We start from the raw sequence: 164,646 nt of genomic DNA on the forward strand, positions 1-164,646 counted from the left end.
CTACCGCCGGTGGACTGGCTGCCGTCGCCTGCCGCGCTACCGCCCGGCAATCCGGCTTCGCTGACGCTGAACTGACCACCTTCGGCATCGGGCGAATCGTCCGGCACGCTGACGGTCGGCGTGGAGTCCGCCGCCACGGTGACGGTGAACACCGCGTCACTGGTATCACCATCGGCATCACGGATGGTGTAGTCGATGACCGCATCGCCCTCAAAGCCCCCCGCCGGGGTGAAGGTCACCTCACCGGTGTCGCTGTCGAAGGTCACACTGCCCTGGCTCGGATTGCGCAGGCTCGCGCCGGTAACACTGGCACCGTCCACGCCCTGGGTGTCATTCGCCAGGACGTTGTAGGTGACGGGGGTGTCTTCGCCGGTGTTGGTGGCGTCGTCCACGGCCTTCGGCACATCGTCGTTGACGTCGATGGTCAGGCTGGTCGAGGCCTCGTCACCGTCTCTGTCGGTGACGACGATGGCAAACAGGTCTGCCAGGTCGTCGCTGCCGCTGCCCTGGCTGGTGTGGTCCTGGGTGCTGCCATCCAGGGTGTAGCTCCAGCTGTACTCCCCAGCGTCAGACACACTGACGCTCAGGGTGCCGTAGTCGGCTTCCACCGTGCCGCCGCCCGTCACGTTCTGGCCGTTGATCACCAGTGAGGCCAAACTGTCGCCGCCGGTGGTGATCGGCAGACTACCGCCAGTGGTCTGGCTGCCGTCGCCTGCCGCGCTTCCGCCCGGGAGGCCCGCCTCGCTGACGCTGAACTGACCACCTTCGGCATTGGGCGAATCGTCCGGCACGCTGACGGTGGGCGTGGAGTCCGCCGCCACGGAGACGGTGAACACCGCGTCGCTGGTATCGCCATCGGCATCGGTGATGGTGTAGTCGATGACCGCATCGCCCTCGAAGCCCGCCGCCGGGGTGAAGGTCACCTCACCGGTCTCGCTGTCGAAGGACACACTACCCTGACCGGGATCACGCAGGGTGGCGCCGGTTACACTGGCGCCATCAGCGCCCTGCACATCGCTGGTACCGTCTGTATTGAGCAGCACATTGTAGGTAACCGCTGTGTCTTCACCGGTCGCGGTCGCGTCATCCACCGCCTCGGGCGCATCATCGAGAATCGCGATATCCAGGGAACCACTGGTGGTACTGCCATCGCTGTCGGTGGCAGTAACCTCGATGCTGTCGATCACACCCTCGTCGGTTGCGCCATCGACGCTGTCATTGTCGACGTTGTCTGTCAGGTCGTAGGTGTAGGCAACGCTACCACCGGTGTCATCGCCGCTATAGCTTGTCAGCGTCAGGCTGCCCAGGGGCGTCTCGATGGTCAGCGGATTGCCGGAAAGACCATTGAGCCGATCCAAACTGATCGGACCGCTGCCACCCACGGTAATGAACGACAGGCCATCGGGAGCGGATACACCGAAGCTGCCACTTGCTGACGTCGCGGCGGTGCCTCGAGCACTACCGCCAGCAAGCCCCGCCTCACTGACCGTCTGCTCGGCAGAGGAAAAGCCGATATCGGCGCTGCCTGGTGCTGCTCCCGCAGGGCCATCGAGCCCGGTCAGGGTGACGGACTCATCCTCATCGACCGCGGTCCCGCCATCCTGCTCCTGCACGTCGTAGGCTTCGCGCTGATAGCCGTACTCGAACGACAGCGGCGACACTTCCTCGACGATACGCAAAAGACGCACGAAATCGTGCCCGCCTTCGACGCCGCCCCCCCCGGCAGCGCCAGCGGCAGGAGCTTCCAACGCCTCGAGCAGATCCCCTTCGCCCTCTTCGAGCAGTGCCAGGACCCTCGCGACCTCGGCGTCCTCTATCACCTCGTCATCGGCCGACCCTTGCGCGTTGATCGCCTCGCTAATCGCCACCTCGACCTCGCCTCCGAGCTGTGCCAGGTGGGTTCCATCAGGTTGAACGAGGATCACACGAGCGCCGGTTTCTGTGATCACCACCTCGCCCTCACTCAGGCGGTCGCCTTCGGTCAAGGGCCTCAGATTACCTTCAGCATCTCTGGCCCAGGCTTGACCGGTAACTTGAACGGCGATGGCGATGATCATAGGGGGCGTCTCTCTTTATTTGGGGTGACAGACCTAGGCCTTGTGAACAAAGGGATGACAAACCTAGTCCGACAGCAACAAAACTGTGCTTATGCGCACATTACATGCATGGGGTATAGGTCAATACTGTACTAGAGGACAATGACCTACCTCTAATCTAATAGCCATGCTTTCCGAGGTCTCTTGCTTACCCCTTTGATGCTTCACGTCATTCCTTGTCGAGCCCTCCTCCCATACTGAGCCGCCTCCCCTGGCATTCCCCTGGCCCGCACCGCGGCGCGGCCCAGACGCCAGATACGAAAACGGCGCGCCCTTTCGGGCGCGCCGTTTTCGTGGTCAAGACACCCTGAGCCAAATCATCAGGGCTAGCAAAAGCAGTTTAGGGTCTAGAACATCTCATCCAAGCATGAGATCCGCGTACCAGAACGCGGCTTCAGGTCACCACGTCAGGTCATCGCTTCAGGCCTGTCAGTCCTGGCGCATCTTCCAGCCCAGGGTTTCACCGGCACGCAGCGGCACCAGCGTCTTGCCGTCGCCAAACGGCAGTTCTGCCGGCACCTGCCACTCGACCTTGTCCAGGGTGATCGAGTCGCTGTTGCGCGGCAGACCATAGAAGTCAGGGCCGTGGTGACTGGCGAACCCTTCCAGCCGATCCAGCGCGCCGGCCTGTTCAAAGGCGGTGGCGTACAGCTCGATGGCCGTCAGCGCGGTATAGGCACCGGCGCAGCCACAGTCACTTTCCTTGTCGTGACGGGCATGGGGCGCGCTATCGGTGCCAAGGAAGAAGCTCGCATCGCCCGAGGTCGCCGCCTCGATCAGCGCCTCGCGATGACGCTCGCGCTTGAGGATCGGCAGGCAGTAGTAGTGCGGGCGAATCCCGCCCACCAGCATGTGGTTGCGGTTGTAGAGCAGGTGATGCGCGGTGATTGTCGCGCCGATATTCGACGGTGCCTCGGCCACGAAGCGCGCCGCGTCGGCTGTGGTAATGTGCTCGAACACCACCTTGAGTTCAGGATGACGGGACAGCAGCGGCTTCATGACCCGCTCGATGAACACCGCCTCGCGATCGAAGATGTCGATCTCGTGATCGGTCACCTCGCCATGCACCAGCAACGGCATTCCCAGCCGTGCCATGGTGGCCACCGCTTCATCGCAGTGACGCAGATCGGTCACGCCGGAGTCGGAGTTGGTGGTGGCCCCGGCCGGATACAGCTTGACCGCCTGCACCTTGCCGCTGCCCCAGGCCGTCTCGATGTCTTCCGACGTGGTGCGATCGGTAAGATAGAGGGTCATCAGCGGTTCGAACTGGCTTTCCGCAGGCAAGGCAGCCAAGATGCGTTGGCGGTAGTCCAGTGCCTGGTCCAGATTGGTCACCGGCGGCTTGAGGTTCGGCATGATGATCGCACGGCCCATCTGGCGGGCAGTATCGGCCACCACGGAGGCCAAGGCGACGCCGTCGCGCAGGTGAAGGTGCCAGTCGTCGGGCCGGGTCAAGGTAATCGCAGTCACTTGTTATCCTGTCGTCGAGTGATCCATGGGCTGACGCAGTATACCGTAAAGGGCAACGCTTCATGGCCCAAACGGGGTGTGATTTCGCGTATCATTCGAGGGACATGCGCCCGGACCTGATCCGCATCTTAGAGAGGTTGCGGCACGTAACCATCGATGTCTCAGGCGATACGCCGTCAACGAGCCGGCGATTACAGGGGCCTCCGGCCGCGCACAGACTTATGACAGAAACATCCTAGCGAGAGTTACATGCCCAAGGTTCGTCACTACGCCGACCTCGTCGCCACCCTGGCAGGCCTGATGTGGCTGATGCTGTACTGGTCGATCAGCGTGTCGCTCAATATCGGCAGCGCCGAGCCGGCCCTGGCCGCCCTGCTGCTGCTCGGCAGCATGATTCTGGTGAGCTTTGTTCATCGCCCCGTTCGAGTGATGCTGGGCCGCTACCATGTCCGCAAGCGGCGCACGGAGATGTGGATGCACATCCTGGCGCTGCCGCTGAACCTGGCGTTTCTGCTGGCCATCGCCATCGACCATCTGATTGCTCCGATGAGCGGTGCCCAGAAGATGCTGCTGTTCAATGTACTGGCGACCGCCAGTTGGCTGGTGTTCCTGGTGACACTGCTGATCAAGCTGCTGGCACGCGCCCTGGCCGATCGCCGCGCGTCGTCCGGCGCCGAGCCAGCGCTCTCCAACGACAGCTCGAACGCTAGCTCGAACAACACTTCCCACAATAATTCGGACAAGAGCGACGCCACCTCCGGTCTTCCCCGGCGTGACGGCGACGAGGCCTGAGCCTGACCCGACTGGGCCGTGGCAACAACGGGACCGACGAGTGGTCACCGTCTAGCCGGGAGCCCTATCTGCCCCTCCGCCATCGATGCCGCCTGCCCGCCGCTTCCTCACACCTTTCGCCCCTGCTGACTCCACCGCCAAACCGCCCCTTGCAGAGGCGGCAAGGCCCTGGGCAGTCAGCGTGGGCCGGCGCCAACGCACTGCAGCATGGGCCGGCGCCAGCGCGGGATCAGAAGCGGTCCACCCTGAACGGCGCCATGTCGATGTCCGGCTGCTCGCCATCGATCACCTGCGCCAGCAACTTGCCGGTCACCGGGCCCAGGGTGAAGCCCTGATGGCCGTGGCCACACGCCAGCCACAGTCCTGACTGGCCGGGAACGCCACCGATCACCGGCTTCATGTCCGGGGTACAGGGTCTGGCGCCTTTCCACGGGGTGGGCTCGAGACGCTGTCCCAGCGGAAACAGCTTGCGCGCCTGCTGCTCCGCCGCCTCGAGCTGTTCCAGGTGGGCCGGCGCATCGAGGCGCTCGAGCTCGGCGCCCGTGGTCATGCGAATCCCGCTGCTCATGGGCGCCAGCAGATAGCCGACCTCGGCGTCCATCACCCAGTGGGTCAGCCTGGCGTCATTCGACTGGCCATAGTGCATATGGTAGCCACGCTTGACGAACAGCGGGATCGACAAGCCCAGGGCCTTCATCCAGTCCTGTGACCAGGGACCCAACGCCATTACCAGCCCATCTGCCTCCAGGGTGTCGCCCGAGGTGGCGATACGCCAGGTGTCGCCCTGCCGGCGCACATCGGTGACGTCCGCCTGGATAATCTCACCGCCGTCATCGGCAAATGACCTGGCGTAGGCGGCCACCAGATCCCCCGGGCTCGCCACCGTCCACGGATCGAGCCAGTGGATCGCCCCGGCCAGCCCGGCCTCCAGGTCCGGCTCCAGACGCGCCAGCGCCTCGCTGTCGAGGTAGTCGAAGCGGATGCCGAAGCGCTTGGCATCCAACTCGGCCTGGGCCGCTCGCTCGCTCAGCGCCTTGCTGCTGCGATAGACCTCAAGCCAGCCCTGGCGACGTACCAGCGCGTCTGCGCCGGAAGCCTCGATCATCGCCGAATGGGCCTCCAGGCAGCCGCCGATCAGCGAGGCGTACTCCGGCACGATTTGCTCGTAGCGGGCCGGTGCCGAGTTCTGCCAGTACTTGAGCAGCGTCCCGGCGCTGGCGAACATCGCGCCCGGACGATAGCGAATGTCGATCTGACGATTGGGTACCACCCGCAACAAGGTCGCCAGATCGCGCGGGAAGGCATAGGGACGCACCGCCTCGCGCTGGATGATGCCGGCATTGCCGTAGGAGGTCTCGCGCCCGGGCTCGCGGCGGTCGACCAGGGTGACCTGATAGCCGCGGCGCCTCAGATGCCACGCTACCGACACGCCGACCATGCCGGCCCCTACTACTACCATCTTGCGCGACATCACTTCCTCCTTGTCTTATAACGCCTGATAACGCCTCATGACATTTCATCACCTGGCTATACCGCCCTTTGCCAGCAGATATATGGCGATCATGGCACCATTTGCAGAAAAACTTATTGTATCGTCAAGGTCTTCGCTACACACCCTCGGCGCGATTCTGTTCGACGATGCGGGTGCGCACGAAGTCCGAGTGGCTGACGTGCAACAGTTCCGCCAGAGCGCGAATGCGGTGCTCTTCCAGGGCATCCTTCTCGCCGTCGGCAAACGCCAACGCCCACATCTGCTGAACTAACGCCACCCGGTCCTGGTAACCGGTGCGGTCGCGCAACTCACGCACGAAGCGGTGATGATCCACCGCGCCCTCGGCCTCCTCACGCGCCAGCGTCATCAGCTCATCCAGCGCTTCGTCCTCGAGCTCGAACTGGTCCTTGAGCTGGTTGCGCATCAGCCGGATCTCGCTGTCATCCAGGCGATAGTCCGCGCGAATCACCTCACACAGCAGCACCGCAGTGGCCAGCGACAGGTCCACCCTGGACGACGCATCCTCTTGCTGCGCCACATCATTGATCCAACGCTTAAGGGACGCCATCATCGTCATCGTATTTTCCTCGTTATTGCGCTCTTCAGAAGGGCCATAAACCGCGCGTGACGCCTCCCCCTGCTTCGCCCTCGACGTTCATGGGCTCATTCGGAATACCACCATGCCTCATCCGCTGCTGATCGTCTCCCTCGCCGCTCTGATCGGCGCCGTCATCGCCGGTGTCGGGGCGTACAAGGTCCGCGATGTCAACCGCTGGCCGACCACCGAGGCCACCGTCACCCACGCCGAAGTGCGCCTGGCGGAAGCCCAGCGCCACCAGCGCGAACGAGACGACCAGCAAAGACGTTACCTGGCATTGCTGCGCTTCGAAGCCACCATCGACGGTCAGCGTATTCAATCCGACAACGCGGGCTTCGATGGCGTTCCCTCCTTCACCCGTCAGGAGGACGCCGACGCCTACATCGCCGACTACCCAGCAGGCAGCGTGGTGCGCGTGCGCTACTCACCGCGCCAGCCTGAGCTGATGCATCTGGGCAGCGCCTCGCTGCCCTGGGGCCGGATCGGCCTGGCGGGTTTCCTGCTGGTGGCAAGCCTCGGCGCCTTTGCCCTGTTCTCGGTGAAGACCTGAACGCCGCCCGGAGGGTCTGTGCTCAATGAAACCTGAACCGGAACCTAGGCCGGAACCTGAACTCAAGCATGGCTCGCAACTCTCACGCCCACTGACCGTCGCCAGCGCCCCATGCAGCCAGGCGTTGAAACATGGATGTGTAATGCGGACTACAATCGTGCCGACAGCTTGCTACCGCCCCCTCCTGGATTAATGGGTACCCACGATGACGTCCGCAGAATCATGCTCCACCCCTAAGGGCGAGGCCCGGCGCCAGCGGCTGCTGGCCGCTGCCCGTGAAGTATTCCTGGACAAGGGTTACGCCGGCGCCAGCGTTAATGACATCGTGGCCCGCGCGGGCGGCTCGCTAAGCACCCTCTATAAGCTGTTCGGCAACAAGGAGGGGTTGTTCACCGCGGCCATGGAGGCCCAGGCATCCAGCGTCTGGAGCCGACTGGGCCAGGCCGGCGAGCGACCACCGCAAGAGGTGCTGGAGGAGCTTGCCAGAGACCTGATCGACCTGGCGCTGCCAAACGCCAATATCCGACTGATTCGTGGTATCGCCGCCGAGGCCGAGCGCGCCCCGGAGCTGGGGGCACTGTTTCTCGACCACGGCCCGGACCGCACCCGGAGTGAACTGGCCGAGTACCTGCGCGACCAGCATGCCCGTGGCAAGCTGGTGGTAAAGGACCCGCGCACCTCGGCCGGCTTGTTTACCGGTATGGTGCTCGGGGAATGGATGCTCGATTCACTGGTCGGGCGAGCACCCTCGCTGACACTGGAGGCCAGGGACCACCGCGCCCGCTACGCGACCGAGCTTTTTCTGGCGGGGCATGCCCCGGCTTGAAGATAGGGCTGACACCTCGCCCCACCCCGCTTCGGGCACCTCTTCTACCGGGCTCCCTACAACACAACCTGCCTAGATGTCAGGCCCGTAGTCAGCCTCTTGAAAGATCCGCCACTCCTCGGCGCGACGACGCTCCAGCCCTGCCATCACCTCGCCGCCGGCGTACTTCCAGGCAAGCCACGCCTGTTCCAGCGTCGCGTAGGGGGTCAGGGTGCGCGGATCGCAGAGCATGGCAACCAGTGAAGAGTTCGAAAATGCCGCCAGCCCGATATTGAAGGCCAGCAACACCAGCGCATCGAACTGGTGCTGATGAAGCCCTCGCACGCCCACCCAGGGTCGACAGGTTTCGAGGCGATCGAGCACCCCAACCTCCACCTGCTGCAGGTCCTGGCGCAACAAGGCCTCCGCCCAGTGCTTGTCGATGCCATTGGCAAACCGCGGCCATTGCTGCCGAGTGATCAGATGCCCCACGCCGATCGTGGCCCCCTTCTGCCAGTGGTGGATCGGCGCTCCGCTCAGGTCGAGATAAGGCATCAGCCGGCAGCCCTCGGCGTTGATCAGCCATCGCCGCCCTCTCGGACTCAGGCGACCGGGCGGCGGCCTGACCTCTGCGTCGATGGCATCATAGAGCGAAATCGCTTTCGGCCCTGCACGCCACCCCCCTCCGACTGCGGGATGATCTTCTGGGTCATCCATGCTGCCCGCTTGTGTTGCCATGCCACCCTCTCTGCCAGTTGTCGCGGCTGCTGCATGAAAGCTCGACGTTCGTGAGACCGCTCGTGCAGCACCCGCCGCCCCATTTCATGGAGCAACGACTTTCAGAGTGGCAGCCCGCTGACGGTAAAACCCCGACCCAGGACAACAGAAACCCAGTCGTACGGCGGTCGCGCACGAAAGTGCTCGACCCGGTCAACCTTGACGGGTCGAGCTTTAGGCGAGCAACGTGGCGGGCCGGGCTTTCGGCCTGAGCTTTCGGGCTGAGCTTTGGAAGTGAGCTTTCGGGCAGAGCTTGCGCAGCGGATTCAAAGGCCCGGCCAGGACTGGCCGGACCATGGGTGTCACTGCGGACAGGTATCAGAAGCGACCTGGCCGTCGGCCCAGCGCCCCCAGCGATACAGAAACAGCGCGTAGGCCTTGAGGGTGTGCTGGATAGAGGCAATCTCGACCCGCTCATCGATGCCATGGATGCGTTCGGCCACGGGCCCGTAGCAGGTCCCGGCGATGCCGTGTCGATTGAGTGCGCGCAGATCCGTGGTGCAGGTCAACGCCACCGAGGGCAGCTCCTCACCGGTCAGGGTACGATGGCAATCGGCCAGCAGGGCGACTCCGGGGCTGTCGGTATCGACGTGGTGACCCTCGGAGCGGAAACCGTGGAACTCGACGTCCAGTCCGGAGATGCCTGGGCCCAGGGAAGCGCTGGCCGCCTCGACGCAGCGACGCACCTTTTCCATGATGTCTTCCACCTGGACTTCAGGCGCGAAACCGATGCGCCCTTCCAGGGTCGCCCGGGACGGCACGCTGGACGCCCAGTTGCCCCCTTCGATCTTGCCGATGTTCAGGTTGAACGGGTGCTCGATCTCGTCATAGGGCGGCTCGCGTCCGGCATTCAGCTCCGCCTCCAGAGCCTTGAGCGGCGCCACCACCGACTGGATCGCCTCGATGGCATTGGCCCCGGCGGCGGTATCCAGCACGTGGGCCGGCACCCCGTCCAGCGACACCTTGAACCACAGGGTGCCGATCTGGGCGGTGGTCAGGGTCGCACCGAAGGGTTCGGGAATCAGCGCAAAGTCGCCACGCTCGTCACGGGCCAGACAGGCCAGCGCCCCATGGCCTGTGCATTCTTCCTCGATCACCGTCTGCAGGGTCAACGGATAGTCGATCTCGAGCCCTGCCCGCTTCATCGCCGCCACCGCCGTCACCATGGCGGCGATGCCGGCCTTCATGTCGCCGGCGCCGCGCCCGTAAAGCCAGCCGTCCTCCTGCCAGGCCTCCCAGGGTGGACGAGTCCACATCGACAGCGGCTCCGCCGGCACCACGTCCAGGTGGCCGTTGAAGATCAGGTGCGGCCTGGACGAGGTACCGTTGATCACCGAGATCAGGTTGTGGCGGTCGACCGCCCTCGCCACCGGTGCCTGCTCGGCATCTGCGCCTTTCTCGGGCAGTGGGACGCGCTCGACAGGCAGCCCCATGTCCAGCAGATGGCTTTCCATCACCTCAAGCACCCCTGCCTCCGCCCCCAGTACGCTGTACTCGCGCACCAGGGCGCTGGTCAGGGCAAGGGTCTCCGGCATCAAGTCGTCGCAGGCATCGAGCAACCGCCGTTCGTTGGCGTCCAGGGCATCGGTGGATAGTTGTGGTGTCGTCATTGACGGCAAATTCCGCATGTTAAATGTGTTTTACGCGTACTAGTTATGCACCTTCGAGCACCTGCAGCACAAGCCCGCCTCACTCGAGACAGGCTTCCGTCGCGGCCCTGGCCCCAGCGTTCGACCAGGACGCCAGTCACTACTTCGCTCACTCGTTCAGCCACGCGACACCCCGGCGTGCTCGGCCAGTCGCTCGATCACCGAGTCCCTGGCCACGCCAATATGGTAGTCCACCTCGTCCCGGCAGCGCTGAGGATCACCGCTCTTCAGTGCCTCCAGCAGCCGCCAGTGGGAGGCAGCGATGCTTTCGGGGGTCTCGTGGGTACGGGTGATCAGGGTGATGCACAGCCGCAGCTCGAAGCTCAGATCGTCGAAGGCACGGGCCAGCCGGGCGTTGTCGGCCAGCTCGAACACCAGGCGATGAAAGGCCAGGTCCTCCTCGATCTTGAGCCCTTCGTCATCGCCTGCGGCGACCTCGCACAGACGACTGATCTGGCGATGCAGCCGCTGTTCGGTATCCGCGTCGAAGCGCGTCATCACGCGCTCGAAGGCGTGGCGCTCCAGACCGATGCGCAGATCAAAGACGTCGCTCAGCTCGGCCACATCCAGGGTGCGCACGAAGAACCCGCGCCGCGGGCGCGATACCAGCAGTCCACGGCTCTCCATCAGCCTGGCGGCCTCGCGCACCGGGGCCCGGCTAATGCCGAGCTCCGCCGCCAGCCCGGCCTCCGACAACCGCTCGCCCGGTGCGAAGCGCGAGGCCAGGATCGCCTCGGTCAAGTAGTCGACGACCTGGTCCACCAGGTTGCGCTGAACCACGAAGGGCGCGGCTGAAGGGTCCCGTGGATTGGCCATGCTCGACTCCCGTAGTTGGCCTGAAGGGTCATACCCCAGTATGACCGCAACCAGCGTCGAACAACAGTCGATTGCCGACTGTCGACAGTTTGTGCCGAGGCTGCTAGGTTCTAAAGGGCTTACGGAAATCCCCAACAACAACAGTCCCGGAGCTGGCCTCAGCGACGCGGATGCCCGGCAACAGCGCACTCCCAGTGCGTCCTGCCCCAGGCGTCACGTACCTCTGGCAACACCTCCGGGCCACCAAGGTGCCCTGATATGACCCCGACCTCCCGTCACCCCCACCACGCCTCTCCGCAGTCTTCTTCTCTTCAGCCTTGCTCGCGGCTGTCCGCCACTCCCCGGGCGAGCTCGACCCAGGCACGCGCCTCTCGCTTCAACGCCTCCCTGCTGACGCTGGGCCTGGCTGCCCTGCTGCCGCTGGCGGCCACCCAGGCAATGGCCCAGGACGACAGCCAGGACGCCCAGCAAGAGGCCACCCAGGAACCCCAGCGTGGCGGTGTCATCGACACCATCATCCAGCCGGAACCGCCGGGCCTGGTGCTGGGCATGATCCAGAACGCCCCCACCCGCACGGTGGCCGGCAACATCTATGAGGGCCTGCTGCGTTACTCCACCGACATGGAGCCGATGCCGCAACTGGCCAAGAGCTGGGAGATCAGCGAAGACGGCCTGACCTACACCTTCCACCTTCAGGAAAACGCCAAGTGGCATGACGGCGAGGCCTTCACCGCCGAAGACGTGGTGTTCTCCGCCGACGTCTTCCACCGCGACTTGAACCCCAGCGCCCGAGCGGTGCTCGAGCACGTCGAGAGCATCGAGGCGACCGACGACCACACCGTGGTGTTCACCCTGAAGAAGCCCTTCGGCCCCTTCCTGATCTCGTTCGAGGCCGGCACCTTCACCATGGTGCCCGAGCACATCTACGCCGGCACCGACTTCCGCAACAACGAAGCCAACAACCATCCCATCGGCACCGGCCCCTTCCAGTTCGACAGCTGGGACCGCGGCACCGTGATCAAGCTGACCCGCTTCGACGACTACTACGAGGAAGGACTGCCCTACCTCGATGGCATCAACTGGCACGTCATCCCGGACGGCGCCTCCCGCGCGGTGGCCTACGAGAACGGCACCGTCGACGTGCTGCCCTACGGCACCGTCGAGAACTTCGACGTCCCCCGGCTGACCGCCATGGACAACACCTGCGTGACCGAGAAGGGCCACGAGTACTTCAGCCCCTTCGCCATGCTGTGGATGAACAATCGTGAGGGACCGACCGCCGACAAGCGCTTCCGCCAGGCGGTGATGTACGCCATGGATCGCGAATTCGCCCGCGACGTGCTGTGGAATGGCATGGGCCAGGTCCCGTCAGGGCCGTTTGGCTCCAACGCCAAGTTCAATGACGCGGACCTCGAGGGTTACAGCTACGACCCGGACAAGGCCGAGGAACTGCTCGACGAGATGGGTTACGACGGCGAGGAGGTCACCCTGCTGCCGCTGCCCTACGGCGAGACCTGGAATCGCTGGGCCGAGGCGGTGCAGCAGAACCTCAAGGAGGTGGGCATCAACGTGCGCACCGAGGCCACCGACGTGGGCGGCTGGAACCAGCGCCTGGGCGAGCGTGACTACGACCTGGCCTTCACCTACCTGTACCAGTACGGCGACCCGGCGCTTGGCATCTCGCGGACCTACCTGTCCACCAACACCGAGAAGGGCTCGCCCTGGAACAACGTCGAGGGCTACCAGAACCCCGAGGTGGATGAGCTGTTCAACGCCGCCGCCACTGCCTATCCGGACAGCGAGCGCGAGCGTCTTTACCACGAGGTGCAGCAGATCCTGCTCGAGGACGCACCGCTCGGTTGGTTGCTGGAGCTCGGCTTCCCGACCATCTACCGCTGCAACGTCAACAATCTGGTGACCTCGGCGGTAGGCGTCAACGACGGCTTCAAGGACGCTTGGATCGCCGACTGAGCCAAAAAAGGCGACATGTGCGCGGCCCATCACGGGCCGCGCCAGCCCTGATTTCGCTGCTGCCATCACCACAGGCTTACTGCCCGGGACCTCACCATGCTCTACGCCCGCCTGATCATTTCACGACTGTTGAAGGCCGCCATCGTGCTGCTGCTGATCGTCGTGTTCAATTTCGTGCTGATCCAGCTCGCCCCCGGCGACCCGGCGGCCATCCTGGCCGGGGAAGCCGGCGCCGCCGACGAAGCCTTCATCGCTCAGCTGCGCGAGCAGTTCGGGCTGGACCAGCCCATGTATGTCCAGCTGTGGCACTACGTGTCCGGCATTCTGACCCTGGACTTCGGCTACTCCTACCGCCAGCAGATGCCGGTGCTGGACCTGATCCTCGACCGCCTGCCCGCCACCCTGCTGCTGACCGGTACCGCCTTCGTGCTGTCGCTGGCACTCGGCATCCTCGCCGGCTCCATGGCCGCGATGCGCGTCAAGAAGGCCTCGGGCTCGCTGATCATGGCGCTGGCTCTGCTGTTCTACGCCACACCGCTGTTCTGGGTGGCGCTGATGGCGGTGGTGCTGTTCTCGGTGTACCTGGACTGGCTGCCCGCCTACGGCATGTTCACCGTCGGCGCCAACCTGGAAGGCCTGGCCTACGCCCTGGACGTCGCCAAGCATCTGGTGCTGCCGGCCACCACCCTGGGCCTGTTCTTCATGGCCATCTATACGCGCATGACCCGCGCCTCGATGCTCGACGCCGCCCAGCAGGACTTCGTCAAGACCGCCAAGGCCAAGGGCCTGGCGCCCAGGGTCATCCAGCGCCGCCATATCCTGCGCAACGCCCTGTTGCCGATCATCACCCTGGCGGGGCTGCAGGCCGGCCAGATGGTCGGCGGCGCCATCCTCACCGAGACGGTGTTCGCCTGGCCGGGCATCGGCCGGCTGATGTACGAGGCGCTGATGCAGCGTGACTACAACCTGCTGCTCGGCATCTTCTTTTTCTCCGCCGCCCTGGTGATCCTGTTCAACATCGCCACCGACCTGGTCTATCGACTGGCCGATCCACGCATCAAGGGGGCCGCCGCATGAGTTTCTTTGCCCGTTTCGCCCAGAACCGAGGCGCCCTGGTGGGACTGATCATCCTGTGGGCGATCATCCTGATGGCCGTGCTGGCCCCGGTGCTGTTCCCCGAATCCCCCTGGCGCATGGTGCAGCGCCCCTTCCTGCCGCCACTAGCCCAGGACGGCTTCTGGCTCGGCACCGACACCATGGGTCGCAACGTCGCCGCCGGACTGATGCACGGCGCCTGGGTATCGCTGCTGATCGGCCTGGTGTCCACCGCCGTGGCGCTGGCCATCGGCGTGCCGCTGGGCGCCATCGCCGGCTACTACGGCGGCCTGGTGGACGACGCCCTGATGCGCTTCACCGAGTTCTTCCAGACCATCCCCAACTTCGCCCTGGCCATCGTGCTGGTGGCGATCATGCAGCCCAGCGTGACCTCCATCGTGCTGGCCATCGCCATCGTCAGCTGGCCGCCGGTGGCCCGCCTGGTGCGCGCCGAGTTCATGTCGCTGCGCCATCGCGAGTACGTCGAGGCGGCGCGCCTGGTCGGCCAGACCAACACCCAGATCATCCTGCGCCAGATCCTGCCCAACACCCTGTCGCCGATCATCGTGCTGGCCTCGCTGATGGTGGCCACCGCCATCCTGCTGGAGTCGGCGCTGTCGTTTCTCGGCCTCGGTGACCCCAACGTGATGTCCTGGGGCTACATGATCGGCGCTGCGCGCACCGTGATTCGCCAGGCCTGGTGGCTGTCGTTCTTCCCCGGCCTTGCGATCCTGTTGACCGTGCTGGCGCTGAACCTGGTCGGCGAAGGGCTCGATGACGCCCTCAACCCCAAACTCGCCCGGGAGCGCTGAGCCATGAATACCTTTGACAACAGCACCACCGGCACCAGCGCTTCCACTGCACCGCGCAGCGAACCGGTGAAGGTGCCGAAGGGCGCCACCGCCGGCGATCCCTGCGGCGATCCAGCCCCGGAACCGATCCTGCGCATCGAGGGCCTGAGCGTCGCGCTGCCCGCCGGCGCCGACCGCGAGTACGCCGTGGAAGAGCTGTCCTACGAAGTCAGCCCCGGCGAGATCCTGTGCGTGGTGGGCGAATCCGGCTCCGGCAAGTCCATGGCCGCCAACACCGTCATGGGCCTTCTGCCCAAGGGCGTACGCCCGGTGGCCGGGCGGGTGATGTTCGAGGGCGAGGACGTGCTGACCCTCGACGAGAAGCGCCACCGGGCGCTGCGCGGCAAGAAGATCGGCATGATCTTCCAGGAGCCGATGACCGCCCTCAACCCACTGATGCGCATCGGCGACCAGATCGCCGAAGTGTTCGAGGCCCATGGCGAGCTCAAGGGCGCCGAGCGTCAGGCCCGGGCGCTGGAGCTGCTCAAGGAAGTCCGCCTGCCCCAGCCCGAACGGGCCATTCGCGCCTACCCCTTCGAGCTTTCCGGCGGCCAGCGCCAGCGGGTGATGATCGCCATGGCGCTGGCGCTGGAACCGAAGCTGCTGATCGCCGATGAGCCCACCACCGCGCTGGACGTCACCACCCAGGCACAGATCCTCGAGCTGATCGCCGACCTGCAACGTCGCCACCATATGGCGGTGATGTTCATCACCCACGACTTCGGCGTGGTCGCCGAGATCGCCAACCGAGTGTGCGTGATGCGCCACGGTCGGATCGTCGAGATCGGCCGCCGCGACGAAGTGCTCGACAACCCCCGTCACGACTATACCCGGGCGCTGATCGAGGCCATCCCCAGCGACGCCGCGCCGCCCGAGCGCGAGCCGATGGCGCCGACGCCGATCCTCGAGGTACGCGACCTGAATCGGGTATTCCGTTCCCGCGGCGGGCTGTTCAAGCCCTCCCGTGAGGTACGCGCCCTGGACGAGGTCAGCTTCACCCTGTCACGCGGCGAGACCATCGGCATCGTCGGCGAGTCGGGCTCCGGCAAGTCGACCCTGGGGCGCTGCGTCGTGCGCCTGGAGCGTCCCGACAGCGGCGAGATCCTGCTGGGTGGCGAAGACCTGTCCGCGCTCAAGGGTGACGCCCTGCGGCGCCAGCGCCACCGGGTGCAGATGGTGTTCCAGGACCCTTACGCCTCGCTCAACCCACGCACCCGGGTGGGCATGGCCATCGCCCAGGGTCCCATCGCCAACGGCGTGCCCCGCGAAAAGGCCCTGGCCAAGGCCGACGAGCTGCTCGAGCTGGTGGGACTTGGCGGCAGCGCCGACCGCTTCCCTCATGAGTTCTCCGGCGGTCAGCGCCAGCGCATCGGCATCGCCCGCGCCCTGGCACTGGACCCGGAGCTGATCGTCGCCGATGAAGCGGTGTCGGCGCTGGACGTATCGATCCAGGCCCAGGTGCTCGAGCTGCTCGAGGATCTGAAGCAGCGCTTCTCGCTGTCGCTTCTGTTCATCACCCACGACCTGCGGGTCGCCGCCCAGATCTGCGATCGCATCATCGTCATGCAGAAGGGCCGCATCGTCGAACAGGGCAGCGCCCAGGAGGTCTTCACCCGACCTCAGGCGGAATACACCCGCGAACTGCTCGCCGCCATTCCCGGCCGCGACAAGACCACCGATAACAAGACCAGCAAAGAGGAGACCACCCACTGATGGCCGTTACCTCCCAACAACTCTCGCCTTCGCTTGCCACGCTGATCGAGACACTGCGCGAGCGCCTGGGCACCGCCCAGGTGCTGACCGGCGACGACGTGGCAAGCCGCCAGGTGGACTGGCTGAGCGGGGCGCCCTGTCGCGCCGCGGCCATCGTGCGGCCCGGCACCCCCGAGCAGGTAGCAGAGGTGCTCGCCCTGTGCCACCAGGCCCGCCAGCCGATCGTCACCCACGGCGGCCTGACCGGGCTGGTCCACGGCGCCGAGGCGGCCCCGGACGAGCTCGCGCTGTCACTCGAGCGTCTTGCCGCCATCGAGGAGATCGACCCTGTCGCCGGCACCATCACCGTGCAGGCCGGCGCACCGCTGCAGAAGGTCCAGGAGGCCGCCCGCGAGGTCGGCATGCAGTTCGCGCTCGACCTGGGCGCCCGTGGCAGCTGCAGCATCGGTGGCAATATCGCCACCAACGCCGGCGGCAACCGGGTGATCCGCTACGGCATGATGCGCCAGCAGGTGCTGGGGCTCGAGGCGGTGCTGGCCGATGGCCAGGTGATCAGCGCCATGAGCCCGATGCTCAAGAACAACGCCGGCTACGACCTCAAGCAGCTGTTCATCGGCAGCGAAGGCACCCTGGGCGTGGTCACCCGGGCGGTGCTCAAGCTGCAGCCGGCGCTTGGCGACACCCGCACCGCACTGGTCGCCTGCCCCGACTTCACCTCAATGACATCCCTGCTGGCGCACCTGCGTGACAGCCTTGGCGGAAGCCTCGCCGCCTTCGAGGCCATGTGGCAGAACCACTTCGCCCTGATCACCGAACAAGAACGTCATCAGCCGCCGCTGGACACCGACGCGCCCTACTACGCCCTGGTCGAGTCCCTGGCCAACGACGAGGACCACCACCGCCAGCAGTTCGAGGCGGCACTCGAAGCTTCCGTCGAACAGGGCTGGGTGGTCGACGCCGTGATCGCCCAGTCGGAAAGCCAGCGCGACAAGCTCTGGGCGATTCGCGATGATATCGAAGGACTGGTGGAGGCGCTCTCGCCGATCATGGCCTTCGACGTCAGCCTGCCGATCGGCGAGATGCAGGACTATGTCGCCGAGGTCCAGGCACGCCTCGAGGCCCGCTGGCCACAGGTGCGCCTGGCGGTGTTCGGCCATCTGGGCGACGGCAACCTGCACCTGACGGTGGGTGTGGGCAGCGATGATCCGGACACCCGCCACGAGGTCGAGGCCTGCCTCTACGAGCCGCTGGCCCGGGTCAAGGGATCGATCTCCGCCGAGCACGGCATCGGCCTGGAAAAGCGCGACTGGCTGTCGATCTCGCGAAGCCCCGAGGAACTCGCGCTGATGGCGACGCTCAAGCGCACCCTCGACCCCCATGGCCTGCTCAACCGCCACAAGGTGGTGCCCTGGACCGCGCCGCTGACCTGATCTGACCTGACCTGACCTATTGACATAAGCCGCTGTCGTAGCGCGCTCGGACCACCCTCTGACACGCCTCCGCCCCCTTCAAGCCAACCCCACAGGACATCCTATGGCATCCGATACCCCCACCTTCGCCGACCACCTCTACTCCCCGGGACCGGACAACCCCTTCCCTGGCATCTGGGTGCTGAAGCGCCGTATCGGCAAGGAGATCCCCCACCGTCTGGGCTCCAACGAAGGCCTCGACATGCCCCATCGCGCCCTGCGCGAGCACTTCGGTGACGCCATGGTCGAGCACGTCTACTGCTACGGTGACTCCGAAGCCCTTGGCGTGCGCGAACGCCTCGTCCGACTGCACGGCTTCGACCTGGACACCCTGCTGGTAGACGCCGGCTGCGACAGCCTGCTGGCGCTGGCCCTTAGGGCCACCGCCCCCGCCGGTACCAGCGTGGTCAGCTCCGCCGGCACCTATCCCACCTTCGGCTACTTCGCCAAGGGCCAGGGCTGCCGTCTGATCGAGGTCGACTACGAGGAGACCGCCGACCACCTCGCGCCGGACATCGACGCCCTGATCGACGCCGCCCACAGCCACCACGCCCGGCTCGTCTACCTGGCCAACCCGGATAACCCCACCGGCTTCGTCCACGACGAGGCTACGGTCGCGCGGCTGCGTGACGCCTTGCCTGATGACTGCTGGCTGTTGCTGGACGAGGCCTACCACGACTTTCGCGACGATGCCGCCAAGCCCAGCTTCACCCGCGCCCTGCCCGGGGTGATTCGCTGTCGCACCCTGTCCAAGGCCCACGGCCTGGCCGGGCTGCGCGTCGGCTACGCCATCGCCGAGCCCGACACCCTGGCGATGCTGATGAAGGTGCGCATCCACTACGCGGTGTCGACCCTGAGCCTGGCCGCCGCCGAGGTGGTGCTGGACCACCAGGACGAGACCGACGCCCACATCCAGGCGGTGCTGGAGCGCCGGGCGCGCCTGGCCGAGCACTTCAAGGCGCTGGGCGCCGACGTACTGGAGAGCGGCACCAACTTTATCGGCATTCGTCTGGCCGACGCCGAGCTTGCCAAACGGGTCAACGCCGACCTGCTGGACGAAGGCAAGTTGATCGCACGCCCGGCCCACCCTGCTCTTGGCCATGTGTTGCGCATCACCGCCGTGGCCGACGCCCTCGAGCCTGGACGGCTTGCCCGCCTGGAGCAGGCGGTGCGCGAGGGGATCTGAGGCCCGCTGCTAGGCTGGAGCGATGAAAAAGTCGATCTTCCGTCTCTCGATGGCAGGCGAAGTTTCAATAGCCGACAGGATATTAACGGCAGGCGAGGTCTCAATAGCAGACAAGATCTTAGTAAAAAGTACCGCCAGGCGACCGAGGCCGCCTGGCGGTAATGCTGGAGTGATCTAAGCGCCGTGGGCCCTGTCGTAGGCCAGCATAGCAAGCGGCTGGCCCGGGCCCTCGACCCGGGCCTTGCCACGGACCCTCAAGGTCGGTGAAACGCCACCGACGTCACCTTGCCCGGTGGACGCCGGCCTTCAGCTGGCGCTCTCCAGTATCGCTTCGTTCAACACCGCCAGGGGGAAGTGGCGACGCAACATGCGATTCTGGAACTCGTCCACGAAGCAGGCGTTGATGATGATGATAAAGCGCTCGAAAGGGGCGCTTGGCTCGCACTGGGTGATCGCATCGACGCTATGGAACAGGCGATCGTCACGCAGGTGCAGCACCTCCCCCGGCGCCAGCGTCACCCGGCCGACTTCCAGCTGGCCGGCCTTGTCCCGATACAGGGTGTTCACCGCCCCACTCACGTTGTCACGGTTGAGCACCACGATGCTCAGGTACTTGCAGCCGTCGGCGTGGATGCCCTGGCCCTGCAACGGATCCACGGTGCCATCACCACGTACACCGGTGATCTGCATCAGGATGGGCACGCCGCGCTCGAGCCCCCATAGCTCCGCCCAGGCCTTGACGAACGCCTTGACGTCCTCGCGCTCGGTAAACTCGGGCAACAGCGGCTCGTAGTAACGCAGCCGATCCGCCATGCTGGCAGCGTCATTGAAGCGTCCCCCCTGGGCCATGGGACACTCGCCCAGGGTTTCGACCTCTCCCTGGTCGTTCAGGTGCAGCCAGGACATGCGCTTCCAGCGGCGATTGACGTAGGGGTCCCGCGGCAGGTCATCAATGAATGACTGCCAGGCGGACAGGTCAATATGCGCCAGGCGCGTCTTGCTCCAAGACTGAGAGGCGACCTCCTCGAGGACAGAGGAATCCCAGTACCCGGATTCAGGAATCCAGTGCTCGACGTTGAGCGTCTCGATGGCGGCAACATGCCGACCTTGTACGACTTTTTGCACTCTTTTCATGCCATTAACCTCGGTTTTGTGCACAAACGTGTGCATTTCATGGATGTTGCATATGCAACACCGAGGATCATGTGGAGCGCCCATACAACGGTCAAACACCGAGCCTAGATACCGTTCGTTGATTAACTTTTTGCTGAAAGAGAGTATTTGCGTCGTTTATTCCGATAATGGAAAAACTCATTCCGGCGTTTGGTACTCGCTGCTAGCGAAAATTTGTACGACACTGCCGATATATGCAGATTCGTTACTTTTGTTCGGCCACACCTATCAGGCACACCTGGCTGGCCCTGCTCAGGACATGACGCCATTGCACATCGGTGACAGATTCCACACGCCACGCTCGACCGCTGCCGATACCGGCGGCAGCGGCGGAGAAAACGCCCTCCCGCTGCCGTCCCTGACGCTCAGCGACTGGCGCTTTCGTGAACTGCTGATGAGCCTTTCACGGGTCGCGGTGCAGGGGTATGACAGGGACAGGCGCGTCATCTACTGGAATAGTGCCAGTCAGGCGCTGTATGGCTACAGCGAGCAGGAAGCCCTGGGCAAGCGTCTGGAACAGCTGTTGATACCCGAGGCCATGGTCGACGCTGTGATCGATGCCCACCAGGCCTGGGTCCACCGCGGCGTGGAGATCCCCGCCGAAGAGCTCGAGCTCAAGCATCGTTCCGGCGCCAGCGTACCGGTCTTCTCCCACCACGTGATGCTGGGCCGGGAGACCGACAATCCGCTGATGTTCTGTATCGACATCGACCTGGCGGGTGAGCGCAAGGCACGTCGTGACCTGGACTACATGACACGCTTCGACCGTCTGACCGGCTTGCCCAATCGCCACGCCTTCGAAATCGAGCTCACGCGGACCCTGGCAGAGTGTCGGCGCCACGACGACAGCCTGCTGATCCTGTTTGTCGACCTCGACCACTTCAACGAGATCAACGACACCCACGGCTACGCCTGCGGAGACAAGGTCATCCGCCAGGCGGCCAATCGCCTGCAGGCCTTCCGTCGCAGCGATGACCTGCTCTGCCGTTTTGGTACCGATGAGTTCGTGCTGGCCCTGCCCCAGGTGGACATGGCCAACGACGCCATACAGGTGGCCGAGCGCCTGCTGGAAAGCCTATCCCGACCGATGCGAGTAGGCGGCCGCCAACTGAGAATCCACGCCTCGATCGGCATCAGCACCTTTCCCGACAATGGCAGCGAGGTGCAGGAACTGGTGGGCAATGCCGACGCCGCCAAGACCCGGGCCAAGCTTACCGGCCGCAACACTTATCAATTCTTCAGCCCCGAAGCTCACGCGGCGATGGTGCGCCAGCACAGCATCGCCGAACGCCTGCAGCGCCTGCTCGACCAGGACGGCGGCGGCGAGCTTGGCCTGGTCTACCAACCCCAGGTGGCTGCCGCCAGCGGCCACATCGACTCCCTAGAGGCGCTGCTACGCTGGACGACCCGGGACGGTGAAGCCATCTCCCCCGCGGAGTTCATCCCGGTAGCCGAGCGCAGCAACCTGATCAAACGCCTGGAGGACTGGGTACTGCACAAGGTGTGCGAGCAGCAGCGCCAATGGCGCGCTGAGGGCAGCCGCCAAGTGCGCGTGGACGTCAACGTCTCCGGGCGTCACGCGGTGATGCCCGGCATGTTCGAGGCCTTCGCCTCCTGCGTCGCGTCCTACGGCCTGGGGCCTCGCGAGATCGGCATCGAGCTCACCGAGAACGTGCTGATCGAGGCCGGCCAGGACGTACTGGACAGCCTGCGCCGACTCTACGACCAGGGTTACAAGATCGCCATCGACGACTTTGGTACCGGCTTCTCATCGATGAGCTACCTCAAGGTGCTGCCGATCACCGCGCTCAAGATCGACCGCACCTTTGTCGCCGAGTGCACACATGACCCCAGGGACAGGGCGATCATGGAAGCCAGCATCTTCCTTGGCCACCGCCTCGGTCTCGAGGTCGTCGCCGAAGGCGTGGAAACCGACGAGCAGCAGGCGCTATTGCAGGAAATGCGCTGCGACCTGCTCCAGGGCTTCTACTACCACCGCCCCATGGATGCCGATCTGGCGGCGAGACTGTTGCGTGCCGACAAGTCAGCACTTTCGCCAACAGGCAAAAGACATCACTAGGCAACCCCCTTCATCTTCTCCTCTTCACGCAAGCCACGTCGTAGCCGTCCTTCAACGCGGGCGCTTGCGCGCTGCAACGGCTTCTGTATCCTCTGCAAAGCACCTACCAGTGAATGACGCCATCGACTTTCTTCATCACACTGAACACTCCGCCACCGACTCCTCGGACACGGCGAAGCGCAAGCAAGGACCCCACAGCAATGGCAAACACCCCTACCCAACCTCCGGAGCACTACTACCCAAGGCCCCCGGCGGATGACGAGATATCGCTGGTCGATATCACCCTGATTCTGGTCAGGCGCTGGAAGATGATGGCAGGGGTGTTTGTGGTCATCGTGCTGCTGGCTCTCGCCTATGCCCTGACCATGACCGATAGCTACCGTTACGTGTCGATTTACAACGTGGCCGAACGCCAACCCAATGGCGGCGCCGGCGTCGGCGTGCTGGAATCCCCGGAGAGCGTGGTCGCCAAGATCGACAACTACTACTTCGACGTGGTGACAAGCGAGCTGCTGGAAGAAAAGTCCCTCGACAATCTCGGCTTCGAGACCACCGCCAAGGCGCCGGAAAACGTGGCCTTCCTGACCCTCGCCTCAGAGGCAACCGAAGAAGACGCTGAACTGGTCACCGAGTTTCATCAGAAGCTGCTGGACACGGTAAAGACCGACCAGGACGAGCTGCTGGCCAAGCGCCGCGACGCCCTCGAACAGCAATTGGCCAGCACCAGTGAGAGTCTGGAGGCCGCCAAGCAGTCCACCTCCGAAAGCGCTGCCGAGCTGGTGGCCACCTATACCGCCAAGATGGTCGACATCGAAGAAAAGCAGGCCTACCTCGCCGAAGGCAACATCCAGCGCGTGGCCTCGCAGAGCCAGCAGCCCGTCGGCACCAGCAAGGCCCTTATCATGGCACTGGCCATCGTGCTGGGCGGCATGCTCGCGGTCATGGCCGCCTTCCTGGCCGAATTTGCCGGTACAGTGCGCAAGGCGTCCGCCCACAAGGACTAAGGGGCCTTTCGCTCGCGTCAGGCGGACACAAGCCCCAATAGCAAAACGCCCCGAAGGCCTTGGCCTTCGGGGCGTTTTTCTTTCGGGCAACTTGCTCAGGCTACTTGTCTTCGGTCGACCTGCTTTCTAGCCCTTCGGTCGAGCTGCTTTCTAGCCCTTCGGTCGACCTGCTTTCGAGCCATCAGGCAATGCCGCTCACGCTGCCTCTCGTATTACACTTTCCAATGGCGCCTTCACCATCAGCGTTCTTTATGCAACACCTTCCAGCGAATCACCACGGCCGACGGCGTAGTACATCAGCCCGGCCTGACGCACGCTCTCGGGGTCGTAGAGGTTGCGGCCATCCACCACCACCGGCATCGACAGCTGGTCCTTGAGCCAGGGGAAGTCCAGCGAGCGGAACTCCTTCCACTCAGTGCAGATCACCAGGGCGTCGGCACCCTTGACCGCCTGGATGCGATCCCCCGCCAGCATCAGGTCATCACGCTCACCGTAGATGCGACGGGTCTCGCCCATGGCTTCAGGGTCATAGGCCTGGACCCTGGCGCCGGCCTCCCAGAGGGCCTCCATCAGGGTACGGCTGGGCGCGTCACGCATATCATCGGTATTGGGCTTGAACGACAGCCCCCAGATAGCGATGGTACGGCCCTTGAGGTCGCCGTCGAAGGCGTTGGCCAACTTGGTAAACAGAGTCTGCTTCTGGCGCTGGTTTACCGCTTCCACCGCCCCCAGCAGTTCGGCTTCGTAGTCCACCTCGCGGGCGGTGCGCGCCAGTGCCTGGACGTCCTTGGGGAAGCAGGAACCGCCGTAGCCACAGCCCGGGTAGATGAAGTGGTAACCGATACGCGGGTCACTGCCGATGCCGCGACGCACCTGCTCCACGTCGGCGCCGAGACGTTCGGCAAGGTTGGCGATCTCGTTCATGAAGCTGATCTTGGTGGCCAGCATGGCGTTGGCGGCGTACTTGGTCAGCTCCGCCGCCCGCACGTCCATGAACATCAGCTTTTCCTGCAGACGGATGTAGGGCGCGTAGCACTCCCGCATCAACTGCTTGACCTTGTCCGAATCGGTGCCGACCACGATACGCGCACCGTGGGCAAAGTCCTCGATGGCCGCGCCTTCCTTGAGAAACTCGGGGTTGGAGCAGACGTCAACGTTCAGGCTGACACCGCGCTGCTCAAGCTGGGACTCCACCATCGCCTTGACCCGATCGGCGGTGCCCACCGGCACGGTGGACTTGTCTACCACCACCTTGTCGTCCTGCATATGCTCACCGATGGCCTTGGCCACCGCCAGCACGTACTGTAGATCCGCGCTGCCGTCCTCATCCGGCGGAGTGCCCACGGCGATAAACTGCAGCACACCATGGCCGACCGCCTTGGCAGCATCGGTGGTGAACTTGAGCCGCCCCGCCGACACGTTGGCCTTGACCATGGGCTCAAGGCCCGGCTCGAAGATCGGGATCTCCCCGGCCTCGAGGCGTGCAATCTTGTTCTCATCCACGTCCATGCAGATGACATCGTGACCGACGTCCGCCAGACAAGCACCTGTGACCAGGCCTACGTAGCCGGTGCCAAAAATGGTGATCTTCATCCCTTGTCACTCACTGAACATTTTGATCGGCCAAGGATAGCAATCCCGCCCTGCAAATGGCACAGGCGTTTCCTTGCCTGGGTCAAATGGGATAGCGAGAAGGCCCCACAGGCACAACCTATCGCCCTTTGTCCCCCCTTGACCGACCCATGGCTCACACCGCGTAGAACTGGCGATACCAGTTGACAAAGCGATTGACGCCTTCTTCCACCGGCATCTGCGGGCGATACCCGGTGGCCTGATACAGCGCTTCGGTGTCCGCCCAGGTGCGCGGCACATCACCCGGCTGCATGTCCTTGTAGTGGCAGATCGCCTCTCGCCCCACCGCCTTCTCGATGGCGCGAACGAAGTCCATCAGCGACACCGGGCTACCACAGCCAATGTTGTAGAGCGCGTAGGGGGCAGAGGCCGTATCGGTGGTGACCTCGGTGCTGCCACGAGGGGTCGGCACCACATCCAGCACCCGCACGACGCCCTCGACGATATCGTCGATATAGGTGAAGTCCCGTGACATGTCGCCATGGTTGTAAACGTCCATGGGCCGGCCTTCCAGCACCGCCCGGGTAAACTTGAACAGCGCCATGTCAGGACGCCCCCAGGGGCCATAGACGGTAAAGAACCTGAGCCCGGTGGTGGGCAGGTCATACAGGTGGGAGTAGGTATGGGCCATCAGCTCGTTGGCCTTCTTGGTGGCCGCATAGAGGCTGATGGGGTGGTCGACGTCATCGTCGGTGGCAAAGGGCACCTTGTCGTTGGCCCCGTAGACCGAACTGGACGAGGCATAGACCAGGTGCTCCACCCGACCGTGACGACAGCCTTCCAGGATATTGAGGTGTCCCACCAGGTTGGCATCGACGTAGGCGTGGGGATTGTCGATGGAATAACGCACACCAGGCTGTGCGGCAAGATGGATGACTCGATCGAAGCGCTCCTGCTGGAACAACGCTGCGACCTCGGCCCGATCCGCCAGATCGATCTTCAGGAAGCGCACATCCTGACAGCCCGCCAGGTCATCAAGGCGTGCCTGCTTGAGGGCGACATCATAGTAGTCATTGAGGTTGTCGATACCGACAATTCGATGGCCCGCACCGCTGAGCCGCTTTGCCACGGCATGACCAATAAAGCCTGCCATACCGGTAATCAGGAGTTTCATCGCAGAGTCCTTGCCAAGTGCGCGCCCATTGTAACGCGACATTGTGCTAATCGCTGCGCGCCACATCGCGAATCGCTTGGACAGGGCTATCCAACGCATCTACTGACAGTCCGAAAGACGACCCTTTGCGTGTTGGCTTTTCGGCTATGGTAGGATTCGCGACGATCCAACGTCGCCAGCCCAGCAGGAGCCGCCGTGAACCATCAGCGAATCGCCTTTGTCATCGAAGACCTCTACGGAGGCGGCGCCCAGAAGTCGCTTTTGTACACGGCGGATCAGTTGCGCCAGCGTGGTCACGCCGTCAAGGTTTTCACCCTGCGCGACAAGGTGGAGCACCGCCTGCCTGATGGGCTTGATATCGAGAACCTGGCGGTGGTCACGCGCCTAACCAAGTCGACATCCACCACGCTGACAGAGAAGTGGCAGGCTAGAAAGATCGACAAGGCACTCTCGGCCTGGCAGCCAGAAGTCGTGATCTCCTGCTCCTGCGACAAGATCACCCGCCACCTGGACTGGCCCAATCTCTACTTCTGGATCAAGTCCGACGTCAGCGCCAAGTTCAGTGCCCCGGCCGCCCGAGACAAGGCCTTCGCCAAGGTGCGCCGCTTCTACGGCGGGCGCAAGGTGATCGCGGTGTCCGAGGGCGTCAAGGAGAACCTCGAGCAGGTGGTAGGACTTGAAGCCGAGACGATCGTTCCGATCTACAACCCCTACGAGCGGGAGCCCTTCGTCGCGATGGCAGACGAGCCCCTGAGCCTGCCTGCGGGGGTCGAAAAAGGCCGCTACCTGTTGTCGGTCGCCGCCATCGAGCCGCGCAAGCGCCAGGACCGCCTGCTGCGGGCCTATCGCCAGGCACGGGGCGAGCATGACCTCGATATCCCCCTGGTGCTGCTGGGCAAGGGTAAGCCGGAAAATGAACAACGACTAAGGGATATGATCGGCGAGCTGGGGCTCGATGATCACATCCACTGGCTTGGCTATACCGCCAACCCCTACCCCTACATACTAGATGCCCTGGCCATGGTGCTGACTTCGGACGCCGAAGGCCTGCCACGGGTGCTGATCGAGGCGCTGCTTCTGCACACACCGGTGATCAGCGTCGACTGCCCCAGTGGCCCGAAGGAGATCCTTACCCAGGAGCTTAAGGACTTTCTGGTGGCACGCGACGACGAGGCAGGGCTTGCCAGCGCCATGGCGCGCATGGCCGAGGCGCCCGTCACCATCGAACCGCGCCACTACCAGCAGTTTCTCACACAGAACGTGCTGCCGAAGTTTGAAGCCCTGCAGTCAGGGGCAGTCTAAGCCATGCAGCTTCTGGATATTCCCTTTAACGACCGGCGACGGCGCTACCTGATGTTCCACACCCGGGACCTGCCGGAGCGTCTTGCGCTGTCTCAGACCACGACCACTGCCGCCTTCGAGGCGGTGGGCTCCAGCCGCTTCTTTGTCTCCCAGGACGGCAGGATTCTGGCCAAGGTGGTGCCGGACAAGTTCTCGAAGACGCTCGAGCCCTTCAAGTGGCTGACCCGGGACTATCTCGAAAAACGCTGGCTGGCCCAGTCAGATGCGCGCAAGGAATACCTCAGCATGCGCATCCTCGAGCGGGCAGGACTGCGCACACCACGTTTCCATGGCTGGGGTTTGAGCCTTAATCCGCTCAACAGAAACGCCTCACTGCTGTTGATGGAACGGGTCAGCGGTGCGACAACGGCGGGCGATGTGTTTGATCAACTCCCCCGCCCTCAGCAGACGAGCTTTCTCGACAAGTTCAGCAAAGAAGTGGCCCAACTGGCCCGGGCAGGCTTTGTCCACCGCGACCTTCACTTCAACAACCTGCTGATCGATGAGCTGGGTGACTTCACCTGGGTCGACGCCCACGTCAGGCCCCTGCCACGCCAGGCGGCCAAGCGATGGCGCCTGCTGGAAGACTCGCTGACACCCAACAAACTGCGTGGCCACGACAACCTCAAGGAAGTCTCCGCCCGCCTCCACCACTACCTGGATCAGTTCGACGGGGATCTCAGCCAGGACAGCAGGTAGCGTTTCAGCCAACGCGAGCTCGGCGACAGCTCTCCCTGACGAACGCTGCGTCGCAGCGACTTGCGGAACTGAGAATACTGGCCGGTGCGGTACAGGGCACTGAGGTAGGTGGATACGCCTCGACTGACCAGGTCCTTGAGCAGGTCAGGTTCCACGCGCTCCTGCACCTCGGGGTTGGTGCGCACGGCATCGATAAAGCGATAGCCCTGGCGGGCAATACGTTCATGGTGATTGCGGGCACGCACGTCACCGAGGTCGTGCATCCTCGAACAGGCCTGGCCGCAAAATCTGGCGTTGACACGACACAGCGCCCGAATAAAGAACTCCACGTCCTGCTTCTGTCGCAGGTCTTCGCGGAACCCGTCCAACGCAAGAAACCGCTCGCGCGAGATCATGAATGCGTTGGTGTGCAGCCAGCCACGATCCTTCAGATAGTCGTGGAGCGAGATATCTTCCCCCTTCTCGACAGAGCCGGGCAACAGCACCTCGGACTTGCCCGCCACGATGTTGCCTCCAAAGGCGATGCCATCAAAGTCAGGGTCTTCGACAAACACCGAGACCCGGCTCTCGATGGAGCCCGGCAGAAGCTCGTCGTCGGAATCAAGAAAACAGACCCACTGGCCCCGCACAGCACGCGCCCCCACATTGCGGGCAGCGCCCTGACCGGCATTCTGCTCAAGCTCGATAACGCGCAGCGCTTGCCGCTCACCGGCCAGGCCGCGCAGCATCTCGCCAGAGCCATCGGTCGAGGCGTCGTCGACCACGATACACTCGAGATTCGGGTAATCCTGGCTCAGCACGGAGTCCAGGGCACGTACGACCGCATCGCGCCGGTTGTACGAAGGAATAACGACGCTGACACCGTATTGCTCCACAGCCTTGCCACCACCTGAAGAAAAGTTCGCGGCGGAGTATAACAAGATGTGCTGCGTCAGGGGGCCAAATCGGCTGCACCTCTATGGTCGTCGCAAAGCGCCAGGTAACGCTCGACAACGCTCTCCAGTCGATAGTGCTCGCACTGGGTTTCATCAATCCGCGGCGTATTCTTCACCAGGCGAGCTATACGGGCGCCAAAGGCCTCGCTGCTGTCGAGGGGCACGAGCCAAGGCGCCAAGGCGCCTGTCAGTATCTCTGACGGGCCGGTGGGACAATCGACGCTGATCACCGGGGTCTGGCAGGCCAAAGCCTCGAGCAGAACAAGCGGAAACCCCTCATAGTCGGAACTCAGGAGCAACGCTCGCGCCCGATCGATATACGGATAGGGATTTTCCCTGGGGCCCAGGGTCAGGACTCGCCCCTCCAGCTCACGCTGTTTTATCATCGACCTGACCTCATCGAGCCCCGCCCCGCCTCCCACCATGACCAATGGCAAGGCGGTGCCACTGGCTAGATAAGCGTCGAGCAGCCGGTCCAGCCGCTTCTGGCGAATATCCATTCGCCCGACATAGATGAGGTAGTCGCCAGGCACGTCATCGACGGCACGACTCGCCAACCGACGAATATTGTCGATGGCGACCGGATTATGGATGGCCACACCACAAGACGGCGTCACACCAAAGTGCAGACACAACCGATCGAGCATCGCCTGAGATACGGTGACCAGCTTGCGGCCCTGGTACAAGGCGCGCACTTTGCGCTTCTTCAATAGCCGCGAGAAACCACGCTTGTTACCAAGAAAGCCAATCACCGGGTCGGCATGCAGGCAATACCAGGCGGCGTCCTTAAGCCGTGAGCGGGATACCACCTGATGGGCATGGTGCAGGTGTGCATACACCAGATCAAAGGCGTGCTCCTGCTCCTTCACCCAGCGATCCAGCATCCTCGCGTGGGTCCGATAGCGCATCCATTTGCTGAGGTTCCCTTTGACCACATAGGGCATGGTCACCAGGTGCACCTCAGCAGGCAGACGGTGACTTTTTCGGTCACTCAGGATCAGCAGGGTGACCTCTGCACCGGCGGTAACCATGCCTGCGATCAGATCCCTGACCACTACAGGCGCTCCGCCTGAGTCCAGATGATCCACGATAAAAAGAACGCGTAATACGCTGCGAGAAGACATGCAGGAAGCATCCAACCAAGAAAGGAGTTCCCTATCATCAGCGGCTTCTCTCGTTCACCAGACCAGATACTTGGCCCTACCACGCGTGACTGATGTGCTTAAACACGAAACAAGCGTTCTAGCGCAGTTTTTACAGCACTAGACGGAAGTCGCAGCCGTGCGCCACGCCAGCCAAAGTAAAGTCACAACTAGCCTCCATACCCCTCAGGATTGGCCGACTGCCAGCGCCAGCTATCCCGCATCATGTCTTCCAGCGTTTTCCTGGCACTCCAGCCAAGCTCCAATCTTGCCTTCGAGGCGTCTGCCCAGAAGGCAGGCAGGTCGCCTTCCCGGCGCGTAGCGATGCGATACGGTACCCGCTGCCCAGTCACCTGCTCGAAGGAATAGACCATTTCGAGGACCGTCGTGCCCCTGCCGGTGCCCAGGTTATAGGTAGCGACACCCGACGATGTCATTTCCTTCATCGCCTCCAGCGCCTTGACGTGCCCCACGGCCAGATCTACCACGTGCAGATAGTCGCGCTCGCAGGTGCCGTCCCGGGTCGGATAGTCGTCCCCGAAGATGGATAGCTCCGGCAGGCGCCCCACCGCCACCTGGGAGATAAACGGCAGCAAGTTATTGGGAATGCCCTGGGGATCCTCACCGATGCGCCCGGAGGGATGCGCGCCGATGGGATTGAAGTAGCGAAGCAAGGTCGCAGACCAGCGATCGTCGGCCCGGACCAGATCCTCGATCATCTGCTCAACCACGGCCTTGGTCGCGCCATAAGGGTTGGACGGTCTGCCTCGTCCCATGGCTTCGACGTAGGGCACCGGTGCGTCCTCACCGTAGACCGTGGCGGAGGAGCTAAACACGATCGATCTGACCCCAGCCTCCTCCATGGCCTCGAGCAAGCGCTGGGTGCCGGTGACGTTATTGTCATAGTAGGAAAGCGGCTGCCGATAGCTTTCGCCGACGGCCTTCAGCCCTGCGAAATGGATCACCGCTTCCACCGAGTGCTTGGCAAAGGCCCTGTCCAGACAGGCGCGATCACGAATGTCACCGCGCACCACCGGCACCTTCTGCCCGAGCAGCTCTTCGACCCTGGCGATAGCCTTGGGTGAGCTGTTGCAGAAGTTATCGTAGACAACGACCTCATGCCCGGCGGCGATCAGTTCGACCAGGGCGTGGGTCCCGATATAGCCGGCTCCACCGGTGACCAATACCTTCATTCTATTCGTCCTTACGACATTGTCTGGCAGTTACCACAACCACTGCCAAAATTAAAAAGAGTCTTAAATGCTATCTTCAGCGCGCAACGAAGGCTTGTGCCACCCGCTCCGGCCTGAAGTCGTCCAGCCATTGCTCACGCACCTCAGGCTTGGGCCCTTCGAGCGCAGTGGTGATTCCGGCAGCGAGGGCTTCCTCGCTACGCTCGACCAGACTGGTCTCGAGCTCACCCTTGAGAATCTCACGCACGCCCCCCGGGCAGTCCACCGACAATACCGGCGTGCCGCAGGCAAGCGCCTCGAACAGCACAATGCCCATGCCTTCAAAACGCGAACTGAGCACAAACAGCCGCGCGTGGCGCATCCAGGGGTACGGGTTGTGTTGATTGCCGGCGAAGACGACCTTGTCAGCGAGACCAAGCTGATCAGCCAAAGCCACCAAGCTATCTCGTTCCTGACCATCCCCTACCAGCACCAGTGGCAGGCTAGTACCGGATCGCGCGTAGGCACGCAGCAGGAGATCATGCCCCTTGGCAGGCACCAGACGCGCCACGTTCAAAAGGTATGGCTGGGGCGGTATGGCATCATTGGCTTCCAGCATCGCCTCGCGGATTGCGCGCAGCGGGCAAGGGTTGGGAATCACCGCGAGAGAGCGTGGGCGAAACTTCCAGAGTGTCTGCGCCTTGCGCAAGCTGTCTGCCACCCCCTGAGACACTGCCACCAAGTCACGACGATGATAGAGACAGCGCGCAAACAAGGCTTTGCGACGGCTGGCGCCATTGAAGTGGAAGATATTTTCGAGCACGTAGCGAGCACGCTTGTCGCGAAAGCTCCAGACCAGCTCGAAGGTGCCGATGCCCCGAAACACGATGCGGTCTACTCTTCCGTGCTCTTGCTCAAAGCGCTTCAACCAGTGTCGAAACACGACGCCGCCCATCACCCCAAGCCCCAAAAAAAGCGCCCTGCCCATCAGCGGGTTGAGTAACAAGCGGGCCAACACCTCGAGACCATAGCCGACCAGCGTCAATCGATTACGCTGCTGCAGTGGCAGGTGATGCACCTTGACCCCGGAATGCTCTGGCCTCAGAGGCCGTTTCACCTTACGAAAATGCACCAGATGGCTTTCATAGCCCGTCTCATGGAAGGCATCTGCAAGATTGACCGCCACCCGCTCCATCCCGCCCATCTTGAGGGATCTAACCACCACCAGCGTTCTCATGATAGGCGCCCTTGTGTCCTGCGATCGCAAAAGTGAACAATGAGACCACACAATGCTATGCAGGTTCGAGCCACCCCCTCTCGAAACATCAACGGCGATGCTTCCTCTCCACCTCTCCCCTTTACTCCATGGGCGCCCGCGCTCCACTGGGCCGACTATGCTGGATCATAAACTGCGCTATTTCGGCCATTCGCACCGACCAATCACCTGCTAAACTAACGAAAAATCAAAGAAAAAGCTGGGACCGGGAGCATGAAGGACAAAAAGCGCGTATTGCTCGTGCTAAGAAGAATGAGCATGGGCGGGATAGAGCAGGCCACAAGAACCCTTGCAAAGGCGCTGCAAAGCGTCGACCACGAGGCCCATCTGCTGGTCCTCAAGGGGGACGTCCCGTCCACCGACAGAGAAACCTTGAGGCTCCACCAATACGATGTTGACCGCGAGAGTCGCCAGGGGCTAGGTCGCCTCATCCATCTTGCCGACAAGGCGCTGTTATCCCCCCTTATCAAACAGTCAGGGTTCGTCTGGCGCGGCAGGCGCTGCTCAAATGCCTTCACACACTATGTGGCAGCACTGGAAGCTCAACATGGTCGTTTCGACCTTATCCTGATTCGAGGCCAGGGCGCCTTCGAAAACCTCTGGGCGTTCGATGACGAACGCACCTGGCGCGTCGTCGAAGCCGTGACAGGGCGATTTCCAAACACCGCCAAAGGCCGCTGGCTGACGAGAACCTTGTACCAGGGCAAGCAGCTACTCCACGTCTCCAGGGGCGTTCAGCAGGAAGTCGGGGAGTATCTGGATCGCCAAGGGGCCAAGGTCACCAGAAGCGAGCTTCTCTACAACGCGGTACCGATCGAAGACATACGCCGCAAGGCAACAGAATCGGCAGAACCGGCGATCCCCCGTCCCTACCTTGTACATGTTGCACGACTCGTTCCAGTAAAGAACCAGCAGCGGCTGCTGAAGGCCTACCACTTGGCGGTGAATCAAGGCCTGGTCCACGATCTGGTGATCATTGGCGATGGCTCCGAACGTCGCCATCTGGAAGAGATGACCCTGGAGCTCGGCCTTGCCGCCCGAGTCCACTTCTTGGGCCAACGGGACAACCCCTACCCCTGGATGAAAGACGCAACCGCCTTGGTGCTCAGCTCCGACTTCGAGGGGCTCGGTATCGTCTTGGTCGAAGCCCTGGCCCTCGGCACCCAGTGCGTCGCCTGCAAGGTACCAGGCGGCATTAGCGAGGTGTTGACGGGCCCACAAACCAGGCTTCTGGCCGAGCCCAGCGATGCAAGCCTTGCCGAAAAGCTTCTGGAAGCTGTTCAAGACCCAGTCATCATCGATGATAAGATGATCAAAGTATTTGAACCGCAAAGCGTTATCGAGCAACTTATGGCACTGACAGAAGCCCCTTCGGAACGCATTTATGCCCATCCAGCGTGACCACCACCTCCCCCTTGCACCAGACTGGGAATGCAAGGCCACCATCGACGACAATGGCAATATTCAGTTGGCTGACCCCACCATTGCCTCACTAAACCCGGGCGACGTTCAACCCAACACCTGGATGCTGGAAGTGCGCTACCGGGCGACGTCACGCTGGAAGTTGCCGGCAGTTACCATCTTGGACCGAAGCAACAGCCAAGTTACGGAACTGTTTACCCAGTATCTCGAGCCCAACGAGACCGGCAAACGCCTAATCAACCTCACAGGCATGGTGTCACTCGACCAACTCCAGTTAACGCTGAACCATCTGACGCTTGAGGCGGACGCGACACTACTCGGCTTTCGCAATCCGGACCTTGCGAGCGGACCGATCCTTATCATCGCGCCCCACCCTGATGACGCCGAACTCGCTGCTTTTGGTGTCTACAGCCAGTACCCCAAGAACACCTGGATCGTCACCCTCACCGCGGGTGAGCGCCTAAAGCGCCTCGACAAGCAATATTGGCCAGGGCTCGATGATTCACTCGAGGAGGCTTCACAACGTAAAGGCATTATTCGCGCCTGGAATAGTGCCACCACCCCGCTGCTCGCCGGTGTGCCGGCAGAGCAACTGATCATGCTAGGCTACTTCAACGACACCCTTGCAGCACTGCATGAAACGCCAAACACCCTCGTGCCCTCACACTCGGCACCGGCGATCACACCAGACGCCTATCGCCGGTGGAACAAAATTTCTCTACCCTCTGACGGGCAAGCGCAAAATACCGGGGAAAATCTCCAGCGCGACCTCGCAGCGCTACTGAACAAAATCAAACCAACAACCATCATCACGCCCCATCCAGACATCGACCCTCACGCCGACCATATCGCCAGCACCCGACACCTGCAGGCAGCCATCGAGCAAAGCGGGCATGTCCCTGACCACCTTTTGCTCTACGCCAACCATTTGAAGAGCACCCGCGGCTTCCCAAGAGGCCCCGCTCACGCCGCCGGGGGTGTGTGGCCAACCCAAACCGGCACACCATCACCGCGAGACGACAAGATCGCCAGCTTTCCACTTAGTATGGAAATCCAGAAACAAAAAGCCCTGGCACTGCACTCCATGCACGATCTTGGAGGCTCGCCAGGGCTTGAGCGACAACTGAAACGAAAGTTTAAGAGGTTACTGAGCGGGATCCCCTCTGCAGACTGGAGTGACTACAGCGGTCACGATTTCTTCCAGACCCATATCAAGGCTCACGAAAACTTCGTGCTACAGCATATTCAACAGAGCAAACAGTCCTAAGCCTCTATGAGGAAGTCAGCTTCTTTCGAAATGAAAAAACAGGTTTTCCGGTCTCCAACTGCCACCGCCAGATGAAAGTGACGACTACGCCCATCACGACATTCTGAATGTAAGACCCCGTCCAGAAAAAACTATAGGACTCAAATAGGCTGACGATAAAGTAGTAGACAAAAAATGCCCAGCCAAAGGCAAAAACTTCCGTTGGCATAACACCTGCTCGCCAAGCCTTCCAACTTCCTAGACCTGTCCATATAAAAAGAACAAGAATGACGGACAATCCCAGCAAGCCGTAGCTCACGACGAAATCCAGAAGAGTATTGTGAAGATGACCATACTGATCTTTCACCGACTGAGGAAGCCAGTCCGTATGATCAATCACCAAGCCTCGACCTTCACCTCCCCATCCGACGATCGGACGTTCCGCAAACCACTCAAGGCCAGCGCGCCAAGTGTGGAGGCGGTTACCAATACTACTGTAAGGTACTGCTTCCCAGTTGCCTTGCCAGGCATTCGCCATAACCGAATTTTCGGCCGAAAGACGTTTTTCGAGCGTATCCTTGAAGACGAAACCCGCTGTTCCAAGAAGAGCCAGAATGCACACGAGTGCTACGACTCCCTGTCTTTTTATACTTCTGGAGACAGACCCTTTGAAGATCACTATTAGAAACACAAAAATCGCCAGAAACGTGGTTGCTGTCAGCGACAGCCACACAGCCCGCGTCTGAGTAACGAAAACACCCAGCAGGCAAACCGCGAATGAAATGACCCAAAAAGGAACCATCAACGCGGATAAGCGCCCAAGTGAAAAGCAACGCCTAGAAAAACACAACAAACCAATAACAGCGACGCCAAAAAACATGGCGGCATGCTGGGCATTCCTTATATCTAGGTCAATTCTCTGCCCTTGGAGGCCTCGCAACCACTGTTCAATCGAACCTTCAAAAAGAAAGCATGTTGCCACAAAGCCGATTAATGAGAGCAGCAACATAGTCCACACATTCTTACGCATACCACCAAGCCAGAACGCAACACCTACGAACAAAAACCACTTACCAAGTCGATCCAGCTCGGGGTTGTCTGGCAACCAGTCCGGATGGTGATAGTACCCTGCTCCCCAGCTTAACAGTTGTGCAATCAGGACTCCTAGCAAACACCAGAAAACCATACTGGTTCGAAGCGTCATTCCCTTCCATAGAATCAGAACCAATGCCAGCAAGGCTATAACTGTTCCTGCCTTTTGGCCAACATCAGGAAGCCATATGCGTAGTCCTCCATAGATGAACGTCAGCCCAAGACAAAAAACATACATCCACTTCTGTGTAGAGGTGGAGGAGAAAGCAACAGCACAATCTTTTTCTTGAAACATTTCTATCGACCAAATTAATTTTATCTTGCGCCGTCGCCGGTAAACACAGTCTTAACGGTCTTGAACAAAACAAGAACATCCAACCAAAGAGAAAAATGCTTTATATAATAAAAATCATATTGAAGCTTTTCAATCATGCCTTCAACTTCTGCAGCATACCCCTGCTCGACTTGAGCCCACCCAGAAATACCTGGACGAACAACGTGCCGATACCTAAAAAAAGGTACATCTTTTTCGTACCATTCTGATAGTTCCATCGACTCTGGCCGAGGTCCAATAAAGCTCATCTCGCCCTTAATCACATTAAAAAGCTGGGGAAGTTCATCTATTCTATACTTTCTAATAATTTTTCCTACTCGCGTTATACGCGGATCGTGTTCCCCGTCAGTGAATCCCTTTCCCACTTTACCCACATACATACTACGGAACTTATAAACCTCGAATACTTTCCCTCTGTACCCCATCCTCTTCTGCCGAAAAATGGCAGGCCCTTCACTTTCTTTTCGGATCAATACAGCCGTTACGAGCATAATAGGAACACAGGGAGGAAACAGCAATAAAGCACCAACCAAATCAATGACACGTTTCACATTTGAATAAATGGCAGAAGGCATCAAAGAACCAAATTCATTTTCGGAGAGATGATCGACCCTAACCTTGCCAGTCATTGACTCTTGAATTTGTCTTACATGATATACGGGGATTCTGGACAAGGTGCATTCAGCCAAAAACTTTTCCCATTGAGCACCGAGGCTATCGCTTCTCAAATCCGCCACTATCGCATCGTAACGCACACCATCGGGCTCAGGAGAGCTCAACTTCCGCAACTCTATTCTGGAGTGTGACTTCATTTCCAGGGTATTACCAACAGGAACAACACCTATTTTCAGCTGCCGATAACGCCGCCCTACAAAATAACCAGAAAAAAACCAAGCTAGGCATGTTAGATAACCCATAAATATGACTTGGCGAGTGTATGCCTCTCTAGTGAACAGCAAAACAGCAACGACAACAAGAAATGCCAGGGTTACTGTTGGTGCAACATAGGCTGCCACTCGCACACCAGGAAAGCGCGTAAACCGACGCAGAAAAAAAACTATAGCGCAAAAAGCCAGACCTATAGCTAAAATACTGTTTATGCGATTATCAGTTAGCGCGTTCCAAAATCCCCACCCCCACCTTTCCAACGAAGGGACGAATATCACTAAAGGAAGCCCAACTACAAGTTGAAAATAAACTCCTAAAAGGAACTTTTCATACCACCTCGAGTGGCGACGCTCATAAGTATAATTCACAAACACGACCCAAGTTGTATTTTGCGCTTTTTCTCAGCCCTACTAGTTAACGAAGAAGGACCAAACGATGTTTTCTAGTTATAGCGCCCCGCCATAACTGAGTGCACGATGTCACTACCGTCATGATTACTGTATCCGCATTGGCAGCGCAAGGATAAAGAGTTACTTTTCTCACCAATCAGCTAAGAGCCAGATGAGACCGATGCTCCCTAGACACGACGCTGTCTGTGATCTGATTACCGCTGTGGTCCTGTCTAGCTAGCCGAAGTGACTTTGTCGTATACAGTCTGGAGCAGTTACTAATCTAACCTATTTCTCCAATTTCCTAGCAACTTCGATTTTGTGACGCTAGTACAGAACGATGCTTCAATGATGAGTGGCAAACAAGAAAATCGCCTTGCGCCCCCCCCCCTGTCCACCAGCCAAGAATCACTCTGGACGTCAAACATCACAATTCCAAGGGAAAATCTTACTGTGTAAGTAATGTCGTATAGCGAGCAAGACCTGTGGCCATACTATTTATCCGATCTCATTGATTTTACGTTTCCTCTTGTTCAGAAACTGCGGCAACTTCGAGAGGTTCTTGTAAGGCAGCGCGACCAGAGGATTAAGGCCGTTGTTACGCATTGCAGTGTAATCTTCCCGGGACTTACGCAGGATCTGCTTCACGCTACCGTTGCTAGCCCCACCCACGCGCATCTTAACCAGTACCTCAGGGAGATACACAACCTTAACCTTCCCGCTAGCGAGATAACGTAGCAGCGCTTCGTAGTCGCCGGCAATCCGATAGCCGAGATTGAAGCCGCCCAACTCTCGATAGAGCTCACGTCGCATAAAAAAAGTGGGATGCGGCGGCATCCAGCCAAGCCTGAGCTTTTTTTTGCTGAAATTGCCAGACGTCCAATGCCGAATCACTCGTTCGGTATCTGCCGCATTCACATATTGCAGATCTCCATAGACGGCTCCCACCGAAGGGTCCTTAAAACAGGCGGCTACATTGGCCAGTACATTTTCATGAGCATAGAGGTCATCGGAGTGCAAAAACCCCACCACGCTCCCACTAGCGCGGTCAATGCCTTTGTTCAGAGCATCGTAGATGCCCCGATCCGGCTCTGAGATTAACACATCTCCCTGCCCCAGAGTCTGCTTGGCAACGGCTACAGTGCCATCCGTTGAGGCTCCATCAATCACTACATGCTCGATGTGCGGCCAGCGCTGACACTTGAGTGTTGCAATGGCCTCGCCTATGGTCGCCTGGCTATTGAAGCAGGCGGTGATCACAGAAATCGTCAGCGGCTCTCCCATCAGCAGCGCCCATAGCGGTCGTTGAAACGTACGATATCGTCTTCTCCAAGGTAAGAACCCGACTGAACCTCGATCAACTCAAGCGGGATCTTTCCAGGATTTTCCAAGGCATGAATCTGACCAATAGGGATGTAGGTCGATTCATTCTCGCTAACAATGTGAGTTGTCTCGCCAATGGTAACCTTAGCGGTACCAGAAACCACCACCCAATGTTCGGCGCGGTGGTGATGCATCTGCACCGAGAGCTTAGCACCGGGCTTCACGGTGATGCACTTGACCTGATATCGGTTACCACTATCGATGCTATCGTAGACCCCCCAAGGACGATAAACCTCACGATGGCTTACCTGTTCGTTGCGCCCCTCTGCCTTGAGGCGCTCAACGATCTGCTTGACCTCCTGCACTCGATCCTTATGAGCCACCAGCACCGCATCTTTAGTTTCAACTACCACCAAGTCCTTTACACCCACCGTTGCCACCAACCGATGATCGGCATGCACCAGCAAGCTGTGGCTATCGTGGAGCATAACGTCACCACTGCAGGCATTGCCCTGCACGTCACGCTGGCTGACCTCCCATAGTGCTGACCACGAGCCGATATCACTCCAACCGGCATCCAAAGGTACTACGCTGGCACAGTTAGTACGCTCCATGACGGCAAAGTCGATGGAATCGGCTGGGCAAGCCTTGAATGCCTCGGCATCCAGTCGCGTGAAATCTAAATCCTCACTGGCGCCACTCAGCGCAGCCCGGCAGGCCCCGACCATATCTGGCTCGAAGCGTTCCAGTTCCTCAAGGTAGCGCTTGGCCGAGAAAAGGAACATCCCACTGTTCCAATAGAAGCCTCCGGTCGCTAGGTAATCCTCGGCAGTGGCCCTGTCAGGTTTTTCGAAGAAACGCTGTACCTGGAAGCCGCAGTCACCCATCGCTACGCCTCGCTGGATGTAGCCGTAGCCGGTCTCAGCATGGGTAGGCACTACCCCGAAGGTAACCAATTGACCCTGCTCGGCAAGCTCTCGGGCGCTATCCACGCTCTCGTGAAACTGGGCCACGTCTCGAATCAAATGATCGGCAGCCAGAACCAAAAGCAACGCCTCGGGATCATTCTCTGACACCTGCAATGCCGCCAATGCAATTGCCGGAGCGGTATTGCGTCCTTCTGGCTCGAGCAGAATGCGCGCGTCAGCGATACCCAACTGCCGCACTTGCTCCGCAACCAAGAAACGATGCTCCTCGTTGCAAATAAGTATTGGTGACCGATGCTCGAGGGACGCAATACGCTTGAGGGTCTCCTGCAGCATGCTACCTTCACCGGTCAGGGGCAAGAACTGCTTGGGCCGCAACTGACGCGACAGCGGCCAAAGCCGCGAGCCACTGCCCCCGGCCATGATGACAGGCGTGATCATGAAAATCTCCTTATTCGGTTTTTTGAAACGCAACCGCCGGTAGGTAGGCTCGAGTGTTTACGTGCACGGCCTCATCGCAAGCTACGGCCTGTGGCATCCACCATCGATAACACCTGTGCTGCTGTCTTGGCAGCATCTCGAGATCTAGCTCCTCTACGAACTGGTAGGCCAGCACTACATAGTGAGTCGACAGGTCAGGAGCAAGCATGCTGTCGTCATAGAAGTGCTGGTAGACACCTAAGAAATCCATGTCCTTCAAGTCACCTGGATGTCCCAACTCCTCTTGGGTCAACCTATAGACGGCATTTTCTAGGGTTTCGCCCTTGCGCACTCGCCCACCAGGCACAAACCAATAGCCCTGAGCCGGCCGATTTACACGCCGGCCCAGCAGCCACTCACCCTGGGTATTGGTCACTACGAAGTCCAGCGAGACCAACGGGGTATGCGCCACCACTTGATGGAAAGCATCGTCGCTTAGCCATCCCTCACCGTTCAGCCGTGTCTCATTCATCGCGATCAGCCGCGAAAGCGATCTTGGTTTTCAAGGAACCAGCGGAAGGCATCCGCCAGGCCATCTTCCAAGGTTATGCTGGACTGCCACCCCAGCGCCCTGAGTCGAGAGACATCCATCAGCTTTCGCGGAGCTCCATCGGGCTTGCTGGCGTCGAAAGTCACCTTCCCTTCAAACCCAGTGACTCGCTTAACGGTGTCGGCCAGCTCGCGGATCGTGCAATCTTTCCCGGTACCAACGTTGATATGCGAGAGCATTGATGAGGTATTAGCTTCATAGATAGCACTGTCGAGTTCCATCACATGTACGCTAGCAGCAGCCATGTCATCAACGTGCAGAAACTCACGCATCGGTTTTCCGCTCCCCCACACGCTTACCTCACTAGCCCCATTTAGCTTGGCTTCGTGAAAGCGCCGCAGCAGCGCCGGAATTACATGAGAGTTCTCTTGATGGAAGTTGTCGTGAGGTCCATACAAGTTGGTCGGCATCACACTGCGATAGTCACGGCCATATTGGCGATTGTAACTCTCACAAAGTTTGATACCGGCGATCTTGGCGATGGCATAGGGTTCGTTTGTGGGCTCTAGGGTACCGGTAAGCAGAGCATCCTCACGCATAGGCTGCTCAGCAAGTTTAGGATATATACACGACGAACCAAGAAACAAAAGCTTGTTCACCCCGGCCTGATGAGCAGCGTCAATGAGATTTGCTTCGATCATCAGGTTCTGATAGATAAACTCAGCCGGGTAGCTATTGTTTGCCTGGATCCCTCCAACTTTTGCAGCCGCCAAATAGACATGATCAATAGAATGCTGCTTAAAAAAGGTCTGCACCTGAGTCTGATCGCTCAGATCTAGCTCATCCCGGCAAACAGTAAGTATGTTACGGTAGCCCAGCGCTTCTAGCCGACGCACGATGGCTGCCCCCACCATGCCACGGTGCCCGGCCACAAATATCGTCTGGTCAAGATCACGTGCCATACTTAGCCCTCCACCGATACAGAAATCTCATAGCCGTGATCCTTGAGGAGCGCATGGCGCTTGGCCACTTTGAGATCCTCGGCGACCATCTCCGCACACATCTCCTGCACTGTAATCTCAGGCTCCCAGCCCAGTTTAGACTTAGCCTTAGAAGGATCCCCAAGCAGTGTCTCTACCTCTGCTGGCCGAAAATAGCGCGGATCAACTCGCACGATAACATCTCCTACATGCAGCGCAGGAGCATTATCACCTTCAATACGTTCGACAATAGCCACCTCATCTACGCCTTCAGCTTCAAAGCGTAGAGTCAGACCTAATTCCTTCGCGCTCATACGTATGAAGTCACGGACAGATATTTGTTTACCCGTGGCAATAACAAAGTCGTCAGCCTCATCTTGCTGAAGCATTAACCATTGCATTCGTACGTAGTCCTTTGCGTGCCCCCAGTCCCGTAGCGCGTCCATGTTGCCCATATAGAGACATTCTTCCAGCCCTTGGGCAATATTGGCCAAACCGCGGGTGATCTTACGCGTGACGAAGGTCTCTCCACGTCGCGGTGACTCGTGATTAAAGAGGATGCCGTTGCAGGCATACATTCCATATGACTCGCGATAATTCACCGTAATCCAGTAGGCATACAATTTAGCTGCCGCATATGGTGAGCGCGGGTAGAATGGAGTGGTCTCGCGCTGCGGCGTCTCCTGTACTTCTCCGTACAATTCAGAAGTCGATGCCTGATAAAATTTTGTTTTCTTCTCTAGGCCAAGCAATCGAATAGCCTCGAGAATACGCAATGCACCCAGTGCATCCACATCTGCAGTATACTCAGGGGATTCGAAACTCACTGCGACATGAGACTGTGCTGCCAAGTTATAAACTTCATCAGGCTGAACTTGCTGGATGATTCGTGTTAAGTTTGAGGAGTCACTTAGGTCACCGTAGTGCAGCACAAACTTTTGGTTTTCTACATGAGGATCTTGGTAAAGATGATCCACTCTTTGAGTATTGAAAAGTGATGCACGCCTTTTTATTCCGTGTACTTCATACCCTTTTTTTAAAAGATACTCGGCCAGGTAAGAACCATCTTGCCCAGTAACACCAGTAATCAATGCCACCTTATCATTCATGAGTCACCCCGAAAATCACTTACCATTAACTCTCAACTTAAACAATCTCACTATACAACTCTATGTACTTAGACGAAACAACTCTTTCATCGAAGTTTTCAACAACTTTATTTCGCGAATTTTTAGAAAGCGTATCTTTTTCTTGACTATCAAGCACCCACTGAATGCCTAAGGACAGATCGGAGCATTTGAAAGGCTTCACCAAATATCCATTTAATTTATGATCAATCATATCAGAATTCCCCCCGATATCAAAAGCCACCACGGGAGTTCCACATGACAAAGACTCCAAAATAGAATTGGATAAATTTTCTTGCAAAGAAGGAACTATCATCACATCTGCTGCACTATAGAGGGCCACCAAATCCACATCACTCGAAAAGCTCCCCAAATAATGGGCGTTAAAGCCCAGATCAAGGGTGGGGGCTGGTGAGTCGCTTCCAAAAACAACCAGTTCAACATTATCATCTTTAGGAAGGCATGCTAATGCTTCAACCAACTTAAGATAACCCTTCCTCGGGTCAGTTAATGCTGAAATCGCTCCAAACATGATGAGTTTCTTTCTAAGAGGAAGGCCCAAATAACTTCTAGAAACATCTTTTCCTTGTGGAGAAAACACTGACGTATTGATAGGGTTAGGTAGGTTTCTCACATCACTATTGCAGAAAATAGAAGATTTTGAAGCACAGTCTGCAATCCAAGAGCTTAATCCATTCACAACAAATTTATGGTCACGGCGCTCCACTGCGCTCATTTTGCGCTTGACTAGCTTATAGCTAGCATCGTAGTGAGACGATCCTTTTAACATTGGACAATCACCACAGCCATTTACATATTTATCACAATTATCATCGTAATGGCACCCACCAGTAAACGGCCACATATCATGCAAAGACCATACTATAGGTTTATTTATCCTAAATATATCTTCTACGGACATACCACCGGTATTGATCCAATGAAGGTGAACCACATCAGCATCGGATGCGTTTATTTTCTTTAGCAATCTAGTGTTAGAAGGACGACCAGTAGAAAACAACACCTTTTTTTTTAGAAAAAACTTGACAGGAATCCTGTCAACAGACGCCCTAAAATATAGTATAAGCTTTGAAAAAACGCCAAGCTTTTCTGGGTAGACCGACAAATACTCCGCAGTAACCCCGGATTTTTGTAAAGCAGTTACGAGGCGTATTGCCGCTCGAGAAGCCCCACCCTTAGAAAAAAAAGAGTTCACAACCAATATCTTCATATTAGACTCAAAGGTTAATACATATAGTAAACGACACAAACTAGATAATTCAGTAGCAAGTTAGATATAAAACGACAGACCCATATTAATCGAACAATTGTTGTATCTAGCGTGTTCAATTAACGAAAATCTATTCTTCGATAGTAGCTGGGGGGCTGCTTTGTCAGTCCTGGGTTCATAGAATAACCGCACCACTTTGGTCACCACGGTGGAGGCAGGAGGGCCAGCGCCGGTACCCTTCTCGGCTCACCGACCAAAGTGATGCAGTGCATGGGATACCGACAGCTGACCCAGACCCAACGATACCAGATCCACGCCAGCTATGACTTGGGCATCAGCCAGCGCTAGATCCGCAGGGAGCTTGGCATCCATAACAGCACAATCAGCCGTGAGCTGCGCCGTAACGCCACCTCCGGTGGCTACGATCCCGAGTAGGCCCAGGCCGCCAGTGATCGCCGTACCGCTTGGAAGTTGACGAAGCGCTTGCCGAGCATGATCACAGCCGTTGTCGGCCGGTTGCGTGAAGAGTGGAGCCCACAGCAGATCAGCGGCTTCATCGCGCCTCTGGCGGGCGTAGGCGTCAGTCATCAGTGGATCTATTCCTTGATCTGGGACGACAAGGCACTGAGCGGCGATCTCTGGCGCCATCTCCGTCAGCCGAAGCGTCGCAACAACCACCGCGCCCAGGCCAAAAGCGCTGGGCTGGGCAAGATCCCTAACCGGGTAGGCATCGAATACCGACCGGCGGAGATCGATGAGCGGCGCGTCATCGGTCACTGGGAGGGCGACACCGTGATCCAGGGGCACAAGCAATCAGGCCTGGTCACGCTATTCGAGCGGCGTATAGCGGATACCTGCTGGCGGCAAGGCTGCCCAGGATCTCGGCGGAGCTAACAAAAGAGGCCATGATCCGCCTGTTGAAGCCGCGTCGGGGCGCTGTCCAGACCATCACACTGGACAATGGCTCTGAATTCGCCGACCACGAGGCCGTGGCCAAGGTGGTGACGGCAGCGACGTACTTCTGTGATCCCTACTGCTCCGGGCAGCGTGGGACCAACGAGAACACGAATGGTCTGATACGGCAGTACTTTCCCAGGGGAACGGACTTCCGCTAGGTCACCGATGCCGAGTTGCGCAAGATGGTCAAGAAACCGAATGACCGACCGCGAAAACGACTCGGCTATCGGACACCGGCACAGGTGTTTCTGGGGAGAATACTCAGGAGCCCTGGATACCGCAGGTGCTGCGCTTATTTCTTGACTTCAGGGCCGACAAGAGGTAGCGGTATTGCTAAAGGGATTGTACCGCTAACCAAATTGACGTAAGACGCAGCATCGCCACAATTCCATTTATTCACCAGGCAGCCACATCCGAAATCGTCGGGCCCAATACATCGGCATCTAGTAATGATGGGTACTATTATAAAAATAGCGACAGAATGCAGATTTTATTATAAACTACGCCGGTAACCCAAGGTCCACTTTACCGTGAATAGTGCCCGTGCCGAAATTTTCCGACACCGCAGCCTCATTCATCACTCAGATGAATGAGCAGGGCTAACGACGGAGTGCTTCACAATATTTAGAAAAAGAATAAGAAAGATCACCAACAAGAATAGTGGCCCAGTTACCGCAGCATGTAACGCCGCATACCAAAACAGAACAATAGCAAAATGAGCCTTAAACAAAAGAAAGCTATAAATTGCATTGCGATGTCTTATATGATGCACCAAAAGAGCTTGCATAGCCCCGTTAAGCATAGATATAAGCACATGTAACACGAGAGCCAAGGGAAGGCCAAAGGTTAATACGGGAAGAGCAGGAAGAAAGCCAGAAAGCCCCGACCCACTTATTTTATAATGTTCGTACGTAGCGGGTGGCAAGTATCTTTCTGATATATAATCTCGACCTGTTTCATACTGACAGCCGAAAAAACACGTAATTGGAGAACTTGGCAGCCATGGAACTTCTAGCACATCAATTACACTCCAATTTAATTGACTCTGCAATGCCACTCTAATCAGTATGAAGGTTGCATCACGCCCGATGTGAAAATAGCTTAAAACTACCAAGGCGACAACAACCACCATAACTAAAACCAAAAAGAAGATAACTTTGAAACTTATACGAAAATTTGCATTATGTGCCGCAACAAAAAATAGAAAAATAGAAAAATAGATTATTAACGAAGAAAACTTTTGTCCTACAACGATCACTGTGCCAAAGAGATAAAAAACCACCACAAGTAGTGAAAAAATATTTTTATATACCCCCCCTACCCTCGACCACCATAGAGCAATAGAAAAGAAGAACGTCTGCACTAATAGAGATGGAATAAAACTCAGATTACCAGGTACAATGTAATTCCAGAAAGTCGATCGCTCAATCCCCAATATCAAAGGGCCAGAATATTTAAAAAATACATAACAAATCAAAAAAACAACAAAGCAAACTATCGAAACCATCAAACCAAATTCCAACCTACCCTCTAACAGCGGTACAGATGAACATCTAAAAGTCTTGGAGGTCTTACTATACACGAGTCGAGAAGCTTCAAGACCTGATATAAAAAAAACAGCTATCATCCAAAAAACGCCATTGGCACTTCCGGATTTATTGATTTCAAGCATCTCTGCGCCATTAGAAATAAATATAGCACTAACGAGAACACCAATAAAATAATATATCTGATAAGAATATGAAAAAGCATGCTCTCGAAATCGATAGACCTCCCTTAACAAATAACCAAAGATAACAATAAGCATAATAACCGGGAAATCCGTATTGTAAACCCCTGCCATTCGCTCTATGATAAACATAAGCATGCAAACAACAATCAACAACGCTCCCAGCGACATCATCACAACCCCACATTCTTATAAAAACATTATAACACAATACAATATGTGTTGTGTCTCAGATGTTCAGTTGACGAAAAGAAGCTACCTGTAGTGTCTCGGAGGTTCAATTGACCAAAAGGAGCTATCCCTTGATAGCCGCCCGAGGGCTTCTCCGTCAATTCATCCAGGAGCATTGCCGTGGACATCAGGCTTCATAAGCGAGCCAGTAAAACCCCGAAGATCCGCGCTGAGATCCAGGCAGCTCCCGCTCACATTACCGATACGGCGCTGGCGGAGCGCTTTGGTGTCAGTGACATGACGATACGTCGGTGGCGGCACCGCGATGATGTCTATGATCGCCCCCACACACTTCACAGCCTCAAGGCAACGCTCAACCACGCGAAGGAAGAGGTGCTGATTGCGGCACGCGAATTCCTTTGTCTCGGGCTCGACGACCTGCTCGTCGTCGCCCGGGAGTTCTTGCACCCCACGCTATCCAGAACGACGCTACACCGGATGTTGAAACGCCGCCAGGTGCCTACCTTGGCCCAATTGGCTAAGAGGGACCAAGAGAGCAAGAAAAAAACTCTAAGCCCTTTCGAGACTACGAACCGGGCTACCTCCATATCGATATCAAGTATCTACCGCAGATACGCAGCGCCTCTATCTGTACGTTGCCATCGACCGTGCTACGCGCTGGGTCTATCTGGAGCTGCGCTCCAGCCAGGCGACAAGCGATGCTGAAGCGTTTTTTTTCACCGGGTCGTTGAGCAGGCCCCCTCCAAGGTCCAAAAGCTGCTGACGGACAATGGCAAGAACTTCACGGATCGCTTCACCTCTGGTGGAGAGCGCAAGCCCACCGGACAGCTTCCGTTTGACCAGGCATGTGCAGAGCACCACGTGCAGCACCGCCTGATTCGACCGGGCCATCCACAAACGAACGGGATGGCCGAGCGCGTCAATGGCCGTATTAGTGACGTATTGGCGACCCGCCGCTATGTTTCCGGAGAGGATGTGGAAGAGACGTTAAAGCGCTACCACTGGCTGTACAATCACCACATTCCGCAAAAGGCCTTGAAGCACCAGGCCCCGATTGCTGCGATGAAGGACTGGCAGAAAAGGCGTCCTGAGCTATTCACCAAGCGCGTGATTAATCATCCGGAACCTGACATCTAGAGACAGCCAATTGTAAATTTACAAGGGTAAACTACTCTGTATCTCTTTTTTCGGCTTTTCCTCATAAATAAAGTGGAGACATGACAAATAATCACTATGCTCTACTCATACAGAGAATTATCAACCACTTAAGCCCGCAACATTGCTAGGGCTAAAGCTTAGTTCTCTCTTTACCTCTGGGTAGACTTCGTCTAAAAGACGGCGAGCGCCATCTATATCTTGCATAAGATTTAAAGTTCCTTTTAACGTATTGATGTAATATGCACAAATGAACTTTACATTGTACTCGAAAATGTCATCACTATCTTCACTTCCATTTTCGGAGCATAACTCATTTAGCTTAGAATTAAGACCTTCTAGATCATAAACTTTCACAACATTTTTATGTCCTTGGTAAAAAACACTGCCAAATAGCAATACCTTTTTATTCATTAGTAATGATTCATATCCAACTGTACTAGTTAGAGTTGTAACTGCCAGCGATCCTCTTATTAACTTCTTAGTATTTTCCTTATGTGAAAGCAATCTAACATTTGGCAACCGACATAGTTTTTCATAAAAACTCAAACTAGGAAGACCATAAGCGCTCGAGTGATCTTTGACATAAAGCCTCGTTCCTTCCGGCAAGTTAAAAGCTATATTCCTAATAACTTCGTACTCATCTAAATAGCTGCCACTTAATATTGAAGTAGAAGATTCAGGATGATAATGCAGCGGATAGAGGAAATAATTTTCTCCAGGTACTGGAAGCTCATAAAACCTTGAAAGTCTGTTAGCTCTAACTTTCCTTTTACAACTCCTCAGGAACATCTTATAAGACATGGCTAGTGGACTCACTCGCTGAAAGCTTCCTTGACCATCAACCGCCAAACTCTTTATTGAAAAAATCAATTTTCTAAACTTTTCAGAATTTAAATACTTTTTAGCAATTGAGATATTATTCAGATTATTAAACCTCATGTAGTCAGGAACAACTTCATCAATACCAAGAATATAATCACCGGCCCACTTGCGAAGCCAATCGGGAGCTTCAACCTCTCCTTTATTTATTTTATCGAAAGTCGCATCCACTTTCTTATGCTCGTCAAAAGGATTTTCTGTAAACCAGAAACGTCCCGGGAGACGACTAGGAGTAAATCCTTTATAGCGAACATTATATTTAGCACACACAAACCAACAAAAATACGCGAAAGTATTTGAAATATTCTCATAGAAGACCAAATCTATATTTTCTTCTTCGACGATGCGTGAGAAAAATTCAAGCAACGCGCACTTTAGATCATCAAAGTATTCATTACTTTTCCTTCCACCTAACTTATAAACTTGTGAACGTTCAAAATCAGACAGCAAAGCGAAGTTAAGATTAAAATCAGAGAATTTCCTTAAAACTCTGACATCACAGTTCCGTTCTCTAAAAGCTTCGGAAAACACGTAGTAAGGAAAACCAGTTTGCGCTATACAATTCTCAACCAATGAATATTTGCAATCAACAGCAAATACTATTTTGTGTCCTTCTTCGGACAGCCTTTTTGCCAATTCATTAAAAAAATTATAGTACTTCGGAGCACCGTTAGACAATATAAGAATATTCATTTACATCCCATATAAAGTTTTGCAAACAGGGGCTGTCTCAAACTACAAGATCACTAGTATTGGAGGGCCAGTGATCCGGACCCAGGCTTCTGGAGAAATTACGTGCCTACCTGCTCTTCAACAACTAAAGTTGTCCCCTGTCTATGAAACTACTCCAGTCAAGTGCTTATTTGAAGCTAATGGCGTACTTTGTTCCGTACATGGCGCACACTCGGTTAAACTCGTCACACAGTTGTGTCAAATGAGACGTACGCGCTGGCTAAGAGTCAAGTAAGCTGCATTCTCCGTGAAAAACTTAGATCATACTCAAACCCAGCAAATAGACTGATACGTACAACAGATGCAAACGATGCGACATTCACTCAATGGCCTTCTAGCTAAAGTCTTTGACGCGATGTACACTGGTATTGTCAAGCACAAAGACGGCGAAAGTGTCCGGAGGGCCCCAAGCCGCAAAGTGACCGCACAGTTCGATGTCTGCCTCGGTGGTACTTCTAGTAAGTAGTTTCCCGTCACGACTGAGAAATCTCAGTACATTGATCCAGTGGCTAAAGGAATACGACATCGAAGGCAGTTGTAAAAAACCGATTCATCAAAGTATTCAAACCCAGTTTCGGATCGTTGCTCCCACCACCGGGGTACCTTTTAGCAGCTCCAAATGAGGCGCAATTCTGTTTTGTCACGCCGAATCATCAAAGAATATCGAATGCGTTCAACGTTTAGGCTTCTCATTTTAACGCTCGGCGAAGGGTCACCGAGTTGATCGGCTTACCGGTCTCTTGAAAGCGACCCTGCTGGGATCGAATCTGAAAAGGCTGATCGGCGACCATCTTCCGTAGTCCTTGGTGATCGTGCTCACCCGGGATAGGCGTACGACCAGTCCGGAGCTTGCCGATGAGGAGTTATAGTGATACCTGATGTACAGGAGAAAAGTGAGTGGGTGGTGTATCCTGCTTATTGATCTCGCCAGATCACTATCAACACGGAATATAGATAAGCCATGACCAATTAGACCCTCGAAACTCTTTCATAACCGGAGCTCCTGGCCGCAGGTCCACTTCTCTATTCCTGCGCCAAGGCCGTCGAAACCGAGTTGTCGACATTCTTGGCGCAGTATGCCGAGCACCGCTTTGACGATGTCCGCTAAATTATCGTCGGCACGGATACCTAGCCGAGCCTACATTGCATACTTGCGCCGGAGATGACAGAGCGCAGGTGCTGAATATGAACGACCAAAGAGGTGGAGACCTCAGTTTCACGCGAAGTCCCAATGATCGCATAAATCAGATCAGTCTCCACTTTTCTTCTGGGCGAGATAAACCTACTATCGGACGACCCACAGCGACGAATCTTTCGACTGATCGTCGGCGGAGACGGCTCAAACAGAGAAGCCATCTCACTCATACTCAAGCCTTGCACCTAGCAGTCTTGGATTGCTGCCGTTCTTCGATGCAGGGTTAAAAATATGACATGGAAACAACACCTTACCGATTCAGTCAGGTGTTGCTCTCGGCAACTTTCGGCCAAGTTGTTGCTACTAGCCAGATATATCACGCAGGAGGACCGGAGTGTTTTTACTTACACTCCTCGACAACTCCCTCCCTATCAATTTCATTAGATTTTTGGGAGCTGCACCGTAGCCTGGCCGTACACTTTTCACCGAATCTTCAGTAATAACATCACCCGCCTTCATATCTTTAACGAAATACAGCGACCGTCGAAATTTTACATTCCCCTGCTCACTTGACTTCCGCCCATAGTCAACCTTTCCGAGCGCCCGCCAAGCAACCTTAGTATCGCGACAAAGGGCCGCAAGCTCAGTCGGCTCTAGTGAAAAGCTGTCATCGGGCCCTCCGCCATTTCGATCTAATGTAAAATGCTTTTCAATCAAATTAGCACCGAGTGCTACACTGGCAATAGCAGTGGTGTTGTCGAGAGTATGATCGGAAAGCCCTGTAACTAGCCCAAACCGCTCCATCATATCGGGAATAGTGCGTAGATTATAGTCTTCGGATGGGGCCGGATAGCCACTTACACACTGGAGAATAGCCAACTGTTGGCACCCGGCACCGCGGGCTGCATCAACTGCCTCCTGGATTTCGTCGCAGTCAGCCATCCCAGTAGATATAATCATTGGCTTGCCTGTTCTGGCTACATACTCGATCAGTGGCAGGTCAACGGCCTCGAAAGATGCAATCTTGTAAGCTGGCGCGCCCAAGTCTTCAAGCAAGTCAACAGCGGTGGTGTCGAAAGGGGAACTAAATATGGTAATCCCAAGTTCCCGCGCACGCTCGAACAGAGTCCGGTGCCATTCCCAAGGCGTGTGAGCCCATTCATAGAGCTCATAGAGGGTACGCCCCTTCCAGAGTCCATCGGTAATCTGAAAATCCGGTAAGTCGCTATTAAGCGTAATGGTATCTGGCCGGTAGGTCTGCAACTTAATGGCATCAGCACCTGAACGCTTAGCCTCTTCAATGATCTTGAGTGCTGTGTCAATACTGCCATTATGGTTAGCCGACAACTCGGCAATGATATACGGAGGCTGCGCCGGTCCGATTTCTCGGCCATCGATATTAATCGTCGTCATGAGATGTTACCTTTTTAAGTTCAATAGAGTATGTATGGCCGTGTAAGCGAAAGAAAGCTGGATAGCGCTGCGGATCCATGAGACGTATGGTTGGAAATAACTCACACAGAGATTTTGTAGGGTCGACTTCACTATCCGCTGGCGTACGTCTACGATAGTACGTTGGCGTCTTGGTGGCTGGCTGGGGCTCCGGCTTGGCCCCAGCCCCGATAAGAGTCAGACCCTCGTCCATCAATTCCAGTTCTGTATCGAAAAGCAAACGATGAATTTCATCGTGCAAGGCATGCGCAGGCACCGGAAAAGTCCGCTTAGCCCAGATGGCCCCCGTGTCCACGCCATCCTCGGCCTCAAGCAGGCTTACCGTGATAGATGCGGCGCCTTCAAGCAGACTCCAGATATACGGACTCCACCCGCGGCCGTAGGGTAGGTCGCTGGCATGTAACACCAATGTATTCAAATAGTGGGCACGAGTAGCGGCATCGATAATTTGACTACAGGAGACGAGAAACAAAACATCCCCTCCTGGTAATTCATCCTTGGTGCGGCACAACGTAATCGAGTGCCTGCCTTGATGGTGTGCCCGCCATCTTTCCAACCACGCGTTAACAGGGTGCTCAGGACTAGAACATAACAACGTGATCTGCATGGATCATCCGCCACTCAATAAATAATTAACTATTGACCAAACGCCTTGTCCCTCAGTAAGACTGGCCGCGCGCTCTGTCATAACACGAAGCTGAAGTCGATTGGCACCTACTTCCGCCACTACACGCTCAAGCCGATTCTCCCAATTAGAACTTTCAATACTTCCAATATTTATCGCAGCCTGAGCCGCATGCAGATGCTGTGCAATCGCTGTTTGATTATCAGCCAGGACCAGCATCACAGTGGGCAGTCCTAGACAACAGCGTTCCCAAGAGGTACTACCCGCCGCTCCGATAGCCAGATCAGACTCGGCCATACGTCGGGCCATGTCGTCAACGTCAACCACAACCTTTGTTGGATTCGGCATTTTTTGTGCCTGGTGGCGTACGGCGTCAAGCCAAGGTGCGGTAGACCCCATTACCACGGTAATTTCAAGATCGCTTGGCAATCTGCAACGGTTTAACACACATAAAACTTGACTTGTGATATTATCAGTGTCAACTCCGCCCATTGTGATCAGTAGGCGCTGAAGCCGCATATTTTGGCGACGTGCCAAGCTTGCGTTACGCCATTCCGAAAATTCAGGCCGCAACAAGGCGTGGGTGGGCCCTACTAGCACACGACAAGACTCTTGTACCAAGTCGGCATAATCCGTGGCATAGCGCCCTAGATTCTGATCGAGCAACATTTCTGCACAATGCGATCGGTCTGCCAGATCATCAATAACCATTACTCGGCAGCCTGCGGGACTGACAATCTCTTCCCAACTCGCTTCGAGTGCATAGTGGTCCACAACCAACCAATCCGGTCGCAGGCAGGCCAACACCCTGGAGCTTTGCTCGGCATCGACCTCCCACGGCACGCCAAGCCAACCCGCATGCGCGGGAACAGTCGCTCCATCAGTGCCGCAGCGTTTCCCTTGAACAAGCGCCTCATACAAAGGTAATTGGTGCACTGTGTGGCCATGAGACTCGATCCGCTCAATCAAGTGGCCGTCATGCGGACGACATAGAAAGTGACAGACAGCCCCTTGGTAGGAGAGTGTATCCGCCAAGGTCAAACAGCGCATCACATGGCCCGTACCAATCTGGCGCGAGGCATCAGCGCGAAAAGCAATTAGTGGCCCTGTCTGTAGAGTTACTGTCATGCCTCCTCCGCCAACATTGCGCGGAATAGCCACTCAGCACGATCCCAGTCTTCCGGGGTATCGATATCTTGTACACGATGTCTCGGCAGAAGCAACGGCCGAGCCCTTTCAGAGAAGATCGGAGTGCCAGCGCACCATGCAGCTGCACGGCCCCAGTAAAACTGGCCAGCGTCGTGGTACGCCTCCTCCAAGTCCTGAGAACGTGAGTGGAAATGTTCTGGCTGGAACATAGCCACATAGCCATCCTCATCTATTCTCAACGCGCGCTGAACCGGAAAGGCGTAACTGGTTACAGAGAAGACATAGTCGGCGTCTTCTTTTTTTAGTGCCATGAACCCCCTACGCAGGTCCCTTACTCTCACAAACGGCGCAGTGGCGTAAAGGCAACACACAGCCTCTGGCCTCACTCCTTCCTCTTCGCCCAACCATTCAATTGCATGAGCGATGACTGGGATAGTGCCACTGTGATCATCGGAGAGAGCCGCAGGCCGCCGAAATGGGGTTTCAGCACCACAGTCTACGGCCACTTCTGCAATCTCATCGTCATCAGTGGAAACAATCACCCGATCGAAGCATCCGCTCTTGAGAGCAGCCTCAATTGACCAGGCAATCATAGGCTTTCCTGCGAACTCACGTATGTTCTTTCGCGGAATACGTTTGCTGCCGCCACGAGCGGGAAGTACCGCTATGCACTGCGTCATATCACTCAAGCCTCCTCAAGGGCCCGCCGCAAAGCCTCGACCACCTCATCCTGCTGGGCTTCTGTCATCGTCGGGTACAGGGGCAAACTAATGGCTTCAGCGTAATAGCGCTCAGCTTCCGGAAAGTCACCTGACTTAAAGCCTAGTCCCTGATAGTAGGGCTGGGTGTGCACCGGGATATAGTGGATATTAACCCCTATATTCAGCGCCCGCATCGTCTCAAAAACCTGCCGTTGACTCTTGTTGATCGACGCGAGATCGAGTCGGATGACATAGAGATGGCGCCCAGAATAGCTGTCAGGGTGCTGCCAAGGGGTGGTCAGAGGCAGTGAAGAAAGCAATCGGTCATAACGAACCGCTAGTGAATGCCGTGCCGCCACATAGGAATCCAGTCGCTCTAACTGCGTCACTCCTAGAGCCGCCTGTAATTCCGTCATCCTATAGTTAAAGCCTAAGTCGACTTGCTGATAGTACCAAGGACCATCGGCTTCATGCGTCATCAGTTTAGGATCACGGGTCACCCCATGGCTACGCAGAAGGCTCATTCGCTCCGCAAGTTTTTCATTATTCGTCAGAGCCATCCCACCTTCAGCAGTAGTGATAATCTTGACTGGGTGAAAACTGAACACAGTAATATCGCTGTAGTTGCAGTTTCCTATTGCCTCGTCTTTATACCGGCCACCAACGGCATGCGATGCATCTTCAACCACCTTGAACCCATATCTTTGGCTCAGGCTATAGATAGCTTTCATGTCACATGGCTGTCCGCACAAATGAACAGCCACTACGACTTTCGGAAGGCAGCCGGCAAGCTCTGCTTTTTGCAGTTTTTTTTCTAGAGCCACTGGACAAATATTATATGTCTTAGGATCAATATCTACAAAATCCACCCTAGCGTTACAATATAAACCACAATTTGCCGATGCGACAAAAGTGATCGGCGAAGTCCAAAGCCAATCGCCTTCTCCCAGCCCCAACGACATACATGCAATATGCAAGGCAGAGGTAGCACTATTTACAGCCAAGGCATAGCGGGCACCAACCTTTTCCGAGAGAAAATTCTCGAACTTTGGGACCATAGGCCCCTGAGTCAAGAAATCTGACTGCAGTACTTCGCACACTGCATCTATATCATCCTGCCGGATATCCTGGCGCCCGTACGGTATCATCAAATTGCTCCGATTTTTTCCCAATTATTGTTAATCCAAGACTGAAGCTCTTCCTCAGCCATCCACTCTTTATTATTATCACTTGCATACACGAATCCCTCAGGGACACGCTTCCCATCTTTTATACGGTTAGCATCCTTGTCCCAGCTATTAATGGCCGGAAGAATTTTATAATGCTCGGGATACTCATATGTATAATAAGCATCCTCCGCACCAATCATTTGTTCATGCAATTTCTCCCCAGGCCGAATACCCACCACTTTTTGCTTGGCACCCGGGGCAACAACTCGCGCTAGATCGGTAACTCTCATTGACGGAATTTTTTTCACATAGATTTCACCACCTTCCATATCATCAAACGCGTGCCAGACCAGCTCCACGCCCTGTTCGAGCGAAATCATAAACCTAGTCATGCGCTCGTCGGTGATCGGCAACTCCCCCTTATCCCTAATCGACATAAAGAATGGAATCACAGATCCCCGCGAACCCATTACGTTCCCGTACCTGACTACTGCAAAGCGGGTACTATGTCCACCAGCATATGAATTTCCGGCCACAAACAATTTATCTGACGTTAGTTTAGTCGCACCATAGAGGTTAATTGGGCTACTTGCCTTATCTGTAGATAGTGCCACCACCTTTTTCACGCCCTTATCGATACAGGCATCAATCAGGTTCATTGCCCCTTGGACATTTGTTTTCACACATTCAAATGGGTTATACTCAGCCGTGGGTACAATCTTGGTCGCGGCAGCATGCACTACATAGTCAACACCATCTAGTGCACGATAAATACGATCTCTATCTCGCACATCCCCAATAAAGAAACGCACCCTTGGGTCACCTTCGAATTTCTTGGCCATCTCCCATTGTTTCATCTCATCACGAGAAAAGATAATCACGCGCTTGGGGTTATAGCGTTCAAGAAGCATCGGAATAAAGGTGTGCCCGAAAGATCCAGTCCCACCGGTTACCAAAACTGAAGAATTATGAAACATTTTAATCACTCGCCTAAATTAAAGAGAATAAAGTAATTTTATTATCCATCTGTGTATTCTATAAAATTTCTACCCTTCACACTCCATTCCTGTTTTTCCCTAAATTTAATGTATGCAATAGTTTTACCAACCACCATTGCAAAAAAAGTTCCACATAGCGCTAACGGAACACCATAAACGGGCATAAATACTGTAAAAAAAGCCGAAATCAACAAAAACAAAACGAAAGACAACAAATGAATTTTTATAATAACCGCATCTTGCGACATCGCATACAATCCGTAATGAGGAACCATGCTTATAGCGTATATAAATATCGCGCCAAGCATTACATACAATATGCCAACATTCTCAATATATATATCTTTACCTATTAACATTAACACAGGATGAATTAAAGCCGCAGCCAATACACTCAACAAAAAAGATATAACACTAGTTTGTATTAGCAGGATTCTCATACCGTTTGAAAACGCATCACAATCTTTTTCCTTACAAAAAACAATTAATTTAGGATATGAAAAGACAAACACTCCAGCGTCGAGAAACGCTGTTACAGTACTTGCCACACCTGCAAAAAGCACATAGGAAGCTAAGACGTTTTCTCCTGCAGTGATCTCTATCCAGTACCGATCAAATGTAAACATCCCTCTAACCGCCAAGGTCGCTAAGAGAAATGGAAAAGCAATTTTAAGTCCCCTCTTCACCCAACGCCAATCAACTGGTTGTTTTAAGCAATTTCGATCGAGTTTATATATTACTAGAAAACCTACGAAACATGCGATAGTCGCGCCGACCACCCAGGCGGACAACACGAACTCTAACGATCGGCTAGATGGAAACTTCCAGAAACACAGTGCAACAATTAATGCCCATAACCCTCCCCTAAGAAAATGCACGCAGCTAGCGTAGAGCTGGCGAGACATTGCTACCAACAACCTGTTTAGCTCTTGGCCCAAGTGCTCTAAAACCACTAGAAAGAAAAACCATGGCGCTGTCGTCCAAGGCAACAAATCCAGAACAAATACAACAAACAATAAAGGTAAAACAATTGCATAGGTAACAATGAAAAACATCCCTTGATCACGTAGGAGCCTTGCCCAGTGAAGATGGCTCGCACCGAGAAGCTCTCTAGTACTGTAAACATAAAAATCAAACCCTAGTCCATATATGCAGTAGCCAACTGTTGCGACTAACAGTCCATATAGCGCTACATCTTTTGGTTCAAGAAAATACGCCAACAAAAATAGTAGTGCGAATTTAGAAATCAGCGCACTTCCACGAAGAGCAATACTTAACATGCGATCCATATTAAAAGTGCCAGCCCCAATAAAGTAAACATGCAATTTAAAACAAGACAATTAGCATTGATAATTCCGATCTACATACGATTTTATACGCACGAATAACTTTTTTTGATCTTTGTAAAAAGACAGCCTGTCAAAACGATGACGGTCACAGTTGCTGAGTGAAAAACTGTCAATACAGCGATGATGTTGCTTCATGGTACCGCGTCATCGGTTCTCTCACCATTTCAATGGCTACTTGATGTCGAAGCCCTTTCGCGGACGCATGTTCAGCTCAAGCGCGATTTCACTCAATGCTTGCTGGCTATAGAACGATAGGTCCGTTCCCTTGGGAAGATATTGCCGTATGAGCCCATTGATTATTTCGTTGGCACCTCTCAACCACGTACTCTGCGGGTCACAGAAATAGATGGTAACACCGGTATATTGGGGAGTATGCGCATGCTGCGTTATCTCGCATCCCTAGTTATAGTGTCTCAGATGTTCAGTTGACGAAAAGAAGCTATCCTTTGATAGCCGCCCGAGGACTTCTTCGTCACTTCATCCAGGAGCATAGCCGTGGACATCAAGCTTCATAAGCAGGCCACTACAACCCCGAAGATCCGCGCTGAGATCTAGGCGCCTTCCGCTCACATTGCCGACACGGCGCTGGCGGAGCGTTTTGGTGTCAGTGACATGACGATACGTCGTTGGCGGCACCGCGATGATGTCTATGATCGCCCCCACACCCGTCACAACCTCAAGGCAACGCTCAACCACGAGCAGGGAGAGGTGCTGATCGCGGCACGCGAATTCCTTCCTCTCGGGCTGGACGACCTGCTCGTCGTCGCCCGGACTTCTTGCACCCCACGCTATCCAGAGCGGTACTACTCCGGATGTTGAAACGTCGCCAGGCGCCTACCTTGGCCCAATTGGCTCAGAGGGACCAAGAGAGCAAGAAAAAAACGCCCAAGCCCTTTCGAGACTACGAACCGGGCTACCTCCATATCAATATCAAGTATCTACCGCAGATGCCTAATGAGACGCAGCGCCACTATCTGTACGTTGCCATCGACCGTGCTACGCGCTGGGTCTATCTGGAGCTGCGCTCCAGCCAGGCGACAAGCGATGCTGAAGCGTTTTTTTTCACCGGGTCGTTGAGCAGCCCCCCTCCAAGGTCCAAAAGCTGCTGACGGACAATGGCAAGAACTTCACGGATCGCTTCACCTCTGGTGGAGAGCGCAAGCCCACCGGACAGCTTCCGTTTGACCAGGCATGTGCAGAGCACCACGTGCAGCACCGCCTGATTCGACCGGGCCATCCACAAACGAACGGGATGGCCGAGCGCGTCAATGGCCGTATTAGTGACGTATTGGCGACCCGCCGCTATGTTTCCGGAGAGGATGTGGAAGAGACGTTAAAGCGCTACCACTGGCTGTACAATCACCACATTCCGCAAAAGGCCTTGAAGCACCAGGCCCCGATTGCTGCGATGAAGGACTGGCAGAAAAGGCGCCCAGAGCAATTCACTAAGAAAGTCATTAGTCATCCGGAACCTGAGATCGAGCCACTGCTTGCGAGTCGATTTTCCTTGCCGCAAGCAGTGGATCAGCTCTTTTAGTAGCTCTCAGACGGGCAATGCATAGAAAGCACTGTAGATCCTTTCACCGCAGACGTAGGGGACTCGGAGTTCAGGGATGCATATGCCTGAGCTTGCTGCTGATCTGCTCGGGTGAACAAGCTCCGATGCAGCATGTGCTGAATCAAGGCCAACCTACGGCTTACTGGAAGCGACTTGCGCCTTGGCCGACAGACGGCTCGGCGGGCCGAGCGGCGCTGTTGCGCGTTTGGCAAAAGATATCGGCTATCATCCTTTTCATTGCGGCGCACCTCTCAACTGTTCGTCGATGGAGACCGCTCGAGTAGAGCCGCCACCTGCCTGATGTTCAAGCCTTACGCAGAGCTAATCCGGATCGTCGCACGTTCTTCCATGTAGATGCCATGGTGACAAAAATTACCGATCCAGTCAGGTGTTGCGCTCAAAATTCACTGCTAAGTTCAACATTCGCAACATGTCTTTGGAGGGCCGTTTTCAACTTACTTTGGCTATTGCAAGTCCCATGAACTAGTCGTACATTATCGACTTTCTGACCAGGCTGTGAAACAAATTCGATCAAGCTCTCCTGATCAGCATGCGCTGAAAATCCCGAAACACTCTTGACGTAGGCATTCACCGCCATGCGCTCTCCGTCGACAACGACTTCGCTTCCACTTTTAGCTCGCTGAACCCGCCTTCCAGTCGTCCCCTCAGCTTGATACCCAACAAACAGAACAGTGTGCCGAGGGTCTGGTAGCAAGCGCTTCAAGTAGTTGATTACCCTGCCCCCGGTAGCCATGCCGCTTGCGGCGATAACGATGGCCCAGGTGTTGGTGGTGGCGAGGTGCTCGACCATGGCGAGGTGGTCATCGTGGCTGTCTACGGTGACGAGGCCATCGAAGCTGAGGGGGTGGCGGCCCTGATCGAGTCGCTCCTTGGCTTCGCTGTCCCACCAGGGCTTGAGGTCTCGGTATACTTCGGTGAAGCGGGCAGCCAGCGGGGAATCGACGATGATCAGGGGGCGCTCGCCTTTTTCTTCTTCCTGTCGCTCGTGTACAAGGGTCTCGATTTCGTAGAGCAGCTCTTGGGTGCGGCCGATGCTGAAGGCTGGAATGACCACGCTACCGCCCTCGCGCTGTGCACGATAAATCATTTCCTTGAGCTGTGCGCGCCGCGTCCTGCGGCCTTCATGCCTTCTATCGCCGTAGGTGCTCTCAAGCACCAGGACGTCTGCCCGCTCCAGCGGTGTGGGATCCGGCAACAGCGGGGTGTCGGGCGGCCCCAGGTCCCCCGAGAAGACGTAGCGATTATCCAGACTCGTGCGCTCGCCCTCAACATCAATTTCGACGTATGCAGAACCGAGTATATGCCCCGCGTTCTGTAGACGCACCTTGACCTTGTAGTGCTCATCGTCTAGCAAGCTTTTCCAAGTGCCATAAGGACTTGGATCAAGATGCATCTCAACGGTATCAAGAAACCGCTCGATTAACCTTCGGTCACGGGTAAAGCCAATTTTAAGCGCGTCCTCGATCACTAGAGGCAGCAGCCGTGCACTCGGTGGGGTACAGATGATGGGGCCCTTGAACCCTGCCGCCATCAGGTAGGGTAGACGACCGATATGGTCGATATGGACATGGGTCACCACCAAAGCGATGACGTCGTCGACCGGAAATTCGATCTGGTGGCGCTCGAAGCTGGACTGGCCCTTGAGGTCTTCTCCCTGAAACAGGCCGCAATCGATCAGGATGGCGTGGTCAGGGGAAATCTGGAGACGGTGACAGCTACCGGTGACGCCTTCGGCGCCACCGTGGTGAAAAATTGAGGGATAGTCCAAGATAAACCTCCTTCAGCCTCACCTCGCTTGACTGCGCTTGCCGACACTCTCACAGCAATCAAACACGTAAATACCGCTGCCGGTGTTTTAGCTACCGAAAGCGCTCTGAACGTCGACGACTTTCGGAACCACCAGATCCACTGAGGCTGTCTGGTACTTGGACGGTGCGGGGTTAGCGTGCAGAACTCCATCCTCCGTATCAGTAGCGGCGGTGTAAGTGACGCTGGTGTCCAGGCAGGCTGACCAGGCGTAGGCATCGGTCAGCTTTTTCTCAACTGCAGCTGTTTCGTCCAGATCGCCACTAATCGCCAAGACGGTTCGAGAAGCAGCTAGCTCCTCCTTGCAGGCGTTTACCGCAGCCCGTTCTTGAAACTTGCTGTACTGCGGTATGGCGATGGCCGATAGCAGCCCGATGATCGCCACCACCACCAACAGCTCGATCAGGGTAAAGCCGTCCTGCCCTGCCGGTGTGATGGTTCCGCTCTTTTCTGAGTTGCTGGTGCTGGCGATGCTGCTGATGCCTTCCATGTCTGTTGCTCCCTGTTGGCTTCTTTACGTATACCTGGCGGCGTTCTGACGGCCCGGTCGTGCGGCGTGGTGAAAATGGCGCTGAGCCAGGCCATCAATTTGGCATCCCCGCCCTACCGGGCTCAGGGCATCTTACGCGGCGCTGGGAGCACGCCTGAGGCTTTTGCGCCCAAACCTTGATGCCGATTCGGGTTTGGATGACAAAACCGCCTGTGCGGCCTCTATGGGCGCTCTGTCGAGGGGTAGACTGACCGCTCGTTTGAGTATGTCACCGACGGGAGCTATCGAGCCGATCTTGAGGTTCGCTTCCAGGGAGGGTGCTGTGCCGTTTGATACGGGGTTCGAAAATGGCTTGCCGCAAGGGCCAAACAGTGGATTGGCCCAACGGCTGGTGTCACAGGGGCTGTTGAGCCCAACGGCGGCGCTGCGGGCCGAGCAGGAGGCCCAGGACTGCCACAGCACGCTGTTGCGCTACCTGGTGGAGCATGAGCTGGTAAGCGTAGGGCCGGCGACGCGTGCAGCGGCGGATGAGTACGACCTGCCGTTTGTCGACCTTCAGGAGCTGGAGCCGAGCGAGCTGCCGGCGCTTTCTCACTTCCCCGACGCTCTGCTGCGCGAGCATTCGGTACTGCCGCTTAGCCTCGATGACCATCAATTGCACGTGGCGGTGCCCTACCCTTCGACACTCGCCCGCCTGGGTGAGCTGCAGTTCGTCACCGGCAAGAGCTTGAAGCCGACACTGGCACCGCTGGATCAGATCCGCACACTTCTTGACGCCTACCTGGGTGCCGATCGCCCCGATGATGGCGCCATCGCCGTCGCCTTGGGGGCGCTTGGCGCTTCAGGCGGGAACAGTACGGGCGCCGACGAGCGTAGGGGCAAGATGTCTCAGTCGCGGCAGCCGGGGCTGCAGTCTGCTCTGGCGTCCGCTCTGGCTTCTGACCCGGGCGCTGGCTTCGACGCTGAACAGGACGCTAGCCTGGATGAGGAGCTCAACGCCGGGCTGGGTTCCGGGCTCAGCTCCAGCCTGAACGACCAGGCCGATGACGCCCCGGTGGTGAAATTCGTCAACACCATTCTGCGTGACGCGGTCAGAAAGCGTGCCTCTGACATCCACTTCGAGCCCTTCGAGGAGTCCTTTCGGGTGCGCTTTCGCATCGATGGCCTGCTCCACGAGGTGGTCCAGCCGCCGCTTAACCTTCGCGGGCGCATCGCCTCGCGCCTCAAGGTGATGGCGCGGATGGACATCTCGGAACGCCGCCTGCCCCAGGACGGCACCATCAAGGTCCAGCTCGACGATGGCGAGGACATCGACTTCAGGGTCAACTCGCTGCCTACCGTCTACGGCGAGAAGATCGTGCTCAGACTGCTGGGCTCAAGGTCGGCACGCCTGGGCATCGAGCAGCTCGGTTTTTCGCCGGACCAGCGACGGCTGTTCGAGACCGCCCTGGCAAGTCCCCAGGGAATGATTCTGGTCACCGGTCCCACCGGCAGCGGCAAGACGGTGACGCTGTACACCGGCATCCACCAGCTCAACGCCGTCGAGCGCAATATCTGCACCGCCGAGGATCCGGTGGAGATCAAGCTGTCCGGGATCAACCAGGTCAATGTGGCGCCACGCATTGGCCTGGACTTCGCCAATGCACTGCGCGCCTTTCTGCGCCAGGACCCGGACGTGGTGATGGTTGGCGAGGTGCGCGACCGGGAAACCGCCGAGATCGCGATCAAAGCCGCCCAGACCGGCCACCTGGTGCTGTCCACGCTGCACACCAATTCTGCCGCCGACACCCTGTCGCGGCTTTCGAACATGGGCATCGAAGCCTTCAATATCGCCAGTGCGGTCAGCTTGATCGTTGCCCAACGCCTGGCCAGGCGCCTGTGCAGCCAGTGTCGCTCCCCGGTCACCCTGCCCACCGAGGTACTCATGCAACGGGGCCTGACTCAGGCCGAGGCCGATACCGCCCAGCTGTACGAGGCCGTGGGCTGTCGTCACTGCACCCAGGGCTACAAGGGGCGGGTCGGGCTGTTCGAAGTGGTGCCCGTGGACCAACGCATGCGCCGGCTGATCCTGGAAGGCGGCAGCGCCGATGACTTCGACGCCCTGGCCCGCGCCCAGGGCTATCCGAACCTTCGTCGCAGCGGCCTTAACCGCGTGCTCGAAGGGGTGACAAGCCTGGCCGAGGTCTGCCGCATCACCGCCGCTTGAGGCTGCCCTCTTTCCCCCGTCCACCACTTGAGTCCACTGACACGTGCCCTTTCGTCATCGTTCGCCTTCGACGGCTCCGCCTGCCTCTTCGCCCCTGTCGTCGTCTTCGCCGGCCTCGCCTCCTGGGCCCCCCGGGCAGGTTGGTGGCTACACGCCCGGCGCGACGACAGGGGACCCCGCCTCTTCTTCCGCCCCAGGATCGGGTTCCCGCGCTGACCAAAGCCACCTTTCAGCCGGATCAAATCTGTCAAACGGGACAAGTGGGCACCCGCGCAGTGCACGCCGTTCCGCCCCCCCGCATCCGCGCCAGAGGTGCTGGCACTGGAAAGGCGAGGATCGCCAGGGCCAGCGGCGCAACGGGGTGCTGCTGGCAACCGGCCGTCCCGAGGCCCAGCGCCAGTTGCATCAGCTTGGTGTGATCCCGCGCAAGCTGCGCCAGGGCGGCACGCTTGCGCGCTTCGAGCGCCAGATATCGCCGCGGGATCTCACCCTGTTCTCGCGCCAGCTGGCGACCCTGCTGACCGCCGGCGTGCCGTTGTTGCAGGCATTTCACGTGCTGGGCGAAAGCCTTTCAAAGCCAGCCATGCGGCTAGTCGTTCAGGCACTGGGCATGGACGTCAGCGCCGGGGCCAGCATGGCCCAGGCACTGTCCCGCCACCCGCTCACCTTCGATGCGCTGTACGTCAATCTGGTCGCCGCCGGTGAGCAGTCGGGTACGCTGGACCGCATGCTCGAGCGTCTGGCCGGCCACCTGGAAAAGCGCGAGCGATTGAAGGCGCGGGTTCGCAAGGCGCTGTGGTATCCCTCCACGGTGGTGGCGGTGGGCATCGCGGTCAGCGCCATCCTGCTGATCAAGGTGGTACCCCAGTTCGAGCAGATGTTCGAGGGCGTCGGGGCAAGCCTGCCCCCGCTGACTCGGCTGACCATCGAGCTTTCTGAGTTCGCCCAGCAGTGGTGGCTGGTGCTGCTGGGAAGTGCAGGCGTGATGGCCGGTGCGGCGAGATGGTGGATCAAGCGCTCGGCCAGGGCGCGCTTCGCCGCTCACGGCCTGGCGCTCAGGCTACCGGTGGTAGGGACGATCCTGGAACAGGCCTCGGTCGCACGCTTTTGTCGCACCCTGGCCACCGCCTTCGCCGCAGGCGTGCCCTTGGTGGAAGCGCTGAAAACCGCCGCCGGGGCCTGCGGCAATGACGTCTACTGCCAGGCGGTGGCGGCAGTGCAGACCGAGGTCGCCAGTGGCCAGCGACTCCACCTGGCGATGCGGGCGACGAGGCGCTTCCCGCCACTGGCGCTGCAGATGGTGGCCATCGGCGAAGAAGCCGGCGCGCTGGACAGCATGCTGACGCGGGTGGCGGATCACTTCGAGCGCGAGGTGGACGATCGCGTCGACACCCTGACAAGCCTCCTGGAGCCGCTGATCATCGTGGTGCTGGGCGTGGTGGTGGGTGGCCTGGTGCTGGCGATGTATCTACCGATCTTCCAATTGGGCAACGTCATCTGACCAAGCCCCGGACTGATGAATCCAGGCATGTCGAATGCCGACCTGAGGAGCCCAGGCTCGACGAAGCCTGAGCCGACGAGGACTTCGCTCAGTGACGCCTTTATTGACGTCTGCACTGGCTTGATCAGTCGACGTGATCCGTCGGCCCGGTCCATCGGCGCGCTTAGTCGTGCAGCCACACCGGCGTGCCGGGCGTCGCTTCGTCGAACAGCCGCAACAGGTCGTCGTCACGCAGGCGAATACAGCCATGGGAGTCGGCCACCCCCATGGGCTTGTCCGGCGGGGTGCCGTGAAAATAGATATAGCGGCGCTGGGAATCGACGTCGCCGCCACGATTGAAGCCCGGCTCCAGACCACTGAGCCAGAGGATCCGGGTCAGGATCCAGTCGCGCTCTGGCTGGGCCTGGCCTAGCGCCTCGCTGAAGACCTCGCCGGTGGGCCGACGGCCACGAAAGACGCAGCCCACGGGCTGCCCGTCACCGATGGCGGCACGGATCTGGTGCCAGCCCAGCGGGGTCTGGCCGCTGCCCTCTTGCTGGCCGGTACCGGCAGCACCGGTGGACACCAGGCATTGCCAGGCAGGGGCTTCGCCCCGCCACAGCGTCAGCTGCTGACGGGCGGTGTCGACCTCCACCCACACACCGTCGGTCGGGGGAAGCGCTGCCAATTGCGGGGTATGCATCACCCTGACTCCCTTTTCGACTTATGCAGTTGGCTCGCGCGTCGGCGGTGGCATCGTGGGCGCCGGCTCCGGCAGTGGCGCCTTCAGCGCCGACACCACCACCGGCATCATGCGGCGCACCAGATCGCGCACCGAGACGTGCTCGTCGTAGTCCTTCTCGGCGATGTCGCGCAGGGCATCGAGCCCAGACAGGGTAAAGATCACGGTGCCCAGCGCAAAGTGCAGACGCCAGAAGCGCTCGGAGTCCGGCAGCTCCGGCGTGGCCTTGCGCACCAGCGCCACGAAACGGGTGAACACGGTGCCGTACTGGTCCTGGATATAGCGACGCAGATGCCCCTGGGCCTGACTGTAGGCCAGCCCCAGCAGGCGCATGAACACCTTGAGGCTGTGCCGTTCGGCCGGTACCTCGAGCACGGTGCGGGCCATGGTCTCGAGCAGCACCTCCAGCGGAATCACGCGATCGCCGTAGCCGCGCTCGAGCTCATCGATGGCGGCATGAAAGCGATCGGAGAAGGGATCAAGGTAGCGGGAGAACACCGCCTGGATCAGCGCCTTCTTGGAGCCGAAGTGGTAGTTGACGGCGGCCAGGTTGACCTTGGCCTTGCCGGTAATGTTGCGCAGCGACGTTTCCGCGAAGCCGCGTTCGGCGAAAAGCACCTCGGCGGTGTCCAGGATGCGCGTCACGGTATCGGTCTGGGCCATTCGCGGGCTCCGTCCAGTCTTGTCAAGGGCAGTTGGAAACAATTGTTTGAATACTGGCTTGAGTGTAAGGGAGCCGCCCTTCTCGCACAATCAACCCTGGCTCCACCCTGTTTCAAACGAATGCATCAGGTGGCGGCCCACTACACCAGTGCCCTGGCACACTATTCCTGGCCTTTCGCGGTTTTACTGGATGTACATCCATACTGTACACTTCACCAAGGGCGAGCATTGACGCCCCCAGCACTGGCAAGCGTCGGCAGCAAGCCGCCGCCAAGCCACCCTGTTCCATCGCCGCCCGTGGGAGGCCGCATGACACGTCCCCTGACCCCTCGCCAGCAAAACGTCTATGACTTTATCGTCAAGACCATGAACGAGCTGGGGTACCCGCCCACCCGCGCGGAAATTTCACGCGCCCTGGGCTTTCGCTCCCCCAATGCTGCCGAAGAACACCTGCGGGCGCTCGAGCGCAAGGGCGCGATTCGCGTGATTCGCGGCACCTCTCGCGGCATCCGCCTGCCGGCCCAGGAGGCCGACTCCGGCGCCGCCAACGAGTCGCCCCAGGAAGCCAGCCCCTCGCAGGGCCTGCCGATCATCGGCGAGGTCGCCGCCGGCAGCCCGATCCTCGCCGCCGAGCACATCGACCGCTACTGCCCGCTGCCGCCGGACTACTTCACCCCCCGCGCAGACTATCTTCTGCGCGTGCGCGGGCTGTCGATGAAGGACGTCGGCATCCTCGAGGGTGACCTGCTGGCGGTGCATCGCACCGAGCGCATCCGCAACGGCCAGATCGTGGTAGCACGCCTGGAGGATGAGGTCACGGTCAAGCGCTTCCAGCGTGACGGCCATCAGGTCACCCTGGAGGCCGAGAACCCCGACTTCGCGCCCATCACCCTGGACCTGCGTCGCGACAGCCTGGATATCGAGGGTGTCGGGGTTGGGGTCATTCGCGGTGGCAACGGCCAGGCCCTGGGCTAGTCGCCTTTTCACCGACGTCGTGCCAGCGCCTGCCCACCCATGCCAGCACCCGTACGCAAGATTCTGCATGCCGACTGCGACTGCTTCTACGCCGCGGTCGAGATGCGCGACAACCCTGCCCTGCGGGACATTCCGCTGGCGGTGGGCGGCGCGCGCGAGGGCCGCGGCGTCATCACCACCTGCAACTATCCGGCGCGCAAGTTCGGCATCCATTCGGCGATGCCGACCGCCCGCGCGCTGCGCCTGTGCCCGGAACTGACGCTGGTTGCGCCGGACTTCGACAAGTACCGCGAGGTGTCGAGGCAGATTCAGGCGATCTTCCATGAGCTGACGCCACTGGTCGAACCGCTGTCGCTGGACGAGGCCTATCTGGACGTCAGCGATGTCGAGGGGTTCAAGGGCAGCGCCACCTGGATGGCCCGCTGGCTGAAGGAGGAATGTCTGGCGCGCACCGGCATCACGGTGTCGGTGGGGGCGGCACCGTCCAAGTTCCTGGCCAAGATCGCCAGCGACTGGGACAAGCCGGATGGGCTGACGGTGATACCACCCGACCAGGTAGAAAGCTTCGTGCTGGCCCTGCCGGTGCGCAAGCTTCACGGCGTGGGACCCGCCACCGGCGCCCGCCTGGACGCGCTGGGCATCACCACCTGCGAGGAGCTGCGCGAACAGCCCATCGACAAGCTGCTGGACGAGTTCGGCAAATTCGGGCGACGCCTCTATGAACTCGCCCGCGGCATCGACGAGCGTCCGGTCAAGGTGGAGCGCGAACGCAAGTCGATCAGCGTCGAAAGCACCTACGGCCGGGACCTGCCGGATCTGGCCGCGGCCCAGCAGGCGCTGGTCACCCTCTGCGAGAAGTTGAAGGCGCGCATCGACCGCAATGGTCGCCCGCCCCTGGCCGGTGTGTTCGTCAAGGTGCGCTTTGACGACTTCACCACCACCACCCTGGAGTCGAAGGGCCTGGAGCCGGATCTCGCCAGCTACCGCCAACTGCTCGACCAGGCCTGGCAACGCGCCCACCGCCCCGTGCGCCTGCTGGGCGTCGGCGTGCGCCTGGTGCCACAGGAAGCCAGGCAACAGCTGTCATTACCGTTTTGACGTCTGAGAACCCAACGCCACAGGCATGCCAAGCAGGTAACGTCTCAGCACACGGTGTTCCTCGGGTGTCATCGAATCGGGCCACAGCCAGTGGGTGTGCCCCTGCCAACGCAGGGAGATCAGCCTGGCGCCGACGCTTTCGCAGGTCAGCTCGATCTCGCGCCAGTCAGCGTCATCCGAATAAAGCCTCACGGATTTGCCCGCAGATGACGCCAACGGACACCACTGCCAACGCCCAGGTACCGGGGCCTTGGGCTTGCCCCACCAGCGCATAAGCGCCTGACTCAGGGCGCGCAGAAGGCGTCGCTGCCGACGCTGCCATACGGAAAGGCCCACCTCTTCGGTTTGCTCATCATCCACGGCGCCCAGCGTTGCCCCAGCTGTCGCTGCTGGCTCACTCTCGACCAGGCACCTTAGCTGACCCTGAAGCGGATGGCGGTGGGCGTGAATCAGTCTGCTGCAGAGAGCTGCGGTGAGCACAGCTCCTACCGGCGAGGGAGTGGCGCCGGCGACGACCAGCGCGATGGTCGCCACCAGCGCCCCCTGGAAGAGATGCTGCTGCTCAGAGGCCCCGATTGTGACCGTGACCGCTGGTCTCGGCATAGTCCACGATCATCTGCACGATACGGCGACGGCTGGGCTCTTCCGGCCACTCGCGACGCATCAACCACATGAACAGGTCCTGGTCCTCTTCGGTGATCAGCTGGCGATAGGCGGCCTGATCGGCCTCGTCGAGTTCATCGTAGCAATGCTCGAGAAACGGCAGCAGCAAGAGGTCCAGCTCCCACATGCCACGGCGGGAGTGCCAGTGCAGTCGCTTGCGCTCGGCCTCGAGGCGGGAGGCCACGGAAGACGGTTGATCCAAGGGGAACCTCGTCAGGGATGGAATGTGTGGCCTCAGTATACCGCAGCACGATCCGCCAGGCAGCCGCCGGCGTATCCCGAAGGTGACCCGGCGCAAGATCATTGCCACGAATGTAGTGCGTTGTTTTCTCAAGACTTGAAAAGTATGCTATCTAAAAACAAGAGGCTGTGACGGATACGGCCTTCGCCACTGGCTTGGCCAGCGCTCAACACCCAGGTGGGACTCACGGAGACAACCGATGACAAAGTCCGAACTGATAGAGCAGATCTCCATGCGGCAGCCGGAGCTGTCGATCAAGGACGTCGAGGCCGCGGTGCGCCTCATTCTGGATGACATCACCGATACCCTCGCCGATGGTGGGCGGGTCGAGATACGGGGTTTTGGCAGTTTCTCTCTGCACTATCGGGAGCCCCGGGTCGGCCGCAACCCCAAGACAGGTGAAGCGGTGGAGCTGGAAGGCAAGTTCGTGCCACACTTCAAGCCCGGAAAGGAGTTGCGCGAACAAGTCGACGCCAGCCGTGCGCTGGGCTACTGAGTTCGCTGACAACCGCTCTCTCCGTTCTCTTTGTCTCACTATGGGAAGTCACACATGCGTTGGCTAAAAGGCCTGATCATGGCCATCATTCTGCTGGCGGTACTGGTCATCGGTATCCTGTTTGCGACCAACAACCAACAGGCCCTGCCGCTGAACCTCATCTGGTTCGAATTGCCCGAGGCCTCCCTGTCGGTGTGGCTGCTGGCCTCCCTGGCTGTCGGTGTGCTGCTTGGCATGCTGGCGATGAGCGGCGTCTACATTCGGCTGCGCGCCCTGCTGACTCGCGCCCAACGCCACAACCAGCAGCAGCGCAAGGAACTCGATCGTCTTCGCGTGCAGGAGATGAAGGAACTTCCCTGAATGCCCGATCTTCTGCTGCTGGGCCTGCTGGTCGTCGCCCTCGCCATTGGCTGGGCGCTCGGCCGGCGGGAGAGTCGACAGCAAGAACGCCCCGCCCCAAGTCTTCACCGCGACTACTTTGTCGGTCTGAACTACCTGCTCAACGATCAGCAGGACCGGGCCATCGAGACCTTCATCTCTGCGTTGGAGGTCAACAGCGATACCATCGAGACTCACGTCACCCTGGGGAACCTATTTCGCTCTCGCGGTGAGGCCGACCGCGCCGTCAAGATTCACCAGAACCTGCTCGCACGTCCTTTCCTGGACGGCCTCCAGGGAGCCTGGGTTCAGCTCGAGCTGTCCCGGGACTTTCTGCAGCTGGGTCTGCACGATCGCGCCGAACGGCTGCTGAAGGGGCTGGTCAAGGAAGAAACCCACGCCGAAGTACGCCACCATGCCAAGCGGCTGCTGGTGGACCTGTTCGAGCGCGAGGGTGAATGGCAGCAGGCGATCGACGAGGCCGTCCCCCAGCTGACCCGACGCCATGATGACCTGCGTCGGGCCGCCGCCCACTGGCACTGCGAACTGGCCGCAGAGGCGCGAGCATCCAACAGCCACGGCATCGCCAGAAAGCACCTGAAGCAGGCGCTTTCCATCGACGAACGCTGCATCCGTGCCAACCTGATCCAGGCCGAGCTGTGCCACGACACCGGCCAGTACCGCCAGGCGCTCAAGCATCTGGATCGCATTCCCCAGCAGGACGCCGACTTTATCCCGACGCTGCTTGAGCCGCTGGAACGCACCTATCAGCTTCTTGACGACGCAGAGGGACTGATCGCGCACCTGCACCGGCTGCTGGAGCTGAATCCCTGCACCAGCGTAATGCTGCTGTTGGCGCAGACGCTGCGCCAGGTGCGAGGGAGTGATGAGGAGGCGATAGCGCTGATCACCGAACAGCTCAGGAAGGAGCCGAGCCTTGGTGGGGTGGACTACCTGATGGGGCTGTACCAGCGTAGCGAGGCAAGCGAAGGCGATCCCCGTTTCGACCTGCTGCGCCAGCACACCCAGCCGCTGATCAAAGCGCTCCCCCGCCACCGCTGCCGGCGCTGCGGCTTCTCAGGTGAACACCTGCACTGGCAGTGCCCCAGATGCAGGAATTGGGGCACCACCAAACCCATCACCGGTATAGAGGGAGAGTAGCGGTCAGCTCTCCCTCAACTCCTTCTCGATTGCCTCTAACGCCGTCATCGGGTCTTCTGCCTGAGTGACAGGTCTTCCCACCACCAGGTGCGTGCTACCGGCGTCCATGGCCTCGCGCGGGGTCATGATTCGGCGCTGATCGCCGGCCTGGGCAAAGCTCGGGCGAATACCCGGGGTGACCTTGAGGAAGTCTTCGCCACAGGCTGCCTTGAGACGCGCCGACTCCTGCGCCGAGCACACCACACCATCCATCCCGCTGGCCTTGGCCAGTCGCGCCAGGTCCTCCACCTGCTCGTCCAGGGCTACCGAAACATTAGTAGCTGCAAGTTCCTCGGCGGTCATGCTGGTCAGCACCGTCACCGCGATCAGGCGGGTCGCAAGGCCCTCTCTATCGAGCCGTTCGCGCGCCGCTTCCATCATGCGGGCGCCGCCGCTGGCATGAACATTGACCATCCACACGCCTTGCTCTGCCGCCGCCTGAACGGCAGCCGCCACGGTATTGGGAATATCGTGAAACTTGAGGTCGAGAAAGACCTCGAAACCCCGGCCATGCAGCGCTTCGAGCACATTGGGGCCGCTGCGGGTGAACAGCTCCTTGCCAACCTTGAGACGACAGCGCTCGGGGTCCAGTCGGTCCGCCATGCACAGCGCGGCGTCCAGGGAGGGATAATCGAGTGCGATGATCAAGGGCGATGAGGTAGTCACGGAGGCCTCCGGCACAGTGGAATCGAAGGGCGCACCTGCGGCCTGCATGACGTGAGCCAAGCCGGCCCGGTCACGAGACACAGGACCCGGAGCGCCAAAACGCCGCAGTATATCAGCCCAAGCGACTTCCGCGCGGCCCTATGGCTTCATCTGAATATCTAATTCCACTGATATTTTTATAAGTAATTTCTTATAACTGGATTCGTCGCTCGGCGCCTAAGGTGAAAGTCGAGACCCAACGGCATCACGTCGAACGGACTCGAAGGCGCAAGCCCCCTACGTCATGAAGACGACTTTCAACACCAAGGAGATGTCCGATGCAGACCCACAACGCACAACAGGCTGTTCGCCATCCATCGATGAACGACAACTCGAGCACCCTTTCCGCAAGCAAGCGGTCCAGGTTATGGACTATCGCACTACTGGCACTGACCTGGATGTTGCTGGCACAGCCAGTCATGGCCGAAGAGCAGCTGAGTATCGAGCCGATCAACATCAACGAGGCCAGCGTCGAGTTGCTGGCGGAACTCCCCGGCATCGGCCCAGGCAAGGCTCAGGCCATCGTCGAAGACCGCCAGGCCAATGGCCCCTTCACCACCATCGAGGACCTGACTCGAGTAAAGGGCATCGGTGACGCCACCGTCGCTCGGCTCAAGGATGAAATCAGCCTGCGCTAGACACCGGCTGCAACCTAGCCCTCCGCCGCGCTGTGCGGCGGAGGGCTTGTGGGGGTGAGGAATAATCAACACTTCAGGCAACGGGATTTCTGTTAGCAACCAACAGGCCATGATAGACCATCAGCTGGAGCGCTCGATTTGCTCTCGCAGTTCGCTGACCAGTTCTATCGAAATCTCGGCCACTTGCGCGATCGTCTGATCATCCAGCGAAGTCTGCTGAATCATATTGCGGGCTACGTCTAGCTTGCCTTCTTCGCGCCCTTCCTGACGCCCTTCCTGACGCCCTTCCTGACGCCCTTCCTGACGCCCTTCCTGACGACCTTCCTCGCGACCTTCCTCGCGACCTTCCTCGCGACCTTCCCGACGGCCCTCCGCCAGCCCCTGCTGCTTCCACTGCTCAGGCCACCGCTTGGCTCTTTCTGCCAGCATATTGTGCACCTCGCTCAATTCATTCAGGGCCTGCCATCCGCCCTGTTCCTCATTTGACACCCAGTTTGGCAATAGTACTCGCTTGATCCAGATGACGAAGTGTCGACGCAAATCTGCCTGCTCTGGTGTCTGCAACCATTTCACCAGCAACCCGATCAGCTCAACCGCATCTGCGGGACTCCGGTGATGCTCCAGCTGGAAGATGGCCGACACCACATTACGCGCTTCGCTGGAGAACTGCTGGTCGGCAACGAGGGCACCTTCATCCAATAGCAGAAAGGACAGATCCGGTCGGTATTGCGCCAGGCTGCCAGGCCCTGCCTGAATGAGATCCCGAACGTTGACAGGCGCGCTCCAGCGACGCTCTCCATTATAGAGCACGATAGGCAACACCGGCGGTAGCTTGCCCGACCGAGTCAGCTGTTTCTGCTTGACCAGATCCTGGTAGAGCAACCCGACGTACGTCATGGTGCGAAGCGCCATGAAACGATCCACCGTGCTCTGAAATTCCAGCAACAGGTACACGTAGCACCACTCATCACCGAAGCGCGCGCGCCAGATGACGTCGTTTTCGCGATCACGCAGGTCATCAGTGACGAAGCTGCCACTGACCCGCTCCAGCGAGTCGAGGTCCAGCTTCTCGATCCAGTCTTCACCGATAAAGCCGGTCAGCAGGTCTCGGATCACCCTCGGCTCGCTGAATAGCAACTTGTAGCTTTGGTCATGCTGGTTTTTCATGGCGTGCCCGGCCAGGCGGCCGGCCTCTTCCCTTGGCTGGACCTAGCCCTAGACCTAGAGCCGCAGCCCCCCGTCCACCTCCATGACACGGGCGGTGAAGTAGTCGTTGTCAAAGATGAAGGCAACGCTCTCGGCGATGTCGGCAGGGGCGCCAAGGCGGCGCAGGGGCACGCCTGCGGTCAGTTTTTCGAGCATGTCGTCACGCATGGAGGCGGTCATCTCGGTCTCGATGAAGCCAGGTGCCACCGCGCCCACGCGAATACCATGACGGGCCAGCTCCTTGCCCCAGGTGACGGTCAGAGCGGCAACGCCGGCCTTGGCCGCGGCATAGTTGCTCTGGCCCATGTTGCCAGCGCGCGAGATGCTCGAGATATTGACGATGACACCCCGACGATCATCCTCGATCATGGCCGTGGCGGCGGCACGCCCGCACAGGAATACACCGGTCAGATTGACATCGATGACCGCCTGCCACTCGTCCAGTCCCAGCGTCTTTTCGACCTTGCCGTCGCGCGCCTTGACCAGCAGGCCGTCACGCAGGATACCGGCGTTGTTGACCAGACCGTCGAGCGGCCCCATGTGCTCGCGAATGTCCGCAAAGGCTTCAGTGACAGAGGCCTCGTCTGCCACGTTAGCCACGAAGGCTCTGGCGGTGATGCCGGCATCGAACAGACCATTGACAGCCTGGTCCAGCTGGTCGTTGTCGGTATCGATGAGCGCGACCCGCGCTCCACGGCGTCCCAGATGGTGCGCCATGGCCAGGCCGAGTCCACGGGCTCCGCCGGTGATGGCGATCAGGGCATCGTTGAGTTGCATGCGGTATCCCCTTGCAAGACGCGTCATACACGCGCGTATTCAGATGGTTTTTTGGTAAGGCGCCAAGGCGTGACAGGCCGCACCTGCCGCCAGGCGAAACGGCCGCGCGATACATCCAAGCACCACACATGAGCCCACTAACCATTGGTGCACCGCATCATGACAACCTTTCAAAACCCCCGCCACTCTTCCTTGGTCTAGCGCAAGCCTGCGCAACCCCCTGCGACCGAATCGGGCAAAAAAAGAAGATCTTTGCCACGCCGAGCGGCTGAAACCGTAAGCACGACTGCGCGAGTGGCCGCGCCAGAGTCGGCAAGGCGCTGCCAGCAAATGAAAGCCGCCGCCAGCAGCAAAAGGAAGGCGCCACCAGCAAAACAAAGCCACTGCCAGCAAAAGCCACAGCAACGCTTGAACTCCGAGGTGGCCACCCCCATCTTGAACGGAGATCACAACGCGGAGCTGACATGCCCTTTCTTCTTATCTTCACCATCTTCGCCCTGCTCGACTTCGCTGTACTCTTTTCGGTGGGTAGCGAAATCGGTCTGCTGTCCACCCTGGCGCTGGTGCTGGCCACCGGTTTTATCGGTCTGCACCTGATCCGTCGCGAAGGCGTGGCCACCTTCGCACGCGCTCAGGAGCGTATGTCGCGCGGCGAGATCCCCTCCTCGGAGCTGATGACCGGTGCCGCGCTGATCTTCGGTGGCGCCCTGCTGATGGCGCCGGGTTTTCTGTCTGACGCACTCGGCTTCATGTGCCTGATTCCCAACGCTCGCCGCCTGCTGGGCAAGGCGCTGGCCAAGGTCGGGGTGCGCATGAAGGGCTTCCAGATGGGCGGCACCCATTTCGGCGGTACCGAGGAAGGGGGCTTTGCGGGCCCGAAGGCCAATGCCGATGGATGGGACGAGGCTTCCGGCCGCCGCCGGGATGACACCAGCTGGCGCGAAAGGTCGGCCGGGGATGAAGAACCGCTGGAGGGCGAATTTATCAGCAAGGATGAGCGACGCCGCTAGGGCTTGTCGCATCATCACCTTGTCCCTCGCATCGGCACCCTTCGGGGTGCCGATGCCGTTTCATGGGCCCCGTCAGCCTTGGATGCAAGAAGACAAAAAAATTTTCATCCAAGCCCTTGAAAGCCCCCACTCCAGCCCCACTTACCAGAGCAGCACCAAGCTTCGGTGAGGGAGCACGCTCCCCCGCCATTGACAGGAGGGCCGACAAGGGCCTGCCACTTCATCGGCAGCCCGGCAATGACCTCCAGCTCTCGCCGAGTCGCAGGGCGTCACGACGAGAGTGAACAATGAACCGCCGGGGTGGATGCCCCGGCCTTGCAAAACCATCAGGAGAACGTGAGCAATGAACATCCGTCCCTTGCACGATCGCGTCGTCATCCGTCGCGTTGAGGAAGAGCAGAAGACCGCAGGCGGCATCGTGCTTCCGGGCAACGCCCAGGAAAAACCGACTCGTGGCGAAGTTCTCGCCGTCGGTAACGGCCGGATTCTCGAGAGCGGCGACGTGCGTCCTCTGGACGTCAAGGTCGGCGACACCGTGATCTTCAAGGATGGCTTCGGCGTCGAAAAGCAGAAGATCGACGGCGAGGAAGTCCTGATCATGAGCGAGTCCGACATCCTGGCGGTCGTCGAGGGCTAAGCCCTGCCCCGTAGACTCACTCGTTTCAACGTTCACTTTTGACGCTTAGATTCTAAGGAAGTACAGAAAATGGCAGCGAAACAAGTCAAGTTCTCTGATGATGCCCGCAAGCGCATGGCGCGTGGTGTCGATGTCCTGGCCAATGCCGTCAAGGCTACCCTGGGCCCGAAAGGTCGCAACGTGGTGCTGGAGAAGTCCTTCGGCGCGCCGACCGTGACCAAGGACGGCGTCAGCGTCGCCAAGGAAATCGAACTGAAGGATCGGTTCGAAAACATGGGCGCGCAGATGGTCAAGGAAGTGGCTTCCAAGACTTCCGACGTGGCCGGTGACGGTACCACCACCGCTACCGTGCTGGCCCAGGCCATCGTCGCCGAAGGCCTGAAGGGCGTGACCGCCGGCATGAACCCGATGGACCTCAAGCGCGGCATCGACCAGGCCGTCATCGCTGCGGTCAAGGAAATCCAGGCTCTGTCCGTGCCCTGCACCGACTCCAAGGCCATCGCCCAGGTCGGCACCATCTCCGCCAACGGCGACTCGCGCATCGGCGAGATCATCGCCGAGGCGATGGAGAAGGTCGGCAAGGAAGGCGTCATCACTGTCGATGAAGGCCGTGGCTTCGAAGACGAGCTGGACGTGGTCGAGGGCATGCAGTTCGACCGCGGCTACCTGAGCCCGTACTTCGTCACCAACCAAGACACCATGGCCGTGGAACTGGAAGATCCGTTCATCCTGCTGGTGGACAAGAAGATCTCCAACATCCGCGAACTGCTGCCGACCCTGGAAGCCGTCGCCAAGGCTGGCAAGCCGCTGGTGATCATCGCCGAAGACATCGAAGGCGAAGCGCTGGCTACTCTGGTGGTCAACACCATGCGTGGCATCGTCAAGGTCGCCGCCGCCAAGGCGCCTGGCTTCGGTGATCGCCGCAAGGCCATGCTGCAGGACATCGCGATCCTGACCAACGGCACCGTGATCTCCGAGGAAGTGGGTCTGAACCTCGAGCAGGCCACCCTGGACCACCTGGGCACCGCCAAGCGCGTGACCATGTCCAAGGAAAACACCACCATCATCGATGGTGCCGGCAACGATGGTGACATCGAAGCACGCGTCAACCAGATCCGCGCCCAGATCGAAGAGACTTCCTCCGACTACGATCGCGAGAAGCTCCAGGAGCGTGTCGCCAAGCTGGCCGGCGGTGTTGCCGTCATCCGCGTCGGTGCCGCTACCGAAGTCGAGATGAAGGAGAAGAAGGCCCGCGTCGAGGACGCCCTGCACTCTACCCGCGCCGCGGTCGAGGAAGGTGTCGTGCCTGGCGGTGGTACTGCCCTGATCCGCATCCTGACCAAGATCGCTGGCCTCAAGGGTGACAACGAAGACCAGACTCACGGTATCGCCATCGCCCTGCGCGCCATGGAAGCACCGCTGCGTCAGATCGTCACCAACGCCGGCCAGGAAGCCTCCGTCATCGTCAACCGCATCAAGGATGGCGAAGGCAACTTCGGCTACAACGCCCAGACCGGCGAGTACGGCGACCTGTTCGAAATGGGTGTGCTGGACCCGGCCAAGGTGACTCGCAGCGCGCTGCAGTCCGCTGGCTCCGTTGCTGGCCTGCTGATCACCACCGAAGCCATGATCGCCGACGATCCGGACGAGAAGGACGCTGCTCCGGACATGGGCGGCATGGGTGGAATGGGCGGCATGGGCGGCATGATGTAACGCCTGCCCCGGGCAGCTCCGGCTGCCCGACCCGCGCACCCCAAGCGCACAAAGCCCTGCCTGATGGCAGGGCTTTTTTGTTCTTCACCATTCATCGAGCCGCCTCATCCAGAGGTTGAGGACTTTTCAATTTATTCCCGCCCCCGGGACATGATTCACTATCGGCTGGATCAACTTGCAGGCAACATCATGGATTTGACGCTACTGGACGGCGGCATGGGGCGCGAGCTCAAGCGCATCGGCGCCCCCTTCTCACAGCCCTTGTGGAGCGCCCAGGCGCTGATCGAAGCTCCCGACCGGGTCATCGAGGCCCACCTCAACTTTATCCGGGCCGGCGCCCGAGTGATTACTGCCAACAGCTACGCCTGCGTGCCGTTCCATCTTGGCGAGCGGCGCTATCGGGAAGAGGGGCCGGCACTCGCTTCGCTTGCGGCACGATTGGCAGCGCAAGCGGCAAGCTGCTGGCAGGATGAATCCGTCCAGCCACCGTCGCAAGCCAATGCCCCAGAAGCCTCGCTTAGCGTAGCCGGCTGCCTGCCTCCCGCCCTGGGCAGCTATCGTCCCGATCTGTTCGACCCCTGCCGCGCCAGGGAGATCACCACCGCCCTGTATCATGCGCAGGACCCACACGTGGATCTGTGGCTCGCCGAGACGCTGTCGAGTCTTGCCGAGATCTCGGTCATGCAGGAGGTTCTGGCGGCTTCCGAGAAGCCTCGCTGGTACGCCCTCACCCTGCAGGACGAGGTGTCCGACATCGCACGCCTGCGCTCCGGAGAGTCCGTTGCCGAGGCGACCCAACAGCTATGTCAGGGCGGCGCCGACGCCATCCTGTTCAACTGCTCGATTCCGGAGGTCATGGCGCAGGCACTGGTCGACGCCGGCGACGCCATGCAACGACTCAAGCTATCGCGCCCGCTGGGCGCCTACGCCAACAGCTTCTCGCCGATCGGCGATGCCCACCGGGCCAACACCACCTTGACGGCAGACCGGGAGCTGACCCCGGCAGGCTACCTGGACTACGCCAAACGCTGGCACTCCCTGGGCGCAAGCCTGATCGGCGGATGCTGCGGCATCCATCCGGCTCATATCGAAACACTAGATGCCTGGAAACAGGCCGCCCATCACTAGGGCTTGTCTGAAAAGTGCCTGCGCTCGGTAATACGGCGTTAAAAATCGGCTGGTGCGCCAGCCCGGTCAAAATGCTCATTTACACCCCGTAAACTGCGCTTTCTCACCGATTTTTGCCTTGTCTAACCTTCGCTCGTCGACTTTTCGGACAGCGCCTAGCAACGAGTTCTGCCGCGCTTCCCCTTCGCTCCGCCCTGTCAGCGGCACGACACCCAAGAGCCCAGACCACGGCTGCGACGTCCTTGATCTTCGTCAGGACGACGCAGCGTGGCGACCTGTACTTTCCCCCTTCCTGATCTACAGCAGCGTCGCGCCGCGTCCACGTCGCTAGGCTGTTCGCCCAGCAGATAGCCCGTGGTTTTCCGCCCTTGAAGGTTGCCCCTGTGGCACACCGATGACTCATCGACCGCCAATTCCTCAACGCTCGATCAGGACTCTCCGATGTCACCCTCTCGGCTACTACTTCTCGGCCCCATCGCCTTGTTGCTTCCCGGGGGCTTTACTCTGTTACGTGGGCGTTCCCTGCATGCCGCCCTCGTCTTCCTTGACTGGCTGTCACCGCTGGTCGCATCAGCACTGGGGCTGATAAGCCTGGTCGTCGCCCGCCTGGCGGAGTCTTTCAATCTTGTTACCCATGGCCTGGTCCACAGCATGCATCTGGCACTGTGGAGGCCGCAGCGATGACCGATCACGACAGCCAACTTCCCGCGCTTTCCTATCGGCGCGATGATGAGATAGACCTGCGCGACATCGCCCTGATGTTGCTTGACGGATCGAAGTGGATCCTTGGCAGCGTGGCCACCGCCGTGGTGCTGGCCCTGGTGTTTGTCGCCATAGCCCCGCAAAGCTTCCGTGCGTCAACCAGTTACACGCCCTCGTCGGAAGGATTGCGTCTTCTCAACGAGATGCCCGACATCGACTACTCGGCAGCCTCCACTCAGACAGAACTGGAACTTAAGCTCGGTAGCTTCGGCAACCTGCGCGACTTCATCGACGACCATCCCGAGTGGCAGTCCATCGCCCAGTCGGAGGCCGACGGACAGGACGTGACACTGGATGAGCATCTGCGCCTTCACTACTTCGACAAGCTAACGATCACACGTCCCGGCAAAGACGGGACAGGTCCGCACCAGTTGAGCCTTGTGTATCCAGAGTCGCTGCAGGGGGCTGCTCTACTCAATGACTATCTGGCATGGACGGAGAGGCAATATGCCCAGGTTCTGGCGCAGCGCGCCGAACACTCACTGGAAACGGCGCTGGCACGCAATAGTGAAGAGATGCAGGCACATCTGAAAGCCTACCGGGACAGCGTGAGCGTCGAGATCACACGGCTGCAAGAGCAACATGACGTTCAGCTTGCCGAACTCGATGACCAGCTTCAGGCCGAAAAGAATGCCGAGCGCAAGTCTCGCCAGGAGCGCATTCGCACTCTGACCCAGGCTGAGGCCATCGCACAGAGGCTCGGCATCACCCAGCCCACCTCACCGCCGGCGTTCGGAGAGAACGGACAAACCCAAGTTAGCCACGGTGACAGCGGCAACGCGACAAACCTGCCGCTCTACTTCATGGGCACCCAGGCACTGGCCGCAGAAAAAGAGGTCGTCGAACAAAGCCTGGAGCAGGAAGCCAGCACGCCTGCCATCCGCGAAATCGAGAAAGAGCTCGCGCAATTGCGTCATCAGCGCCAAATCGAAGCGTTGCAGCAACGATCCGACGACTCGTCGTTTGTCGACGCCTACAATCAGTTGAACCAGGAAAATACCCTGCTGCGGGCCAACCGCGTCACCGCCGACGATATCGACATCATCGAGGTGGTCAACCTGGCCTATCGTCCGAACCGTCCAGAAGGCCCGGGCAAGGCCCTGGTGCTGGCACTTGCCGTGATACTGGGGAGCATGCTGGGCGTCATGCTGGTGATGTGTGTATCGTTCGGCCGAAGCCTCAAGCGCTACAGGGCCCAGCGGGCGTGATCTTGCCAACCCGACCTGGGAGCGCCAGAGCTGCACCCCTTGCCACGATCCGCTGGCTCTCCCACGCCATCCCGTAATACGTCCTCCAGCACTAGCCCCGAGTCAGCTCATGGCCTGACTCGGGGAAGCGCCTCGTCCCTACCCACCTTGCCTGTCACGCTCATTGGTTGAATTCAGGAGCCAAAGGGAACAACGGATCACTCCTTGCACCATTGACCGTGCTGGACATCACCCCGGCTTGACCCACTACCCTTGGTTCCCTGAATAAGTGCGCGCCAACCTGGGCATCATGGCTTATCCTGCATAGCGCCTGCGAACGTCAAGCTGGCATCAAGTGGGAACAATATGCCTAACCCACTCTGGAAACCACGATGCCTCAGCAGCATTCGCGTTGTCAGACCTTGGTTGGTCATGTTTTACAGAGCACTTCGGCGATCAATCGAATTGGCACATAAAAAATCTATTAAACTCATGTCAGCATATAAACGCTATATTTTTAATAAGCCGACCAGTCCATATGCGCATTTCAAGTTAACATAGACTTACATACTTACATTCTCCCTGCTACTTTCAACCACAATATAAAGTGCATATAAGCACTATCCCTTGGCTCACGCAGGGCTGATAAACGCCATGTCAACACTTAAACACCTGGTGGCATCCCCCATGATGCTGCTGCTTCCGGGCGCTCTGGCGTTCAGCGAACGACGCTATATCTCGGCGGCCATCATGCTCGCCGCGGCACTTGCGCCCATCTTCCTGCTGTATCTGGACCTGGTCGATACCTCTCATTTTCTTCTTGCGGAAGTGTCTGTCCTGCTCGTTCACCTGCTCGCTCTGACGGCGAGGCTTGCTGTCTGGAATCCTCACGCATGAACTCTTTCAACCATCAAGCCGTCGATCAACCTGAGCATCCTTCCTCTGACGAGATTGACCTGCGAGACATTGCCATCATGCTGATCAACGGATGGCGCTGGATCGCCGTCAGCATGGCAACCTGCCTCGCACTGGCGACGCTCTATCTGGTGGCATCCACACCGTCATACCATTCTTCGCTCGCCTACACCGAGACCAGTGATGGTCTCAATGTGATCAACCGCATTCCGGGGATTGCCATCACTCCCCAGCAGGCCGTTTCCGAACTGGAGATCCGCCTGGGGAGTTACGAGCGCTTCCGCGGCTTCCTCGACCAGCACCCCGACTACGCCGACATGCTGATGCAGGATAGCGCTCCGGAACTCGAAGGCACGGTGCTTCGCACGCAGTTCCGAGAGCTGAAGGTAGCGTCTGGCGACCTCGCCTCCGGTAGCCCCGGGGAGGTTAGCTTCTCCTATCGTGAAGATATCGACGGCGCTGCATTGCTGAACCATTACTTCCAGTGGTCGCAGCGGCAGTACACCGAAGACCTGCTCGCGCGCGTCGATCGTAGCCTGGCCAGCGCCATTTCACGCAATGAGGCAGACATGGAAGCCCACCTGGAGGCCTACGACGCCGAGCTTGACGCGACCGTCACGCGGATGAGCGAGGAGCACTCGATTCGCCGGCTCGAGCTCCAGGATCAGCTTGCCGCCGAACGCGCCGCGGAGCTCGCTTCCCGCGAAGAGCGCATTCGCACCCTGGAAGTAGCAGAAGAGATCGCCGGCATGCTCGGCATCACCAAGCCGACGTCCCCACTATCGTTGGGAGACGCCGATGACGCCGCCCGTATCGTCTACGACAACGTCAGCATCGGCAATGATCTACCACTGTACTTCCTGGGTACCGAAGCCCTGGCGGCCGAGCGTGAGGTATTGAAGCAGGGGCTCGACCAGCCCATCTCCTCGCCGGCCATCCGTCAGATCGAAAAGCAGCTCGAACAGTTGCAGCACCAGCGGCGTATAGAAGCCTTCAATGCCCGCGAGAATGACTCGGCGTTCATTGACGCCTACAACCAGCTACGCCAGGAAAACACTCTGCTGAGGGCCAACCGCATCAACGCCGACGACATCCACGTCGTCGAGGTGGTCAATGTGGCCTATCGCCCAATGCAGCCCGAGGGCCCCGGCAAGGCCCTGGTGATGGCGCTCGCCGTGATCCTCGGGGGCATGCTCGGCGTGATGCTGGTGATGCTGGTGGCGTTCAGCCGCAGCTTAAGGCGGTATCGTTCACAGACAGCCTGATCTTTCCACCACCGTCTCAGGGGCCGCCATCGCGGCCCCTTCGCTTTGGGCGAAAGTGGCGGTATGGTGTCGCTCGTTTTCCCATCGACGGTTGCCGTGCTCCATGACTCAAGCCTTGCCCTTCGCCAATCTGCGCATCGTTCTCGTCCAGACCTACCATCCCGGCAACATCGGCTCCGCCGCTCGCGCGATGAAGACCATGGGCCTGACCGATCTGGTGCTGGTCAATCCACGCGTCTTTCCCGATGAAGAGGCCACCCGCCTGGCCGCAGGTGCGGCAGATGTGGTCGAAAACGCCCGCGTGGTGGAACGTCTCGAGGACGCCATCGATGACTGTGTCAGGGTGGTCGGGGCCAGCGCCAGGCTGAGAAGCCTGCCACTGCCTCACTATGACGAACCGGACGAGATGGCCCAGGCGCTGGTGAAGGACGCGGTGCATGACCCGGTGGCACTGGTCTTCGGCCGCGAGCGCTTCGGCCTGACCAACGACGAAATCCGCCTGTGCTCGCATCAGGTCAGCATTCCGGCCAATCCCGACTACGGCATCCTGAACCTGTCCCAGGCGGTGCAGGTGCTGGCCTACGAGTTGCGCCGGGCGTGGCGCCGACTCCCCTGCTCTGATATCGATGTCGCCGTCGATAGCGATGTCGACAACGTCGCCACTTCGGGGACACCGTCCCGGCTGCGCCAGCCCACCCGCGAGCAGGTCGCCCACTTTCAGGCACATCTGGGCCGGGTGATGCGCGACAGTGGTTTTATTACCCAGCCCCACGCGCGCACCGAGGAACAGCTCCAGGCGCTGTTCGCCCGGGCCACGCCCACGCGCAAGGAACTCTCGCTGCTGCGCGGCCTGCTGTCATCCCTCGAGGCGCACCTGCCCCCTTCCAGCGACGATCGCCAGGACTGACGTCACTACAGCAAAAGGCCCCGCCTGAGCGGGGCCTGGATGGCCATGTCGGGGGTGGCGTCGATCAGCCTTCGATGACGCCACAGGCGACGCGGGCACCGCCACCGCCGAGCTTGGGCTCGTCGGAGTAGTTGTCACCACCGGTGTGAATCATGATGGCGTGGCCTGCCAGGTCCTCCTCGCTGATGCGCGGCGCCAGGGTCGGCAGTGTCGCCTCGCCCTGCTGCCCCACCGCCAGCGCCGGCAGGTCACCCAGGTGGCCGTCACCGTAGGGGCCCTGGTGGGTGCCGGTGTCCTCCGGGTCGAAGTGGCCTCCGGCGGCAGCCGCCGCAACCGTCTCGCCATCCTTCTCGGCCGGCTCGCAGCTCGGGTTCACGTGAACGTGAAGGCCGTGGATGCCGGTATCCAGACCCTCGAGGTCGGGCGTGATCCTGAGACCATGCTCACTATCCTCGAAACTGATGGTGCCGAGGGAGTCGCCAATACCGTCGGTGCTGACGCTGTGCATCTCCACCTCCGTGGCGGCGTGGGCGGCGCCTGTTACCAGCAGGCCTGCCCCCAGCAAGCACGATCCGGCAAATACGCGTGCCTTCAGCATTTTGTCGCTCCTGTCCATGTGTCGATCCTCTCCATCTGTGAACAAGTGTCTTGCTGCGCCCTGGGCTCGATAACTCCTTCATCTTCCCGGGAGCGCCACGACCCACCGGTCGATGAGTCTCCCCCAGCGTGGACCATATCGACGGATCTGCACAACCCGTAGCACTCATGTCTCACTATTGCGGCGGCTCACACGTCGATGTTCGGGCCGGGCCTGGCGCACAAAAAAACGCCCGCGCGAATAGCGCGGGCGTCTGGGCTTTCCGGTGGGCGATCACAGCGTCATCGCCGCCAGCCAGCCAAAGCCGATCAACGGGATGTTGTAGTGCACGAAGGTCGGCACCACGCTGTCCCAGATATGATCATGCTGACGATCCACGTTGAGGCCGGAGGTCGGCCCGAGAGTGGAGTCCGACGCCGGGGAGCCGGCGTCACCCAGGGCGGCGGCGGTGCCGACCAGGGCCACCGTCGCGAGATCGGAGAAGCCGAACTGTACCGCCAGCGGAACGAAGATGGCGGCGATGATCGGGATGGTCGAAAACGACGAGCCGATGCCCAGGGTGATGAACAGCCCCACCAGAAGCATCAAGAGCGCCGCCAGGCCACGGTTGTCGCCGATCACCTCGACGCTGGCGCTGACCAGCGTCTCGATCTCGCCGGTGGCGGTCATCACGGCCGCGAAGCCGGAGGCCGAGATCATGATGAAGCCGATCAGGGCCATCATGCGCATGCCGCTGGTGAACAGATCATCGGCTTCGCGCCAGCGGAAGATGCCGCCCATGGACAACAGCGAAAAGCCCACCAGGCCACCCAGGATCATCGAGCCGGTATAGAGCTGGATGCCGAGCGCAGCGACGATCGCTATCACCGACATGATCAGGCCCAGGGTGTGAGGCTCCTCGATCTCGCTGTGGTCGTGGCCATGGCCGTGGGCCGGCGCATTGCCAAGCTCCACCTCGTCATAGACCCGAGGCTTGCGGTAGGACAGGAACACCGCCACCAGAAGCCCGAGGAACATGCCGGCGACCGGCACGCCCATGGCCATGGGGACCATGGCGCGGTCGATCTCGAGGCCCAGTGCGGCGCCAGCCTCGTTGATGTTGGCCAGCAGGATGTCGTTGAGGAAGATCGCCCCGAAGCCTACCGGCAGCAACATGTAGGGCGCGGTCAGGCCGAAGGTCAGGGTACAGGCGACCGCGCGGCGGTCCATCCTGAGCTGATTCATCACTTTGAGCAGCGGCGGAATCAGGATCGGAATAAAGGCGATGTGGACCGGGATCAGGTTCTGGGAAGAGATCGCCACCAGCAGCACGCTACCGATCAGCAGGTACTTGACCGTGGCCTGACGGGAGGCGCTGGACTCCTGCCCCAGCAGAGTGATCAGGCGGCGTGCCAGCAGGTCCGGCAGGCCCGAGCGAGAGATCGCCACGGCGAAGGCACCGAGGGTGGCGTAGGCCAGCGCCACCTTGGCACCGCCACCGACACCGTCGTTGAAGGCCGCCAGGGTGTCCTCGATGGACAGACCACCGGCCAGGCCGCCCACCAGCGCCCCTACCACCAGGGCCAGCACCACGGAGACCCGCGCCAGCGACAGTCCCACCATCACCAGCACGGCAAGGATTACAGCGTTCATAGACGAATCCAGGTTTAAGTTCGAGAGAGGGTTTGCGCAATCAAGGCTTGTCTGAAAAGCGCCTGCGCTCGCCGGCTTTTCGTGCCAAGCCTGGTGCCTGGCGAGACGGCCTCGACTGCCGTACGTGACGGCGCCTGGGCATTTCGCCGGTAACAGGCGGCGCGAATGGTACCAGAAAAGTCCTGTGGCCGGGATGTCACCAAAGGGTCATGAGGCGGTTATCTGAGTGACACACGCCTGGCCGATACTACCTCTGTGTTCAGGCGACACCGGGCAAGGGACACTGCCCCTCGAGCGTCACGGAGGCGACGGCGCGGGAAGCGCCAAGGGAGCAACACGGGCACAAGGAAGCTGCCCCAGGGAGGAAAGACGGCTAGCTGCGCCACTACTCAAGGGTCGTGGCGCCTTTCTTTGTGGCCATCGTGCAGCCGCCTGGTTGTGTAAACCGACCTAGTCGCTGTCCGTATCGCTGTCTGTGTCGATATCCACTTCGCTATCCGTCGGGACCAGGCTCAGCCAGTCGGCGTAGCGCGCCAGATCATGGCGATCTCCGTTGGTCGCCGGTGACAACCGACCTCGACAGACGTCGCGATACAGCCGCTGCAGTCTTGCCGTCAGGCTATCGGCGGCTATCGGCTCAGCGACCCCGGGTGCCCCGGCACGGGCGCCGATATGGCGACCATCGAGCTCCCGCAACGGCAGTATCTCGGCGGCGGTGCCGGTAACAAAGGCCTCGTCGGCGATGTACAGCTCATCGCGGGTGATGCGGCGCTCCTGCACCTCCACGCCCAACACCTCACGCGCCAATCGGATCACGCTGTCCCGGGTGATCCCCTGCAGGCAGGAGGTGACCTCCGGGGTGTGCAACACCCCGTCTCGATAGAGAAAGACATTGGCCGCGCTGGCCTCGGCCACGTAGCCTTCGGCGTCAAGCATGATCGCCTCGTCAAAGCCCGCCTTCACCGCCGTATTCAATGCCAGCATGCTGTTGACGTAGTGGCCGCTGGTCTTGGCCCGACAGGCGCTGATATTGACGTGATGGCGCGCCCAGGACGAGGTCAGGGCCCTGAGCCCGACGGCAGCGGTCTCGGCGCTGACGTAGGGGCCCAGGTCCCAGGCCACCACCATCACCTGGCAGCTCAGCGCCTTGGCGCGCAGCCCAAGGCCCTCGGGACCGAGAAACACGGTGGGCTTGAGGTAGGCATCGGTCAGTCGGTTGCGGACCAGGCACTGGCTCTGCGCCTGGATCAGCTCTTCATGGCTCCAGGGCACCTCGAGGTCAAGGATATGGGCGCTGTCCAGCAGGCGTCGGGTATGCTCGTGGACCCGAAACAGCCGGGCATTGCCATTGTCGTCACGATAGGCGCGCACCCCCTCGAAGCACCCCATGCCATAGTGCAGCGAGTGGGTCAGCAGATGGGTCGTGGCCTCCCGCCAGGGCAGCCATTCGCCGTTCTTCCAGATCCAGCCGTCGCGCTGGTGCAGTCCACTCATGTGCCTGGCTCCCTGTCCCTGTTCCTGTTTGCGTCGCTGTCCCTGCCACAGACGCAGGCGATAGCCTCTTCAGCCTGGCTGTCGTCGCGGGCCTCGGTGATCTGCCCAGGCCAGTCGCGCCGCCAGCCGTCGATCAGTTCGCGCTGGTGGGGCTGCAGTGCCTGATAGCCCCAGGCAGCGATCTCGTCGTTCTGTGGGTCATCCACGCCGATGTCGCTGTCGGCCAGCGCCTGAATCACGGCATGGCCGCACAGCGGGACATAGCCTTCCGAGTAGCCACCTTCGTGGACGACCACCAGGCGCCCTTCACAACATCGCTGAGCCAGCGCCTTGACCGACTGGGCCATGCGCCCGAAGGCATGGCTATTGAGCAGCATCTTGCCCAGCGGGTCCTTGGCACAGGCGTCATAGCCACAGGCCACCACGACCAGATCCGGCGCGAAGGCCTCGATGGCCGGCAGCACCAGGCGCTCGAACGCATAGTCGTAGGCGCCAAGCCCCGAGCCCGGCGGCAACGGCAGGTTGAGGCAGGACCCCGACGCGCCCTCACCGCCCTGCTCGTCGAAGCCACCGGTCTCGAGCGGATAGTTGCCGGCCTGGTGCAGCGATACCGTCAGCACCTCGGGGTCGTCCCAGAAGGCGCTCTGCTGGCCGTTGCCGTGGTGTACGTCCCAGTCGAGGATCGCCACCCGCCGCACCAGCCCCAGTGCCTTCGCTCGCATCACCGCCACCGGAATATTGCCGAGCAGGCAGAAGCCGCGACCGCGATCGGCTTCGGCGTGGTGCCCCGGTGGACGGCACAGCGCATAGGCGCTGGCGTGGGTGCCACGGGCCACCGCCTCCACCGCTGCGATGGCAAGCCCGGCGGACTGCCGGGCGCTGGCAAGACTGCCCGGGCGATAGGGCGCGGCCTCGCCGGCATCGCCACCCAGGCCCGCATCACCCGCCTCCAGCGCATCAAGGTAGTCTTGCGTGTGGAAGCGCTGCAGGTCCTCGCGGCCGGCCGCCGGCGGCTTCACCACCTCAAGCTCGTCGATCAGCCCGCTGACCTCCAGCAGGTTCTTGAGACGGCGCTTGCTCTCCGGGCTCTCCGAGGCCGGCTGGGGCTGCAGCCAGGGCCCTGGCGCCGAGAACACCCCGATCGCCCCCTGGTCGTGCCAGAAGCAGCGCTCGTGCCAATAGAAACCGGTCGTCTTGCTGTGGCTCATGGGCGACCTCAGGCTTGGGGCAAGGCGGCCACCACCATGATCTCGACCTTCCACTCCGGCCGGGCCAGGCGCGCTTCCACCGCGGCACGCACCGGCGGACGTCCGGGGCTGACCCAGGCGTCCCAGGCGGCATTCATCTCGTCAAATTCGGCCATGTCGGTAACCCACACCTGGGCCGAGATCAGTCGATCCTTGGAGGTCCCGGCCTTGGCCAGCAGTTCGTCGATTCGCGCCAGCACCTGCTCGGTCTGGCCGCGCATGCCTTGGCTGGCGTCCGCCGGTACCTGGCCGGAGAGGTAGACGGTGCCATTGTGCACGGCGATCTGGCTCATGCGGTCGTTGCTGTCGTGAAGGGTCGGGCTCATGGTGTTTTCCTTGTGGGAGATCATCCGCGGGATGATCGTTGGGCTAAGTATTGAGCTGTATCAGGCGTTATCAAGCTATGGTCAGGCGTCGTTGAATCCGCGCAGGAAGGCGGCCAGGTTATGGCTCAAGGCCGCGGTCGGATAGCCGCCCTCCTGCACCAGCACGGTGGGCAGGCCCAGCTCACCGATCTGACGACCGATGGCGACGAAGTCCGGGGTTTCAAGCGTCAGCCCCGCCAGCGGGTCGTCCTTGTGGGCATCGAGTCCCAGCGCCACGACCAGCGCGTCCGGGCTGAAGCTCGCCATGGCGTCGAGCAGTTCATCGAGACCGGCCTGAAAGGCCTCGATACCGCTGCCCAGTGCCAGCGGCACATTGAGGTTGGCGCCGAGTCCAGGACCGATACCGGTCTCGCCGGCACCGCCCCAGTAGTAGGGATAGAAGTCGCTGGGATCGACGTGCAGCGATCCTGTCCAGACGTCGCCACGGTCGTAGAAGATGTCCTGGGTGCCGTTACCGTGGTGGAGGTCGATGTCGAGAATCGCCACCTGGGACACATGCTCGCGCAGCACCGTGGCCGCCAGGGCCGCGTTGTTCAGAAAACAGAAGCCCCCGGCACGATCGGGACCGGCGTGGTGCCCCGGCGGACGACACAGAGCGTAGGCGGTGCCGCCGCCGGCGACGATGCTTTCGGCGGCGGCCTGGGCGGTAGCGGCACTGGCCAGGATGCCTTGAAAGCTGGTCTCGGTCATCGGACAGGCCATGTCGTGCATGTGCCAGCCCACCTGCCCCACCGGATGGCGCGGGTAGTGCTTGCCGCCGCCGCAGGGGTGGACGTTCGGCGCCACGAATTCGGTGGCGTCCGGCAACGCCTGCCAGCGGGCATGGATGGTCTCGAGAAAATCCAGGTAGCGCTCGCTGTGGATCTCCTTGAGACGCTCCCTGAGCGTGGGACTGTCGACCTCGGCCGGCGCGGTCAGGGCCAGGCCGACCTCGGCCAGGCCTTCGCTCAGAAGCTCCGCCCGGCGGGGCCCTTCGGGGGAATCGGTGAGGGCTCCACGCTTCAGGAACTGAGGCGGCGCGTGACGTTCCTGGTCAGGATGGTAGAAAAGTTTCATCTGCATCTGTCTCCGGTGATGACGCTCCGTCACTGCTCACGTCAGTCGAGCAGCGAGGGGATCCATGTCGATAGTGCCGGAAAACCCGCCAGCAACACCACTACCAGGATAAAGGCGGTATAAAACGGCAGCGACGCCAGGATCGCCTTTTCGTAGGGGACCTGGGCGATTCTTGCCGCCGTCATCAACGTCATGCCCACCGGTGGCGTGACGTTGGCGATGTTGAGGGTGACGATCATGACGATGGCGAAGTGCAGTGGATCGAAACCCAGGCTGACCATCGCCGGCACCACCACAGGGCCGATGACCACTAGCGCCGGCAGTACATCCATGACCGTGCCGATGACGATCAGCAACAGGCACACCAGCAAGATCTGCACGAAGGCGACATCGCTCAGGGAGGTGATCAGGCTCGCCGCCTCCCGGGCGACGCCAGAGCGGGTGACAAACCAGCCGAGCACCGCCGAGGTCGCCAGCAGAAAGAACACGACACCGGAAAACTTGACCGTGGTCACGAGCGCCTGGGCCACCTTGGCCAGGGTCAGGTTGCGATAGAACAGCATGCCGATCAGGATCGCGTACACTGCGGCAAAGCCTGAAGCTTCGGTGATGGTGGTCATGCCCGAGAGTATCCCGCCGAGGATGATCAATGGCACCAGCATGGCCGGCAGCGCCGAGAAGAATGCCAGCAGAGCCATCTTCAGCGGTGTCGGCGCCTGCTTGGGGTAGCCCCGCCGCCAGGCCAGCACGATGCTGGTGGCCAGCAGCGCCACGGTCATCAGAATGCCCGGCACGATGCCTCCGGCAAACAGGTCGATGACCGAGACGTCCCGCAGCAGGGTGGCGTACACCACCATCACCACGCTTGGGGGAATGATCGGCCCGATGATCGAGGAACAGGCGGTGATCGCCGCCGCGTATTCGGCGTCGTAGCCCTGCTTCTTCATCTCCGGAATCATGATCTTGCCGATCGCCACGGTATCGGTGATGGCGGCCCCGGTCAGCCCGGCGAAGAACAGCGACACCGTCACGTTGACGTGAGACAGCGCCCCCCTCACCCGACCGAACAGCGCATTGTTGAAGGCGATCAGCTTCTGGGTCAGCCCGCCCTGGTTCATCAACTCGGCGGTAAAGATGAAGTACGGCACGGCGATCAGCATGTAGCCGGAGACACCGGAGAACATGCGATCGGCGATGATCCCCACCAGGCGCTCGCCGCCCAGCTCATAGACCCCGGCAACTCCCGAGATCGCCATGACCACGGCGACCGGGGCGCCGATCGCCAACACCAGGATAAAGGCCAGAATCGCGGCGGTCATGAGCGTGTCTGCCGGGCGACAGCGTCGCCTTGTGGTGAAGAGGGATCGGAGGATTCGACACGGCTGTCGACCGCCTGCTCGGCGTTGCTGCCGGCGCCATTGTCATTGGAATGGATCGCCTGCTCGATCACCGCGTCGCTGTCGATGAAGTGCTCGAGCAGTGCAAAGCCGTGCACCAGATGCAGCGCGATGATGGCGCCGGTCAGCGGCACCGCGAAGGTGGTCCACTTGTAGGAAATCTGAATACTGTCGGACACCATGTAGCTCTGGCGGGCGTTGGAAAAGAAGTCCCAGCCGTAGAACATCATCAGCACCGCCAGCGCGCCGATGACGGCCAGGGTCGCGCCGGCTGCCAGCACCACCAGCGGGCGCGGCAGCAGCTTGACCAGCAGTATCATGGCCACGTGCTCACCGGAATGCAGCGCGATGGTCGAGGAGATGAGCCCGATCCACGGTAGGAACAGGCGGGCCAGGGAATAGGTCCAGCTGAGCGCCCCACCGGTAAACAGGGTGTACAGAAACCCGGTGAACGAAATACCCAGCATGGCCAGGACGCAGCCGACGCAGAACACGATGGCGAGGCGATTGACGCCGTCGCTCAGGCGCTGGAGCCAGGCCTGAAGAGATCGCAGTGATGACATGACAGGAGAACTCGGGCAAGGCGGTGGGCACTGGCGGGGCGGCCTGGCCGCCCCGCCGCGACAATCACTGGCCGTAGCGGCTGTAGGCCTCTTGCGGCAGCGACTGGCGCAGGCCATCGACCTCGGCCAGCAGGTCGTCGATCAAGGCGGCGTCGAGTCCGAAGTCGTCGACGATCCAGCTCTTCCAGGCCGGACGCGCCACCTCGGCCATGCGCTGACGCTCTTCTGCCGGCATCAGGTAGCACTCCTCGAAGATCTCGCAGGACGTCTGCCAGCTGGCGGTCGCCAGCATGCCGGAAGCGCCATGGCTCAGGCTGACCGCCTCACGGGCGGCGTTGGTGATGACCCGCTGGTGCTCCTCGGGCAGCTCCTGAAACCAGCTCTCGCTGACCATCCAGCTGGCGCTGTTGTACACGTGCCCGGTCAGGGTGGTGTAGTCGGTCACCTCGTCCAGGCCGAAGGTGGTGTTGATCACCGGCGCGTTGAACTGACCGTCGGCGAGTCCGGTCTCCAGCGCGGTGATCAGCTCGCCCCACGGCAGCGGTGTGGCGGAGGCACCCAGCGCCTCCATGGTGGCGACGTGGGCCGGGTTTTCCTCGGTGCGGATGTTGAGCCCCTCGAGGTCATCCACGGTCTTGATCAGCCGCTCGTTGTTGGTGAAGGCGACAAAGCCGCCACCATCATCGAAGGTCCCCAGATAGCGCATGTCCGCCTGTTCGATGGCGCCCTGCATGAAGTCGGCGAACCACTCGCCATCGAAGAAGGCCCAGGCCTGGCGCCAGTCATCGAACAGGAAGGGGGCCGTCACCGCCTGATACTCGGGGTAGAACGACGACATCGCGCCGGAGGTCAGAATGGCGGACTGCAGCGCCCTGCCACCGGCCTGGACCTGGGAGCCGGTCTCCACCTCGGAGCCCATCTGGCCGCCACCGAAGATGCTGACGGTGACGTCCCCTTCGGTGCGACTTTCCACCAGCTCCTTGAAGTGGACCAGGGCAGGATAGATGGCGTTGTTGGTCAGGTTCTCGGGGATCAGGGTAGCGATGGCCATCTCGTAGGACTGAGCCTGCGCCTGGGACGCCATCAGCGCCAGCGGCAGCGCCGCGAGCGCCAGCATCGGCGCTCGTCGCCGCTGTCTGGACTGTTGGCGACGGCCACGGCCACGCCGGGCGCCGACCTCGTGGTTGTCGTGCGAGCGGCGATCAGCCGCAATGCGGTCGTCAGTGTGGGCGGAGGCAGGAAGGGAGGTCGAAGACATCGGTAACTCCGGTTGTTGTCATGGTTGTTGTCATTGTTGATGGCGCCGAATCAAGGCCGGCGCCGAGAGACTCCTTTTCAGGCTATGCGCGAAACCCATCGTCAACTTGCCCGAGACTACGAAAACCTTGCCCGGGACTCAGGCAAACCGTGTCGTCGGACACAACGTCACCGCGACGAGAGGAGAAAAGTGACAGGTGGCTGAGCGCGAGAGCGGAGAGAGGCTGAATCGCTGTTTAGAAACCTGTGCGCTCCTGGGAGGGCGCCACCCCATGAACCCTGCGATAAGCTCGGGAAAAACTGCCCTGGTCACGAAAGCCCACCAGCGCCCCAATCTGCCCCAGCGGCAACTCGCTGTGACGGATCAGCGCCTGGGCGTGGCTCAACCGGCGTCGACGAACATAGGCCTGCGGCGTCATCCCGGTGGCCTGGCGAAAGCTGGCGTGGAAGTGACCGGGGCTAAGCGCGCACAAGGACGCCAGGTCATCCACGCGAATGTCGCTGGCCAGGTGCCTATCGATCCAGTCGTCCAGCAGACGAAGATCGAGCCGACCGCTGACGCCCGTCGATCGTGCAGGGGCACAGGTTTCGCTGGAAGCCTCCAGATGGAGATAGAGCGCGCGTAACAGAAGCGCTGCGATATCGTTGCCCAGGGTGGGGAATTGATCCAGTTGCCGCATCAGGCTGTCGGCAAGTCGCTGCAATTCGGGGGGCACCGCAAAGAAACGCGGTCGCTCGAACAGTCGGGCCACGTCGACGTCTGGCAGCCCGAAGACCACCGGCACGTCGAGCACGAAGGTACGATTGTTGCCGTCTCCCAGGTAGTCGTGATGGCAGTTGCCTGGAATCAGGCAACCACGCTCGGCGGTGACCCGTTGCTCCCGCCCCTCAAGGGATAGTTCGGTACTGCCGCAGGTGGGCAGAATCAACTGGTGGTAGCCGTGCACGTGGGAGACGTGCTCGTTGGCCAGGGTCTTGGTCCTGAGATCGATCCGGCTCACGATCGCCTCGCCTGAAGAAGATACCTCTACCATGCCGCTCACCGAACAGCCTGACAAGCCGGGGCGAACGCCCGGCTTCACGCGACCTCAACGCTTGTCGCCTGGGCATCCTTGTGGCGGGGGCATGGCGGCCGTTGTCAGACTCGGCGTCTTCTCAACAGCGACCCTTCTTGGCCTGTCCCGGCGGACAGAAGTCGCCACCGTCATGATCTCGATGGTCGCGATGATCGTCGTCAATGATGATCAGTGGCTCCGGCGAGACCCGTGCGGGGTCATAGCTGCAGCCCACCATCAACACGGCCATCACCAGGAAAACAATCCGCCCAACGGTTCGCATATGCATGACTCCTTCCGTTCAAATTGACACCAGACTAACGCAAAGGTCGCCTTTTCACCGCTGTCGACGCCCTGCAACACCCGGTGTCTGCCAACAGCGACAACTACTCTCTGGATCTGGCGCCCAGAAAAATGCCGCTCCAGGGAAGCGGCATTCACGGGGTGGGCAGTCATGCCCTGTCAGAACAGTTCGTCGGGTTGCTGCTGCGGCAGGCCCTGTAGATCCAGCGGATCGACCACATCGGGCACTTCCTGCGCAGACTCGCCCTGCTCGGCGGCCACGGTGAAGCGCGACGATGGCACCACCTGGTCGGTTTCCTCCGGCGGGACACCGTTGCCTTCGTACATCGGCTTGATACCCTCGATAACAAACATGTTGTCGTTGTAGTCGAGGTTGGATCCGGAATAGTCCTGAAGCACCAGATAGGTATCAGGAATCTCGTTACCTTCATCGTCCAGCGCCTTGAACACGCGAACGTAGTAGCCACGCTCCAGATCCGGCGAATCCGCCGGTGGCTTGCCCTTGCCGGGAGGATTCAACGAGGGATCGGAGGACAGGGTGGCCACCTCGAGGCCGAACAGATCGTTGCCTCCCCAATTGTCGGGAATATCGTCTCGGGTGAAGGTGGCTGCCGGTTGCTGACGATCAAGATAGGTCAACGGCAGAAAGGACTGGTTCTGGTCCGCATCGTGGCGGATCAACTTGATATCCTGGGAGGTATTCTTGAAGGCGTGGAGTCCAAAGGCAGCCACACCCGCCCCATGCAGTGCGACTATCTGACTCACCTTGGCTTCATCGACCCCGTCGGCCAGGGTCCAGTAGCGCGACAGCACTTCCTCCTCGCTGACGGCGCGGTAGAAACCGTAGTCATCGAAGGCAGAGCCTCTGGCGCCACCGTCCGTCGGAATACCGCCAATCCGGTTGCCGAATCCGGCCACGTTCCAGACCTCGTCGACGGTCGGTTCCCAGCCGCCCTCATCCTGAGCCTGCCAGAACCCGGCAAGCGTCAACTCCTGGACCGGGGCATCGGCGTCGTTGGTCACCAGCCTCAGACTCCCGAAGAAGCTGCCGTCATCGGCGTTGCTGGCGGGCGGACGATAATTTGCGCGATCGAACAATACATCGATCTCGAGCGATTCCCCCGGTGCCAGTGTCACCCCTTCAAGGGCCGCCGCGTCAGCAAGCACGAAGGGGCCATCCAGTGAGACATCAAGAATGGTCAGCGGGTCGCTGCCATCATTGGAAATGACGGCGGTAGCACTTTCCTTGAAGTCCCGATCCGGGCCACCAAAGTCGTTTTCATCGAGATAGTTGAACAACAGGCGATCACTGAAGTAGTTGACGTCACCACTCTCCAGGTGGGCCACGGCCTCGGCAGTGACGGCGACTGGCGTCACATCCAGGTAGTCGATGCGCTGACTGCACAGATCATCGGACACCATGTGCAGGCGGTACTCGATCCCGGGCTCCAGCTCGACGTAGTAGGACTCTTCACCCGCCGTTCCTGCTCCGGGAAAGGACATCACGGTCAACGGCTTGCCATTGAAACTGAGGGCCAGATCCTCGCCACGCAGCACACCGGCATTCGCCGCCAGATCGAGCCGGTAGAGGCCTCGAGTATCGACCTCGAAGAAGAAGTCAGCGCTTCGCGGGTCGACGCTGAGCGCCGAGATGCCATCCTCAAGCTCGATGCGCACGCCATCGGTGGCGTCGGCTGGCCCGAGAACGGCGGCCCGAATCGCTTCCAACGACTGGTCGGGCACCCACAACAGGTCCATGTCCGGCCCAACCGCCGCCGGCGCGGTCACTACCAGGGTATTGATCCCCGCCTTCAGGCTGACCAGCACGTTATGATAGATCCAGTCAGCGTTATTCTCACTCAGCCCTGCGAAGTCGAGTTCATCCTGGGCGACACCGTTGATACTGAAAGACAGCGGTCGATCCGCCTTGGTCTGAGAAAGGTTGTAGCGGAAACCGATTTCATAGGTTCCCGCTTCTTCGACACGAATCGACCAGGTGATGGTCTGGTCTTGCGTGCCCCTGAAGTCGGCGTAGGCGTTCTCCGAGACGTCGCGCACGTCACCCACTTCGATCACTCGAGGACCGTTGAGCAGTGCATCCTCGGCCTCGTAGATGCCGAAACCGGGCGAAGGCTCGTGCACCACTTCCAGCTGATCCACGTTAGGCCCAGCCCGGGACACCGACTGCAAACGCACCTCGACATCGCCCGGCGTCAGGTTCACCTCGATATCCTGGGTCATCCAGAAACGCCAGCGGTCGGAACCCTCGAGGCTGTCCGGTGCCGGTGGAAAGTCGGCGATACCCACACTCAGGCCATTGACGAAGACCTCGAGAGGTCGATCCGAAAAGCCACCATTGGCATAGCGCACCCGCAGTACGGTGTCACCACCATCACCAGCTTCCAGGGTGAAGCCAAAGGTGATGGCATCGTCCGAGTTCCTGCCGAAATCAGCGTAACCGCCACCGACCCCGTCGTTGTCATCCAGATTGCCGTCATTGCCAAAGCTGCCCGGCTGTAGCCCAGGCACCTCACTGGCGATCCCTTCACGGATGATGATCTCGGCAGCGCCGCCCTCGCTGATGGTGGCGCTGGTGCCGTCGTCAGGGGTGTTGTCCTCGGCCTGGATGGTTGCCAGTATCCTCATCGAGTCAGTGCCAGCCCCTCCGGACGACATGGGTTCGACGGGATCCAGGCGGACCAGCTGACTCTCGCCGGTCCGGCGGTTCAGGGTGACCAGATACAGGCGCCCTGTGGCGGGGTTCTCGATGATATCCAGAGGATCGGTATAGGTGATGACCTTGCCGGCGGCATTCCGAAGAACGTCGTCACCGATGACCTTGCCTTCGGCATTCACCGTGATCCAGCGAATGTCGTCTCCTCCGGAATACTCGGTGATCAGCAGACTGCCCTTGAAGGCATTGCCGAAGGTATCACCGACGTATTCGGTCGCGCCGTTGGCAGAGCGGTTCTCCCCCAGCGAGTAGGCATCGTCGATGCGATAGTTGGGGTCGGGCTCGATGCCTGGATCGTAGGACGTGACCTCGTTGATGTCCTCCAGCCGGGTGGGGTTACCGCCGTTGAGGATGTACTCGTCCTGCAGAGGATTCGGGTGGCCGTAGTAGCCCCCCTGCTCGACCTTGAACAGATAGTCATCCTGCTTGACCACGTTGGTCGCCGATTCGTCGATCAGCGTCGAGGGGTCATCCGGCACGGCACCGCCCGCCGCCGAGCCATTGGTCGGCGTGTACAAGTAGCCATTGGAGTGCCAGACCAGATCGTAGGCGTTGCGGACCCCGGTAGCGAAGATCTTGACCACGGCATCATCGACGAAGGGATCGTAGAAGCTCTCCAGCACGAGGCCATCAGCGTCCTGGACGCTGGCGACACCCTTGTCGTCAAACACCAGAAAGCGCCCTTCCTCCATGGGAATGGGGGCATTTTTCAGGTCATTGTCGACGTCGAGGAAGCGTGTCTGGTCTTCCGGCAGGGGCTCGGTGGTGACATCGAAGCCACCAGCGGGCGGCGAGCGCGTCGGATCCACCTCCAACACCGCCGCAGACAGCAGACGTTCGGGCCTATTGCCCCAGGCACTGTCGCCGTCCCCCATGGCGGTATTGGACCCTTGGGTCAGGTAAAGCAGATGCGAGGGTTCAGTGGGCGAGGCCTCTGCATCAAACGCCGGATTTTCCCGAAACTCGATGCTGTTGGTGACGTGGTCCGCCACCGAGCGGGGAAGTCCGGTCAGGTAGACTTCGGCACTACCGCTGAAGTCGTCTCCCTCGTCCAGGGTAATCTTCAACAAGCGCCCGCTGAAGTCGGGGGTCGAGGTGTCGCGTCCGGACAGCGGGATCGGATAGTTGTCGGTCACCCACAACACCTTTGGATCGGTCGGGTCCACCGCGATGCCGATGATACCCCGCCGATTGTTGAAGGCGTCGGCGTCGGGCTCCATGAAGGGATCCAGGGCCAGCGACAGGGCCTCCCCGGGGCCCAGCGATCCGTCCTCAGGGTCCAGCGCGTAGCGCACGATCTGGCCGCCCATGCTGACCACGTACAGCGCATCACCCCCGGCGCTGACCTCGAGGGAGGTAAAACCGAAGGCTCCGTCGACGGAACCGTTCAACTCCACCGTTCCCTCGAAGGCCACATCACTGGGCAGGATATCCGGTTCCGGCCCGGTAACGAAGGTATTGGTGTACTTCAGGAATTCCCGGGTCGGCAAACTGCTGTCGCTGTTGTCGCCACGATCCTGAAAGCCATCGATCACCAGGCTATAGCTGGTGAAAGGCTTCAGCGTTTCCTTGGGGGAAAGGGTCAGTGAATCGAAACCGCCGGTGGTGTTGATATCAAACGCCACCTCGATGCCGGTGACGGTCTCGAACAACCGTACCGAACCATCGCTCAGGCTCTTCAGGAGTGCGCCTCCTCGGCCCTCGACCACCTGAACGCCGACGAAGATATCGGAGGTGGGATCGACTCCGGTGGGCAGGCTACCGTCTTCCCTGTCCAGATCCACGACAACGGTATTGGTAGCAACACCGGCGATGGCCCGGGCATCGGTAAAGTGCGCATAGTCGAGGCTCGCTGGCTGGTCATCTTCCGTAGTCAGGTCCGGCAGCGGTCGGATCTCCAGATACTGCAGCTTGACGTTCTTGCTGTCGACGTCGAGCGCATCCAGCGTCAGACGACCATCGGTCACCTCAACCACCCGAGTGACCAGATCCGAACGCAGGCCCTCGGTGTCATTGGTCGGCGTCGCATCGATGGAAAAGTCGTCTGGACGCCCTGGGGCAAAGGCATCGGTGAAGGCAACACCCTCCGCATTGACCCCGTAGAAGGCGTCGAAGTTGCCGGAAGCGTCGCCCACCGACAGGGTCACCTCGTAGAAGCCGGGCTCCAGCTCAATTTCCCAGCCTGCATCGACGAAGCCGTCGCGCTCGCTGGTCATCTGGGCAAAGGTCGCCTGGCGCGGGTCCAGGCCGACGAAGCGCTCGGAGCGATCCACCAGGGTAAAAGCACCCTGACTCGCCAGCGACAATGGATCGGTGCCGTTCTCAGTTCCGTCGGCAATGCTTTGCTCGGTGACCCAGCCGTAGCGGTAGGTCTTGCCGTCCACTTCCAGCATCTGTGTTCCAAAGGCCTCGCCGGTGTCCGCGACATAGCCCTCGGGAACGTCGGCCCCCTGTGGCTGGAAGTTGATCTTCAGTGTCGGACGCTCGCCGGGCTCGACGACGAGCGGAGACAGCTTGACCAGGTCAAGGTTGGCCCCCCCTGACGTGAGATTCTCAAGGCGAACAGAATGGGTCCCGGCTTCGAGCTTGAGTTCAAGCGACTCTTCCCGCCAGCGTTGCCAACCATCATCACCAGCCCCGGTGGAAGCAAACTCGAACTCGCCTACCCTGACGCCATCAATGTAGAGCGCCATAGGGCGATCAGCGTTGCCTCCATTGGCGTAGCGGGCGTCCAGTCGGAAATTGCCGCCTTCCTCCACGGTGACTTCGAATACCCCGGCATCGCCGACATCGTTGCCCAGGTCAAGGTAACCCTCGCCACTGTAGCCAGGCCTGAGCGAATCCACGCCATCGGCTTCCAGGCGCGCCGTCGTATCGGCCGGGCTGCCTGGATCCGACTCCTGATCGTCGATGGTAAAGGTTTCCGCCTCGAACGACATGATGCCTGTTTCCGGCTCCGGATCGGGATCAGGATCGGGATCGGGATCAGGATCGGGATCGGGATCGGGATCGGGATCAGGATCAGGATCTGGGTCAGGGTCGGGATCTGGTTCGTCTTCCACCTTTACCAGTGTCAGTTGATCCAGGTTGGGTCCCTGGCCCACGCCACCCTGTTCCGCCGTGGGGATCGACAAAAACAGCTGATGCGAACCCGGCTCAAGCTCAAGTTCGACCGTCACCTCCTGCCAGCTGCTCCAGCCACCGGTTCCAGGAAAGCTCACCGACGTCGTGACGCCGCCATCCACCTGAAGCGCCAACGGACGATCACTGTTGCTGCCGTTGGCATAGCGCAGGGTCAATTGGTAGCTGCCTGCCGTATCGACACTGATGTCATACTGGACACCATCACCGGGATCCCTGCCAAGATCCACATAGGCATTGTCGACAGCACCGGGCCTGGCGTTGCTACCCGACACCACTTCGGTGACAGCGCCGGAGGGTCTACCGCCAACGTCGATGATGGTGCCCTCTTCCGCCTGCCAAACCAGAAGATCGGCATCCTGTGGCACCACCAACATCTGGGCGGTTCTTCCCGTGATCGGGCTGACCATCTCATCGTTACTGCTCATGGTGACTCCATATATTTTCTACATGTCATACCCCATGAAAACCGTTTTACATTCGGAAACAAATAGCAAATATCTTACACCAACATCAGAAGTTGAGGGTTTTTTTTGATCCAACTACTTCGTCTTGATCAACTCGCCCTTCCACAACAGAACTTTTTTGACGCATCCAAAAGCGGCCGAAAACCTATTTACTCCCTCTAAAAACAATGACTTCAATATTCCTCACAATAATCGTCGACAAAATCAGCACAGAATTCTTCAAAAATTCAACAAAAGAATACGGAAACATCTATTGCGATTCTTCATTTTTATGCCGTTTTATATAGATTTGTAAGCTCTAAAAAAGTCGTTTCGGCGAACTTCTCCCTAGCCTCTCACTCCCTGCCAACTCCATACTTCATTCCATCAGATTTCGGACACCCTGCACGACAAGGTGCTAAACGACGTCAGGCATCACTCTTCGCTCCGGCTGCCAACACCACCAGAACTTCGCCGCAAATCCAGAAAACGAGACGCCTTTACATGACCCCCACCCGTTACAATATTCGGGAGGCGATACTTCGCTGCCGACGCGGCCTCTTCGACGTCGGACTGTTCAGCCTGTTCATCAACCTGTTGATGCTGGTGCCTTCGCTATACATGCTGCAGGTGTATGACCGGGTGCTGGCCAGTCGCAGCGTCGAGACCCTGGTCATGCTGACGTTGGTCGTGGTGTTCCTGTTCGCCGTCATGGGCGGACTCGAGTGGGTTCGCTCGCGACTGCTGGTGCGCATCGGCAATGCCCTGGATGAACGGCTCCAGCCGGCTATCCATCAGGCCATCTACGATCAGGCCCTGCGCCGTCCGGGTGCCACCTCGACCCAGGCGCTGGATGATTTGGCCACGCTGCGCCAGTTCGTCTCCGGCCCCGCCCTGCTCGCCTTCTTCGACACGCCATGGATCCCCCTCTACCTGGGGGTACTAACGCTGTTTCATCCGCTCTACGGGCTCTTTGCCCTGGCCGCCGGCATCCTGTTGCTGGCCCTGGCCGCGATCAACGAGGCCTGCACCCGGGGTCTGCTGAAACAGGCTGGCGCCCACCAGGTCGCCAGCCGCGACGAAACCGCCGCCAACTTGCGCAACGCCGAGGTGCTCCATGTCATGGGCATGCTGGAGAGCGTAAAGCGACACTGGCAGTCGCAGCACCGTGACTCCCTCGCACTGCAATCCCGGGCCAGTGATCGTTCAGGTGTACTCACCCACCTTTCGAAGATACTAAGGCTGCTGTCCCAGTCGCTGATCCTCGGCCTGGGGGCATGGCTGGTACTGAAGGCGGAATTGACCCCAGGAATGATGATCGCTGGCTCGATCCTGCTGGGGCGAGCTCTGGCCCCCATCGATCAACTGATCAATGGCTGGAAGAGCTTTATCGCCGCCCGTAACGCCCGTGAACGCCTGGGCCAACTCATCGACAGCGAGGCACCATCACCACCGATGCCGCTGCCCGCCCCGAAGGGCCAGCTTTCCCTCCAGCAGGTATGTGCCGGCCCGCCTGGAGCGACCGTCGCCTCACTCAACGCGATCAGCGTCGACCTCAAGGCTGGCGAACAACTCGCTATCGTCGGCCCGAGTGCCTCGGGAAAATCGACCCTGGCACGGGTAGCCCTGGGCATCTGGCCGAGTCTCGACGGATGCGTACGCCTCGATGGCGCCGACATCCTGCGCTGGGAACGCAGCACCCTGGGGCCCCACCTGGGCTATCTACCCCAGGACGTGGAGCTGTTGGCCGGAAGCATTGCAGACAACATCGCTCGCTTCGGCCCGGTCGACGCCGACGCAGTACTCAAGGCGGCCCACCTGGCCGGCGTCCACGAGTTGATCCTCAAGCTCGACGAAGGCTACGACACCACCATCGGACACGGCGGCACGGGTCTATCCGCCGGCCAGCGTCAACGCATTGGCCTTGCCAGAGCCCTGTACGGCGAACCATCGCTGGTGGTGCTGGACGAACCCGATTCCAACCTGGACGAAAGCGGTGAGCGAGCCCTGGTGGAAACCCTGGTCCGCCTGCGCCGGCTCGCCACCACTACCCTGGTGATCACCCACCGACAGCGCCTGCTGGCCCAGGTCGACCGGGTAATGTTCCTCGACAACGGCCGAGTGACGTCCCTGGCTCCTCCCTCCCCGGCCGGCGGGGCAAGACTCAAGGGAACGGTGTCCTCGGCACGGGTGGTGAAGCAAGTCGCCGGTGCCGGCACGCCCTCTTCTCAACGAGCACCGTCCGGCGTTGCGCCATCGAACCCGCTGCCAACGGATCCCCCTTCATCCAACAGCTCGAGGACACCACGATGAGCGCTCAAGTCTCTACTTCTGTGCCCGTCGAGACCGCCGCCATCGACTCGAGCTCGGCCACCGCGGGTCCTGAGAATCAAGTACCGGTGGACCTTCGGCCCTATCGACGCTGGGGCCTTGCCATCCTGCTGGTGGCCTTCGGCGGCTTCGGGGTCTGGTCGGTCACCGCTCACCTGGCAGTGTCGGTGGTCGCCCCCGGTTCGGTCTCGGTGGAAAGCTTCACCAAGACGATCCAGCACCTGGAAGGCGGCATCGTCGCCGACGTGCTGGTCGAGGACGGCGATCACGTGGAAGCCGGCGACCCACTGATCGTGCTGGACGACACCCAGGCGCTGGCGCAGCAGCGCATCGCCGAGACCGAGTACCTGATCACTCGGGCCAGCGAGGTGAGGTTGCTGGCGGAACAGGCCGACAGCGACAGCCTGGTCTTTCCACCGGAACTGATCGCGTCCAGCAATTCGCGGGTTCAGGAGGTGCTGGGCGTGCAGCGGCGGCTGTTCGAGGTACGCCGGCAATCGCTGGACGATACGCTGGCCGCCCTAGACCAGCAGATTCTTCAACTGGAAGAGCAGATCACCGGCCTGGGGCAAACCCGTTCGATCACCCAGCAACGCATCGACTCGCTGGAGGGTGAGGTCGCCAACCACCGCAAGCTGTTTCGTGACGGCATGATCAGCAGCCAGCGTCTGCGTGAGCTGGAGCGCGAGAGCCTGGAGTACCAGAGTGACAACGCGGGACACGCCTCGGAGATCGCCCGACTGCGCGCCCATATCAGTGAAAACACCCTGAACAAGCAGATTCGCCTGCAGGAATTTCAACAGCAGGTGGGCGAAGCGCTACGTCAGGTCCAGGCCGAGGTCGCCGACGCCGAAGAGCGCCTGGTCGCCCTCAATGACACCCTCGCGCGCACGCGAATCACGGCCCCTGTGGCGGGTACCGTGGTGGACCTGCAGGTACATACCCTGGGCGCCGTGGTACGTGGTGGCGACCCGCTGCTTGACCTGGTCCCGGCCGGCGACGGTTTCGTGATCGAGGCCCGCGTCCCCAACCACGATGTGGATCACCTCTACCCCGGCCAGTCGGCGGAAATCCGCTTCAGCGCCTTCAACCAGCGCCTGTCCAATGTCATCGACGGCGAGGTGATCCGCGTCAGCGCCGACAGCTTCGAGGACGAGGCCACCCGCCAGCGCTACTACAAGGTCCGCGTCGGCGTGACCGACCTGGGCAAATCGCAGCTGACCGACAACATGCGTCTTGTCGCAGGCATGCCGGCAGAGGTGATGATCCTCACCGGGGAGAGAAGCTTCGCCAGCTATATCACCAAACCGATCAACGACATGCTCGCTAGGGCAATGCGCGAGGAATGACGAAAGACCAATCACCAAACCACTGATTCAATGGCGACATGCTAGCCCGGGCAATGCGTGAGGAATGACGAAAGACCAATCACCAAACCACTGATTCAATGGCGACATGCTCGCTAGAGCAATGCGCGAGGAATGACGAAAGAGCAATCACCAAACCACTGATTCAATGGCGATATGCTCACTAGGGCCATGCGTGAGGAATGACGAAAGACCAATCACCAAACCACTGATTCAATGGCGCCATGCGCACGCGCAGACTGCCAGTTCCAGGAAGGCCCCCCCCCAGAGGGATCAAGCAGTAGGATCAAGTACTGGGATCAAGCAGAACAAAATGACGAGGACCGAGTTGGACCACTCGGCTCGATGATGGCAAGAAAAAGAACTGCGCGGACCAAGGTTCAGGGGGGGGACGGTCCGCGCAGGGCCAGCTCCCTGCCGGCACGGGACTCCATGACAGCGACTCTGCTGCATCTTTCTGGAGCAGAGGGTGGCCCCCCGGCCATCCTCCCTCCTCCATTTTTCTTGTCGTCAGACCCCGTTGCCGGGGCCTGACATGGCTTCCTCCCTCGTTTTTCTGTTCAGCCTTGGCTTGTTCTCCAAGCCTCAGCCTCAGAAGCCGGCGTCGTCCTGCTGAACGCCCTGGACCCCGACATCGTCGCTCATCGGCTGACTGTCGATACCATCGTCGGCCTGGCTGGCGAGCGGATCGTCCGCCAGCAGCAGACTGGCGCTGGCCGCGTTGGCCGCCGCCGCGTCCGGATCACGGGTCAGTTCGAAGGACGCGATGTCCTGGGAACCGCCGTTGAAGGTCAGTCGCAGCACCTGCACGCCTGCCTCCAGATCCAGGGTCATCGACGCCGTATCGACGAACACGCCCCAGTCGCTGGTCACCGGCGTGTCGACGCTGCCCTGCTCGTAGACACTGCCGTTCTGCTCCACCGAGGCGGTGATACTGCGTCCGCCATTGGGGCCAGAAGTGACGAAGGACAGGGTGTGGCTACCGGCCTGCTCGACGTTGATGGTGTACTCGAGCCACTCACCATCCTCGATCCAGCCCACGGCCTCACCCTGGCCGACGATATCCACCGGGGTATCGCGGAAGTCGCTGCCGAACTGCGCCGCACTCAGCTCGTTGAAGGCCTCGCCCTGCTCGCCCTCGTCGAACTGCACCGCATCCAGCGCAAGGCCATCGTCGGCGTCCACCAGCCAGGGGGTACCACCGGCGTTGAACGCCTGCTGGCCATCCCGTGACAGCGAGAAGCCCTCAAGGTCCATGGACCCGCCGTTGAAGGTCAGGCGCAGCACCTGCTCGCCGGCCTCCAGCGTCACCTGGGTGCTTTCGGTCTCGACATAGTTGGTCCAGCCACCGGTGGGCTCGACCCCCACCGGCGTGGCGGTGGCGTAGGGCGTGCCGTCGTCCTTGGTGAAGCTGGCGGTAATCGAGCGCTGCCCACCGCCGGTGGTACCCAGCGAGGCCAGGAAGGCCATGTCGTAGGTCCCCGCCTGCTCGATGTTCAGGGTGTACTCCACCCATTCGCCATCCTCGATCCAGCCGATGGCGCTGCCGCCGTTGGACAGATCCACCCCCTCGCCGCGCACGTTGCTGCCGAGCTGCGCCTCGCTGGTGTCGTTGTAGGCGACGTCCTGTCCGCCCTCGTCATAGTTCACCGCATCGAGGCTGAACTCGCTGCCCACCTGCCAGGGCTGGCCATCGTCGGTGAATGCCTGCTGGCCATCGTCCACCGCTCCCACCGGCGCCAGGGTAAAGCTCGCCAGATCCATGGAGCCGCCGTTGAAGGTCAGGCGTACCACCTGTTCGCCCGCCTCCAGCGCCACCTGGGTGGTCTCGGTCGGCACGAAGTTGCTCCAGCTACCGGTGTCGTTCACCGCCACCGGCGAGGCGCTCACGTAGGGGCTGTCGCCGCCCTTGGCAAAGCTTGCGGTGATGGTGCGCGGCCCGGGGAAATTGGTGTCCATCGAGGTCAGGAAACCAAGATCATAGAGCCCGTCCTCGGCCACGTTGATGGTGTACTCGACCCACTCGCCTTCGGTGATGTAGCCGATGGCCAGTGACGGCGTGGAGATGTCCACCGCCTCGTCCGAGCGGAAGCCGTTGCCCTGATGCGCCGCGGTGGAGTCGTTGTACGACACCCCCTGACCGCCGCTATCGAACAACCGCGCCTCCAGGGTCAGACCGTCGGCGTCCACCAGCCACGGGGTCTGGGTGTCGTTGAACGGGTCCTGACCGTCGTCCACCGGCTCCACCAGATCCAGGCTGAACGATGCCAGATCGAGCTGACCGCCGTTGAACGTCAGCCTGAGCACCTGCTCACCCTCTTCCAGATCGAAGGTCAGGGGACCCACCTCGGTGAAGCTGGTGAAGCTGCCGGTGTTGGGCAAGGCCTGCGCCTGGGCATCGGTGTAGAAGTTGCCATCCTGCTCGAAGGCCGCGGTGATCGACTTGCCACCTGAGACCGCCGAGGTGGAGAAGTTCAGCGTATAGGTGCCTGCCGTCTCCACGTTCAGGGTGTACTCCAGCCACTCGCCGTCGGCCACATAGCCGATGGCCAGGCTACCGTTGGAGATGTCCACCGCCTCGTCGGAGCGGAAGCCATCGCCCTGGTGCGCGTCGGTGGTGTCGTTGTAGGCCACTCCCTGACCCCCGTTGTCGAAGAACCTCGCCTCCAGGGTCAGGCCGTCTGCTCCGACGGCCCAGGCGCTCTGGTCGTCGTTGAAGGCGGTCTGCTCCACCGGCGTCGGATCGTCGAGGAAGTTCGGGGTACCGTCGCCATCATCGTCGTCGTAGAGGTCCACGCGGCCATTGCCGTCGGCGTCCTCGGCGCCGGTCGGATCATAGGTGGTGACGTTCTCGACAAGGAAGATATTGTCGTTGTAGTCGTAGTTCACCCCCGCGTAGTCCTGGATGACGATATAGGTGTTCGGGATCACGTTGCCGTCGGCGTCCTTGGCCACGTACACCCGGATCAGGTGACCGTCGTTCTCGTCCCAGTTGAGGTTGGCCCCCGGGATACCGATGGCATCGATGGTGTCCTCGTAGAGGTTGGCATCGGGATCAGACCAGGAGATGTATCCCGGACGATCGGAGATCTCGGCATAGAAGCCGAAGGGATCGTCACGATCCAGGGTCGCCACCGCCAGGTTGTCGCCGTCATTCAGGGTACGCGGCAACAAGGTCTGACCGTCGGCCTCGTCATGGGCAATGATCTCGTCGATGTCGCGGCTGTCGACGTCGTGGATGAACAGCCGGGCGATGTCACCCTGGCCATGGTAGGCCGCCAGCTGGGTGATGGTGATCGGCGAGGCCCCGTCGGCGCGCTGGAAGTACGGCGCCAGAACCTCGTCGCCGTTGGCCTCCACCAGGCCGCCCTGGTTCATCTGTCCCTGGGCCACGTCGGTGGAGTAGCCGAAGGCGTTGACGATCTCCTGCACCGTCGGCTCCTGGCCGCTCTCGGACTGGTTCTGGCTGATGCCGGCCAGTTCGATCACCTTCTCGGCCTCATCGGCGTCGCTTGAGCTGATGATCAGGCTGGCCTCGTAGAGCGAACCGTCGTTGGGGTCATCGGCGATAAAGCGCACCGTCACCTCCACCGACTCGCCCGGCGCAAGGGTCACCGCACTGAACGCCTCGGTCAGCTCGAACAGCGAGGTATCGCTGACCTCGACGTCGTCGATGGTCAGGGCATCGAAGCCGTCGTTGGACAGGGTGATGGTGACCTCGTCGTGGACCTCCTGGGCATCATTGACCGGGTTCTCGATGCGCGACATCACCAGGCGCTCGTCGGAAGGCACGCCGTCGTTGTTGGTCACGGTCAGCGAGCCACCGGACACCGGCTTGACCCCTTCGATCACGAACATGTTGTCGTTGTAGTCATAGTTGATGCCGGTGTAGTCCATGATCCCCAGGTAGGTATTGGGGATCACGTTGCCGTCGGCGTCCAGCGCCCGGAACATGCGCACCGTGTAGCCCCGCTCGATGCCGTCGGCGTCCGCCGGCGGCGTGCCTCCACCCTGGGGGTTGAGCGACGGATCGGTGGAAAGGCCGGCCATCTCGATGCCGAAGACCTCTTCGCCGGCCCAGCCATCGGGGATGGTATCCCGGCTGAACGTCGCGGTGGCAAAGTCACCGTTGTTGACCAGCGGCAACAGCGTCTGGTTGTTGTCTCCCTGGTGGTTGGTAAAGATGATGTCCTGGTTCTTGTTGCCCGGCGCATGGATACCCAGCGTCGCCCCGCCACCACCGTGGTAGGCGGCGATCTGGGTGATCTTGGCCTCGCTTACGCCGTCGGCCAGCGACCAGTAGCGCGACAGCACCTCGTCGTCGTTGACCGGCCGATACAGGTCGAAGTCGTTGAGCACCGAGTTCTGGCCGCCACCGGTGGTCGCCAGACCATCGATCTGGTTACCGAAGCCGAACACCTCCCAGACCTCGTTGACGTTGGGTTCCCAGCCACCCTCGTCACGCGCCTGCCAGAAGCCGGCCATGTGGATCTCGGCCACCGGCGAGTCCTGGTCATTGGTCACCAGTCGAATGCGACCCTCGAACACGCCATCCCCGGCGTCGGTGGTCGGCGCCGTATAGGCGTCCCGGTCGAACAGCACCGTGACCGTGAGCGACTCACCGGCAACGAGGGTCAGGCCGTCGAACGCGCCCGGATCGGCCAGCACGAAGGGCCCGTCGATATCGGACTCGAGAATCTCCAGCGGCTCGCTGCCGCTATTGGAGATCGTCACCGTGGCGCTGTCCTTGAACTCGCGATCATCGTTCGAGGCGCTGTTGTTCTCCAGGTAGCTGAAGTGCAGGCGGTTGGCGAAGTAGGCAGCATCGCCGCTCTGCACCTCGATATCGGCGTTGTCGTTACCGGTCAGCGGCGACACGTCGAGGTAGTCGAGGTCATCGGCACCATCGGCGCTGGATACCGCGCGCAGGTTGTACTCGACGCCGGCCTGAAGCTCGACGTAGACGCCCTGCTCGCCGGCGTCACCCACCCCGGGATAGGCCAGGCTATCGATGGTCTGCCCATTGAGGGTCAGCGCCAGCGAGCCACCGTCATCGGCACCGGCGTTGGCCGCCAGGTCCAGACGATAGAGACCGTCGCTGTCCACCGTGAAGTAGAAGTCGGCGGTCAGCTCATTGACGGTACGCGCACTGTTGCCATCCTCGAGCTCGATGCGGCCACCATCGGAGACATCGGCGTAGACCGGGATGAAGATGTCACCACTGTCGTCCGGTACCCGCAGCAGGTCGATATTGGGGCCCACGGCATTCGGCGCGGTCAGCACGATGGTGTTGCTGCCGGCTTCCAGGTTGACCAGCACGTCCTGGAAGAACCAGTCGGTCTCGTCGTCGTTGCTCTGGCCGACGAAATTGAGCTGGCCCAGGTCATTGCCGTTGATGGTCAGGCCCAGCGGACGATCGGCCTTGCTCGCGGCCAGCGCGTAGCGGAAGCCGATCTCGTAGCTGCCCGCCTCGTCCACGTTCACCGTCCAGGTGATGGTCTGGTCCCCGGCACCGGCAAAGTCGACGAAGCCGTCACCGGAGGCGTTACGGTCGTCCTGGCTCTCGGGGACTACTACCGCCCCGCCGAGCGCGGCGTCCTCGGCCTCGTAGAGGGTGAAGCCGGGCGTTGCATCCTCTTCCTGGAGGATCGCCAGCTGGTCGATGTTGGGCCCGGTGTTATCGGTGGCCTGGAAGCGCACCGTGTTGAGACCGGCTGCCAGATCGGCATCGATATCCACCGTCAGCCACTCGGCCCAGCGCGAGTCTGCGTCATCAAGTGCCGGGTCCTGGGGCGGCGGGAAGGATACGACGCCCACCGAGACGTTGTTGACGAACACCTCCAGAGGACGATCGGCATTGCCGCCGTTGGCGTAGCGCACCCTGAGCACCGAGTCGCCGGCCTGGTCGGGGTCCAGCTCGAAGCTGAAGGTGATGAAGTCCTCATTGGTGCTACCGAAGTCGGCGTAACCGCCGGGCACACCGTCATCGTCGACGTCATTGCCATCGACCCCGAAGGCGCCGGGGCGCAGGCCGTTGGGCAGATCTGCCTGGTTCGGCTCGGGGTTGTTGATGTCGCGGATCTCGATCTCGGCGCCAGCACCGGAGGCCACGACCACCGAGGTGCCGTCATCCGGGGTCATGTCCTCGGCCTGGATGGCCAGCACCATGACCAGATCATCGACGGGGTCGGGATCGGGATCCGGATCGACGGGACCGGTGGTGCCACCCGGGGCCGGGTCGAGGCGAATGATCTGGCTCTGGCCGTTGCCGCGGTTGAGGGTCAGCAGGTAGAGCTGGCCGGTAGCCGGGTTCTCGATGATGTCCAGCGGGTCGACGTAGGTGATGACGTTGCCGTCGGGATCACGCAGCACATCGTCACCGATGACGTTGCCGTTGGCGTCCAGGGTAATGGAGCGCACGTCGTCACCGCCGGAGTACTCGGTGAACAGCACGTTGCCCTGTAGGTTGCCGCCGAACACGCCGCTGGTGTATTCCACCGCCCCGTTGGGCGAGCGGTTCTCGCCCAGCGAATAGACCCCGGCGATGTCATAGGTGCCCTCGGGAATGGTGCCCGTCGGGTACTTGTCGACCTGGTTGGGGTCGTTGGCACCGGTGGGATTGCCGCCGTTGAGGATGTACTCGTCACGCAGCGGGTTCGGGTGGCCGTAGTAGCCGCCCTCTTCGATACGGAACAGGTAGTCATCCTGCTTCTCGACATTGGTGTAGCGCTCGTTCTCCGGCGTGGAGGGATCGTCCGGCACGTTGCCACCGGCCGCCGAGCCGTTGGTCGGCACGTAGAGGAAGCCGTTGGAGTGCCACACCAGGTCGTAGGCGTTACGCGCCCCGGTGGCGAAGATCGTCAACACCGCGTCGGGGGCGTAGGGATCGTAGTAGGTCTCCAGCACGTTGCCGCTGGCGTCCTGGACCGTGGCTACGCCGCGATCGTCGAACACCAGGAACTCGCCGTTGCCCATGGGGATGGGATCATCCTTGGGATGACCGTCGGGGTCATCGAAGCGCCGGTTCAGGCCATCGTCGGGCAGCGGTTCGGTACTGACGTCGAAGGGCCCGTTGGACACGTCACGGGTTGGATCGATTTCCAGCACTACGGCGTTCAGAAGACGCTCGGGACGGTTGCCCCAGGCGCTGTCCGGCTCGCCCATGGCGGTGTTCGAGCCCTGGATCAGATACAGCAGATGGCTCGGCACGTCCGGGTTGGTGTCCGGGTCGTAGTCCGGGTTCTCGCGGAACTCGAGGCTGTTGGTCACGTGGTCGCCGTTGGAGCGCGGCAAGCCGGTGATATAGGCCTCGGCGGTACCGGAGAAGCCGGGTCCATCGTCCAGGGTGATCTTGGTGATCCGTCCGCTGAAGTCCGGCACACCGTTGTCACGTCCGGTCAGCGGGATCGGATAGTTGTCGGTGATCCACAGCACATTGGGATCGGTGGGGTCCACCACCAGACCGATGATGCCGCGCTGCTGACTCTGTCCCGGCTGGTCGAAATAGTCGTTGGGCAGACTCAGATCCTGGCGATTGGACAGCGAACCGTCGATCGGGTCGACGTCGTAGCGCAACAGTTCACCGCTGATGGTGGCGATGTACATGTAGGCGCCATCCGGGCTCATCTCCAGCGAGGTGAAGCCGAAGGCACCGTCGGCGGCGCCGTTGAGTTCCACCACGTCGTTGAAGGCCACGTCGCGCGCGACCACCTCCGGCTCGGCGCCGGTGACGAAGGTGTTGGTGTACTTCTGGAACTCGCGGGTCGGCGCGCTCGCATCGTCGTTGGGGCCACGGTCCTGGAAGCCGTCGATCACCAGGGTGTAGCTGGTGAACGGCTTGAGGGTCTGGCTCGGCGAGATGGTCAGCGAATCGAAGCCGCCGGTGGTGTTGGCGTTGAAGCTGACTTCCTGACCGGTGACGGTCTCGAACAACCGGATCGAGCCGTCGCCCAGGCTTTCGAGCAGGGCTCCACCACGTCCGTCCACCACCGAGATGCCGACAAAGATGTCGGAGGTCGGATCGACCCCGGTGGGAATGGCACCGTCATCCGGATCGAGATCCACCTCCACCTCGTTCTGGCCGACCCCGGCGATCGCCCGGGCGTCGGTGAAGAAGGCGTAGTCTTCGGCGGCGTCGCGATCGTCCCCAGGGGTCAGGTCCGGCAGGGCCTGAATCTCGATGTACTGGATCTCGGTGTTCTCATTGTTGAGCCCCATCGAATCCAGGGTCAGACGACCGTCGGTGACCTGGACGATGCGGGTGACCAGGTCAGAGCGCACGCCGTCGGTGTCGTTGGACGGGTTGGTGTCGGCCGGGAAGTCATCCGGGCGGAACGGGGTGAAGGGGTCGTTGAACAGCTCGCCCTCGGCATTGAGCACGTTGTTGCTGTCGTAGGGCCCACTGGTATCACCGATGGAGATGGTGACCTCGTAGAAGCCGTCTTCCAGCTCGATCTCCCAGCCGGCCCGCACATAGTTGGGTCCCGGCTGGTCGAAGTGGGCGTAGGTTCCCTGACGCGGGTCGAGGCCGGCGATGTCATCGGTGCGATCATTGACCGCAACGCTGGTCAGCGAACTGATGTCCAGTGGCTCGGTGCCGGGATCGCCATCGTAGATCGACTCCTCGGTGACCCAGCCGTACTGGTAGGTCTGGCCGTCGACGGTGACCGACTGGGTGCCAAAGGCCTTGCCGTTGTCGGCGATGTAGCCATCCGGCACCGCGGTGCCCTCGGGCTGGAAGTTGATCTTGACCGAGAAGCGATCGCCCGGCTCCACCGGACGATCCGGTGCCACCCCGTCACGACTCACCGTCAGGCTGTCGATGTTGGGGCCAGCGTTGCCGATATTGGCCAGACGAATGGTGTTGTCGCCGGCCTCAAGCTCCACCTCGATGGTGGTGGTGGTCCAGTTCTCCCAGCCGGCCGCGTCGGTTCCGGTGGAGGCAAAGGCCAGGCTGCCCTGGCTCTGGCCGTCGACCAGGATATCCATGGGACGGTCGGCGCCGTTGGTGCCGGCGTTGGTATAACGCACCTCCAGGGTGTAGGTGCCGGCCTCATCGACGCTCACCTGAAACTCGGCGGCGTCACCGGCGTCGGCGCCCATGTCCAGGTAACCGCTACCGGAGAAGCCATTCCATAGACCGTCGGGGCCGGCTGCGGTGTTGGTTTCCGGATTGTCGGCGTCGCGCACCTGGGTGTCGCCGTCGGCGTCGACGATGGTCAGCGCCTCACCCTCGATGGCGAAGTTGAACGCCGGGGTGCCGACGTCGGCCTCGTTGAAGTCGAACACCACCTGGTCGATGTTGGGACCGCCGGTGGCGCCCGCGGGCATGGTCAGGGTGAAGGTGTTGGCGCCCTCGACCAGCTCTACCTCGACTTCCAGGGTCTGCCACTCGTTCCAGGCGTCCGCGCCGGTGGCGTTGGGGAAGCCGAGCTGGCCCTGATCATCGCCGTTGACGGTCAGATCCAGCGGCCGCGGGGCATTACCCCCGTTGGCATAACGCACGGTGGCGGTGTAGCTGCCGGCCTCCACCGCGTTGACGTTGAAGGTGATCTGGTCGCCGGGGTTGGAGCCGAAGTCCAGGTAGGCGTCACCCACCGCGCCGGGACGATGATTGCCGAAGTCGTCGGGATTGTCCGCATCCACCGGCCGGGTGACCTCGCCCTGGGCGGTACCGCCCACGTCGACGATGTCGGCGTCTTCGCCCTGCAGGGTGATCGGCGCCACCACCACGTCGTCGTCCTCGAAGCTGACCACTTCGGTGGCGCTGGCCTCGTTGCCGGCGGCGTCGGTGACAAACAGCGAGACGGTGAGATCACCGCTCTGGTCGTCGAGCTGGCCGCTCAGGTCCAGGGTAATGTTGCCCGAGGCATCCGGCGTCACCTCGGTGCGGGTCGCGCCACCGTCGAAGGACACCTCGACGGTGGTAACGTCGTCATCGACGCCCGAGACATTGAACACCGCCGCCGCCAGCTGGTTGGCGTCGAGGGTATCGTCGTCGGCGACGATGGCGAGATCGCCATCCTCGTCGGCGCTGACGTCCTCCGCAATCGGGCCGCTGCCGCCTTCGGTCACCTCGATGCGATCGATGTTGGGACCGGTATTGGCACCTGCCGGGATCGCCAGGGCGATGGTGTTGCTGCCCGCCTCCAGGGTCACGGTGACGGTCTCGAACTGCCAGTGGTCGAAGCCTTCCTCGGGGCCGGTGCCGTCCGGATCGGTGCTGACCATGGCCAGGGCGAGCGGATCACCGCCGTTGATCACCAGGTCCAGCGGACGATCGGTATTGGTGGCGTAGCGAACGCTGATGTCGTACTGGCCGGCCTGGGCCACGTCGATCTGCCAGCTGACGTTGTCTCCCGGGGTGTCACCGAAATCCAGATAGCCGGTTCCACTGAAGCCCGGACGCAGTCCGGTGGGCTGGTTCGCCTCGGGGTTGTCCGGGTCGCGGACCTGGGTGTCGGTGTTGTTGGGGTCGGTATCGAAGCTCTCGACCACACCGTCCTCGGCCTGCAGGCTCAAGGGCGAGAAAGGCGCCTCGTCGACGTCGTTGACGGTGACCGACACCAGCTCGGTGGTGGAAAGATCACCGTCGCTGACGCTGACCTCGACCTCGTAGACGTTGTCTTCGTTGGCGTCCGCCGCCAGCTCGAAGTCACGCGCCGAGGTAAAGGCCAGCGCTCCGGTATCAGCGTTGATGGTGAACAGCGGCGCGTCGACACCACCGGTGATGGCAAACACCGGCGCCGTCAGGGTGGCCGGTTGACCGTCCTCATCGAGCACCGCGATGGACCCGATCTCGGTCAGGTTCTCGTCGATGGCAAGTGCGGTTGCACCGATCGAGAGACTCTCGTTGACGTCGTTGACCGTGACCAGGGTCGCCTGGGACACGCTGTCTTCGCCGTCGCTGACGATGACCGTCAGCTCATAGACGCCATCTTCGTTGGCGTCCGCGGCGAGCTCGGCGTCCGGGGCATTGACGAAGCTCAGTACGCCGGTATTGGCGTCGAAGCTGAACAGCGCGGCGTCGGCGCCCTCGAGGGTCACCGTCAGGGCGTCACCGTCCAGGTCGTCCAGTGTCAGGGTCGCCACGGCACTGGTGTTTTCATCGACACTGACGCTGTCGTCGAGGCCGTCAATCGTCGGGGCGTTGTTGACCGGCTCCTCGATGCGCAGGAAGTCCAGCGAGTCGATGCGCATCAGCTCGCCGCCCTCGCCTCTAAGCTCCAGCGACAGCAGCGAATCGGCGGTAATCTCCACCGGGGTCTCGAACACGATCTCCTTGCGGTTGCCGCTCTGACCGGCGTTGCCCCGGCCACCACTACCCACCAGGGTGCCGAAGTCGTCACTCAATACGACGTCGGAGGTCAGGCTGTCGCTCGACAGATTGCGCGCCTCGAGGGCATTGCCGTCGATGGACAGGGTCAGTTCACCCTCACCGTCGGTCTCGTCGAAGACGTACAGGGTAACGCGATACCAGCCCGGCTCGACGCCTGCGGCGGCAAGCTCGGTGCCCACGGTGGCGGGCGCGTTGCTGGTCACCCGGATCAGCTCGTTGCCCGAGGCGCTGGCGTTACCGGTGGCGATGACGTTGTCGGCGTCCAGGTCGGTAAAGGCTTCGGCCTCGATGGTCACGACGTCACCGATATCGGTGCCCTCGATCTGGAACTCCAGCACCTGGGTCGCGGACAGACCGCCGGGATCGGTGGCGCGCAGGGTCACACTGAAGTTGCCGCCCTGGGAGGGCGTGCCCTGGATCACGCCATTGACCACCTCGAGTCCTGCCGGCAAGTCTTCGACCGTCAGGGTCAGGTCGTCACCGTCGGGGTCGGAGAACAGCGGCGCGAAGTCGGCGATCGCCACCTGACCGAAGGCCTCGCCGACTTCACCGAAGAACGGCTCCAGCGCCGCCGGTTCCGCTACCGGAGCGTCGTTGACGTTGTCGATGGTCAGCACAAAGCTGTCGGAGGTCTCGATCTGACCGTCATCGGCAAACAAGGTAACGGTATAATCACCGGGTTCCAGCCCATCCAGGCTGCCGCTCAGCACGCTGCCGTCGATGGCAAGGCCAGCGGCGTCGACAGGCGCACCATCGGCGTCGGCCACCTCGAAGCGGTAGCTCAGATCGTCGCCGTCGGGGTCTTCGAAGGCCAGGTCGACCTCGAGGGTGGAACCTTCATCGAGGGCAAGGTCGGCGACGCCACCACCGACCACCTGCGGCGCCTGATTGACGTCGCCGGTGGTGGCCTCGCTCAGGGTCACGTTGGAGAAGCGCGCACTGCCCTTGGCGCCCAGGTCGTCGTCGTTGACGAACACCAGCGAATCGATGGTGGTGCCAGCGTGGGCCGACAGATCGATGGTAAAGCTGACGACGCCATCACCGTCGTCATCGACGCCCTGGCCACGCAGGTCGACAAAACCACCCTGGCTCTGGGTGCCGGCCAGCTGGTAGGCGCTGTTGCCACCGTTGAAGGGGTTATCGTCGAGGTCAAAGCCGATCGCGATGATCTCCGACACCGGGGTGTCAGAGGCGCTGAGTTCGAGCGTCAGGCGAGTGTCGGTGGTGATCTGGTAGCTTTCGCCCAGGGCCACCCGCTTCCACACGTTGTCGGTCAGGGCGAGCGTCGCGCCGGCGTCTTCCACCGCCGCACCGGTGCCCTGGGACGGGTTGTCCTGGTTGCCGCCGTAGGACGAGATCGCCCCCACCGAGAAGTCCACCGTCAGCGGGGCATCGTCGGCTTCCAGGGTGACCTGGGTGCTGGTGCTGGCTTCGTTGCCGGCGGCGTCGGTGACGTAAAGGGTGACGTCCAGGGTGCCGGCGTCCTGGCCGGACAGGTCCAGCTGGACGCTGCCGCCATCGACCCCGACCGGGGTGCGGGTGGTGCCGCCGTCGAAGCTTGCCTCGACGACGTCGGCGTCGGTGTCCAGCCCCGCCAGGTTGAAGGTGACAGCGTCGCTGTCATCCGCGGTTACCGGATCGACAGGGCCGCTGAGCGCCAGGTCAGCACCCTCGTCGGCGGTGGTATCCAGCGTCAATGACAGCTCGCGAGTCGCACGGTTGCCGAAGGCATCCATCGCGATCAGGCTGGCCGCCAGCGGCCCATCGGCCTGGCCGGACAGGTCGAGGCTGAAGTCACCGTTGGCGTCCGGGGTGACCTCCTCGACGTTGACGCCGCCATCGAAGCTGACGCCGACGAAGACGATGTCATCATCCAGCCCCGTCACGTTGAAACCCGCCGAGGCTGCGGCGTCGGCATTGATCAGGGCGGAAGCGGCGCCGAACGACAGGTCGTCGCCTTCGTCCCCCTCGACATCGCCGACCGGACCGGTACCCGCCGTGGTGACCTCGAGACGATCGACGTTGGGTCCATTGTTGCGGCCAGCCGGGATCGCCAGGGTGATGGTGTTGTCGCCGGCCTGCAGACTCGCCGTCAGGGTCTGGTAACCCCAGACATCGAATCCCTCGGGATCGACATTGCCGGCGTTGGGGTCTGTGCTGGCAAAGGCCTGGGTCGAGGCGTCTCCCCCGTTGATCGACAGATCCAGCGGGCGCGCCCCGTTGCTGGCGTAGCGGAAGTTCAGGTCGTAGTCACCCGCCTCGGACACGTTGACGGTAAATGTCAGGCTGTCACCGGGTTCGCTGCCGAAGTCCACATAGCCGGTGCCGGAGTAGTCCGGGCGTAGCCCGACAAAGCCGCCGCTCTCGGGGTTCTCGGCGTCGCGCACCAGGGTGGCGGCACCGTTGTCGACGCCGAGCTCGGCGTCCTCGGCCTGCACCACCAGCGGGTCGATCACTGGATTGGTGACCGCAGCGCTGACCAGGGCCAGCTCGATCTTGTCGATATTGGGGCCATTGGTATAGCCGCCGCCCAGACGCAGGGTATTGGAACCGGCAGCCAGCTCGACCTCCAGGGTCTCGACGGTCCAGCCTTCCCACTCGCTGCTCTGATTGGGCCGGTTGGCAGCGTCGAGATCGGACTCGACATCGTCGGGGTAGTAGTCCGGCGCCGTGGTTGTCGCGAAGGCAAAGGTGCCCAGGGTGGTGGTGGTGGTCGCGCCGTCCACCAGTATCAGGTCCAGCGGGCGGGGGCTGGAGGTAGCGTAGGTGATGCTTACCGTGTAGGTGCCGGCGGTGGCCACGTCCAGGGTGAAGTCAGCGCTGGCATTGGCATTACCGAACGCCCAATCCAGGTAGCCGGCGCCTTCGGCGCCGACGCGGAAGGTCTCGTTGTTGTTGGTGAAGTCAGCGATGCTATCGAGCGTCGCCACCCGGTTGGTACCAGTGTCGTCCACGTCCTCGTCGGGCGACAGCAGCATGTCCTCGCCTTGCACCACGTAGCGATCGGGGTCCGGGGCGGTGATTTCCAGATAGTCGATGTTAGGCCCGCTGGCCCCGTTGGAGGTCAGCGTAATGGTGTTGGTGCCCTGGGCCAGGGTCACCCGTACCGGCTGGGTCAGCTCGAAGTTGGTGAAATCATCGCCGGTAGCGGGCAGGTCGAACATGCGGTCGAACAGCTCGCCGTTGACGTCCAGGCGCAGGGGACGGTTGCCGTCGCCCATGGCGTAGCGCAGCACCAGATCGTATTCACCGGCCTCCGGCGCCTCGAAGGTGAAGGTCAGGCTCTCGCCACCGGCCACGCCGTTGCCGTAATCCACGTAGGCGTTGCCCTCGGCATCGGCGGCGTCAGGGTTGGCCGGATCACTGACCACGGCGATTCCGGTATCGCCGGCAATACTGGCCGAGGCGCCGTCGCTGGCGTCATCGTCCTCGGCCTGGATACGCAGCGAAAAGCCGATCGGCGCGGCCGCGGCTACTATTGAGGGGGTGGCTGAAAGCGCTGCGGCTGGGGTGGTAGAGAGTGCCGCGGCTGGGGTGGTAGAAAGCGCTGCTGGGGTTGCCAAAGGCGCTGCGCTATCGGACGCAGCAGGCGCGCCTGGTGCCGACGCCGGCGCGGCATCTGCCGGGATGCCCTGATCACCAGACGCTTGATCCGCTCCTTCCAGACCTGCACCGTCCTGCCCCGCTTCCACCTGGCCACTCGGGCCTGCGACTTCATCGTCACTGGCAGCCTCGGCGTCCTCGATAAGCACATCGAAGGCAGCTCGAAGCCCGCCCAGTGCCTGCCCTTGCCCGTCGAGGGCATCGATCACCATGGCCAGCTTGCCCGGTTGCGGCGTCGGCAGATGGTCAAACACGAAGGGCCGTTCGAAGCGTTCGAAGACGCTTTGTGCGCCGGAGGCATCCTTCCAGGTCATCCGCACGGCTTCGACCGCGTCCCGCCATTGGCCAGGATGCGGTGCGACCACCAGATCATGCATCTCGAAATCTTTTGTCCGAAATTCCGCCTTATCTGCCAGACGCTTTTGAAATGACTTTTGCCCACGGCTCACAAATGACATGGAAAACATGGCCTGCCCCCTGACGATTATTTTGGATAGTGATTGCCACCAACTGCCAACAAGAACCCATCGACTTTCTTCGAAGATCTCTCTCGCCGCTTTACAGTCCGCCCAGACGAATCCCCAACTTCCGCTGAGACAACAAACGAACCGGTAGCCAGAAAGAGATGGCTCTCTCTGATTCTATAACCCGACGGAGGTACATCAAGATTTTTTTGACAGCGCTAACCATGCGGAATAAACGGTAAAGAAACTCTCATCAACGGTGATCTATATCATTGTTTTTACTTGTTTTATTAGATTATTAACCTCTCTAAATGCAGTATACCCACCACTCCAAAACCAAAAACAAGGCACCTTGAAGTCCAGCGTAACAACACTCCAACATGAGACTTTTATTATGCCAACATCGGATATATATTCAGATTTCCACTATTAAAAAATCAGAGATACAGCCCGCAGATAACTGGAGAATAAAATCCAAAGAATAACTAGGCAAAAGCCCCTGCAAAGTAGTTGCAAGGTAGAAAAAACCGCATAACATCTTTAGTCATTCGTCGTCCGCATTGACCCACGACATTCACCATCTACAGGCAAATAGCTCAGCAGCTTTTCAAGAAAAACGGCGCAATGTTCGCCAAACAAGAAAAATGACGTAACGTCCAGGGGGAGAGGGAAGATGTCTGCGGAACACAACGATCTGCGCAAGGTGCTGGCCTTCTGCCGGCGCAGCTTTGGCTATGTGGCCCTGTTCAGCCTGTTCATCAACCTGCTGATGCTGGTGCCGCCACTCTATATGCTGCAGGTGTATGACCGGGTGCTGACCACCCGCAGCCAGGAAACCCTGTGGATGCTGACGCTGGTGGTGGTGTTCCTGTTTCTGGTGATGGGTGGGCTCGAGCTGATGCGCTCACGCATCCTGGTCCGGGTCGGCAATCGCCTCGATGCGCTGATCAGTCCCCGGCTCTACAGCGCCATGTTCAAGCGCACCCTGTCGAGTCCCGGCAAGCCCTCCGCCCAACCGCTCAACGACCTGACCAGCCTGCGTCAGTTCCTCTCCGGCAACGGCCTGTTTGCCTTCTTCGATGCGCCCTGGGTACCGGTCTACATCGGGGTGCTGGCACTCTTTCATCCGTGGTTTGGGCTGTTTGCCCTGGGCGCCGGCGTGATCCTGGCCACCATCGCGGTCATCAACGAGCGTATGACCAAGCAACTGCTGACCGAGGCCAACGGTCGCCACGTGCAGTCTCAGGACCTGGCCAACAGCAACCTGCGCAACGCCGAGGTGCTGCACGCCATGGGCATGCTGCCCGGGATCCAGGGCCGCTGGGCGGCGCGCCATCGTGAATACCTGGTGCTGCAATCCCAGGCCAGCGATCGTTCGGGCCTGCTGACCAATACCTCCAAGGTGCTGCGGCTGATGTTCCAGTCGCTGATCCTGGGCATCGGTGCCTTTCTGGTGCTCAGGGGCGAGCTGACCCCTGGCATGATGATCGCCGGTTCGATCCTGATGGGCCGCGCCCTCGCCCCCATCGACCAGATGATCAACGGCTGGAAGGGCTTTTCCGGGGCACGCACGGCCAAGGGACGACTCGAGGCGTTGCTCGACGAGGTGCCCGCCGATCCGCCGACCATGCCGCTGCCCCGGCCCCGGGGTCAGCTCAGCCTGGAAGGTGTCAGCGCCGCGCCTCCCGGCGTGCGCCTGCCGACCCTGACCAACATCGACCTCAAGCTTGCCAAGGGCGAACACCTGGCCGTGGTCGGCCCCAGCGCCTCGGGCAAGTCGAGCCTTGCCCGGGTGGTGCTCGGGCTATGGCCGGCTCAGCTTGGCTGCGTGCGCCTGGATGGCGCCGACATCAACAAGTGGGATCGCACCGCGCTGGGCCCCTACCTCGGCTATCTGCCCCAGGACATCGAGCTGTTCGACGGCAGCGTGGCCGAGAACATTGCCCGCTTCCAGGAGGTCGACCCCGAGCAGGTCGTACGTGCCGCCCGCCGTGCCGGCGTGCATGAACTGGTGCTGAAGCTGCCCGAAGGCTATGACACCTATCTGGATCACGGCGGCACCGCGCTGTCCGCCGGTCAGCGCCAGCGTATCGGCCTGGCCCGAGCGCTCTACGGCGACCCCGCGCTGATCGTGCTGGATGAACCCGACGCCAATCTAGACGATGCCGGTGAGGCCGCCCTGGCCGAGTGCCTGCTCCAGCTGCGCCAGCAGGGCACCACCGCGCTGGTGATTACCCACCGCCAGCGCCTGCTGAGCAACGTCGATCGTATCCTGGTGCTCAAGGACGGCCAGATCGCCTCGCTGACGCCGCCCCGCCGCAACACGCCGGCGGCCGCCGTGGCCACCGCTGGACGGCGCTCGCCCGGCGTCACCACCCTGCACCCCAGCGCCCGGGGGCGCTCCCCCGTCAACCGCCGCAGCGGCGGTGAGGAGACCTCATCATGAACAGCCCCTCCCCTTCCCAGGACGACCTGCCGCTGCAGGACACTCGCTATCGGCGCATGGGCCTGATCATCCTGCTGGTCGCCTTCGGCGGCTTCGGCAGCTGGTCGGTGATGGCCAGCCTGGCGGTCTCGGTGGTGGCTCCAGGCTCGGTGTCGGTAGAGAGCTTCACCAAGACGGTGCAGCATCTCGAGGGTGGCATCGTCGAGCAGATCCACGTCGAGGATGGCAGCCAGGTCGAGGCCGGCGCACCGCTGATCACCCTGGATGACACCCAGGCGATGGCCCAGAGTCGTATCGTCGAGACCGAGTACCTGATCGCCCGCGCCAGCGAAGTACGCCTGCTGGCCGAACAGTCCGGCGCCGAAACGCTGGTCTTCCCCCAGGCCCTGATCGATTCGGACAACGCCCGGGTACAGGCGGTGCTGGAGGTTCAACGACGGCTGTTCGAGGTACGCCGCGACTCGCTGGAGGGCACCCTGGCGGCGCTCGACCAGCAGATCCTCCAGCTCGAGGAGCAGATCACCGGCCTCGAGGAGACCCAGGTCATCACCCAGCGACGAATCGACTCCCTCAACGGCGATGTCGCCAACCACCGCAAGCTGTTTCGTGATGGCTTGATCAGCAGCCAGCGCATGCGCGAGATGGAGCGCGAGAGCCTGGAGTACCAGAGCGACAACGCTCGTCACGTCTCCGAGGTGGCCAGGCTCAGGGCCCAGATCAGCGAGAACACCCTGAACAAGCAGATTCGCCTGCAGGAGTTCCAGCAGCAGGTCGGCGAGGCGCTGCGCCAGGTGCAGGCCGAGGTGGCGGACGCTGAAGAACGCCTGGTGGCGCTGAACGATACCTTGAAGCGCACCCAGATCACCGCCCCGGTAGCGGGCACCGTGGTCGGGCTCAAGGTGCATACCCTGGGCGCGGTGGTGCGCGGCGGCGACCCGCTGATGGACCTGGTGCCCATGGGCGACGGCTTTATCGTCGAGGCCAAGGTGGCCAACCACGACGTCGACCATCTGTACCTTGGCCAACCGGCGGAAATCCGCTTCAGCGCCTTCAACCAGCGGCTGTCCAACGTCATCGACGGTGAGGTCGTCCACGTCAGCGCCAACAGTTTCGAGGACGAGGCGACGCGCCAGCGCTACTACAAGGTACGCATCCAGGTAACCGAACTCGGCGAGAAGGACATGACCGAGAATATGCGGCTGATGGCCGGCATGCCGGCAGAGGTGATGATCCGCACCAGCGAAAGAAGCTTCGCCAGCTATGTGGCGAAACCGATCGTGGACATGCTGGCACGGGCGATGCGGGAAGAGTAAGAAGGGTGACCGCCTTTTCACGCGACACCCTTGCGCGCGTGAAAGGCGGAACACCAAGGATCACCGGCCCTCCGCGACACCCTTGCGCGCGTGAAAGGCGGAACACAGAGGATCACCGGCCCTCCGCGACACCCTTACGCACGTGAAAGGCGGAACACCAAGGATCACCGGCCCTCCGCGACACCCTTACGCGCGTGAAAGGCGGAACACCAAGGATCACCGGCCCTCCGCGACACCCTTGCGCGCGTGAAAGGTGGAACACCGAGGATCACCGACCTCGCATCAGGCGTTGAAGCGAATCGTCCCGATCCGCGACACCTCGTAGCCGCCAAGGCTTTCCGCCTGGTCCCGTAAACGCTCACCCCGGGCGAAGGCGAACAGCCGCTGCAGGGCATCGCTGAAATAGCTGCGTCGCCGCAACAGCAGGTCGAAAGACTCCTGGTGCAGGGGCAGGAAATGAAGCCCCTGGCGCCTTGCTGCGGCCTCCACACCAAGCCCCATGTCCGCCCTGCCCTGGGCAACGGCAAGCGCCAGGTCGTCCTCGCTTGTCGCCGGATGCTCCACCATATCCAGCCGCTCCATCTCGATGCCCTGCCGCTCCAGCAGCCAACCCAGCAAGCGGTGGGCGCCGGCGCCCTCGGGGCGCCGACCGATACGCAGCCCCGGCCTTGCCAGGTCACCCAGGCCTTTGAGGCCAAGCGGGTTGCCCTGCGCCAGCATCAGCCCCTGGGTACGTCTGGCCCAGTGCACCACCACCAGGTCACGCATGCCACCGAGGCCAAGCTCCGAGGGCACATTGTAGCGCCCCGCCCCGTCCAGCAGATGAGCACCCACCACCATGGCCTTGCCCGCCAGCAGCCGCTGGATGCCGTCGCCGCTGCCCAGGCAAAGGCTCGCCAGGCCACAGCCGCTCTCGCGCATCGCCCAGTCCAGCAGCGGGTCCTGACTGCCGGCCATCACCTCCAGCGGCTCGGTCGCGGAAGACTGATCCCCCTCCAGGTGGTTCATCAGCCACAGGTCGATGGCATGACGTGGAAACAGCAGTTTGCCGGTGGCACGGGTGCAGGGAATCTGCCCCTGGCGGACCAGATCGTAGACCTTGCGTGGCTTCAACCGCAGATAGTCGGCCACCTCTGCAGTGGTGAGGTAGCGAGGCAGGACGGGTTCGACCATCGGGTTACCTCCAAAAGGTGTAGAGGGTCACTTTGCAGGAAGTGGTCTATGGCTGCATATATTACGGCCATGGGGTGCGCGTCGCAGTAGATCATCACATCATGCCGGTAGACCGGAAAACGGCAAGCACCCGACGCCCCCAAATCGACCGAGACACGATGACCGACTCTGCCTTCCTTACTGCCCTTGAACTCGTCATCGGTCTGGACGCCGACCTGCTCTACATCGTCGGGCTATCGCTGAAGATCTCGCTGACCGCCGTCGCCATCGCTGCCCTGGTGGCCTTTCCATTGGGGGCGGCGCTGGCGCTGTTTCGCTTTCCAGGCCGTGCCCCTCTTATCGTCACCCTCAATGCCCTGATGGGCCTGCCGCCGGTGGTGGCGGGGCTCGCCGTCTATCTATTGCTGTCCCGGGCAGGGCCGCTGGGTTCACTAGGGCTGCTGTTTACCCCCACCGCCATGGTCGTGGCCCAGGTCATCCTGGTGCTGCCGATCCTGGCGGCCCTGACCCGTCAGAAGGTCGAGGAGCTCCACGGCGAGTACGCCGAACAGCTCGCCTCCATCGGGGTTTCTCGGCGGCGCCGTATTCCGACCTTGCTGTGGGACGCCAGGCTGTCGCTGATCACTGTGGTGCTGGCCGGCTTTGGCCGCGCCAGCGCCGAGGTCGGGGCGGTGATGATCGTCGGCGGCAACATCGACGGCGTCACCCGGGTGATGACGACGGCCATCGTGCTGGAGACCAGCAAGGGCAACCTGCCCCTGGCGCTGGGCCTGGGTATCGTGTTGCTGACACTGGTGGGGGTCATCAATGCACTGGCGCATCTGCTGGGCGAAGCGACGCGGAGGCAGCTCGGATGACCCATCTGACCCTTTCGGTGCCGGCCACGACGCCACGCCTGAACTTCGATCGCGTCAGTTATGCATCCCGTGGGCAGACGCTGCTGGGGCCGCTGTCGCTGAACCTGGAGGGCCATCGCCGCACCCTGATCATGGGGCCCAACGGCGCCGGCAAGAGCCTGCTGATGCGCCTGGCCCATGGTCTGCTGCAGCCGACGTCGGGGCGCCTGGTGTGGGAAGGCGCGGCGCCGCGCCAGGCCATGGTGTTCCAGCGCCCGGTGCTGCTCAGACGCTCGGCCCTGGCCAACCTCGAGTATGCCCTGGCGGTGCAGCGGGTGCCGCGGCGTCAGCGTCGCGAACGGGCCAGGGAGGCGCTGGCGCGGTTTGGTCTGGAGGCGCTCGCCCGGCGACCGGCCAGGGTACTGTCCGGCGGCGAACAGCAGCGCCTGGCGCTGGCCCGGGCCTGGCTGCTGTCGCCCGAGGTGCTGTTTCTCGATGAGCCCACCTCGGCCCTGGATCCCGCCGCCATTCGCGCCGTGGAGGCCGCCATCGGCGACTTTCACCGCCAGGGGGTACGCATCGTGATGACCAGCCATGACCTTCATCAGGCCCGCCGACTGGCCGACGAGGTGATCTTGCTGCACCACGGCAGGCTGGTCGAACAGAGCCCTGCAGCGACCTTCTTCGACGCCCCGGTCACCGCCGAGGGCCACGCCTTTGTCCACGGCGAGCTGCTCGATTGAGCGGCCTGCCCCATCCAGAAGTCCGATCAACCCACGCAAGGAAGGCCCCCATGACAAGATATCAAGCCTCCACTCCTGCCAGTGCTCTGCTCTCCGGCGCCCTGCTGGTCGCCGGTCTGGCGGTGTGCGCAACCAGTGCCCAGGCCGAGGATGAGCCCCCTTTTATCACCCTGGCCTCCACCACCTCGACCCAGAACTCGGGGCTGTTCGATGCCATCATCCCGAGCTTTACCGAGGACTCCGGCATCGACGTCCGTGTGGTCGCCGTGGGCACCGGACAGGCCTTCGAGATCGCCAGGCGCGGGGACGCCGACAGCCTGCTGGTGCACGACACCGCCGGCGAGGAAGCCTTCGTGGCGGACGGCTACGCCACCGAGCGCGCCGACGTCATGTACAACGACTTCGTGCTGATCGGCCCGGCCGAGGATCCCGCAGGCATCCGTGACGCCGACAGCGCAGCCGAGGCGCTCAACCAGATCGCCGACAACGCGTCGCCCTTCGCCTCCCGTGGCGACGACAGCGGCACCAACCGGGCGGAGCTGCGGCTGTGGGAGTCGGCGGGGGTCGAACCCGGCGGCGACTGGTACCGTGAACTGGGCAGCGGCATGGGGGCCACCCTCAACACCGCGGCGGGCATAGGTGCCTACGTGATGTCGGATCGTGCCACCTGGGTGGCCTTCGACAACCGTCAGGATCTCGAGCTGCTGTTCGAAGGGGACGAGGTGCTGTTCAACCAGTACGGCAGCCTCAAGCTGTCGCCCGAGCGCCATCCGGAGCTCAAGCACGACCTGGCCGACCAGTGGCACGACTGGCTGTTGTCCGAGGCGGGCCAGCAGGCCATCGGCGACTTCGAGGTCAAGGGACAGCAGCTGTTCTTTCCCAACGCCGACAGCGAGTAATCGCTGGCTTGCGCTGAAGCCGGCGGCCGCGCCCGAGGCAGCAACGTCAACTGACCAGGGTCGTAGCAGGGTCATATATCTCGGTCTAGGCTGATACGAGGATTGACGCGAGACGGGCGAAGGCACGCGATCGGCGTGCTTCGTTCGTCCCCATGACCGACAAGGACCCTCAATGCGAGCTCGCATCCTCTCTCTGTGCCACTGCCCGATCCCCCGCCAGGACCACCAGCACGGCGACAAGGTCGATGCCAAGATCATCAACCTGACGCCGGTGCTGGGCATGCGCGACCTCGGCTGTCGCCGAGTCACCCTGGCACCTGGCTGCCACGCCTGGCCTTTCCACTTCCATCACAACAATGACGAGATGTTCATCGTGCTCAAGGGCAAGGGCAGCGTGCGTCTGGGTGAGAAACGCTACCCCATCGTCGAGGGGGAGCTGATCGCGGCCCCCGCCGGCGACGCCGACTGCGCCCACCAGATCATCAACGACTCCGACGAACCCCTGACCTACCTGTGTATCAGCAGCATGAACGCACCGGACGTGATGGAGTATCCCGACTCAGGCAAGTTTGGTGTACTGGCCGGCAGCGCTCCGGGCGGCGACAAGGCCGAGCGCAGCTTCGAACACTACGGCATGCGCCAGGACGCGGTGGACTACTGGCAGGACGAAGGTTGATGGGACCGGCGTGCCTGGAGGCAGACGGCTCACCCTCGCCGTATCGCTCCATGCCTCGTGCCAGGCGCGCTTTCTCAGACGTTGCCGATCTCGTCCCTGAATCTGGCCTGGCATTGAACCACTGCCATTATCCTGATCTCGACCTGAACCGCACGGCCGCCCTGTTCACCCCATCGCCCTGACCCGAAGGCGTCGTCTGGCGCTTCTGGTGGCTACCCACTGCCGGGCGCCTGCCGCTCGACTACCCGCACCTATCTACCAACTTTGGTCGCAAGCATCACAAGCTGCACTTTACGTTAACGTAAACCTTGCCTAGTCTTCTTGTCATCCCGTGAACGCTCACCGCCTGCGGTGCCGTTTCACCTCGTCACCAACACCATCAATAAAGATGGTCCGGCCCCCTCCTGGCGCCGTATCGACCATCAAGGATGCCCCGGAGCCCATCATGTTCAGCCCCTACACGCCTCTCGATTTCGGCCTCGACGAAACCCTGGTCATGCTGCGCGACCAGGTCAATGCCTTCGCCCGCGACGAGATCGCCCCCCGCGCCGGCGAGATCGACGAGAAAAACGAATTCCCCGCCGACCTGTGGCAGAAGTTCGGCGACATGGGCCTGCTCGGCATCACCGTGTCCGACGAGGACGGCGGCACCGGCATGGGTTATCTGGCCCACTGCATCGCCATGGAAGAAATCTCCCGGGCCAGCGCCTCGGTGGGCCTGTCCTACGGCGCCCACTCCAACCTGTGCGTCAATCAGCTCAAGATCAACGCCTCCGCCGAACAGAAGGCCAAGTACCTGCCCAAGCTGATCTCCGGCGAGCACGTCGGGGCGCTGGCCATGTCGGAGCCGGGCGCCGGTTCCGACGTGGTGTCGATGAAGCTGCGCGCCCGCAAGGACGGCGACCGCTATATCCTCAACGGCAACAAGATGTGGATCACCAACGGCCCCGACGCCGACGTGCTGGTGGTCTACGCCAAGACCGATCCTGACGCCGGCTCCAAGGGCATGACGGCCTTTATTATCGAGAAGGGCTTTGCCGGCTTCTCCACCGCCCAGAAGCTCGACAAGCTCGGCATGCGCGGCTCCAACACCTGCGAACTGGTGTTCGAGGACTGCGAAGTCCCCGCCGAGAACGTGCTGGGCGAGGTCGGCAAGGGCGTGCGCGTGCTGATGAGCGGGCTGGACTACGAGCGCACCGTGCTGGCTGCTGGCCCCATCGGCATTATGCAGGCGGCGATGGACGTGGTGGTGCCCTACATCCACGAGCGCAAGCAGTTCAACCAGTCCATCGGCGAGTTCCAGCTGGTCCAGGGCAAGGTTGCCGACATGTACACCACCCTGAACGCCTGCCGCGCCTACCTTTATACCGTCGCCGCCGCCTGCGACCGCGGCCAGACCTCGCGCAAGGACGCCGCCGGGGTGATCCTCTACTGCGCCGAGAAGGCCACCCAGGTGGCGCTGGACGCCATCCAGCTGCTCGGCGGCAACGGCTACATCAACGAGTACCCGACCGGGCGCCTGCTGCGTGACGCCAAGCTCTACGAGATCGGTGCCGGCACCAGCGAGATCCGGCGCATGCTGATCGGGCGTGAGCTGTTCAACGAATCCAAGTAAGGGGAGCCGGTCATGGCGATTCTGGACACCAAGATCAACCCGCGCTCCGAGGACTTCCAGGCCCGGGACGCGGCCATGCGCGCCGAGGTCGGCAAACTGGCCGAACTGACCGCTGCCATCCGCCGTGGCGGTGGCGACAAGGCCCGTAGCCGGCACGAATCCCGCGGCAAGCTGTTCGTGCGCGACCGCATCGACCACCTGCTCGACGAGGGCTCGCCCTTCCTCGAATTGTCGGCGCTGGCCGCCCATGAGGTGTATGACACCGAAGTGCCGGCGGCCGGCATCGTCACCGGCATCGGCCGCGTTTCGGGCGTCGAGTGCGTGATCGTCGCCAACGACGCTACCGTCAAGGGCGGCACCTATTTTCCGCTGACGGTGAAGAAGCACCTGCGCGCCCAGGAAGTCGCGCGCAAGCATCGCCTGCCCTGCGTCTACCTGGTCGACTCCGGCGGTGCCTTTCTGCCGCGCCAGGACGAGGTATTCCCCGACCGCGACCACTTCGGCCGGATCTTCTACAACCAGGCCACCCTGTCGGCGGAGGGGATTCCCCAGATCGCCGTGGTGATGGGCTCCTGCACCGCCGGTGGCGCCTATGTGCCGGCCATGGCCGATGAATCGATCATCGTGCGCGAGCAGGGCACGATCTTTCTCGGCGGCCCGCCGCTGGTCAAGGCCGCGACCGGCGAGACCATCAGCGCCGAGGACCTGGGCGGCGCCGACGTCCATACCCGGATCAGCGGGGTCGCCGACCACTACGCCGACAACGACGCCCACGCCCTGCAGATCGCCAGGCGCTGCGTGGCCCGCCTGAACTGGCAGAAGCGCGGCGAGCTGGCGATGGCCGCTCCGCGCCCGCCCAGCCTCGACCCCGAGGAGCTCTACGGTATCGTCGGTACCGACCTCAAGAAGCCCTTCGAGGTGCGCGAGGTCATCGCGCGGATCGTCGACGGCTCCGACTTCGACGAGTTCAAGCGCTACTACGGCGATACCCTGGTCACCGGCTTCGCCCATATCCACGGTCATCCGGTGGGTATCGTCGCCAACAACGGGGTGCTGTTCTCGGAGAGCGCGGTCAAGGGCGCCCACTTCATCGAGCTGTGTGCCCAGCGCAAGATTCCGCTGGTGTTCCTGCAGAACATCACCGGCTTCATGGTCGGCTCGAAGTACGAGCACGAGGGCATCGCCAAGCATGGCGCCAAGCTGGTGACCGCGGTGTCCTGCGCCAAGGTGCCCAAGTTCACGGTGCTGATCGGCGGCAGCTTCGGTGCCGGCAACTACGGCATGTGCGGCCGCGCCTTCGAGCCCAACCTTTTGTTCATGTGGCCCAACGCCCGCATCTCGGTGATGGGCGGCGAGCAGGCCGCCGGCGTGCTGTCCCAGGTCAAGCGCGAGCAGATCGAACGCGCCGGCGAGTCCTGGTCCGCCGAGGACGAAGAGGCCTTCAAGAAGCCGACCCGCGAACAGTACGAACACCAGGGCCATCCCTACTACGCCAGCGCCCGACTGTGGGACGACGGCGTGATCGACCCGGCCCAGACCCGCGATGTACTGGGCCTGTCGCTGGCCGCCGCGATGAATGCCGAGATCGAACAGACGCGCTTCGGCGTCTTCCGCATGTAATGCCCTCAAGGATGGATCCCATGTCAGACATGTCCCAACTACGGATCGACGCCCGGGGGGTTGCCTGGTTGACCCTGACCCGCCCCGAGGTGCACAACGCCTTCGACGACGCCCTGATCGGCGAGCTCAACGCCCACCTGGATCAGGTACGCCAGGCCGCCGACAGCGGCGAGGTACGAGTGCTGGTGCTGGGTTCAGAGGGCAAAAGCTTCTCCGCCGGCGCCGACCTCAACTGGATGAAGCGCATGGTCGACTACAGCGTCGACGACAACCTGGCCGACTCGCGTGAGCTGTCTCGCCTGATGCACGGCCTCGACAGCCTGCCCTGCGTGACGGTGTGCCGGGCCCAGGGTGCGGCCTTCGGTGGCGCGGTAGGCCTGGCCGCCTGCTGCGACATCGTGATCGCCTCCGACAGGGCCAAGTTCTGCCTGTCCGAGGTGCGCATCGGGCTGTCGCCGGCGGTCATCAGCCCCTACGTGCAGCGCGCCATCGGCAGCCGTCAGATTCGCCGCTACGCGCTCAGCGCCGAAGTGATGGATGCCGCCACCGCCCAGCGACTGGACCTGGTCCACCGGGTGGTCGCCGCCGACGAACTCGACGCCGCCATCGACGCGATGCTCCACACCCTGCTGGCCACCTCGCCCCAGGCCAGCCGGGCCACCAAGGGCCTGCTGGCGGAAGTCGCCAGAGACACCGACAGTGACGCCACCCGCGAGCGCACCTGTCAGGTCATCAGTGAACTGCGCACCAGCGCCGAAGGCCAGGAGGGACTGGCGAGTTTCCTCGAGAAGCGCCGTCCGGCCTGGGCCGACACCGCCTCTTCCACCAGCCCCCCTTCATCCGCCAGCCCCCCCTCATCCACCAGCAAAAAAGGGAGCGCCTCATGAGCTCGAATCCGTCAGACCGCCAGCCGCGCTTCGACACTCTGCTGGTGGCCAATCGTGGCGAGATCGCCTGTCGTGTCATGGCCACCGCCCGGGCCATGGGCCTGAAGACGGTGGCGGTGTACTCCGACGCCGATGAAGGCGCGCGCCACGTGCGCGAAGCCGACGAGGCGATCCGCATCGGTCCGGCGCCGGCCCGGGAAAGCTATCTCGATGTCGACAAGGTCATCGCGGCGGCCCGCCGCAGCGGCGCCGGCGCCATCCATCCCGGCTACGGTTTCCTGTCGGAAAACGAGGCCTTCGTCAGCGCCTGCGAAGACGCCGGTATCGTCTTCGTCGGCCCGCCCGCCTCCAGCATCAAGGCCATGGGCGACAAGTCCGCCGCCAAGGCCCGCATGATGGACGCCGGGGTGCCACTGGTGCCGGGCTACCACGGCGATGATCAGGACGACGACCTGCTCAAGCGCGAGGCCGACGCCATCGGCTATCCGGTGCTGCTCAAGGCCAGCGCCGGTGGCGGCGGCAAGGGCATGCGCGTGGTCGAGAACGCCGACGAATTCCAGGCGGCCCTGGACGGCTGCCGACGGGAGTCCCGCGCGGCCTTCAACGACGACCGCATGTTGATCGAGAAGTACCTGACCCAGCCTCGCCACGTCGAGGTCCAGGTGTTCTGCGACAGCCACGGCGGCGGCGTCTACCTGTTCGAGCGCGACTGCAGCGTGCAGCGTCGTCACCAGAAGGTGCTAGAGGAAGCCCCTGCACCGGGCATGACCCTGCAACTGCGCCAGGCCATGGGCGAGGCGGCGGTGCGCGCGGCCCAGGAGATCGGTTACGTCGGCGCCGGCACGGTGGAGTTTCTGCTCGACGCCTCACCGGGGCAGGACGGCTCCTTCTATTTCATGGAGATGAACACCCGCCTACAGGTGGAACACCCTGTCACCGAGATGATCACCGGGCAGGACCTGGTCGAGTGGCAGCTGCGCGTGGCCATGGGCGAGCGCCTGCCGCTGAGCCAGGATGAGCTGACCATCGACGGCCACAGCTTCGAGGCGCGGCTTTACGCCGAGGACGCCGACCAGGACTTCCTGCCCGCCACCGGCCTGCTCAGCCACTTTTCGCTGGACCTCGAGGGCGCCTCGCTGGACCCGGCCAGGGTGCGCCTGGACAGCGGGGTCGAAAGCGGTGACATGGTGTCGATGCACTACGACCCAATGCTGGCCAAGCTGATCACCCACGGCCCCGACCGCGCCTCGGCGCTGGCGGCCCTGAACCGCGCCCTGGCGGCGCTGGACGTGCGTGGTGTGGTCACCAACCGCGGCTTCCTGCAGCGCCTGGCCACCCACCCGGACTTCCAGGCGGCCAACCTCGATACCCGCTTTATCGAACGCCACGAGGACAGCCTGTTCGCCTCCCGCGGCCTCGACCAGGACAGCCTGGCCAGCGCCGCCCTGGTGGCGCTGCATCAACTGTCTCGGGAGTGCGAGAGCGACTCGCCCTGGGACCGCCACGACGGCTTTCGCCTGAACGGCCCGCGCCAGATTCGTATCGCCCTGTGCGACCCGCGCGAGGCGCTGGACGCCGAGCCTGCGAGCCTGGCGCTGGTCGAGGGACGTCATGGGGCCAGTGACGACGCCTGGCAGCTCAGTATCAGCGGGGCCAATCGCGACGAGGTCCAGCAGGTATCGGCGAGCCTCACCGATCTGCCCGGCGACGCCGTGGCGATCACCCTGGACGGCCACCGCCGCCGCCTGCAGGCGCGCCTGGTGGGCGAAGGCAAGGAGCGCAACGAGATCGTGCTGTCGAGCCCCGAGGGCGAGGTCCGCCTCTACTGGCGGCGTATCGACGCCATCGACCACGGCCAGCACGAGGTCGAGTCGACCCTGACCGCGCCCATGCACGGTACCGTGGTGGCGCTGCTGGTGGAGCCCGGTGCTGCCGTTGCCAAGGGTGACGCCCTGATGGTGATGGAAGCGATGAAGATGGAGCACACCCTCACCGCCCCGGCCGACGGCGCCGTGGCCAGCTTCCACTTCGCCGCCGGCGACACCGTCGGCCAGGGCGACGTGCTGCTGGAGTTCGACGCCGGCGCGTCGTCAACAGAGGCGCAGTCAGAGACACAGCCCGAAACCGAGCAAAAGGAGTCCCGCTGATGCCCCTTCCCGCCAGCGTTCGCATCGTCGAAGTCGGGCCTCGCGACGGCCTGCAGAACGAGCCGGACCCGATCACCACGGCGACCAAGCTCGAACTGGTCGAACGCCTGGCCAAGGCCGGCCACCGCCATATCGAGGCGGCCAGCTTCGTGTCGCCCAAATGGGTGCCACAGATGGCCGACCACCGCGAGGTGATGACCGCCCTGATGCGAGAGGGCAAAGGCCAGCCAGGGGTGCGCTATTCGGCGCTGACCCCCAACCTCAAGGGACTGGAGGCGGCCATCGAGTGCGGCGTCGATGAGGTGGCGGTGTTCGGCGCGGCCTCGGAGTCGTTCTCGCAAAAGAACATCAACTGCTCCATCGCCGAGTCGCTCGAGCGCTTCGCCCCGGTGGTGGAACGCGCCCGCGATCAGGGAATCCAGGTGCGCGGCTATGTGTCCTGCGTGCTCGGCTGCCCCTACGAAGGCGACATCGCCCCCGAGCAGGTGGCGGCGGTCGCCCGGGCGCTGGACGAGATGGGCTGCTACGAGGTGTCACTGGGCGACACCATCGGCACCGGTACCCCGCTCAAGGCCCGGCGCATGCTCGAGGCGGTGGCCCGTGACGTTCCGGTCGAGCGTCTGGCCGCCCACTTCCACGACACCTATGGCCAGGCGCTGGCCAATCTGGCCGCGGTGCTCGAAGACGGCGTCCAGGTGATCGACAGCTCGGTGGCGGGCCTCGGCGGCTGCCCCTACGCCAAGGGCGCCAGCGGCAATGTCGCCACCGAGGACGTGGTCTACCTGCTTGAAGGCCTGGGCATCGAAACCACGGTGGACCTCGAGCGCATCGCCGCCGTGGGCGACTGGATCACCCGCGCCATCGGGCGTCCCAATCGCTCCAAGGCCGGTGTGGCGGTGGTTGCCAAGGGCTGACCAATGCCGAGGGGGGAAGGAGGGAAGCAAGAAACAGGGCCTGAGCGATTCTTCCCTCCCTTCCCTCTCCCTTCCCTCTCTCTTTCCTCTCCCTTCCCTCTCCCTTCCCTCTTCCTTCTCTCTTTGCTCTCCCTTCCGCTTCCTTTCCATCCCGCGACATACATCGCATCGTGCTATTCTCAGTGTCAGTCCATGAGAGGAACAGGACATGAGCGCACAGGGCCAACGCATTCTCGAGCAGATTCAGCAGCAGCTGCAGCAATCTACCGAGGCGGCAGAGACGGCAGGCTGGGATGACGTGGATATCACTGCCTCGGGTACCGTGGTGGTGCGCAGGTACGCCAGCAAGGACGCCGCCGAGCGCGAGCGCCAACGCATCGACCAGAGCTTCCCCCTGGCTTCCCACGACAGCCAGTAGCAGCGTAGCCGCCCACCATGATCGGGCTGCTCATCTTTCCCGTGCTGGTGTGTGGCTATATCTACCTCACCGAAAGCCCTGCCGAACGCATCCGTATCAGCCTCTACCATGGCTGGTCGCTCTACATTCGTGCCGCGCAGTTCGGCATTCTTATTGTCGCGGTGGTCGCCTTGCTGTTCGCCAGCTGATGGCAACCGGACTTTATCTGCAACGCCTCCTCCTCCCGCCACCATGGCATCGCTTCCGATTGCTTCATTCGTCACGAACAGAACAAGCAGGGCGAACACTTCCCCGCCCTCGGTAGTGCGAAGGCTCCTTCAATGCCTGCGTGGCGCGGCCCCCTGAGTCTCCGGGCAACTGTGCCGATCGGGTCGCAAGCGTTTACAGGGTTGGTTGTGAATGCAGCGGGCGCCGCCTAGCGTTATGCCTTGTAGGAAAAGTGCCTGCGCTCGCCGACGTTACCTCGCCAGCCTGGCAAGCAAAGCACTGACTGCACCGATTGGACCACAGGGAAGCCCCTCATGACCCCCGTTCTCGTCTTCTGCCTGATCGCGGCGCTCGGTATCGGCGCCCAGTGGCTGGCCTGGCGCTGGAAGGTGCCGGCCATCGTTCTGCTGCTGCTGAGCGGCGTACTCATCGGCCCGGTAACCGGTGTGCTCGACCCACGCTCGGTATTCGGCGAGTTGCTCGAACCGCTGATCGCGGTCGCCGTGGCGATGATCCTGTTCGAGGGTGGCCTGACGCTGAACCTGACACGGCTGAAGGGCGCGGAGCTTGCGGTGAAGCGCCTGGTGTTCTTCGGCGGCCCGCTGGTCTGGCTGCTGGCGACCCTGTCGGGTCACTACATCGGTGGACTGACCTGGGCATCGGCCTCGGTTCTTGGCGGCATCCTGATCGTCACCGGCCCCACCGTCATCATTCCCCTGCTGCGCCAGGCCAGCCTCAAGCGGCGTCCGGGGGAAATCCTGCGCTGGGAGGCGATCCTCAATGACCCGGTGGGCGCCCTGGCGGCGGTGCTGGCCTTCGAACTCGCCATCGTTCTCAACTCCTCTCACTCGCTGTCGATGACCCTCGGCCATATGGCGCTGGGCATCGCGGTGGCGAGCGCGGTGGGACTGGCCACCGCCTGGGGCCTGATCCGCGCGATCAAGGGCGGCCATATCCCCGAGTTTCTCAAGGTGCCGGTGATCATCTTCTTCGTCATGGCCACCTACGCCCTGCCCAATGCGCTGCTGCATGAAAGCGGCCTGCTGGCGGTCACCGTGATGGGCGTGGTGATCGGCAATTCGTCGCTGTCGTCGCTGGACGAGATCCGCCGCTTCAAGGAGAACATCACCGTACTGCTGGTCTCCGGGGTATTCATCCTGCTGGCCGCTCAGGTGGACCTGGGCACCCTGGCCACCCTGACGACCCGCGAGATCCTGTTCGTCGCGGTGGTACTGCTGCTGGTCCGCCCGCTGGCAGTCTTCATATCGTTGATCAAGGTCGACCTGCCCTTCGGCGAGAAGCTGATGGTCGGCTGGATCGGTCCACGCGGAGTGGTCGCGGTGGCCATCGCCGGTCTGTTCGGCGCGCGCCTGGTCGACATCGGCATCGAGGACGCCGCCCTGCTGTCGCCATTGGCCTTTGCCATCGTCGCCGTCACGGTGCTGCTTCACGGCTTCTCGCTGCAACCCCTGGCCCGTCGCTTCAATCTTCAGTCCACCGATACCAAGGGGCTGTTGATCATCGGCGCCAACCCCTTCACGGTCGCCCTTGCCGAGGCCATCCAGTCCACCGGGCGCCCGGTGCTGATCGCCGATCGCAACTACAACCATCTGCGCCAGGTCAGAGGCCGCGACATTCCCACCTACTACGGCGAGGTACTCACCGAGGAGGCCGAACTGACGCTGGAGTTCAGCCGCTTCGACAGCATGGTGGCGCTGACCGACAACGACGACTACAACGCCCTGCTGTGCATGCACTATGCCCCCGAATTCGGCCACCATCAGGTGTACCGCTTCGCCCCGGGGGGCGGTGCCGGTGGCGATCATCTCGAGCAGACCCTGGGCGGGCGCTTCTTCGCCAAGGAACTCGACTTCGAACAGGCCACCAACTACATCCGCGAGGGCTGGTGCGTCCGTCTGACGCGCCTCAGCGAGAGCTATTCGTTCGAGGACTATCGACGCGACAACCCCGACGCCCGGGTGATCTCGACCTACAGCGAGGATGGCGAAGTACGCGTCATGCACAAGGATGAAAGCTTCGATGCCGGTGACGGCGAGACCCTGCTCGCCCTGGTGCCCGACGACACCCATCAGGACAAGGCAGAGCGCCACGCCAGACGCCAGGAGCAACAACCAGCGGCTGGGGCTGGGGCTGGGGCAGAATCAGGCGCGACGAGTGTCAGCGTTGACGACGGAGCCCATGACGATGACGACGGCGACTCCCGCGACAACACGACTCCCGGACGCGAACCGCCTGAACAGGGCTGATCCGGCGAGGTATCGTGGCGGGTGCGGAACTTGTGTAGCCTGGGAAGGCCTAACGCCAGGCGAGCCTTTTCCACGGCTCCCTTCATATGACAAGGAGATGTTTCATGAACGCCAGCTGGATCCCTGTTGCCGCCTTCACTGCACTGTTCACCGCCCTGGCCGGCTGTGCCGGCGGCAGTGGCCATGATGACAGTGCCGACGCCGCAGCCTCGCCCTCCGCCGACTACATCTGCCAGGATGGCAGCCAGTTCACCATCGTCTTCGACAGTCAGGACAGCGCCGAGGTACAGATGCACGGCGACAGCTTCCCGCTCGAACGCCAGCCCGCCGCCTCGGGCATGCACTACGCCTCGGAAAACGGCCAGCACGTCTTCCGTGGCAAGGGCAACGAGGCCACCTGGACCATCGGCCGGCGCATGCCGGTGCAGTGCGAAGTCAGGAGCTGACGCCCGCGCTATTCCCGGACGCTCTCCGCAGTCAACCGACAAACGCATTTCCGCCGCCGGCTTTCCGCAAGGAAAGTCGGCGGCATTCGCCAGACATTTCTCCAGCGGCACAACGACCAAGCCGCAGCAGGAGGCAAGATGGCACGCTACTTCAACGACCCCACCCTACCCAGCCCCGAGTTTCCGGGCTCCCATCTGGTCATGGACGAACACTACGTCCATCTGTCGGGGCTGACCGCCGCCGATATCCAGGGCAGTGACGCCATTCTCGGTGACGCCGCCGAAGAAACTCGCTGGATCCTCAGGCGACTGTCTCACCTGCTCGAGCAGGCGGATTGCACCCTGGCCGACACCGTGCGTGTTCAGGTACACCTCACCGACCTGTCGTTGCAACAGGCGGTGGATGATGTCTATTCCGAGTGGTTCGAGGCTGCGCGCTATCCGGCGCGTACCTGCACCGTGTCGCCACAGCTGCATGGCGGCGCCGCAGTGGAGATCACCCTGACCGCCCGGCGGCCCGAGGGGGCATCGCCTGATGAGCCCAGCGAGGGCTGAGTCTTGTCGACCAAGCCTTAGGCGCTGTCCGAAAAGTCGACGAGCGAAGGTTAGACAAGGCAAAAATCGGTGAGAAAGCGCAGTTTACGGGGTGTAAATGAGCATTTTGACCGGGCTGGCGCACCAGCCGATTTTTAACGCCGTATTACCGAGCGCAGGCACTTTTCAGACAAGCCCTAAGCTCCGATCGCGCCAGGCTGAATGGTTCAGGCCAGGATCATCACCACGCAGGCCGCGGTGAGCGCCCCCATCACCCCATTGAACACCCGCCAGGATCGGTCGCTCTTCAACAGGCGGCCGATGGCGGTGCCAAACCCTGCCCACAGAGCGATGCAGGGCAGCCCCACCAGTTCCGCCACGCCCGCCAGCAACAGGGCGTTGACCCAGGGGTTGCCGCCGTCCGGCAGGAACCCCGCCATCAACGCGATACCCATGACCCACGCCTTGGGGTTGGCAAACTGGAACGCCGCCGCCTGCACGAAGGACAGCGGGCGGGCATCGCCTACCCGCAGGTCCGGCGGCGGGGCCGTCGCGATCTTCCACGCCAGGTACAACAGGTACAGGCTGCCGACCAGCTTGAGTCCGCCCTGCACCACCGGATAGCGCTCGAACACCACCCCGAGCCCGAGCGCGATCGAGGCGAACAGCACAAAACAGCCGCCCAGGATGCCGAACAGGTGTGGCAGGGTACGCAGGAAGCCGTAGTTGGCGCCAGAGGCGGTCAGCATCACGTTGTTGGGACCCGGCGTGATGGTCATGGACACCATGAACAGCGCTGCCGGAAGCAGAAAGGCGAGCTGACTAGCGGTCTCTTCCATGATTGTACCCCTACAATTTTTGCATTATGGTGTGAAACAAGGTGAATTGACCCCGATTTTTAAAGCATACTCAGGCAACAATTGCCGTCAAAGAGTTTATTGTCACCATGACAATCTGGGCTCCCTCCCTCGAATTCGACTCCCGCTCGGCCCGCTATCGTCAGATCGCCTCGGCCATCGGCGAGGCCATCGACCAGGGCCAGCTCGCCGCCGGCGATCGACTGCCCCCGCAACGGACCCTGGCCGACGCGCTGGGCGTCACCGTGGGCACCATCACCCGCGCCTACAGCGAAGCCCAGCAACGGGGCTGGGTATCGTCCCGGGTCGGCAGTGGCACCTACGTCAATGACGCCGCCGCCGGAAACAGCCCCTTCGATGTACACGTCGCAGCCGACTCCGATGGCGTGGTCGACATGAGCCTGAGCTTTGCTCCGCCGCACCCCTGGCGTCATCAGTGTCTGCAGCAGGCCCTGGCGGAGGTGACCGAAGACCCGGCCTGCCTTGCCATGGTCGCCGCCTACCAGCCCGACATCGGCACCCGGCAGCACAGAGAGGCGCTGTCACGTTGGCTTGAGGATCTCGGCTTTCCCCTGCACGAGGTGCTGGCGATCACCCAGGGCGGCCAGCACGGCATCGACCTGTGCCTGAGAGCCCTGACCCGCCCCGGCGACAGCGTGGCCGCCGACGCCCTCACCTATCCAGGGTTCAACGCCGCCACCCGCCACGCTCACCTCAAGCCGATGGCGGTACCCCTGGACGACGACGGCATGGACATCGATGCACTGGCACGCCTGTGCCAGCGCCAGGTGCCCCGCCTGGTCTACCTGACCCCGGACCAGAACAACCCCACCAGCGCGGTGCTTTCGCCGCAGCGCAGGGAACAGCTCGTCGCCCTGGCGCGCCGCCATGACTTCTGGCTGATCGAGGACGCCGTCCAGTACCTGCCGCGGGAGGATCGCGGTGTGTCTCTGCTGGAACTGGCGCCGGAACGCACGCTGCAGGTGTTCAGCACCTCCAAGGTGCTTTCCGGTGGCCTCAGGGTCGGCACCCTGCAGATGCCGGCCACCCTGCGCGAGCGCATCGGCAGCCTGCTGCGGGCGCAGTCTTGGATGTGTCCGCCGCTGATGACCGAGGTGGCGCGGCGCTGGATCGCCTCGCCCCGCTACCCCGAACTGCTGGCCTGGCAGACCGCAGAGCTGGCCGCTCGGCAGCATCTGGCACGGGCAAGCTTCGAGGCCCTGACGCCCCGCCATCTCACCCATGGCGCCAACTTCTGGCTACCGCTGCCCGAAGGCCGCCGGGCCAGCGAGGTACAGGCCCTGCTGAAGAGCGAAGGCGTGCTGGTGGCAACGCCTGAACCCTTCTGTACCGGCAGCGAGCCGGCGCCCCAGGCCATTCGCCTGTGCGTGGGCGCCCCCGACAGCCGCGAGTCCCTGCAACAGGCCCTCGCCACCGTGCGACGTGTGCTGGAGCAGGGGGACACCAGCCCCTGGGCAACACTGTAGCGACGGTTCGACACCTGCCTGAATCCGCTGACGTTGTGCACCAGGTCCAGACGTCCATCGACCCATCCCTGCGCTAGCCGACCCGGTCGCCCACCCCGATCATGTCAGTGGCGAAATCTGTATAGAAGATCGGGCACAGTCTGTGACACACCCCGTCACTCCCCCCTGGCGATTCTTGCCTGCCGTTCGACGATAGCCGCCTTGACGCCGCGCCATTGCCCTGCTGTTAATGTATATACATTAAAGTTTCCCCATCATGTTCGGCCACGTCTCGGGAGCTCGCCACCATGCATCGACTCGTCATCACCCCAGGCCAACTCACCCTCCAGGACATGCGTCGGCTCCTCACGTCACCGACAGTGGTGTCTCTGGAACCCTCGGCATGTGCCGCCATCGGCGCCTCGGTGGCGACGGTGGCTGGCGTCATCGACGAGGGGCGCACCGCCTACGGGGTCAACACCGGCTTCGGCCTGCTGGCCCAGACCCGCATCGAGCGCGAACGCCTGGAGGTCCTGCAGCGCTCGCTGGTGCTATCCCACGCCACCGGCGTCGGTGAACGCCTGGACGACGAGCTGGTGCGACTGATCATGACGCTGAAGGTGGCAAGCCTGGCACGCGGCTACTCCGGCATTCGCGGCGAAGTCCTGGACGCCCTGATCACCCTGATCAACACCGAAGTCTGGCCGGTGATCCCCGCCAAGGGCTCGGTAGGTGCCTCGGGCGACCTGGCGCCACTGGCCCATATGAGTCTGGTGCTGCTGGGCGAGGGCCAGGCACGCCACCGTGGCGAGACCCTCTCGGGACGGGACGCCCTGAACGTGGCTGGCCTGTCGCCCCTGACCCTGGCACCCAAGGAGGGCTTGGCGCTGCTCAATGGCACCCAGGTCTCCACCGCGCTGGCGCTGCGCGGTCTGTTCGAGGCCGAAGATCTGTTCGCCAGCGCCACCGTGTGCGGCGCCCTTAGCGTCGAGGCGAGCCTGGCCTCACGGGTTCCCTTCGACGCCCGCATCCACGAACTGCGCGGCCAACCCGGGCAGATCGACGTTGCCAGGGCCTATCGTCACCTGCTCGAGGGCACCAGCGAGGTGGGGGCCTCCCACGCCGACTGTGACCGCGTCCAGGACCCCTACTCGCTGCGCTGCCAGCCTCAGGTCATGGGCGCGGTGCTCGACCAGATCCGCCACGCGGCCAGGGTGCTCGAGATCGAGGCCAACGCCGTCACCGACAACCCGCTGGTCTTCGCCGACAACGGCGACATCCTCTCGGGCGGCAACTTTCACGCCGAGCCGGTTGCCCTTGTGGCCGATAATCTGGCGCTGGCGCTGGCGGAGATCGGGGCCCTGTCGGAGCGACGCATCTCGCTGATGATGGACACCCACATGTCCCGGCTTCCCCCCTTCCTGGTCGAAAACGGCGGCGTGAATTCCGGCTTCATGATTGCCCAGGTGTCAGCCGCCGCGCTGGCCAGCGAGAACAAGGCTCTGGCCCACCCTCACAGCGTCGACAGCCTGCCTACCTCGGCCAATCAGGAGGACCATGTGTCCATGGCGCCGGCGGCGGGACGGCGACTCAAGGAGATGGCGGCCAATGTTCGCGGCGTGCTGGCCATCGAATGGCTGGCAAGTTGCCAGGGCCTCGACATGCGCGAGGGGCTCGCCTCGACACCTTTGCTGGAGCAGGCCCGTCAGCGACTGCGTCGCCGGGTGACCCACTATGACCACGATCGTTACTTCGCACCGGACATCGAGGCCGCCACACGTCTGCTGGACGAAGGCGCATTGTGTGACCTCGTTCTCGACGATCTTCTGCCCAGCCGCGCGCCCTGACTCGACAGGCTTCGCTGGTTCGGACTAAACCGAAAGGATCAATGAACTCAGCCCCAGGTGCCACAAACCCGCCACCAGCGAGAGTCAGCCGATGAATCATGACAAGATGGCCGCCAGACCACACGTCGAGCAACAGAGGCCGCTGCCCCACGCCTTCGTCATCCTCTTCTTTCTCGCCCTGCTGGCGGCCATCGTCACCTGGTTCGTCCCCAGCGGAAGCTTCGAACGCATCACCAACGCCGACGGGCGCTCGGTCATCGTCGCCGGCACCTACCAGGCCATCGACTCCCCGGGCATCGGTCCCTTCGAGTTCTTCAACGCCTTCTTCGAAGGAATGAAGAGCGGCTCGTCGATCATCTTCTTTCTGGTCATCGTCGGCGGTACCTTCGGGGTCCTGAGACGCTCCCGCGCCATCGAAGGGCTGGTCCACTTCCTGCTGGTGAAGCTCAAGGGCCGCGAGATCCTGATCATCCCGCTGATGATGACCTTCTTCGCCCTGTGTTCCGGCACCTACGGCATGATCGAGGGCAGCATCGTCTACATCTTCATCCTGCTGCCGCTGGCGCGACGTATCGGCTACGACGCCGTGGTCGCCGCCGCTATCCCGTTGATCGGCACCGCCATCGGATACACCGGCTCCTTTCTCAATCCCTTCAACGTCGGCGTCGCCCAGAGCATCGCCGAATTGCCGCTGTTTTCCGGCATGGGCTACCGCTTCGTCTGCTGGCTTGCGTTCGTCGCCCTGAGCATCGGCTACGTGATGTTCTACGCCCGTCGCGTGCAGGCAAGGCCAGAGCGCAGTGTGGTCTACGGCCTGGCCCCGCCCGATGAAGAAGGACCGGGCGATCACGTCGACCTGACCCCTCGCCACCTGCTGATCCTCGGCGCCTTCGCCCTGGCCCTGGTGGCGATCATCGCCGGAGTCAGTGCCTTCGGCTGGTACCTCAAGGAGATGGCCGGCGTCTTCCTGCTGCTGGGTATCGTCACCGGACTGCTCGCCGGTATGCGAGCCAACACCATCGCCGGGGCCTTTTCCACCGGCTGCAAGGACATGATGGACGGCGCCCTGGCGGTGGGCCTGGCCTTCACCATCGTGGTCATCGTGCAACACAGCGAGATCATCGACACCATCATCCATTCGCTTTCCACACTGATCGGCGACACCTCGGCGTCGGCCGCAGCACTGGGCATGTTCGCCATGCAAAGCGCGATGAACTTCATCGTCACCTCGGGCAGCGGCCAGGCGGCGCTGACCATGCCCATCATGACGCCCATCGCGGACCTCGCAGAGGTCCACCGCCAGGTCGCGGTGCTGGCCTTCCAGTTCGGCGACGGCATCTCCAATGCCTTTACTCCTACCGCCGGCTGGTTGATGGCGGGACTCACCATCGCCGGCATTCCCTGGAGCCGCTGGATGCGTTTCATGCTGCCGCTGATCGCCCTGCTCTATGCCCTCGGCGCTGTGCTCATCCTGCTGGCGACCCTGGTGGTCTGGCCCCTCGCCTGACGGTCTGCACTCACGGAGCCTCGTCTTGACCAGCAACACGCTACCCTTGAGCCTTGCGATGATCGAACGCCTGGTGGCCTTCGACACCACCAGTCATCGCTCCAACCTTGAACTGATCAACGACGTCGCCGGCTGGCTCGAGGCGCGTGGGGCAGCGGTGACCCTGCTCTACAACGACAGCGGCGACAAGGCCAACCTGATCGCCGAATTCGGCCCCCGCGATGCCCCGGCCCTGCTGGTTTCCGGCCACACCGACGTGGTGCCGGCGAGCCACGCGGACTGGCGCGTCACCGCTCCGTTCACTCCGAAACGCCACGCTGAACGCCTCTACGGTCGCGGTACGGCGGACATGAAGGGATTCATCGGCGTGGCCCTGACCAAACTGGCCGCTTGGCAGGCAGAGCACTCGCGTCACTCGGTGTTGCTGGCGCTGTCCTTCGACGAAGAGGTCGGGTGCCTGGGTGCCCCGCTGATGCTGCCGTTTCTCGAGGCCCACAAGGAACGCCTGCGGGGCATCATCGTCGGCGAGCCCACCGCGATGCGCATCGCCAACGCCCACAAGGGCCACGTCGGCATGCGCGCCACCATCGAGGGTGTGGGAGGCCACTCGGGCTACCCGGGGCGAGGCGTCAACGCCATCGATGTCGGCGCGGGCGTGGTTGCGCAGATCCGCCAGCTGGCACGGGAAAAGCGCCTGATGTCGCTCACCGATCAGCGCTTCGATCCCCCCTACTCCACGGTCCACGTCGGGCTGATCGAGGGTGGCAGCGCGCTGAATCAGATCCCCGAGCACTGCCGCATCGACTTCGAGATGCGCCCGCTGCCCGGGCAGCCCGCCATGGAAATCCTCGAGCGCCTGCGCAAGGACTTTCCCAGTGGCCTGGAGCGCGACCTGATCGGCCTTGGCCGTCGCGCCAGACTGACCCTGGAATGCCGCGGCCAGTACCCACCGCTGGACGAACGCCGCCAAGGCTACCTGTCATGGATCGCCGAGCTGGCCGAATGCAGCGTAGAACCGTTGGCGCTCGGCTTCGGCTGCGAGGCCGGGCTGTTCGCCCAGCTGGGCGTCCCTACCGTGATCTGCGGCCCCGGCAGCATCCATCAGGCCCATCAGCCAGACGAGTTCATCGCCTTCGATCAGATCGTGAAGTGCGAGGGCTTCTTCGACCGGCTGTTGTCACAGCTGTCCTTTCCTCTTCCTGACTTCCACCGCCTGGAGGCCCCATGAACCTGCGCATCCATCCCGACACCATGGTCAGCGACGAAGACGTCGCCGCCTTCCAGCGCGACGGCGCCATCTGTCTACGCGGCATCTTCTGCCCTCAGGAGCTCAAGCGACTGGCGGAGGGCATCGAGGACAACCTGCGCGATCCCAGCCCCCGGGCCAAGGTCGCCAGTCGACCCGATGACCCAGGCTGGTTCTTCGAGGACTTCTGCAACTGGCAGACCAACGAAGCGTATCGAGGTTTCATCTTCGACTCGCCGCTGGGGCTTATCGGGCAACGCCTGATGGGCTCACGCCAGGTACGCCTCTACCACGACCATCTACTGGTCAAGGAACCGGGCACGCGCCAGCGTACCCCCTGGCACCAGGACCAGCCCTACTACAACGTGGAAGGCAGTCAGAACGTCAGCATGTGGCTACCGGTGGATCCGGTATCCCGGCCGGCCACCCTGGAGTTTGTGGCCGGGTCCCACAAGGGGCCCTGGCTGATGCCACGGACCTTCATGGACCACCAGGCCAGCTGGTTCCCCGAGGGTAGTCTGGCCGAGCTGCCTGACATCGAGGCTAAGCGTGAGCGCTACTCCATCCTTGGCTGGGCGCTGGAACCCGGCGACGCGGTCTTCTTCAACATGCTGACCCTGCACGCCTCAGGTGGCGTCAGCGGCCCTCATCGCCGTCGCGCTTTCTCGGTGCGCCTGCTGGGTGACGACATGGTCCACGCACCGCGGGCCTGGACCACCTCGCCGCCCTTTCCCGGCCTCACCGACGAACTGCCCGCGGGCAGCCCCATGGAGCACCCGCTGTTTCCGCTGCTGGCAGGATGATCTTTCCCGCCGGCCAGCTTGGCGGGGCATAGGGGCAAGACGACGTCACCTACCCGCGCGGGAGACGTTCGGTCGCGCCGCAGCACGTCACTCCACCGGGAAGGCGAACGCCAGCGCGATCCGGTTCCAGGCGTTGATGGAGACCACCAGCGCCGTCACGTTGACCTGCTCTTCGGGGGTAAATTCCGCGGCCAGGCGGATGTAGTCGACGCCGCCGATCTCCTGGCCGCTGACCAGCGTCAGCGCCTCGGTCCAGGCCAGCGCTGCCTGTTCACGGCGACTGAAGAGCTGGGTCTCTCGCCACGCCGACAGAACATCCAGACGCGACTGCTGCTCACCGTCCTCGCGTGCTTCCTGGCTGTGCATGCGCAGACAGAAGGCGCAACCGTTCAGCTGGGAGGCGCGCAGCTTGATCAGGTGCACCAGCTCAGACTCGATGCCCGCCTCGGCCACGGCACGCTCGAGTTCCACCAGGGACTTGGCCAGCATCGGCTGGTGGCGAAAGACGTCGGCCCGGGTCAGACGTTGATCTTTCATTCGGGACTCCTCACAGGACGGGAAAGGAGGTAGTCTTTGCGCGTTTAAATTCCTTACCGCTGGCCGCCTGATGGCGCCTGTCTGCCCCGAGCGATGGCCCTGCCATGGCCTCCAGCGTCAACGCCGACAATGAGACCGTCCTAGATGTGGTTCCAGAGCACCCTTCGCCTCGCTGCCCGCCCCCGGGGCTTTCACCTGATCACCGATGAGGTCGTTCAGGCACTGCCGGACCTGCCGAGCATGCGCATCGGCCTGCTCCACGTCTTCATCCAGCATACCTCGGCATCGCTGACCATCAACGAAGACGCCGATCCCACGGTACGTGGCGACTTCGAGCGTCACTTCAATGTGATGGTGCCGGAGAACGCACCCTACTACCGTCACGCCCAGGAGGGCAGCGACGACATGCCGGCCCACCTCAAGGCCAGCCTGCTGGGGCCCTCACTCAGCATTCCCGTCACCGAGGGGCGCCTGGCGATGGGCACCTGGCAGGGTATCTATCTGTGCGAGCACCGCGACCACGGCGGGCCTCGTCAGCTTGTGCTGACCTTGAACGGCGAGCGCACCCGCTGGCGCCCGGAACAGGCGATGCCCGACCCCTACCGCCGTCGCAACTAAGTCACCCTGCTGTCGCCATCAGCGGGCCCCGCATGCGCAGCAACGGCCGCGAACCCTGCAAGGCTGTCGCCGGTCATCCTCGCTGCTGCTTCTGCTCCTTCCTTGCCTTCTCGGCTTGCTTGACCCGGTTCAGGACTTCGCCAAGCGTCGGTAATCCGGTTGTTCGTTGCAGCGCCACAGGTACCAGGACGCCACCGAGCGCCAGGGCCTGCAGGGTTCGCACAGCTCGCGGGTCTCCCTTGGCGTCGGCATGCGTTCCCAGCCAAACAGGTAGCGCGCGCCGTCGCGGATGCCCAAGTCATCCACCGGCAGGATATCGGGACGTCCAAGGGTGTTGATCAGCATCATCTCGACGGTCCAGCGGCCGATACCCTTGATGGCGGTGAAACGCTTGATCAGCTCTTCGTCCTCGATCTCGGCGGCCTGTTCGCGGTTGGGGATTCGACCGTCCAGTGCCGCCTCGGCGAGGCCCTGGAGGGTCGCCTGCTTGCGTGCCGAGAAGCCACAGGCTCGGAGCTCCTCCGAGGAGAGCTCGGACAGTTGCCGGGGACTGGGGAAATCCTGCCCCGGGAACAGCGCCGTCAGACGGCCGACAATCGCCGCCGCCGCCTTGCCATGGAGCTGCTGATAGGCCACCGCCCTGGACAACGACTCGTAGGGGCTGCGATCGAGGGCGGTGGTCAGTCCGCAGTCGCCCACCCGATCGATCAGCCCCGCCCAACCGTCATCCAACTGGCGCAGATGGGCCTGGGCAGGACCCAGGTGTACGGCGATATCGTGTACTTGCATAGAGGTTCCTTGTCGTCAGGGCGCTCGCTTGAACCGAGCGACACACGCCTTTGGTTTCAGACCTTTGTCGTAGACAAGCCAGGCGCCTGTCAATCCTCGCCCACGCGCTTCAAAAAAAGCGACATCCGGGATGTACCCGCACCGCGACCCGCGTATACTTTGTTGCACTGCGAAACGCCGATATAGCCGACTCGCGTCTCACGCGTCGAAGGCCTGGACGCCTGGCTTCAGCGCCTTCGAGCATGACGCCGCAGATGCTGATCGCCGGGACATCCGTATCCAGCGTACAGGCGCTATTCGCAAGCCCAATTTGCAAGACCTGTTCGCAAGCCCAATTTGCAAGACCTGTTCGCAAGCCCTATCCGCTCCCCCTGGCCCAACCGGCCAGGGCGTAGCACACCACGCTCAGGACCGAACTCCCGCGATGGACACGTCACAATCGCCTCCCCCGTCACACCAGCGCCTGACCTCCTCGGGTGATGCGACGGGCCGAGCCGATGTGCCTGCTGCTGCCCCCCTTTTACGGCCTCGAGCCAGCGCTCGAGCCGACACGACTCACCCATCCTACCTAGAGGCCTCCCTCCATGTCGGTGTACGACACCCTTTGCCTGCTCGCCGCGATGGCGATGGTGATCTCCCTGATCAACGGCAAGATCGGAAAATTTCAGACCACCATCGCGATCACTGCTGGCGCTCTGATACTGTCGCTGGCCATCGTCATCGCCGGTCACGCGGGCTGGTTCGCCCTCGACGAAACCGCTAAAACCGCCATCAATCAGTTGAATTTCGAGGATTTCCTGCTGAAGGGCATCCTCGGATTTCTGCTGTTTGCCGGTGCGCTGGGGATCAAGCTCCCCCACCTGCGTGACCAGAAGTGGGAAATCGCCATCCTTGCCATGGGCAGCACCCTGTTTTCGACCTTCTTCATCGGCTACAGCCTGTGGCTGCTGGTGGGCTGGCTGGGTATCGACTTCGATCTGATCTACTGTCTGCTGTTCGGCGCCCTGATCTCTCCCACCGATCCCATCGCGGTGCTCGCCATCGTCAAGAAGATGAACGCGCCCCGGCGCATCTCGACCCAGATCGAGGGCGAGTCGCTGTTCAACGACGGCTTCGGTCTGGTGCTCTTCGTCACCCTGTTCGCCGTCGCCTTCGGCGGCACCACCCCCACGGTGACCAGCGTCGGCCACCTGTTTCTGCAGGAGGCGCTCGGCGGCATCGTATACGGCTTCGTGCTCGGTCAGCTGTTTCACCAGTTGATCCGTCACACCGACGACCACTCCATGGAATTGATGCTCACGCTGCTGGTGCCCACCACCGGCTACGTGTTCGCCGAGTTTCTCGAGGTCTCCGGCCCCCTGGCCATGGTGGTGGCCGGCATCATCATCGGCAACCGTACCCGTCGCAAGGGCTTCTCCGAGGAGTCCCGGCAGCATCTCGACCACTTCTGGGAGCTGGTCGACGAGTTCCTCAATGGCGTGCTGTTCCTGCTGATCGGCATGACCATGCTGTCGTTCAGCTTTCACCCGGAGGACTGGGTGCTGATGATCGCCGCCGTGCCGCTGGTGCTGCTGTCGCGCTATCTGAGCGTGCGCCTGGCCTACCTGGGCTTCCGGCGCTTTCGTCGCTACAACCCCTACTCGGTGCGCATCCTGACCTGGGGCGGACTGCGTGGTGGTCTGGCGCTGGCCATGGCGATGTCGATTCCGTCGGGGATCACCGTGATTCCCGAAAAGAACATCGACGTGCGCGAGATCATCCTGGTAATGACCTACTCGGTGGTGGTGTTTTCGATCCTGATCCAGGGATCCAGCATCACCCCCTTGATCAAGCGCGCCAAGGTCTGGGAAACCGAGCAATTCAGGCGTAGCAAGCGCAGCTGATCCGGCGTGCGGCGCCAGCCGAGCTATCCCCTCCCTTGAAGAAAACACGGCCCCGGACAGTTCAAGTGTCCGGGGCCGCCTCGTCTCGACCACCCGGCAGCGCCAGCACCTGGACTTGCCGCGCCTGCGGGACCGTCGTGACCGGCTGGTGATCACGCGGCCTTACGTCGGTTGCGCCACCAGGGCAAGATTACGCGGGGTCAGCGCGCGCGGGCAGAACTGGCTCAGACTGACCTCGAAGCCGGCCTCCTCGAGCCACAGGGCCCGGTCCAGCACCAGCCACACCTCCAGCGGCCGGCGAAACAGATGGCGCACCAGCTCGAGTCGATTGACCCGCTGCAGGCACGCTTCGCCACGACGTCGATAGGCGTCCCAGTCGATCCCGTCGGGCACTGTCAGTCCCTTCTCCCGGGCGGCCCAACGACAGAAGTCCTCGAAGCGCTCCGGCATCCTGCCGTAGGCCAGACTCGGCACCGCCAGATAGTCGTCGACTCCGCGCAGCCGGCGCTGAAGAGCATCGAAACCCAGTCGCCAGGCGTTCGCCTGTTCACGCTTGCGTCGCTCTCCCTGGCTGGCGGTCACGGTCTCCTGCACCGACAGCGCCAGCGACTCTCGATCCAGCGACAGACCATGGCGCTCTGCCTGTTGCTGCGCCTGACGCGACAGGGGGCGATAGATCTTGTCACGGGTACGCTGGTAGCAGCAGGGAGCCAGACTGATCGCCACCTTCTGTTCACGTGCCAGCTCCAGCAGGCGCACGTGAAGATCGCCACAGGCATGCAGCGCCACCACCCGATCGGCGTCACCGAGGTGCCGGCTCACGCTGGGCGCCATCACGTCCTGCTCGACCAGCGTCACCTCCAGTCCCTGCCGCTCGGCCAGCGCCTGGCCGCTTTCGCACAGCGCCGGCTGCCACTCCAGCGCGCAAATGGAGCCGTCGTGGCGGCGCGCCAGCAGACGCGAAAGATGTCCCTTGCCGGCACACCACTCGACAAGCCGCTGCCCCTGGCCGATGGCCACCTGGGGCGCAAAGGCCAGCATCTGCTGCCACTTGCGACCTCCCACGTGGGCCGCCCACGCCTCGGGCGCCTGGATCGGCGGCGCTCCATCGGGAACCCTGACCAGGCGCGCCAGTTCATCCACCGGTAGCCAGGCGGCCAGCGGCGAGGCATCGAAAGGCCTCTGCTGCAAGCGCTGGCACCGAGCGTCGTCCAGCGCCTGCAGGCAAGCGGCGACATCGCCGGCGGGCGCCCGCTCGGGCCAGGGAGTCCCGGCATGGGTAAAGGGCGCCGGCGACCAGAGCCAGTGCCAGTCGGCGAGCAATCGGGTCAAGGCCTCGAGGCGCTCGGCGTGGAGCGAGGGAGTGTTCATGCGGTCGCGAAGATCATGGTAGCTAAAGGTGGGTGTTGGGCGATGGACAGTGGACGGCGTGCGTCATGGTACCAGCAGGCCGCAGGCGGGACATCGATCAAGCGATGGGCAGACCACACTGGATCGTCGGCGCCGGGGCGGCTAGCCTGAACCTTTTCGACTCTCGCTTCGGTCTGGTTTCGGCGTCGTTCCGGTCCGAAGCTGCGCTGGTTCCGCTCTTGTTCACTCTTGGTTCTCTCTTGATTCACGCTGGATTCACGCTGGCTCCGCTCATGCCCCTTCTGCGATTTCGACCGTCACATCGCTGCTCTCTCCCACGCCGATGGACGATGCCGAGGCTGGCTACTCTGACGATACTGTTGGTGCTCGGCCTCGATGCCCAGGCATCCTGCACCAACACTGCAACAGGCGCTGGCCTGGCGCCCGGCGACTGGATCACGCCCGGCGACTGGATCACGCCCGGTGACGCTCGCCCCCATACGGCGCCGACGATGGGCTGGCCGATGCTCGCCCGCCAGCAGGTGGTCCTGCTGGGTGAACAGCACGATCGTCCCGACCACCATCGATTCCAGCTGGCGAGCCTGGCCGCCCTGCACGCCCATCAGCCGGATCTGGCCATTGGCCTTGAGATGCTGCCGAGAGAAAGCCAACCGGCACTGGACGCCTGGATCGCCGGTGACATCGATGAGGCCGCCCTGCTCGAGCAGAGCCAGTGGTACCGCTACTGGGGCTTCGACCCCGAGCTGTACCTGCCGGTGCTGCGCTTTGCCCGGGACCAGGCGCTGCCGCTGAAGGCACTGAACGTCACCCCTGAGCTGCGCCAACGGCTGGTCGAGGATGGCGTCTCCACACTGCCGCCGGCACAACGCCACGGCATTCCCGAACCCGTACCGGCCATGCCGTCCTACCGTGAACGGCTCGAGGCGAGTCTCGAGGAACACGCCCTGGAACTTGCTGGCGAAGGCTTTGGCGAGGGCTTCGACGACGACATGATCGACGGCTTCGTCTACGCCCAGCAGGTGTGGGACATGGCCATGGCCCAGGGGCTCGCCGCCCTGGTCGAAGATGGCCACCTGGCGGTGGGCCTGGTGGGAATGGGTCACGCCAGCCACGGCGAGGGAATCGAGGCACAGCTTAAGAGCCTGGGTATCGCCGATGTCGCGAGCCTCTTGCCGCTGTCTGCCGACGACGCCTGCGAGGCCGAAGCGGGACTTGCCGACGCCGTCTTTGTGGTACGCGAAGACAAGCAGAGCGAGGGGCCGCGACTCGGGGTAGGTGTCGAATCAAGCGAGGACCGACCGGGCCTGGTGGTGACCGAGATGGTACCGAACAGTCCCGCCGAGGCTGCGGGGCTGCGCGTCGGCGACCGCATCCTGAACTTTGCCGGGCATGGCATCGCGCATCCCTACCAGCTCAAGGCACTGGTGCCTCGCGTACTGCCAGGCACCCAGGCCAGCATCACGGTGACGCGCGATCACCAGCGCCAGACGCTAACGGTGCGTTTCCCGATCGTGGAACCCGCTCTGGACGTCGAGCGAGGTGAAGGGACTCGACAGCACCAGCGACCCGCACTGCAACAAGAGCAGCAACAAGAGCAGGAGCCCCAAGAATAGCGCTCCGACATTCAACGCCGCCGGTCGGTATCCAGCTCGACCAGACGGCGAGCCAATTCCTCTAGCTGATGCGGGGCGAAGACCTCGATGCCTGCGTCGCGCAACAGCGCGGCGGTCACGCCTTCACCGGCGATCCTGCTGCCACTGAAGCGGCCATCGTACACCTGGGTGCTGCCACAGGACGGACTGGCATCGGTCAACAGCGCCAACCGGCAGTGGTAGCGCCTGGCGGTGGCGAGCGCTCGCCTGGCGCCCGCCACAAAGGCCTCGGTGGGATCACCGCCGTCGATATCGACGATCCTGAGCTCGCCTGCCAGCACCTGAGCGCCGCTGCCTCCTGCGATCTCCGCCGCGGGCCGCGGTGTGGGCAGGCCTCCCGCCACCTCGGGGCACACCGGCACCAGCCGCCCCTGGTCACGCCACAGCGCCAAACGCTCGTCGCCGAGCCACTTGTGCCCGGCGTCATATCGCACCGGATCCCCGAGCAGGCAGGCGCTGACCAGAAGTGGGGTCAGTTCTGCGGCGGCGGATGATGATTTCGGGCCCATCGTATCTACTCGTTCTACACAAGAGAGGGCGCAAGGGCGGCGACGACAGTCCCATGGTGCACCGGACCTGGACACAAACCAAGCCCGGTGCCGCCTCGGCGGCACCCGTGGTAAGCTCGCGTCTCGCAACATCAGCCAACCTTCAGTGAAGTTCAGGAGTCATCCCATGGTCCAGGCCACCGCCCGCCACATCCTCGTCGACAGCGAAGAAAAGTGCCAAACCCTCAAGACCGAGATCGAGAACGGTCGTGATTTTGCCGAGGTTGCCCGCGAGCACTCCTCCTGCCCGTCCGGCCGCCAGGGCGGCGACCTGGGCAGCTTCGGCCCCGGCCAGATGGTGCGTGAGTTCGACGAGGTCGTCTTCTCCGCCGACCTCAACAAGGTGCAGGGCCCGGTGAAGACCCAGTTTGGTTATCATCTGCTGGAAGTCACCAGCCGCGGCTAGGCTTGCCAAAAAGGCGCCTGCGCCTGGCGACCTTTCGACCGAGCCTCAGACCCGCCTGGGTAGCAACGACAACGCCGCGAGAGATCGCGGCGTTGTCGTGTCGGCGTGTCGAATAATCCGCAGGGCACGATCCGAGCGGGGCTATCAGAGCGGGGCTATCAGAGCGATACCGTCAGAGCGATACCGTCAGAGCGATACCGTCGGAACGACGCTATCAGAGCGACACTGACAGGGTCATTCCACCCGGGTCAGGGGTTCGCCCCGGGTGTGGATCATCACCACGATCAGTTCCGCCGGTGTGTCGTCGCTGGCATTGACCAGCTGTACGTGGCGCACGCCCTCGGGTTCTCGCCATTCGTCTCCGGGGCCAAAGCGTTCTTCTTCCCCGCCTTCGAGCTGCGAGATCACCTCGCCGGTGGCCACCTTGACGTAGGCCGGCCCTGCGTGACGGTGAGGCGGCAGGCTGGCCCCCGGGTCCAGGGTGACCAGCACCATGGTCGAGATCAGATTCGAGTCATCGGACACCCACTTCTGCTGCATGATGTTCTGGGACACGCTCGGCGTCACCTGCTCGCCCGCCTGCGCCGACGCCTGGGGCGAGACCGCGACCATCAGCGCCAGGCCGAGCCCCAGCAGCACCAGCGATCGCCAGGGTGACTGCGCCAGCGCCACTGCCCTGCTCGCCATTAGCTGACTTGCCAATGCACTGCTTGCCATAGCACCGCTTGCGATTGCTCTGCTTGCCATTGCTTCAGCCACATTTTTTTTATACGTCAGGGGGGACACTCGAGCCATGGATCGATCCTCTTGCCGAAGACGCCGTTGAATTGGGAATCCTTAAGTGGCGCTACGGCGGCCTTCCTTACACGAGTCTGTCCAACGCACATCGTCGAACACCGTGTTCCACGCGTGACTGCCGGTTCTTGCACAGTCTCTTGGGAGAATTCACCCGCCTGGTCCGCTGGGCTGGGTTAGCCTAGGCAAAAAAACAAGAACCAATGAACCGCGACGCTATCTGTTACCCGATGATGAGGACACCCCTATGCCGATCACCGACACTCCCGACCGTTACGGCAGCATCAGTCGTTTCTTCCATTGGGCCATCGCCGCGCTGGTGGTGTGGCAGCTCGTTACCGCCAGCGCCAGGTTCCTGTTCGAGGACTCCTGGCTGGATGAACTGCTGTGGGGCAGCCACAAGCCCGTGGGATTGACGATTCTGGTACTGATGCTGCTACGCGTGAGCTGGGCGCTGATCAACCAGCGGCGTCGCCCGGCACGGGTCAACCTGGCGTCGCACCTTGGCCATGTCGCGCTCTATGGACTGCTGATTCTCATCCCCTCCATCGCGCTCCTTCGCCAGTACGGCTCCGGCCGCGCCTTCTCGCCTTTCGGCATCGAACTGATGGCCGGCTTCGAAGGAGACGAGATCGCCTGGATGGAGGCCCCCGCCAACCTGCTCCATGGCTGGCTGGGCTGGGCCCTGTTCGCCCTCGCTCTCGGCCATGTGGTAATGGCGGTGCTCCATCGCGTCAGCCGCCACAGTCCCGACGTACTGCCGCGGATGACCAACGTCACCCCACGCGACTGAGACGCGCCGGGACGGCGCCCGACTGTGTGCAGATCAGAGCGGTCGCGATAGGATGGGCGGGGTCAATCGATAAGGACGTCTCCATGCCTCGCCCGCATCCCTCAGCATCTCTATCCGCCCGGGTCGCACCCGGGCGGCCTGTACCCGCCGCCGAAGGGGCCCAGACATGAGCGCCCCGATCATCGACGTCAAGGGACTGACCAAGGTCTACAGCGGCGGTTTCGAGGCGCTCAAGGGCATCGATCTTGAGATTCGTCGCGGCGAGATCTTCGCCCTGCTCGGACCCAACGGCGCCGGCAAGACCACCCTCATCAGCGTCATCTGCGGCCTGGTCAATCCGTCCTCCGGGCGTGTGCTGGTCGATGGCCATGACATCCTCGACGACTTCCGCGCCGCCCGCTCGCGCATCGGGCTGGTGCCCCAGGAGTTGACCAGCGAGGCTTTCTCCACCGTCTGGGATACCGTCTCCTTCAGCCGCGGCCTGTTCGGCAAGCCGAAGGACCCGGCGCATATCGAGAAGGTACTGCGCCAGCTGAGCCTGTGGGAGAAACGCAAGAATCGCCTGATCACCCTGTCCGGCGGCATGAAACGACGAGTACTGATCGCCAAGGCGCTGGCCCACGAGCCCCAGGTGCTGTTTCTCGACGAACCCACCGCCGGGGTCGACGTCGAACTGAGGCGCGACATGTGGGAGGTGGTACGTGGACTCAGGCAGAGCGGCGTCACCATCATCCTCACCACCCACTACATCGAAGAAGCCGAGGAAATGGCCGAGCGCATCGGCGTGATTCGCGCAGGCGAACTGGTGCTGGTCGAGGACAAGCAGACACTGATGGCGAGCCTGGGGCGCAAGGAGCTGACCCTGCACCTGCGCGAACCGCTCTCCCAGTTGCCCGAGGCGCTCGCCCACCGCAGCCTGACCCTGGCCGATGACGGCCACGCTCTGGTCTATCGCTACGACGGTGCCGACGACGGCGAAGGCGCCATCGCCGACCTGCTGGGCGAGGTCGACGCCGCCGGCATCACCTTCAAGGACCTGCACACCCGTCAGAGCTCGCTGGAAGAGATCTTCGTCAATCTGGTCAAGGAACGGACATGAACCTCACCTCGGTCAAGACGCTGTATCGGGCCGAAATGGCCCGCAGCCTGCGCACCATCCTGCAGAGCGTGGTCTCTCCGGTGCTGTCGACCTCGCTGTACTTCGTGGTGTTCGGCTCGGCCATCGGGTCACGCATCAGTGAGGTCGAGGGCATTCCCTACGGGGCCTTTATCGTGCCTGGGTTGATCATGCTGATGCTGCTGACCCAGAGCGTCTCCAACGCCTCTTTCGGGATCTTCTTTCCACGCTTCTCCGGCTCCGTCTACGAAATCCTGTCGGCGCCGATCTCGCCGCTGGAGATCGTGCTGGGCTTTGTCGGCGCCGCCGCCACCAAGTCGATCGTCCTGGGGCTTATCGTGCTGGGCACCGCCAGCCTGTTTGTGCCCTTTACCATCGAGCATCCACTGATGATGCTGCTGTTTCTGGTGCTCACCGCCCTGACCTTCAGCCTGCTCGGCTTCATCATCGGTATCTGGGCCGACGGCTTCGAGAAGCTCCAGCTGGTGCCACTGCTGGTGATCACCCCGCTGACCTTCCTCGGCGGCACCTTCTACTCCATCGACATGCTGCCACCGCTATGGCAGACGGTGACCCTGTTCAATCCGGTGGTCTATCTGGTGTCGGGCTTTCGCTACAGCTTCTACGGGCTCGGTGACGTCAGCGTGTGGATCAGCCTGGGCATGATCCTGTTGTTCATGGCCGTGGCCCTGGTGGTGATCCACGCCATCTTCAGAAGCGGCTATCGACTCAAGCCCTGAATAAAGGGACCTTTTCGACCCACCCTGTCGCTTGCGTTATCATCTGCCGCCGCCCCCTGCCCACGAGGTCCCCATGCCGATATCCGCCTGTGTCATCCAGCGCCTCGAGAAGAGCGCCAGCGACAGTCCGGCGACCCTTGTGCCCGCAAGCGAACTGCATCCCGACAGTGACGCCCTGGACAGCCTGGTCACCCGCCTGACCGATGCCTACCACGGCAAGGCCAAGCGCTGGGGACGGCTCAATGAGCATACTGTCGCGGTGAGCGACGTAGCGCAGGACGCTGTGGGCGCCAGCGATGCCTCTGTTGACGAGCCCCCTGTTGACGAGCCCCCGGCTGATGATACCCCGCCTTGGGACGACGCCGCGGCTGAACCCACCGGCCCGGTCGCCACGTCCAGCCGCTTCCCGGCCGAGTTCAAGGCCTACCTTCAGGACGAACGCGACCTGCAGACGCTCGCGGCGTCTCTGGGTGAAGCGATCAAGAAACTGGTCGACGACCACCTGCCCACCGGTGGGCACCTGATCCTCGCCGACCAGCGCCAGGGCGAAACCCGTCACCTGTTTCTGGCGCTGGTGCACCATCGTGACGGCTTCGTCATCGGTGAGGATGGCCGCGTCGCCATTACCGGTCAGGTCAACCACAGCCAGATGTCGCTGGCCTTTCGCCTCAACCTGACCCAATGGCAGGAAGGCGGCCCGTCGAGCCAGTACCTGTCACTGCTGGCCGACCGTGGTGCGCGCAAGCTGGCGGACGACCTGCAGGCGCTGCTCGGCGCCAGCGAAGGGGTCGACCCGAAGAGCGAGACCCGCACCCTGCTCAAGGCGTTCAGCGACTACGTGGAGCGCGAGGACATGGCCGAGGAGACCTCCCGCGAGAAGACCGACGCGCTGATCGACTACGCCCAGGATCAGGCCAGCCGTGGTGAGGCCATGACCCTGGACGAGCTGTCCGCGCTGGTGGACGACGACAAGCCGCGGGCTTTCTACGAGCACATCCGCAACGCCGACTACGGGCTGTCGCCGGAGATTCCGCCGGACAAGCGCACCCTGAACCAGTTCCGCCGCTTCACCGGCCGCGCCGAGGGCGTCTCGATCAGCTTCGACTCCCATCTGCTCGGCAACAGCATCGAGTACGACGAAGAGCGCGACCGGCTGATCATCAAGAAGCTGCCCAACAAGCTCAAGGAACAGCTCCAGGGCGGCTAAAGGTCCTCTATCAGGGCCAAGAAGGCTCGCCAGAAGAGCCTTCTTGGCTCTGCTTCAGCCTCAGTGCATGACGATCCCTGGCCAACGACGGGAGCGGCGCCCATCGGGTCCTCCTGTCGTCGCTCTTCTCGCTGCATCCAGTCCCTTCCCGCAACTCACCTCTCTTGTCGCAACGCCCCTTTCTGCAGCTCCTCTTGCTGCAACGTCCCTTGCCACAACGCCCCTTTCTGCAGCTCCTCTTGCTGCAACGTCCCTTGCCACAACACCTCTTCCCACAACGCCCCTTTCTGCAACGTCCCTTGCCACAACACCTCTTCCCACAACGCTTCATGCCGCAACGCCATGGGCCCTGCATTGCGGGCATGCGCATCTCTTGAATCATTTTAGAGCGATCACTCAAAAATAGTTTGAGTGATCGCTCAATGACCGTTAGGGTGACGACGCGACATCGCAAAGGTCAGTCCGTGACCTCAGGTACATCGACGCACCGCCACCAAGGTGCAAGGGAGATGAGCAACGTGAGCGACGTAATGGAACATGTCGAAACGCGCCATACTTGGATCGAAGGCCATCGCCTCGCCTACAAGGAGATGGGACAAGGCCAGCCGCTGCTGCTGATCCACGGCATTCCGACCAACAAGTTGATGTGGCGGCATGTGATGCCGGAACTAGCCCGGCAGTATCGCGTGATCGCACCGGATATGCTCAATTACGGCGAGTCGGACATGCCCACGGATGCCGACGTCTCCATCAATGCCCAGGCCCGCCTCCTCGTGAAGCTGATGGATGCCTTGGGAGTGCCCAGCGCCGACATCGTCTCCCACGACATCGGTGGTGGCGTCAGCCAGCTGATCGCGGTCAACCATCCAGAGCGGGTACGCCGCCAGGTACTCATCGACAGCGTGTGCTTCGATTCCTGGCCGATACCAGAGTTCAAGCAGATGCTGGAGCCGGGGGTCGAGGCGTCCACCAGCGTCGAGGAGTTCATCGCGACCATGCGCGACTTCATGCCCAAGGGCGTCCACGATCCCGAGGCGGCGACCGAGCGCCTGAAGGAAATCTACGTCGAGCCGTGGAACAGCACCGAGGGCAAGGCGGCCTTCTTCCGCAACATGCGCCGCCTCAACAAGGAATACACCCAGGCCATCGCCGGTGAGCTGAAGAACCTCGAGATCGCTACCCTGGTGCTATGGGGCGACAAGGACAACTTCCAGAAGCCGGACTACGCGCCGATGCTGGCGGATGCCATACCCGGCGCCAGACTTGAGTGGATCAAGGACGCCGGCCACTGGGTGACCGACGAGCAGCCGGAGGCGACCAGCCGTCATATCCTCGAATTTCTCGACAGGTCTGCCTAGACCTCGACCACACGATCCAGGCGCAGGTCATCCTCCGGGCGCTCGCCGGGATAGCCGCCGGGCACGGCCACCACGCGGGTGTCCCCCACCGTCAGCATCACCGGGTCGTGGACGTGGCCGTGGACCCACAGCGCCACGCCCTCCATCAACGCCTCGAGGCGCGAGGCGAAGGCCGGCGACAGCGGGTCGCCCTGATAGTGGGCGGGAATGCACTCGGCCAGGGGGGCGTGGTGGCTGACCACCACCGTGGCACCGCCAAACGGCCTGGCGAGCTCGGCCTCAAGCCAGGCCCGGTTCTGGCGGTGCAGCTCGACGCTGCGTTCCGGCGAGAAGACCTCACCTTCGGGTTCTTCGATGACCGCGAAGTCGGGCATCTGTCGCAGTGCAGCGGACAGCGTCTCGGTGGGAATATCCTGCGGGTCGGGACGCTCATCGTAGAGCGCGAAGTCGGTCCACAGTGTCGTGCCCAGAAAGCGCACGCTGCCGAGTTCCAGCCGTGCGTTGTCGAGCAGGTGAATGCCAAGCTCCCCGGCCCGTGTGGCCATCTCCCGGCGCAGGGCGCCCATGCGGTGCTCGTAGAATTCGTGATTGCCGGGCACGTAGATCACCGGCTGATCCGCAAAGCGCCTGGCCGCCCACTCGAGCCCCTTGAGCCCGAGGTGAATGTCCCCGGCCAGGATGACCGCGTCGGCTTCGACTTCCGGCAACTCACGATCTCCGTCGAAGTGTTCCAGGTGCAGGTCGGACAGTATTCTCAGGCGCATGGTGTCGCCTCCCGGTTCCCGGCTAGAGGTTACGCTCGGTCAGGGCAAGCCTCGCGCCCAATCCCACGAACAAGGCACCCAGCCCTCGTTCACACCATAGCCCAAGCCTGCGACTGCCGCGCAGGGCCTTGGCCAGCCGGGCCCCGGCGATCACCAGCGGAGGCTCGACCACGGCCGCCACCAGGATGATGGCCAGCCCGTGCAGCGCCAGCTGCAGGCTGACCGGCCCTGCCCCGTCCACCACGAACTGGGGCAGGAAGGCCAGAAAGAAGATCGCGACCTTGGGGTTGAGCAGCGAGATCATGATTCCCTGGCGGTAGATGCGGGCGCCGCTGGCAGGAACCACAGGCGCCGTGGCGGTGTCCTCTGTCCCCCGCGCCAGCAGCGACTTGAGCCCCAGCCACACCAGATAGGCGGCGCCCACCCACTTCACCAGACTGAAGGCCAGCGCCGAGGTGGCGAGGATCGCCGACAGACCCAACGCGGCCATGATGACGTGCAGCCCCGCCCCGCTCCATACCCCGAACATGGCGGCAAAGCCGCCACGGCGGCCATGGCGTGCGGTCTGGCCCAGCACGTAGGCCATGTCCGGCCCCGGGGAAAGGTTGAGCAGCAGTGCCGCCGACAGAAACGTGACCCAGTGGGCCAGGGAGTACTCGAGCATCGCGGTCTTGGCCTGGATAAAGATGGAGTATCGAATAAAGGAACACGCCAGACGCCCCGATGGGGGCATGGGGTGAATCCCCAGACTAGGTCGCGCGTCCGGGCGCGTCCACACTATCAGTTGAGGGAGCACGACCGACTGACGCATGCTAGACGCTTCCCCCCACTCACGCCCCCCCCCTGGCACTGGCCAACCGGGGTGTCACGA

General features: G+C 61.5%; 126 protein-coding genes and 5 pseudogenes. 67 read left to right on the forward strand and 64 right to left on the reverse strand.

The annotated features are described in order from the left end of the window. Positions 1–2,057 (reverse strand): retention module-containing protein (locus tag RBB39_RS01920; protein ID WP_306168679.1); only part of this gene is annotated, 2,057 nt, incomplete at its 3' end. A gap of 468 nt (positions 2,058–2,525) precedes the next feature. Then, positions 2,526–3,566, reverse strand: a complete 1,041-nt coding sequence (gene pyrC / locus RBB39_RS01925; protein ID WP_306168680.1) for a dihydroorotase — start codon at positions 3,564–3,566, stop codon at positions 2,526–2,528. 249 nt (positions 3,567–3,815) lie between these two features. Between pyrC and RBB39_RS01930 the strand changes: the two genes are divergently transcribed. Continuing rightward, the gene (locus RBB39_RS01930; RefSeq protein WP_371931851.1) at positions 3,816–4,358 is read left to right on the forward strand and encodes a hypothetical protein; all 543 of its coding nucleotides are present in this window, start codon (positions 3,816–3,818) and stop codon (positions 4,356–4,358) included. A gap of 229 nt (positions 4,359–4,587) precedes the next feature. Here the strand turns inward: RBB39_RS01930 and RBB39_RS01935 are convergent, their stop codons facing one another. After that, positions 4,588–5,829 carry an FAD-binding oxidoreductase gene (locus RBB39_RS01935; protein WP_306168681.1) on the reverse strand — a complete coding sequence of 414 codons (1,242 nt, stop codon included), beginning with the start codon at positions 5,827–5,829 and terminating at the stop codon, positions 4,588–4,590. Between the two features lie 136 nt (positions 5,830–5,965). After that, positions 5,966–6,427 (reverse strand): TerB family tellurite resistance protein, encoded by a 462-nt coding sequence (locus RBB39_RS01940; protein ID WP_306168682.1) that lies wholly within the window; start codon positions 6,425–6,427, stop codon positions 5,966–5,968. Between the two features lie 103 nt (positions 6,428–6,530). Here RBB39_RS01940 and RBB39_RS01945 point away from each other — a divergent pair, with 103 nt between their 5' ends. Further along, positions 6,531–6,998, forward strand: coding sequence for a DUF3592 domain-containing protein (locus tag RBB39_RS01945; RefSeq protein WP_306168683.1), 468 nt, complete (start codon positions 6,531–6,533; stop codon positions 6,996–6,998). A gap of 205 nt (positions 6,999–7,203) precedes the next feature. Continuing rightward, on the forward strand, positions 7,204–7,824 hold the full coding sequence (locus RBB39_RS01950) for a TetR/AcrR family transcriptional regulator (RefSeq protein ID WP_306168684.1): 621 nt from the start codon (positions 7,204–7,206) through the stop codon (positions 7,822–7,824). 72 nt (positions 7,825–7,896) lie between these two features. On the opposite strand, the gene RBB39_RS01955 is transcribed toward RBB39_RS01950, so the two are convergent. The 3 genes from RBB39_RS01955 to RBB39_RS01965 all read right to left on the reverse strand — a co-directional run bounded on the left by RBB39_RS01955 (position 7,897) and on the right by RBB39_RS01965 (position 11,045). After that, entirely contained in the window at positions 7,897–8,541 is a 645-nt protein-coding gene (locus tag RBB39_RS01955; protein WP_306168685.1) for a lysozyme, read from the reverse strand. 341 nt (positions 8,542–8,882) lie between these two features. Continuing rightward, positions 8,883–10,190, reverse strand: coding sequence for an ArgE/DapE family deacylase (locus tag RBB39_RS01960; protein ID WP_306168686.1), 1,308 nt, complete (start codon positions 10,188–10,190; stop codon positions 8,883–8,885). A gap of 156 nt (positions 10,191–10,346) precedes the next feature. After that, positions 10,347–11,045, reverse strand: a complete 699-nt coding sequence (locus tag RBB39_RS01965; RefSeq protein WP_306168687.1) for a GntR family transcriptional regulator — start codon at positions 11,043–11,045, stop codon at positions 10,347–10,349. A 438-nt stretch (positions 11,046–11,483) separates the two neighbouring features. Between RBB39_RS01965 and RBB39_RS01970 the strand changes: the two genes are divergently transcribed. From RBB39_RS01970 to RBB39_RS01995, 6 genes are all read left to right on the forward strand, one after another. Continuing rightward, positions 11,484–13,016, forward strand: coding sequence for an ABC transporter substrate-binding protein (locus RBB39_RS01970; protein ID WP_306168743.1), 1,533 nt, complete (start codon positions 11,484–11,486; stop codon positions 13,014–13,016). 96 nt (positions 13,017–13,112) lie between these two features. After that, the gene (locus RBB39_RS01975; RefSeq protein ID WP_306168688.1) at positions 13,113–14,093 is read left to right on the forward strand and encodes an ABC transporter permease; all 981 of its coding nucleotides are present in this window, start codon (positions 13,113–13,115) and stop codon (positions 14,091–14,093) included. Then, the gene (locus tag RBB39_RS01980; protein WP_045993012.1) at positions 14,090–14,923 is read left to right on the forward strand and encodes an ABC transporter permease; all 834 of its coding nucleotides are present in this window, start codon (positions 14,090–14,092) and stop codon (positions 14,921–14,923) included. Before RBB39_RS01975 ends, RBB39_RS01980 begins: the two co-directional genes overlap by 4 nt. Before the next feature lie 3 nt (positions 14,924–14,926). After that, a complete protein-coding gene (locus tag RBB39_RS01985) occupies positions 14,927–16,675 on the forward strand; it encodes an ABC transporter ATP-binding protein (RefSeq protein ID WP_306168689.1) in 1,749 nt (582 codons plus the stop codon). Then, a complete protein-coding gene (locus RBB39_RS01990; RefSeq protein WP_306168690.1) occupies positions 16,675–18,105 on the forward strand; it encodes an FAD-binding oxidoreductase in 1,431 nt (476 codons plus the stop codon). The genes RBB39_RS01985 and RBB39_RS01990 overlap by 1 nt, the downstream gene beginning before the upstream one ends. Before the next feature lie 103 nt (positions 18,106–18,208). Next, positions 18,209–19,330: an aminotransferase class I/II-fold pyridoxal phosphate-dependent enzyme gene (locus RBB39_RS01995; RefSeq protein WP_306168691.1), complete on the forward strand. Its 1,122-nt coding sequence runs from the start codon at positions 18,209–18,211 to the stop codon at positions 19,328–19,330. Between the two features lie 306 nt (positions 19,331–19,636). On the opposite strand, the gene RBB39_RS02000 is transcribed toward RBB39_RS01995, so the two are convergent. Next, positions 19,637–20,464, reverse strand: a complete 828-nt coding sequence (locus tag RBB39_RS02000; RefSeq protein WP_306168692.1) for a 2OG-Fe dioxygenase family protein — start codon at positions 20,462–20,464, stop codon at positions 19,637–19,639. Between the two features lie 298 nt (positions 20,465–20,762). Here RBB39_RS02000 and RBB39_RS02005 point away from each other — a divergent pair, with 298 nt between their 5' ends. Both RBB39_RS02005 and RBB39_RS02010 read left to right on the forward strand, forming a co-directional pair. Further along, positions 20,763–22,583, forward strand: a complete 1,821-nt coding sequence (locus tag RBB39_RS02005) for a bifunctional diguanylate cyclase/phosphodiesterase (protein WP_306168693.1) — start codon at positions 20,763–20,765, stop codon at positions 22,581–22,583. A 200-nt stretch (positions 22,584–22,783) separates the two neighbouring features. After that, positions 22,784–23,587: a Wzz/FepE/Etk N-terminal domain-containing protein gene (locus RBB39_RS02010; protein WP_306168694.1), complete on the forward strand. Its 804-nt coding sequence runs from the start codon at positions 22,784–22,786 to the stop codon at positions 23,585–23,587. A 249-nt stretch (positions 23,588–23,836) separates the two neighbouring features. Here RBB39_RS02010 and RBB39_RS02015 read toward each other — a convergent pair whose 3' ends face one another. Together RBB39_RS02015 and RBB39_RS02020 are read right to left on the reverse strand one after the other, a co-directional pair. After that, positions 23,837–25,180 carry a UDP-glucose/GDP-mannose dehydrogenase family protein gene (locus RBB39_RS02015; protein ID WP_306168695.1) on the reverse strand — a complete coding sequence of 448 codons (1,344 nt, stop codon included), beginning with the start codon at positions 25,178–25,180 and terminating at the stop codon, positions 23,837–23,839. A gap of 154 nt (positions 25,181–25,334) precedes the next feature. Beyond that, positions 25,335–26,333, reverse strand: coding sequence for an NAD-dependent epimerase (locus RBB39_RS02020; protein WP_306168696.1), 999 nt, complete (start codon positions 26,331–26,333; stop codon positions 25,335–25,337). 195 nt (positions 26,334–26,528) lie between these two features. Between RBB39_RS02020 and RBB39_RS02025 the strand changes: the two genes are divergently transcribed. Then, a complete protein-coding gene (locus tag RBB39_RS02025) occupies positions 26,529–27,635 on the forward strand; it encodes a glycosyltransferase (protein WP_306168697.1) in 1,107 nt (368 codons plus the stop codon). Positions 27,636–27,638: 3 nt separating this feature from the next. Beyond that, complete coding sequence (locus RBB39_RS02030; protein WP_306168698.1) at positions 27,639–28,373, forward strand: lipopolysaccharide kinase InaA family protein; 735 nt, start codon at positions 27,639–27,641, stop codon at positions 28,371–28,373. On the opposite strand, the gene RBB39_RS02035 is transcribed toward RBB39_RS02030, so the two are convergent. The 4 genes from RBB39_RS02035 to RBB39_RS02050 all read right to left on the reverse strand — a co-directional run bounded on the left by RBB39_RS02035 (position 28,337) and on the right by RBB39_RS02050 (position 32,859). Beyond that, a complete protein-coding gene (locus RBB39_RS02035) occupies positions 28,337–29,248 on the reverse strand; it encodes a glycosyltransferase family 2 protein (protein ID WP_306168699.1) in 912 nt (303 codons plus the stop codon). The genes RBB39_RS02030 and RBB39_RS02035 overlap by 37 nt on opposite strands. A 56-nt stretch (positions 29,249–29,304) precedes the next feature. Beyond that, a complete protein-coding gene (locus RBB39_RS02040; RefSeq protein ID WP_306168700.1) occupies positions 29,305–30,432 on the reverse strand; it encodes a glycosyltransferase in 1,128 nt (375 codons plus the stop codon). A gap of 188 nt (positions 30,433–30,620) precedes the next feature. Then, positions 30,621–31,643 carry a UDP-glucose 4-epimerase GalE gene (gene galE / locus RBB39_RS02045; RefSeq protein ID WP_306168701.1) on the reverse strand — a complete coding sequence of 341 codons (1,023 nt, stop codon included), beginning with the start codon at positions 31,641–31,643 and terminating at the stop codon, positions 30,621–30,623. Positions 31,644–31,719: 76 nt separating this feature from the next. Beyond that, positions 31,720–32,859: a glycosyltransferase gene (locus RBB39_RS02050; RefSeq protein WP_306168702.1), complete on the reverse strand. Its 1,140-nt coding sequence runs from the start codon at positions 32,857–32,859 to the stop codon at positions 31,720–31,722. A 252-nt stretch (positions 32,860–33,111) separates the two neighbouring features. Here RBB39_RS02050 and RBB39_RS02055 point away from each other — a divergent pair, with 252 nt between their 5' ends. Next, entirely contained in the window at positions 33,112–34,299 is a 1,188-nt protein-coding gene (locus tag RBB39_RS02055) for a glycosyltransferase (RefSeq protein WP_306168703.1), read from the forward strand. Then, positions 34,283–35,587, forward strand: a complete 1,305-nt coding sequence (locus tag RBB39_RS02060) for a PIG-L deacetylase family protein (RefSeq protein WP_306168704.1) — start codon at positions 34,283–34,285, stop codon at positions 35,585–35,587. Before RBB39_RS02055 ends, RBB39_RS02060 begins: the two co-directional genes overlap by 17 nt. A gap of 4 nt (positions 35,588–35,591) precedes the next feature. Here the strand turns inward: RBB39_RS02060 and RBB39_RS02065 are convergent, their stop codons facing one another. The 8 genes from RBB39_RS02065 to RBB39_RS02100 form a co-directional block, all read right to left on the reverse strand. After that, a complete protein-coding gene (locus RBB39_RS02065) occupies positions 35,592–36,953 on the reverse strand; it encodes an O-antigen ligase (RefSeq protein WP_306168705.1) in 1,362 nt (453 codons plus the stop codon). Between the two features lie 20 nt (positions 36,954–36,973). Beyond that, positions 36,974–38,254 (reverse strand): sugar transferase, encoded by a 1,281-nt coding sequence (locus RBB39_RS02070; protein WP_371931852.1) that lies wholly within the window; start codon positions 38,252–38,254, stop codon positions 36,974–36,976. Between the two features lie 513 nt (positions 38,255–38,767). Then, complete coding sequence (locus tag RBB39_RS02075) at positions 38,768–39,553, reverse strand: glycosyltransferase family 2 protein (protein ID WP_306168707.1); 786 nt, start codon at positions 39,551–39,553, stop codon at positions 38,768–38,770. Further along, positions 39,553–40,959 carry a mannose-1-phosphate guanylyltransferase/mannose-6-phosphate isomerase gene (locus RBB39_RS02080; RefSeq protein WP_306168708.1) on the reverse strand — a complete coding sequence of 469 codons (1,407 nt, stop codon included), beginning with the start codon at positions 40,957–40,959 and terminating at the stop codon, positions 39,553–39,555. The genes RBB39_RS02075 and RBB39_RS02080 overlap by 1 nt, the downstream gene beginning before the upstream one ends. Positions 40,960–40,969: 10 nt before the next feature. Continuing rightward, positions 40,970–41,470 (reverse strand): GDP-mannose mannosyl hydrolase, encoded by a 501-nt coding sequence (locus RBB39_RS02085; protein WP_306168709.1) that lies wholly within the window; start codon positions 41,468–41,470, stop codon positions 40,970–40,972. 5 nt (positions 41,471–41,475) lie between these two features. After that, positions 41,476–42,450, reverse strand: coding sequence for a GDP-L-fucose synthase (locus tag RBB39_RS02090; RefSeq protein WP_306168710.1), 975 nt, complete (start codon positions 42,448–42,450; stop codon positions 41,476–41,478). Between the two features lie 2 nt (positions 42,451–42,452). After that, complete coding sequence (gene gmd / locus RBB39_RS02095) at positions 42,453–43,577, reverse strand: GDP-mannose 4,6-dehydratase (RefSeq protein WP_306168711.1); 1,125 nt, start codon at positions 43,575–43,577, stop codon at positions 42,453–42,455. A gap of 37 nt (positions 43,578–43,614) precedes the next feature. Then, complete coding sequence (locus RBB39_RS02100; RefSeq protein WP_306168712.1) at positions 43,615–44,811, reverse strand: glycosyltransferase family 4 protein; 1,197 nt, start codon at positions 44,809–44,811, stop codon at positions 43,615–43,617. Positions 44,812–45,279: 468 nt separating this feature from the next. Here RBB39_RS02100 and RBB39_RS02105 point away from each other — a divergent pair. Together RBB39_RS02105 and RBB39_RS22715 are read left to right on the forward strand one after the other, a co-directional pair. Further along, a pseudogene (locus tag RBB39_RS02105) lies at positions 45,280–45,720 on the forward strand (IS30 family transposase); the annotation flags it as partial. 11 nt (positions 45,721–45,731) lie between these two features. After that, a complete protein-coding gene (locus RBB39_RS22715; protein WP_371931853.1) occupies positions 45,732–45,941 on the forward strand; it encodes an IS30 family transposase in 210 nt (69 codons plus the stop codon). 419 nt (positions 45,942–46,360) lie between these two features. Here RBB39_RS22715 and RBB39_RS02110 read toward each other — a convergent pair whose 3' ends face one another. Beyond that, the gene (locus tag RBB39_RS02110) at positions 46,361–47,686 is read right to left on the reverse strand and encodes a DUF6418 domain-containing protein (RefSeq protein ID WP_306168713.1); all 1,326 of its coding nucleotides are present in this window, start codon (positions 47,684–47,686) and stop codon (positions 46,361–46,363) included. A 177-nt stretch (positions 47,687–47,863) separates the two neighbouring features. Between RBB39_RS02110 and RBB39_RS02115 the strand changes: the two are divergent. Further along, positions 47,864–48,841 (forward strand): annotated as a pseudogene (locus RBB39_RS02115) (DDE-type integrase/transposase/recombinase). A 120-nt stretch (positions 48,842–48,961) separates the two neighbouring features. Here RBB39_RS02115 and RBB39_RS02120 read toward each other — a convergent pair. The 9 genes and pseudogenes from RBB39_RS02120 to RBB39_RS02160 all read right to left on the reverse strand — a co-directional run. Continuing rightward, entirely contained in the window at positions 48,962–50,434 is a 1,473-nt protein-coding gene (locus RBB39_RS02120; RefSeq protein WP_306168714.1) for a hypothetical protein, read from the reverse strand. 1,537 nt (positions 50,435–51,971) lie between these two features. Then, on the reverse strand, positions 51,972–53,021 hold the full coding sequence (gene pseI / locus RBB39_RS02125; RefSeq protein ID WP_306168715.1) for a pseudaminic acid synthase: 1,050 nt from the start codon (positions 53,019–53,021) through the stop codon (positions 51,972–51,974). Continuing rightward, positions 53,008–53,667 carry a formyltransferase family protein gene (locus RBB39_RS02130; protein WP_306168716.1) on the reverse strand — a complete coding sequence of 220 codons (660 nt, stop codon included), beginning with the start codon at positions 53,665–53,667 and terminating at the stop codon, positions 53,008–53,010. The genes pseI and RBB39_RS02130 overlap by 14 nt, the downstream gene beginning before the upstream one ends. A 3-nt stretch (positions 53,668–53,670) precedes the next feature. Next, positions 53,671–54,813 carry a UDP-2,4-diacetamido-2,4,6-trideoxy-beta-L-altropyranose hydrolase gene (gene pseG, locus RBB39_RS02135; protein WP_306168717.1) on the reverse strand — a complete coding sequence of 381 codons (1,143 nt, stop codon included), beginning with the start codon at positions 54,811–54,813 and terminating at the stop codon, positions 53,671–53,673. Continuing rightward, positions 54,810–55,514, reverse strand: coding sequence for a pseudaminic acid cytidylyltransferase (gene pseF, locus RBB39_RS02140; protein ID WP_306168744.1), 705 nt, complete (start codon positions 55,512–55,514; stop codon positions 54,810–54,812). The genes pseG and pseF overlap by 4 nt, the downstream gene beginning before the upstream one ends. 5 nt (positions 55,515–55,519) lie before the next feature. Continuing rightward, the gene (pseC, locus tag RBB39_RS02145) at positions 55,520–56,683 is read right to left on the reverse strand and encodes a UDP-4-amino-4,6-dideoxy-N-acetyl-beta-L-altrosamine transaminase (protein WP_306168718.1); all 1,164 of its coding nucleotides are present in this window, start codon (positions 56,681–56,683) and stop codon (positions 55,520–55,522) included. Further along, positions 56,683–57,681: a UDP-N-acetylglucosamine 4,6-dehydratase (inverting) gene (gene pseB, locus RBB39_RS02150; RefSeq protein WP_306168719.1), complete on the reverse strand. Its 999-nt coding sequence runs from the start codon at positions 57,679–57,681 to the stop codon at positions 56,683–56,685. The genes pseC and pseB overlap by 1 nt, the downstream gene beginning before the upstream one ends. A gap of 41 nt (positions 57,682–57,722) precedes the next feature. Beyond that, positions 57,723–58,982, reverse strand: a complete 1,260-nt coding sequence (locus tag RBB39_RS02155; protein ID WP_306168720.1) for a hypothetical protein — start codon at positions 58,980–58,982, stop codon at positions 57,723–57,725. A 178-nt stretch (positions 58,983–59,160) separates the two neighbouring features. Then, positions 59,161–59,450: pseudogene (locus RBB39_RS02160) on the reverse strand (IS30 family transposase); the annotation flags it as partial. A 96-nt stretch (positions 59,451–59,546) separates the two neighbouring features. Between RBB39_RS02160 and RBB39_RS02165 the strand changes: the two are divergent. Then, positions 59,547–60,588 (forward strand): annotated as a pseudogene (locus tag RBB39_RS02165) (DDE-type integrase/transposase/recombinase). Between the two features lie 9 nt (positions 60,589–60,597). Here the strand turns inward: RBB39_RS02165 and RBB39_RS22720 are convergent. The 3 genes and pseudogenes from RBB39_RS22720 to RBB39_RS02175 all read right to left on the reverse strand — a co-directional run. Then, positions 60,598–60,959: pseudogene (locus RBB39_RS22720) on the reverse strand (helix-turn-helix domain-containing protein); the annotation flags it as partial. 47 nt (positions 60,960–61,006) lie between these two features. Beyond that, the gene (locus RBB39_RS02170) at positions 61,007–62,398 is read right to left on the reverse strand and encodes an MBL fold metallo-hydrolase (protein ID WP_306168721.1); all 1,392 of its coding nucleotides are present in this window, start codon (positions 62,396–62,398) and stop codon (positions 61,007–61,009) included. An 87-nt stretch (positions 62,399–62,485) separates the two neighbouring features. Continuing rightward, entirely contained in the window at positions 62,486–62,926 is a 441-nt protein-coding gene (locus RBB39_RS02175; protein ID WP_306168722.1) for a prepilin-type N-terminal cleavage/methylation domain-containing protein, read from the reverse strand. A gap of 322 nt (positions 62,927–63,248) precedes the next feature. Here RBB39_RS02175 and pilB point away from each other — a divergent pair, with 322 nt between their 5' ends. Both pilB and RBB39_RS02185 read left to right on the forward strand, forming a co-directional pair. Further along, positions 63,249–65,132: a type IV-A pilus assembly ATPase PilB gene (gene pilB / locus RBB39_RS02180; RefSeq protein ID WP_306168723.1), complete on the forward strand. Its 1,884-nt coding sequence runs from the start codon at positions 63,249–63,251 to the stop codon at positions 65,130–65,132. A gap of 361 nt (positions 65,133–65,493) precedes the next feature. Beyond that, positions 65,494–66,633, forward strand: a complete 1,140-nt coding sequence (locus RBB39_RS02185) for a type II secretion system F family protein (protein ID WP_306168724.1) — start codon at positions 65,494–65,496, stop codon at positions 66,631–66,633. Positions 66,634–66,796: 163 nt separating this feature from the next. On the opposite strand, the gene RBB39_RS02190 is transcribed toward RBB39_RS02185, so the two are convergent. Next, positions 66,797–67,315: a L,D-transpeptidase gene (locus RBB39_RS02190; protein ID WP_306168725.1), complete on the reverse strand. Its 519-nt coding sequence runs from the start codon at positions 67,313–67,315 to the stop codon at positions 66,797–66,799. Between the two features lie 21 nt (positions 67,316–67,336). Then, positions 67,337–68,017 carry a TetR/AcrR family transcriptional regulator gene (locus tag RBB39_RS02195; protein ID WP_222517034.1) on the reverse strand — a complete coding sequence of 227 codons (681 nt, stop codon included), beginning with the start codon at positions 68,015–68,017 and terminating at the stop codon, positions 67,337–67,339. Positions 68,018–68,326: 309 nt separating this feature from the next. On the opposite strand from RBB39_RS02195, the gene lexA reads away from it, so the two are divergent. After that, positions 68,327–68,992, forward strand: coding sequence for a transcriptional repressor LexA (gene lexA, locus RBB39_RS02200; protein WP_108132779.1), 666 nt, complete (start codon positions 68,327–68,329; stop codon positions 68,990–68,992). Between the two features lie 39 nt (positions 68,993–69,031). Then, complete coding sequence (gene dinB / locus RBB39_RS02205) at positions 69,032–70,090, forward strand: DNA polymerase IV (RefSeq protein ID WP_306168726.1); 1,059 nt, start codon at positions 69,032–69,034, stop codon at positions 70,088–70,090. Here dinB and RBB39_RS02210 read toward each other — a convergent pair. Together RBB39_RS02210 and RBB39_RS02215 are read right to left on the reverse strand one after the other, a co-directional pair. Then, on the reverse strand, positions 70,079–70,450 hold the full coding sequence (locus RBB39_RS02210) for a hypothetical protein (RefSeq protein WP_306168727.1): 372 nt from the start codon (positions 70,448–70,450) through the stop codon (positions 70,079–70,081). The genes dinB and RBB39_RS02210 overlap by 12 nt on opposite strands. 202 nt (positions 70,451–70,652) lie before the next feature. Further along, positions 70,653–70,955 (reverse strand): succinate dehydrogenase assembly factor 2, encoded by a 303-nt coding sequence (locus RBB39_RS02215; RefSeq protein ID WP_045994570.1) that lies wholly within the window; start codon positions 70,953–70,955, stop codon positions 70,653–70,655. 238 nt (positions 70,956–71,193) lie between these two features. On the opposite strand from RBB39_RS02215, the gene RBB39_RS02220 reads away from it, so the two are divergent. The 3 genes from RBB39_RS02220 to lapB are packed head-to-tail and all read left to right on the forward strand — an operon-like array spanning position 71,194 to position 73,029. Continuing rightward, positions 71,194–71,490: an integration host factor subunit beta gene (locus RBB39_RS02220; RefSeq protein ID WP_045994571.1), complete on the forward strand. Its 297-nt coding sequence runs from the start codon at positions 71,194–71,196 to the stop codon at positions 71,488–71,490. A 54-nt stretch (positions 71,491–71,544) separates the two neighbouring features. Beyond that, positions 71,545–71,850, forward strand: a complete 306-nt coding sequence (locus RBB39_RS02225) for a lipopolysaccharide assembly LapA domain-containing protein (protein WP_045994572.1) — start codon at positions 71,545–71,547, stop codon at positions 71,848–71,850. Then, the gene (gene lapB / locus RBB39_RS02230) at positions 71,851–73,029 is read left to right on the forward strand and encodes a lipopolysaccharide assembly protein LapB (RefSeq protein WP_306168728.1); all 1,179 of its coding nucleotides are present in this window, start codon (positions 71,851–71,853) and stop codon (positions 73,027–73,029) included. A 3-nt stretch (positions 73,030–73,032) separates the two neighbouring features. On the opposite strand, the gene pyrF is transcribed toward lapB, so the two are convergent. Beyond that, positions 73,033–73,734 carry an orotidine-5'-phosphate decarboxylase gene (gene pyrF, locus RBB39_RS02235; RefSeq protein ID WP_306168729.1) on the reverse strand — a complete coding sequence of 234 codons (702 nt, stop codon included), beginning with the start codon at positions 73,732–73,734 and terminating at the stop codon, positions 73,033–73,035. A 317-nt stretch (positions 73,735–74,051) separates the two neighbouring features. Between pyrF and RBB39_RS02240 the strand changes: the two genes are divergently transcribed. Continuing rightward, positions 74,052–74,411 (forward strand): ComEA family DNA-binding protein, encoded by a 360-nt coding sequence (locus tag RBB39_RS02240; protein WP_308812428.1) that lies wholly within the window; start codon positions 74,052–74,054, stop codon positions 74,409–74,411. A gap of 120 nt (positions 74,412–74,531) precedes the next feature. Here RBB39_RS02240 and RBB39_RS02245 read toward each other — a convergent pair whose 3' ends face one another. Next, on the reverse strand, positions 74,532–75,578 hold the full coding sequence (locus RBB39_RS02245) for an Rpn family recombination-promoting nuclease/putative transposase (protein WP_306168730.1): 1,047 nt from the start codon (positions 75,576–75,578) through the stop codon (positions 74,532–74,534). 54 nt (positions 75,579–75,632) lie between these two features. Further along, entirely contained in the window at positions 75,633–76,394 is a 762-nt protein-coding gene (locus RBB39_RS02250) for an SDR family NAD(P)-dependent oxidoreductase (RefSeq protein WP_045994575.1), read from the reverse strand. 464 nt (positions 76,395–76,858) lie between these two features. Between RBB39_RS02250 and RBB39_RS02255 the strand changes: the two genes are divergently transcribed. The 8 genes from RBB39_RS02255 (at position 76,859) to RBB39_RS02290 (ending at position 85,918) form a co-directional block, all read left to right on the forward strand. Further along, positions 76,859–77,404: an FxsA family protein gene (locus RBB39_RS02255; protein ID WP_306168731.1), complete on the forward strand. Its 546-nt coding sequence runs from the start codon at positions 76,859–76,861 to the stop codon at positions 77,402–77,404. A gap of 343 nt (positions 77,405–77,747) precedes the next feature. Next, positions 77,748–78,041, forward strand: coding sequence for a co-chaperone GroES (locus RBB39_RS02260; protein ID WP_045994577.1), 294 nt, complete (start codon positions 77,748–77,750; stop codon positions 78,039–78,041). A gap of 69 nt (positions 78,042–78,110) precedes the next feature. Beyond that, complete coding sequence (groL, locus tag RBB39_RS02265; protein WP_045994578.1) at positions 78,111–79,754, forward strand: chaperonin GroEL; 1,644 nt, start codon at positions 78,111–78,113, stop codon at positions 79,752–79,754. A gap of 189 nt (positions 79,755–79,943) precedes the next feature. Then, on the forward strand, positions 79,944–80,882 hold the full coding sequence (locus RBB39_RS02270) for a homocysteine S-methyltransferase family protein (RefSeq protein ID WP_306168732.1): 939 nt from the start codon (positions 79,944–79,946) through the stop codon (positions 80,880–80,882). 680 nt (positions 80,883–81,562) lie between these two features. Further along, a complete protein-coding gene (locus tag RBB39_RS02275) occupies positions 81,563–82,852 on the forward strand; it encodes a GNVR domain-containing protein (protein WP_306168733.1) in 1,290 nt (429 codons plus the stop codon). Positions 82,853–83,518: 666 nt separating this feature from the next. After that, positions 83,519–83,728: a hypothetical protein gene (locus RBB39_RS02280; RefSeq protein ID WP_253028577.1), complete on the forward strand. Its 210-nt coding sequence runs from the start codon at positions 83,519–83,521 to the stop codon at positions 83,726–83,728. Next, positions 83,725–85,011, forward strand: a complete 1,287-nt coding sequence (locus RBB39_RS02285) for a GNVR domain-containing protein (RefSeq protein ID WP_253028576.1) — start codon at positions 83,725–83,727, stop codon at positions 85,009–85,011. The genes RBB39_RS02280 and RBB39_RS02285 overlap by 4 nt, the downstream gene beginning before the upstream one ends. Before the next feature lie 103 nt (positions 85,012–85,114). Next, positions 85,115–85,918, forward strand: a complete 804-nt coding sequence (locus RBB39_RS02290; protein ID WP_124804420.1) for an RNA methyltransferase — start codon at positions 85,115–85,117, stop codon at positions 85,916–85,918. Positions 85,919–85,982: 64 nt separating this feature from the next. Here RBB39_RS02290 and sodC read toward each other — a convergent pair whose 3' ends face one another. The 12 genes from sodC to RBB39_RS02350 form a co-directional block, all read right to left on the reverse strand. Further along, complete coding sequence (gene sodC / locus RBB39_RS02295; protein WP_124804419.1) at positions 85,983–86,516, reverse strand: superoxide dismutase family protein; 534 nt, start codon at positions 86,514–86,516, stop codon at positions 85,983–85,985. 273 nt (positions 86,517–86,789) lie between these two features. Beyond that, positions 86,790–88,148, reverse strand: a complete 1,359-nt coding sequence (locus RBB39_RS02300) for a Na+/H+ antiporter family protein (RefSeq protein ID WP_306168734.1) — start codon at positions 88,146–88,148, stop codon at positions 86,790–86,792. Positions 88,149–88,598: 450 nt separating this feature from the next. Beyond that, a complete protein-coding gene (locus RBB39_RS02305; RefSeq protein ID WP_045994851.1) occupies positions 88,599–89,642 on the reverse strand; it encodes a branched-chain amino acid transaminase in 1,044 nt (347 codons plus the stop codon). Further along, positions 89,639–90,850 carry a class II histone deacetylase gene (locus RBB39_RS02310; protein WP_306168735.1) on the reverse strand — a complete coding sequence of 404 codons (1,212 nt, stop codon included), beginning with the start codon at positions 90,848–90,850 and terminating at the stop codon, positions 89,639–89,641. Before RBB39_RS02310 ends, RBB39_RS02305 begins: the two co-directional genes overlap by 4 nt. 8 nt (positions 90,851–90,858) lie before the next feature. Beyond that, entirely contained in the window at positions 90,859–91,215 is a 357-nt protein-coding gene (locus tag RBB39_RS02315) for a RidA family protein (protein WP_108132815.1), read from the reverse strand. Between the two features lie 81 nt (positions 91,216–91,296). After that, positions 91,297–92,331 carry a histone deacetylase family protein gene (locus RBB39_RS02320; RefSeq protein WP_045994862.1) on the reverse strand — a complete coding sequence of 345 codons (1,035 nt, stop codon included), beginning with the start codon at positions 92,329–92,331 and terminating at the stop codon, positions 91,297–91,299. A 41-nt stretch (positions 92,332–92,372) separates the two neighbouring features. After that, positions 92,373–93,650 (reverse strand): TRAP transporter large permease, encoded by a 1,278-nt coding sequence (locus RBB39_RS02325; protein ID WP_108132764.1) that lies wholly within the window; start codon positions 93,648–93,650, stop codon positions 92,373–92,375. After that, entirely contained in the window at positions 93,647–94,291 is a 645-nt protein-coding gene (locus RBB39_RS02330; protein ID WP_306168736.1) for a TRAP transporter small permease, read from the reverse strand. Before RBB39_RS02330 ends, RBB39_RS02325 begins: the two co-directional genes overlap by 4 nt. Positions 94,292–94,355: 64 nt before the next feature. Then, a complete protein-coding gene (gene dctP / locus RBB39_RS02335) occupies positions 94,356–95,408 on the reverse strand; it encodes a TRAP transporter substrate-binding protein DctP (RefSeq protein WP_045994863.1) in 1,053 nt (350 codons plus the stop codon). A 376-nt stretch (positions 95,409–95,784) separates the two neighbouring features. Continuing rightward, positions 95,785–96,549, reverse strand: a complete 765-nt coding sequence (locus RBB39_RS02340) for an AraC family transcriptional regulator (RefSeq protein WP_045994864.1) — start codon at positions 96,547–96,549, stop codon at positions 95,785–95,787. Between the two features lie 154 nt (positions 96,550–96,703). Continuing rightward, positions 96,704–96,886: a hypothetical protein gene (locus RBB39_RS02345; RefSeq protein WP_213229830.1), complete on the reverse strand. Its 183-nt coding sequence runs from the start codon at positions 96,884–96,886 to the stop codon at positions 96,704–96,706. A gap of 179 nt (positions 96,887–97,065) precedes the next feature. Continuing rightward, on the reverse strand, positions 97,066–103,209 hold the full coding sequence (locus RBB39_RS02350; protein ID WP_306168737.1) for a carbohydrate-binding protein: 6,144 nt from the start codon (positions 103,207–103,209) through the stop codon (positions 97,066–97,068). A 522-nt stretch (positions 103,210–103,731) separates the two neighbouring features. Here RBB39_RS02350 and RBB39_RS02355 point away from each other — a divergent pair. Together RBB39_RS02355 and RBB39_RS02360 are read left to right on the forward strand one after the other, a co-directional pair. Beyond that, on the forward strand, positions 103,732–105,540 hold the full coding sequence (locus RBB39_RS02355) for a type I secretion system permease/ATPase (protein ID WP_306168738.1): 1,809 nt from the start codon (positions 103,732–103,734) through the stop codon (positions 105,538–105,540). After that, the gene (locus tag RBB39_RS02360; RefSeq protein ID WP_306168739.1) at positions 105,537–106,907 is read left to right on the forward strand and encodes an HlyD family type I secretion periplasmic adaptor subunit; all 1,371 of its coding nucleotides are present in this window, start codon (positions 105,537–105,539) and stop codon (positions 106,905–106,907) included. The genes RBB39_RS02355 and RBB39_RS02360 overlap by 4 nt, the downstream gene beginning before the upstream one ends. A gap of 609 nt (positions 106,908–107,516) precedes the next feature. On the opposite strand, the gene RBB39_RS02365 is transcribed toward RBB39_RS02360, so the two are convergent. Next, on the reverse strand, positions 107,517–122,243 hold the full coding sequence (locus RBB39_RS02365; protein ID WP_306168740.1) for a carbohydrate-binding protein: 14,727 nt from the start codon (positions 122,241–122,243) through the stop codon (positions 107,517–107,519). Positions 122,244–123,003: 760 nt separating this feature from the next. Between RBB39_RS02365 and RBB39_RS02370 the strand changes: the two genes are divergently transcribed. After that, positions 123,004–124,776, forward strand: coding sequence for a type I secretion system permease/ATPase (locus RBB39_RS02370; protein WP_108447747.1), 1,773 nt, complete (start codon positions 123,004–123,006; stop codon positions 124,774–124,776). Further along, on the forward strand, positions 124,773–126,089 hold the full coding sequence (locus tag RBB39_RS02375; RefSeq protein WP_108132754.1) for an HlyD family type I secretion periplasmic adaptor subunit: 1,317 nt from the start codon (positions 124,773–124,775) through the stop codon (positions 126,087–126,089). Before RBB39_RS02370 ends, RBB39_RS02375 begins: the two co-directional genes overlap by 4 nt. A gap of 282 nt (positions 126,090–126,371) precedes the next feature. Here the strand turns inward: RBB39_RS02375 and RBB39_RS02380 are convergent, their stop codons facing one another. Beyond that, positions 126,372–127,262, reverse strand: a complete 891-nt coding sequence (locus RBB39_RS02380) for a helix-turn-helix transcriptional regulator (RefSeq protein ID WP_045994992.1) — start codon at positions 127,260–127,262, stop codon at positions 126,372–126,374. Positions 127,263–127,420: 158 nt separating this feature from the next. Here RBB39_RS02380 and RBB39_RS02385 point away from each other — a divergent pair, with 158 nt between their 5' ends. The 14 genes from RBB39_RS02385 (at position 127,421) to RBB39_RS02450 (ending at position 141,492) form a co-directional block, all read left to right on the forward strand. After that, positions 127,421–128,119 (forward strand): ABC transporter permease, encoded by a 699-nt coding sequence (locus RBB39_RS02385; RefSeq protein WP_045994993.1) that lies wholly within the window; start codon positions 127,421–127,423, stop codon positions 128,117–128,119. Then, positions 128,116–128,841 (forward strand): ATP-binding cassette domain-containing protein, encoded by a 726-nt coding sequence (locus RBB39_RS02390; RefSeq protein ID WP_045994994.1) that lies wholly within the window; start codon positions 128,116–128,118, stop codon positions 128,839–128,841. Before RBB39_RS02385 ends, RBB39_RS02390 begins: the two co-directional genes overlap by 4 nt. Positions 128,842–128,891: 50 nt before the next feature. Beyond that, entirely contained in the window at positions 128,892–129,740 is an 849-nt protein-coding gene (locus RBB39_RS02395) for a substrate-binding domain-containing protein (RefSeq protein WP_306168741.1), read from the forward strand. 172 nt (positions 129,741–129,912) lie between these two features. Next, positions 129,913–130,416, forward strand: a complete 504-nt coding sequence (locus tag RBB39_RS02400; RefSeq protein ID WP_045994996.1) for a cupin domain-containing protein — start codon at positions 129,913–129,915, stop codon at positions 130,414–130,416. A gap of 445 nt (positions 130,417–130,861) precedes the next feature. Next, entirely contained in the window at positions 130,862–132,031 is a 1,170-nt protein-coding gene (locus tag RBB39_RS02405) for an isovaleryl-CoA dehydrogenase (RefSeq protein ID WP_045994997.1), read from the forward strand. Between the two features lie 12 nt (positions 132,032–132,043). Continuing rightward, the gene (locus tag RBB39_RS02410) at positions 132,044–133,651 is read left to right on the forward strand and encodes a carboxyl transferase domain-containing protein (protein ID WP_045994998.1); all 1,608 of its coding nucleotides are present in this window, start codon (positions 132,044–132,046) and stop codon (positions 133,649–133,651) included. A 29-nt stretch (positions 133,652–133,680) separates the two neighbouring features. Continuing rightward, positions 133,681–134,538, forward strand: coding sequence for an enoyl-CoA hydratase-related protein (locus RBB39_RS02415; protein ID WP_045995004.1), 858 nt, complete (start codon positions 133,681–133,683; stop codon positions 134,536–134,538). Next, on the forward strand, positions 134,535–136,685 hold the full coding sequence (locus RBB39_RS02420; RefSeq protein ID WP_045994999.1) for an acetyl/propionyl/methylcrotonyl-CoA carboxylase subunit alpha: 2,151 nt from the start codon (positions 134,535–134,537) through the stop codon (positions 136,683–136,685). The genes RBB39_RS02415 and RBB39_RS02420 overlap by 4 nt, the downstream gene beginning before the upstream one ends. Beyond that, positions 136,685–137,599: a hydroxymethylglutaryl-CoA lyase gene (locus RBB39_RS02425; protein ID WP_045995000.1), complete on the forward strand. Its 915-nt coding sequence runs from the start codon at positions 136,685–136,687 to the stop codon at positions 137,597–137,599. Before RBB39_RS02420 ends, RBB39_RS02425 begins: the two co-directional genes overlap by 1 nt. A gap of 208 nt (positions 137,600–137,807) precedes the next feature. Continuing rightward, positions 137,808–138,017, forward strand: a complete 210-nt coding sequence (locus RBB39_RS02430; RefSeq protein ID WP_045995001.1) for a hypothetical protein — start codon at positions 137,808–137,810, stop codon at positions 138,015–138,017. 17 nt (positions 138,018–138,034) lie between these two features. After that, entirely contained in the window at positions 138,035–138,205 is a 171-nt protein-coding gene (locus RBB39_RS02435) for a hypothetical protein (RefSeq protein WP_157033145.1), read from the forward strand. A 333-nt stretch (positions 138,206–138,538) separates the two neighbouring features. Further along, complete coding sequence (locus tag RBB39_RS02440) at positions 138,539–140,491, forward strand: sodium:proton antiporter (protein ID WP_071211160.1); 1,953 nt, start codon at positions 138,539–138,541, stop codon at positions 140,489–140,491. A gap of 104 nt (positions 140,492–140,595) precedes the next feature. After that, complete coding sequence (locus RBB39_RS02445) at positions 140,596–140,937, forward strand: MliC family protein (protein WP_045995002.1); 342 nt, start codon at positions 140,596–140,598, stop codon at positions 140,935–140,937. Between the two features lie 138 nt (positions 140,938–141,075). Continuing rightward, on the forward strand, positions 141,076–141,492 hold the full coding sequence (locus RBB39_RS02450) for a RidA family protein (protein ID WP_045995003.1): 417 nt from the start codon (positions 141,076–141,078) through the stop codon (positions 141,490–141,492). A 206-nt stretch (positions 141,493–141,698) separates the two neighbouring features. On the opposite strand, the gene RBB39_RS02455 is transcribed toward RBB39_RS02450, so the two are convergent. Continuing rightward, a complete protein-coding gene (locus tag RBB39_RS02455) occupies positions 141,699–142,310 on the reverse strand; it encodes a LysE family translocator (RefSeq protein ID WP_045994283.1) in 612 nt (203 codons plus the stop codon). A gap of 107 nt (positions 142,311–142,417) precedes the next feature. Between RBB39_RS02455 and RBB39_RS02460 the strand changes: the two genes are divergently transcribed. The 5 genes from RBB39_RS02460 to RBB39_RS02480 all read left to right on the forward strand — a co-directional run bounded on the left by RBB39_RS02460 (position 142,418) and on the right by RBB39_RS02480 (position 149,197). Next, positions 142,418–143,815: a PLP-dependent aminotransferase family protein gene (locus RBB39_RS02460; protein WP_045994282.1), complete on the forward strand. Its 1,398-nt coding sequence runs from the start codon at positions 142,418–142,420 to the stop codon at positions 143,813–143,815. 287 nt (positions 143,816–144,102) lie between these two features. Then, a complete protein-coding gene (hutH, locus tag RBB39_RS02465; protein WP_045994281.1) occupies positions 144,103–145,641 on the forward strand; it encodes a histidine ammonia-lyase in 1,539 nt (512 codons plus the stop codon). A gap of 91 nt (positions 145,642–145,732) precedes the next feature. Then, a complete protein-coding gene (locus RBB39_RS02470; protein ID WP_052704477.1) occupies positions 145,733–147,148 on the forward strand; it encodes a YfcC family protein in 1,416 nt (471 codons plus the stop codon). Between the two features lie 25 nt (positions 147,149–147,173). Then, positions 147,174–148,376, forward strand: a complete 1,203-nt coding sequence (gene argE, locus RBB39_RS02475; RefSeq protein WP_162197843.1) for an acetylornithine deacetylase — start codon at positions 147,174–147,176, stop codon at positions 148,374–148,376. Then, positions 148,373–149,197 carry a phytanoyl-CoA dioxygenase family protein gene (locus RBB39_RS02480; RefSeq protein ID WP_045994279.1) on the forward strand — a complete coding sequence of 275 codons (825 nt, stop codon included), beginning with the start codon at positions 148,373–148,375 and terminating at the stop codon, positions 149,195–149,197. The genes argE and RBB39_RS02480 overlap by 4 nt, the downstream gene beginning before the upstream one ends. 87 nt (positions 149,198–149,284) lie before the next feature. Here the strand turns inward: RBB39_RS02480 and RBB39_RS02485 are convergent, their stop codons facing one another. After that, positions 149,285–149,734, reverse strand: a complete 450-nt coding sequence (locus tag RBB39_RS02485) for a carboxymuconolactone decarboxylase family protein (RefSeq protein ID WP_045994278.1) — start codon at positions 149,732–149,734, stop codon at positions 149,285–149,287. A gap of 144 nt (positions 149,735–149,878) precedes the next feature. On the opposite strand from RBB39_RS02485, the gene RBB39_RS02490 reads away from it, so the two are divergent. Further along, positions 149,879–150,352: a secondary thiamine-phosphate synthase enzyme YjbQ gene (locus RBB39_RS02490; RefSeq protein WP_045994277.1), complete on the forward strand. Its 474-nt coding sequence runs from the start codon at positions 149,879–149,881 to the stop codon at positions 150,350–150,352. Between the two features lie 129 nt (positions 150,353–150,481). On the opposite strand, the gene RBB39_RS02495 is transcribed toward RBB39_RS02490, so the two are convergent. Next, positions 150,482–151,141, reverse strand: a complete 660-nt coding sequence (locus RBB39_RS02495) for a DNA-3-methyladenine glycosylase (protein ID WP_045994276.1) — start codon at positions 151,139–151,141, stop codon at positions 150,482–150,484. 584 nt (positions 151,142–151,725) lie between these two features. Between RBB39_RS02495 and RBB39_RS02500 the strand changes: the two genes are divergently transcribed. Further along, the gene (locus RBB39_RS02500) at positions 151,726–153,024 is read left to right on the forward strand and encodes a sodium:proton antiporter (RefSeq protein WP_045994275.1); all 1,299 of its coding nucleotides are present in this window, start codon (positions 151,726–151,728) and stop codon (positions 153,022–153,024) included. Positions 153,025–153,186: 162 nt separating this feature from the next. Here the strand turns inward: RBB39_RS02500 and RBB39_RS02505 are convergent, their stop codons facing one another. Next, positions 153,187–154,395 (reverse strand): methyltransferase, encoded by a 1,209-nt coding sequence (locus RBB39_RS02505; RefSeq protein ID WP_045994274.1) that lies wholly within the window; start codon positions 154,393–154,395, stop codon positions 153,187–153,189. Between the two features lie 329 nt (positions 154,396–154,724). Here RBB39_RS02505 and RBB39_RS02510 point away from each other — a divergent pair, with 329 nt between their 5' ends. Next, entirely contained in the window at positions 154,725–156,008 is a 1,284-nt protein-coding gene (locus RBB39_RS02510; protein WP_052704476.1) for a ChaN family lipoprotein, read from the forward strand. Positions 156,009–156,019: 11 nt separating this feature from the next. On the opposite strand, the gene RBB39_RS02515 is transcribed toward RBB39_RS02510, so the two are convergent. Continuing rightward, positions 156,020–156,556, reverse strand: a complete 537-nt coding sequence (locus RBB39_RS02515; RefSeq protein ID WP_306168742.1) for a DUF523 domain-containing protein — start codon at positions 156,554–156,556, stop codon at positions 156,020–156,022. Positions 156,557–156,722: 166 nt separating this feature from the next. Between RBB39_RS02515 and RBB39_RS02520 the strand changes: the two genes are divergently transcribed. After that, positions 156,723–157,001, forward strand: a complete 279-nt coding sequence (locus RBB39_RS02520; protein WP_045994272.1) for a peptidylprolyl isomerase — start codon at positions 156,723–156,725, stop codon at positions 156,999–157,001. A gap of 234 nt (positions 157,002–157,235) precedes the next feature. On the opposite strand, the gene RBB39_RS02525 is transcribed toward RBB39_RS02520, so the two are convergent. Continuing rightward, entirely contained in the window at positions 157,236–157,688 is a 453-nt protein-coding gene (locus RBB39_RS02525) for a cupin domain-containing protein (RefSeq protein WP_045994271.1), read from the reverse strand. A gap of 355 nt (positions 157,689–158,043) precedes the next feature. Between RBB39_RS02525 and RBB39_RS02530 the strand changes: the two genes are divergently transcribed. The 5 genes from RBB39_RS02530 to RBB39_RS02550 all read left to right on the forward strand — a co-directional run bounded on the left by RBB39_RS02530 (position 158,044) and on the right by RBB39_RS02550 (position 163,011). Beyond that, positions 158,044–158,589, forward strand: a complete 546-nt coding sequence (locus RBB39_RS02530) for a cytochrome b (protein ID WP_045994270.1) — start codon at positions 158,044–158,046, stop codon at positions 158,587–158,589. A 166-nt stretch (positions 158,590–158,755) separates the two neighbouring features. Further along, entirely contained in the window at positions 158,756–159,688 is a 933-nt protein-coding gene (locus RBB39_RS02535; RefSeq protein ID WP_045994269.1) for an ABC transporter ATP-binding protein, read from the forward strand. Next, the gene (locus RBB39_RS02540; RefSeq protein ID WP_108132729.1) at positions 159,685–160,446 is read left to right on the forward strand and encodes an ABC transporter permease; all 762 of its coding nucleotides are present in this window, start codon (positions 159,685–159,687) and stop codon (positions 160,444–160,446) included. The genes RBB39_RS02535 and RBB39_RS02540 overlap by 4 nt, the downstream gene beginning before the upstream one ends. Positions 160,447–160,519: 73 nt before the next feature. Beyond that, complete coding sequence (locus RBB39_RS02545) at positions 160,520–161,653, forward strand: nucleoid-associated protein (RefSeq protein WP_052704474.1); 1,134 nt, start codon at positions 160,520–160,522, stop codon at positions 161,651–161,653. A 509-nt stretch (positions 161,654–162,162) separates the two neighbouring features. Beyond that, positions 162,163–163,011 carry an alpha/beta fold hydrolase gene (locus RBB39_RS02550; RefSeq protein WP_239452595.1) on the forward strand — a complete coding sequence of 283 codons (849 nt, stop codon included), beginning with the start codon at positions 162,163–162,165 and terminating at the stop codon, positions 163,009–163,011. On the opposite strand, the gene RBB39_RS02555 is transcribed toward RBB39_RS02550, so the two are convergent. Both RBB39_RS02555 and RBB39_RS02560 read right to left on the reverse strand, forming a co-directional pair. After that, positions 163,008–163,775, reverse strand: a complete 768-nt coding sequence (locus RBB39_RS02555; RefSeq protein WP_045994266.1) for a metallophosphoesterase family protein — start codon at positions 163,773–163,775, stop codon at positions 163,008–163,010. The two genes, RBB39_RS02550 and RBB39_RS02555, sit on opposite strands and share 4 nt — an antisense overlap. A gap of 22 nt (positions 163,776–163,797) precedes the next feature. Further along, positions 163,798–164,439 carry a LysE family translocator gene (locus tag RBB39_RS02560; protein ID WP_045994285.1) on the reverse strand — a complete coding sequence of 214 codons (642 nt, stop codon included), beginning with the start codon at positions 164,437–164,439 and terminating at the stop codon, positions 163,798–163,800. Positions 164,440–164,646: the final 207 nt, after the last annotated feature.

The organism is Halomonas sp. MMSF_3323 (assembly GCF_030733595.1).
In the GTDB taxonomy this organism is placed as follows: domain Bacteria; phylum Pseudomonadota; class Gammaproteobacteria; order Pseudomonadales; family Halomonadaceae; genus Halomonas; species Halomonas litopenaei.

Coding starts and splice junctions, on each gene's coding strand:
- RBB39_RS01930 (WP_371931851.1), top strand. CDS start 3,816: ATGCCCAAGGTTCGTCACTACGCCGACCTCGTCGCCACCCTGGCAGGC.
- RBB39_RS01935 (WP_306168681.1), bottom strand. CDS start 5,829: ATGTCGCGCAAGATGGTAGTAGTAGGGGCCGGCATGGTCGGCGTGTCG.
- RBB39_RS01940 (WP_306168682.1), bottom strand. CDS start 6,427: ATGACGATGATGGCGTCCCTTAAGCGTTGGATCAATGATGTGGCGCAG.
- RBB39_RS01945 (WP_306168683.1), top strand. CDS start 6,531: ATGCCTCATCCGCTGCTGATCGTCTCCCTCGCCGCTCTGATCGGCGCC.
- RBB39_RS01950 (WP_306168684.1), top strand. CDS start 7,204: ATGACGTCCGCAGAATCATGCTCCACCCCTAAGGGCGAGGCCCGGCGC.
- RBB39_RS01955 (WP_306168685.1), bottom strand. CDS start 8,541: ATGGCAACACAAGCGGGCAGCATGGATGACCCAGAAGATCATCCCGCA.
- RBB39_RS01960 (WP_306168686.1), bottom strand. CDS start 10,190: ATGACGACACCACAACTATCCACCGATGCCCTGGACGCCAACGAACGG.
- RBB39_RS01965 (WP_306168687.1), bottom strand. CDS start 11,045: ATGGCCAATCCACGGGACCCTTCAGCCGCGCCCTTCGTGGTTCAGCGC.
- RBB39_RS01970 (WP_306168743.1), top strand. CDS start 11,484: ATGGCCCAGGACGACAGCCAGGACGCCCAGCAAGAGGCCACCCAGGAA.
- RBB39_RS01975 (WP_306168688.1), top strand. CDS start 13,113: ATGCTCTACGCCCGCCTGATCATTTCACGACTGTTGAAGGCCGCCATC.
- RBB39_RS01980 (WP_045993012.1), top strand. CDS start 14,090: ATGAGTTTCTTTGCCCGTTTCGCCCAGAACCGAGGCGCCCTGGTGGGA.
- RBB39_RS01985 (WP_306168689.1), top strand. CDS start 14,927: ATGAATACCTTTGACAACAGCACCACCGGCACCAGCGCTTCCACTGCA.
- RBB39_RS01990 (WP_306168690.1), top strand. CDS start 16,675: ATGGCCGTTACCTCCCAACAACTCTCGCCTTCGCTTGCCACGCTGATC.
- RBB39_RS01995 (WP_306168691.1), top strand. CDS start 18,209: ATGGCATCCGATACCCCCACCTTCGCCGACCACCTCTACTCCCCGGGA.
- RBB39_RS02000 (WP_306168692.1), bottom strand. CDS start 20,464: ATGAAAAGAGTGCAAAAAGTCGTACAAGGTCGGCATGTTGCCGCCATC.
- RBB39_RS02005 (WP_306168693.1), top strand. CDS start 20,763: ATGACGCCATTGCACATCGGTGACAGATTCCACACGCCACGCTCGACC.
- RBB39_RS02010 (WP_306168694.1), top strand. CDS start 22,784: ATGGCAAACACCCCTACCCAACCTCCGGAGCACTACTACCCAAGGCCC.
- RBB39_RS02015 (WP_306168695.1), bottom strand. CDS start 25,180: ATGAAGATCACCATTTTTGGCACCGGCTACGTAGGCCTGGTCACAGGT.
- RBB39_RS02020 (WP_306168696.1), bottom strand. CDS start 26,333: ATGAAACTCCTGATTACCGGTATGGCAGGCTTTATTGGTCATGCCGTG.
- RBB39_RS02030 (WP_306168698.1), top strand. CDS start 27,639: ATGCAGCTTCTGGATATTCCCTTTAACGACCGGCGACGGCGCTACCTG.
- RBB39_RS02040 (WP_306168700.1), bottom strand. CDS start 30,432: ATGTCTTCTCGCAGCGTATTACGCGTTCTTTTTATCGTGGATCATCTG.
- galE (WP_306168701.1), bottom strand. CDS start 31,643: ATGAAGGTATTGGTCACCGGTGGAGCCGGCTATATCGGGACCCACGCC.
- RBB39_RS02050 (WP_306168702.1), bottom strand. CDS start 32,859: ATGAGAACGCTGGTGGTGGTTAGATCCCTCAAGATGGGCGGGATGGAG.
- RBB39_RS02055 (WP_306168703.1), top strand. CDS start 33,112: ATGAAGGACAAAAAGCGCGTATTGCTCGTGCTAAGAAGAATGAGCATG.
- RBB39_RS02060 (WP_306168704.1), top strand. CDS start 34,283: ATGCCCATCCAGCGTGACCACCACCTCCCCCTTGCACCAGACTGGGAA.
- RBB39_RS02065 (WP_306168705.1), bottom strand. CDS start 36,953: ATGTTTCAAGAAAAAGATTGTGCTGTTGCTTTCTCCTCCACCTCTACA.
- RBB39_RS02075 (WP_306168707.1), bottom strand. CDS start 39,553: ATGGGAGAGCCGCTGACGATTTCTGTGATCACCGCCTGCTTCAATAGC.
- RBB39_RS02080 (WP_306168708.1), bottom strand. CDS start 40,959: ATGATCACGCCTGTCATCATGGCCGGGGGCAGTGGCTCGCGGCTTTGG.
- RBB39_RS02085 (WP_306168709.1), bottom strand. CDS start 41,470: ATGAATGAGACACGGCTGAACGGTGAGGGATGGCTAAGCGACGATGCT.
- RBB39_RS02090 (WP_306168710.1), bottom strand. CDS start 42,450: ATGGCACGTGATCTTGACCAGACGATATTTGTGGCCGGGCACCGTGGC.
- gmd (WP_306168711.1), bottom strand. CDS start 43,577: ATGAATGATAAGGTGGCATTGATTACTGGTGTTACTGGGCAAGATGGT.
- RBB39_RS22715 (WP_371931853.1), top strand. CDS start 45,732: ATGATCCGCCTGTTGAAGCCGCGTCGGGGCGCTGTCCAGACCATCACA.
- RBB39_RS02110 (WP_306168713.1), bottom strand. CDS start 47,686: ATGATGTCGCTGGGAGCGTTGTTGATTGTTGTTTGCATGCTTATGTTT.
- RBB39_RS02120 (WP_306168714.1), bottom strand. CDS start 50,434: ATGAATATTCTTATATTGTCTAACGGTGCTCCGAAGTACTATAATTTT.
- pseI (WP_306168715.1), bottom strand. CDS start 53,021: ATGACGACGATTAATATCGATGGCCGAGAAATCGGACCGGCGCAGCCT.
- RBB39_RS02130 (WP_306168716.1), bottom strand. CDS start 53,667: ATGCAGATCACGTTGTTATGTTCTAGTCCTGAGCACCCTGTTAACGCG.
- pseG (WP_306168717.1), bottom strand. CDS start 54,813: ATGACAGTAACTCTACAGACAGGGCCACTAATTGCTTTTCGCGCTGAT.
- pseF (WP_306168744.1), bottom strand. CDS start 55,514: ATGACGCAGTGCATAGCGGTACTTCCCGCTCGTGGCGGCAGCAAACGT.
- pseC (WP_306168718.1), bottom strand. CDS start 56,683: ATGATACCGTACGGGCGCCAGGATATCCGGCAGGATGATATAGATGCA.
- pseB (WP_306168719.1), bottom strand. CDS start 57,681: ATGTTTCATAATTCTTCAGTTTTGGTAACCGGTGGGACTGGATCTTTC.
- RBB39_RS02155 (WP_306168720.1), bottom strand. CDS start 58,982: ATGTTAAGTATTGCTCTTCGTGGAAGTGCGCTGATTTCTAAATTCGCA.
- RBB39_RS02175 (WP_306168722.1), bottom strand. CDS start 62,926: ATGGAAGGCATCAGCAGCATCGCCAGCACCAGCAACTCAGAAAAGAGC.
- RBB39_RS02190 (WP_306168725.1), bottom strand. CDS start 67,315: ATGCATACCCCGCAATTGGCAGCGCTTCCCCCGACCGACGGTGTGTGG.
- RBB39_RS02195 (WP_222517034.1), bottom strand. CDS start 68,017: ATGGCCCAGACCGATACCGTGACGCGCATCCTGGACACCGCCGAGGTG.
- lexA (WP_108132779.1), top strand. CDS start 68,327: ATGACACGTCCCCTGACCCCTCGCCAGCAAAACGTCTATGACTTTATC.
- dinB (WP_306168726.1), top strand. CDS start 69,032: ATGCCAGCACCCGTACGCAAGATTCTGCATGCCGACTGCGACTGCTTC.
- RBB39_RS02220 (WP_045994571.1), top strand. CDS start 71,194: ATGACAAAGTCCGAACTGATAGAGCAGATCTCCATGCGGCAGCCGGAG.
- RBB39_RS02225 (WP_045994572.1), top strand. CDS start 71,545: ATGCGTTGGCTAAAAGGCCTGATCATGGCCATCATTCTGCTGGCGGTA.
- lapB (WP_306168728.1), top strand. CDS start 71,851: ATGCCCGATCTTCTGCTGCTGGGCCTGCTGGTCGTCGCCCTCGCCATT.
- RBB39_RS02240 (WP_308812428.1), top strand. CDS start 74,052: ATGCAGACCCACAACGCACAACAGGCTGTTCGCCATCCATCGATGAAC.
- RBB39_RS02245 (WP_306168730.1), bottom strand. CDS start 75,578: ATGAAAAACCAGCATGACCAAAGCTACAAGTTGCTATTCAGCGAGCCG.
- RBB39_RS02250 (WP_045994575.1), bottom strand. CDS start 76,394: ATGCAACTCAACGATGCCCTGATCGCCATCACCGGCGGAGCCCGTGGA.
- RBB39_RS02255 (WP_306168731.1), top strand. CDS start 76,859: ATGCCCTTTCTTCTTATCTTCACCATCTTCGCCCTGCTCGACTTCGCT.
- RBB39_RS02260 (WP_045994577.1), top strand. CDS start 77,748: ATGAACATCCGTCCCTTGCACGATCGCGTCGTCATCCGTCGCGTTGAG.
- groL (WP_045994578.1), top strand. CDS start 78,111: ATGGCAGCGAAACAAGTCAAGTTCTCTGATGATGCCCGCAAGCGCATG.
- RBB39_RS02270 (WP_306168732.1), top strand. CDS start 79,944: ATGGATTTGACGCTACTGGACGGCGGCATGGGGCGCGAGCTCAAGCGC.
- RBB39_RS02275 (WP_306168733.1), top strand. CDS start 81,563: ATGACCGATCACGACAGCCAACTTCCCGCGCTTTCCTATCGGCGCGAT.
- RBB39_RS02280 (WP_253028577.1), top strand. CDS start 83,519: ATGATGCTGCTGCTTCCGGGCGCTCTGGCGTTCAGCGAACGACGCTAT.
- RBB39_RS02285 (WP_253028576.1), top strand. CDS start 83,725: ATGAACTCTTTCAACCATCAAGCCGTCGATCAACCTGAGCATCCTTCC.
- RBB39_RS02290 (WP_124804420.1), top strand. CDS start 85,115: ATGACTCAAGCCTTGCCCTTCGCCAATCTGCGCATCGTTCTCGTCCAG.
- sodC (WP_124804419.1), bottom strand. CDS start 86,516: ATGCTGAAGGCACGCGTATTTGCCGGATCGTGCTTGCTGGGGGCAGGC.
- RBB39_RS02300 (WP_306168734.1), bottom strand. CDS start 88,148: ATGAACGCTGTAATCCTTGCCGTGCTGGTGATGGTGGGACTGTCGCTG.
- RBB39_RS02305 (WP_045994851.1), bottom strand. CDS start 89,642: ATGAGTGGACTGCACCAGCGCGACGGCTGGATCTGGAAGAACGGCGAA.
- RBB39_RS02310 (WP_306168735.1), bottom strand. CDS start 90,850: ATGAGCCACAGCAAGACGACCGGTTTCTATTGGCACGAGCGCTGCTTC.
- RBB39_RS02315 (WP_108132815.1), bottom strand. CDS start 91,215: ATGAGCCCGACCCTTCACGACAGCAACGACCGCATGAGCCAGATCGCC.
- RBB39_RS02320 (WP_045994862.1), bottom strand. CDS start 92,331: ATGAAACTTTTCTACCATCCTGACCAGGAACGTCACGCGCCGCCTCAG.
- RBB39_RS02325 (WP_108132764.1), bottom strand. CDS start 93,650: ATGACCGCCGCGATTCTGGCCTTTATCCTGGTGTTGGCGATCGGCGCC.
- RBB39_RS02330 (WP_306168736.1), bottom strand. CDS start 94,291: ATGTCATCACTGCGATCTCTTCAGGCCTGGCTCCAGCGCCTGAGCGAC.
- dctP (WP_045994863.1), bottom strand. CDS start 95,408: ATGCTGGCGCTCGCGGCGCTGCCGCTGGCGCTGATGGCGTCCCAGGCG.
- RBB39_RS02345 (WP_213229830.1), bottom strand. CDS start 96,886: ATGCGAACCGTTGGGCGGATTGTTTTCCTGGTGATGGCCGTGTTGATG.
- RBB39_RS02350 (WP_306168737.1), bottom strand. CDS start 103,209: ATGAGCAGTAACGATGAGATGGTCAGCCCGATCACGGGAAGAACCGCC.
- RBB39_RS02355 (WP_306168738.1), top strand. CDS start 103,732: ATGACCCCCACCCGTTACAATATTCGGGAGGCGATACTTCGCTGCCGA.
- RBB39_RS02360 (WP_306168739.1), top strand. CDS start 105,537: ATGAGCGCTCAAGTCTCTACTTCTGTGCCCGTCGAGACCGCCGCCATC.
- RBB39_RS02365 (WP_306168740.1), bottom strand. CDS start 122,243: ATGCATGATCTGGTGGTCGCACCGCATCCTGGCCAATGGCGGGACGCG.
- RBB39_RS02370 (WP_108447747.1), top strand. CDS start 123,004: ATGTCTGCGGAACACAACGATCTGCGCAAGGTGCTGGCCTTCTGCCGG.
- RBB39_RS02375 (WP_108132754.1), top strand. CDS start 124,773: ATGAACAGCCCCTCCCCTTCCCAGGACGACCTGCCGCTGCAGGACACT.
- RBB39_RS02380 (WP_045994992.1), bottom strand. CDS start 127,262: ATGGTCGAACCCGTCCTGCCTCGCTACCTCACCACTGCAGAGGTGGCC.
- RBB39_RS02385 (WP_045994993.1), top strand. CDS start 127,421: ATGACCGACTCTGCCTTCCTTACTGCCCTTGAACTCGTCATCGGTCTG.
- RBB39_RS02390 (WP_045994994.1), top strand. CDS start 128,116: ATGACCCATCTGACCCTTTCGGTGCCGGCCACGACGCCACGCCTGAAC.
- RBB39_RS02395 (WP_306168741.1), top strand. CDS start 128,892: ATGACAAGATATCAAGCCTCCACTCCTGCCAGTGCTCTGCTCTCCGGC.
- RBB39_RS02400 (WP_045994996.1), top strand. CDS start 129,913: ATGCGAGCTCGCATCCTCTCTCTGTGCCACTGCCCGATCCCCCGCCAG.
- RBB39_RS02405 (WP_045994997.1), top strand. CDS start 130,862: ATGTTCAGCCCCTACACGCCTCTCGATTTCGGCCTCGACGAAACCCTG.
- RBB39_RS02410 (WP_045994998.1), top strand. CDS start 132,044: ATGGCGATTCTGGACACCAAGATCAACCCGCGCTCCGAGGACTTCCAG.
- RBB39_RS02415 (WP_045995004.1), top strand. CDS start 133,681: ATGTCCCAACTACGGATCGACGCCCGGGGGGTTGCCTGGTTGACCCTG.
- RBB39_RS02420 (WP_045994999.1), top strand. CDS start 134,535: ATGAGCTCGAATCCGTCAGACCGCCAGCCGCGCTTCGACACTCTGCTG.
- RBB39_RS02425 (WP_045995000.1), top strand. CDS start 136,685: ATGCCCCTTCCCGCCAGCGTTCGCATCGTCGAAGTCGGGCCTCGCGAC.
- RBB39_RS02430 (WP_045995001.1), top strand. CDS start 137,808: ATGAGCGCACAGGGCCAACGCATTCTCGAGCAGATTCAGCAGCAGCTG.
- RBB39_RS02435 (WP_157033145.1), top strand. CDS start 138,035: ATGATCGGGCTGCTCATCTTTCCCGTGCTGGTGTGTGGCTATATCTAC.
- RBB39_RS02440 (WP_071211160.1), top strand. CDS start 138,539: ATGACCCCCGTTCTCGTCTTCTGCCTGATCGCGGCGCTCGGTATCGGC.
- RBB39_RS02445 (WP_045995002.1), top strand. CDS start 140,596: ATGAACGCCAGCTGGATCCCTGTTGCCGCCTTCACTGCACTGTTCACC.
- RBB39_RS02450 (WP_045995003.1), top strand. CDS start 141,076: ATGGCACGCTACTTCAACGACCCCACCCTACCCAGCCCCGAGTTTCCG.
- RBB39_RS02455 (WP_045994283.1), bottom strand. CDS start 142,310: ATGGAAGAGACCGCTAGTCAGCTCGCCTTTCTGCTTCCGGCAGCGCTG.
- RBB39_RS02460 (WP_045994282.1), top strand. CDS start 142,418: ATGACAATCTGGGCTCCCTCCCTCGAATTCGACTCCCGCTCGGCCCGC.
- hutH (WP_045994281.1), top strand. CDS start 144,103: ATGCATCGACTCGTCATCACCCCAGGCCAACTCACCCTCCAGGACATG.
- RBB39_RS02470 (WP_052704477.1), top strand. CDS start 145,733: ATGAATCATGACAAGATGGCCGCCAGACCACACGTCGAGCAACAGAGG.
- RBB39_RS02480 (WP_045994279.1), top strand. CDS start 148,373: ATGAACCTGCGCATCCATCCCGACACCATGGTCAGCGACGAAGACGTC.
- RBB39_RS02485 (WP_045994278.1), bottom strand. CDS start 149,734: ATGAAAGATCAACGTCTGACCCGGGCCGACGTCTTTCGCCACCAGCCG.
- RBB39_RS02490 (WP_045994277.1), top strand. CDS start 149,879: ATGTGGTTCCAGAGCACCCTTCGCCTCGCTGCCCGCCCCCGGGGCTTT.
- RBB39_RS02495 (WP_045994276.1), bottom strand. CDS start 151,141: ATGCAAGTACACGATATCGCCGTACACCTGGGTCCTGCCCAGGCCCAT.
- RBB39_RS02500 (WP_045994275.1), top strand. CDS start 151,726: ATGTCGGTGTACGACACCCTTTGCCTGCTCGCCGCGATGGCGATGGTG.
- RBB39_RS02505 (WP_045994274.1), bottom strand. CDS start 154,395: ATGAACACTCCCTCGCTCCACGCCGAGCGCCTCGAGGCCTTGACCCGA.
- RBB39_RS02510 (WP_052704476.1), top strand. CDS start 154,725: ATGCCGAGGCTGGCTACTCTGACGATACTGTTGGTGCTCGGCCTCGAT.
- RBB39_RS02515 (WP_306168742.1), bottom strand. CDS start 156,556: ATGGGCCCGAAATCATCATCCGCCGCCGCAGAACTGACCCCACTTCTG.
- RBB39_RS02520 (WP_045994272.1), top strand. CDS start 156,723: ATGGTCCAGGCCACCGCCCGCCACATCCTCGTCGACAGCGAAGAAAAG.
- RBB39_RS02525 (WP_045994271.1), bottom strand. CDS start 157,688: ATGGCGAGCAGGGCAGTGGCGCTGGCGCAGTCACCCTGGCGATCGCTG.
- RBB39_RS02530 (WP_045994270.1), top strand. CDS start 158,044: ATGCCGATCACCGACACTCCCGACCGTTACGGCAGCATCAGTCGTTTC.
- RBB39_RS02535 (WP_045994269.1), top strand. CDS start 158,756: ATGAGCGCCCCGATCATCGACGTCAAGGGACTGACCAAGGTCTACAGC.
- RBB39_RS02540 (WP_108132729.1), top strand. CDS start 159,685: ATGAACCTCACCTCGGTCAAGACGCTGTATCGGGCCGAAATGGCCCGC.
- RBB39_RS02545 (WP_052704474.1), top strand. CDS start 160,520: ATGCCGATATCCGCCTGTGTCATCCAGCGCCTCGAGAAGAGCGCCAGC.
- RBB39_RS02550 (WP_239452595.1), top strand. CDS start 162,163: ATGAGCAACGTGAGCGACGTAATGGAACATGTCGAAACGCGCCATACT.
- RBB39_RS02555 (WP_045994266.1), bottom strand. CDS start 163,775: ATGCGCCTGAGAATACTGTCCGACCTGCACCTGGAACACTTCGACGGA.
- RBB39_RS02560 (WP_045994285.1), bottom strand. CDS start 164,439: ATGCTCGAGTACTCCCTGGCCCACTGGGTCACGTTTCTGTCGGCGGCA.